Raw genomic sequence first — 227,007 nt, 5'->3', positions numbered from 1 at the left:
CGGTCTCGCCCTTGCCGGCGATGGCGTAGCGTTGCGCGACCTGGCCACCGCCGGAATGACCTGAAATCACCACCTGCTTCAGGTTCGGGAAGATGCGGCGGTCGGAGAGCTTTGCCAGGATTGCATCGAGCGCCGCGAAGGAGGAAACCGGATTGGGCGCAAGCGCGGCTTCGCCGCCCTCCCAACCCGCCAGCGACCAGCGCAGCATATCGGCGGTCAGCTTGTGGGCGTCGACATCGACCTGCGCCAGGAACTGCGGCACGATCATGAGCGCGCTCTTGCCATCGTCGCCGGCAGCGACCTGTGCGGTGTGGGCCGAGAGGTAGTATTCGTCGGCATTGCGCAGGCGGCCATGCAGCACGATGACGGCGCGCGAGATCGCAGGCAACGGCATCGACCAGTCACTGGAGAGATAGAGCGGCAACAGTCCCTGCCCGCCGACCGAGAGCCGCGCATCGGCCACGACCTTCACCGGCTTGTCGTGAGGGATCTCGTCCTCCGCGGCCAGCGCGCGGCCGCCAATCAGCACCAAAGCGATTGCGGCCATCCAGCTCAGCGCTCTCATGACGAACATGTCCCTGTCGCATCAAACCGATAAGAAGATTCTAAGCGCATCATGCGCTGCGGGGCTGTGACTCCCGAGCCACGTCAAGCAAAAAATGTCAGCAACCCAGCCATGAATTTCCCTGGTTCCATGGGTGACAAGCCGGCGAGAAAGAGGCAAAAATCAGTCACGACTCAGTCTGGGTTGAGTTTGCGAGGAATACTCTCTTAGAATGTCTGACGTAGTTGCATCGCGTCGCGCGGCGCCGGTTCTCGTTGCCGCAGCAGGACTATTTCTGCTGACATTGCCGCATGCCCAGGCGCAATGGTGGAAGCGCGCGCCTGTCGATTTCGAGGAATGCGCCGACGCTGCCGAAAGATCCGCAAGCAAGGCCGAAAAGACCGCGGCGCTCGCCGACTGCAATGCAAAGTTCGCGGGCCGCCGCAAGGCAGGCGGCGGCTACACCTATTACGACTTCCTCCAGGATCGCAGCTTCGACATCGCAGGTCCCAACCCGACACCGGAGGAGCAGAAGAGGATCGACGAATCCTACACTGCCTATCTCGCCGATCAGCGCCGCAGCAATGAAGCGGCACGGGCGACCGCGCGGCAGCAGCACGAGCAGCAGGAACAGCAAGTGCAGCAGCTTCAGCAGGTCGCGCTGCGCACCGAGGTCGAGCGCGTGCCCGTTCCGGTCGAGCGGCCGAAGGTGTTGCGACAGAAGGGCGCGCCCTGCACCAAGGGCTCTTTCACCTGCGAATGGCCGCGCCTGTCGGAAGGTTTGAGCGAGTTGAAGAAGCTGTTCAGCCCGACGCCCAGCAAGCCGGCGAAGAAGGGCTGAGCTGTCTCCACATCCGTCATTGCAAGCGCAGCGAAGCAACCCAGAGTCTTTCCGCAGAGGGATTCTGGATTGCTTCGCTGCGCTCGCAATGACGGAGTGGGATGCAGGTCCGCACCAAATCCTAGTGCGTATAGATCTTCTTCGAGCGCTTAGGTTTGGACACCGGTGGAGTGGCGAGCTCGGGAGTTGTCGTCGAACCGTTCAGCGCCTTGCGGCTCTCCTGCAGGCGCGCGTCATAGCCGGGAGAATTCATGACGGTCGGCGGCCTCGCGTAAGCGAGCGTCGATGCCTCGCAGAGCGCGGTCAGCGCGAGCCCGATCCTAAGGCAACGCCTCATTGGTTCCTCCGTCGTTCTCAAACCACGCCGCGAATCTGCTGCGGCGAAAGCCGCGGCGGGCCTTTGCCTGATGTCTCCGCCTCCTTGATCAGCGCAACAATGCGGCGCATCAGCGGCACTTCGACATTGTTCTGCTCGGCAAGCGCGATGACCGCGCCTTGCAGATAGTCGATCTCGGTCTTGCGGCCCTGCTTCAGATCCTGCCACATCGAGGAGCGCGCCTGCGGATCGATCTTCATCGTGCGCCCGAGGATCGCGTTGAAGATCATGTCGGGCAGTCGCAGCAAGGTCGGCGTCCAGTTCGGCGGGATCGGCGTCGCCGATGCCGGCGTGATGCCGGCGGCCTTGAGCACGGCGAGGCCCTCAGCCATCTGGTCGGCGAACAGCCGTCGCCAGTCACGGCTTGCCAATTGGGCCGCGAGCGGCATGTCGGACAACGCGCTGAGCGCGTTGTTCAGATTGATGATCAGCTTGCCCCATTGCACGCCGGTGATGTCGCGGTTGGCTCGCGTCGTGAGACCGGCTACCGAGAGCGCCGCCGCCGTGTTGTCCGCGTCCTCGCCGACAATAATGTCGCCCGAGGTCGAACGATGGAAACGTCCCTCGCCCATCGCGACCACGTTGAACGGCACCATGCCGGCGGGCACGCGGCGGCCGCCAAGACGTTCGTTCAGAATGGCAACGTTGCCGACGCCATTCTGCAACGACACGATCACGACATCCTGCGGCGCGTGCTGCGCGATCTGGTCCGCGACATCAGCCGTGTCGGCGCTCTTGACCGTGACAAGCACGATGCCGGCACTGTGGAGGATCGCAGGATCCTCCGACAGCGCCAGCTGTCCCGCACCGAGCTTTGTCTCGGAGCCGTCGAAATCCGTCAGCCGCAGGCCGAACCGCTCGATCTCGGTCTTCACCCGCGGCCGCACCAGCAGTGCGACACGGCGACCGGCAGCCGCGAGCTGACCTCCGACAAAACAGCCGATGGCGCCCGCGCCGGCCACAACGATCGGTCGATCCGTCACCACCTGACTTGCTCCCCGAATGACCCGTTCTCGATAGCAGAGGCGAGGCCGGCTGCCCATCGCGGCCACGGCGCAGCTGCCTTGTAACCGTCATGAGAGGCCCATATGTTTTCGCTCCGGGGGCGCTGTCAGCGGCGAGAGCTCGCCGAACGAGAACGCCAAAGGAGAGCACCATGGGTCTACTCGATGTCCTCAACGGCATGCAGAACGGGCCCCGTGGCCCGAGCACGCCGAGCTCACAATCCTCCTCCGGCGGCATGTCGCCGATGACCATGGCGATCCTCGGCCTGCTCGCCTGGAAGGCATTCAAGCATATGACCGCAAGCCAGCCGGGCGCCGTGCCGCAGCCGGCGCCGACTCCCGTGCCGCCACCCGCGAATGCGGGACCTGGTGGTGCTCTCGGCGGCGGTGGTGGTCTCGGTGATGTCCTCAAGGGCGGCCTCGGTGGCCTGCTCGCGGGCGGCGCGGCCGGCTCCGTGCTGAGCGGCGGCCTCGGCGATCTCCTCAACCAGCTCCAGCAAGGCGGCCATGGCGAGACCGCAAACAGTTGGGTCGGCAAGGGCGAGAACAAGCCGATCGCACCCGGCGATCTCGCCAATGCGCTCGGCGCTGACCAGATCCAGAGCTTGTCGGCCCAAAGCGGCCTGTCGCGCGATGAGCTGCTCTCCGGCCTCAGCCAGTATTTGCCGCAGGTGGTCGATCATCTGACGCCGGACGGACGGCTGCCGACCGAGAACGAGCTTTCGGGACGAATTTAATCGAACTCTGACCTCAAGCGCGACGAGATCAGGATGAATCACAATCGCGCTTTAGGTTATTGTTTGAGCATGATCTTTTCGGAACACCGCTGCACACTTTTCCGGATCATGCTGTTGGCAAGGGGAGCACTGACATGAGCATGGGCGGCCTGTTGTGGATCATCATCGTCGGCTTCGTTGCCGGCCTCATCGCGCGTTTTCTGGCACCGGGACCGAACAACCCGAGCGGCTTTATCCTCACCACCATCCTCGGCATCGCCGGCGCGTTTCTGGCGACCTTCATAGGCCAGGCCATCGGCCATTACGGCCCGGATCAGGGCGCGGGCTTCATCATGGCCACGATCGGCGCTGTGGTGGTGCTGTTCATCTGGCACCGGCTGGTGGCGAGTGGCGTGATCAAGGGGTAGCGCCTTAAAGCGCCGGAGGGCACATTGTCTCCGCATCGTCATGCCCGGGCTTGACCCGGGGCATCCACGTCTTTCGGTCCGCGCGGCAACACGTGGATGGCCGGGTCAAGCCCGGCCATGACGCGGAGAGAGCGCGCCGAAAACTACGTAATCAAATGCATCCCGGCATCCATGCGCACGGCTTCGCCGGTCATGTTGCCGGAAGCCGGCAGCGCAAGGAAGCAGACGAGCTGCGCGATGTCCGCGGCGGATGAGGCGACCTTGAGCGGCACCTTCGCCAACACGGCGTCACGCACCTTTTTCGCGCCTTCCTCACCACGGCCCTTGGTGAACCAGGGCGTATCGATATAGCCCGGACAGACCGCGTTGACGCGGATCATCGGCGCAAGCGCGACGGCCAGCGACCGCGTCAGGGTGTTGAGTGCACCCTTGCTCGCGGCATAGGCCATCGAGGAGCCAACGCCGTTGATGCCGGCGACGGAGGACACGTTGACGACCGCCGACGTTCGCCCCGATGCCTTCGCACCGGCCTCGAGCAGGCTGCGCGCAGCACGCACCATCTGGAACGGTCCGACCGTATTGACGCCGTACAGGCGCTGGAAATCGTCCGCCGATAGTCCGTCGAGATCGCCATAAGCAACGTGCTTGGTGGTGCCGGCATTGTTGACGAGGATGTCGAGCTTGCCCCAGCCGCTCGCAGCCGCGACGATCCTGCGGCAATCGTCATCCTCGGAGACGTCGCCCTGCGCAACCAGCACTTCGGCGGCGCCCGCCTTGCGGCACGCTTCCGCCGTGGCCTCGGCTTCGGTCTTGCTCGACGAATAGTTGATGACGAGCCGCGCCCCGTTTCGGGCGAGGATTTCTGCGGTCGCAGCACCGAGGCCGGATGCGGACCCCGTCACGATTGCGCACAAACTGTCCTTGGCCATCCGGATGTCCTTCCCTCTGTAAGTTTCTGGCGCCCTGTTTAGCGAGTTTGCCGCGCCCTGCAAATCGAGCAAACTCCGCTAAGCGGAATTAGCTTATCGCCCATGCCCGCCCCGCAGGTTGACCTGCGATCAACGCTTGTCAGGGCCATGGCTTTTTCGGATCATCCGGCGCAAGAAGAGATCGCGCACCGCCCCTTGGGTCGACGCGCCAATGGCAAACACGGGGAACGCTGTGGCGGAGAGTGACAATATCGTCGTCGAGACCGCGGAGAAGATCTTCGCCGATCTTGCCGATCCGCAAACCATCAACAACGACAAGAACAATTCGTGGCAGGCGCCGCTGTGGCAGGCGCTGAGCGAAGCCGGCTTGCCCTTGTCCTGGGTCCCCGATGATCTCGGCGGCTCCGGCGCCAGTCTGGCCGACGGATTTGCGCTGCTGAACGCAGCGGGCCGCTTCGCGGTCGCGGTTCCCCTGGCCGAGACCATGCTGGCGGGCTGGCTGCTGGCGCAGGCGAAGATCGCCTCGCCCGAAGGCGAGATGACGCTGCTGCCGGCCTCGCCGAAGGGTCGCATCACTGTCGATGCCGATGGCGCCGTCTCGGGCCGCTGCCGCGGCGTGCCGTTTGCGAAATCGGCCAAGCATTTTGCGGTGCTGGCGCACGGCAAGGCCGGTGTCGCGATCGCCCTGGTCGACGCGAGCAAGGCGCGGATCGAGTCCGGCCTCAATGTCGGCTACGACCACAGCGATACCGTGACGCTGGACAAGCTGCAGCCCCTCACCATCAAGGCCGCGCCTGGTGGCTTTGACCAGACCGCGATGATGCTGATGGGCGGCGTCGCGCGCAGCCTGCAGATTGCAGGCGCACTGGAATCGATGCTCGACATCTCCGTGCGCTATTCCAATGAGCGCGTCGCCTTTGAGAAGAAGATCTCGAAATTCCAGGCGGTGCAGCACAATCTCGCCCGCCTCGCCGGCGAATCCGCCGCTGCGCTTGCCGCTGCAACCTCGGCAGCTGACGCGATCGCGAACGCAAAGTCGTTCGACGACGAGGTCTATCTCGAAGCAGCCGCCGCAAAGATCCGCTGCGCGGAAGCTGCGGAAAAGGGCGGTGGCATCGCGCACCAGGTTCATGGTGCGATCGGCTTCACCATCGAGCACATCCTGCACCGTTATTCGCTACGGGCGCTGGCATGGCGCGACGATTTCGGCTCGGAAAGCTACTGGGCCGTCGAGCTCGGCAAGCTCGTCGCTGCCAGAGGGGCCGATCAATTGTGGCCGCTGGTCGCCTCACGCTGAGAAGGAATGAGACACATGACCGCAGCGCTTCGTTTCGATCCGATTCGCCTGCCGCCCAAATGCGAAGAGCTGCGCAAGGAAGTGCGCGCGTTCCTCGCCGAGGAGATGGCTCGCGGCACCTTCAACCCGTTCAAGCCCAACCGCGAGGACACCGATGTGCCGGAATTCTGTCGCCGCGTCGGCGAGCGCGGCTGGATCGGCATGACCTGGCCGAAGAAATATGGCGGCCAGGAGCGCTCCTTCCTCGAGCGCTACGTCGTGACCGAGGAGATGCGCGTCGCCAACGCGCCGACGCGGCGCTTCTTCGTGGCCGACCGCCAGAGCGGGCCGGTGCTGCTGAAATACGCCCCCGAACATATCAAGTTGGATATCCTGCCGCGCATCTGCCGCGGCGAGATCTGCTTTGCCATCGGCATGAGCGAGCCGAATTCCGGCTCGGACCTGTTCGCGGCGAAGACGCGCGCCACCAAGACCGACGGCGGCTATCTCATCAACGGCACCAAGATCTGGACGTCGTCGGCGCATATCGCCGACTACATGATCGCGATCTTCCGGACCTCGCCACCGACCAAGGAAAACCGGCGCCACGGCCTGACCCAGTTCCTGGTCAAGATGAAGCAGCCGGGCATCAAGGTGAATCCGATCGGCCAGATCACCGGGCAGTACGAATTCAACGAGGTCGTCTTCACCGACTTCTTCGTGCCCGATGATCACGTGCTCGGCGAAGTCGACGGCGCCTGGAAGCAGGCGACGAGCGAGCTCGCCTATGAGCGTTCAGGGCCCGAGCGCTTCCTCGAGACCTACTACGTGCTGACCGAGCTGGTCCGCGCGGTCGGTCCCACTCCCGATACGCGCAGCGCCGAAGGCATCGGCCGGCTCGTCGCGCAGCTTCACACCATGCGGCGCATGTCGGTGTCGGTCGCAGGCATGCTGCAAGCCGGCAAGGAGCCGGTGGTGGAAGCCTCCATCGTCAAGGACATCGGCACGGTCTGGGAGCAACAGCTTCCGCACCGCGTGCGCGATCTCGCCGCCTTCGTCGAGGAGACGGCGAGCAACCGCGAGACACTGGAGCGACAGCTCGACTTCGCCATCAAGACCGCACCGAAACTCACCATCCAGGGCGGCACCACCGAGGTGCTGCGCGGCATCATCGCCCGCGGACTTGGTTTGCGCTAACGCTTCGAGGACATCATGAGCACCTACAAAGATATCGGCGTCGAAAAAGTTGGCCACGTCGGCACCATCGAGATCCGCAGGCCGCCGCTGAACTTCTTCGACATCTCGCTGATCAACCAGATCGCAGACGCGCTCGACGAGTTCGATCGCGACATCGAGATCCGCGCCTCCGTTCTCTCGGCGCAAGGCAAGGCGTTCTGCGCCGGCGCAAATTTTGGCGATCCCGCGCGGCAGGCGCAGGAAGCGCAGGAGGCCGAGAAGAAGGCCAAGGGCGATCCGGCCGACAGTCTCGGCCCGATCAACCATCTCTATATCCAGGCCGTGCGCATCTTCCGCGCAAAGAAGCCGATCGTCGCCGCTGTGCAGGGCGCGGCCATCGGCGGCGGCCTTGGCCTCGCGGTTTCGGCGGATTTCCGCGTCACCTGCCCCGAAGCCCGCTTCTCCGCGAATTTCACCAAGCTCGGTTTCCATCCCGGCTTCGGCCTGACGACGACGCTGCCCGAATTGATCGGCAAGAACAACGCCGAGCTGATGTTCTACACCAGCCGCCGCGTCACCGGCGAAGAGGCGTATAGATGGGGCCTCGCCAATGAACTGGTGCCGCAGGACCAGGTGAAATCAGCCGCGATGAAGCTCGCCGGCGAGATTGCCGAATGCTCGCCGCTCGGCCTGCTCTCCACCCGCGCCACGATGCGCGCCGGCCTCGCCGACCGCGTGATGGCCGCGACCAACCACGAGCTCGCCGAACAGACCCGCCTGCGCGCGACTGAGGATTTCAAGGAGGGTGTGAAGGCCACGGAAGAACGGCGGGTGGCGAATTTTAAGGGAAGGTGATTGCGGCCGCGCTTCGCCGTATCACTCTCACGTCGCCACAACCTCAGCTGTCGTCCCGGCCTAGTGCGCAATTGCGCACTTGGGCCGGGACGACAGCGGAATTTGTCGCAACAGCTCACGAATGAACGCGGAACGTGACGCCGCCCAGCAGGAATTCGTTGCCAGCGACCGCGAGCCCTTTCTCACGCGCCGCATGCAACACCCTCGCCGCATCAGCCACCCGAAACTCCAGACCGCTCATGATCTCGCTCGCGCCCTTCACGAAGCGGAAGGTCGCATTGGGCAGCTTCAGTTCGGCATCGCTATTCGCTGCAACCCCGATGATCTTGCCCCAATGCGCCGCCAGGCCGTGCGGATCCGGGCTCTGCATCTCCACCGCCGTCAACGCCTGCGTCACATCCTTGCGGATGAATTTTTGCCAGTCAGGCCCGGCCGGCGGATAGGCGCCTAAAATGTCGTCGCTGCCCTCGGTGTGGTTGAATTCGATGAAGGCGGCGCGGCAGTCGCGGGGATGGAGCTGGACGCCGTGATAGGGCGCGTGGTCGATCACGTTGGCGGTGCGCACGCCCGTCGCATTGGCGTTGCGGCCTCGTTCGTCCGGATCATTGCAGCAAAAGATCGCCATGTAGCCGCCACGACCGCCGGTCTTCTCGATGAAGCGGCCGGCGGTGGTGCCGTCCTTGAACGGAGCGACCACCTCCAGCAGGATGGTATCGACCGGAAGCAGCGCATTCTCCAGGCCATATTTGGCGACATTGCCGTCGCGGTAGCAGACGGAAAGGCCCATGATCTCGGCGATATCGGAAATAACAGGCGCGAGTTGCGGCGCGACCAGACAGATCTGCCGCAGCCGCATATAGGGTGCCATGGTCATGCGCCCTTGAAAGCCGGCTTGCGCTTCTCGACGAAAGCCTTGGCAGCCTCCTTGTGATCCTCGGTGTCGCTGCAGCGGGTGTGGTGGATCGCCTCGCCGTCGAAGCAATCCTCCAGCGGAAGATGCTCTGCATTGTTGATGTTGCGCTTGATGAAGCCGAGCGCGATCGATGGCCCCTGCGCCAGCGACATCGCAAGCTCGTGCGCGGCGGCGTCGATCTCGGCGTCGGGCACGACCCTGGTCACCATGCCGATCGCATGCGCTTCCCTGGCGGTCAGCACGGGCGAAGTCAGGTAGAGCTCACGCGCCCGCGCGCTGCCGAGCAGCTGGGTCAGGAAATAGGTGCCGCCGTAATCGCCGGAGAAGCCGACCTTGGCGAAAGCGGTCGTGATCTTGCAGGATTCGGAGGCAACACGCAGATCGCACGACAGCGCCATCGACAGGCCGGCGCCGGCCGCGGCGCCGTCGAGCTGCGCCACCACGGGCTTGGGCATCTGATGCAGGATGCGCGACACCTCCATGCCACGGCGAAGATTCGCAAGCTTCTGCTCGAACGGCAGCGGTGCGCGGCCGGCCGCCATCGACTTGACGTCACCGCCGACGCAGAACGAGCCGCCGGCGCCCTTGAACAGCACCGCGCGCACCTCGGGATCGTCAGCCGCGCGCCGCGCCGCCTCGACCAGGCCCGCGACCATCTCGGGATTGAGCGCGTTCTTCCGCTCCGGGCGATTCATCGTGATGGTGAGCAGCCCGGCTTCGAGCTTTTGCAGGACCATGTCGTTCATGGGTGTACGCCTCTGTTCGATGCTTCGATTTTGCTCCGTCATTCCGGGCGCGCCTCTTGGCGCCAGCCCGGAATCCACTCCTCAACCGTCACTGCTGCGCGATGGATCCCGGGCTCTCGCTACGCGAGCCCCGGGATGACGACCTATTGTCAGGCACGACGACGTCACGACGTCACTTCTTCACCAGCGGGCAGCGCGACTGCTCCAGCGACTGGAACGCCTCGTTGCCCGGCACGGTGGCGAGCAGCTTGTAATCGTCCCAGCGGCCCTTCGATTCCGACGGCTTCTTGACCTCGAACAGGTACATGTCGTGCACCATGCGGCCGTCCTCGCGGATCTTGCCGTTGTGAGCGAAGAAGTCGTTGATCGGCGTGTCCTTCATCACCTTCATCACCGCCGCCGCATCGGTCGTGCCGGCCGCCTTCACGGCCTTCAGATAGTGCGTGACGGAGGAATAGACGCCGGCCTGGGCCGAGGTCGGCGGCCGCTTGACGCGTTCCTGAAAGCGCTTCGAGAAAGCGCGCGTCTCGTCGTTCATGTCCCAGTAGAAGGCTTCGGCCAGCAGCAGTCCCTGCGCGGTCTCAAGCCCGATCGAATCGATGTCCGTGACGAAGGCCAGCAGCGGCGAGACCTTCTGGCCGCCTTTCATGATGCCGAACTCGGCCGACTGCTTGATGGCATTAACGGTGTCGCCGCCGGCATTGGCGAGCCCGATCACCTTGGCTTTCGAGGCCTGCGCCTGAAGCAGGAACGAGGAGAAATCCGACGTATTGAGCGGATGGCGCACGCTGCCGAGCACCTTGCCGCCGGTCTTGGTGACGACGGCGCCGGTGTCCTTCTCCAGATCCTGGCCGAAGGCGTAATCGGCGGTGAGGAAGAACCAGGTGTCAAGGCCCGACTTCACGGCGGCAAGACCGGTCACGTTAGCCTGGCCGTAGGTGTCGAACACATAGTGGATCGTGGTGGGGCCGCAGGCCTCGTTGCTGAGACGGATCGAGCCCGGGCCGTTGAAGATGATGATCTTGCCCCGCGCCTTTGCGATCTCGCCGGCGGCAAGCGCGGTGGCGGAGGCCGCGACGTCGTAGATCATCTCGACGCCCTGATTGTCGAGCATGTCGCGCGCGATGTTGGCAGCGAGGTCGGCCTTGTTCTGATGGTCGGCCGCCAGCACCTCGATCTTGCGTCCCAGCACCTCGCCGCCGAAATCTTCCACCGCCATCTTGGCCGCGGTCTCGCTGCCCGGACCGGTGATGTCGGCATAAAGGCTCGACATGTCCAGGATACCCCCGATCTTGAGAGGAGGCTTGTCCTGGGCCTGCACGGCGCTCGCGCTGAGGGCCAACGCGGCGGCAAAAATGCCCGACAAAATAGGCTTCATTGAAAACAACCTCCCTTGATCGCCTTGCTCTGAATGGCGGCTTGATTATTGCTTTTGTCGCGATCATGCCGCATGCGCGAGAGCGCAGCAAGCAGAAGCGCGTCACGAGCGCACGATTGCCGCTCGTGTTTTCCGCAAAGCGGAATGGTGAGGCGTGGATCGATATCTCCGCGTCGTTGCGAGCGCAGCGACTTGTCCGCCGAAGCCTTGGCGAAGGCGGAAGCAATCCAGAATCTCACCGCGGAAAGACTCTGGATTGCCTCGTCGCTTCGCCCGTCGCAATGACGGAGTGTGAGGAAATGTCTTCACGACTCACTAAACTTGGGGTAAAGGCATAGCACAATACAACTTGTACGGGTCTCGTGACTGAACGGCTTGACCTCATCGTCGCATTCCTTCTCTCCGCAGGTCTCCCCGCGGTCGCAGCCCCGTGCCAATTCGAAGCACAAGGCGAAGGCCGCGTCGCCGCAATCACCGACGCGCGCAGCGTGCGTTTCGATGACGGCCGTGAGGTTCGCCTCACCGGCATCGAGGCGACAGCCACGACCAGACAGGCGCTGACCTCGCTGCTCGTCGGCCGCGACGTCATCCTGCGCGGCACCGACGACACACCCGATCGCTACGGCCGCCAAGGTGCGCTGCTGTTTATCGGCGAGAGCGACATCCCAGTTCAGTCGATGCTCCTCGCCCAGGGCGACGCCCTGGTCTCGGCCGAGATCACCGACAAGGACTGTTCAGCCGCCCTGATGTCGTCCGAGGCGGAGGCGCGCCGCCAAAAAAAGGGCAGTTGGGCTGACCTGTCGGCCATAAAAAACGCGGAAAGTCCGGACGATATTTTGGCCGGGATCGGGCGCTTTATGGTGGTCGAGGGCAAAGTCCTGTCGGTCCGGCAAGCTGGGGCAATGACCTACCTCAACTTCGGACGAAACTGGACACACGGCTTTGCTGTGACTATTTCAAAGCGCAACCTGCCGGCGTTCGAAAGCGCAGGAATATCCCTTAAGTCCTTGGAAAACAGGCGTATTCGTGTCCGGGGCTGGGTTGAAGGGACGACGGGGCCGCGTATCGACGTGCGTCTGTTGGGACAGGTTGAATTGCTGGGCGCAAACGAGCCTACTGGGGTAAGGCCTTAAGGCCGGGCACGGGTTAAGCGACGTGAATGGGGTGCTAGAACAGCGCAAAATTGGCGAGGGACGCCGCCTGCGGGCTGCGCCGGCCATGCTTTGCCTGCTGCTGGGCACAGGTCTGGCCGGTTGCGGCGATATGGGTCGGTTCCAGACTGTTGCGACCCCGGCAACCGTGGCGATGCCCAAGCCCAAGCCGGCCGTCGCCCAGACCCCCGCCACCGAAAAGGAACACGAGCGGATCCTGGCGAGCTATGGCGGCACATACGACGACCCCAAGCTCGAATCACTGGTCAGCAAGACTGTCGACCGCCTCGTTGCCGCATCCGACCGCCCCGATCAGGGCTACAAGGTCACCATCCTCAATTCCGGCGCAGTGAACGCCTTCGCCCTGCCGAACGGCCAGCTCTACGTCACCCGCGGGCTGATTGCGCTGGCCAGCGATACCTCGGAATTGTCCTCCGTGCTGAGCCACGAGATGGCGCATGTGCTGTCCAAGCACGCCGCGATGCGCGAGGACCAGGCCCGTCAGGCCGCGATCGTGACCCGTGTCGTCACCGATATGAGCAACGACCCCGATCTGACCGCGCTCGCGCTCGCCAAGACCAAGCTCACCATGGCGAGCTTTTCGCGCAACCAGGAATTCGAGGCTGACGGCATCGGCGTCGGCATCTCCGCCAAGGCGCATTTCGACCCTTACGGTGCCGCCCGCTTTCTCTCGGCGATGGAGCGCAATGCCGAGCTGAAGGCCGGCAAGAGCTCGCTCGATCCGCGCGCGCAGGATTTCACATCGTCGCATCCGGCAACGCCCGAGCGGGTGCAGAATGCGCAGACGATCGCGCGGCAATATGCGGCGCCCGAAGGCGCCGAGCGCGACCGCGAGAGCTATCTCGCCGCGATCGACAACCTCGTCTATGGCGAGGATCCGAGCGAAGGCTTCGTCCGCGGCCGCAGATTCCTGCATCCGAAGCTCGGCTTCACCTTCCAGGCGCCCGATAACTTTACACTCGACAACACCGCACAGGCGGTGATCGGCGTGCGCGAGGGCGGCTCGCAGGCGATGCGCTTCGATGTCGTGCGGGTGCCGGCCGAACAATCGCTCGGCGACTACCTCAATTCCGGCTGGATGGAGGGCGTCGAGAAGGCCTCGACCGAAGACCTGACCATCAACGGATTCCCGGGCGCGTCCGCGACCGCCAAGGGCGACCAGTGGCAATTCAAGGTCTATGCGCTGCGCTTCGGCAGCGACGTCTACCGCTTCATCTTCGCCACGCGGCAGAAGTCGACCGAGAGCGAGCGCAATGCGCGCGAGACCGTCAATTCCTTCCGCCGCCTGACGCTCGAAGAGATCCAGGCCGCGCGTCCGCTACGCATCAAGGTCATCACCGTGCAGCCCGGCGACACCGTGGAATCGCTCTCGCACCGCATGGCCGGCGTCGATCATCCCGCCGAACGCTTTCGCGTGCTGAACGGGCTCGACCGCACCGCGCAGGTGAAGGTGCGTGACCGCGTGAAGATCGTGACGGATTGAGGCTGGCGCGGCTGCCGTAGGGTAGGCAAAGGCGCGCAGCGCCTTGCCCACCATTCATCAATTGTAGCGACAGATCCTGGGCACGCTTCGCTTTGCCCACCGCACGAGACTGCCGCCTTACCGCGCCTTCTCCTTCAAATACGCGATGATATCGGCGCGATCCTGCGCATCCGGCACGTCGAAGAACATCTTGGTTTCGGGCACCATGGCCTGCGGCCCGGTCAGCCATTTGTCGAGATTGTCCTCGGTCCAGACGATCCCGGAGTTCTTCAGGTCGGGCGAGTAGTCGTAGCCCGCGACGCTGCCCGCCTTGCGCCCGACCACGCCCTTGTGCATCGGACCGACGCCGTTCTCGTTGATCGAGTGGCAGTCTGCACAGCCCTTGTAGAGCGTCTGACCCCGCGCGACATTGCCGGTCGCGCCGGCGGGCCCGCTAGCGCAAAGAAGCGTAATCGCGAAAGCCAGGCTTGCAGTGCTTCGCCGACCGGCGGAATTCGACCAGACGTTCATGGCGTCTCCTGTTAGCGGTCCCGCCGACAGGATCGTCCGCCTCGAACTTTATTCCCGTCAGTTCGACGATTGACCCGCGTCCATGTCACCGGCTTCGCGCTGGCCACTGAGCCAGAGCGCAAGCAGGGTCCAGAACGCGCCGGACAGCAGGTATGCACCCGAGGCGATGACGCCGAGATTGGTGGCGAGCAACAGCGCGACCAGCGGGGCGAAGCCGGCGCCGAACAGCCAGGCCATGTCGGAGGTCAGGGCGGAGGCCGTGTAGCGATACATCTGCTTGAAGTTCGAGGCAATCGCGCCCGAGGACTGGCCGAAGGAGAGGCCGAGCAGGATGAAGCCGATCACCATGTAGATGGTCTCGCCGAACGCGCCGGCATCGAGCAGCTGCGGGGCAAAGCCGCTGTAGATCGCGATTGCGATTGCCGATCCCATCAACAACGATTTGCGGCCGACGCGGTCGGCGATGATGCCGGAGGCCACGATCGCAGCGACGCCGAACACGGCCGCCACGATCTCGATGATCAAGAAGCGCACCGGGCTTTCGCGGGTGAACAGGAACACCCAGGACAGCGGGAACACCGTGACCATGTGGAACAGCGCGAAGCTCGCCAGCGGCGCGAACGCGCCCAGCATGATGGTCTGGCCTTCGCGTGCAACCGTCTCCGAGATCCGCGCCGGCTGGAGTTCGCGAGTCTCGAACAGTGTGGCGTATTCTTCCGTCGTCACCATGCGCAGGCGCGCGAACAGCGCCACGACGTTGATGGCGAAAGCGACGAAGAACGGATAGCGCCAGCCCCAGTCGAAGAAATCATCGGCCGAGAGGAGACCGGCGAAATAGGCGAACAGCGCACTCGCCACGATCAGCCCGAGCGGGGCGCCGAGTTGCGGCACCATTGCGTACCAGCCGCGCTGGGACGCCGGCGCATTCAGCGCCAGCAGCGAGGCCATGCCGTCCCAGGCGCCGCCCCAGGCCAGACCCTGCGCAAGACGCGCCAGCGCCAGCAGCCAGATCGCGGCAACGCCGATCTCGGAATAGCCGGGCAGGAACGCCAGCGCCACCGTGGCGGTGCCGAGCAGGAACAGCGCCGAGACCAGCTTGGCGGTCTTGCCGTACTCGCGGTCGACAGTCATGAAAATGACGGTGCCGATCGGCCGGGCCATGAAGGCCAGCGCGAAGATCATGAAGGAATAGAGGGTGCCGGTCAGCTCGCTCGTGAACGGGAACACCAGGCGCGGAAACACGATCACGGAGGCGATCGCGTAGACGAAGAAGTCGAAGAATTCCGAGGTGCGGCCGATGATGACGCCGATGGCGATCTCGCCGGGACTGGCCTGGTCGTGGCCGTGCTCGCCCGAGTGGATATCCGCCAGTGCGGGGGTCTGTGCCGTCGCCATGCGTGCGCCCTTAACGTCCTGAAAACCAAAGCCGACCGCCCGGCTTGACGCCAGGCAATCCAGACCTGTTTGACCCAACATCCCGCACTGCAACATTGGACAAATTGTCCAATGTCCGGATTGCTGCGCCGCAGCTACCCATTGGCCCCGCAAAGGAAACTCATTCTCATAAGGCTCGGCCCGTGTCCCGTCTCAAGATCCTGGCGCTGCTACCCCTGGCGGCCGCGCTCAGCGGCTGCAACTACATCGTGCTGGCGCCAGCCGGCGATATCGCTGCCCAACAGCGCGACCTCGTCATCATCTCCACCGTCCTGATGCTCCTGATCGTCGTCCCCGTGATGGCGCTGACGGTGCTGTTCGCCTGGCGCTACCGCCAGTCCAACACCTCGGCCCGCTACGAGCCGGATTGGGACCACTCGACCAAGCTCGAGCTGGTGATCTGGTCGGCGCCGCTGCTGATCATCGTTTGCCTGGGCGCTCTGACCTGGATGGGCACGCATCTCCTCGACCCCTATCGCACGCTCGGGCGCATCCATGCCGACCGTGCCATCGACCAGTCCAAGGCGCCGCTCGAGGTCGATGTCGTCGCGCTCGACTGGAAGTGGCTCTTTATCTATCCCGACTACGGCATCGCCACCGTCAACGACCTGGCAGCGCCCGTCGATCGTCCGATCAATTTCCGCATTACCGCCTCTTCGGTGATGAACTCGTTCTACATCCCCGCGCTCGCCGGCCAGATCTATGCGATGCCGGGCATGGAGACCAAGCTCCACGCCGTCGTGAATCACGCGGGCACCTATAAGGGCTTCTCGGCCAACTATAGCGGTGCCGGCTTCTCCGGCATGCACTTCAACTTCCAGGGCCTCGACGACAAGGGTTTTGACGCCTGGGTCGCACAGGCCAAGTCCGCCGGTGGCTCGCTTGGCCGCACTGAATATCTCCAGCTCGAAAAGCCCAGCGAGAACGAGCCGGTGCGCCGCTGGGGCTCGGTCGATTCCGATCTCTATCGCCTGATCCTCAACATGTGCGTCGAGGCCGGCAAGATGTGCCAGAGCGAGATGATGGCGATCGACGCCAAGGGCGGTAACGGCCATGAGGGCCTGAACAACACCCTTCCGCTCTCCTACGACAAATACGCCCGCCGCGGCACCGTGCTCGGGCCGGAGCCTGTCTTCGTCGCCGGCACCTGCACCCCCGACGCACCGCAAGGCCGGACCACGTCCGCGATCAAGGCGCCGCTCGACACCGCGCCGCTCGTCGGTGCCGGCCTGAAGCGGCCGACCTTGGCGCCGCTGAAGTCCTCGTCCTTCTTCCTCGGACAACGTTCCAAGTCCGATTCCTAAAGAGATCCAGCATGTCTCCTGATCTTCTCAAGTTCATCTTCGGCCGTCTCGGCTTCGATTCGCTGCCGCTGCACGAGCCGATCCTTGTCGGCACCTTCGCTATGGTCGCGCTCGGCGGCGTCACGCTGCTCGCCGGCCTCACCTATTTCCGCCTCTGGGGCTATCTGTGGCGCGAGTGGTTCACCACCGTCGACCACAAGCGCATCGGCATCATGTACATGATCCTCGGCATCGTCATGCTGCTGCGCGGTTTCGCCGACGCGCTGATGATGCGCGCGCAGCAGGCGATGGCGTTCAACGGCTCGGAAGGCTTCCTGCCCGCCCATCACTACGACCAGGTCTTCACCGCTCACGGCGTGATCATGATCTTCTTCGTGGCGATGCCGCTGGTGACAGGCCTGATGAACTACGTCGTGCCGCTGCAGATCGGCGCCCGCGACGTGTCGTTCCCGTTCCTGAACAATTTCAGCTTCTGGATGACGGTCGGCGGCGCGGTGCTGGTGATGGCCTCGCTGTTCATCGGCGAATTCGCCCGCACCGGCTGGCTGGCTTATCCGCCGCTGTCGAACATCGGCTACAGTCCTGACGTCGGCGTCGACTATTACATCTGGGCGCTCCAGGTCGCCGGCGTCGGAACGACGCTATCGGGCATCAATCTGATCTGCACCATCGTCAAGCTGCGCTGCCCCGGCATGACCATGATGAAGATGCCGGTGTTCACCTGGACCTCGCTCTGCACCAACATCCTGATCGTCGCTTCCTTCCCGGTCCTGACCGTCGTGCTCGCGCTGCTCTCGCTCGATCGCTATGTCGGCACCAACTTCTTCACGAACGATTTCGGCGGCAGCCCGATGATGTACGTGAACCTGATCTGGATCTGGGGCCACCCTGAAGTCTACATCCTGGTTCTTCCCGCCTTCGGCATCTTCTCGGAAGTCACCTCGACCTTCTCCGGCAAGCGCCTGTTCGGCTACACCTCGATGGTCTACGCCACTGTCGTCATCACCATCCTGTCGTACCTGGTCTGGCTGCACCACTTCTTCACGATGGGCTCGGGCGCCAGCGTCAACTCGTTCTTCGGCATCACCACGATGATCATCTCGATCCCGACGGGCGCGAAGATGTTCAACTGGTTGTTCACGATGTATCGCGGCCGCATCCGCTACGAGCTGCCGATGCTGTGGACCATCGCCTTCATGCTCACCTTCGTGATCGGCGGCATGACCGGCGTGCTGCTCGCGGTGCCGCCGGCCGACTTCGTCCTGCACAACAGCCTGTTCCTGATCGCGCACTTCCACAACGTGATCATCGGCGGCGTGGTGTTCGGCGCGTTCGCCGGCATCAACTACTGGTTCCCGAAGGCGTTCGGCTTCAAGCTCGATCCGTTCTGGGGCAAGTGCTCGTTCTGGTTCTGGGTCACCGGCTTCTACATGGCCTTCATGCCGCTCTATGTGCTCGGCCTGATGGGCGTGACCCGCCGCCTGCGCGTGTTCGACGATGCCTCGCTGCAGGTCTGGTTCGTCATCGCCGCGATTGGCGCCGGCCTCGTCTTCCTCGGCATTCTCTCGATGCTGATGCAGTTCGCGGTCTCCTTCCTCAAGCGCGAGCAGCTCAAGGACGTCACCGGCGATCCCTGGGATGCGCGCACGCTGGAATGGGCAACGTCCTCGCCGCCGCCGGACTACAACTTCGCCTTCACGCCCGTCGTCCACGACAACGATGCCTGGTGGGACATGAAGAAGCGCGGTTACCAGCGTCCGCTGATGGGATTCAAATCGATCCATATGCCCAGCAGCACCGGCACCGGCATCATCCTCGCCGGCTTCGCCACCGCGATGGGTTTTGGCCTGATCTGGTACATGTGGTGGTTGGCCGCCTTGAGCTTCATCGCGTTGCTCGCCGTCGGGATCGGTCACACCTTCAACTATCACCGCGACTTCGACATTCCGGCTGACGACGTCATCCGGACCGAGGACGCGCGCACCAAACTGCTCGCCGGAGCCAAGTAAATGACTGTCGCTGTCAATCCCACCCAAACCGGCGAGCCGGTCTTCTATCTCGCCGACGAGCATCCGCATCCGGAAGGCTACAGCACCTCGCTCGGCTTCTGGATCTATCTGATGAGCGACTGCCTCATCTTCGCGATGCTGTTTGCCGCCTTCGGCGTGCTCGGCGCCAACTACGCCGCCGGCCCCGCGCCGAAGGACCTGTTCGACCTCAACCTGGTCGCGGTGAACACCTCGATGCTGCTGCTGTCGTCGATCACCTATGGTTTTGCCATGCTGACGATGCAGCAGAACAAGATCGCGCAGACACAGATGTGGCTCCTGATCACCGGCCTGTTCGGCGCCGCCTTCATCGGTATCGAGCTCACCGAGTTCGCCCACATGATCCATGAGGGCGCAACGCCGCAGCGCAGCGCCTTCCTGTCGGCCTTCTTCACCCTGGTCGGCACCCACGGCCTGCACGTCTCCTGCGGCCTGATCTGGCTGGTGACGCTGATGGTGCAGGTCTGGCGCTTCGGCCTCATCGAGGCCAACCGCCGCCGCCTGATGTGCCTGTCGATGTTCTGGCACTTCCTGGACGTGGTCTGGATCGGCGTCTTCACCTTCGTCTATCTCCTGGGAGTTCTGCGATGAGCACCGATACCCGCGCCGCCCACGCGGACGGCCATCACCACGACGACGGCCACGCCCACAGCACGTTCTCGGGCTACATGCTCGGCTTCGTGCTGTCGGTGGCGCTGACCGCGATCCCGTTCTGGCTGGTGATGAGCGGCACGCTGCCGAGCAAGCAGATCACCGCACTGGTCATCATGGCCTTCGCGGTCGTGCAGATCGTCGTGCACATGATCTACTTCCTGCATATGAGCCCCAAGTCCGAGAACGGCTGGAGCATGATGGCACTGATCTTCACCATCGTCATGGTGGTGATCGCGCTGTCGGGTTCGCTGTGGGTGATGAACCACCTCAACAGCAACATGATGCCGATCCACGAGATGACGGGAATGAAGTGAGCGATCCCGTGAGACCAGAGCATGACGAAACGCGCAGCCCCGCACGGGCTGCGCGTCCGTCCCTGTGGCTCACGGTTCTCTCACTCATCGCGTTTGTCGTTCTGATGGCCCTCGGCGTCTGGCAGGTCGAGCGCCGCACCTGGAAGTTGGCGCTGATCGACCGGGTCGAGCAGCGCGTCCATGCCCGGGCGCAGCCGATCCCCTCGCGGGCGTCGTGGCCTGCGATCACCGCCGCAAGCGACGAATACCGGCATGTCAGCGTCGCCGGCCGCTTCCTGCACGACCGCGAGACGCTGGTTCAGGCCGTCACCGAGGAAGGCCCCGGCTATTGGGTGCTGACGCCGCTTGAGCGCGATGACGGCACGACTGTCCTGATCAACCGCGGCTTCGTGCCGTCGGAGCGGCGTGACCCATCGGCGCGCCAGGGTGGCAATCCGGACGGCCAGGTGGAGGTCAGGGGCCTTTTGCGCATCACCGAGCCGAAAGGCGGATTCCTCAGGGACAACGTGCCCCAGCACAACCGCTGGTATTCGCGGGATGTCGCCGCGATCGCGGCGGCCCGCGACCTCCACAACGTGGCGCCCTTTTTCATCGATGCCGATGCCGGATCACGATCCGGTCCCGGTCCAATCGGCGGATTGACCGTGGTCAGCTTTCCCAATAACCACCTGATCTACGCGCTGACGTGGTTTGCCCTGGCGTTCATGCTGGCCGGTAGACTTTTCGTCACATTTCGCGGCGGGCTGTTCCGCCGCCAACGCTTCGTCCACGAACCGGCCGGCGGCCTGGACGCCTCCGCCCGCAGGACGGGATCAGATGCTGGAACGATCGTCGAACCGACCTGACGATGGACGACATTTTGGCGAGCTGGCCGTCACGCTGCAATCGCAGGCGGACGCGCGCAGCGAGCTGATCGGCGCTGCCCCGACCGACGACGAGACCAATCGCAAGAACATGGCGCTGCTGATCCAGCTGCGCTGGACCGCGGTGGTCGGCCAGATCGTCACCATCGGCGGCGTGCACTTCTGGCTCGGCATTCCCCTGCCCCTCACCCGCATGGGCGCGGTGATCGGCGCGCTGGTGCTGCTCAACGTCTCCAGCCTGGTCTGGGTGCGCCATCGCGCCGCAATCACCAACAATGAGCTTCTGGTCGCGCTGATGCTCGACGTCGCCGCCCTGACCGCGCAGCTCTATCTCAGCGGAGGCGCCACCAATCCCTTCACCTCGTTGTTCCTGCTCCAGGTGACGCTGGGAGCGGTGCTGCTCGATTCCCGTTCGACCTGGTCGCTGGTGGCGCTGACCTGCGCGAGCTTCGTCTGGCTGACGATCGCCTATCGGCCGCTCGACCTGCCGCCAAATCCCCTCAGCGAGACCTACACGCTCACCGTCACAGGCATGCTGCTCGGCTTCGTTCTCAACGCCGTGCTGCTGGTCGTGTTCGTCACCCGCATCAACAGGAATTTGCGTCAGCGCGACGCGCATCTGGCGGCTTTGCGGCAGCACGCCGCCGAGCAGGACCACATCGTCCGCATGGGCCTGCTTGCCTCCGGCGCCGCGCATGAGCTCGGCACGCCGCTCGCCTCGCTCTCCGTCATCCTCAGCGACTGGCGCCGCATGCCCGATCTTGTCGCCGATCAGGAGCTTGCCGAGGACCTCACTGAGATGGAGACCTCGCTGCAACGCTGCAAAAGCATCGTAACAGGCATTCTGGTGTCGGCCGGCGAGGCGCGCGGCGAAGGATCCTCGCCGACGACGGTAACGGACTTCGTCACCGCGCTGGTCGAGGAATGGCGCGACGCCCGCTCGGCGCGGACGCTCTATTTCACCAACACCTTTGGCGAGGATGTCGCGATCGTCTCGGACATCGCGCTGAAGCAGGTGATCTTCAACGTGCTCGACAACGCCTATGAGGTCTCGCGCGAATGGGTGGAGTTGCTCGCCGAGCGCGAGGGCGACAATCTGGTGCTGTCGATCAGCGACCGCGGCCCGGGCTTTGCGCCGGAAATGCTGGCGCAGCTCGGAAAGCCCTATCAGTCGAGCAAGGGCCGCGCCGGTGGCGGGCTCGGCCTGTTCCTGGTCGTGAACGTGGTGCGCAAGTTGGGGGGCAGCGTGACCGCGGAGAACCACAGGAAGCGCGGCGCCACCGTCCGGCTCACCTTGCCGCTCGCCACGCTCGCGATCGGAGGCCGCTTTGACGCCTGACCGCTCGCTCATCGTCGTCGAGGACGACGAAGGCTTTGCGCGCACGCTGAAGCGCTCGTTCGAGCGCCGCGGCTATGAGGTCGTGCTCGCCGCGTCGATCGAGGATGTCCGAAAGGTTCTGGGGGATCGATCGTTCGGCTACGCCGTGGTCGACCTCAAGCTCGGGGGCGCCTCGGGCCTCGCCTGTGTCGAGCTGCTGCATGCCCATGACGAGGAGATGCTGATCGTGGTGCTGACGGGCTTTGCCAGCATCTCGACCGCCGTCGAGGCCATCAAGTTAGGGGCCTGCCACTACCTCGCAAAGCCTTCCAACACCGATGACATCGAAGCCGCCTTCACCAAGGCCGAAGGCAACGCCGAAGTCGCGCTGGACGTGCGGCCGACCTCGATCAAGACGCTGGAATGGGAGCGCATCCACCAGACGCTGATCGAGACCGATTTCAACATTTCGGAGGCGGCAAGGCGGCTGGGCATGCACCGCCGCACGCTGGCGCGGAAGCTCGAGAAGCGACCGGTGAAATGAGCGTTCGCCGCGTGGAGAGGAAAACACCCAGCCGAGCTGATGACCTCGCGGCCATGCATCACTAGACTACCGGATGCGTCGGCTGACGGCCGGCGCGGTGCTGCAACGGCCAAGCGAGGAGACCGCCCTGTGACAATGCTCGTCGAACGCCTCGGCGGGTCCGCCGCTCAGTCGCGCGCGCGCAGCCAGCGTGACACCGAAACCGTCCAGTTTGCCCAGGCGGCGCTCGAAGCAGGCAAGAGAGAGGGCCTGCAACTGGCCGTGCGGGCGCGCTATGTCGCGCTGGCCGTCATCGCCTGCCTGTTGCTGGCCATCAACCCGGCATGGGAGCAGCTCTATTACGTGGCGCTGCTCGGCCTGTTCGCACTGATCGGCTGGGCCCAAGTCAGGGTCGGACGGGTCGGCGTTTCGCGACCGGAATTGGCGCTTTTGTTCTGCGACCTGGCGCTGCTCACATTCGTCATCGTCGTCCCGAACCCGTTCGGAACGACGCACTGGCCGGCGGCGATGCAATACCATTTCGGCAACTTCATCTACTTCTTCGTACTGCTCGCCGCGGGCACGCTGGCCTATTCCTGGCGAACCGTGATTGCGGTCGGCACATGGACCGCGGCGCTGTGGGCGATCGGCCTTGCCTGGGTGTGGTGGCAGCCTGATCCTGATCCCGCGCTGACCGCCCGTATTGCTGAAGCGGTGGGCAGCGATCACAGGCTGCTCGCGTTGATTTCGCCCAGCGCGATCGGATTCGGCCTCCGCATCCAGGAAATCGTCGTCTTCCTGATCGTGGCCGTTACGCTGGCGCTCGCGGTTCGCCGCAGCAATGATCTGTTGGTTAGACATGCCGCGGTGGAGCGGGAACGCGGCAACCTTGCGCGCTACTTCTCACCCAACGTCGTCACGGAATTATCGAAGCACGACGAGCCGCTGAAGCAGGTGCGCACCCAGGACGTCGCGGTGCTGTTCGTGGACATCGTCGGCTTCACCGCCTTTGCCGATGTGCGCGCTCCGGACGAAGTGGTGCGGACGCTGCGCGAATTCCACGGATTGATGGAGCAGGAAGTCTTCCGCCACGAGGGCACGCTGGACAAATATCTGGGCGATGGATTGATGGCGACATTCGGCACGCCCTTCGCAGGCCCGCGCGACGCCAGCAACGCGTTGCGCTGTGCCCAGGCCATGATCGCGGCGGCAGACGGCTGGAACGCGCGACGAACGGCGGCCGGCGAGCCAGCCATGCGCGTCAGCTTTGGCCTGCATTACGGACCGGTGGTCCTCGGCGACATCGGGCACACCTGTCTGGAATTTGCCGTGATCGGCGCGACCGTCAATGCGGCAAGCCGACTCGAGGGGCTGACGCGCACGCTCGACTGCGCGCTGGTGGCAAGCAACGATCTCGTCAGCCGCGCCAAGCTGGAGCTCGGCAGCACAGCCGGAGCCTTTGCATCGTTGATCGCCTGCGATCCCCAACCGATCCGCGGGCTCGAGCGGCCGATCGCGATCTGGACCCAGCCGCGCGCGTGACCATGGCGAAGCTTCGGCCGCCGTTGGATCACGCGCCCCAACAAAAAGCCCGGCCGAGCGGCCGGGCTTTTGAGCTGTTGCGATCGAGGCGACGAGATGCTTACGCGGCCTCGTCGGCGACGGTGGTGTCGTCGCCATCGGTATCGTCTGTATCGCCCTCGGCATCCGTCTCACCTTCGCCGTCGGCGGCTTCTGCCTTGGCGTTGGCGCGGCGCGGGCTCTTGGCAAGCTGGGCCTCGATCTCCTTGACCGCTTCGGTCTCGGTCGAGTGCTGCACCACCGCGATCTCGCGGGACAGACGATCGAGTGCCGCTTCGTAGAGCTGACGTTCGGAGTACGACTGCTCGGGCTGCGACTCCGAGCGATAGAGGTCGCGCACGACTTCCGCGATCGCAACGATGTCGCCCGAATTGATCTTTGCTTCGTATTCCTGGGCGCGGCGCGACCACATGGTGCGCTTGACGCGGGCGCGACCCTTGAGGGTCTCCAGCGCCTTCTTCACCAGCGCCGGCTCGGACAGCTTGCGCATGCCGACATTGGCGACCTTGGCGGTCGGAACGCGCAGCGTCATCTTGTCCTTGATGAAGTTGATGACGAACAGTTCGAGCTTCGCACCGGCGATCTCCTGCTCCTCGATGGCCAGAATCTGACCGACGCCGTGAGCGGGATAGACGACGAATTCATTGGCCTTGAAGCCCTGACGCTGGGTCACGACCTTCTTTTCCTCGACCTTCGGCGCGGGTGCAGCGGCCTTCACGGCCGGCTTGGCAGCAGCAACGGGGGCCTTGGCGGGGGCGGCAGCAACGGGAGCCTTCGGAGCAACGGGCTTGGCAGCGGGAGCCTTGGCCGCGGGAGCCTTGGCAGCAGGCTTGGCAACGGTCGCTTTCGCGGCCGGTTTGGCAGTCTTGTTAGGCATTGCGCTTCTTTTGTTCTTCGAGGACTTTGCAGCCGGCGCCTTCGTCGCGGTCCGACCCTTGGATGCGCTACGGCTGGCCGCGGCGACTTTTTTGGCCTCCTTATGGGAAGCCCTCGCTGAAGTACTCTTTTTACGCGTTTTCTGTGACACAGCCTGCGCGCGGAAACTGCCACGCCCCTGTTTCGACATTTGGTTTCACGGGAACCCAGAGGGGCCAAGCGGGGCTGACGGGGTTCGGCTTAATGTGCCCAATATAGCACATTTCCCGCAAAAATCAATGATTTAGGGGTCTTGAGGGCTGGTTTTCGGCGCTGACGACGCTATTAGGGTTAAGTTTGCGCCGGAATTTAGTCTCCGGAGCCGGGATTCTTAGAAAAATATTTCTCGAACTTGCCCTCCTGCCCGTCGAACTCCTCGGCGTCGGCAGGTGATTCTTTCTTCTGGGTGATGTTCGGCCAGCTCTTGGCGTATGCGGAGTTCACCTCAAGCCACTTTTCCAGGCCCGGCTCGGTGTCCGGCTTGATGGCGTCCGCCGGACATTCCGGCTCGCACACGCCGCAATCGATGCATTCGTCAGGATGGATGACCAGCATGTTCTCGCCCTCGTAGAAACAGTCGACGGGGCAGACCTCGACGCAGTCGGTGTACTTGCACTTGATGCAGTTTTCAGTGACGACGTAAGTCATCCAACGCTCCGAAAAGCTCTTTTAAAAGTCGCGGCTTGCGTAGCGCGGATGGCCCCGCGCTGCAAGGTCGGGAAGCCCCGATCATGACGGCTTTGTGTGGTTGATCGACCAAGAAATGAATACCATGCGCAACTAATTGCGCTTTATGTCGCCGAGCTCCTCGTAGAGCAGGCGCGCCGAGGCGGCATCGCCGCGCCGCTCGATGAAAGCAGTCACTTTGAGCACGCGTACGGTGCGATCGAGCGCGACGGTGATGACGTCGCCGAGCTTGATCGCATGGCCCGGCGATTTCTCGCGCGTGCCGTTGATGCGGACGTGGCCTGTTACGACAAGTTCAGCCGCCGAGGTCCGCGCCTTCACCACCCGCGCGTGCCACAGCCATTTGTCGAGGCGCTGCCGCTCGGTGGTCGTGGGATTACTCCTTGCGCCCCGAGAGCTGCTCTTTCAGCGCTGCGAGCTTGGCGAAGGGCGAGTTCGGATCGGCGGGACGATCGCGCTCACGCGGGCTCGCGCTCGAGGCGTAGGGACGCAGCGACGGACCTGACTCGCGGTCGCGGCGATCCCTGCCCTTGTCGCGGTCGCGGCCGCCCCTGTTGTCGCGGCCCTTGTCACGATCGCCGCCGAACTTCTTGTTGTCGCGGTTGCGATCGCGATCCTTGTCGCGGTCCTTGCCCTGAAAGCTGCGATTGCGGTCGTCGCGGCGCTCACCACCCTCGCCGCCTTCACGGCCTTTGCGGAAATCTCGGCCAGCATCGCGGTCGCGACGATGGCCGCCGTGACGATGTCCCGCCTTCGCGCCTTCGGCGGCTTCGCCCGGCGCAGTCGTGGCGCCGTCAGCACCGGCCTCGGCGCTCGCCTGCTGCGGGCGCTGATTGTGGTGGCGCTGATGGCGATGACGCTCGTGACGCGGCTTGCGATCCTCGTGACGGCCACCGGGACGCCAGACTTCGACGAGCTCGGGTTCAGCGGGCGCAGCCGCAGCTTCAGCCGGCGCCGCCTCGACCGGCGCAGCGGCATCGGGGGAGGCGGCGGCTTCCACTGCGGCGGTTTCGGCGGGAGCGTCTTCAGCTCCAGCCTCTGCCGCTGCAGCAGCCTCTTCCACCGGCGGGGCAATGCCGGGGGCATCTTCGGGCGTGACGGGCGAATCAGAAGAGACTTCGAGCGCCGGCTCTTCGTGAGCGGGCTCTTCATGCTGCTCCATGCCGGGCGCGTCTTCGACGGTGACGGCTTCGATCGCGACATCCGCGGGTGCGACCGCCTGTTCGGTCGCAGGCGCTTCTGCAGATGCCTCAGCAGCCGGCGTTTCCGCAGCCACGGTCGCGACCGGCTTCGGCGGCAGCGGTGCACGCTTCTCCATGCGATAGCCGAGCGCGCGCAGCACCGAGGCAAAGTCCTCACCGGCGGAGCCGGTGAGCGAGGTCATCGCCTGTGTGACAACGAAGCTGCGGCCGTCGAACGCGCCGGCGGGCTTTTCGCCGGGCGAGTTCTCGCGCCAGGCCAGCGCGGGCCGGATCAGATCCGCAAGGCGCTCCAGGATATCGACCCGCACGGCACGCTCGCCGGCCTGCTTGTAGCCGAGCACGCGATAGGCATCGCGCGGCAAGCTCTTGTCGACCGGGAACGAAGTGCGCCCCGAGGAAGCCAGATGCTGCGCCCCCGACAGTGCCGACAGATCGACATTGTCCTGCTTCAGCGCCCACAACAGCGCAGCCAGCGCACGCGCGGCGGGCTTGAGGATGCCGGGGAAATAGATGTGATAGGCGCCGAAGCGGACGCCATATTTACGCAGCGTCGCGCGCGAGGGCTGGTCGAGATCCTTCAGCTCGTTGGCGATCTTCGGACGCTCGAGCACACCGAGCGCCTCGACCAGCTGATAGGCGATGCCGCGGGCGATACCCGTGACGTCCTCGGCCCTCGACAGCTCGAACATCGGCCCGAGCAGCTTTTCGATATGCGTCTTGAGCCAGAGGTCGAGCCGCGCCTGCACTTTTTCGCGGGGAGCGCCCGTGAGCCGCTCATCCGAGATGATGCGGATGCGCGGATGCAGCGCCTCCTCTGCGGCCGTCAGCCGCGCCACGGCGTCGCCGGTCCAGCGGATGGTGCCGTCGGAGGTCAGCACGAACTGATCGTCCGGCGCGTTGCCGAGTTTTTCGGCGCGCGTATTGATCTCGCCGGCGAGCACCGCTTGCGCGGCAGCCTGCAAGGCTTTCGCATCGGAGCCGGCTTCCGCCGCATCCGGTGCAAAGGTGAAGCCATCGAGGCGGCCGATGACATGGCCTTCGACGATAACTTCGCCGGTCTTGCCGATTTCCGTATTCAAGCTCGTGTTCTCCCGCAGGCGGCGCATCAATACACTGGTCCGGCGATCAACGAAACGCTCAGTCAAGCGTTCATGGAGCGCATCCGATAATTTATTTTCGACCTCGCGGGCGATCCCCTGCCAGCGATCGGGGTCTTTCAGCCAGTCCGGGCGGTTGGCGACGAAGGTCCAGGTGCGGATCTGCGCGATTCGCGCCGATAGTGTGTCGATGTCGCCGTCGACGCGGTCGGCCTGCTCGACCTGGGCCGCGAACCAGGAATCGGGGATGCAGCCCTTCCGCATCAGGAAGCCGTAGAGCGTCGTCACCAGCTCGGCATGGGCCGCAGGCGACAGTTTCCGGTAGTCCGGGACCTGGCAGGCCTCCCAGAGCCGCTCCACGGCCGCCTTGCCATGCGCGATATCGCGCACCTCGACGTCGCGGGCGGCGTGGTCGAGCACGCGCATGTCTTCGGCGATCGGCGCCCGCGTCAGCGTCTCGTGGCCGGGGGCGAGATTGAGCGAGACCTGGAGCGCGCCGAGGGAGGAGAAATCCAGCTTCGAGTTGCGCCATTGCAGCATCTTCACGGGATCGAAGATGTGGTTCTGGAGCGCATTCACGAGCTCGGGCTCGAACGGGCCGCAGCGGCCCGTGGTACCGAAAGTGCCGTTGCGCGTGGCGCGCCCCGCGCGGCCGGCGATTTGCGCGAACTCGGCCGGCGTCAGCCTTCGGAACTGAAAGCCGTCGAACTTGCGGTCGGAGGCGAAGGCGACGTGGTCGACGTCGAGATTGAGGCCCATGCCGACAGCATCGGTGGCGACGAGATAATCGACATCGCCGTTCTGGAACATCGCCACCTGCGCGTTGCGGGTGCGCGGTGAGAGCGAGCCCAGCACCACGGCGGCGCCGCCGTGCTGGCGGCGGATCAGCTCGGCGATGGCGTAGACCTCGTCGGCGGAGAAGGCGACGATGGCGGTGCGGCGCGGCTGGCGCGTGATCTTGCGGTCGCCGGCAAATTCCAGCTGCGACAGGCGCGGCCGGGTGATCATGGACACGCCGGGCAGGAGCCGCTCGATGATCGGGCGCATCGTGGCGGCGCCCAGCAGCAGCGTCTCATCGCGGCCGCGGCGGTTGAGGATGCGGTCGGTGAAGACGTGGCCGCGCTCGAGATCGGAGGCGATCTGGATCTCGTCGACGGCGAGGAAGGAGACGTCCAGATCGCGCGGCATCGCCTCGACGGTCGAGACCCAGTAGCGCGGGCTCCTGGGCTTGATCTTCTCCTCGCCCGTCACCAGCGCGACGGCCTCAGGGCCGACGCGGGCGACGATCTTGTTATAGACCTCGCGCGCCAGCAGGCGCAGCGGCAAGCCGATCAGGCCCGACGAATGCGCCAGCATCCGTTCGATGGCGAGATGGGTCTTGCCGGTGTTGGTGGGCCCGAGCACCGCAGTGACGCCAGCGCCGGGCACGCGCTCGGAAGCGAAGGGGGAAGGAGGAAAGGCCATGTCTGCCGGAATAGGTAATGGCTGATGGGGCGAAAGTCAGGGCTTGATGAGGCGAAGGGGTGCCGTGCGCGCGATCCGTCATCCTGAGGTGCTCGAAGGATGCAGGGCCGGGGTGCCAGCCGGGCGGCACCAGCCGGGCCCGTCGCCTTTCGAGGGCCGCTGAAGAAGCGGCCACCTCAGGGTGACGGGATCTAGAAACCTCGCGCAACTGTCTCACTTTGCGACGCTTTTTCCTCATCCCTTAAGCTTCGGAACGACTCTAGAACGAATCGCGGCCGAATCGCTGACTCCCCTGTGAGTCCCGTTCCGTTCACGCAAGCTGTCGTGGGACTCGTTTTGCGTGTGCACTAGATGGAGTTTTGGGGGGCCGCACAAGCGACGATGTGGGGGCTGAAACCCTTAAGTTGGGGATGGCGCCGAGTCGAATCAGAATCGGGCCGGAGTCAAATGGATTCCCGGAAAATGCGGCCCTGTCGCCGAAACAACCCCATGCACAGTAGGTAAGTCATTGATATGGCTTGCTGCCACGTCTCCATCAGTCATTCCGGGGCGTCGCGCGGCGACGAACCCGGAATCCATCGTGAGACAGTCGCCGCGGCCCGATGGATTCCGGGTTCGCGCCAAGGGGCGCGCCCCGGAATGACGGCCGGTGGGCGGGGGTGGGCAGTGCAGCCCCTACTGCGTCTTCGCCACTCTTGGCGGCTGGGCCGTGGTGATGAAGCTGGTGGCTTCCAGCATGGCGGGGCCGAGCGGGGTCGGGACCTTCAGCCAGAATGGAACCAGGATCCGCGTGCCCGCGACGGGCGCGAGCGCGATCTCGATGTTGCGCTGGGCGGCGAGGTATCTGATCACGGGGCGGTCGGGGATGTAGCCGGCGACGGGCACGAAATAGACCGCGCAGACCACGACCGGGCCGTGATAGCCCTTCTCCGCCTTCACCGTCTCCATGCGCTTGAAATCGAGCTTGAGCTCGTAGCGCATGCGGCCGTCGAACACCGGCGCCGAGCCATGGCAGGCCTCGGGCGACAGGGGATCGCCGGTGCCTGGCACGCGCACCAGCGAGGCCGTCATCGGATCGAACACGCCGCGCCGATGCGCCTCGGTGACGACGATACGATCAGGATCAACAGGCGGCTCCGGGATGATGCCAAAATCCTTCACATTGCCCTTGTCGAGGGTGATGTGGATCTCTTCGGTCTTTTTCGAGGTGGTGGTGGAGGCCTGGTAAGCGCTGGCGACCAGCGCGCCGTTGACGACGCGCCCCTGCGAGGCGCCGGTGCCGGACCCGCCCGCGAAGGATTTCAGAATGCCTGTGGTGCCGCCGGAGGCCGCCGCGGAAAACACGTCGTCCTGGATATCGATGTTCCAGGCGCCGCGGCCGACCGGAATGCCTGACAGCGTCGCCTCATATTGCGCCTCGAGCTTGCCCTGCGCCGCCGCCGGCTGCGTTCCCCACACCCAAACCAGCCCGCCAACAGCCGCCAGCGCCAGCCTGATGACAACGGCCAGCCTGCCGGCCGCGCGCAGCCGGGGCGGGATGAGGGGGGACGTGTGCACGAGACGATCCAATCGGAAAACGAGTGGTTGTTACTTAAGCCTGCTCCGGCGGCAAGCAATGTGTCCCAAGGGCCAAGCTTTAAAGGAACTCACTGGACTTTTCAGCGGCGATTGCGCCCTTTATGTGATGGTAAGGGGTTTTAAACATTGCCGTTTTGGTGATTTCCCGGAGTTCTGCAGCGGGCTCGCTTGCCTCTCCCCTTTCCCTCCGCTGTCAGTACGCCGCCGCCTTCCGGCTCCAGCCGCGCCGCCTCGGCGTACCGGATCGCCTGCCTTCGCGGGCGATGACACCTGGGGCACGATCCCGCCCCAAATCCTTGACTACCCGCCCTACTGCCCCTATACGTCCGCCCGCTCCCTGCAAGGACGAAAGAATTTGCCCCCGTGGCGCCCCTGAAGGCGGCCGCAAGCATTGGGGGTTTAGACCGAAGGAATTATGCCATGTCTCGCCGCTGCGAACTGACGGCCAAGGGCCCCCTCGTCGGCCACAAGGTCAGCCACTCCAACATCAAGACCAAGCGCCGCTTCCTGCCGAACCTGGTCAACGTCACCTTCATCTCGGAAGCGCTGGGCCGCAACGTGCGCCTGCGCGTCTCCACCAACGCGGTGAAGAGCGTCGACCACAATGGCGGCCTCGACCCCTTCCTGCTCAAGGCCAACGCCGCCACCCTGTCGCCGCGCGCCCTCGAGCTGAAGCGCGCCATCGAGAAGAAGGTCGGCGACGCGCCGGCCAAGAAGGCCAGCTGAGATTTTTTCGGAATAGGGCTGGGGCTAGGTTGCGTGGCGTAGGCTTAGCCGGGTAGAGTTTTGCGCTGCGGCCGGATCGAAAGATCCGGCCGTTTTTGTTCCTTTATGGGCGGGTTGACTAGCATGCACCATGTGCTCCGACGCGATATGGTCTGAAAACGCCATTCGCGTTATGGTCCGACCATGCTTCAGACCCACTACCAGAAAGACACCCCCACCCTCGGGATCGGCTATTACACCGTGCCCGAGGCTGCAAGGTTGCTCAAGATCCGACCACTAAATATCCGCCGATGGCTCGGAGGCTACAGCTATACGCATGGCGACAAGACGATCGACATGCCCCCCTCTGGACGCCTCAGCTACCCGCATATGATCATCACATCGAACTGGGGTTTCGAGATCTGATTGAGCTTCGAGTGATCAAGAGCTTCCTCGACGCTGGCCTCTCTATTCTCACTGTTCGCAACTGCCTCGAATACGCACGGGAATGTGCTGGCGACGACCATCCATTTTCCACTCGTCGCTTCCGAACAGATGGACGCACCATCTTTCTAGAGAGCATGAGGCGGACCGGCGAGGATGAGGTTCTCGACCTCAAAAGCCATCAATATGCAATCAAGAAGGTTATCGATAGAACTTTTAAAGACCTCGATATCTCGCACGACATTGTCACGCGCTGGCGACCGTTCGAAGGCAGGCAGAGCATTGTGATCGATCCTAAGCGCGCTTTTGGCCAGCCGATTGCAACGAACTATGGTGTACCGACCGTGGTGCTGGCTGACGCCCTTAAGGCCGAGGGATCAATCACGCGCGTGAGCAGACTGTATGACGTATCGCCGTCCGCGGTCAGAGACGCCGTGAAATTTGAACAATCACTCGCTGCGTGAAGCTCTTCTTTGACCACAACATGTCTTCGGCGATGGCGCGAGCCCTTCGTGAACTCTTCAAGGGCGAACACGAAGTCTCCTACTTGGCGGAAAAATTTCCCCGCAACATTAGTGACGTCGATTGGATCGCAAACCTAAGCAAAGACGGGCAGTGGATCGTCGTCTCTGGCGATCGGCGAATTACAAGGAATCGCGCTGAATATCATGCCTTTCGAAACTCTAATCTCATTGGCCTCTTCCTCTCGCAAGGGCTCTACAAGGCACTGTGATAAAGCAGATGGAACGCTTGCTAGCGCTGTGGCCCGTCATTCAAACTGTCCCGGCAACAGTTCAGGGTGGAGCAATGTACGAATTGCCCATGAAGAGTACCAAGCTCCGTCAACTAAAGATCTAGACGGCAGCCTTCGCTTCTCTGAGGCACTCCGCGAGCAATCTAAATCTCGAATACTGCGTGATACTTGGACGCGTCGAGCTTCGATGCGTTCACGGGGGCGCGGCAACTCAACAGCTCAGGAGTATCGGTCTCCACGCTTGCTGCGGTGCATCGCTCGGCCGCTAGTCCGTAGTTCTACCGGCCCGGCGAACGTCTTATTGATCTCACGTTTTGGTTGAGCTTCGATATTGCTTTCCTGGCTGGGGGATTCTTATGCGTTATTTGAGCCTGGCGGTCATTGCGACCGCACTTGCTGGCTGCGCTTCTTCATCATCAGACATATCGGCGGCCTACGTGTCGCCGGTGCAATATCAACAGTACAACTGTCAGCAGCTCGCGCTGGAGGCGCAGGCGGTGTCTACCAGAGCTGCGATGCTCTCCGGCGCGCAAGACAGTCAGCGCACCAAGGATCAGGTGGCGACGGGCGTCGCTATCGTTGTGTTCTGGCCCGCGGCATTCCTGGTCGGTGGCGACAAACAGACTGCGGCCGAACTTGCGCAAATGAAAGGGCAGATGATTGCGATTGAGCAAGCCTCGATCGCAAAGAAGTGCAACATTCAATTTCAGGGCAAGCCGCAAGAACCGCCGAAGTAGGCTCCCCCTACCCCCGAAAATCGATGCTCCGCAGCACGATGCCCGGCGGGGAGCCTTCGAACTCGCAGGCGCTGTATTTGCTGGCGGCGCGGGTTTCGATGCGGTCGCGGAGGCGGGTGAACTGGGCTTCGCGGTGCTCGGGGCGGGTTTGCGGGCCGCGTTCGAGATCGTCCATTGCGGAGGTGGAGATGGCGCAGGGGATCTCCTTCGCGCCGTCGTGCATGGAGAACTGGATGATGCCGCGGTCCTGTTCGTGGCCGATGAAGCGGCCGCTGGTGAGGGGCATGGGGGACTCCTGTTGCTCGGCGACGCGATGATTGCGTGGCACGCGCGCACTGACTCCAACGTCGTCCCGGCCTAGTGCGAAATTGCGCACGGGGGCCGGGACACGGCTGTTTTCGGCGTGGGCACCGTCTTTCCTATGCGCGCACGATCGCCGCAGCGCGCCCGCGGCCCGCTTCAACTATCCCCGCCCAGCCTTGCGAAATCGTCGAGCAGCGCCGTCACCAGGGCGCGGTGGCGGGTGTCCTCCGCTGGGAGGCTGGCGGCGTAGAGGTTGAGGAGGTAGCGCGCCTTCACGGCGGCCTCCGCCCAGGAGGCTGATGGCACCGTCATCAGGCGGTGTTCGAGATCGGCCTCGCGCTCGCGCAGCTCGCGGACATGGTTCTCGACCTCGGCGAGCGTGCGGCGCAAATCGGTGGCCTTCTGCGCGGCCATGCCGCGATGCTTGTCGAGATCGACGGGGTGATCAGTCATTGGCGATGCTCGCATCGGACGCAATCGCGTCCGCAAGGTCGATCGCGCGGATCGACAGCATCTCCACCGAGCCGAGCATGCCCTCTACGGGCACGATGATCGACGTGCCGACGCGGCGCCACGCGGAGAAGGTCTCGCTCTCGATCGTCTCCTCGTCGGCGATCACGGGATAGCTGCCCGCGGGCAGCACCCGATCGATGCCGTGGATGCGGAACGGATGCTTGAACGTGACGGTGTCCCGCCGCGAACGGATGGTCATGCACGCCTGCCTTGCTGCGAGGGCGGCCCCAAACCGACGCCGGCGAGCGCGAGCATGCGCTTCTTGCGCGGCAATAGCCAGCGCTATCGTCGCTGTGCCCGGTGTCACTTCTCCCTCTCCGCGGGAGCGATCGCGCGCCCAACTCTCACCGTGATTGCGGAAGCACCTCTCACCCCAGCCCTCTCAGCGCGAGCGAAGCTCGTCGCGCCCCCGCATCCGCCTTCGCCAAGGCTTCGGCGGACAAGAGCGGGGCGAGGGAGCGCACCGGCGCTCGCGGCAAGCATTGCCGTCTCCTCGCCGCCGCGCATTTCGGCTATATACTCGCCCCGGTAGCATGACCCGGAAGCGCATCCCATCGAGCACGCGGCCAACCCCACCCCAAAAACCTCGTCATCCGCTGTCACGGCACCGGCAACGAGATTTCGGAGAACGTCTCCAACATCCTGAAGCCCTTGCTGCCTGCGCAGGTGCTCTCCAATCCCCGGGCCGGCGCTCCAATCCCCGGGGGCGGCACGGTGATGGCACCTGTAAACAGCACCGCGCGGCTGTTAACCACGCATTAACCAACGCAGCCTAGCCTGCTGTAATCGTCCAGCCATCATTAGCCCGAAATGCCTTCCCGGTTCGCTCCAGGAGAAGCGCCGATGCCTGTTGCGTTGTTGACGTATGCCGATCTGGGTGCCCGCCTCAATATCTCGCGCGAGGCCGCGCGGTCGCTGGCGAGACGTCGCCGCCTGCCGCGCTCGCGTTCGGATGACGGCAAGGCCCTGGTGAGGGTTGATTTCTCCGAACTGCGGTACACGCCCCGCCCAAGAACGGGTCGCCGGGCCGACCCCATCGGGGACACCATGGCGAGGATCGAAGCGTTAGAGCCATTTCCGTTCCGACGGAGTCGGAACGGGGCTCCAGATTTTTATTCTGACGCGTTTTGCTTGCGCGAACCGGTATCCACTTCGCTCGAAAACGCTTCTGAGACCGAGGCCTTCAAGGCGGAGATCGCGCGGCTCGAAGACGTGGCAACCGCCTACAGGCAAGTGTTCGAACGCGAGCGCGAGCGCGCCGAGCGCCTCGCCGTCGAGCTGCAGCAGGCGAGCGCCGAGGCGACGGCCGCCAATGCGTGGGCGGCACGACTGGAAGACGAAATGACGGCGCTGCGGACCGATCGCCGCGCGGGCGGTTCGCTCATCGGGCACGCCGCGCTTCGCTTGGGACACCTGGCCGCTTCGATCGTGCAAGCAGACCGCATGGCTAGAGCGCGATGAGGTCAGGATGGAGTAGTCATCGCGCTCTAGGTTGTTGTTTGCGCATGATCTTATTCGGAAAACCGCAGCGCACTTTTCCGAATCATGCGGGTAGCATTTGAGACTTTCTCCAATCCCCGGCTTGCCGGACCAATCGCGAGGAAAAAATGGCTGGCAATATCGATATCCATGAAATGAAGGCCCGCATCGTCGTGTTCGGCGTCGGCGGCGCCGGCGGCAATGCCGTGAACAACATGATCACCGCCGGGCTGCAGGGGGTCGAGTTCGTCGTCGCCAATACCGACGCGCAGGCGCTGGCCATGTCGAAGGCAACCCGCCTCATCCAGCTCGGCACGAAGGTGACCGCGGGCCTCGGCGCCGGCTCGCAGCCGGAACTGGGACGCGCCGCGGCCGAAGAGGCGATCGATACGATCCGCGATCAATTGACCGGCGCGCACATGGTGTTCGTGACGGCCGGCATGGGCGGCGGCACCGGCACCGGGGCCGCACCCGTGGTCGCGAGGATCGCGCGCGAGCTCGGCATTCTCACCATCGGCGTGGTCACCAAGCCGTTCTACTTCGAGGGCCAGCGCCGCATGCGCTTCGCCGAAGCCGGCATCGAGGAGCTGCTGAAGACGGTCGACACCCTCCTGATCATCCCGAACCAGAACCTGTTCCGGGTCGCCAGCGAGAAGACCACATTCGCCGATGCCTTCGCCCTGGCCGACCAGGTGCTGTATTCGGGCGTCGCCTGCATCAGCGACCTCATCGTCAAGGAAGGCCTGATCAATCTCGATTTTGCCGACGTCCTCTCGGTCATGAAGGAGAAGGGCAAGGCCATGATGGGACGGGGCGAGGCTTCGGGCGAGAAGCGCGTGCTTGCCGCCGCCGTGGCCGCGATCTCCAATCCGTTGATCGAGAATCCCTCGATCAAGCGCGCCAGCGGCCTCATCATCTCCATCACCGGCGGCAAGGATCTCATGCTGTACGAGGTCGACGAAGCCGCCACCCGCATTCGCGACGAGGCCGACCCGGATGCCAACATCATCGTCGGCGCGTCCTTTGACGAAAGCCTCGAAGGCATCGTCCGCGTCTCGGTGGTGGCGACCGGCATAGACAATCTCGACGCGGCGCAGGCGCTGCCGGTGGAAACCGCCCTCGCCCAACTTGCCGGAAAGCTGCGCAATGACGGCCGGCGCATCGCCGATCGCATCGAGCGCAGCGCACCCCTTCCGCAAGGAGAAAGCCCGCCGCTCCGCCCGCAGCCGCATCATCCCGTGGGACCACCAGCAAGGCCGGGCATGGATTATGCGCGCCAGGCGGCAATTCAGCCGCTGCATCCCCAAGGCCGCGCGCCTGCGCGCAATGCGCCCGACGAGGCCGTTCTCGATATCCCGGCCTTCCTGCGCCGCGCGGCCAATTGAGTGGCTGGAGCGCGGTTGCCTGCCAAGCGCGGAACAATCACGTTTGCCTTCGTGAGCTTGAGTGCGATGCCTCCACATCGTCATGGCCGGGCTTGACCCGGCCATCCACGACCTTTCCCACGGCACCAAGAACGTGGATGCCCGGGACAAGCCCGGGCATGACGAAAAGTGAATAGGAAGTTCCTGAAAATGCTGGCCGCATTTTCAGTCGCTTCTTAAGCCGCGCAGCGCGTCGATGCTTCACGCTGCCGTGCTGCGCGAGCTCTCTGCGGTTTCTTTCTTGTCCGCCTCCTTGTCGCGAGACAGCCAAGCCGGGAAGCGAAGCAGGCGCTCGTTGGTGTCTTTCGGCAGCTCGACTGGCGGCGCTTCATGGGCCGGACTCGGCAGCTCCGGCACGGCCTGTCCCCCTCGCACCCCATCCGCGCGCTGATCAAGTTCGCGCAACAGGGGATCGAGCACGCTGTCGATCTCGCTCGCCACCGACACCAGGAAACTATTGAGCTCGCGCGCCTCGGGCACGACTGCCGTAGCCTGCTCGATCGCCTTCGAGAGACCGTCGACGACAGGTGCAAATGCGCCGGCGGCTTGCTTGATTCGCGTCTTGATCGCTTCGATCTCGCCCAGGACGCGCTCGCGCTCCCGCCTTTTCTTTTCCTCCGAAAGGCGGGCTTCGATTTCGGCGATCTGGGCCGTCAGGTTCGTGGCTTCGGATGCGAGTGCGTCGCGTCTTTCGCGCGCGCGATCGAGATCGCGGCTGAGATGGTCCACGAGGTCGTCCTTTCCGAACATGGCTTTGCTCCGTAGGACAGGCGTTTTGCCCTGTAGGACGGCCCTGGCGCGTACCGCCAGCCTCGCCACCGACTGGATGGCCGGATCGGCCGAAACAGGCATCAATTTCAATCGCGTCACATGGGCCGGCATGGTGAATCCCCCCATCGCCGACATTAGGCGACCGCATGGTTAACGGACGGTTAATGTCAACAGCCGAGGCTGCGGGCCAGGACCCATTACCCCGGTCTACTCCTGTCGAAGCACGCTGTGGCACAACTATCCGCAACAACTCGCTGCGGTGGTTATGGGACCTGGCTCCCGTGCGCAATTGCGCACTCGGCCGGGACGACACTTATTTCCGGGCGCGAGCCGTGGCTACCGCAGGCGCCCGTCGCCCGCTCAACTATCTCCGCCAAGTCTCGCGAAATCGTCGAACTGTGCGGTCACCGGCGCGCGGTGGCGGGTGTTCTTCGGCTGGGAGTGCGGCATAGAAGTTGAGGGGGTTAGCGCGCTTGCAGCGCGGCGTTTTAGCTCTCGCTATCGGTGCGCTACAGGCGTACCTCTGTTATGCACCTGCGCGTCGCGCGGGATGCACACGTTGCCATCGGTCAAGCCAAGTTCACTCGAAACCTTTTGGAGGAGACGAAAATGGCCAAGGGACAGCAACGCAGCAATCGTGAAGCCAAGAAGCCGAAGAAGGACAAGGCCAAGGTGATCGCCGCAGCGCCTAGCCGCAAGGACGCGAATTGGCAGCCGGATTTCGGGCCGGGGAAGAAGAAGTAGATTCGCGATTGTCGCGGAGCCGGTGCTTTTCACCTCGCCCCGCTTGCGGGGAGAGGTCGGAATTTGCTGCGCAAATTCCGGGTGAGGGGGACTCTCCACGAGTCCAACTCTCACCGACCCCGCGGAGACTCCCCCTCACCCCAACCCTCTCGCCGCGGGCGGGCGAGGGAGCGCACCGGCGCTCGCGGCAAGCACTGCCGTCTCCTCGCCGCCGCGCATTTCCGCTATACTCGCCCCGGTAGCATCACCCGGAGGCGCATCCCATGGAGTACGCGGCCAAACCCGAGTCGAAAAACCTCGTCATTTGCTGTGACGGCACCGGCAACGAGATCAGCGAGAACATCTCCAACGTCCTGAAGCTGTATCGCTGCCTGCGCAAGACCGACAAGACCCATCCGCGGCAGATGGTGTTTTACGATCCCGGGGTCGGCACGGTGACGGAGCCGTCGACCTGGAACAGGTGGAAGGCCAACATCAGGCTGGTGCTGGGGCTCGCCACCGGCTACGGGCTCGATGACAACGTGCTCTCAGCCTATTGCTTCCTGATCGAGCATTATGCGCCCGGCGACCGCATCTATCTGTTCGGCTTTTCGCGCGGCGCCTATACCGTGCGCGTGCTGGCGGGGCTGATCCATAAAGTCGGCCTGATCTCGCCGGAGCAGGCGAACCTCGCAGGCAGTGGCCTTGTCGCCTACAAGCAATATTCCGGGCTCGGGCGCGGCAACGACATCGAGGACCTCAAGGATATCGTGGTCGACGACCAGGGGCCGCTGCCGAAGGACGCATTCGACCTTGCCGCGCAGTTCGCGCGCATCACCTCGACGCGCTGGCCGACCATCCACTTCATCGGCGTCTGGGATACGGTGGCAAGCGTGATCGTGCCGCGGCGCGACGTGTTCTTCCTGGTGTTCACGCTGGAGGAGCTCGCCTTCGTCAGGCGCAATCCGAGCGTCAACATCTTCCGCCAGGCGATCGCGATCGACGAGCGGCGGCGCATGTTCCGCCTCAAGGCGTATGAGGAGCCGCAGGAATATTGGAGCAACCGCTACGTGCCCGACGAGAAAAAGGTGGGGCAGGACATCATGCAGGTGTGGTTCTCAGGCGTGCATTGCGACGTCGGCGGCGGCTATCCGGAAGCCGAGAGTGCCGAGTCGAAATATCCGCTGCTGTGGATGATCGAGGAAGCGGAAAAGGCCGGGCTCAACTTCAACAAGCGCACCGTGAACCAGCTCGCCTGGGGCATCCAGCGCAAGAACTCGCCGTTCCAATATGTCCCGCCCGCGTTCACCGGCAAGGCGGGGGGCTTGCACAATTCGATGACGGCACTCTGGCGCGTGCTGGAATATCTGCCGAAGCGCGCGAAATACCGGGAATGGCCGGAGCGGAAGGTGGTGGCGGGGTTCTACATTCCCGACGCCGAGCCGCGCTTCATTCCTGAAGGCGCGCATGTGCATGAGAGCGTGCTGAAACGGATGGACGTCGAGCCGGACTATCGGCCGGTGAATCTGCCGAAGGATTTCGTGACGGTGCCGATGCCGGTACCGCCGGGGGTGGATCTGGCGGCGGGGGTGGAGACGGTGGAGGCGGGATAACGGCGGCCCTTTCCCGTCATTGCGAGCGTAGCGAAGCAACCCAGAATCTTCCCGCGGAGACACTCTGGATGCTTCGCTGCGCTCGCAATGACGGAGAATGAGGCGGCTGGCTCGCGCTACACCACCCCACTACCTCCGCATTCTGCAATCGCCGCTACTTTTCATTAAAATTCTCAGCCCCGCTTTAGCGCGATCGCATCACATCACCGGCATCATGACCGTCGAGACCTCCGCATGAGCGGCGGAGCAGGAGGACACGTGCCACAATTCCCGCGAAGGTTTGCCCGTGTGAAGCCATCAGGCCTGGTGTCGCGCCAGGCCAAGATCATCACCGACCCGCGCGCGCCGGTGATCCCGTGCACGCTGATCGACTATTCGCCCGGCGGGGCCTGCGTCGATCTCGGCGGGCAGGTGAAGATCCCCGATCGGTTCGAGCTGCTGCACGTCAACACCAAGAAGCGCTGCAGGATCGCGTGGAAACGCGGCACGCGGGTGGGCGTGGTGTTTTAAGGTCTTTCGCCAGGACGACGGCGGAATGGGCGAAGCCTGACCCGCTCCCTCACGCCTTCCGCATCCGCGCCTTCGCGCCCGCGACGATCTGCATGGCGACGCCGCCGATCCAGCCCAGCAGCGCCAGCCAGGTCAGTGCGTCGTGGGGCTCGAGGCGGAGCACGATGACGGCCACGGAGACGAGCGCGGCGAGCGTGGCGCAGAGCGTGCCGGCGGAACTGAGCAGCTCGGCGGCGTCGATGTGGCTGTGGGCGTCGTCGAACGGCAGCTGCGGCGTGTCGATGCCGAGATAGAAGCCGATCGCACCGAGCACCATCATCAGCAGCAGGAAGCCCTGCGTTGTCAGCGCTGATATCGCCGATCCGACATAGGCGCCCACGAACAGCCCGCACGCCGCGCCAGCCATCGCGAGGCCCAATCGCTCGAACACGTGGGCAGTCTTGCGAACACGAAACCGCATGGCGGACCTCCGTGATGAGGCGCGGAGGTTAGGCCAGTTTGCCGGCCGGTGAAAGCTAAGGGGGGTTACGGATGCGTGAGGTGAGTGCAGCAGCCACCTCACCTTGCCCCGAACGTGGTCCTGCCGAACAGCGCCTTCTGGGTCGAGGGCTGCGAACGCCAATATTGCGGTGGGGCCTCGACTTCGCCGCCAAGTTCGGCGGCGGCGTGCCAGCCCCAGCGGGGGTCGTAGAGCATGGCGCGGCCGAGCGCGACCATGTCGGCTTTGCCACTCGCGACGATCTCCTCGGCGTGCTTCGCTTCGGTGATCAGGCCGACCGCAATGGTCGGCACGCCGGTCTCGCGCTTGATCGCGTCGGCGAACTGGACCTGATAGCCGGGGCCGAGCGTGATCTTCTGCAGCGGCGAGACGCCGCCGGAGGAGGCATCGATCCAGTCGACGCCGCGCGCCTTCAACGCCCGCGCAAATTCGATGGTCTGGCCCAGATCCCAGCCGCCCTCGACCCAATCGGTCGAGGACACCCGCATCCCGACCGGCTTGTTTTCCGGGAACACGGCGCGGACGGCCTCAAAGATTTCGAGCGGGAAGCGCATCCGGTTTTGCAGGGAACCGCCATATTCGTCGGTGCGCCTGTTGGAGATCGGCGACAGGAACTCGTGCATGAGATAGCCGTGCGCGCCGTGCAGCTCGATCGCGTCGATGCCGATGCGATCGGCGCGCTTCGCTGCGTCGACGAAGGCCTCGCGGATGCGCTTCAGGCCGGCGCTATCTAGCGCGAGCGGCGCGGCCTCGCCCTCCTTGTGCGGGATCGCCGACGGCGCCACCGTCTGCCAGCCGCCTTGCTCGAGCGGAATGAGCTGGCCGCCGTCCCAGGGGCGCGCGCTGGAGGCTTTGCGGCCGGCATGGGCGAGCTGCATCGCGATGGCGGTGTGCGAATACTTCCGCACCGAGCCGAGGATCTGCTTCAGCGCGGCCTCGGAGGCGTCGCTATAGAGGCCGAGACAGCCCGGCGTGATGCGGCCGATCGCCTCGACATGGGTCGCCTCGATGCAGAACATCGCAGCCCCCGACAGCGCCAGGTTGTTGATGTGGGTGAAGTGCCAATCGGTGGGAACGCCGTCCTCGGCCGAATACTGGCACATCGGCGACACCACGACGCGGTTCTCTAGGGTCAGGCCGCGCAGCTTGATCGGGGAAAACAGGGCGCTCATGCGAGGGGGATCCGGGACAGCGAGGGATGGAAGCGATTGCATGAAGTTTAGTGGCTGGGCGGCGAATTGCGAGATGCGCGGTCGGCATGGCGGATAGCGGGGCCATGCATTGCGGGGGGCGCGCCCCCTACGGCGAATCCACGAACTTCCCCGGCGTCGGCTTGCCCATGCGGATCCTGCCGTCGGGCAGAAGCTCGCCATCCGTCACCGCCGAGAACTCGATCATGGTGCCGTCACCGTCATACTTCAGCGTCCTGGCGAGAGGGCCGAGCTTGTCGAGAAGCCTGGCGTCATCAGCAACCAGGACCCGGTATTCGGTGAGATGGAAGCGGCGCGGGGCCGCCCAGGTGAAATCAGGCACCGAGGAGCGCACGTCGAGGTCGTGGTCGCGACCGACGCTGCGGCCGGTGACGTCGCGGAACAGGTCGGGGCCGTCGAGCAGCTTCGCCCTGGTGCCGTTGATGTCATAAATGTTCAGCGTGACGACGTGGCGCTCGCTGCGGAACGACACTGCGACAAAGCGCGAGTCCGCCGACCAGGCGGCGTGGAAGGCATCCGGCGCCGAGTCCAGGATGTTGTCGTCTTTGACATTGGGAAGGGTCATCAGCTTGCGATGCGCGGGCTCCGCCATCAATGAGAGGCGGAAATTCTCCGAGCCGGCATCGCCCTCGCCATGCGCGGCAACAGAGAGCTTTCCGTTCGGCGCCTTGCCACCCTGGATGATGGCGTATTCACCCTTGCCGTATTTGTGCTCGGCCGTCGCCAAAGCGGGCGAGGCGGCGACGGCGAGGAGCAGAGCCAGGACGGCGCGGCGGTCGGGCATGATGGTGTGTCGGCGCAGGGGCAGCCGACGTTCAACCTACTCCACCAGCGTGAATTGCAGCAGCAGGGTGCGCTGGAGCAGGGAGAAATTGTCGTCCGACACCATGGTCAGCACGGTCTCGCCGTCATCAGTGACGTGGGCGTCGATGCCCTCCATGTTGTCGACCTCGTGGCCGAGATCGGCGCGAAACAGCTCAAAGCCGTCGACCAGCGCGCCCGGCGCGATCGATTTCAGGGGGATCGAACGGATGCGGATGTCGATGCCGGTGAACCAGGAGAATTTGCGCTCGAGGATGAGCAGCTCGCCTGATGGCAGCAGTACGGCGTCGCTGATATCGAACTTGTCGGTGCGGCGCACGGCGAACTGGCCAGGCGACGGGCCACCGATCAGGAAGGCGACCAGATTGCCGTCGGCATCGAGCCCGCGCTCCGAGAACGCTACAAGCGTGCCGGCGAGCGGCGTGCTCTTGCCTTTCGGCACGAACACCAGCGCCTCGAGCCCCTTGTTGACCGGCAGCTTGCGGATCGCTGATGGCGTCGGGATCACCTCGCCGCGGGCGCGCGTGCCGCCGTGTGCGAAGTCGAAGCGCATGATCTGGTTGACGCGCTCGAGCCCGACATAGACAAGCGAGCCGTCGCGCGCGAGCGACTCGGTGTCGTACCAGAGCCGCTTCTCGGTGATCGGGCGGCCCTCCGCGTTCAGCATCGGCGCGGCCTCGACATCGGCGAGGCCGACCATCCTGCCGCCGTCATAGCGGATGGCACCGGTGAACCAGGTGCCTTGATCCGACAGCGCGAGGAAGCGCTCGCCCTTGGCATCGAGGAAGCGGAAGCCGGAGAGGCCGCCGAAGCCGCGATGCGGCGAGGTCAGCACCAGCCCGCTGCGATATTGCAATGAGCCGAAGCGCACGCGCGAACGATCGCGCGGCTCGAAGAACGGAATCGGCCGCGCATTGACCTCGATGCTGACGGGCTCGTTGACGCCATGCTCGAGCTGCGCCGGCCTTTGTTCTGGCTGCGCCGGCCTGGCCTGCGCTTGTGCGAGCCCGGGCAAAGCGAGAGTGGAAAATCCCGCCGCCGCGTGACCAAGAAAGCTGCGGCGGGATCGATCTGTGCTCACGAATGCAGTTTGCGTCGCGGGCGACCGGCCGGTTGCGTGGGCGCGGCGTTGGTCTCGCTGAACAGTTCGGCGAGCTTCTCGGTGATGGCGCCGCCGAGCTCCTCGGCATCCACGATCGTCACCGCGCGGCGATAGTAGCGCGTCACGTCATGGCCGATGCCGATCGCGATCAGCTCGACCGGCGAGCGGGTCTCGATCTCCTCGATGATGTGGCGCAGATGCCGCTCGAGATAATTGCCGGGATTGACCGACAGCGTGGAATCGTCGACCGGCGCGCCGTCCGAGATCATCATCAGGATCTTGCGCTGCTCGGGGCGGCCGAGCAGGCGCTTGTGCGCCCAGTCCAGCGCCTCGCCGTCGATGTTCTCCTTCAGCAGCCCCTCGCGCATCATCAGGCCGAGATTCTTCCGCGCACGGCGCCAGGGAGCGTCGGCGGATTTGTAGATGATGTGGCGCAGATCGTTGAGGCGGCCGGGATTGGCCGGCTTGCCGGCGGCCAGCCACGCCTCGCGCGATTGCCCGCCCTTCCAGGCGCGCGTGGTGAAGCCGAGGATCTCGACCTTGACGCCGCAACGCTCCAGCGTGCGCGCCAGAATGTCGGCGCAGGTGGCGGCGACCGTGATCGGGCGTCCGCGCATCGAGCCGGAATTGTCGAGCAGCAGCGTGACGACGGTGTCGCGGAACGTCGCCTCCTTCTCGTGCATGAAGGACAGCGGGTGATAGGGATCGGTGACGACGCGCGACAGGCGGGCGGGGTCCAGAATGCCCTCTTCGAGATCGAACTCCCAGGCGCGGTTCTGCTGCGCCATCAACCGGCGCTGCAGGCGGTTGGCGAGGCGGGCAACGATGCCCTGGAGATGCGCAAGCTGCTTGTCGAGATAGGCGCGCAGGCGCTCCAGCTCGTCATGGTCGCAGAGATCCTCGGCGGCGATGACCTCGTCGAATTTCGGCGCGAAGGCGTGATATTCCGGCCCGCGCGGCTCGTTCTTGCCATGCTGGTTCGGACGCGTCGCCTCGCCCGGCGTCTCGTCGTCGCCAAGCTCGCCGTCGTCGAAGGTATCAGAGGTCGAGGCCTGCGCGCTTTCCATCGCGCTCTCGCTCATCTCCTCTGATGAAGCCTGCGCCTGGTCGGCGCTCATCTCCTGCGCGGCGTCGGAATCGGGCGAGCCTTCCGCGCCGGACTGATCGTTGTCGCCGTCCTGGTTCTCGTCGTTGTCCTCGTCGTCCTCGCTGTCGGCGCTGCGCTCATCGCCGAGGTCGAGCGCGGTGAGGAGGTCATGTACGGCATCGCCGAACTTGGTCTGGTCCTCGACCACGCCATCGAGCCGGTCGAGCCGCTTGCCGATCTTGTCTTCGAGAATGGGACGCCAGAGATCGACCATCTTCCTGGCGGCCGTGGGCGGCGCCAGACCCGTGAGGCGCTCGCGCACCAGCATCGCCAGCGCATCGGCCAGCGGCGCATCGGCGCGGTCGGTGATCTCGTCGAACTTGCCGCGGTGGAAGTGGTCGTCGAGCATCGCGGTGAGATTCCGGGCAACGCCCGCCATGCGACGCGCACCGATCGCCTCGACTCTCGCCTGCTCGACCGCCTCGAACACGCCGCGCGCCTGCGGATTGCCGGGCATCAGCTTGCGATGAACTTTCGGATCGTGACAGGCGATCTTCAGCGCGATCGAGTCCGCGTGGCCGCGCACGATCGCGGCGTCGCGTTTTGTCATTTTGCGCGCCGGCTCGGGCAAGCGGGCTTTGCCCGGCGCGAGGCCCGGGCGCTCGGCCGCAAAGGAGACGTCGAGCTCGGGCGACTTTGCGATCGCCTTCAGGCAGGACGCCACCGAGCGCTTGAACGGCTCGGTCGGGGCTTCCTTGCTGTTGCGGAATTTGGAGTTGGAAGGCGTGCTCATCTCGATCTCACCGTCGTCCCGGCCTGGTGCGCAATCGCGCACCGGAGCCGGGACCCATAACCACCGGCGTTCGTTGGGTCAGGGAAACTATCAACGTCGCTTCAATCAAGACATCACGCGATATGGGTCCCGGCCCCCCGTGCGCAATTGCGCACTCGGCCGGGACGACATGCCGAGAGAGATCAGGATAGCGCCACGTTCACCGCCGATTCCGGCAGCTCTGCGTTGAAGCAGCGCTGGTAGAACTCGGCGACCAGGGGACGCTCGAGCTCGTCGCACTTGTTGAGGAAGGTGACGCGGAAGGCGAACCCGATATCGCCGAAGATATCGGAGTTTTCCGCCCAGGTGATCACCGTACGGGGGCTCATCACCGTCGACAGATCGCCATTGGCGAAGGCGTTGCGGGTGAGATCGGCAAGGCGCACCATCTTGTTGACGATGTCGCGGCCTTCCTGGGTGCGATAATGCTTGGCCTTGGCCAGCACGATCTCGACTTCCTCGTCATGGCTGAGATAGTTGAGCGTGGTGACGATCGACCAGCGGTCCATCTGGCCCTGGTTGATCTGCTGGGTGCCGTGATAGAGGCCCGAGGTGTCGCCGAGACCGACCGTGTTGGCGGTCGCGAACAGGCGGAACGCCGGATGCGGCTTGATCACCTTGTTCTGGTCCAGGAGCGTCAGGCGGCCGGAGACTTCGAGCACGCGCTGGATCACGAACATCACGTCGGGGCGGCCGGCGTCATATTCGTCGAACACCAGCGCGACGTTGTTCTGCAGCGCCCAGGGCAGGATGCCGTCACGAAACTCAGTGACCTGCTTGCCGTCGCGGACCACGATCGAGTCCTTGCCGACGAGGTCGATACGGCTGATGTGGCTGTCGAGGTTGACGCGCACGCAGGGCCAGTTCAGCCGGGCAGCGACCTGCTCGATATGGGTGGATTTACCGGTGCCGTGATAACCGGTGACCATCACGCGGCGGTTGCGGGCGAAGCCGGCGAGAATGGCAAGCGTGGTGGCGCGGTCGAAACGGTAGTCGGAATCGACTTCCGGGACGTGAGGATCGACTTCGGAATAGGCCGGCACTTCGAGATCGCTGTCGATCCCGAACACCTGGCGCACCGACACCTTCATGTCGGGCAAACCGGAAACTTCCTCAACTTTGGACAGGGCGGCGGTCGTCATCAATCCTCCGAGGCCCCGGGCGATCCCGAGACCAGTTATTTGCACGTTGGCTGCGGCTGGGTGCGCTTTCGAACCTATCAGAGACAACGTGCCGGCAGAAGCCCGCCCCGCAATCAAAGTTCCGTTGTCTTTTCATTTAGATAGGCAAGGAGCGCGATTTTTGGAAGGCTGCCCTGCAAATCTCGCCCAAATTTCGCGCCAGACAGGCGCCTGCCCAAGGGGAACGCAACGCGAATGGCAACGCGAATGGCACTTCCATCGCCGCCGCTTACTTATGTAAGGGTCTGAACCCGATTGCTCCAGTCCGCTACAGAGACCTCGTGACGTCCTTCCTTGACCCCCTCATCTCCTTCGTCTCAGTCCATGCGTGGCTGGCCTACCTGACCCTGTTCCTGGCGGCGCTGCTCGAAGCCGTCCCGGTGGTGGGCTCGGTCATTCCAGGCTCGACCATCATCCTGGCGCTGAGCGCGCTGGTTCCGGGCGGCGAACTCAAACTGCAATGGGTACTGCTGGCAGCCGCGCTTGGCGCCGTGATCGGCGACGGCTCGGCCTATTGGCTCGGTCACCGGCAGCAGCGCAAGATCCTCAACACCTGGCCGCTGACCAATTACCCACGCGTGGTCGAGGAGAGCGAGACCTTCTTCCACCGCTTCGGCACCTGGGCCGTGTTCTTCGCCCGCTTCGTGCCGCCGATCCGCGCCTTCGTGCCCATCACGGCGGGTGCCCTGGGGATGGAGCCGGCGCGGTTTTACGCGGTCAACATCCCGGCGATCCTGGTCTGGGCGCCCGCCCATGTGCTGCCGGGCGTGCTGGCGGTATCGGCCTTCCACCAATATTTCGGCGTGCCGCACGAGGGGCATCCATTCAAGCACATGTGGATTTTGACGGTGGTTGCCGTGGCGATCGTGATCGGCGTGACGGTGTGGATCTATCGCCGGCGCAATGGCGGCACCGTCGCGGAGGCCAAGCCGCGGGCCTGAGTAGCCTCCACACCATAGGCGTCGTCCCGGCGAAGGCCGGGCCCATAACCACAGGGAGCGGTTTGGCGAAGACTTATCTGCTAGCGTCCGCAACCGGTAAATCACGCGGTATGGGTCCCGGCCCCCCGTGCGCAATTGCGCACTAGGCCGGGACGACAGCAGCGGAGAGTGGAGCGCCCAGATATTTAACTCGCAGCCCCCGCCCTCCGCCCCGGCGCCGGCCCCACATATCTCGCCCTTGGCCGGATCAACTTCCCGAACTGCAATTGCTCGCTCGCATGGGCGATCCAGCCGACGCTGCGGGCCATGGCAAACAAGGCGAGCTCGCTGCCGGCAGGCAGCCGCAGCGCGTGGACGAGCACGGCGAGCACGTAGTCGATGTTGACGAACTCGCCGGTCGCTTCCGCGATCCGCTCCGGCACTTCTTTGGTGAATTTGCGCGGCGCCCCAGTGCGCGCCAGCGCGTTCAGCAGCGATTGTGCGCGGGGATCGCCGCGCTTGTAGACGCCGTGGCCAAAGCCCGGAAAGCGCTCGCCCAGCGCGACGCGCTCGCGCACCATCGGTTCGGCATCGCGGTCGACCAGCGCCTTGACCAGTTGCGAGGCGAGCACGCCGGCGCCACCATGCTTTGGGCCTTTCAGCGCAGCGAGGCCGGCGATCACGGCATCATAGAGATTGAGCCCGGTCGAGGCCGCGCAGCGCGCGGTGAAGGTCGACGCATTCAATTCGTGGTCGGCGAGCAGCACCAGTGCGCGTCGGATCAGATCAGGCGCGTGCTTGTTATCGGGAGCCCAGGCGCGCGCGATCTGCTGATGCAGCGGCTCGGATGACGGCTCGGCATTCAGCATGGTGGCAACAAGGAGCCGGACGATGCGCGCGCCGACCAGCGCACGGCCATCGGGCGCGCGGGTGAAGGCGCGGGAATCGGCGCTGGCCGCCAATGCAAGCACCGCGATGGCGCGATCGATCGGCGCTGCGCGCCGCGCGGCTTGCGCGATCGTGCCCATCTCCTCGGAGATCTTCGGCTGGTTGTCAGGCGCGAACGGATCGACGTCGGAGACGTCCCAGAGCAGCGTTGCCGTGTGCTCCAGCGTGTCGTTCTCGGCGAGATCGATGCAGTTCACGCCGCGATAGATCGCGCCCTCCTCGGTGATGGTCGAGATCTCCGTGTCCATCACAGGCAAGTCGGCATCGAAGCTGCGCAGGCCGCGCGGCTCCGGCGACGGCACCCGGCGCTCCTTCAAGGCGCGGACGTCCTCGGCGCGATAGCGGTTCTTGCGCGAGTCCGGCGTCGGCTCGGAGCGGATCAGGCCGCGGCTGACATAGGCGTAAAGGGTCGCCGGCGAGATCGCGAGCTCGGCAGCAGCTTCCCGGGCAGAGAGGTAAAGGCCGTCGGAATTTTTCATATTGATTCATGTAATCAAGATTGATCAATCTGTCGAGAGGCCTGATCTTCTCCAGGTGCAGTGCAAAAAAGGGAGATTTGGGCCATGAACATCCACCTCACCAAAAGCCAGATCGGGCTGGACGGCGTTCCCGCGGCCGAAACCGTGCTCAGCCATGTCGACGGTGAACGCGGCGAGCTGATCATCGCGGGCGAGCATGTCGGCCGCCTCGCCGCGATCTCCAGCTTCGAGGGCGTCACCGCCCGGCTCTGGAACGGCGCCAGCAAGACCACCCTCACCGAAGCCAATGTGCGCTCGAGCCTCGGCGCGGCACGCGAGCGGGCCTTCGCGCGGCTGGACCAGCTGCTGCCGGCAACGCGCGGCATGGGCATCATCGACGGATTTCGTGCAGCGGTTGCCGGCCTCCGCGCCGAGCACGGGCTGGAGCATGAAGCGACCATCGTCGGCGCGTTTCCGGTGATCGCCGGCGCGCTGGTCCGCCGCGCGAAAGGGCTCGACCCGGTCGCGCCTGATCCGACCGTGAGCCACGCCGCCGATACGCTGCGTATGCTGCACGGGCGCGCGGCCGCAGCGCGCGAGGTCACCGCGCTCGATGCCTATCTCGTCACCGCCAGCGACCACGGCATGAACGCCTCGACCTTCACCGCGCGCGTCGTCGCCTCGACGCAGGCCGATCTGTTCGCCGCGGTCACCGCCGGCTATTGCGCGCTGACCGGTCCGCTGCATGGCGGCGCGCCGGAGCCGGTGCTGGAAATGCTGGATGCGATCGGCACGCGCGAGCGGATCCAGCCCTGGGTCGATGCGGCGCTAGCGCGCGGCGAGCGCATGATGGGCTTTGGCCATCGCGTCTATCGCGTGCGCGATCCGCGTGCGGATGTGCTCAAGACCGCGGTCGAGGCGCTGGCCTCCAACGGCACCGACCTGCCGTTTGCCGGCGAGGTCGAGGCCTATATCCGCGCAGCCTTGCGCAGGAAGAATCCGGACCGGCCGCTGGAGACCAATGTCGAATTCTTCACCGCGATCCTGCTCGATGCGCTGGCGATCCCGAGGCAGGCGTTCACCCCGATCTTCGCGGTGGCGCGTAGCGCCGGCTGGACCGCGCATGCACGCGAGCAGCAGCGGACCGGGCGGTTGATCCGGCCGAGCTCGTCCTATGTGGGGGCGATGCCGAAGGCATAGGAAATGCGTAGCCCGGATGGAGCCAACGGGTCGGCGCGAAGCGCCGCCCGATGACAGGCTCCGCGTAGTCCGGGAAAGTCGTCGTTGTGTGGGAAAGACCCCGGATTACGCTTGCGCTCCATCCGGGCTACGGGTCGAGCCAAGCATTCCAAAATCGTAGGGTGGGCAAAGGCGCGTTTGCGCCGTGCCCACCATCTCTCTCGATCACAAAAAAATGCGTGGGCACGCTACGCTTTGCCCACCCTACGATACTGTCGCCGCGGCAAAAGCCGGGACCACACCAGGAGGCCCTTACGCCTCCCGCACCACCGTCTTCAGATAATTATACGCCTTGATGATCTCGATCAGGCGATCCTCGGTGGAGCGGTCGCCGCCGTTGGCGTCGGGGTGGTGCTGCTTGACCAGCGCCTTGTACTTGCTCTTGACGTCGGCGAGGGTGGAGTTCGGGCCGAGGCCCATGACCTGGAGCGCCTTGCGCTCGGCGTTCATGACCTTGCGCGTTTCGGCCTTGGGCTCGGCCTCCGGGCCCTTGCGCCAGCTGGCGCGGCCGTTGATCTCACTGAACATGCTGAACGGATCGGACGCCATGTCGATCTCGGCTTCCGCACCCTTCTTGCCGCCATTGGCGCCCATCTTCCAGGTCGGGCGATGGCCGGTCAGCGCGTCCTTCTGATAGCGCGCGACGGCGTCGGCGTTCATGCCGGAGAAGAAATTGTAGTTCTGGTTGTACTCGCGCACGTGGTCCAGGCAGAAGTGCCAGTACTCACGCTGGTTCTCGCGGCCCTTCGGCGCGCGGTGCGCGCCCTTGTTCTGGCACCCGGCCCATTCGCAACCGACCGCGGTGTCGCGCGGCTTCACTTCGGCCTGCTTGCCCCGCGGCTTCACACGGATGGAGTCGAAGAACTTTGATGAATCGATCGGCATGGCTGACTTTGACTACGCAATGCAAAAACCTTCAAGTCTTGACATTGCAATTAGAACGAAACCCGTAGCCGAAGTTTCACTTCGGCATCCGTTGAAGTACGGCCGCGGGAGGCGGGCCTATGCAATTGACGGAGCGCGATCGCAGGATTTAATGGCACTCATGGTCATGAAAGATACTATCAGCAACAAGTTGCAGGAAGCTTTCACGCCGGAAAGCCTGCAAGTCGTCGACGAGTCACATTTGCATGAGGGCCATTCCGGCCATCGGCCGAGCGGCGAGACGCACTTCCGTGTCTATATCGTGTCTGCGGCCTTCAAAGGGAAGAGCCGGGTCGACCGTCACCGCATGATAAATGCGGCGCTGGCCGCGGAACTTTCCGGCAGCGTGCATGCACTGGCGATCCACGCGCAGGCGCCGGGGGAAAATTAGCTCAGTCATTCCGGGGCGGCTCGAAGAGCCGAACTACGGGGCGCAATGGCGCCCCTGAGAATCTCGAGATTCCGGGTTCGATGCTTCGCATCGCCCCGGAATGACCGAAGGCTAGAACGACGTCCCCGCCCGTCTCGGCTTCACCTCTTCCATCTCGGCCTCGCGCGGGACCGGTGAAATACGGAGCGCGGTGATGCGGTTGCGTTCGCGGCGCAGGACGCGGAAACGGAAACCGTGGAAGGTAAAGCTCTGGCCGCGGTCGGGGATCGAGCGCGCTTCGTGAATGACGAGGCCAGCGACCGTGGTTGCCTCTTCATCGGGCAGGCGCCAGTCCATGGCGCGGTTGAGGTCACGGATCGGTACCGAGCCGTCGACCACGACCGAGCCGTCAGGCTGGGCGCGCACGCCCGCGACCACGACGTCATGCTCGTCGGAGATGTCGCCGACGATCTCTTCCAGAATGTCTTCCAGCGTCACCAGACCTTCAACTTCGCCATACTCGTCGACCACGAGCGCGAAATGGGTTTTGCGCCGGCGGAACGCCTTGAGCTGCTCGGCGAGCGGCCGCATCTCCGGCACGAACCAGGGCGGCAGCGCAATGGTGGAGACGTCGATGCGCGAGGTATCACCGTCGGAGGCGCGGATCGCGCGCAACAGATCCTTGGCGTGGAGCACGCCGATGATGTTTTCCGGCTTCTCGCGCCAGAGCGGGATGCGGGTGTATTCGGTCGCCAGCACCTCGCGCACCAGATCGTCCGGCGGCATGTCGGCGTTGATCATCATCATCTCGGTGCGATGGATCATGACGTCGGAGACCTGGAGCTCGCGTAAGTCCAGCAGGCCGCCGAGCATGTCGCGGTCCTGCTTCTCGACCTTGCCCTCGTGGTGCAACAGATCGACCGCGCCGCGCAGGCGCTCGGTCGGCGACAGGATCGCCTGGTGCTCGCCGGCGAGGCCGAACAGACGCATCAAGACGCGGACGATGACCTCCACCACCCGCAGCAGCGGCCCCAGCACATACATGGTCAGCCGCATCGGGCGCGCCACCGCGAGTGCCATGCGATCCGGTGCGTTGATGGCGATGGTCTTGGGCAGCACCTCGGCGAAGATCACGACCAGCGCCGTCATCAGGCCGGTGGCATAGAGCACGCCGACATCGCCGAACCACGCCGTGAAGATGGAAGTCGCCAGCGCCGAGGCGGTGATATTGGCGATGTTGTTGCCGAGCAGCAATGCGCCAATCAGGCGCTCGCGCATGTCGAGCAGCTGCGAGACCACGTCGGCGTCGCGATTACCTTGTTTGGAGAGTCTGAGCATGCTGGCGCGCGAGGCGCCGGTGAGCGCGGTCTCGCTCGCGGCAAAGAAGCCCGAGACCAGCAGGCAGATGATGACGATGGTGAAGCCGAGCCAATCCATGCAGCACTCAACATCCTTGTAATGACGCGTTTTCTTGACGCGAACAGGTCACCACTTCGCTCGAAAACGCTCTTCGGTCGCGTGTTACGCCTTGACGGCGAGCTTGTCCTTCAGGAAGTCACGCACCGGCGTCGGCTCGACATCTTTCGCGATGACGGCGCGCCCGACGGCCTCCAGCAGGATGAAGGTGAGCTTGCCGCGCTTGACCTTCTTGTCCTGGGCCATCAGCGCCATCAGCGCGTCGGCATCCGCAAGACCTTCCTGCGCGAAGCCGGCAATGTCCTGCAAGCGGGTCGGGAGGCCTGCCGCGATCAGGTGACGCTCGACTCGCATCGCGTCCGCCTCCGCGATCATGCCGAGCTTTGCGGAGAACTGCGCCGCCAGCGTCATGCCGATGGCAACGCCTTCGCCGTGGAACAGGCGATCCGAAAAACCGGTCGCGGCTTCCAGCGCGTGGCCAAAAGTGTGGCCGAGATTGAGCAGCGCGCGCTCGCCGGTCTCGCGCTCGTCGCGCGAGACCACGCCCGCCTTGGCGCGGCAGGAGGTCGCGATCGCATGCTCGCGGGCCGAGCCGCCCTTGAAGATGTCGGAATGGTTCTTCTCGAGCCAGGTGAAGAAGGCCTCGTCGCCGAGCACGCCGTATTTGGCGACCTCGGCATAGCCGGCGCGAAATTGCCGCGGCGACAGCGTGTCGAGCACCGCGGTGTCGGCAATGACAAGCACCGGCTGGTGGAAGGCGCCGAGCAGATTCTTGCCCTGCGGCGAGTTGATCCCGGTCTTGCCACCGACGGAGGAATCGACCTGCGCCAGCAGCGAGGTCGGCACCTGCACGAAATCGACGCCGCGGCGCAGGATCGCAGCGGCAAAGCCGGCGAGATCGCCGACCACGCCGCCGCCGAGCGCGATGACGAGATCGTTGCGCTCGATCTTGGCGGCAATCAGGGCCTCGCTGACCTTTTCCAGGCCGGCATAGGTCTTGGAGATCTCGCCTTCCTCGACGACGACACGCGCGGTCGGAATGCCGCTAGCTGCGAGCGAGGCTTCCGCCGGCTCGAGCCAGTATTTTGCGACGGTGCGGTCGGTGACGATGGCGGTGCGCACACCCGGGCGCAACGCGGCAACGCGCTCGCCGAGCGAGGCCAGCACGCCGCGGCCGATGACGATGTCATAGGCGCGATCCCCGAGCGCGACGTCGACATGAACAGGGTCGGAATGTTTCAGGGGTGCGGTCATCGAACGGCGCTCGCGACATCGGCAGGAGATTGGGCTGGTGGTGGACCACAGAGATAGGCGTGCAGCGTCTCGATGCATTCCTCAACGATCTTGTCATGCGGCACGTCGCGCGAGGCGATGGTGATGTTGGCCTTGCCATAAACCGGCTCGCGCTCGGTGAGCAGCCGCGTCACGGTTCCCTCGGGATCGGCGGTCTGCAGCAAGGGCCGGTCGGCGCGGCGGCGCACCCGCCGCATGATGACGTCGTGGTCTGCCCTGAGCCAGATCGAGATCGCTTTCGCCGCGATGCGGCTGCGCGTCTCCTCGCGCATGAAGGCGCCGCCGCCGGTTGCCAGCACCACCGGCCCGCCCTCGAGCAGGCGCGCGATCACACGGGCCTCGCCGTCGCGGAAATACGGCTCACCGTGGCGCTCGAAAATCTCCGGTATGGTCATGCCGGCCGCCGCCTCGATCTCGGTGTCGGCGTCGACAAAGGGCAGCTTGAGCCTGAGAGCCATGCGGCGGCCGATGGTGGACTTGCCGACGCCCATCATGCCGACCAGCACGATCGAACGCAGCCCCAGCGCCGACAGGATGTCGGCCTCAGGGCTCGCTTGTGCTGGCAATACGGCGTCGGACATTATCTCGCTCGATTGGATCTCACACTGCCGCCAAAGGCGGCATCCGGGCCACCTATACGACCCCCTCGGGGCCCTCGCCAGAGGACTCTTGCCACGAAACGGCGAACATGTTGGATGATTTCATTGGTTAATTTGCCCGCTCAAGACCCGTATCAAGACCCTCGTCGAGACCTTGCCCGATGCCCAGCCTGTTCCGCTTCCTGACGGTCGTCGCCGTGATCGCCGGCATCGTCTATGGCGCGGTGTTCGCGCTGGCCAACTTCGTCAATCCGAAGCCGCGGGAAATGACGGTGACGATCCCGCCGGATAAGTTTCTCAAGAAATAGGAGCTAGCCTGAAGGGCATGCGCAAATCCTCCGCCAAGCCCCCGGACGTCAAGCCCTCTGCCGTCATGCCCTCCGATGCCAAGCTCACCGGCCTGTTCCTCGACATGCTCGCGGCGGAACAGGGCGCCGGGCCCAACACGCTCGATGCTTACAGACGCGACCTCACCGATTTCTCCGAGTTTCTGAGCCGTGTCGGCCACAGCTTTGTCGACGCCGAGACGCAAACGCTGCGCGACTATCTTGGCGACCTCGATGCGCGCGGCTTCAAATCCTCCAGCGTGGCGCGGCGGCTGTCGGCGATGCGGCATCTGTTCCGCTTTCTGCTGAACGAGCGCATCCGGACCGAAGATCCCGCCGCGATCCTGTCCGGCCCCAAGCGCGGCCGCGGCCTGCCCAAGGTGCTGTCGATCTCGGACGTCGACCGCATGCTCCGCCGCGCCAAGGAGATGAGCGAGGCGGCGGACGCCTCGCCCTCGCAGCGGCTGCGGGCCTTGCGGCTCTATTGCCTGCTCGAGGTGCTCTACGCCACGGGCCTGCGCGTCTCCGAATTGGTGTCGCTGCCGCGCTCGGCCGCCAAGCGCGACGCCCGCATGATCGTGGTGCGCGGCAAGGGCAACAAGGAACGGCTGGTACCACTGAACGAGGCTTCGCGGCAGGCGATGGCGGATTACCTCGCCGCAACGGAAGCTGCGAAAGGCGAGAAGAAGGGCAGCCTCGCCGCCGCGAAATGGCTGTTTCCCTCCTTCGGCGAGAGCGGGCATCTGACGCGGCAGCATTTCGCCCGCGACCTCAAGGAGCTCGCGGTCGCCTCGGGATTGCAGGCGCGACTGGTCTCTCCGCACGTGCTGCGGCATGCCTTCGCCAGCCACCTGCTGCATAACGGCGCCGACTTGCGCATCGTGCAGACCCTGCTCGGCCATACCGATATCTCGACGACGCAGATCTATACCCATGTGGTCGAGGAGCGGCTGAAGAGCCTGGTGCGCGACCTGCACCCGCTGGCGGAGAAGTAGGACCCTCCGTAGCCCGGATGGAGCGCAGCGAAATCCGGGATCTCACCCCGCGGATAGACCTTCCCGGATTGCGCTTCGCTCCATCCGGGCTACGGACTGCAACCGAAACCGCCTTGACTTCGGCCACTTCTCCGCAGAAAGAGCCGTGGCCTTGTCACTGATTTGGCGCGCTTCCATGATGCGCACAGGTCAAGCCCTTGAAGAAGCTACACTTCTTTATCTGAAGCCAACCTCGCTTCGCCTCGTCGTCCCGTCCCCCTATATTGAAACCATGCCAGACCAGATGCGCAGCTATCTCGACTTCGAAAAGCCCGTCGCCGAGCTCGACTCCAAGGTCGACGAGCTCAGGACGCTGGCCGCCTCCGGCACCGACATTGCCGAGGAGATCGGCCGGATCGAGGACAAGGCCGCGCAGGCGCTGGCCGACCTCTATCAAAACCTGACGCCGTGGCAGAAGACGCTGGTGGCGCGGCATCCGCAGCGGCCGCATTTCAACGATTTCATCAAAGGCCTGATCACCGAGTTCACCCCGCTCGCCGGCGACCGCAAGTTCGGCGAGGACGAGGCGCTGGTCGCAGGGTTCGGCCGCTTCCGCGGCGAAGCGATCTGCGTGATGGGCCAGGAGAAGGGCGATTCCACCGAGAGCCGCATCAAGCACAATTTCGGCATGGCGCGGCCGGAAGGTTATCGCAAATGCGTGCGGCTGATGGAGATGGCCGAGCGGTTCGGCCTGCCGGTGCTGTCGCTGGCCGATTCCGCCGGCGCCTATCCCGGCATCGGCGCCGAGGAGCGGGGACAGGCCGAGGCGATCGCGCGCTCGACCGATGCCTGCCTGGCGCTGACCGTGCCGAACGTTGCCATCATCACCGGCGAGGGCATGTCGGGCGGCGCCATCGCCATCACCACCGCCAACAAGGTGTTGATGCTGGAGCACGCGATCTACAGCGTGATCTCGCCGGAAGCCGCCTCCTCGATCCTCTGGCGCGACGGCTCCAAGGCGCAGGAAGCCGCCAACAACATGAAGATCACCGCCCAGGACATGCTGCGCTTCGGGGTGATCGACGCCATCCTGAAGGAGCCGGTCGGCGGCGCCCATCGCGATCCCGCCGCCATGATCGCCACCACCGGCGACGCCATCGCCACGGCCTTCGACGAGCTCCGGAACTTTGATGGGGAAGCCATCCGCAAGATGCGGCGGCAGAAATTCCTCGATATCGGCCGGAAACTGGGCTGAATCACCGTCATGTTGGGGCGATGCGCAGCATCGAACCCGGAATCTCGGGATTCCGGGTTCGCCCTTCGGGCGCCCCGGAATGCCGGTTTGGAGCCCCCGGTAACCCCGCATTAACCCTTTTTTTGCCCAAATCGGCGATCTCAGTACCGGTTCGCTGCCAAGTCCAAGTTCCGGCCCAGTTTAAGTCTCTGTTGACCACGCCGCCGCGCCAACGGGCTCGTGATTTCCGGTCGGGTTGCGACCTGAAGGGGCGGAGGTTAGAATTTTAATCAATGGCTTCAGGGCATAAGCGCTGGGGCTTGGTCTGAATACGTCCGGTTGTCCGGGTCAGGCCTTGCTCCAAGATCAGGGGTTCGCGCTTCCGCCCGGCACGTTGTGGGGTCCATCTTGAATTCTCGTTCGCTTGCTCGCGCGCTCTTGGCTTCGGTTGCGCTTGCCGCCAGCATTGTGCTCGCCGGCTGCGATACCGATCAGGTGTCGCTGGCGACCAACGCCAAGGCCAATCAGCCGGTCCCGCCCAAGCTCGTCGCCGCGATGGCCGAGAAGGACATGGATCTGAATTCGCCGATCCTGATCCGCCTGTTCAAGCAGGAGGCCGAGCTCGAGATCTGGAAGCAGACCCGATCAGGCCGGTTCGCGCTGCTCAAGACCTATCCGATCTGCCGCTGGTCGGGCGATTTGGGACCGAAGGTGCGCGAAGGCGATCGTCAGGCGCCGGAAGGATTCTACTCGATCAATCCGAGCCAGATGAATCCGCAGTCGGCCTATTACCTCTCGTTCAACACCGGCTTCCCCAACGCCTTCGACAAGGCGCTGGGCCGCACCGGCTCGCAGCTGATGGTGCACGGCGATTGCTCGTCGCGCGGCTGCTACGCCATGACGGACGAGCAGATCGCGGAGATCTATTCGCTCGGGCGCGAATCCTTCTTCGGCGGCCAGAAGGCGTTCCAGTTCCAGGCCTATCCGTTCCGGATGACGCCGGTGAACATGGCCAAGCACCGCAACAATCCGAACATGGCCTTCTGGAAGATGATCAAGGAAGGCTATGATCATTTCGAGGTGACGCGGCAGGAGCCGAAGGTCGACTTCTGCGAGAAGAAATACGTGTTCGACGCGGCCAAGGCACCCGATGCCAAGCGCGATCCCGTGTTCGACGCCTCCGCCAAGTGCCCGGCCTATGTGATCCCCGAAGAGATCGCCAGCGCCGTGCGCGAGAAGCAGGAGCGCGATGAGGCCGAGTACAACAAGCTCGTCGCGAAGAACATTCCGGTCGCGCGCCTGAACACCGGCATCGACGGCGGCATGAACAAGATCTTCGCTGCCAAGATCCCGGAAGGCTCGACCGGCCTGTCGGAAGGCGCCGAAGGCAATACGTTGCAGATGCTGGCGATGGCGAAGGCGCCGGGCACCATTCCAGGCACCGTCAACCCGCCGAAGCCGAATCTCGAGCCGGTCGCCTCGGCCGCGCAGGAAGAACCGGTCGTCGCCGTCAGCGCGCCCGCGACCAACACCCGCGTCGCCTCCGCCGCTGCGCCTGAAAAGTCTGGCGGCTTCTTCTCCAATCTCGGCCGCAAGATGGGTTTTGGCACCGCCGACACCACGGCAACCACGCCGCCGCCGCAAGCGACCGCATCGGTGACGCCGTCGCCTGCGGCCGCAGCGCCGAGCACGGCGTCCAAGCTGAAGGCCGCTGTGACCAAGCTGATGCCTGGCCACGACAAGTCGAAAGACGCTCCGGCCGTCGCCGCCAAGCCTGCCGAGCCGGCCAAGCCCGCCGAGACCAAGGTCGCGGCGACCCGGCCCGCGCTGAAACCGTCCGTGGGCAATGGTGACGCGACGAGCGGCGGAGGCCAACTCGCCGGCGCAGCGCCAGTGGTGTCGTCGAACTCGTTCGACAGCCGCTTTAGCGCGGTGAAGTAAGAGCGGCTCTCTCCGATCTTCCTCGATCGACAATATCTCCCCGTCCGCCCCAGCCCTACGGCGCCAGATACCGCATCAGCTCCGGATTGCCACGCACCTCGCCGGCGGCGCCTTGCAGCGCGACGCGGCCGCGGTCGAGGACGTAGGCGTAGTCGGCGACGCGCAGTGCCAGATCGAGGTGCTGCTCGACGATGATGACGGCGATCTTCTTCGCGAGCTCGATCAGGCGCTCGGTGATCTCCTCGATCACACCGATCCAGACGCCTTCAGTGGGTTCGTCCAGCAGCAATAGCTTGGGATCTCCCAGCATGGCGCGGCCGATGGCGAGCATCTTGCGCTCGCCGCCGGAGAGCGTGCCGGCGGGCTGGTCGAGGCGCTGGCCGAGCTTCGGGAAGATCGCCAGCACGCGGTCGACCGCAGTGGCATCCTTGCTGAAAAGCGCGCCGACGGCGAGATTGTCACGCACCGACAGGCGCGCGAACACCGAATGCTCCTGCGGCACATAGCCGATACCGGCGCGGACGCGCTCCTCGGGCCGCCTACGGCTGATGTCGCGGCCGTCGAAGCCGAGCTCGCCCTTCCACGGCGGCAGCTCGCCGACGATAGTCTTCATCAGCGTGGTCTTGCCCGCGCCGTTGCGCCCGAGCACGGCAACACCGCCGCGCCAGGGGACGCCGAGGTTGACGTCGAACAGGACCTGGCTGCGGCCATAGCCGGCGTCGAGATGCTTGATGTGCAAAAATTCAGGCACGGCGCAGATAAATCTCCTGGACGGATGTGTTGGCCTGGATCTCCGCCACCGTGCCTGAGGCCAGCACCTTGCCCTGGTCGAGCACGGTCAGACGATCGCAGATGTCGCGGATGAAATCGAGGTCGTGCTCGACGATGACGAGCGAGCAATGTTGCTTGATCGGCTGCAGCAACTCGCCGGTGACGCGGCGCTCCTCCAGGCTCATGCCGCCGGTGGGCTCATCGAGCAGGAGCAATTTGGGTTTGCCCGCGAGCGCCATCGCGATCTCCAGCCATTGCTGCTGGCCGTGCGACAGCACGGCCGCCGCATCGAAGGCGCGGTCAGCGAGACGGAACTGCGTCAGCATGGTCATGACCTGATCATGGAGCGCACCGCGCGTGCGCGAGAACACGAGATCGAGCAGCGAGGATTGCGCCTGCAGCGCCAGCAGGATGTTGTCATACAGGGTCAGCGACGGCAGCACCGACGTAATCTGGAATTTCAGGCTCAAGCCGGCGCGGGCGCGCTCGGTCGGCGTGAAGGCGGTGATGTCGGTGTTGACGAAGCTCACCTTGCCCTGCGTCGGCACTTCGGCGCCGGCGATGCACTTCATCAGCGTGCTCTTGCCGGAGCCGTTCGGCCCGATCAGGCCATGAAACTCGTTCTCGCCGACGCTGAGCGCGGCGCCGTCGAGCGCGGTGAGCTTGCCGAAGATTTTCGAGATGCCGGCGGCTTCAAGGAGCGGCATTTCGCTTCCCCTTGATTGTTGCACCGAAGCTGCCGACCCGCTCGCGCTCGCCGAGGACAAAACTGATCAGGCCGAGCGGACGGAACAGGATGACGAGCAGCAGCAACACGCCCAGAATGATCGGCCAGATGTCGCGGTAATTATCCGACAGCCAGAAGCTGACGCCCTCGACGATGACGGTGCCGATGACGGCGCCGATCAGCGTGCCGGAGCCACCGAACAGCACGTAGAGCACGACCTGGGTCGAGACCACGACGCCGACCATGTTGGGCCACACAAAACCTTCGTGGAAAGCATAGAGGCTGCCGGCAAGGCCGGCGATGGCGCCGCCGATCGCGAAGATGATCGCCTTCAGATGCTGCGCCTTGTAGCCGAAAAAGGCGATGCGCTGCTCGTTCTCGCGCAGGCCCGCGAGCGCAAGGCCAAATTGCGAGCGCACCAGGAAGCGGCACAGCAGATAGACCACGACGAGGATGCCGAGCACGAGATAATAGAACGCCGGGCCTTCCGAGAATTCATAGCCGCCAAGCGTCATCGGCGCGATCGAGGGAATGCCGTTCTGGCCGCCGAGATAATACCAGCCGCGGGCGAGACGATCAGCGGCGTAGGAGCCGGTCAGCGTGCCGAGCGAGACGAAGATCACGCTGGAGGGATGCCGTCCCAGCAGCAGGAAGCCGCCGAGCAGCAGCGAGAAAGTGAGGCCGATGAGCGTGCCCGCCGGCAGCACCAGGAAGATGTTGGTGACGTCGAGATCGCGCGCCAGCAGCGCGACGCCATAGCCGGCCGAACCGAAGAACAAGGCCTGGCCGAAGCTCATGATGCCGGCATAGCCCCAGACCAGATCGAACGACAGCGCGAACAGCGCCAGGATGACCACCCGCGTCGCGAACACCGTCAGATAATCCTGCAGCACCAGCGGCGCGATGAGCGCGGCGATCAGCACCACGCCCTCGACCATCGGCAGGACCTTTCGACCGGCGACAGCCCGGGCCGTCGCTACGCGTTCAGTCATTGCAACGTCCGTCTCCCCGCCGATCTCGGCGGGGATCGCCTGTTTCACTGCGCTCATAGATTTCAGCATTTCGAACTAAAGCACCTTGTGGCGGACGCTGCACCTCTCCCCGTCGGGGAGAGGTGCAGAAAGATCAGCATTCCTTGGGATCGACGAGGCCGTCGCTGCGACCGACGATCTCGTAATTCCCGCCCTTGGCGACCGCCGTGTACATCTTCATCTTGCAGTGCCGCTTGCCCGGCACCATCTCGGCCGGTCCGCCCGGACCTTCGGCGATCTTGGCGTGATCGAGCGCGGCTGCAACCGAGTCACGGTCGATCTTGCCGGCTTCCTTGACGGCGGCCTCCCACAGCTTGAGGCCGCGATAGGTGCCGGTCGCCGCGCTGCCGGCGGCGAACAGGAAGTTGCCTGGAAAATCCTTCTCGTAAGCCGCCTGGATCTTGGCGTCGAACGGGTTCTCCTTGGTCAGCACCTTGAAATAGTCGAGGCAGCTCGCAAGGCCCTCGATCTCGCTCGCCTGATTGATGTTGAGCGTGTTCTCGTCATAGTAGACGCAGGCGAGACGCCCGCCGTTCTTGAGGAAGCCGGCTTCATAGAGCTGCTTGAAGAACGGACCGACGCCAGGCGGGATGACGGTGTTGAAGACGACGTCGACCTTGTTGGAGATGATCCGGTTGACGGTCGAGGAGAAGTCGATCTGGTCGAGCGGATAGTATTCCTCGAACACGACCTCGCCGCCGTTCTGCTCGATCACCTTGCGGGCGTAGACGTTGAGCGTGTGCGGCCAGACATAATTGGCGCTCGGGAGCGCGAACTTCTTGCCGCCATTCTTGATCAGCCAGGGAATGAACTCGTCGCATTGCTGTGCCGGCGTCGGCCCGGTGCAGAACAGATAGGGCGTGCATTCCTTGCCCTCGTAGAGCTGCGGATAGATATAGAGCGTCTTGCCGCGCGCCACGATCGGGTCCTTGATCGCGTTGCGCATCGACGAGGTGATGCCGCCCAGCACCATGTCGACCTTGTCGCGCTGGATCAGTTTTCGGACGTTGCCGACGGCGACCGATTCATTCGACGCGGTGTCCTCGATATAGAGCTCGAGCGGACGACCGAGCAGACCGCCTGCAGTGTTGATGTCCTTGATCACCATCTTGGCGACATTGGCGTCGGCATTGCCGGCATAGGCGATCGGTCCGGTGAGGTCGGTGGCGATGCCGACCTTGATCGGGGCTTCGGCCGCGTTGGCCCAGGGCGCCGGGACCACCCAGCTGCCGACCCCGGTTGCGACTGCGCCGGAGGCAAAAGCGAAATTGGACAGGAAGCGGCGGCGTGAGAGTTGACGATCGAACATATGACTAAACCCCTTTTCCAGCGATGAGGCCCTGCGGCCGGAATTTGATGAAGGCAATTGCGAGCACGAAAACGAGGACATCGGCGACCACGGGCGCCATGATCCATGGCAGCGCGGCGCTGAGCGTGCCGATGACGCCGGCACCGGCGACCGGACCAATGAAGGAGCCGACACCGCCGACCATGACGGCGACAAAGCCCTGGATCAGGAAGCGGATGCCGAGATCGGCATAGAGGCTGAACACCGGCACGATCAGCGCGCCGGCAAGGCCGGCCAGCGCCGATCCGAAGGCAAATGTGGCGCCGTACATCAGCGGCGTCGAAATGCCCGACGCACGGGCCAGCGACGGGTTCTCCAGCGTTGCGCGCATGCGCAGGCCAAAGCTGGTGCGCGACAGCAGCAGATAGCAACCGGTCATCACCAGGAGCGTGATGACGATGATGGTGAAGCGCCAGGCCGAGATGTGCATGGTGCCGATGTCGATCGAGCCGCCGATCGGCTCGGGCACGGTAAGATAGAAGCCGCCGATCAGCCCGCGCACGGCTTCGCGGATGATCAGGCCGAGTGCGTAGGTGCCGAGCATGGCCACGATCGGCGCGGCATAGAAGCGGCGGATGATCAGGGCCTCCAGCACGAAGCCGAGCGCGCCGACCAGGAAGGGTGCGGCGACCATGCCGGCCCAGATCGGCAGGCCCCTGGAATAGCCGAGATAGGTGATGTAGGCCCCGAGCAGGACGAACTCGCCCTGCGCGAAGTTGAAGATGCCCATCATGCTGGCGATGATCCCGAGCCCCAGCACGATCAGGACGATGATCGCGCCAAAGCTCAGGATCTCGAACGCTGCGACGAACGCGTTAGCCATGCGATAGAGCCCCGCCCGTCTGTATCGACACTTCGCTCACATCTTCTTCCAGTCGCCGATCTGCTCGAACGCATGCGCGGCGCGGTAGATCGTGGATTCCTCGAACATGCGGCCGACCAGCATCAGGCCGGCGGGCAGGCCGTCGACCATGCCGCAGGGCAGCGACATTGCGGGATGATGCGTGATGTCGAACGGCGCGGTGTTGGAGATCATCTCCAGCGCGCGGGCGACGTACTCCTCGCGGCTGGCATTGGGCTCCGGCAGCTTGGTCGCCTTCATCGGCGTGGTCGGCATCAGCAGCAGATCGTAGTCGCTGAATGCCTTGTCATAGGCCGCGGTCAGCCGCCGCGAGATGTTCAGCGCCTTGCCGTAGAAGCGAGGGCCAAAGTTATTGTTGATGTAGGTGCCGAGCATCATGAACAGTTTCGTGGTCTCGGACAGCGAGTCGGCCTGTCGGCGCCAGCCGCGATGAAAATCCATCAGCGAAGTCGAATAGAGATCGCCGCGGCTGAGCCCGTAGCCATCGCCAAACATCATGGTCTGGGTCAGACCTTCGGTGCCGATGGGCGTCCAGATCGCCCCGCCGAGGAGATGCATCGGGATCGACACCGTCTCGACGCTGGCGCCAAGATCCTTGAAGCGCTTCGCCGCCTCGCGAACGCTTTCATTCACCGCGGCCTCTGCGCCCGGCTGCTCGAAGCCCTCCTTGAGGATGCCGATCTTCATGCCCTTGACGCCCTGGCCGAGCGCCTTGGTGTATTCCTCGACCTTCGGCGCCTTGATGCGCGGATCATAGCCGTCATCGCCGGCGAGCACTTCGAGCAGCAGCGCGTTGTCTGCGACGCTCGCCGTCATCGGACCGGTATGATCGACGTAGATCTCGATCGGCATGATGCCGGTGTAGGGCACGAGGCCCCAGGTCGGCTTCATGCCGTAGACGCCGCAGAACGAGGACGGCATGCGGATCGAGCCGCCCTGATCGCCGCCGATCGCCATGTCCACCTCGCCGAGCGAAACCACGACGCCGGAGCCTGACGATGAGCCGCCGGCCGAGTAGCCCATCTTGTGCGGATTGTGCACCGGCCCGTAGGAGCCGGTGTGGCTGCCGCCCGACAGGCAGAAATGCTCGCAATGCACCTTGCCCTTGATCTCGGCGCCGGCATCCAGCATGCGCGTGACGATGGTGGCGTCGAAATCGGGCACATAACCTTCCAGGGTCGATGAGCCGTTGGTCATGGGAACGCCGGCCAGCATGATGTTGTCCTTCAGGGCCACCGTCTTGCCCTTGAGCTTGCCGCTCGCGGCACCCTTTACTGTGGATTTGCGATACCAGGCATTGCGAGGGTTCTCCTCCGCCGAGGGCCGGTAGCCCGGCGTGCGCGGGTATTTCACCTCGGGCAGCTCGTCGGGCATCGCGGCGACGAGATTGTAGGCCTCGATCGAGCCCTGCATCAGGCCGCGGAACGAGGCGACATCGTCGTCGGTCAGCGAAAGGCCGCACTGCTCGGCGACGCTGCGAAGCTGGGCTGGCGTGGGAAGGACAACTGTCACGGCGCTCTCCTGAAGTTTCTTGAAACGAAGATGGGCGTGGCCGCCCCGGCGCGGCGCCCCACCGGCCCCGCTGAAACATTCAAAACGGAAATATTTTCCTTTTCAAGTATTATTTTGCGGAAGCCTCCCTGGCGGATTGCCCGGCGCGGTCAGATCGGCTTGATCAGCTTGAAATCGAGGCCGTCGGCCTCGGCGAGATGCATCGGCATCCGCGCGCGCCCGTCGCGAACGGTGACCGTCCCCCGCGCGCCGCTGTAGACGATGTTGCGGCCGGCTTTGAGCATCGGCCCCACCGCCAGTGAGCCGGCCTTGTTGGCAACCGCTTCGAGGAAACGCATGCCCTCGTAGCCGGACTGTCCGACCGAACCGATCGGCGGCGCGTTCGGCCCGAACATCGCGCGATAGCGGCTCTGGAAGTCGTCATTGGCAGGCGCGCCGGTGCCGGTGAAATAGCCGGAGGCGCAGAACATGTTCTCGCTGTTGTCGGCGCCGATGCCTAGCAGCACGGTGTCGTCCATGGCGCCCGCGAACCGCAGCGTGGTGGCGCCCAGGCCGCATTCGCCGAAGGCGCGGTTGAAGGTGCTGCTGTCGGTGCCGATCAGCGAGATCAGTACCACGTCCGGCCGCGCGGCACGAATGCGCGCCAGATGCGGCTCGTGATTGTCCTCGCCCAAGGGAACGAACTCCTCGCCGACGACGTGGCCGCCGGTTTCCCTGATGTAGTTCTTCACCGCGCGGTGCGACTGCCAGGGCCAGACGTAGTCGCTGCCGATCAGGTACCAGCGCTTTGCTTTCTTGACGTCGGCAAGCCAGTGAATCGAGGGCCGGCTCTGCCAGCGCGGCGTCTCGCCGATCGCCATCACGCCCGGCGTGCGCTCGCCGCCTTCATAGACCGGCGTGTAGATATAGGGGATGCGATGCCGCGTGGTGATGTCGCGCAAGGCAACGCGGACCGCGCTGGTGTGCAGGCCGACGATGAGATCGAGCTCGTCGAAGGCGATGGCCTGCTCGGCACGGGTCAGCACCTCGTCCAGCGGGCCGCCGGCGTCGTAAACGGAAAGCTCGATCTCGCGGCCGAGAATGCCGCCGCGCTTGTTGATTTCGGCAACGGCGAGCTGCGCGCTGTTGGTTGCGCAGGGGCCCCAGATCCCCGGCGATCCGGTGCAGCAGATGAAGCCGCCGACACGCAGCTTGTTGGCGCCGCGCCGCTTGAAGAGGGCGTGATCGCGCGGCGACAGCGCGCCGTCAGCCGCCGAAGACGACAGATTCCTGAACAGCAAGGACGGCGGCAACGCCGGACCGCCGTGAGCCGGGAAGTTTACCGTCGCGTGCACGCCAACTCCTGTCCGGTCCCAGACCTGAAAGCCCGTTGAGCAGGCGGCCGCGGCATCCGCCCTTTTGTTGGGCAATCATCCTATTTTGAAAATATTGAATATTCAACAATTGAAGTGCATATAGATGCAGCATTGATTGCAAGACATTCACTCAATTGGGTCAAGACGAAGTCTTCAGCCGTGGCAAAATCGAACGCTCCCATCACCGAACATCTCGCCTACCTGCTCGCGCAAGCCAACCGGGAGATCAACCGCCAGCTGGAACTGCGCCTCAGCAAGGAAGGAGTTCCCGTCGAGCAATGGCGCATCCTGAAAGTGCTGTCTGACGGCGATGGCCACTCCATGGGCGAGCTTGCGGACGCGGTGCTGCTCAACCATCCGACGCTGACCAAGATGATCGACCGCATGGTCTCCGACACGCTGGTCTATCGCGTGCAGGACCCCAACGACCGCCGCAAGGTGCTGATGTTCATCTCCGATCGCGGCAAGGTGCTGTGCAAGAAGCTCAACTCGCTCGCGGTGGACCAGGAAGAGCACATCCTGGAGAGCTACGGCGACAAGTCGACCAGCGAGCTCAAGCGGCTGCTGGAGAGCTTGATCGACAGCTCGAATTGAGCGGCGGCCGCGTCATGCTCAACAGCCGTAGCCCGGATGGAGCGAAGCGCAATCCGGGTTTTTCTCTCGTCGCGTCAGGCTTCCCGGATTGCGCTTCGCTCCATCCGGGCTACGAAGTCGCGGGGACGGATGCCCCGCCTTCGCGGGGCATGACAGTATCGTCCAGTCGCTAAGCGTACCGGCCGTGGCAGTGCTTGAACTTCTTGCCGCTGCCACACGGGCAATCCTCGTTGCGGCCGACCTTGCCCCAGCTGGCGGGATTCTTCGGGTCGCGCAGCGCGGCGTCGGTGTGCTGCGGGGCGAGCGTGACGCTGGCGAGGGCCATTTCATCTTCGCCGGTGCTCGGATCGAGCTTGTGCGCTTCCATCGCGGGCAGCACGGGGGCTTCCTGCTCGGGCGGCACGATCTCGACCCGCATCAGCTGCGCCGTGACGGCCTCGCGCAGATGCGCGCTCATCTCCTGGAAGAGGTTGAAGGCCTCGGTCTTGTATTCCTGCAGCGGATCGCGCTGGCCGTAGCCGCGCAGGCCGATGACCTGGCGCAGATGGTCGAGCATGATCAGATGCTCGCGCCAGAGGTGGTCGAGCGTCTGCAGCAGGATGGTCTTCTCGACGTAACGCATCACGTCGGGACCCCATTGCCCCACCTTGGCAGCCATGTGCTCATCCGCCTTGGTCTCGATGCGGTTGAGCAGCTCCTCGTCGGCGATGCCCTCTTCCTTGGCCCAGTCGTCGACCGGCAGGTCGAGATCGAGCACGCGCTTCAGTTCGTCCTTCAGGCCCGCGACGTCCCACTGCTCGGCATAGGCATGCTCGGGCACGTGCTTGGCGACGAGATCCTCGATGAAGGCGTGACGCATGTCGCTGACGGTCTCGGCGACGCTGTCGTCCTTCATCAGGTCGACGCGCTGGTCGAAGATCACCTTGCGCTGGTCGTTCTGGACGTTGTCGAACTTGAGCAGGTTCTTGCGGATGTCGAAGTTGCGCGCCTCGACCTTCTGCTGCGCCTTCTCCAGCGCCTTGTTGATCCAGGGATGGATGATCGCCTCGCCCTCCTGCAGGCCGAGACGCTGCAGCATGCTGTCGAGGCGGTCCGAGCCGAAGATCCGCATCAGATCGTCTTCCAGCGACAGGAAGAACTTTGAGCGGCCGGGGTCGCCCTGGCGGCCGGAACGGCCGCGGAGCTGGTTGTCGATGCGGCGGGATTCGTGACGCTCGGAGCCGATGATGTAGAGGCCGCCCGGCTTCTTCACGGTCTTGGCGGGCTTTGAACCCTTGGCCGGCTCGACCTCGACGGTCTCCTCGGCCTTCAGCACGATGTCGCGGAAATGGGCGATGTCGGCCTTGATCTGCTCGACCTTCTTCGCCTTCTCGGCCTCGTCCTCGATGCCGGCGGTCTCCTGCTGGAGGCGCATCTCGAGCGAGCCGCCGAGCTTGATGTCGGTACCGCGGCCGGCCATGTTGGTCGCGATCGTGATCGCGCCGGGCACGCCGGCTTCGGCGACGATATAGGCTTCCTGCTCGTGGAAGCGCGCGTTCAGCACCGCGAACAGCTTTGCCGGCTTGCCGGCGCGCGCGGCGGCATAGAGCTTGTCGAGCGCGTTCTCCTTGCCGAAGTCGATCTGCTTGTAGCCGTTGGCCTTGAGGAATTCGGCCAGCACTTCCGACTTCTCGATCGAGGCTGTACCCACCAGCACCGGCTGCAGCCTTGCGTTGGCCCGCTCGATCTCGGCGAGAATCGCCTGGTATTTTTCCTTCTGGGTCCGGTAGACCTCGTCGTCCTCGTCGAGGCGCGCGATGGCGAGGTTGGTCGGGATCTCCACGACCTCGAGCTTGTAGATGTCGAACAGCTCGTCCGCTTCGGTCGCGGCCGTGCCGGTCATGCCGGCGAGCTTCTCATACATGCGGAAGTAGTTCTGGAAGGTGATCGAGGCCAGGGTCTGGTTCTCGGGCTGAACCTGGACGTGCTCTTTGGCTTCCAGCGCCTGGTGCAGGCCTTCCGAATAGCGCCGGCCCGGCATCATGCGGCCGGTGAACTCGTCGATGATCACGACCTCGCCGTCGCGGACGATGTAGTCCTTGTCGCGGGTGAACAGCGTGTGGGCGCGCAGTGCCTGGTTGATGTGGTGCACGACGGAGACGTTCTCGACGTCGTAGAGCGACTCGCCCTTGAGCTGGCCGGCATCGCGCAGCAGCGTCTCGATCTTTTCCATGCCGCCTTCGGTCAGCGTCACGGTGCGCTGCTTCTCGTCGACCTCGTAGTCGGTCTTGTCGAGCCTGGGCAGGAAGCCGTCGATGGTGTTGTAGAAGTCGGAGCGGTCGTCGAGCGGGCCGGAGATGATCAGCGGCGTGCGCGCTTCGTCGATCAGGATGGAGTCGACTTCGTCGACGATGGCGAAGAAGTGCGGCCGCTGGACCATGTCCTCGAGCCGGTACTTCATGTTGTCGCGAAGATAGTCGAAGCCGTATTCGTTGTTGGTGCCGTAGGTGATGTCGCAGGCATAGGCGGCCTTGCGCTCGGCATCGTCCAGGCCGTGGACGATCACGCCCGTGGTCATGCCGAGGAAGCTGTAGATCTGGCCCATCCAGCCGGAGTCGCGGCGGGCGAGGTAATCGTTGACGGTGACGACGTGGACGCCCTTGCCGGCGAGCGCGTTGAGATAGACGGCGAGCGTCGCCACCAGCGTCTTGCCTTCACCCGTCTTCATCTCGGCGATGTCGCCCTCGTGCAGCACCATGCCGCCGATCAGCTGAACGTCGAAATGGCGCTGGCCGAGCGTGCGCTTGGCAGCCTCACGTACCGTGGCGAAGGCGGGCACCAGCAGGTCGTCCAGCGTCTTGCCCTCGGCGAGCTGCTGCCTGAACTCGGCGGTGCGGGCCTTGAGCTGCTCGTCGGAGAGCTTGATGAGCTCGGGCTCCAGCGCGTTGATCGCGTTGACGCGGGACTGATATCCCTTCACCCGCCGGTCGTTGGCGGAACCGAAAAACTTGCGGGCGAGCGCGCCGATCATGCCTAGTTCCTGTGTTCGCGATTTAACCGCGTTGGCCTAAGAAGTTGTCACCCTCCGGCCTATCAACTCACCGTGACGCCTTATGGCACCAGAGCCCGGACTGCGGGGGGTCATCCGCCATATGGGTGGGAATTGGGCTAGTCTGGGTTCAACGGCCAAAAACGCAGCAAAATAAACGCCATCGCCATGGTCGCGACCGCGCAGAGATATGGCCCGGTCAGGGCCTTGTCAACGGCGGGCGCATTGCGGCTAATTCATCATTTTGACAGACTTTTCGCGTTGCCAAGCCCCCCTGAATTGGGCGAGTGTCCGCCCCGCTCGAGCAGCCCCCTGCTTCAACAAAAGGATTTTCCATGACCACCTCGTTCCCGGTAACCACCGGCCTGCGTTTCCGCCAAGCGTCCGCCCTGGCTGGCAGCCTCGGCTTGGCAGCCTGCCTGGTGCTGACCCTGGCGTTCGCAGGCCCGCTCCGGGCGGCCGACGATCCGGTCCTGGCCAAGGTCAATGGCGCTGAAATCAAGAAGAGCGACGTCACCATGGCCGAGGAAGAGCTCGGACCGAGCCTCGCCCAAATGGATCCGGCGACCAAGGACGAAAACGTCCTGTCGTTCCTGATCGACATGAAGATCGTGGCCAAGGCCGCCGAGGACAAGAAGGTCGCCGACAGCGACGAGTTCAAGAAGCGCATGGCGTTCGCCCGCAACCGCCTGCTGATGGACAGCCTGCTGGCCCAGGAAGGCAAGGCGGCGACCACCGACGACGCCATGAAGAAGGTCTATGAGGAGGCCTCCAAGCAGATCACCGGCGAGCAGGAAGTGCGCGCCCGCCACATCCTGGTCGAGACCGAGGACGAGGCCAAGGCGGTGAAGGCGGAGCTCGACAAGGGCGCCGATTTCGCCGACCTCGCCAAGAAGAAGTCCAAGGACCCGGGCTCTGCCGACGGCGGCGACCTCGGCTTCTTCACCAAGGAACAGATGGTGCCGGAATTCTCGGCCGTGGCCTTCACGCTCGAGCCGGGCAAGATCTCCGACCCCGTCAAGTCGCAGTTCGGCTGGCACATCATCAAGGTCGAGGAAAAGCGCAACCGCAAGGCGCCCGAGTTCGACCAGGTCAAGCCCCAGATCGAGCAGTACGTCACCCGCAAGGCCCAGGCCGATTACGTCGCCAAGCTGCGCACCGAAGCCAAGGTCGAGCGGCTGGACCAGCCGGCGGCCGACGCGTCCAAGGATGCCAAGCCGGCCGACAGCAAGATGGCCCCTCCGGCCAAGAAGTAAGAATTTGCTGTCACTTCGGTGACGCGGAGAGTATCTAAGCCTACCTGATGCCCGGCCCCAAAGAGGGGCCGGGCATCTGCATATCCAGACCTCACCAAGGCCCCCGCGATGTCCTCCTCCGTCTCTCCCCTCGCCCCCAAGAATGTCCCTGATATGCCCGTGATCGCGGGCGTCCGTCTTGCGACGGCCGAGGCCGGCATCCGCTACAAGAACCGCACCGACGTGCTGCTCGCCATCATGGACAAGGGCACGGCCGTCGCCGGCGTCTTCACCAAGTCGAAGTGCCCGTCCGCACCGGTTGAATGGTGCCGTGCCAAGCTGAAGGGCGGCAAGGCGCGCGCACTGGTCGTCAATTCCGGCAATGCCAACGCCTTCACCGGCAAGACCGGCCGGGCCTCCACCGCGCTGACCGCGAAGATCGCTGCCAAGGCCGTCGGCTGCAGCGAGAGCGAGATTTTCCTGGCTTCGACCGGCGTGATCGGCGAGCCGCTGGACGCTACCAAATTCGACGGCGTGCTGGGCCGCCTCGCCGTATCAGCCGAGCCAGGCGATTACCTCGCCGCGGCGAAAGCAATCATGACCACCGACACCTTCCCCAAGGTCGCGACCGCGACCGTGAAGCTCGGCAAGGCCAAGGTCACCATCAACGGCATGGCCAAGGGCGCCGGCATGATCGCCCCCGATATGGCGACGATGCTGTCCTTCATCTTCACCGACGCGCCGATCGCGCCCGCCGCGCTGCAGGCGCTGCTCAAGGCCGGCGTCGAGGACACGTTCAACGCGGTGACGATCGACGGCGACACCTCGACCTCGGACACGCTGCTGGCGTTCGCGACGGGTGCTGCTGCCGAACACGGCGCGCCAAAAATCAGCCGCGCCAGCGATCCGCGCCTGAAGGCCTTCACCAAGGCCTTCAACCAGATCCTCGCCAATCTTTCTGAACAAGTCGCCCGCGACGGCGAGGGTGCACGCAAGCTGGTCGAGATCACCGTCGAGGGCGCCAAGACCAAGGCTTCCGCCCGCAAGATCGCAATGTCGATCGCCAACTCGCCGCTGGTGAAGACCGCAATCGCCGGCGAGGACGCCAATTGGGGCCGCGTGGTGATGGCCGTCGGCAAGGCCGGCGAGCCGGCCGATCGCGACAGACTGTCGATCTCCTTCAATGGCATCCGCGTCGCCAAGAGCGGCGCGCGCGATCCCTCCTACGACGAAGCGCAGGTGTCGGAGGCGATGAAGGCGCCGGAGATCGCGATCCGGGTCTCGCTCGGCCTCGGCAAGGGCCGCGACCGCGTGCTGACCTGCGACCTGACCAAGGAATATGTCGCGATCAACGGCGATTACCGGTCTTAGGGATCATGGCCGAGCTGAAGCTGACACTGGTGGTGGCCTGCGCGCTCGTCGACGCCGACAAGCGCGTCCTGATCGCGCAACGCCCGCAAGGCAAGACGCTCGCGGGCTTATGGGAATTTCCTGGCGGCAAGCTCGAGCCGGGCGAGCGGCCCGAGCAAAGCCTGATCCGCGAGCTCCACGAGGAGCTCGGCATCACCGTCGCCGAGCCGTGCCTGGCGCCGCTGACTTTTGCGAGCCATGGCTATGAGACGTTTCATCTGCTGATGCCGCTCTATATCTGCCGGCGCTGGGAAGGCATCGTCACGCCGCGTGAGGGGCAAAACCTGGCCTGGGTCCGCGCCAACAAGCTGCGCGACTACCCGATGCCGCCGGCGGATATTCCGCTGATCCCGCATTTGATCGATTTGCTGATGTGAGGCTTGCCCTCATCGTCATTCCGGGGCGCGCGAGAGCGCGAACCCGGAATCTCGTGATTCCGGGTTCGGTCCTGCGGATCGCCCCGGAATGACGGTGTAAGTGCCTTAAATCTCCCCCGCCTTCTTCACCGCCTCCGCCAAGCTCGCTTTCGCCGAACCCGGCTTCAGCGGCTGCTGCTGGCTCGCATCTGGCGCCCAGCCGGACAGCCAGATGATGTCGAAGGTCGCACGGATACGGCCGTCGGCATCGGCAAAGCGCTCGGCATAGATTTCGGCCATGCGCAGCAGCGTCGCGCGCCGGCTCGGCGTGCGCCGCCGTTCGATCAGCACATTGGCCGCGCCCATGCGGCGAAGATCCTGCATCAACGTGAACGCGTCGCCATAACGCACCACGACACGATCGACGTCGGTGACCGGCAGCGCAAAGCCCGCTCGCTGCAACAGCGCGCCGATGTCGCGCAAATCGGCGAACGGCGCCACGCGCGGGGAGACCCCGCCTTCGCATTCGGCCTCCGCCGCGGCAAAGGCCTGCCGCAGCTCGGTCAGGCTGTCGCCGCCGATCATCGCGGCGAGCAGCAGCCCGTCCGGCTTCAGCGCGCGGCGAACCTGCGCGAGCACGCCAGGGAGATCGTTGACGAATTGCAGCGCCAGTGCCGAGACGACGAGGTCGAGGCTTTCGGGCAGCACGGGCAATGTCTCGGAGCCCGCTGCGTCGAGCGCAATCCGTTGCACGGACGGCAACCGTCCGCGCAGCCCTGTGAGCCCCTCGCCAGGCGTCCAGAGATCGGCCGCGGCATGAAACTCGCGCATCACTGCAGCAAGCCGGTCGGAGATGTCCTCGGCGACCCGGTCGAGCAGGAAGCTCTCGGGACCCTGCGCCAGCGCGCGCCGCTGCCGCGCATGAAGCAGGGCGCGATCGAACAAGGCGGGCGGGGTCTGTGGGGTCTGAGCCATGCCGCTGGTTACGCCGATCATGCAGGCCATTGCAATCTCCTCTCTCGTATCTCGGACGCGCCTCAGCGCTTTCAGCGCTGCGCCCGGGTGCACGAGAGCGTGGCTTGAGCGGATTGCCGTGGAACGCTAGCCTCCTGTCATGGAAGCTGATGCCGCCCCATCCCGTTCCATTGCCGCGCCTTTGCGTGCCGCGTGGACGGCTGGCCGCCATGTGCTGACACGGGCGGCAAAGCTCGCGCTCGACATTGCGCTGCCGACGCTCTGCGTGTCCTGTCGCGAGCCGGTCGATGGCGAGGGTGTGTGCGCAGCGTGCTGGTCGCGGCTGTCGTTCATTGAACGGCCCTATTGCCCGCGGCTCGGCATTCCCTTCGTCTATGATCCCGGCCCCGACATGCTGTCGATGGAGGCGATCGCGAGCCCGCCGGCTTACATGCGGGCACGCGCGGCGGTGCGCTATGACGATGTCGCGCGCACGCTGGTGCATGCGCTGAAATACCAGGACCGCACCGATCTCGCGCCGGCCATGGGCCGCTGGATGGCGCGCGCGGGCGGCGAGTTGCTCAACGGCGCCGACATGCTGGTGCCGGTGCCCTTGCATTGGCGGCGGGCCTGGCGCCGCCGCTACAACCAATCAGGCGCGCTGGCACAGATCATCGCGCGCCAGAGCGATGTGAAGGTGAGAGCCGAGGTGCTGCGCCGGGTGCGCGCCACCGAGCAGCAGATCGGCCTGTCGCGGGCGCAGCGCGCCACCAATGTCCAGGGCGCTTTCCAGGTATCCCCCGACCACCAGTCCGAGGTCCAGGGCCGACGCATCGTCCTTGTCGACGATGTCCTGACATCGGGTGCGACCCTGGACGCCTGCGCCCGCGCTTTGCTGCGCGCCAAGGCAGCCCAGGTCGACGTGCTGGTCTTTGCCCGGGTTGTCGAGACCAGGTAAACCCCCATATAATTCAATAAATTCATGACATGAGAGCGCCTGATACCATGACCGCTGCTGTCGAGATCTATACCCGGCCGGGGTGCGGCTATTGTTCCGCCGCCAGGTCGCTTCTGACCCGAAAGAAGGCGAGCTTCACGGAATTCGATGTCGCCAAGAACCCGTCCTGGCGTGAGGAGATGTACGACCGCGCCGGCGCGGGCTCGACCTTCCCGCAGATCTGGATCGGCGGAACTCATATCGGCGGCTGCGACGACCTCTACGCGCTCGACCGCGAAGGCAAGCTCGACGGCCTGCTCGAAGGCGTCAAGGCGGTCTCATGAGCGAGGACAGGACCTTCACCGCCGCCATGATACAGATGCGCACCGGCCTGATGCCAGGGCCGAGCCTGGCGCAGGCGACGAGACTCATCCGGGAGGCGGCTGCCAAGGGCGCGGACTACGTGCAGACGCCCGAAGTCAGCAACATGATGCAGCTGAACCGCAAGGCGCTGTTCGAGCATCTGCAGAGCGAGGAGGACGATACCTCGCTCAAGGCGTATCGCGCGCTCGCGGCCGAGCTGAAGATCCACATCCATGTCGGCTCGCTGGCGCTGCGGTTCTCGCCCGAAAAGGCGGTCAACCGCTCGTTCCTGATCGGGCCCGAGGGCAATGTGCTCGCGAGCTACGACAAGATCCACATGTTCGACATCGAGCTGCCGGACGGCGAGAGCTATCGCGAATCCGCCAATTACCAGCCGGGCGAGACCGCCGTGATCTCCGACCTGCCCTGGGGCCGCGTTGGCTTGACGATCTGCTACGACGTGCGCTTCCCCGCGCTCTACCGCGCATTGGCCGAGAGCGGCGCTCATTTCATCACCGTTCCCTCCGCCTTCACCCGCAAGACCGGCGAGGCGCACTGGCACATCCTGCTGCGTGCGCGCGCGATCGAGACCGGCTGCTTCATCTTCGCGGCGGCCCAGGCGGGCATCCATGAGAACAAGCGCGAGACCTATGGCCACTCGCTGATCATCGATCCCTGGGGCGAGATCCTCGCCGAGGGCGATGTCGAGCCCGGCATCATCATGGCCAAGATCGACCCGGCCAAGGTCGAGACCGCGCGCCGCGCCATCCCGTCGCTCCAGCACGGCCGCCGCTTCGGCGTCTCCGATCCCAAGGCCGGGCCGGATCATCTGCACCTGGTGCGAGGATCGGCATGATCCGCTACGCGCTCCATTGCGACCGCAACCACGAGTTCGAGAGCTGGTTCCAGAGCTCGTCGGCCTATGATTCGCAGGTCAAGCGCAAGCTGGTGACCTGTCCGATCTGCGGCTCGGCCAAGGTCGACAAGGCGATCATGGCGCCGCGCATCGTCGGCAAGAAGGGGCGCGCCACGCCGCCGACGGAGCCGACAACAACCGCCGCACCCGAGGCTGCGTCGTCGGGTCCGACCTCGCTGATGCTGGCGCAGGAGCGCGAGCTGCGCGCCAAGCTGAAGGAGCTGCGCGACCACATCGTGACGAACGCCGATAATGTCGGCGACCGCTTCGCCAACGAAGCCCGCGCAATGCATTACGGCGACAAGGAACATCGCCCGATCTACGGCGAGGCTTCGCCTGATGAAGCGAAGTCGCTGATCGACGAGGGCATCGAGGTCTCGCCGCTACCGACCCTGCCGGAAGACCGGAATTAATAGTCTCGCTTCTCGTCATGGCCGGACTTGACGGCGGCTGGGAAAGTCAAAATCCCACCAGCAGCGCCACGCCCACCACGATCAGCACGATACCAAAGACCTCGCGCGGCGCGATCGGCTGCTTGAACGAGTAATACGCCACGCCTTGTGCAAACAGCACCTCGATCAAAGCGAGCGTGCGAACGTTGGCAGCGGCCGTCAGTGCGAACGCCAGGAACCAGAATTGCGAGGCGAAGGCGCCCGTGAAGCCGGCCAGCATGGAAGGCCGCCATAGTCCGAGAATTCCCCGCAACACGTCAGGCGCGCGCCAGAGCAGATAGATCGTCAGGATCAGCGTCTGCACGAACAGGCCGAGCACCAGCGTGAACGAGGCCGCGGTCACGAACGACACGTTCGGCACGGTGATGATGGCGCCGCGGAAGCCGACCGCCGAGAGTGCGAACGCTGCCGCCGCAACGAGGCCGGTGATGGTCGGCTTCAGCTCCGCAAAGCTCTTCTCGCCACCGGGCCGCAGCGCGGTGATGACGACGCCGACGGTGGCGATCACGATCGCTAGCACTTTCAGCCAGGTGAGGTGATCGCCGAGGAAGACGAAGCCGAAGATCGCGGTCTGGATCGCTTCGGTCTTGAGGTAGGCCGTCGTCACCACGAAGGAGCGGTCGTTCATGGCCAGCAGCATCAACCCGGTCGCGACGATCTGGCTGAGCGCGCCGAGCAGCAGCCACGGCCAGAACATCGATGGCGGCATGCCGATGTGATCGCCGGTTGCGACCAGCACGAGCCCCAGAAACAGCAGCGAGAACGGGAAGCCGAACAGGAAGCGGATATTGGTCGCGCCCCATGTCCCGAGCGGCTTCGTCAGCGACCGCTGCATCGCATTGCGCGCGACCTGGCCGAGCGCAGCGACGACGGTGAAGGGAATCCAAAGGCTGGTGATGGTGAACATGGGGTGCCGCTACGGGAGTGTTGATGCAACCTGCCGACCACGCGGCAACAGGTCAATCACGCCCACGTCATAGGAGCGATGCTCTCGCGACAAACTCCGCCTCCGCCGGGACGACAGCGGGGTTGTGGAAGCAGCTAGCCCTTTACGAGCCCCCTCACACCATCGCTTCAGCCACCACCATGTAGTTCACGTCCATGTCGGACGAGAGCGTCCATTTGTCGGCGAAGGGGGAGTAGACGACGCCGGTCTGCTCGGTGATGACGAGGCGGTTGTCGAGGAGATGTTTGGTCAGTTCGTCAGGGGTGACGAACTTGTTCCATTCGTGGGTGCCGGGCGGCAGCCAGCGCAACACGTATTCGGCGCCGACGATGGCGAGCGCAAAACTCTTCCAATTGCGGTTGAGCGTGGACACCACCATCAGGCCGTTCGGCTTCAGCATCGAGGCGCAGCGCTTGAGAAAAACGCCGACGTCGACGACGTGCTCGATCACCTCCATCGCCAGCACGATGTCGAAGCGCTCGCGCGGATCAATCTCCTCCACCGTGGTGCAGCGGTAATCGATCGACAGATGGCTCTTATCGGCATGCAGTTTCGCCGCCGCAATGTTGCTGGCCGACGGGTCGACCCCGATGACCTGTGCGCCCAGGCGCGACAGCGGCTCGCAAAGCAGGCCGGCGCCGCAGCCAATGTCGAGCACACGCAGGCCACCGAGGCAGTTGAGGCTGCGCACATTGCGCTCGAACTTGCGGCAGGCGGCGTCGCGGATATAGCCGAGCCGCAGCGGATTGATCCGGTGCAGCGGCGCCATCTTGCCTTTGGGGTCCCACCACTCGGCTGACAGCTTTGAGAATTTCGCGATCTCGGCGGCGTCGACGGTCGAGCCCGGCGGCACGGTGGCAGTTGCGGATCTATCTTGCTGCATGCTCATGGATACGCGCGGTCCTAACGCGTGGTGATCGAACTACGGAAGGCAAGCGGATCGGCGATGGTCTTGATGGTCTCGATCCCTTCGCCGACGCCGCGGATGGTCACGTCGCCATAGTTGAGAATTCGTCCAAGAATCGTCTGGTCGACATCAACACTCTCGACCTTATCCAGCGCCATTTCAAAGGTGCGACGCTTGATGAACCCGGTCTTATGCACAACCCTGAGATTGGTGACGTCGGTCTCGGTGGTGAAGCGGTGGAACCAGCCTTTCACGGTCCAGAACAGGGCGGCCAGCGCCACCAGGCCGGAGCCGAACAGACAGATGATCATCACGCCGTAGATGTCGGTCCGGCGAGAGACCACGAACAGGGCGATCGCCACGATCCAGGCCAGAATGGCCGGGAAGTAGAAGATCCAGTGCGCATTGGTCGAATACAGCACCCGCTCGCCGGGCTGCAGGATTTCGTCAATATAGCGCGCCATGACCTCTGATGACCCATTGCCTGGATTGGCCGGTGCAGGAACCCGCTTGCCCCCGGCCCCGCCCCTCTGTATACGCGCGGGCGGTATCCCCCAGGGCATCCGTCCGGCGCGGGTCACCATACTGATCCTCAAGAGGGAATGCACGCGTCGTCATGAGCCGTCTCGTGATGAAATTCGGCGGCACGTCCGTCGCCAACATCGAACGTATCCGCAACGTCGCACGCCATGTGAAGCGTGAGGTCGACGCCGGCCATGAAGTGGCCGTGGTCGTCTCGGCGATGTCGGGCAAGACCAACGAGCTGGTGGCCTGGTGCACCGAGGCCTCGCCGATGCACGACGCGCGCGAATACGACGCCGTCGTCGCCTCCGGCGAACAGGTCACCTCGGGCCTGCTGGCCATCGTGCTCCAGAGCATGGGCATCCAGGCCCGCTCCTGGCAGGGCTGGCAGATCCCGATCAAGACCAGCGATGCTCATGCCTCGGCCCGGATCGAGGACATCGACGGCAGCGAGATCATCAAGCGCTTCCAGGAGCGGAAAGAGGTCGCTGTCATCGCCGGCTTCCAGGGCATCGATCCCAGGACGGGCCGCATCACCACCCTTGGCCGTGGCGGCTCCGATACCTCGGCCGTGGCCGTCGCCGCTGCCGTCAGGGCCGATCGCTGCGACATCTACACCGATGTCGATGGCGTCTACACCACCGACCCGCGGATCGTGCCGAAGGCCAAGCGGCTCGACAAGATCGCGTTCGAAGACATGCTGGAACTGGCCTCCCAGGGCGCCAAGGTGCTCCAGGTGCGCTCGGTGGAACTCGGCATGGTCCACAACATGCCGATCTTCGTCCGTTCGAGCTTCGACAAGCCTGAGGATATCGACCCGCATGCCAACCAGCCGCCCGGCACCCTGATCTGCGGCGAGGAGGAGATCATGGAAAACCACGTCGTCACCGGTATCGCCTTTTCGAAGGACGAGGCCCAGATCTCGGTGCGCCAGATCGAGGACAAGCCTGGCGTTGCCGCATCGATCTTCGGCCCGCTCGCGGATGCCAATATCAACGTCGACATGATCGTCCAGAACGTGTCTGAAGACGGCAAGACCACCGACCTGACCTTCACGGTGCCGGCCGCCGACCACGTCAGGGCCAAGGAGACGATCACCGCCGCCAAGGCCAAGATCGGGTATGCACGGCTGGATACCGCGACCGACGTCGCCAAGATCTCGGTGATCGGCAGCGGCATGCGCAGCCATGCCGGCGTCGCGGCCCAGGCGTTTTCGGCCCTCGCGGGACGGAATATCAACATCCGGGCCATTACAACCTCCGAGATCAAATTCTCGGTTTTGATCGACGCGGCCTATACCGAGCTTGCGGTGCGCACGCTGCACACGCTCTACGGCCTCGATCAGGCCTGAAGCGCCACCGTCGTGGTCTTGCCGGAAAACCGCTTCGCACTTTTCCGGACCATGCCAAGGCTAATTTTCTCTTAGCGGTCGCAGCAAACGCTGGGGTGTACACACCTTCGCGTTTGGCAGGCGTTTTGCTTGGCAAAACAAGCCTCAATTCGCTATACGGCGGACAGGGTGGGCTGCCGCAGACTGTGTCCCAGTTCAGGCGGCGCTGATTCGACGCAAGCACAAAATCTCGGGAAGATTTGCGTTTGCACCTGCGCCGGACAAACAATTTGATTGTTTTTCTGGAATTTTAGGCCAGCCGCCGGCCAATATCGCCGGACCGGGCAGACGGAGGAGATTGACGGTTCATGCGGAGCGCGTCGGGAGGTCCCCGCGTCTTGTTGAGACGGCTCCGCGAAACCATGGCGGAGCAGGTCTCGGCCCAGGAGCGGCTGGACAAGATCGTGGTGCTGATCGCCGCCAACATGGTGGCCGAGGTGTGCTCCGTCTATGTGCTGCGCGTTGACAACACCCTCGAGCTCTACGCCACCGAAGGCCTCAACCGCGAGGCCGTGCACCACACCGTACTCAGCGCCCATGAGGGCCTGGTCGGCCTTGTCGCCAGCGAGGCGACGCCGCTCAATCTGAACGACGCGCAGAGCCATCCGGCCTTCTCATTCCGCCCGGAGACCGGCGAAGAGATCTATCACTCCTTCCTCGGCGTGCCGATCCTGCGCGCCGGCAACACGCTCGGCGTGCTGGTGGTGCAGAACCGCGCCAAGCGCACCTATGTCGAGGAGGAACTCGAGGCGCTGCAGACCACTGCCATGGTGCTGGCGGAGCTGATCGCGTCAGGCGAATTGTCCGCGCTGGCCCAGCCGGGCCTGGAGCCGGCCGCGCGCCATTCGACGCAGAAGGCCGGCGCGATCCTCTCGGAAGGCATTGCGCTCGGCCATGTCGTGCTGCACGAGCCGCGCGTCGTCATCAAGGACTACATTGCCGAGGACCTGCCGAAGGAAATCAAGCGGCTCGACACCGCGCTGGCCAAGCTGCGCTCGGATCTCGACCGCATGCTGGAGCGCGGCGATGTCGCCGAGGTCGGCGAGCACCGCGACGTGCTCGAAGCCTACCGCATGTTCGCCAACGATCAGGGCTGGTCGCACAAGCTGCACGAGGCGGTCGCCACCGGCCTCACCGCGGAAGCCGCCGTCGAGCGCGTCCAATCCGACACCCGAGCCCGCATGCTGCGCTCCACCGATCCATACCTGCGCGATCGCCTGCATGACCTGGAAGACCTCGGCTACCGCCTGATGCGGCAGCTGGTCGGCCAGGACCACGCGCCTTCACGCGAACAATTGCCCGACAATGCCATCGTCATCGCGCGTGCGATGGGCCCGGCGGCACTGCTCGATTACGACCGCAAGCGCCTGCGCGGCATCGTGCTGGAGGAAGGCACCGCCAACTCCCACGTCTCGATCGTGGCCCGCGCGCTCGGCATTCCCGCGGTCGGCGAAGTGCCGAATGCGCCCGGCATCGCCGATCCAGGCGATGCCATCATCGTCGACGGCACCTCGGGCGCGATCTATGTGCGCCCGTCGCAGGAGATCGAAGCAGCCTATGCCGAACGGGTGCGCTTCCGTGCCCGCCGCCAGGCGCAATATCTGGCGCTGCGCGACCGGCCCTGCGTCACCAAGGACGGCGAGAAGGTCGAGCTCCTGATCAATGCGGGCCTTGCCATCGACCTGCCGCATATCGACGACACCGGCAGCGCCGGCATCGGCCTGTTCCGCACCGAGCTGCAATTCATGGTGGGACAGAGCCTGCCGCGCACCAGCGACCAGCTCGCGCTCTACCGCGCCGTGCTGGACGCCGCGGGCCCCAAGCCCGTCACCTTCCGCACCCTCGACATCGGCGGCGACAAGGCGCTGCCCTATATGGAGACGGTGATCGAGGAGAATCCCGCGCTCGGCTGGCGCGCGATCCGGCTCGGACTGGACCGTCCCGGCCTCTTACGCGGCCAGATCCGCGCGTTGCTCCGCGCCGGCGGCGGCCGCGCACTGCGGATCATGTTCCCGATGATCACGGAGGTCGCCGAATTCGATTCGGCGAAGGCGCTGGTCGAGCGCGAGCTGACTTATTTGCGCCAGCATGGCCACACCCTGCCGGAGCGCATCGACATCGGCACCATGGTCGAGGTGCCCGCCCTGCTCTACCAGCTCGACGAACTCCTGAAGAAGGTCGACTTCATCTCGGTCGGCTCCAACGATCTGTTCCAGTTCCTGTTCGCGGTCGACCGCGGCAATGCCAAGGTCTCCGAGCGCTTCGACACCATGTCGACGCCGATCCTGCGCGCGCTGCGCGACATCGCGCAAAAAACGCTGACCGCGAAGAAATCGCTGTCGCTCTGCGGCGAGATGGCCTCGAAGCCGATCGGCGCGCTGGCGCTGCTGGCGATGGGCTACCGCTCGCTGTCGCTGTCGGCGACCGCGCTCGGCCCGGTCAAGGCGATGGTGATCGACCTCGACGTCAAGAAGGCCGCAGCCATGCTTGGACCCCTGCTGGATGCACCTAGCGGCAGCGTTTCGATCCGGCAGAAGCTGACGGAATTTGCCGAGGCCGAGGGCCTGGCGTTGTAGCGGACCTGCCGCTCGCCCTCGCCGCCTCGCTTCCCTCCGCCATTCGAGACTGAACCATGTCGTCACTCCCCGAAGCCAAACTGGACCTCCTGCTCGCGCATCACGCGTCCCTCGAGGCCGAGTCGCTCGGACAGCTCTCCTCCGAGCGCTACGTCCAGGTCACGCGCGAGCTCGCCGAGATCACCCCGCTGATCGAGGCGGTGAAGACGTATCGCTCTGCCGTCAAGGAGCTCGCCGACACCGAGGCGCTGATCGCCGATCCCGCGACCGATGCCGAGATGCGCAGCATGGCCGAAGCCGAGCGCGACGAGCTCAATCCGAAGATCGAGGAGCTGGTCCAGAAGATCCGCATCGCGCTGCTGCCCAAGGACGCCATGGACGACCGCAACGTCGTGCTGGAAATCCGCGCCGGCACCGGCGGCGACGAGGCCTCGCTGTTCGCCGGCGATCTGTTCCGGATGTACGAGCGCTTCGCCGCCTTGCAGGGCTGGAAGGTCGAGGTGATCTCGGCGAGCGAAGGCACTGTCGGCGGCTACAAGGAAATCATCGCGGAGGTGCAGGGCCGCGGCGCGTTCTCGAAGCTGAAATTCGAATCCGGCGTGCACCGGGTGCAGCGCGTGCCCGACACCGAGACGCAGGGGCGCATCCACACCTCGGCGGCCACCGTCGCGGTGCTGCCCGAGGTCGAGGATGTCGACGTCGACATCAAGAACGAGGATCTGCGCATCGAGACCATGCGCGCGCAAGGCGCCGGCGGCCAGCACGTCAACAAGACGGAATCGGCGATCCGCATCACCCATATCCCGACCGGCATCGTGGTGATGATGCAGGACAGCCGCTCGCAGCACAAGAACCGCGCCTCGGCGATGAACATCCTGCGCTCGCGCATCTACGATGCCGAGCGGCAGCGCGTCGATGCCGCACGCTCGGCCGAGCGCAAGGAGAAGGTCGGCTCCGGCGACCGCTCCGAGCGCATCCGCACCTATAATTTCCCGCAAGGCCGCGTTACCGACCACCGCATCAATCTGACGCTCTACAAGCTGCCGCAGGTGATATCAGGCGAAGCGCTCGGCGAACTCACCGATGCGCTGACCACCGAGCACCAGGCCGCGCAGCTCGCCGCACAGGGCGCAGCGGCCTGACAGGCCGCGGGGCGTTCAGGCCTCGCCGGGCGCTCCGAAGGATTTCAACAGACGGCTCAGCGCCGGGCTCGCGGCGCGGCGGAGCTCCTCGAGGTTCTTGCGCGAGAGCGCCTGGAGCTTCTGCTCGCCTTTTTTCGTCAGCTTGAGATGCACGCGCCTGGCATCCTCCGGATCGGCGAGGCGAGCGACAAGGCCCTGCTTTTCGAGGCGATTGATCAGCTCGACAGCGGAGTGATGCCGGATCAGCAGAAATTTCGCGACGTCGCCGACGGTTGCCGGGCCGGGGCGGACAAAGCCCTTGATGCCGAGCAACGCCTGATGTTGCGTCGGCGTCAATCCCTGTACGGCGGCGGCCGCCTCGCTGAATGCCAGAAAGCTTCGGATCTGGTAGCGAAACTGCGCCAGTGCTGCGTAATCGGAGTCACGCATCGTGCTGCGCCTCGCCGATGCCACCACCTTCAACCGCTGCGCCCTCTTGGCTTGAGCCATGCCTGCCTCGACCGTGCCGCCCGCCGTCGCGGGAGGCTTAGCCTAAAGTAGCAAGCGGCCGTAGCCGGACCAACCGGCCGATGTCACGGATGCACAGCTATCCGATGGGGACGTCCCTCCTGCGCTGCACAGTCAAGCGCGCTCGTTTCCGTTGACGCAAGCAAGGCAGCCGATCTATCCACGATGCCAGGCAGGATGGTTCCCCTTGGCGACAGGCTTTGATCCCGGACAGAGCATCGAGAGCGCGCGACGTGCGCTGTCGGCGCTGCTGCAATCGGCCGGCGTCGAGGAGCCGTCCCTCGATGCGCGCCTGCTTGTTGGCGCTGCACTGGGGCTCGATCTGACCGGCCTGATCACGGAGGCGGCGCGACCGCTCACGCCAGAGGAGACAGCGCGGCTCGAAGGGTACGCGCAGCGAAGGCTCGCACATGAGCCGGTCGCCCGCATTCTCGGCATCAGGGAATTCTGGGGTCTGCCGTTTCGTTTGTCGGAAGCAACCCTGGTCCCCCGACCCGATACCGAGACGGTGGTCGAGCGTGCACTCGAGCATTTTCGCGAGCTCGGTCGCTCTCATCCGCCTGTTATCGCCGATATCGGCACCGGATCGGGCGCGATCCTGCTTGCGCTGCTGCACGAGATTCCCGAAGCCTTTGGTGTCGGCACCGATCTCAGCCTGACCGCGCTTCATACCGCCAGGGTCAATGCCGCCGCCCTCGGCCTTGCCCACCGCGCCAGCTTCGTCGCCTGCTCGTATGCGGCGGCCCTTCGCGGCCCGTTCGATCTGATCGTGTCCAACCCGCCCTATATTCCCGCAGGGGAGATTCCGAAATTGGGCATCGAGGTCCGCGAGTACGATCCGCACCTGGCGCTTGATGGCGGCAATGACGGATACGATGCCTACCGTGCCCTGATTCCCCAGGCAGCCGGCCTGCTCACCCCCGGCGGGGCGCTGATCGTCGAGGCCGGCCAGGGACAGGCGCCGATGATTGAAACCTTAATGGCAGCTGCCGCGTTATCGATGGACCGGCCCCCCAAGGCTGACCTGGCGGGCATTCCCAGGGCCGTCTCGGCCCGAAAAATGCCCCCATAAAAGCCGGATTGGGCTCGAAAAACCTCTTGGAATATCCCGTGGGAACGACTACGTTCCGGTCAACACATCGGTGCCGGCCCCGTAGACCTACGGGCGAAAGCCGGGCTCTCGGGCGAGAGCTTTACTGATTATAGGTTCCAAGCCGCAGGTCCTGTTGAGCGCGATGGCCAGTAGAGCTGCGCTGCTCTCCGACCGCAACGTGAACGAAAGCCTGATATTGCGCTTGAAGACTTACGCAACAAAGCTGGGCTTGTTTCGGCAGGCGATATGAATGGGTTCGCTGGCAATGGATGCTGGCGGGTGGGGAACGCGTCTTTGTTGAACGCGACGGCCGACGAACATTGGCAGGGTTCAAACCGCACTTGCGCGCGGTGCGCGTGAGGCCTGTGGACCCTTGTCGCACTCCTAGCAATCAGTAATGCGTGCAACCTCTAGGGCTGGAATTAAAGGCAGGACATGAGAAACGGTCAGAACAAGCAGCGGATGCGCAACCGCAACAACAACAATAACAACAACCGACGCGGCCAGAACCCGATGACCCGGGTCTACGAATCGAACGGCCCCGACATCAAGATCCGCGGCACTGCCTCCCACATCGCCGAAAAATATCTTCAGCTGGCGCGCGACGCCCGCTCCTCGGGCGACCCGGTTGCCGCCGAAAACTACTACCAGCATGCCGAGCACTACTTCCGCCTGATCGCGGCGGCCCAGGAGCAGTTCCGCCAGAACCAGCAACCACGCGGCGAAGAGCCCATCAACACCAGCAGCGATGACGGCGAGGACGACGGCGATAATTTCTCGGCCTTCGGCCAGGAGCCGGGTTTCGTTCCGCAGCCGCCGCAGCAACAGCCCTTCATGCGCGACCGCGACGGCCAGCGCGATCACCAGCGTGACTACCAGCAGCGCGACAACCAGCAGCCCTATCAGCGCGATCAGCAACCGCGCGAACATCGCGAGCGCGACCATCGTCCGCAGCCGCAATATCACCAGCAGCCGCAGCCGCAGAACCAGCCGCAACCTGTCGTCGCCGATGCCGGCAGCGTCGATCGCCTGCCGTCCTTCATCACCGGCGCGCAGCCGCAGACCACCGGGGCGCCCGGCGGCTTCGAAGGTGGCAATGGCGGCGGGGGCGAGCGTTATCCGCGGCGACGCCGCCGGCCGCATGGCGGCCCGCGTCCCGAGCGCGAGGCCGCTCCGGCCGCGACCAGCGACGATCTCGCCCCGGGCGAGTAAGCCACACTTCCGATGTGATGGATTGCAATCGTCCCGGCCTCGCCGGGACGATTTGTTTTCAGCCCCGCCTCACCGTGGTCGAGGACGGCACCAGCACCGGCTTCGCCAGCGAGGGAATCAGCCTGGCACGTTCGCGCTTGGCGGGGATCGCGCGATAGACCTGCTTGGTCGCTTCGACGATGTGGACGCCGGCGAAGGGCAGCGACAGCGCCGCTCCAGCCCGCTCCCACATCTGCGCTGACTTCAGCACCCAGCGGCCGGCATAAGGCGGCATGAACAGCGCCTCGCCCCAGCCGGTCGGCGTGAACCAGGTCTGGCGCAACAGGTCCGTGATCTGCGAGCGCGAATAGGGACGGCCGTGGCCGAACGGCGTGTTGTCGCTCCGCGTCCAGACGCCGCGCCTGTTCGGAATCACCGCGATGACGCGCCCTGAGGGCGACAGCACCCGCCACACCTCGCGCAGCAGCGCGGCCGGATCGTCCGACATCTCCAGTGCATGGATCAGCAGGATGCGGTCCACCGCAGCGTCGGGAAGCGGCAGCGAGAACTCATCGACCAGCGCGGCCAGCGCGGGCCGCCCGGTCGGCCATTTGAGCACGCCCTGCGCTGCCGGCATGAAGGCGATACAGCGCTCCGCGTCCTCGCGGAACAATCCGAGATAGGGCGTGGGGTAGCCGATGCCGAGCACGCGCTGGCCCTCGGCGCCCGGCCAGCGTTCCCTGATGCCGCGATTGATCATCTGCCGCGCCACGATGCCGAGACGGCGGGAATAGAATTCTCTGAGGTCGACGACGTCGATGGTCATAAGGGCAATGTAACATGCGCTGGGGCGCGGCTGCGCGCTCAATATTGCATTGCCTGCGCAACGTTAACGCCATATTTGTCTGGCGGGGCTGAGCGCGATGGAGATGTCATGGCCGCCGAAATTCGTACTTTCACCTGTTTAAACGACAATTTCGGTTATCTGATCCACGATGTGGAAACCAAGGCAACCGCGTCGATCGACGCCCCCGAAGCCGGCCCCATCATCAGGGCGCTGGAGCGTGAGGGCTGGCAGCTCACCGACATCCTGATCACCCATCATCATGGCGATCATGTCGGCGGGGTCGCCGAGCTCAAGCAGAAATACAATTGCCGCGTCGTCGCGCCGCATGACAAGACGACGAAGATCGCCAATGTCGATCTGCGCGTTGCCAATGCCGACGTGGTCAAGGTCGGCTCGTTGCTGGGGCGCGTGCTGGAAACGCCCGGTCACACGCTCGATCACATCTCCTACGTGTTCGATACCGAGAAGACGCTGTTCGCCGCCGACACGCTGTTCTCGATCGGCTGCGGCCGGGTGTTCGAGGGCAACTATCCGATGATGTGGGACTCGCTCTTGAAGCTGCGGGCGCTCCCCGACGACTTCAAGCTCTATTGCGGCCACGAATACACGGCGTCCAACGTCAAATTCGCACTCACCGTGGAGCCCGACAATGCGGCGCTGCAGGCACGGGCGGCCGAGGTTGCGAAGCTGCGGGCGGAGAACAAGCCGACGATTCCCTCGCTGCTTGGAGATGAGAAGCGAGCAAACGTGTTCCTGCGCGCTGATGAACCGGCGGTCGCAGCCAGGCTTCACATGAAGGGCGCGGATGCCGCCGCAGTGTTCGGCGAGTTGCGCGAGCGCAAGAACAAGTCCTGACGCAAAGTCTTGAACAATAAATCCTGCCGGGGATCGATGCCGACCGCAGCCGAGATCATCGCGCGCCTCGAACTCCGCCCGCATCCCGAGGGCGGCCATTACCGCGAGACCTTTCGCGACCAGGCCACCGACGCCAACGGCCGGTCACGCTCGACGCTGATCTACTTCCTGCTGGCGCGCGGCGAGCGCTCGCACTGGCATCGGATCGATGCGGTCGAGACCTGGCACTATTATGCCGGCAGTCCCTTGATGCTGCGCATCGCCCATGAGGGCTGCTCCCAGCACGAGGTGCGGCTCGGCACCGATCTCGTCAGCGGCGAGCGGCCGCAGGCCATCGTGCCGGCGCACGCCTGGCAAATGGCGGAAACCACTGGCGAGTGGACGCTGGTCGGCTGCACCGTGGCGCCGGCGTTCGAGTTCGCAAAGTTCGAGCTCGCGCCGAAGGGCTGGGAGCCGTAGACTCTCATCGCTTCCGCAGTACCATGTCCTTTGCGGCGATCAGGCCGCCGCCGGCGATCAGGATGGCGGCGACCGCGATGTTGGCGCTGGCTTTGGCAAAGCCGGCTGCAATGAGGAAGCCGGTCGATAGCAGCGGCGTCGCGTAGGACGCGGCGCCAAGCACGCGGATGTCACCGCGCTTCATGCCGACGTCCCAGGCGTAGAAGGCAGCACCGACCGGGCCGATGCCGAGCCCGATCACGGCGAGCCATTGCAAAATGGTCTCCGGCCATACCGTGGTCTCGAGCAGACCATGCATCAGCGCGGCGAGCAGCGATGTGGCGAGACAGAAGCCGGCGACCGCATCGGTCGGCACGGCCTTCAATCGCCGCGACAGCACCGAATACGTCGCCCAGACGAAGGCGGCGATTAAGGCCGCGATCAATCCCGGCACCGCGCCCGGCGCGAAGCCTGACGTATTGCCGGCAAACAGCAGCACCGTGCCGACGAGGCCGAGCACCGCACCGACGATGTGATGCATGGCGAGCCGCTCGCCCGGCAGGAAGGACGAGAACAGCACGATCAGCAGCGGCCACATGTAATTGAGAAGGCCCGCCTCGGCGGGCGGGGCAAAGCGCAGCGCGAGGAAATACAGTGCGTGATAGCCGAACAGGCCGCCGACGCCGACGACCCACACCACCAGCGGCTGCCGCAGGCTCTTCGCGGCATCAGCACGGCCGATCCAGGTGAGGAGCCCAATGAGGCCGCCGATCGCGAACGTCATGGCGGCGAGCTGAAAGGCCGGAATCTTGCCGGTCGCCACCGTCATCACTGACAGCAGCGACCACATCAGGATCGCGGTCAATCCGATCAGTGTGGCGGTGCGCGGGGTCATCGATCAAAGGCTCTGAGGACGCTTATGCCCGGCGCAAGGCCGGGCATTTGCGTCTTCACTATCGCCTTGTCGCGGCTGGCGCTACAGGCTTGATGTCCCTATCAGGCCTGATACTGGCCGCCATTGATGGACAGCGTCGAGCCGGTGATGAAGCCGGCTTCGTCGGCCGCGAGGAACACGACCGCGCGGGCGATCTCCTCCGGTTCGCCGAGCCGGTTGACCGGAATCTGCGGAATCACGTTCTTCTCCAGGACGTCCTTCGGCACGGCCTGCACCATCTCGGTGTTGATGTAGCCGGGGCAGATCGCGTTCACGGTGATGCCGCCCTTGGCGTTCTCGAGCGCGAGCGCCTTGGTGAAGCCGATGTCGCCGGCCTTCGCCGCGGAATAGTTGACCTGGCCGAACTGGCCCTTCTGGCCGTTGATCGACGAGATCGAGATGATGCGGCCGAACTTGCGCGAACGCATGCCCTCGATCACCTGCCGCGTCATGTTGAACAGCGAGCCGAGATTGGTGTTGATGACGGCGTTCCACTGCTCGAGCGTCATCTTGTGGAAGGCGGTGTCGCGGGTGATGCCGGCATTGTTGACGAGCACCTCGACCGGCCCGAGATCGGCCTCGACCTTCTTTACGCCCTCGGCGCAGGCATCGAAGCTGCTGACGTCCCATTTGTAGACGGCAATACCGGTCTCGGCCTTGAACTTCTCCGCCGCCGCGTCGTTGCCGGCGTAGCTCGCCGCGACCTTGTAGCCGGCCGCCTTCAGCGCCTTGCTGATCGCAGCTCCAATGCCCCGCGTACCACCCGTCACCAATGCAACTCTTGCCATATCGTATTCCTTCCCTTGGACTCTTCGGACGTTTCTGAGCGATCGTTTTTAGCGATGGATTATGCGGTTGGTTTGACGGACATCAAGAACAAAACGCCCGGCGTTGAGCCGGGCGTTTGTATTTAGTCGAGGCTGGCGCGGTTGCGAAGAATATTTGATTTGCAACCGCCGCCTTTTTAATCGCGTGCATCGCACTCTGCCTGCGTGTGCAGCGCACCCGTCAGTCAAGTGTCAGTTTCAGTCTCGCGCGAGACACATTGCGATGCCCATGCCGCCGCCGATGCACAGCGTGGCGAGGCCCTTCTTGGAATCGCGCTTCTGCATCTCGTGCAGGAGCGTCACCAGCACGCGCGCGCCGGAAGCGCCGATCGGGTGACCGATCGCGATCGCGCCGCCATTGACGTTGACCTTGGAGGTATCCCAGCCGAGGTCCTTGTTGACGGCGCAGGCTTGCGCCGCGAACGCCTCGTTGGCCTCGATCAGGTCGAGATCGCCGACGCTCCAGCCGGCCTTTTTCAACGCAAGGCGTGAGGCCGGGATCGGGCCGGTGCCCATGATCTTCGGATCGACGCCGGCGTGCGCCCAGGACACGATGCGCGCGAGCGGCTTCTTGCCTTCCTTGGCCGCCTGCTTTGCGGTCATCAGCACCACGGCAGCGGCGCCGTCATTGATGCCGGATGCGTTGCCGGCCGTCACCGTGCCGTCCTTCTCGAAGGCCGGGCGCAGCTTGCCCATCGCATCGAGGGTTGCGCCGTGGCGTGGATATTCGTCGTCGCTGACGACCACGTCACCCTTGCGCGTCTTGATGGTGACCGGAACGATCTCGTCCTTGAACTTACCGGCCTTCTGCGCGGCCTCGGCCTTGTTCTGCGAAGCGACTGCGAACTCGTCCTGCTGGGCGCGGGTGATCTGGAATTGCTTGGCCACGTTCTCGGCGGTGTTGCCCATGTGGTAGCCGTTGAAGGCATCCCACAGGCCGTCCTTGATCATGGTGTCGACGAATTCGAGCGCTCCCATCTTGACGCCGCCGCGCAGGTGCTGGGCGTGCTGGGCCATGCTCATGGATTCCTGGCCGCCGGCGACCACGATGTCGGAATCGCCGTTCACCAGCGCCTGATAGCCGAGCGCCACCGAGCGCAGGCCTGAGCCGCAGAGCTGGTTGACGCCCCAGGCCGGGCTGTCGACCGGGATACCGGCCGCGATCGAGGCCTGCCGGGCGGGGTTCTGGCCCTGACCCGCGGTCAGGATCTGGCCCATGATGACTTCCGAGACCCGGCCGGGCTCGATGCCACCGCGCTCCAGCGCGGCCTTGATGGCGACGGCGCCGAGGTCATGTGCGGGAAGGGTCGCGAAGGCTCCGTTGAAGCTTCCGACCGGGGTGCGGGCGGCGCTGACGATGACGACATCGTCTGACATGGGCATCTCCTGGGGCTTGAGGTTCTGTGTCGAGGGGGCGGGCGGGCGCAGGAAAAGGCCCGTCAGTCTCGTCCGGCATCCTGTTAACGTCGTTGAGGCATGTCAATGCCGCACCGCATTCAAAATAGCGTTCCTGGTGCTTTCGCAAGCAAGTTTTTGCTGCGCAATTAACCGTGCCGCACAAAACGGTGGCGTGCTCCCGTTGAAAATGCTTACTTTGTTGCGTTGCGTACTCGTCCCGCCCTGCGGCATGGCCGCAAGGTTCCCGTTCTCCGCGCTTGCAAGTGAGAGCCCATGGCGAAATCAGACCAACCCACCACGATCAAGAAATACGCGAACCGCCGGCTCTATAACACCGGAACGAGCACCTATGTGACGCTCGAGGATCTCGCCGCCATGGTCAAGGATGGCGAAGATTTCCTAGTCTACGACGCCAAGACCGGCGACGACATCACCCGCTCCGTGCTCGCCCAGATCATCTTCGAGCAGGAGAACAAGGCCGGCCAGAACCTCTTGCCGACCACCTTCCTGCGTCAGCTGATCCGCTTCTATGGCGACAGCATGCAGATGGTGGTGCCGAAATATCTGGAGCAGTCGATCGCGACGCTGACCCAGGAGCAGGAGAAGTTCCGCAAGCAGATCGCCAACACGCTATCAGGCACGCCCTTCGCGCCGCTGGAAGAGCAGGTCCGCCGCAACATGGAACTGTTCCAGCAGACCTTCTCGATGTTCAAGCCGTTTGCGACGCCTGCGCGCTCGGCCACTCCGGAACCGGAGCCCGACGCGAATGCCGAGCCCGCCAAAGACACCAACATCGACGACCTGCGCCAGCAGATGAAGGACATGCAGGAACGCCTCGAGCGGATGTCGAAGAAGGACGAGTAGTCTCTCGTTCGCACTGGCGCGTCCGCGAGCCGCGGGCGCGCGTACTGCAAATTAATAGCGGCATCGCCAACAGCGCGCCGCCATGCCGGTCAAGGCCGGAGCCACCATGTCCGACCGCACCACGCATTGGCAGAATGTCTACGCCACCAAGGGCGAGACCGAGGTCAGCTGGTTTCAGGACAGCCCGGCGATCTCGCTCGAGATGATCCGCGCGGCCAGTCCCGATCAAAATGCTGCCATCATCGACGTCGGCGGCGGCGCGTCGCGGCTGGTCGATGCGCTGCTGCAAGACGGATATCGCGACATCGCGGTGCTGGATCTCTCCGTCAATGCGCTTGATGCGGCAAAGAAGCGAATCGGTGCGGCCGCCTCAGCGGTCGACTGGATCGTGGCCGACGCCACGACATGGCAGCCGGTGAAGAGCTACGACGTCTGGCACGATCGCGCCGCGTTTCACTTCCTGACCGATCCGGCCGACCGCGCTGCCTATGTCGAGCGCCTGCGATCGGCGGTTGCGGCAGGCGGACAGGTGATCATCGCGACGTTCGCGCCTGACGGCCCGGAGAAATGCAGCGGCCTGCCGGTGCAGCGGCATGACAGCGCCAGCCTTTCAAGCGAGCTCGGGCCTGCGTTCGAGCTGGTCGAGACGCGCAGCGAGATGCATCCGACGCCGTGGCATTCGACCCAGGCGTTTCAGTTCAGCCGGTTTCGACGGCGCTCGTAAGGAAAATCGCAGGCTCCGCGAACTCGTCATTGCGAGCGCAGCGAAGCAATCCAGACTGTCTCCGCAGAGGGGGCTCTGGGTTGCTTCGCTGCGCTCGCAAGGACGGAGTGTGCGGCAGCGCCTATGCCGCCAGCTTCACCGCATGGGCAAAGTCCCAATACAGCTTGCGCGCCTTGGTGTAGAACGGACCCGGCTGCAGCTCCCGCTCGTCGATGCGAATCACGGGTGCGACCTTGGCAAAATTGCCGGTCGAGAAAATCTCGTCGGCGGCGAGAAAGTCCTGATAGCGTAGCGTCGTCTCGACCACGGTGGCGCCGGCGGCACGGAGCAGGCTGATCACGCGCTGGCGCGTGATTCCGTTGAGGAAGGTGCCGTTCGGCGCCGGCGTGAAGACGACACCGTCCTTGGCCATGAACACGTTGGAATTGCCGAACTCGGCAACGTTGCCGAGCAGGTCGAGCATCAGCGCGTTCTGGAAGCCGCGCGAGGCGGCTTCGGCAAGGGCACGCGAATTGTTCGGATAGAGGCAGGCCGCTTTCGCATCGACCGGCGCGCATTCGGCGGTGGGCCTGCGGAACGGCGACAGCGTGATCGCGCTGCCTGTCGGTTTCGGCATCGGCGCCTCGTAGATGCACAGGCACCAATTGGTGGTCTCGGGGTCGAACAGCACGCCGCCCCCGACGCCATTCTGCGCCCAATACATCGGACGGATATACAGCTCGGAATTCGGCGCGAACCGCGCGATGCCGTCATTGGCGAGCGCCAGCCAGGTGTCGGCATCGACCACCGGCTTGAGGCCGAAATTGATCGCGGATTGATTGGCGCGGGCGATGTGACGGTCGAGATCGGGCGCAACGCCCTCGAACGCGCGCGCCCCGTCGAACACCACCGAGCCGAGCCAGGCGCCATGGGTACGCGGCCCCATGATCGGCACATTGCCGTCGTGCCATTTGCCTTCGAAGAAGGTCCAGCTCGGCGAATAGTCGATCGGCTTCTTGATCTCGGCCATGACAGGCCTCCCTCGAAAAATATCCGGGCACTATTGTCCCAATTTCTAAACGATTTGCTGCGGCGAAGCATCAACTCTTGCCCCGGACGGAGGTTGAGACAACATCGCCACCAAACCGGCTATAATACCTGGATGTCACGGAGTTTCCCATGCCGCTCGATCCACTCGCCAAGCGCCTGCTGACCATGATGGCCGCAGCTGCGCCGCAGGCGCGGAGCCGGCCGAGCGTCGAAGCGCGGCGGCAATCGCTGGCCAAGCTGATGCAATTTGCGCGCGCCGAGGCGCCTGATGTGACCGCCTCCGACGGCGTGCTGCCCGGCCCCGGCGGAGAGCTGCCCTATCGACTCTATTCGCCGGCATCTGCCGGCTCCCGCGCGCCGGGCTTCGTTTTCTTTCATGGCGGCGGGCTCGTCGCCGGCAGCATCGCGACGCATGACCGGATCGCGGCGGCGCTGGCGCATGCGACCGGCTGCCGTCTCGTGTCGGTCGACTACCGTCTCGCGCCTGAGCACAAATATCCCGCTGCCGTCGACGACGCGGTCGCGGCGACTGAATGGGTTGCGCGCGAGGCTGAAACACTCGGCATCGATGCCGAACGGCTGGTTGTCGGCGGCGATTCTGCTGGTGCCACGCTCGCAGCGATCGTCTGCCAGGAGGCGGCGCAGAGCGTCGGCCTCTCCATCGCCGCACAATGCCTGATCTGCCCGGTGCTGGATTTCGAGGAGGTATCACCTTCGCGCGAGGCCTTCGCGGAGGGACACCTGATCGACCGCGCCACCATCGAGGCTGACCTGTCCGACTATCTGCCCGAGGGCCTGGATGCCGCCGATCCCCGTATCTCGCCGCTGCGCGCGACGCGGCTCGCGGGCCTGCCGACTGCAATCATCCACACCGCTGAATTCGACCCGATGCGCGACGAGGGCAATGCCTATGCGCGCAAGCTGCTCGCCGCCGGCGTCGCGGTCGAGCACGTCTGTCATGACGGCATGGTCCACAATTTCCACGCCATGGGCGCGATTCTACCGCAGGCGCAGCTGGTGCTGTCGCAGATCGGCGAGCAGGTGCGGCGTGCGGTGGTGAAATAAGCGCGCCAATCACGCGCGTGCGTCGAGCACGGCCCGCGCCGCAGCGACATACTCCGGCCAGTGCGCATCCGCATAGCGCTCGGCCTGCTCGACGCAGGTGACGTCGGACGCATGGGCTGCGGCAATCATGCGCGCGAAGCGCTCCTCGGCAACGGTCGCGTTGCCAGCCGCCGGCACCGGCGCAGCGGCCACCGCCGTCGGAGCCATGGCAAGCCCGGCCAGGCCAGTGAGCAGGATGCGGCGTGACGGATTCATGGCTGGCGTCCTTCAATTGCCCTGTCGGCAGTCTGGCGGGCGAGTGTGTCGGTGCGATCACGGCAGGGTAACCGCGTACATCCGCATCGTCCATGGCCCACGGATAGACCTTGACCCCACGAACGATCACGTTCCATCTAGCGAGCAATTCCGTCACCAGAGTGCCACGCGCCGGATTGTCACGTGTCTCATCGCAACCCAATTGATCGTCTGGCCTGGCGCACGATCGCGGTGGGACTGCTTTGTCTGACGTCCTCGGCAGGCGCCGCCTGCGCCGCTGATGAGGAGGACACGCCGGCAAAGCCTGCCGTCCCGAATATCTATCTCGATCTCCGTACCACTTATGCGACGATCCCGGCGGGGACGTTCGGGCTCGGCTTCGGCAACAGCTCACTCTCGGCCGCATTCGAGGCGCTGGCGACGCAGCGCGGGGTGACCTTGCCGAGCGGCTTGCCGGCGGCAAGATCGATCGCCGTCGACCTGCCGCTGACCGTGGATGTCAGCGATCGCGTGTCGCTCTATGGCGGTGTATCAGGCTCGTCGGCGGATATCGGTGGCGGCTGGTCGTCCTTCGACATCACCAGCTGGAATATCGGCGTGCAGGCCGATCTCCATCAGCAGAACGGCGGCAAGATCCCGACCATCACACTGCAATCCACCCTGACGCAGTCGGTGCCGAACGAACAGGGCATGACGAATTCGATCAACCACGTGCTGGAATTCGACTACGCACTGGACGAGGACGAGACGCGGGGCTGGCTCGCCGGCGTGCAATACACCCACACCGACATCGCCAGCCAGCTCGCCCGGATCAAGCCGAACACGATCCTTTATGCCGGCGGCTATTACCAATGGCCGAGCAACTGGAAATTCACCGGACGCCTCGGCGTGCAGTCATTCGGCGGCGCGCAGCTTGCGCGCCGGACCCTGGCGGAGCCCTTCACCCAGCCGATCCTGCGGCTCGACCTCGACCGCATGGACGACAACGACAACCGTCTGTTCGGCATCACCGCCCAGATCGCGTGGATGCCGAAGCCGTCCTATCAGCTGACGCTGCGCACGCCGCTTTATGCCGTGCGCAACTGACCGCGAGACGTGGTGATTTCTTGTAAATTCCGCGTCAACCGGCCGTTAAGCTTCATCCAAAAACATCGAGCGCGTTACGTTGCCGGAAGTAACCTTGCGCGACACTCATTCGGCTTTTCGCTTCGTGTTTTCGCCCTGGAGACTGCAATGTCCCGCTTGGTCACGGAACGGACGTTCCTTGCCGGGAAAATCTTCTTCAATTTCGGCCAATCGTCGATCGACTGCGTCGTGCGCCGGCTATCCGAAGAGGCCGCGACACTCGAGATGGAAAGCGGCCTCGGCGTGCCCGACCGGTTCCAGCTCAGGCTTCAGGGGCGCGATATCATCCTGAGCTGCCGGGTGATCTGGCGATCGGACCGCCAGGTCGGCGTTGCCTTCGAGCCGCCGGAGGCTATCGATCGCCCAGCCAGCGACGAACAGGGGCGCTCGCCCGATGCGCTGCTGCGCGCCCAAATGCTGGCCCTGCGTGTGGCCCTCGATCACGTGCCGACCGGAATCGTGCTGCTCGACGCCCATCTCAGGGCGCGCCTCATCAACCGATCGTTCCGCCAGATGTGGCATCTGCCAGAAGAGGTTGCCGACAGCAATCCCTCCATTCTCACGCTGCTTCATCACGGGCGCGACATCGGGGCCTACGAGGTGCCGGATCCTGCCCTCGAAGCCCACGTGATGGAGCGTGTCCGCGTGATCGAGGCTGGTGATCCGACGCCTGTCGACGTGCGCCGAACCAATGGCGATGTCGTGCGCGTCCAATGCACGCCATTGCCGGACGGCGGACGCATGCTGACCTATACGCCGGTCACCGACATTGTGCGCGCCTCGGACGAGCTGAAGCTGTTGCGGGATGCGCTGGAGAATGTTCAGGACGGCGTTCTCCTGCTCGATTCCGGCTTGAACGCGAGCTTCATGAATCTGCGGATGCGCCGGTTCTGGGAGGTGAGCGAACAGGAAGCCGCCGCCCGCCCGGCGTATGCGTCGCTGGTGAGCCGCGCCCAGCGCGCCAGCGCGCCCGACCTGCCGGCGGGCGAGCTGGCAAAATTCCCCGGCAAGCGCGTTGCCGAGGTTAGGGCCGGCGATCACGTGCGCGACCTTCAGACGCCTGACGGGCGGCGGGTCAGGGCCCATTGCACCACGATGGCAAACGGCGGCCGGATGCTGACCTATGTCGACATCACCGATCTCACCAACAAAGCCGCCATGCTGGAGCGGCTGGCGACCACCGATCCGCTCACGGGTCTGTACAACCGTCGGCATTTCCTGGGGGCGCTCGATGCGGAATGGAGTCGCTTCCAGCGCTACTACCGCTCGGTCTCGGTCCTGATGCTCGACATCGATCATTTCAAGTCGGTCAACGACCGCTACGGTCACGCGGTCGGCGACGAAGCGATCAAGGCCGTCGCAGCCGCATGCAACGAGGGCAAGCGCAAGTCCGATCTCGTCGGCCGCGTCGGCGGCGAGGAGTTCGCGGTGCTGCTGCCCGAGACCAGCCTGTCGCGCGCCAAGCTCGTCGCCGAACGAATCCGCAAGCGCGCGATGGCGATCCGGCTGAACGCGCATCAGGCGCAGTTCGGTGTCACCGTCAGCATCGGCATTGCCGAGGCCAGCGTCAGCATGTCCGGCATCGACGCGCTGATGGGCGCGGCCGATCAGGCGCTCTACCAGGCCAAGAATGAGGGCCGCAATCGCTGCATCGCCTGGAATCCTCCGCCGTCTGCAAACAGGGCGGCGGAGTGATCGTCGCGAGCTGCTTCTATTCGGGCTCGGGCACTGGCACGTCGAACGTATTCAGCGTCACCGAGACCATGCAATAGATCCCGACCAGGTAGGACAGTTCGGCGGCGCCGTGCTCGCCGAACTCCTTCACGGCGGCCCGATAGGTCAGCTCGGGCAGAACGCCACCGCTGACCAGCGCGGACGCCATGTCGTAGGCGACGGCTTCCTGCTTGGTAAGATCGACCGGCCGCTGCCCGGAGACGATGGTCGCGAGCTTCTCGTCGGAGAGGCCGCGCTGCTCGGCGACCAGCACATGGGCGTAGAGCTCGTAGCCGGAGCGGAAATGCGAGCCGGTGACAAGGATCGCGACCTCACGCACCGGCGCGGGCAGCAGCGGGTTCGACGCGATCGCCTTGACCAGCTCCCACACCGGCTTGCCGAAGCGCGGCTCGCGGATCCAGGGATTCCAGGGACCGAGCAGCGCGCCGTCGTCGCGCATGTTCACGAAGCCCTTGAAGTGGTCCTTGATGCCCGCTTGCATGTCGGCATAGAGCGGCTTCTGCTCGTCGCTCAGCTCTTTCGGATCGAGAATGGGAAGGCGCACGGCGGATTCTCCTCGTTGAGAAGCGGCGACCGTCGCTCGCGTGCGCTCACATGGCAAGTGAAGTTGCCGTGACGACCGTGCGATTTTGCTAGTGGTGTGGAGCGCCTCGGTGCTCCGCGCCCGGCTCAGAGCAGGAGTCGTCCGTGATCGCTCGACACCGCTCAGAACTCCAGCGGCGCGTTGTCGACGACTTCTTTCATCACGAAGAAGGTGCGGGTCTGGCGGACGCCCGGCAGCGCGATCAGCTGCTCGCCATGGATACGGTTGAAATCCTCCATGTCGCCGACGCGGATCTTGAGGAAGTAGTCGAAATCGCCGGCGACGAGGTGGCAGTCGAGCACGAATTTCAACTTGGCAATCGCCTGCTCGAACGTCGCAAAGCTCTCCGGGGTCGAGCGGTCGAGCACCACGCCGACCATCACCAGCGTGCCCTTGGCCACCTTCTTCGGCGCCACCATCGCGCGAACCGTGGCGATGAAGCCGTCCTCGAACAGGCGCTGGGTGCGGCGATGGCAGGTGGCGGGGCTGATCGCGACAGTTTCGGCCAGCTCGGCGTTGCTGAGCCGGCCGTTATTCTGCAGCAATCTCAACATCTTGAGGTCGATACGATCGAGTCGTGCGGACATGGAAGGAACTTCCGGATTACGGGATATTCTCGGAAGGAATCTTAGCTTCCACCGTATCTTTAGCAAGATTACGCGCAATATTGGCGCAATATTCGAAAGCACCTTTTTCCGGCGAATTGCTAGTCACGTCCCAGCCATAACGCCATCAGGGATGATCCCATGAATCTGGACAAATTCGCGCGCTATCCGCTCACCTTCGGCCCGACCCCCATCGAGAAGCTCGAGCGGCTGTCGAAACATCTCGGCGGCAATGTCGAGATCTACGCCAAGCGCGAGGACTGCAATTCGGGCCTTGCCTATGGCGGCAACAAGCTGCGCAAGCTCGAATACATCATTCCCGATGCGATCGCCTCCAATGCCGACACGCTGGTCTCGATCGGCGGCGTGCAGTCGAACCATACCCGCATGATCGCGGCCGTCGCGGCCAAGATCGGCATGAAGTGCCGGCTGGTGCAAGAAGCCTGGGTCCCCCACGAGGACGCCGTCTATGACCGCGTCGGCAACATCATGCTCTCGCGCATCATGGGCGCGGACGTGCGCCTGGTCGACGACGGCTTCGACATCGGCATCCGCAAGAGCTGGGAGCAGGCGGTCGAGGACGTGAAGGCCGCCGGCGGCAAGCCCTACGCCATTCCGGCCGGCGCCTCCGTGCACAAATTCGGCGGGCTCGGCTATGTCGGCTTCGCCGAAGAGGTGCGCAAGCAGGAGAAAGAGCTCGGCTTCAAGTTCGACTACATCATCGTCTGCACCGTCACCGGTTCGACCCATGCCGGCATGCTGGTCGGCTTCGCCGCCGACGGCCGCGCGCGAAAGGTGATCGGCATCGATGGATCGTTCACCCCGGCGCAAACCAAGGCGCAGGTACTCTCGATCGCGCAGAACACCGCAAAACTCGTCGAGCTCGGCAAGGACATTGTTGCAGACGACGTCGTTCTAATCGAGGACTACGCCTATCCCGCCTATGGCGTGCCGTCGGAGGAGACCAAGGAAGCGATCCGCCTCACCGCGCGGTTGGAAGCGATGATCACCGACCCTGTCTATGAAGGTAAATCGATGCAGGGCCTGATCGACCTGACCAAGAAGGGCTATTTCGAGAAGGGCGCGAAGGTGCTCTACGCCCATCTCGGCGGCGCACCTGCGTTGAACGGCTACGGATACGCGTTCCGGAACGGGTGAGAGGCTCTACTCGCGCATCCTCACCAACCTCGTCCTGGCGAAAGCCAGGACCCATTACCCCAGCCGTCAATTGTTGAAGCGCGCTGGGGCAACCAGCATGCCACGTGCCTCAGTCCGTGGTTATGAATCCCGGATCTGCGCGCGCGCTTTGGGCGCGCTTGTCCGGGATGACGATGTGGGGAGATCGGGGCGCGCCTACCGCGCCCTGACGATCTGCAACAGCTCCTCGCCGTAATGCTCGAGCTTCTTGTCGCCGATGCCGGGGACATTGCGCAGCTCGTCGAGCGTGGTCGGCCAGGCCCGCACGATGCCGTCAATGGTGGCATCGTGCAGCACGACATAGGCGGGCACGCCGCGCTCGCGCGCCACATCCGAGCGCCAGGACCGTAGCCGCGCGCGCAATTCGGGATCGACATCGCCTTGTGGCGCGCCGGCAGCCGGCGCAAGGTCGCCGCGGCGGGACTTTGCGCGGCTGGCGCGGACGCGCGTGCCAGGCGCCTCCTCCCGCAGCCACACCTCGGTCTCCCCACGCAGCACGCCGCGCGCCGAGTCGGTCAGTTTCAGCGCGCCGAAGGCCTCGCTGTCAGCCCGCAAATGGCCCATTGCCACCAGCTGCCGCAGCACGGTGCGCCACTGCCTCTCGTTCAGCTCGCGCCCGATGCCGAACACCGACAATTTGTCGTGGCCGAACTGCGTCACCTTGTCGGTCGGACGCCCGATCAGCACGTCGATCAGATGCATCGCGCCGAATCGTTGCCCGGTGCGATAGACGCAGGACAGCAGCTTTTGCGCCAGCACCTTGCCATCGCGCAGCTTGGGCGGCGTCAGGCAATTGTCGCAATTGCCGCAATTCTCGGCCATCACCGTCTCGCCGAAATAGGCGAGCAGCCGTTTGCGCCGGCACTGCGCGGTCTCGGCGAGACCAACCAGCGCGTCCAGCTTGCCGATCGACACGCGCTTGAACTCGTCGGAGCCGCTGGACTCGTCGATCATGCGGCGCTGCTGCACGATGTCGGACAGCCCGTAGGCCATCCAGGCCGCTGACGGCTTGCCGTCACGACCGGCACGACCGGTCTCCTGGTAGTAGGCCTCGATGCTCTTGGGCAGATCGAGATGGGCGACGAAGCGCACATCGGGCTTGTCGATGCCCATGCCGAAGGCGATGGTCGCGACAATGACGATGCCGTCCTCGTTGAGGAAGCGGTCCTGGTTGCGCGAGCGCACTTGGCTGTCGAGCCCGGCGTGATAAGGCAGCGCCGCAATGCCTGCGTCATCCAGCGCAGCTGCGACCTCTTCGACACGGTTGCGCGACAAGCAATAGACCACGCCGGCGTCGCCGGCATGGCGTTCCCGGATGAAATCCTTGAGCTGCGACACCGCGTTGCGCTTGTCGACGATCTCGTAGCGGATGTTGGGCCGGTCGAAGCTGGAGACGAATTGCGGGCTGTCGGTCAGCTGGAGGCGCTGGACGATCTCTTTCCGCGTCAGTTCATCCGCAGTCGCTGTCAGTGCGATGCGCGGCACATCGGGAAAGCGCTCGGCGATGACGGAGAGGCCGACATATTCAGGCCGGAAATCGTGGCCCCATTGCGAGACGCAATGCGCTTCGTCGATCGCAAACAGCGCCACCTTGGCCTGCGCCAGCATCGACAGGCAGCGCGGCGTGACCAGCCGTTCCGGCGCGACATAGAGCAGGTCGAGATCGCCGGCGATCAGACGGCGCTCGATCTCGGAGGCCTCCTGGAACGACAGCGACGAGTTCAGCGCAGCGGCATTGACGCCGGCCTCGATCAGGCCCGCGACCTGGTCGCGCATCAGCGCAATCAGCGGCGAGACCACGATGCCGCAACCTTCGCGCAACAGCGACGGCAATTGATAGCACAACGACTTGCCGCCGCCGGTCGGCATCAGCACCAGGCAATTGCCGCCGTCGGTCACATGACGGATGATCTCGCCCTGCGCGCCGCGAAAGCCCGGCAGGCCGAACACCGAATGCAGCACCGACAGCGCATCGCGGCCATCGGCCGAGGCTGGCAGCGGAGCGGTGGAAGGGGCGGACATGGGCGCGTCGGGGTTTGAGAGATTCGTCACGACGCAAGTCGCATGACGGCGGGGACGTTGCAAGGCGATTTGGGCGGCAAGGCGCCGTGTTTCCCTTCTACGCCCCGATCCTGCGCAAGGCCTCGGCGACCGTCACGATCGGCATGCTGCGCTTCTCGGCCGCCTCCAGCGCGTGGTGCAGCAGGGCCGGTGTGCAGCCATAGGGGCTCGGCGCATCGGCGACGTCGTGGCCGTAGAAGATCAACCAGCCACCGCTCGCAACGGCGTCGTCGAAGTAACGGTCCACCCCATCCGTATCGATCTCGCAATTGACCAGGGGCGAAGCGCGCAGGAACTGGAGATCGATCACGTCGCTGTTGACGCCGGGAAGGATGCCCCGCGCCGAGCGGAAGATCCTGGCGAGCTGCGGCTTGCGCCAGACCGAAGCGAGGCCATAGGGATAGGCGAAATTCTCAAGCCGGATCGAGGAGTCGATGCCGCGGAAATGGCTACGGTTCAGCTCGATCTCGCGCGCCATCGCGCTCTCATCAAGATCCACCGCGCGCAGATGCGAGAAGGTATGACAGCCAATCTCGTGACCAGCCTGGTGCAGACGCACGATCGCATCGTTCGACAGGCCACGCCAATGATCGTCGGGCTGGTCGATCAGGCTGCCCGCGATATAGAACGTGCCGCGGCCGCCATGGGCTTCCAGCAGCGCGGCGCCCTCGCCTGCGGCGCTATCGGGCGCGTCATCGAAGGTGAAGCTCACCATCGGTGCATGTGTCGGCAAGCGGTGCGGCGTGGCGCGGAAATGCCGGGCCAGCCGATTGCTCAAGCGTCCGTTGAGGCTCGACAGCACGAGTGCATTCCCTGTGACTCTGTATGTCTGCACTGAAACATTTGCGCGGGGTGTGACGCAAGTTTAACGGTTGGGTAATCCTAACGCGGAACCGGAGGCTCCGAGGTTAAAGGCGCGGGCAGTGGAGCATCCGCCTCCGCACCGAGATATCGCAACCAATTGCGAAACAACGCCGCCGCGGCGCTACCGGCCGCGATATCTGTCCGCAAGGTCAGCGCAGGCAAGTCGTTGGTCAGCGCCGGATGACGCTGATGCTTCGCGCGCTTCTCGAAGCGCGCGAGTTTCTCTTCGGTCGCCGCGTCGAAATAGCTCACCGGGAGGGCGGGATAGACCTCCCGCTCGCGCGCAAGATAACGACCGATGTCGCGCAGATATTCGCGCTGCAGCGACAGCGCGTCATACTCGGGATGGCCCTGGAAGAACACGAAGCGGCTGGCATATTGCCTGACGAAAACGTCGACGCCAGCTTGGGCCGACCGGGTCAGCACCTGATAGCCGGCCTGTGCGAGATCCCTCTCGGTCACCTCGTTCAGACGCGAATGCGAGACCTTGAGCGGCGCCGGCGCATCGCGGGTCAGCGGGTCGCCGGTCACGGCCTCGCAGTCGAAGATGCCATGGCATTTCGACGGCAGCCGCTGCCGTTCAATGCGATCAAGATGCAGCACCGCGGCATGGGCGGCGAGGCACGACCAGATCGTCGAGCGCGTATTGACCCTGGCCCAGTCGATCAGTTCGGTGAGATCGCGCCAGTACGGTTCCTGGTCGAGGTCCGGCGCGATGGGTTCGGCGCCTGTCACGATCAGGCCATCGAATTTCTGGTGCTTGAGATCCACCAGATCGGAATATTCGCTGTCGACATGCCATTTCGCTTCCGGCGAACGCTTCACGGACGGCAGCGAGAAGCAGTGGAAGCGGATGCGGCGCGGCCCCGCGGCGGCCTGCAGCAGCTTCATGAACTGCCGCTCGGTCGCCTTCAGCGCTGCATCCGGCATGTTGTTGATCAGCCCGATGGTGAGTGCAGCACCCGCATGATCGCGCGCGAGGTCGCCCTCGGCCGGAACCAGCGCCGGGCTTGCGATCCCTTGATCCCTGGCGATCAAGATGCTCATCGGCCCGATTGCTTACTCCGCGGCCTGGAGACGCGCGGCCGGACAGGCCTTTTCCAGCGCCTGATCGATGTCCTCGATGATATCAGAGGCGTGCTCGATGCCGATCGAGAGACGGATGGTCTCCGGCAGAACGCCGGCAGCGCGCTGTTGCTCCGCCGACATCTGGCGGTGCGTGGTCGAGGCTGGATGGCAGGCCAGCGACTTGGCGTCGCCGATATTGACGAGACGCGTGATCAGCTTCAGCGCGTCGTAGAAAGCCTTGCCGGCTTCCATGCCGCCCTTGATGCCGAAGGTGAACAGCGAGGAGGCGTTGCCGTCGAGATATTTCTGGACCAACGGATAATAGGGGCTATCCGGGAAGCCGGTATAGTTGACCCAGGCGACGCGTGGATCGTTGCGCAGGAATTCGGCGACCTTGCGGGCGTTCTCGCAATGGCGCTCCATGCGCAGCGCCACGGTCTCGATCCCCTGCAAAAGCAGGAAGGCGTTGAACGGCGACAGCACCGAACCCATGGTGCGCTGATAGACGCTGCGCGCGCGCTCGATATAGGCGGTCCTGCCGAAGCGCTCGGCATAGACGAGGCCGTGATAGGAGGCATCCGGCCTGTTGTAGGCCGGGAAGCGGTCGGCATGCTCGGCCCAGGGGAAATTTCCGGAATCGACGATGGCGCCGCCGAGCGTGGTGCCGTGGCCGCCCAGGAACTTGGTCAGCGAATGCACGGCGATGTCGGCGCCGTAGTCGAACGGCTTGAGCAGGATCGGCGTTGCGACGGTGTTGTCGACGATCAGCGGCACGCCATGGGCATGCGCGATTTTTGCGAGGGCCTCGATGTCGCAGACATTGCCGGCGGGATTGCCGATGGTCTCGGCAAACACGGCGCGGGTGTTCTCGTCGATCAGCCTGGCGATCGCCTCGGGCGCATCACTCTCGGCGAAGCGGCCGGTGATGCCCTGCCGCGGCAGGATGTGCGACAGCAGCGTGTGGGTGGTGCCATAGAGCTGCGGCACGGAGACGATGTTGCCGCCATGATCGGCGACGTTGACGAAAGCAAAATGCAGCGCAGCCTGGCCGGTCGCGACCGCAAGCGCGCCGACGCCGCCTTCGAGCTGGGCGATGCGCTTCTCCAGCACGGCGCTGGTCGGATTGGCGATGCGGCTGTAACGAAAACCTTCGGCCTCGAGATTGAACAGCGCGGCGCCGTGATCGGCGCTGTCGAAGGCGTAGGCGGCGGTCTGGTAGATCGGCACGGCGACCGCATGCGTGGTGGCTTCGGGCTCGTAGCCGGCGTGAATTGCGATCGTCTCGTTGCGCATCGTACCACCTCCGCAGGGGAGCGGGCCGCACTTATTGGCCTGGATGAGGCATGTGCGTTGTCCGCCGTCCCTCTGTTAGAGGCGGGTGGTAAAGCGGACAATAATTCGCTTAGAGATCGAGGAAGTAACCCTAATGGTTGTTGGTGAATTGGCTAAACTTCGAGTCAATATGGATTAACCACTGCGGCGGTTCAGTCACCGAGCGGCCCATTTGAATTCCCGTCGGCGCCCTTCAGCAGCTCGTATTTGATCCGGCGCATCCGGGTCTGGGCTTCGAGCGGCTTGCAATAGGCCGTCGATGAGGCGAGCAGATCGATGGCCGCAAGAAGGGCATAGCGCGACGCAGTCGGCTTGAGCGCATCGGGCGCTTCGGGCACGTGCACGCCAAGTGCGATATCGGCGATCGAGGCCAACCTGCTGTGCGGCTTGGTGATCGCGACAACAAGAGCACCGTATTGCTTGGCGATACCGGCTGCCTCGATCACCTCCTTCGCCATTCCGGTGGTCGAGATGGCGACCACGACATCGTCCCGGCCAAAGGTTGCGGCGATCATGCGCATCAAGCTCGGGTCGGAGCTGTGCGAGACGGCGATCCCAAGACGAAAGAAGCGATTTTGAACCTCCATCGCCGCAAGGGTCGAGCCGCCACCCACGCCGAACGCGGCAAGTTTCGAACAGCGGGAGATGGCTTCGGCAGCCCTCTCGACGTCCTCTCTCTGCAGCCCCTCTTCGGCGGCAGCAATGGCGCGGCGAATTTCCTGGAACACCGAGCGCCAGAGCGCAGGACGCGCCAGATCCGTGCCGACATGCGGAGGCAGTTCAAGGTAAATCCGCCCAACCGCCATCGCTTGGGCCAGCCTCACCTTGAGGTCACGGACGCCACGACAGCCAACGGAGCGGCTGAACCTGGTCACTGTCGGTTCACTGACGCGCGCGCTGCGCGCCAGCTCCGCATTGCTAGCGTGAATGGCAAACTCAACGTCAGCCAGCAGCGCCATGGCAACGCGCTGCTCCGAGGGACTGAGATCAGGAGCACTTTGTCTGATGACGGAGACGATGTCGCCGGCCACGAAAGCGTCGCGGCGCGATGGCGTCGAGGCAGCTGTCCCAGCGGTTTTCGCCGTTTGAATTCGCTTCGCACGCGGCATGCGCGCCCTTCCTCAGGTCGGAACCTTCCGCCTTGACCCGGAGATCGCCGTAAGAAACCTTCAGTGTCGACCGGTTCAGCTAGTGGCGGGTGAGCAATTCCTGGCAATTTTTCGCTTGAAACTTAGCATAATCTGCCTGTAACTTTCAAACAAACGATAACGGGCCGCCCGATCCAATCCGAAAGGGCGCATCCCCCGCACGTCGAGGCAGGCGGCGGAAACAGGCTGGGAGGGGCGATCATGAGATGCGACCTCAGTGTATTGATGCGCGGCGCGGTTGGGATCGCCACCGCATTGTTTCTGAATGCGCAGGCCAGCGCGGCCACCCTGCTTCGCGAAGCCACCATCGGCGAACCGCCGCCACTCGATGTCATGCTGACGACAGCCGACGTCGCCTCCGTCATCGGCCGTCACATCTTCGAAACATTATATGCGCTGGACTCGACCTATACGCCACGCCCGCTGCTGGCCGAGAGTGATCGCGAGGAAGACGGCGGCAAGACCATCGTCATCAAGCTCCGCGAGGGCGTCCCTTTCCACAACGGCAAGGAAATGACTGCCAAGGATGTGGTCGCTTCGATGACGCGGTGGGGCAGTGTCGGCGCGCGCGGCAAGCTCCTGATGGCCGCAGCCGTCTCAGTCGAGGCGACGGGAAAGTATGAGGTCACGCTGAAGCTATCGGCGCCCAACGGCGCCTGGAAGACTCTCATTGCGGACGTCAATGGTGGCCTTGCGATCTATCCGGAAGAGATCGCCGCCAACGCAGGCAACAAGCCAATCGAGCAGAAGGACTATATCGGCACCGGTCCTTACAAGTTCGTGGAGTGGCGGCCGAACCGCTATGTCGAGGTGGAGAAATTCGATGGCTACAAGCCGGTGAAGGAAAAGGGCGACGGCTTCGCCGGCGCCCGCGTCGCCAATTTCGACAAGATCCGGTTCATTCCGGTCCCTGATGTCGGCACCCGCGTCAGCGGCGTGCAGGCCGGCGACTACGATTACGCGGAAATGATCTCCGGCGACCTGTACGAATCCCTGAGCAAGGACCCGTCGGTTCAGGTGCAGCGTACCAACGCGCCGATCTTCGGCCTTTTCTTCATGAATTCGAAGCAGGGAATCCTGAAGGACAATTACAAGCTCCGCCGCGCCATCCAGACCGCGCTGGACAAGTCGCAGGCCCTGCGCGTCGCCTTCGGCTCCAAGGAGCTGTGGAATGCCGAAGGGTCGATCTTTCCCAAGGGCACGCCCTGGTACTCGGCAGAAGGCGTGTCCGGCTACAGCCTCCACGATCCCAAGAAGGCCAAGGAGCTCGCCAAGGAGGCGGACTACACGGGCACTCCGATCCGCCTGCTGGTCTCGACCAACTATCAGGCGCACTATGATGAAGCCTCCGTCTTCACGCGCCAATTGGCAGACGCCGGCATCAATGTTCAGATGATGGTCGTCGATTGGGCGACGCTTCTGAAGATGCGAGGCCAGCCGGAACAGTGGGACATCTTTGTCACCCACCATTCCTTCTCGCCCGATCCGCTGCTCTTCACCTTCCTGAATGCGAGCTATCCCGGATGGTGGGACAGCCCCGAGATCAGCTCGCTGCGGACCGAGCTGATCAGATCGACCGATCCGGCCGCACGCAAGGCGACATGGGACAAGATCCAAGCGCTGATCTACGACCAGGTTCCGGTGATGAAAGTAGGCGATGCCTACACCTATGACATCGCGTCTCCCAAGCTGAAGGGACTGAACCCGAATGGTCCCGCATTCTGGAATGTGTCCACGAAGTAAGGACGGGCAATGAGACCACCGGGAATGTCCAGCGCCGCCAGCGCGCATCGCCGCCGCTGATCGGCCGCACGATCGCATGTGGTCTTACTCACTCAAGCGCGCGGCAACGACGGCGGTGACGCTTCTGGCGGCGTCCGTCATCATCTTTGCCTTCATCCATATCGTCCCGGGCGATCCCATCTACGTTCTGCTCGGTGACACCGCGACGCCCGATCAGATCGACGCCCTCCGACACCAGCTCGGCCTCGACCAGCCGATCGTCCTGCAATATCTGACCTGGATCGGCCACGTGACCGAGGGCAATCTCGGGCGGTCGATCTTCTTCCAGGCGCCGGTGTTGTCGGTCATTGCCGATGGTGCCGAGACCAGCGCCTTGCTCGCCACCATGACGATGATCTGGGTTACGCTGATCGGCGTGCCGATCGGCATGATCGCGGCGGTCCGGCACGGCACCTGGCTCGACCAGGGACTATCAGGCGCCGCGATGCTGATGGCCTCGATTCCCACGTTCTGGGTCGGGCTGTATTTGATCCTGATCTTTGCCGCGTGGCTTGGCTGGTTTCCGAGCTCCGGTTATCCGTCGATCTTCGAAGGCGGCATCGTCAATCTCCGCTATCTCGTCCTGCCGAGTCTCGCGCTTGCGGCGCCGAATGCCGCGTTGATTCTGCGGCTGACCCGCGCCAGCATGCTCGACGTCTCCCGCGAGGATTACGTGCGCACGGCGCGTGCAAAGGGCATCCGCCCCTGGCAGGTCGTGACCCGGCACATTCTGCGCAACGCGCTCCTGGCGGTGGTCTCGGCATTCGGCTTCACTTTCGCGGCGCTGCTGTCCGAAGCCGTGGTGACGGAAACGGTGTTTGCCCTGCCGGGTATCGGCCGCCTCGTCGTTCAGTCGATCCTCCGCCGGGACTATCCGGTGATCCAGGGCGTCATTCTGGTCATCGTCGTCGTGTATCTCCTGGTCAACCTGATCGTCGATCTGAGCTATCGCCTGCTCGACCCCAGGGTCGAACTGCAATGAGCCGTGACGGCGCGATCTTCTGGCTGAAGCCGTTCATCGCGCGACCGATCGCACTGATGGGGCTCGGCATCCTGCTCGCGACCGTGCTCGCCGCGACCTTCGCGCCCTGGCTCGCACCTTACGATCCCTACGCCATCGATCCGTCGATCCGCCTGACACCTCCAAACGCGCTTCATTGGTTCGGCACCGACCAATTCGGCCGAGACACCTTGTCCCGCGCCATCCAGTCAGCGCGCATGGCACTGCTGATCGGTTCAGGCGTGGTCATGTTCGCGCTTGTGACAGGCGTGCCGATCGGCGTGCTGTCCGCCCTGTTCCCCCGGCTCGGCCATGTGCTGATGCGCATGGTCGATGTGCTCATGGCGTTTCCGAGCCTGCTGCTCGCACTTGGGCTGATCGTCGTCCTCGGTCCGAGCGTGGTGAACGCCATTCTGGCGATCGGGCTCGGCTACATGACCACGACGACGCGGATCGTTTACGGCCTGACGCTGCGCTTGCGCACGGAGACCTATGTCGAGGCTTCCCGCAGCATGGGCGCCGGAACGGCTTGGCTCATCGGCAAGCATATCTTGCCGAACCTGGTCTCACCGCTTCTTGTGCAGGCCAGCTTCGTCTTCGCATTCGCGCAGCTTGGCGCGGCATCGCTGGATTTCCTCGGCCTCGGCGCGCCGCCGGAGATTCCGAGCTGGGGCAACATGCTGGCGGAATCACGCACCTTCATCACCCGCGCGCCGTGGCTGCTGTTCTTTCCGGGCATGATGATCGTGGCGACTGCGTTTTCGCTCAACCTGGTCGGCGATGCCCTGCGCGATCGCCTCGATCCCCGGTTCCGTCAGCTCCTTGGCGAGAAGGGCTAGATCGTGCTGTCCGTTCGCGACCTTACTGTGTCATTGGGGCCGGCGACTGCACCGGTCGATATCGTCGCCGATGTGTCCTTCGAACTTGCCAAGGGCGAAATCCTCGGCCTCGTCGGCGAATCCGGCTGCGGCAAGAGCATGACCTCGCTCGCGGTGATGGGATTGCTGCCGCAGCCCGGCCCGCGGATCCGCGCCGGCCGCGTCCTGTTGGAGCGCAGCGACGTGACACAGCTGCAACCCTGGCAGCGCGTCGAAGCGGGCCACGGCCGGATGGCCATGATCTTTCAGGAGCCTATGACCTCGCTGAACCCGGTTCGTCGGATCGGCGATCAGATTGCCGAAGCCGTGCGCGTGCATGATCGCGTGTCCGGCGCTCCGGCGACCGCCCGGGCACGCGAGCTGCTCGAGCTGGTGCGCATGCCCGATCCCGCAATGCAGCTGTCCGCGTATCCGCATCAATTGTCCGGCGGCCAGCGCCAGCGGATCATGATCGCGATCGCGCTGGCCTGCAGGCCCCAGGTTCTGATTGCCGATGAACCGACCACGGCCCTGGATGTCACCATCCAGGTGCAGGTTCTCGGCCTGCTGCGCGAGCTCTGCAACCGCCTGGACATGGCGATGTTGTTCATCACCCACGACATGGGGGTGATCGCGCAGCTCGCGGATCGCGTTTCGGTCATGTATGCGGGTCGGATCGTGGAGACCGCTGATGTCGCGGCGTTGTTCGGCAGACCGCGCCATCATTACACGCGCGGACTGATGGACTGCATGCCGTCGCGGAATTTCGGCGCGCGCCGCCTGCCAACCATCGCGGGCCAGCCGCCGGCACCCGGCACAGTTGGTGCCGGCTGCGTCTTTGCCTCACGATGCCCGGCGGTGCGCGAGCCCTGCCGCACGGCGGATCCACCGCGCGCCGAAGTTTCGCGAGGCCATGAAGTGCTCTGCGCTTTCCCCTTGGACGATGGGGGACCGCGATGAACGGAAACGCTGTCCTCGACATCAACGACCTGAAGGTCTCCTTCAAGGTCAGGCGCGCCGGCCGAAAATATCAGGTGCGAGCGGTGGATGGCGTGTCGCTGTCGCTGGCGGAGGGCGAGGTGCTCGGAATCGTCGGCGAGTCAGGCTGCGGCAAGACCACGGTGGGCCGGTCCATCGTCGGGCTGGTCCGGCCCGACAGCGGCAGCATCAGCTTCAAGGGAAGGGACGTGACGGGCGCCGGCCTTCGCGACATGCGCCTGAACATCCGGATGGTGTTCCAGGATCCCTATGCATCGCTCAACCCGCGGCGCGCGATCGGAGACTCGGTCGCGGAGGCTGGCGATATCAACGGCTTCTTCACCAGTCGCGCCGGGCGCAGCGCCGCGATCGCCGCCGCGCTGACGGCGGTGGGCCTGGATCCGTCCTTCGCCGCTCGCTATCCGTACGAACTCAGTGGCGGACAGCGACAACGCGCCGGCATCGCGCGAACAATTCTCCCCTCGCCGTCCATCGTGATTGCCGACGAGCCGGTCTCGGCCCTCGACGTGTCGGTGCAGGCCCAGGTGCTCAACCTGATGATGGACCTGCGGGAGCAGCTCGGACTGTCTATGCTGTTCATCTCCCACGACCTCGGCGTCATCGGGCAAATCAGCAATCGTGTTGCCGTGATGTATATGGGCCGGATCGTGGAACAGGCCGCAACGCGGACAGTTCTGGACGATCCGCGCCATCCCTATACGCGATCGCTGGTGGCGGCGATTCCGAAGCCGGACCCATCCAGGCGAATTCTCGGTGCCATCGAAACGGGCGAGCCGCCAAGCCTCTTCAAGCGGCCAAGCGGCTGCGCCTACGCGCCACGTTGTCCGCTAGCCAGCGATCGCTGCCTGGTCGACGTTCCCGAACTTCGGTCCGTGGACGACAGAGCACTCGCCTGCCACAACGTATAGCCGGCGAGCACATCCACCCTCATGATCGTCATCGGGTGCGCCGAGCCGAGCCAAAGACCTCGGCAGTGTGTATAATCGCCGGCAATGTGGCGGAGTAGCAGAGCATGCTAACTTTTCTTGCATTCATCGGGACGTCGATCATCGTCATCGTCACGCCGGGGCCCGATACGGCGACGACAATCCGCAGCACCCTTTTGGCCGGGCGGACTGGCGGGATTTGCACGGCGGCTGGCATAGCAGTTGGACAGACAGTCTGGGCGCTGGCGACCAGCGTCGGCCTTGCTGCTCTCCTGGTGGCCTCGGCGCCACTGTTTCTCACGATCAAGTATTTGGGGGCCGCTTATCTTATCTATCTCGGTATCGTCGCGTTGTCCGAAGCCGTTTGGCCGCCGGAGCAAGGTTCGGGGATGGCGGAGGAAAACCACCCGCATGGCCGCGTGAGCCCCTGGATGGCCTTCAGGCAGGGCCTCATCAGCGATCTCGGCAATCCCAAGATGGCCGTTTTCTTCACCAGCCTGCTTCCCCAGTTTGCACCGATGGGCGGTTCGACCTTTGCGACACTGCTCGCTCTTGGAATTGTCTTTGCAGTCATGACCTTCCTCTGGCTCGCATTTTATGCCGCAGCCGTTCACAAGGTGCGGAGTACACTTCAACGCCCCACCGTGCGTCGCCTTGTGGAGGGCGCGACCGGAGCGGTCCTGATTGCTCTGGGTTTGCGCATCGCCACCGAGCAGCGGTAGAGCATACCAGGAAGCGTACTCTCACAAACCGACGTTCCGAACCCGCCGCGTGCTCAAAACGTCGGCGCGGTCATCTTTGCGCGCGGCGCGTCGAACCGTTAGGCGCTGACAGAACACCAACGTTCTTGGACCTGAACGAAGCAAAGCGCGTCATCGACCTGCCTTGTTCGTTCGGGCACGGCACAACCTCGATGCAATCGCGGTGCGGATCAGGGGGCGTGAGATGATCCTCGAATGGCGACGGAAAGCCGCAGCGCTGGCGGCCGCGTTCGCAATTGTCGCGGCGCTTGCGGTGGCGCCGGCGGCGGCACAGCGCGCCGATATCGAAACGGTGCAGAAGCGCTTCAATACGCTGCTGGCCGCGGGCAAATATGACGACGCACTGGTCGAATGGCAAAAGCTCGAGACGGCCGTAAAGGCCCGATTCGGGACCGAGCACCCGAACTATGCCCTGATTCTGATCAAGGTGGCCGTGACCTACCAGAACCAGGGCCGTTATGCCGACGCCGAGGCGGCCTACAAGCGCGCTGCCGCGATCCTGGAGAAGGCGCTCGGGCCAAATCATCCGCTGGTCGCGACGGCACTCGACGACATGGCCGCCGTGTACCTCTACGAAGCGCGTTACGACGAGGCCGAGGGGCTGTTCAAGCGTGCCTTGGCGATCCGCGAGCAGGCCCTCGGACCTGAACATCCGGATCTCGCCGCGACGTTGAACAACCTGTCCGTCGTGTACAAAGGACAGGGGCGCTTTGCAGAAGCGGAGCCGATGTTGAAGCGCGCGCTGGCGATCACGGAAAAAGCCCTCGACCCGAACCACACCCAAGTCGCAGCCGCGCTTGTCAACCTCGGCCTTCTCTATCAAGACCAGGCGCGCTATGGCGACGCCGAAGGCCTGTTCCGGCGAGCGCTGGCGATCCAGGAGAAGGCCACCGGCCCGGTCCATCCGATCGTGGCCAACATCCTGCACAACCTTGCCTCGACTGCCGAGGACCAGGGCCACACGGACGAGGCCGAAGCGCTCTACAAGCGGGCGCTGGCGATCAAGGAAAAGATGCTGGGGCCGAACCACCCCGATCTTGCCGACACCCTCGACAATCTGGCCGTGCTGTACGGCGGCGAGAACCGCAGCGACGAGGCGGAGGCACTGTACCGGCGGGCGCTGGCGATCCAGGAGCGGGCGCTGGGTCAGGAGCATCCCGACGTCGCGCACATCCTCAACAATCTCGCTCTCGAATTCGAGGCGCGCGGCAAGTACGCCGATGCCGAGGAACTCACCGCGCGCGCGCTGGCGATTTACGAGAAGAGCCTCGGCGCGAACCACCCCGACACCGCCAATGCCCTGCACAATCTTGCACGCGAGTATGCCGAGGCCGGCGATGGCGCCAACGCCCTCGCCTATTCACGCAAAGCCACCGCCGCGGTGCTGGCCCATGCCGCCCGAGAGGCCGATAGCGCCCGGCAGAAGCAGCGATCCGGAGGCCTCGTCGCGCAGCGCGCACTGTTCTTTCGCCGCCACGTCGCCAATCTTGCCCTTGCGGCGCGTCAACAGCTCGCGCCCGAACCGACGCTCGCCCGCGAAGCCTTCGAGATCGCCCAGTGGGCCGACCAGTCGTCCGCGGCGGTTGCCGTGCAGCAATTCGCTGCGCGCTTCGCCTCCGGCGCCGGCGCACTTTCCGCCCTGGTGCGCGAGAACCAGGACCTCGCCGGCTCGTGGCGCGAGACTGACCGCAAGCTCGTCGAGGCCTTGTCGAAGCCCGAGGGCGATCGCGACCGCAAGGCGATCGATGCATTGCGCCGCGCGAGCGGCGAGGCCGAGGCACGGCTCACCGCCAGCGACAGAAGGCTGGCGCGGGAGTTTCCGGAGTTTACCGCGCTCACAAGGCCGCAGCCGCTGGAGGTGAGCGCAGTCCAGAACCTGCTCGGCAGCGACGAAGCGCTGGTCTTCTTTCTGCCTGATGACAAGGAGAGCCGCGTCTTTGCGGTGACGCGCGACGGCTTCGCCTGGCACGACATCGCGCTCGGTGCTGACGCCCTGGCCAACAAGGTCAAGGCATTCCGCCGCGGCCTCGATGTCGGCGAATGGGTGGCGGCGCGCAGCGCCGGCGCGCCGGGAATGTTCGACCTCGGCCTCGCGCGCGACCTCTACGTCGCCCTGCTCGACCCCGTCGACGCCCTGATCAGGGACAAGCGCCATTTGCTGGTGGTACCGACCGGTGCGCTCACTGCCCTGCCGTTTCATCTGCTGCTGACGCAGCAGCCGGCCGCACCGAACCCTACCGACGTTGCGGGCTATCGCGACGCCGCCTGGCTGATCAAGCGGCAAGCCGTCAGCGTCCTGCCGTCAGTCGCGAGCCTCAAGGCATTGCGCGCCTATGCGCGCCAGCGGCCGGCGGCGCAGCCGATGATCGGCTTCGGCGATCCGGTGTTCGGCATGCCGGACGCGCGCGGTGCGCCCGCCGCCCCCGCTGGCGGCCTACCGGCTGCGCAGCGGACAGCGGCACGCACGCGCGCCTACACCGACTATTGGGAAGGCGCGGGCGTCGATCGCGCCATACTCGGCAAGGCACTGCCGCCCCTGCCAGAGACCGCCACCGAGCTTCGCGCGATTGCCCAGAAGGTCGGTGCGGCCGCGAGCGACCTTCATCTTGAAGCCGACGCGAGCGAGGCCAACGTGAAACGGCTGCCTCTCGCCGACTATCGAATTGTCTATTTCGCGACCCACGGTCTCGTTGCCGGCGACATCAAGGGCGTGGCCGAACCGTCGCTGGCGCTGAGCATTCCGCAACGTGCGAGTGATTTCGATGACGGACTCCTGACCGCGAGCGAGGTGGCCCAGCTCAAGCTGAATGCAGATTGGGTGGTGCTGTCGGCCTGCAACACCGTGGCGGGTGACAGGCCCGGCGCCGAGGCCCTGTCGGGGCTGGCGCGCGCCTTCTTTTATGCCGGCGCACGCGCCCTGCTGGTTTCGCACTGGGCGGTCGCTTCCGATGCCGCGACCCGGCTCACGACCGCGACCTTCGACGCCATCAAGTCAGACCCTGGTATCGGCCGTGCCGAGGCCCTGCGCCGCGCCATGCTGGCCTATCTTGGCGATACGGCGAACCCGGAGAATGCCTATCCGGCGTTCTGGGGACCGTTCTCCATCATCGGCGAAGGCGCTGCGCGCCGGGACACGCCCGAATGACGAATTCAGGGCAGAGCCGTGGCGTGGGAACGGGGATTGACTGACGCTCTGTCCGGCAAGTGCCTACCTACGGTTCTCGCTACCGGTCACCGTCTAAGCCGCCTGTGGGTCCAGGAAACGCTCGGCGTAGTGGCAGGCGACGAGGCGGCCGTCGAGCGGGCGCAGGAGCGGACGCTGCGTGCGGCAAAGATCCGTGACATAGGGACAGCGGGTCGAGAACACGCAGCCTTTTGGCGGATCGAGCGGCGACGGCAGCTCGCCCTTCGGAACGATCCGCTGGCGTTTGCGGCCAAGGCCCGGCGTCGCGTCAAGCAAGGCCTGGGTATAGGGATGCAGCGGCCGCGCAAAGATGCGCTCTTTCGGCCCATGCTCCACCGCGATCCCCAGATACATGATCATCACGTCGTCGGCGATGTGACGGACCACGCCAAGATCGTGCGAGATGAAGAGGTAAGCCAGCCCCAGGTCGCGCTGCAGATCGGCCAGGAGGTTGAGAACCTGCGCCTGCACCGACATGTCGAGCGCCGAGACCGGCTCGTCGGCAACGAGCAGTTTTGGCCGCAACATCAAGGCGCGCGCGATGGCGATGCGCTGACGCTGGCCACCCGAGAACATGTGTGGATAGCGGCCATATTGCTCCGGCCGCAGCCCGACCTTCGCCATCATGTCGAGCGCCTGCGCCCGCCGCTCCTGCTTCGAAAGCGTGGTGTTGATGATCAGCGGCTCTTCAAGGATGGCGCCGACGCGCTTGCGCGGGTTGAGCGACCCGTAGGGGTTTTGAAACACGATCTGGACAGTGCGGCGCAATGTTTTGGCAGCGCCGGCTGGAGGATCGACCGCATCGACGCCGTCGAGCATCAGCGTGCCGGTGCTCGGCTTCTCGATCAGGGTCACAAGCCTCGCGAGCGTCGACTTGCCGCAGCCGGATTCGCCGACCACCGCCAGCGTCTTGCCGGCATCGAGCGCGAACGACACGCCGCCCACGGCCTGCAGATGCGCGGGCGGACGAAGCCAGCCCTGCTTGACCTCGTAACTGCGCTTGAGATCGGTGGCGGTGACGAGCGCCGTCATGACGTGGTCTCGCGCTCAGGGATCGGCGCGCTGCCGCCATCGGCCGCGATGCGCTCATCCCGCGTCGGATCGCCGAGCGGATAGTGACAACGGATCAGGCCGTCCATCCAGGGGCGCAGATCGGGACGCACCTTGTCGGCCAGCGGCGTCGCATAGATGCAACGAGGACCAAACAGGCATCCCGGCGGCCGATCGCTCAGTCCCGGCACCACGCCAGGAATGGTGGCGAGCCGTCCGCCATCGCTTGCCTCCGGGCGTGCCGCCAGCAGCGCGGCCGTGTAGGGATGCTGCGGCGAGGCAAACAGGCTCTGCGTCGGGCGCTGCTCCATGATCTGGCCCGCATACATCACGGCGACGCGCTCGGTGGTATCAGAGACCACGCCCATGTTGTGCGTGATGAGGATCAGCGCCATGCCACGATCGCGTTGCAGGGACAAGAGAAGATCGAGGATCTGCGCCTGGATGGTGACATCGAGCGCCGTCGTCGGCTCATCGGCGATCAGGAGCTTTGGATTGCAGGCGATCGCCATCGCGATCATGACGCGCTGGTTCATGCCGCCCGAGAGCTGGTGCGGATAGGCCGACAGCCGGCTCTCCGGCGCGGGAATGCCGACCTGCTCCAAAAGCTCGATCACGCGGCGCCGCGCGGCCTTGCGATCCATGCCTTCATGGACGTGCAACGTTTCGGCCAGCTGATAGCCGATCGTGAAGGAGGGATTGAGCGATGTCGTCGGCTCCTGGAAGATCATCGCGACGTCCTTGCCGGTGAGCGCGCGCCGCTCGCGCTCGGACAAGGTCTGCAGATCCCGTCCCTCGAACTGCAGCTTGTCGGGCCGGACGCGCCCCGGATAGGGCACGAGCCCCATCAAGGCCAGCATGCCGACGCTCTTGCCGGAGCCGGATTCGCCGACAATCCCCAGCACCTCGCCCCTTTCGAGCATGATGTCGACGCCATCAACGGCGCGCACCATCCCGTGCTGGGATGGAAACTCGACCGACAGATTCTTGATCTCGAGCAGCGGCATCGGCTCTACTTCACTGTGCTATCGCTTGAGCTTCGGATCGAGCGCATCGCGCAATCCGTCGCCCAGAAGGTTGAAGGCCAGCACGGTCACGAGAATCGCCAGGCCCGGAAGCGTGACGACCCACCAGGCCCGGAGCACGAATTCGCGCGCGTCGGCCAGCATGGTTCCCCATTCCGGCAAAGGCGGTTGCGCACCGAGACCGAGAAAGCCGAGCGCGGCCGCGTCCAGGATTGCCGTCGAAATGCCGAGCGTGGCCTGCACGATGAGGGGCGCCGTGCAATTCGGCAGCACTTCCTTGAACATCAAGCGGAGCCGGCCGGCGCCTGCGACCTTGGCCGCGACGACGTAATCCTTCGAGACCTCGCTGATCACGGCGGCGCGGGCGATCCGCACATAGTGCGGCAGCAGCACGATCGCGACCGCCAGCATGGCATTCATCAGGCCTGGCCCCAGGATCGCGACGATCACGATCGCAAGCAAAAGGCTCGGCAGCGTCAACGTGATGTCCATGAGCCGCATGATCACGATCTCGATCACGCCGCGGAAGAAACCGGCGACCAGACCGAGGACCGTGCCTGTCACCACCGACAGGGTGACCACCGCGATGCCGATCAGAAGCGACAGCCGCGCGCCATAGATGAGACGGGACAGAATATCGCGGCCGATCGCGTCGGTGCCGAGCGGATAGGCGGTCGATCCGCCCTGCTGCCAGAACGGGGGCTTGAGAAAGACCGCATTGTTGGTCACGATCGGGGAATGCGGCGCAACGACATCGGCAAAGAGCGCGAGCAGTATCAGAACCACGATCACGACGAGGCCTGCCACGGCGCCGAAATTGGCCTTGAAGTCGGACCAGAACTGCGACAGCGGATGCGGCGGCGCGGCCGGTTGCGACACGATGGGAGTTTTGAGGACTTCGGCGCTCATCGCGTGTACCGGATGCGGGGGTTGATCAGTCCGTAGGCGACGTCAACCAGGAGATTGACGATCATGATGATCGCGCCGATCAGAAGCGTGCCGCCCTGCAGCACCGGATAGTCGCGGCGGTTGATGCCCTCGATCAGCCATTTGCCCACGCCCGGCCAGGAGAAGATGGTCTCGGTGAGGATCGCACCGGTAAAGAGCACGCCGACCTGAAGCCCGATCACCGTCACCACCGGGATCAGCGCATTGCGCAAAGCATGGATTGCGATCACCCGGAAATACGGCAAGCCCTTGGCGCAGGCGGTACGGATGTAATCCTCGCCCAAAACCTCCAGCATGGCGGACCGCGTCATGCGGGCGATGACGGCGAGCGGCACCGTGCCGAGCACGATCATGGGCAGCACCAGATGCGACAGCGCCGAGCGAAACGCGCCGAAATCACCGGCCAGCAGCGCATCGATCAGCAGGAAGCCGGTCACCGGTTCGATGAAGTATTGCACCGCGATCCGGCCCGACACCGGAGTCCATCCAAGCTGCACCGAAAAGAGCAGGATCAGCAGCAATCCCCACCAGAAGATCGGCATCGAATATCCGGTCAGCGAGACGCCCATCACGCCATGATCGAAGATCGAGTTGCGGCGAACCGCGGCGATGATGCCGGCCGGCAATCCCAGGCACAGCGCAAACAGGATCGCGCAGAACGATAGCTCGATGGTCGCCGGGAACAACGTGCCAAATTCGGAAATCACCGGCTCATGGGTGACGATCGAGCGGCCGAAGTCGCCATGCACCAGCCGCGACAGGTAGAGGCCATACTGCACCAGCACGGGCTGATCGAAGCCGTACTCCTTGCGCAATTGCTCGTGCCTGAGAGCATCGATGCCGCGTTCGCCCGCCATCGTCTCGATGGGATCGCCGGGAATCAGGCGGATCAGCACGAAGACAAGCAACGTGATCCCGATGAAGGTCGGAACCACAAGACTCAACCGGGTAAAGATGAACCGGAGCATGCCGTTCCCTGCCACCCTCTCTGGATAAGGAAAGGGTCAAGAAGAATGGGCGGAGCAACGTTGGTCCGCTCCGCCCTTGTCTCCTGCTATTCCTTGACGTCGACGCCGTAGAAGGTGTGGCGGCCGAACGGCGACAGCTTGAAGTCAATCACTCTCTTGGTCACGGGCTTCAACTGCACGGCATGCGCGATGGTGAACCACGGCGCCTGCTCCTTGAAAATCACCTGCGCCTGTTCGTACAGCTTGGTCCGCTCGGCCTGATCACTGATGGTCTTGGCCTTCACGACCAGATCGTCGAACGGCTTGTAGCAGAACTTGGCAATGTTTCCGCCCGATGCCGTTTGCGCGGAATCGCAGCCCAGCAAGGTGTGCAGGAAGTTGTCAGGATCGCCGTTGTCGCCGGTCCAGCCCAGCATGCCCATCTGGTGTTCACCGGCCTGCATTCGCTTGCGGTATTCGCCCCATTCAAACGACTTGATTTCAGCCTTGACGCCGATCTTGGCGAGGTCGGCCTGCATCAGTTCGGCAATGCGCTTGGCGTTCGGATTGTAGGGCCGCTGCACCGGCATGGCCCACAGGTCGGTTTCGAAGCCATTCGGAAATCCTGCGTCGGCCAGGAGCTTCTTGGCCGCCTCCGGATCATAGGGGTCGTCCTTGACCTCGTCGTTATAGGACCACATCGAGGGTGGGATGGGATTCTTGGCCGCGATGCCGGTCGACAGATAGACGGCGTCGATGATCGCTTTCTTGTCGATGGCCATGCTGATGGCCTTGCGCACGCGCACGTCGTCGAAGGGCTTCTTCTGCGTCTGGAAGGCCAGATAGCCGACATTGAGGCCCGGCTGCTCCAGGACGGTCACGTTAGGATCCTTCCTCATCGCGTCGATGTCGGCCGGGTTAGGATAGGGCATCACGTCGCATTCGCCCTTCTGAAGCTTGGCCCAGCGAACGGATGAATCCGGCGTGATCGAGTAGACGAGGTCGTCGATCTTCGCCTTCCCGCCCCAGAACGCGGGGAAGGCCTTGTATCGGATCACGGCGTCCTTCTGATACTGCACCAGATAGAACGGTCCGGTCCCGATCGGATCCTGATCGATCTTTTCGGGCGTGCCGGCCTTCAGCATAGCATCCGCATATTCCTTCGACTGGATGGCCGCGAAAGCCATCGCGAGATCGGCAAGGAACGGAGCTTCCGGCCGGTTGAGCGTCACCTTGACGGTGTAGTCATCGACCTTCTCGACCGACTTCAACAATTTCGGCATCCCCATGTCGCCGAAATACGAATGGTTCGAACTGGTGACCTTGAAGTACGGATTATCCTCTTTCCACTGCCGCTCGATCGAGAAGATGATGTCGTCGGCATTGAAGTCCCGCGTCGGCTTGAACGATTTGGACGTCGAATGCCACTTCACGCCCTTGCGCAGCTCGAAGGTGTAGGTGGTGCCGTCAGGCGAGATCGTCCACTTCTCAGCGAGTGCCGGCACCACCTTCGTGCCGCCACGCTCGAACTCAACAATGCGATTGTAGATCGGCTCGTTGCCGTCGAACGACGTGCCTGTGGTGTTGACGCCGGGATAGAAGTTCTCCGGGCTGCCCTCCGAGCAGAAAATCAGGGTTTTGGCTGATACGGGCGAGGCCACGGCGAGCGCCAAAGCGCAGACGCCGGCGAGCAGGATTGATCTGTTCACTGTCGGAACTCCCCTGTGAACTGTCTCGGCGCGGTTGAGGCCGGCTGCGCCAAAGACGCCTGGGGCAAGATTGCGATTGGGCATTGCACCTGTCAATGCGGCGGGCTTGAGCGCCTTGGCGTGCATTGCACGTCTGCCTGCTCGCGAATACGCCCGCAATTGCTTGCCGAGAACGAAGGCCAAACGCGATGCAGAATGTCCATCCTCGCTGGGGTGTGTGCGAGCGGCCCGAGACATAGGTGACAGAACGTACCGGACACATGGGTTACACTCGTGTGCGGGCTGGCGGAGAGAGTGGGATTCGAACCCACGGTACGGTTTCCCGCACACACGCTTTCCAAGCGTGCGCCTTAAGCCACTCGGCCATCTCTCCGGAGCGCCCTCTCTTGAAGGGGCGCCGGCGATTTTGCAAGGGATCGCGGGTAAATCCGATGAATTTTCCGCAACATGTTGTATTTACAGCATAAAAACTCACATCGCCCTGACTTCGGGAGCCCCTTTGGGCTGAACCCATCACGGGTTTGGCGCGACGATTCACCTGAAGACGCCAGACATGACCGGGGACGCCATGACCATCCGCAACACCCTCGCCGCCCTTTGCCTGATTTCGGCCCTTGGCGCCGCCTGTACCGGGCCTGCGAAGGCGCAGGCCTGCAGCAGGCAGGGCGTCGATGTGACCTGCGACGACGGGCGGCGCGGGGTGCTCTCTGGCGATACCATCCTATGGCCGGACGGGACCCGCTCCAGCTCCACGCCGCACCAGAGCATCATCATCGGCAACAAGAGCTCCGTGCATGTCGGGCCCGGCGTGTTTGTCGGCCAGGGCAAGGGCGTGGTGCCGATGGACGATCCGAACGCGCCGAACAAGCGGCAATGCGCGATCCTGGACGGCGTGTCGTATTGCTATTGAGGGCTCACCTCTCCCGGCAAGGGAGAGGCAGAGAGAGGTTAGATCAGCCGCACACCTGAGATCGCCGATTTCAGCCAGCGCAGCGCCTGCGGCGGTTGTGCCGCGAGCGGAGCTGCCGCGACTTTCTCGGTGCGGCACTTCTCCAGCTCGGCAACGAAATCCGACGACCATTGCTGGATGGTGTGCCCCCGCAATTTCTTCATCATCGCGTCCCAGCGCATCTTGCGCTCGGTGAGCGGCATCGCTGCGGCGACCGCGATCGCGCGCGCCATGCCGTCGATGTCGTGCGGATTGACCAGCAGCGCGGTGTCGAGCTCGTTGGCCGCGCCGGCGAATTTCGACAGCACCAGCACCCCGGGATCGGCCGGGTTCTGCGCGGCGACATATTCCTTGGCGACGAGGTTCATGCCGTCATGCAGCGGCGTCACCACGCCGACCTGCGCAGTGCGGTAGAGGCCGGCGAGCACGGCCTGGCTAAAACCCTTGTTCAGATAGCGGATCGGCGTCCAGTCGACCTCACCATGGCGACCGTTGACGTCAGTGACGAGGCGGGCGACTTCGTTCTGGAGATTGCCATAGGCTTCGATGCCGCCGCGCGACGGATTGGCGATCTGGAGCAGCGAGATGCTGCGCGCGAATTGCGGCTGCTCGGTCCAGAGCCGGTCGAACGCGCAGATACGGTTGACGAGCCCCTTGGAATAGTCGAGCCGGTCGACGCCGATCGCGAGTCGCTCGCCATTGAGGCTGCGGCGCAGGCGCGAGACATCCGGATGCGAGGCTGATTTCGCGGCATAGGCAGCGAACTTCTCCGCGTCAATGCCGATCGGAAACACCTGGCAGCGCGTGCGGCCGTGTTGCGAGAGCACGACGCCGTCCTCGATGACGAGGCCGAGCTCGCTGCCGGCATAGTTGAGGAAATTCTGGCAATCAGTCTCGGTCTGGAAACCGAGCAGGTCATAGGCCAGCATCGTCGTGATCAGCTCACGATGATTGGGCACGCCCTGCATCACCGCGACGACCGGCCAAGGCGTGTGCAGGAAGAAGCCGATGGGATCATCGACGCCGAGATCCCGCAGCTCCGCGCCGAGCGCGAGGAAATGATAATCCTGCACCCAGAACGCCGTCTTGTTTTTGCGGAAGCGCATCAGCGCGCGCGCCATGAAGGCGTTGACCTCGCGATAGCTGACATAGTCGTCGCGCGAGACGCGGATCAGATCGCTGCGCGAGTGCAGCGCCGGCCACAAGGCCGAATTGGCGAAGCCTTCGTAGTAGCCGCCATAATGCGCCGCCGGCAGGTCCAGCGTTGCGATCGCACCCGTACCCAGCGCCTCGATCTCGGCGAACGGCTCCTTCTGATGGCCATCACGCACGCGGCCGGAGGAGCCAACCCAGATAGCACCCGAATGCTCGACAACGGGAAGCAGCGCCGCTGCGAGGCCGCCCGTCATGGGTTCGTTGGGTTTGCCGCGCGCAACTCGATTTGAAACGACAACTAAGTTCACAGGTCGTCCCCTCCTGTTCATTCCACCCCGTTTAACTGCCGTTCATCAATATGGTTCCTGTCATCATTTCTACGAAATGAAACCAAAGTCAGGCGTGCGCGTTGGAACATGTTTCCCTCGAGGGAACCCGACGATTTCATTCGAGAAAGATTGGTTTCGCACAGCCGGAAGAGACGCGCGCAGGTGCACTGCACGCGTGAAAATATGGCTATGAGATGACCGCGCCTTATTCCGACCTTGTGTCGTCAAGCAGCCGCGCAAGGAACGCACGTACGTCGTTCGGCGCATCGAAATGGCCGTTGACGCCCTTGGCACGACGGCCCACCGAGAAGGAGAGCCCGTTCATGTCGGGCATGATGGCGAAGACGGTTTCATCGGTGACGTCGTCGCCGATGAAGATCGGACGACGCCCCCTGAACGGCTCATGCTTCATCAGCTCCCGCACGCCGGTCGCCTTGGTGAACCCGGAATGCTTGATCTCGCAGACGAACTTGCCGGGCAGCACCTCGATCGGCGCATCGGGCAGATCGGCGCGGATCAGCGAGACGGCTTCGTAGATCGCCTTCTCCGCATGCGGCGCGAGGCGATAATGCAGCGCCAGCGAATAGCCCTTGTCCTCAAGCAGAATGCCGGGGCTGAGCTTTGCGATCGCAGCCAGGCGCCGCTTCAGCTCCTTGTCCATCGGCGGCGCGTGCACGTCGTCGGCTTCGTTGTCCACCGACAGCCGCATCTCCGCGCCGTGACCGGCGACCGCGCGAAACACATCGGGCGCGAAGATGAGGTCGATGTCGTTGAGCGAGCGGCCGCTGACCATGGCCAGGGCGCCGGACGTGCGCTCCGTCAGGCGAGTCAGCGTCTCCGAAAGGCCCGGCGGCACCCATACCTCGCGCGGCGTCGGCATCAGATCGAGCAGCGTCCCGTCGATGTCGAGCAGAATCGCGGTCTCGTCGAGATGCGGAACGAGCGCATGCGGCACAGGCACGGCATCGGGCGCTTCTTCGTCAGGCATGGCGGGCTTCTGGTCCGGTTCAGCGAGTTCGGATTTCATCAGTCTACTCCATGGAAGCGAGCGGCCGCGCGATTTGTTCGAGCGATTTGCGCTCTGCCGAGATGGCATAGCGCCATGCCACAATTGCGGCCGCGATCATCAGGACGGACCCCAGCAGATAGCCGGCGAACACGCTGTTGCGTGATCCCGTGTCGATCAGCGCGCCGAACAGCGCAGGACCAATCACACCGCCGATGCCGGTGCCCACCGCATAGAACACCGCAATTGCCAATGCGCGGACCTCCAGCGGGAAGGTTTCGCTGACGGTGAGATAGGCCGCGCTCGCCGCGGGTGAAGCAAAGAAGAAGATCACCATCCAGGCGATGGTCTGCCCCTGCGCGCTCAACGCGCCGATCGAGAACAGATAGCCCGATAGCGCCAGCAAGAGGCCCGAGACGCCATACGTGAACATGATCATGGCGCGACGGCCGAGCGTGTCGAACAGCCGGCCGAGCAGAAGCGGGCCGAGGAAGTTGCCGGCTGCGAATGGCAGCAGGTACCAGCCGACGTGATCGGCGCTGATGCCGTAGAAATCAGTCAGCACCAGCGCGAAAGTGAAGAAGATCGCGTTGTAGAAGAAGGCCTGCGCGACCATCAGCACCAGGCCAACCAGCGCGCGCTGGCGGTAGGTGCCGAACAGCGTCTGCGCGACTTCGCGGATCGGGGTGTGATCGCGCATCTTCAGCCGCATCTTGGGAAAACTCTCGCGGTCCGCCTCCTGATCATGCCCGATCACCGAGCGCTCGATGCCGTCGACGATCTCGTGCGCCTGGTCGGGGCGGCCATGGATCATCAGCCAGCGCGGGCTTTCCGGGATCCACATCCGCATCAACAGCACGACAAGGCCGATGGTGGCGCCGATGAGATAGGCTAGACGCCAACCGATATCGGGGCCGATCGCGGCGGGATCGAGCAGCACGATGGCCGCGACGGCCCCCATCGCCGCCCCGATCCAGAAGCTGCCGTTGATGACCAGGTCGGTCCAGCCGCGATAGCGCGCGGGCACCAGCTCTTGAATGGTCGAGTTGATCGCGGTGTATTCGCCGCCGATGCCGGCACCGGTCAGGAAGCGGAACAGCGCGTAGCTGGCAATATCCCACGACAGCGCAGTCGCCGCGGTCGCGGAAAGATAGAGCGCGAGCGTGATGAAGAACAGTTTCTTGCGGCCGATGCGGTCGGTCAGCCAGCCGAAGCCGAGCGCACCGAGCACGGCGCCGGCGAGGTAGGCGGAATTGGCGATTCCGAGATCGAGATTGGAGAAGCGCAGCGTCGGGCTCTGCTTCAGCGCACCCGAAAGCGCTCCCGCGAGCGTCACTTCGAGCCCGTCGAGAATCCAGGTGATGCCGAGCGCCAGCACGACACGGGTGTGGAAGCCGCTCCACGGCAACGCATCGAGCCGCGCGGGAATGCTGGTCTCGACGATGCGATCGGTTGCGACCGCCGCGGAGACTGCAGGTCCATCATTCAGCGCTGCGCTCTGCTGCAATTCCATGGGGTTGCTGGGTCTGGGGGTGCGGCATTTCGGCCACCTGCGACAACGTCGGCGCCATCCGCCGGTTCCCCTGGGAACGCCGGCGAATGCCGACCGTTTCCGCTGCAGCCGCAAGGAGTTGACGCATGGCTCAGGTCAGAAAGACGACACATTCGCGCAAAACGACGGCACGCAAGAACACCAGCGCGCGGCGTAGCGCCGCCCGCAAAGGCACAAAACGCGCCGCGCCAAAGCGCTGGTCGCAGCGTGTGACGAAGGAGAGCGACGCGCTCGATCTCAAACGCGGCGTGTTCAAACTCACCAGCCCCCGTAAGATCGCAGCCTCGCTGAAACGCTCGGCCGAGCACAGCGCGCGCCGCAAGACCGGCGCTTATCGCTCCGCGCTGTCGATGCTGACGTTCTACATCAACCGCGCCGGAAAGACCTTGCCGAAGATTCAGCGTGAGCGGCTGGAGAAGGCGAAGGTGGAGCTGAAGCGGGCGTTCGGGAGGGAATGAGGCGCGCCGCCCCTTACCCGCTATCATCCCGGACAAGCGGACGGAGTATGAAAGCGACGGAGTCCTACGCTGCCCGGATATTCGCCATGAAGCGATCGAGCTCGGCGCGCAGGCGGGTGCTTTCGCTCGACAGCGTCTTGGCCGAGTTCAGCACCTCCTCCGAGGCTGAACCGGTTTCGGCCGCGCCGCGGTTGACCTGGCCGATATCGGTCGCGGCGGTCTGGGTGCCCTGGGCGACGTTCTGGACGCTGCGGGCGATCTCCTGGGTCGCGGCGCCCTGCTCCTCCACTGCACTGGCAATCGAGGTCGAGATCGACGAGATCTTGCCGATGGTCGCACCGATCTCCTTGATCGCGGCGACCGACTCGGCCGTCGCACCCTGCATGCCCGCGATGTGCGAGGAGATCTCGTCGGTGGCCTTCGCGGTCTGGCTCGCCAGCGATTTCACTTCGCTCGCGACCACCGCAAAGCCGCGGCCGGCTTCACCGGCGCGCGCCGCCTCGATGGTGGCGTTCAGCGCCAGAAGATTGGTCTGCTCGGCAATCGCGGTGATCAGCTTGACCACCTCGCCGATCTGCTGGGCCGCGTGCGAGAGCTTGCCGATCCGGCCATCGGTTTCCTTGGCCTGCACCACGGCGGCCTCGGCAATGCGGCTGGAATCGCGGACCTGGCGGCCGATCTCCTCGACCGAAGCCGACAGCTCTTCGGTCGCGGTCGCGACCGACTGCATGTTGCTCGAAGCCTGCTCGGAGACGCCGGCGACCTGGCTCGACAAGGTCTGTGTCGTCTCGGCGGTGCGGGTCAGCGTGGATGCGGACGATTCAAGCTGCACGGCGGACGCCGAAACATTGGACACGATCGCACCAACAGCGCTTTCGAAATCGTCGGCAAAGCGGATCAGCTCGGCGCGGCGGCTTGCGGCCTGCTCCCTGTTCTGGGCTTCGCTGGCGGCGGCATCGCGCTCGGCCTTGGCAACGGCCTGGAGCTTGAACTCCTCGACCGCGCCGGCCATCTCGCCGATCTCGTCCTTGCGCCCGAGGCCGGGCAGCACCACGTCGAAATTGCCCGAGGCAAGCTCACGCATCGCCTTGCACATCGCGATCATCGGCCGCGAGATGCCGTTGCCGAGCATCAGCGCCAGCGCCGCACCGATGGCAAGTCCGCCCAGCGCCAGCATCAGCATCAGCTGCTCGGTTTCCCCGATCGTCGTATTCGCACCCGCCTCGATGCGCTGCTGATCCGCCGACAGGTCCGAGCGCAATTCGCCCGAGAGTTTGAGGATCGACGCTGCCGTCTTGCTCATCTCGGCATTCGACTTGGCGATGACCTTTACGTTCTCCGACAGCTTGGCGAAGGAGGCGCGGTATTGCTTCAGCAGATTGCCGATCTCGGTGACGCGGTCGGTGATCTTCTGGTCGTTGGCGTAGATCGAGACCAGCAGCGTCTCCAGGAACTTGATGCGGGCGACGACCCCGTCGGCGGTCTTCGGATCCGGCTTGGCGACGAAGGCGCTGACCGACGTGGACACCGCGAGATATTGCGAAGTGATGTCCTTGGCCGTGGTCTGCACCGACGCGAGCCCGGCAAGCGCCGCGGTATCGGCAAGATCGTCGAACTTGAAGCGGATCTTGTTGCCGACAGCGTTCAGCTCATCGGCCGCGATCTTGTTGTTGGCGCGGGTCAGCGTGATGATCTCGCTGAAGACCTTTGTGAAGCGCTGGAACTCGGCCTCGAGCTTGCCGATCTCCTCGCGGCGCGCCGCGCCAGACGTGGCGGACATCGACTTGGCGATCGCCACCTTCAGATTCTCTTCGGCCGCCTTGGCCGCGGTTTCGTCATCCGCCGCACCGGTCAGCGTGTACGCCCGGGTCAGGCCCTGATAGCTGATCAATTCGCGGTCGATGGTCCGTGCCAGGTCTGCTTCGGCCACGCTGGTCCGGTAGGAGGCGACGGCGCCAGCGATTCGCTCGAAGCCGAAATAGGCGAACGCCATGCTGACGGCGAGGATGGCCAGTACCGCCACGAAGCCGAGGATGATCTTTGCACGAAAGCGCAAGGTGAAGAGCCTCAAAGAGCTCGGCTTCGACTTGACCGACATTCCCCCACCCCATTCCATTCGCGGAAAACCAGGCGCTGTCCGGCAGCAGCCCGCTCCCCGACTCGCATGCACGGTAAATGGCAAAGGATAAGCCGCGGTAAATTTGCCACACCGCAACTTGCGGTGAGCTGTCGCGGAGGATGCCGTCGTCCCGGACAAGGGCGCGCCTCAGCGCGCGCTTGTCCGGACGACGACGGAGCATGAAGCGACAGGCGGGTCCTACGCTGCCCGGATATTCGCCATGAAGCGATCGAGCTCGGCGCGCAGGCGGGTGCTTTCGCTCGACAGCGTCTTGGCCGAGTTCAGCACCTCCTCCGAGGCTGAACCGGTTTCGGCCGCGCCGCGGTTGACCTGGCCGATATCGGTCGCGGCGGTCTGGGTGCCCTGGGCGACGTTCTGGACGCTGCGGGCGATCTCCTGGGTTGCGGCGCCCTGCTCTTCCACTGCACTGGCAATCGAGGTCGAGATCGACGAGATCTTGCCGATGGTCGCACCGATCTCCTTGATCGCGGCGACCGACTCGGCCGTCGCACCCTGCATGCCCGCGATGTGCGAGGAGATCTCGTCGGTGGCCTTCGCGGTCTGGCTCGCCAGCGATTTCACTTCGCTCGCGACCACCGCAAAGCCGCGGCCGGCTTCCCCGGCGCGCGCCGCCTCGATGGTGGCGTTCAGCGCCAGAAGATTGGTCTGCTCGGCAATCGCGGTGATCAGCTTGACCACCTCGCCGATCTGCTGGGCCGCGTGCGAGAGCTTGCCGATCCGACCATCGGTTTCCTTGGCCTGCACCACGGCGGCCTCGGCAATGCGGCTGGAATCGCGGACCTGGCGGCCGATCTCCTCGACCGAAGCCGACAGCTCTTCGGTCGCGGTCGCGACCGACTGCATGTTGCTCGAGGCCTGCTCGGAGACGCCGGCGACCTGGCTCGACAAGGTCTGCGTGGTCTCGGCGGTGCGGGTCAGCGTGGATGCGGACGATTCAAGCTGCACGGCGGACGCCGAAACGTTGGACACGATCGCACCAACAGCGCTTTCGAAATCGTCGGCAAAGCGGATCAGCTCGGCGCGGCGGCTTGCGGCCTGCTCCCTGTTCTGGGCTTCGCTGGCGGCGGCATCGCGCTCGGCCTTGGCAACGGCCTGGAGCTTGAACTCCTCGACCGCGCCGGCCATCTCGCCGATCTCGTCCTTGCGCCCGAGGCCGGGCAGCACCACGTCGAAATTGCCCGAGGCAAGCTCACGCATCGCCTTGCACATCGCGATCATCGGCCGCGAGATGCCGGTACCGAGCAGGAAGGCAAGGACCGCACCTAACAGCGTGCCGCCGACGGCCAGCATCAGCACCAATTGCTCGGTCTTTCCGATGGTCGCTTCCGATTCCGAATCCAGCCGCTGCTGTTCGGCGACCAAATCCGCCTTCATGGCTGAGGCGCCACGCAGAATCGCACCAGCCGAGCCGCTCATCTCGGTCACGAGATCATCGACCAGCTTGGCGTTCGCGATGAGCTTCTCCAGCGCCTCGCGATAGGCGACAAGAATGGTCTTGGCATCCTTCAGGCCGGCGACGATCTTGTCGTCCATGGAATAGACCGCGCTGAGCGAGTTCTCGACGAATTTCAGTCGCGCCAGCGCGCTGGTCCCGATCGACTGGTCGGAGGTCAGCACGAAATTGGTCGCTGCGGCGCTCGCAGTCTGGAACTGGGCGTTGACCTGCTTGGTGCCGAATTCGATCGCCTGCGCCTCGGAATCGGAGGCATTGTTGCCGATATCATCGAGCTTGTATTTCAGCAGGTTGGCCTGGCGCGAGAGCTGGTTCTGCACCAAGAGCGCGCTGTCGCGCTTGGCCTGCAGGACCTTGGCGAAGGTCGCGGAGAAATTCACGAATTCCTTGGCGAGCTTGTCGAGGCTGTCCTGACGCGCCGGCGTCTTGGCGCTCTTGACCCCCTGGTCGATGGCGTTCTTCAGATTGACTTCGGCCTCCAACGCCGCCTTGGCGTCATCTTCCTTGCCGGTGACGACGAAGTATTTGACGGCCGAGCGGTAGGCGAGCAGTTCGCGGTCGATGTTGCGGGCGAGATCGGCCTCCGAGACGCTGCGGCGATAGGAGCCGACGCCGGATGAAACCCGCTCGAAGCCGAAATAAGCGAACGCCATGCTGCCGGCCGAGATCACCAGCACCGCGGCAAAGCCGAGGATGATCTTGGCGCGGAACCGGACGGTGGGAAATATGCTGCGCTTGGACGGCGACGCGGTACGCCCGGACATTCCAACCCCCTATTCAACGGCGACCCGGAGGCGCCCCGCCCCCAGACCCGGATGCGCAAAACTAAGGCAGAAACGATAAAGGGCGGTAAATTCGTCAGGGCGCCGGGGCGAATCGCTGCGGGCCCGACCGATCCCCGCCGAGCCCGGCGGCCGAGTTGCGGCGGTGCCGAAAAGACCTTACTGTCTGGACACTTGCACTCGGCGCGAGACCGAGGTGAGCCTCGAGGGAGAAGCGGAGTGGGGCAAACCGACTTTCGGTTTAGCGACGCATCCGGCGTTGCCGTTGCGAAATCGAAGGCTGCGACCGTCGATGGAGCTGTCGCCGAGCTTGCGGCGCAGCTGCCGCCGGACGACCTGGCCCTGATCCTGGTCTTCCTCTCGCCTCACTACGACCCCCACCATTTCATCGCCGAGATCAGCCGGCAGTTCGACACCACCCCGGTCTGCGGCTGCACCACCGCCGGCGAACTCGCACCCGACGGCTGGGACGAGAACAGCGTGGTGGCGCTGGCATTCAGCCGTGCTGATTTCACCGCGGTGATCCGGCCGATCCTCAATCTCGACGGCTTCCGGGTCGAGGACGGGCGGCGCATCGGCGGCGAGCTATGCCACGAGCTCCTGCGCGTGACCCCACAGGTGGACCGGGGCAATTCGTTCGGCCTGGTCCTGATCGACGGCCTCTGCCGCCGGGAAGAGGCGGTGATGTCCGCCATCTACGCCTCGCTCGACGACATCCCGATCGTCGGAGGCTCCGCGGGCGACGGGTTGCGCTTTGAAAAGACCTGGGTGTTCTTCGAAGGCAACGCCTATACGAATGCCGCCCTCCTCATCCTTTTGAATACGTCGCTGCCTTTCAGGGTCTTCAAGTGCGACAATTTCGAGCCGATGCCACAGAAGATGGTGGTCACCGAGGCCGACATCGAGAACCGGACGGTGAAGGAGCTGAACGCGGAGCCCGCGGCCGAGGAATATTCCCGGATGGTCGGGATCATGGATGAGGCCAAGCTCGACCCTTTCTCGTTTGCGTCCCACCCCGTGCTGGTCCGTGTCGGCGGCTCCTACTATGCGCGATCGATCCAGCGCGTCGAGCCCGACGGCTCACTGCATTTCTTTTGCGCCATCGACGAGGGCATGGTGCTCACGGCCGCCACCTCGCGCAGCCTTGTCGGCTCGACGCAGGACGTCTTCGCGCAAATGCAGGATCAGATCGGCGAGGTGTCTCTCTATATCGGCTTCGAGTGCCTGTTGCGCCGGCTCGATGCCGAGCAGCACCAGCTCGCCCGCGACATGTCCGAGCTCTATCGACAGAACCGGGTGGTCGGTTTTCACACCTATGGTGAACAGTTCGGCTCGATGCACGTGAACCAGACATTCACGGGTGTCGCCATCGGCAGGCGGCAGGCGTGACCGAGGCGTGGCAGGACCCTGCGACGGTCGAGCAGCTGCGGCGCGAGACCGCGAAGCTGAAGAAGATCAATGCCGCGCTGATGTCGCGCGTCGAGCGCTCGATGGACCAGCAGCTCAACGCCTTTTCACTGTTCGAAACCGCCATTGCGCTCGACCACAAGGTTCGCGACCGGACGCACCAGTTGCGGGAGGCGCTGCATTCGGTCGAGCGCGCCAATGAGGGTCTCTTCCGCGCCAAGCAGCAGGCGGAGGCGGCGAGCTCGCTGAAATCCTCGGTGTTGATTTCGGTCACACACGATCTGCTGCAGCCATTGAACGCGGCGCGGCTGACCTTGTCGGCGCTGACGGAGATGGTGGAATCGCAGGATGCCGGCCTGCTGATCGATCAGGTCGACCGCTCATTGCTGACGCTGGAAGACCTGCTCCGCTCTTTGCTTGAAATCGCCAAGCTCGATGCCGGCGCACTCAAGCCCGACGTGCGTCCGCTGGCGCTGGCACCGCTGTTCGAGCAGCTGCGCAACGAGTTCGAGCCGATCGCCGCGCGGCAGCGCCTGGCTTTGCAGATCGGCACGACGGACCTCACGGTGTCCTCGGATGCGATGATGCTGCGGCGGATCCTGCAGAACCTGATCGCGAATGCGATCCGCTATACGCGGGTGGGCCGCGTCACCATGGAGTGCGGGCATCGCGCAAATCGGGTCTATGTCGAGGTCTCGGATACCGGGCCTGGAATTCCGCAGGCCCAGCAGGAGGCGATCTTCCGCGAATTCCAGCGCGGCGATGCCAGCGCAACCGATCAGGCCGGGTTCGGACTCGGCCTGTCCATCGTGCGCCGTTTCGCGACCGTGCTCGGGCACGAGGTGCGGCTGTCATCGCAGATCGGCCAGGGCTCGACCTTCACGGTCGAGATGGAGCCGGCCGAACGCACTGACGTCGGCGACGAGGCCCATGCAACCAAGCTTGCGGAGCGGCAATATGGCGGGCTCGAAGGCGCCAAGATTCTTCTGATCGAAAACGATCCGTCGGGCTCGGAGGCGATGGCTGCCTTGCTCGAAGGCTGGGGCTGTGACGTCGCCACCACACGATCGGGCGCGGACGCATTGCTGCGCCTCAGCGAACTCGGCGGTGCGCCGGACGCTGTGATCGCCGATCTCCACCTCGACCACGGCGAGAGCGGCCTGTCGGCCATCGCCGACGTCCGCGAGCATCTCAAGCTCGACACGGCGGCGATGATCATCACGGCCGACTACTCGGAAAAGGCCGCGAAGGAGGCGAGCCTGCACGGCCTCGAAGTGCTGAAGAAGCCGATCAAGCCCGCCGAGATGCGGGCGCTGCTGTCGTTCCTGCTGAGCTAGCGCCGCACCGGCCAAGCAAATGTCGAAAACAACCCCATGCACAGTAGCGGTAATATTTTACACGCCAGCAGCGCCATGATGCACATAATGCCGAAATGACTGCCCCGAACGGGCCCAGGGCTTTTTGGACTTACACGGTTCAGCCGCTGACAAGAATTGCGCGATGTTCGGTCAGGTAGCGAACCGGAGGTTTGCCCAGGGTCTTCCTGAACATATTGACGAAACTGCTGGCGTTTTCGTATCCGAGCTCCAGGGCGACGGTCTTTACACTTTCACCGCTTGCGATTCTTTGTACTGCGAGGATGACGTGAAGCTGGTGTCGCCAGCGTCCGAAACTCATCCCGATTTCCTGGAGAAGCAGGCGGCTTAAGGTGCGCTCGCTCATGCCAAGCGCACTTGCCCAATTCGCGAACGAGGTCTTCGCGCTCGGATCGGCTATCAGCATCTCCGCGAGGCGCCGAAGGCGCGCCTCTCTTGGCATCGGCAGGTTCAGGCTGCTGGTCGGCGCATCGGACAGCTCGTCCAACAAGGTCATCACCAGTCGATCTTCGCGACCTCCGAGCGGATAGCACTCCGGAAGCTTGGCCACTCTGAGGATCAGCTCCCGGATCAAGGGAGATATCGAGATCGTGCAGCACGTCTTGGGCAGGCTCTTGGCGGCGCTCGGTTCAATATACAGGCAGTGGCATTCGACGAGACCAGCGCCACGGGCCGAGTGCGCCAGTTGACCGGGGATCCATAACGCGCATCCGGGCGGTACTAGCCAAACGGTATTGGCCGTCTCGCAGCAAAGAATGCCGCGCTGGGAATACAGTAATTGAGATTTGCGATGCTGGTGCCGATCATAGGTCCAATCATTCGACAGGATTCCGCTTCGGAGTGCAACGGCGCGGGTTACGCGGTCGATGTCGGTGTCAACAAAGCGATGAAGCATCTCGCCGCCTTCCAAAATCTTGTGTCGGCGACTTGCCTGCCGAGATGTTCGAAGCCGACCATCGCAAATCGACAGGAGAGCGGCCATCCTAAACGCGGCTTTTTTGAGCTAATCTAAACCGGCTTTGGCGGGGCAGCCTAAGCTGCTGGTTCAGATATCGGATTCCTTGCCAAGAGTTGCAGGCACCTCCGTAACTCGCAGCAGCCGCCAGGAGGCATGGGCTGCATAAACTCCGGGCAGAGCCACAGCGATGATTGCTGTCGCTGCTATATGAAGCCCGTCACGCATGCCATCGAAGACGCCGCCTGCGACGCTGGCGACCATCAGAAAGCTACCTAGCAGCAACGAACCAAGAATCGCGGCGCGTCGCGGTGTGACGAGAGGAAGCAGAGCAGGAATGATCCATATCGAACATGCGACGCCAAAGTACCAGAGAGCCGTCGCATCGAATGCCGTCGGCGCCTTGCCGGAGCTGTCGATCTGATGGTCGACCCATGTAAGGATTTGGATGACCGCGTAGATCGTGTTTCCGAGGCCACAGACCGACCACAGCAACGCCACCTTTTGACGGGCAAATCGAGCGGCGAGTTCATTCGTCAGATCAGTCATCGCCGGAATCCTCGAAGTCGACATTTTGATTTGCATCCCGGGTTCCTGCAGAGGGTCGGCCGACATCACAGCTCCGCCCATCGTCGCAGAAGATTGTGATAGACACCGGTAAGCATGAGGATGCCTTGTGCATCGCTGGACACGGATTTGCGCAAGTCAACAATGCCACGGTCGAGATCATAGAGCGTCGTGCGAAGCCCCTCGTCCTTGATCATCGATTGGGTCCAGAAGAATGATGACAAGCGCGCACCTCGGGTGATCTCGCGCACGCGATGCAGGCTCCCCGCCGGATACAGGACCATGCTCCCGGCCGCCAACTTGACGGCGTGAACGCCGTAACTGTCTTCGATGATCAGCTCGCCACCGTCGTATTCATCGGGTGCCGTGAGGAAGAGGGTTGAAGACAGGTCTGCGCGCATGCGAGTGCCGAGTCCAGGCGAGGATCGCACTGCGCCATCGACATGGGCATCGAAGAACATCCCGGTGTCGTATCGATTGAAAAGGGGCGGCAGGACGCGCAGGGGCAGAGCGGCACTGTTGAACAGCGCATTCCGGCCGAGAGCTCTCAGGATAATGTCGCCTGCTTGGCGAGCCTGAGGCGAGTCCTCGGGGACCTGAGCATTGCGCTTTGCGCGCGATGCCAGCTCACCTGCCGTTGCCCGTCCGTCGATCCAATCCGCCCCCTCGATGATGTCGCGCACCGAGGTTACCTCTTCGGCGGATAGCAGTTGGGGGATTTCGATGAGCATTTTCTTCAGAACCTGATTGCTGCGGTGAGGGTGACGCTGCGGCCCGCAACGGGAGTCGCGTAACCGCTTCCGAAAGCCGAGCTGTAGGTCAGCTTGTTCGTGAGATTCGTAACCTTGAGCGCAACATGGTGTCGCTCGTTGGGATCGTAGGAGAGCATCCCATCGATCGTGGTCGCTGCCGGGATCACCATTGAATTGAGGTTGTTGAGGTAATAGTCCGAACGATAGTTGAGCCCGCCCCCGACGAGCATGTGACCCGGCACGTTTGGCAGCAGGGGAGCGATGTCGTAGGTGGTCCAGATCGCCAGGCCATGCTGAGACACGAACGGGACCCGGTTGCCTGCGGCCGAGACGGGCGTGAACGGGCTGATCGACGAGGCGATGATCTTGCTGTCCATGTAGGAATAGGAGGCCTGAATGTCCCAGTTCTCCGTGAGCTTGCCGGTCAATCCGAGCTCAACTCCCTGGACTTGCACCTTGTCGTCGGTGGTCGTCTGTATCCCCGATGCCTGGTCGGTATAGGAAGCGTTGTTCTTCTCGACGCGGAACAATGCTGCCGTCACGCCGAGCCGATCCTCGAACAGGCCCCACTTCGCACCGACCTCGAAGGTCGTATCCGCTTCCGGCTGAAGGTTTGCGGCGTTTGGCGCCTGGGACAGACCGAGCGATGAACTCAGCGAAGTGATGTTGTTGCCCGGCGGCGTGAATGAACGTGCATAGCTGAAGTAGTAACTTTGATGCGAGGTGGGCTCGAAGATCAGGGATGCTTTGGGGCTCGCGAACTCGGTCGTCGTCGCAAGCGGAGACGCGCCTGCCTGGCCCTCGACCCGATAGTGATCCCATCGAACACCCGCAAGGATCGAAAGCATGGGCGTCAGCCATATGCGGTCGCTTACAAAGGGGCCGATATCCCAGCTCGTGGCCGACAATTGATTGCCCGGCGACACCGTCAGTGCAAAGCCGGGCGAGTTCGCAAACACGGGATCGAGAAGAGTCCCTGCCGGCTCGGGGCCTGAAGGAAGGTAAAAACCCGTCGTCGCGTGTTGGGAATAGACATCAAAGCCGGCGACGAGCTTGTGCCTGAACGGTCCGGTGTCGAAACGCATCGTGGCAGTCGTTACGTTTTCCCCGCCGTGACTGACCTGCTTCGTCCCGCCGACGGACCAGATTGTGTAAGGTGTCGCCAGGTTTCCGGCGAGAACGTCCGTTGCGCAGCTGCTTGGAAAAGGGAAGCCGGGAGAGGCGCAGAGCGCGGGCGTAAACTTCAGATCACGTGTGTAGTAACCGACACGCGTGTCGTTCGTTAACGTGAGCCAATCGCCGAATTCGCCCTTGTAGAGGGCGGTTGCCACGTCGGCCGTCGCGTGGTCGCGATCACTTTCCCGGCCGAAATAGTTTGAGCGGGGAACTCCGTACTCCGTCACGGGCTTGCCGACGACGCCCGGCGCGCTGACGACCGGAACACCGAAATCGGGGCGTTGAACGCTGTCCTGGTGCAGATAGTTGAAGATCAGGGATTGGTCGGTGCCGAGGCCAAGTCCTAGCGAGCCGAGGAAACCGCCACGGTTGGAATAGACATGGTCGCGATCGACAATATCCTGGCCGTTGCCCATGGCGACGAATCTGAGCGCCGTCGTGTCGTTGACCTGCTTGTTGATGTCCAGAATGCCACGTCCGTAAGGGCCCATCCCGGCCGAGGCCTCGAACGTTGATTGGTCGCCGAGATGGGCCTTCTTGCTCTCGATCTCGATGACGCCGCCCGTCGTGCCATTGCCGAAGCTCTGTGACGAGGGCCCCTTCAGCACCAATACGTTTTCGGTTGCAAAACTATCGCGCACGTAGGAACCAAAATCGCGTAAGCCGTCGACATACACGTCGCCCGAGGCGTCAAAACCCCGGATGCGGAACTGATCTCCGTTGATGCCACCGCCGCCTTCTCCGGTGGCGACGGTGATTCCCGGCACATATTGGAGCACCTGATTGATGGTGGCTGCCTGCTGCTGCTCGATTACCAGGCGCGGTATGACCGTGACGGTTTGCGGCGTGCTTTGGAGAGAATCGGAAAGACGGCTGAGACCAGTGCTCCGCTGCAGCGAATTCCCAGGCGAAACAGCCGAGGACGCAGCCTGCGGACGCGGTTCGGCCGGCTTGCTCGGATGGCTGGCCGAGACAGGTCTCGAGGCCGGCTTGGCGCCGGCGCTCGACGCTCGTCGCCGCTTGGTGACAGGAGCGTCCACCTCGACCGGCGGGAGCGCAGTCGCCTTGTCCGCGGGCGCCGACGTCGGTTGATTGTTCTGGCCTTCCGCGTTGGCGGCGGTCACGAATAGAAAGCCGTTTGCAAGGCTCGCGGCTGCCCCAATTCCGGAAAGTGCCGGTCGCAAGGTTTCGATGATGGTCACAGAGCCCCCTTCGAGCAGGATGATGTTGCGTTGGATAATCTTGCGATGCGGCGTGACATCGCTGCGATACGGTCGCCGAGATAGCCAGCAAGGCGTCGGCCGATCGACGCCTGGGGACAAATCCGCCAATCCGGACGTCCATCGGTTGCCGGCAGCTCGGACAGCCTCCTGGCGCCTTCAAGGTCAGAAGGTGCGGCTGCAGCTTCGCTGGCCGCGGAGGCATACGCCTGCACGTCAGCGGGACTGCCGGAAGCTGCTATGCGCCTAAGTGCCTCCAGGCCATGTCGGCGTAACGCAGGTTCGCCGCGCGCCAGCAGCTGCGGCGCAATGCGCCGGCGAAAGCCGTCATCGCTACCGGAGACCGCCCGTTCCAGCCAAACATCGGCAGCGGCGAGGTCTCCGCCAGCATGCAGGATCGTGGCCAGATTGTACTGAGCCCAGTGATCGCCAAGCGCCGCTGCGCGGCTATACCAATACAGGGCGCCTCTCGGATTGGCCGGCACGGCCCAGCCTTCTTCAAGGAATCGAGCGAGAGAATTCATTGCCTTCAGGTTTGCCTTGGAGGTGCCACCTTCCGCTGCTGCCCGAAAGAGCTCGAAACTCCGCGGCCGATCCGCCGGATTTCCGCCGCGCATCAGCATCTGCGCCAGATTGACTTGCCCCCAGACGTGGCCGGCTGCTGCGGCGAGCTCGAAAAATTTCGTCGCGAGCTTCGGATCTGGCTCGACGCCCCAGCCTTGTTCGTAGCACCGGCCAACCATGTTTTGTCCGTCGAGGTCCCCGGATTGGGCGGCACGTTCAAACCAGACGAAGGCAGCCGCCGGATCGCGCGCTACCCGCGTCCCATCGAGCAGCAACTGGCCCCACACGATCTGCGCGGGAATGATATCGGCCTCGGCTGCTGCCTTGATCCACTGCGTCGCATCGTGGGGATTGCTGACGAGCAAGTCGCGCAGCTGCGCCTTGGTCAAACGCTGCGCGCGAATTTGGAGAAGTGGTTGGGGCAGGGCCGCTGAGGCGTAGGGATTTGGAGGCCTCTTGGACAGGCGCTCGGGAACAGCCCTGGGCTGTGGGTGGATTGGCATCGTGCTTCGCTTCGCGCAGGCCGTGGTCTAACGGAATGGCTACAGCAGCCAGGTGCGGCGCTGCATCGTGCAATCCGGCCAGACCATTGCTCAATTCGGCCAACGGCCAAGAATTCGTCCAAAAATGAATTCGTCCAAAATGCCGCCAAGACTTGGTAACCAAGACCTGGTAACCAAGACTCGGTAACCAAGACCTGGTAACGCAGGACCTGGTTGCCGGTGGCAGCGATTGTCTGTTTTGGGTAACGCTTTGGCGCCTTGGATGAATGAGTTGAGGCATCATCCAAACTATCTGGTCATGCGCACGCGAATTGAACCACGCTGCGCAAACCTGATCGATAGGGGTGAAGATGCTGTTGAATACCGCGACTTTTCCGATTGTAAGGCTGTCTTACGATCAGGGCTCGGCCGGAACGGCTGACGAGGCCTTCGCCGCCTTCGAAGCACTGCTCGATCGCGGCCAGCCCTTTGTCATCATAGGGCAAGGGGCAAACGCCGACATCGACGAACACGAGCACGATCCGGGTGAGCAGAGAAGGCTTGCGCTCTGGTCAAAGAAGCACAAACCGCGATTGCGCGAATTTGTGAAAGCCCTGATCTATGTTGAGCCCTCAAAGACGAAGCGGCTCGGCATGAGAGCCTTCCAGATCGTGTCAGAGAAGTTCTGGGGATACCCGATGCTGCTCGCCGCTTCGGAGGCAGAGGCGCTGGAGACGGCGCAAGCGCTGCTGAAGTCCGCTTCTCCAAGCAGGCGACCTGGTGAGGCAGGCTGAAGATCTTTCCAGACGACCTGTTGTCCTCGAACGAGGAGGCCTCGGAACTCTCGCTTCGACCGGGATTGCTCCCGAAAGCGACGTTGCTCAGCGCCGCGCCCCGCTCTCATGAGCCATCAGGAGGCCTCGCTTCCGTTTTCTGTTCTTCCGAGCGCGTCTTGGGCCCAATCAGATCCCGAGCGGCCCCACCATCCTGGAGAGCTCGCGCTTTTGCATAGCCAGCAAATGTGTTTCGGACTTCGATCACAATGGACTCAGTCGCGTAGCATACGTCCTGTTCGCGGCAATGATTGAGACGATGTGGAACCTGAATGCACAATCGATCGTGTTGATGACCGATCTCAGAACGGAACACGGTCTCAACCGGGCCGGCTGGCCGATGCGGCGTCTCGGATCACCGCAGACCTCTGGCGGGACGACACTGGTTCCTGGATTGCTGCAAGGATCAAGCGAAGCTCTCGAGCGCATGCACCGCCACGCGAATGTGCGGTGACCGGTTGCTCCTCTCGTCGCGCGCGGTTGCCTTGCGCTAGGAGACCACCCCGGCGCGACAGGGCGGCAGACAATCCCGTCACGGCTGATCCGGCCGGACCCGCTCGCGCGTCGTCGCGGTCCCCTCGGCTGCCAGGGTCGCGAAATCGATCCTCGACATTTCGACGATGGCCTTGGTGCGACTGAGCACGTTGAGCTTGCGCAGGATGTCGGAGACATGGACTTTCACCGTGGTCTCCGAGATCTTCAGCTCAAAGGCGATCTGCTTGTTCTGCAGGCCGCGCTTGAGCATTTCGAGCACGCGCAATTGCTGCGGCGTCAGCTCGTGCAGGCGCTTGATCAGATCCTGCGCTGGGCCGGAGGCGCGCTGCGGGCGGACCAGCGCTCGGTAGGCGGCGGGCACACAGACCGAGCCGCGCAGCACCTCGCCGATCGACTGCGACAGATCCTGCTTGGACGATGATTTGAGGATGTAGCCGGACACGCCAAGCGACAAGGCGCCGGACATGATCTGCGGATCCTGGTGCCCGGACACGATCACGACGGGAATTTTTGGAAACGCCTTGCGGATGCGGATGATGCCCGAAAGGCCTGTTGTGCCCGGTATCGACAGATCGAGCAGGATGAGGTCGAGCTCCGGCGTCGAGGCCAACAGCTCGAGTGCACCGTCGATCGATGTCGCCTGAAAGATCTCGGCCGCAGGCACGACCATCTGAAGCGCACCTTCGAGCGCTTCGCAAAACAACGGATGGTCTTCGACAATCAGAAATCGCATCACGCCTGAGCCACTCTGAAAATCTTGCTGAAGATCCGGCCCGGGACGTCGCCGGGGCCGACGTTGAATTCAATGGGTCGAGAATGACTCAGACGGGGCGGGGCGAATTGATCCAGGTCAAGAACGACACCGCAGGTCATTGCGGCTTCCCGCGATCGAGGCGCGCATGAGGACGTCCCTTGGGATCGGGCAGCTCCATCTTGCCGATCTCGATGACCGCCTTGTTGCGGCTGAACAGGCCGAGCTTGCGCAGGATCTCGGTGATATGCGCCTTCACCGTCGATTCGGCGAGCGCAAGCTCCTGCGCGATCTGCCGGTTCGGGAGGCCGTGACGCAGGAGATCAAGCACGCGAAGCTGCTGCGGCGTGAGCTCGCGCAGCTTGACCTCGAGCGCCTTGCTGGCATCGGCCCGACGCAGCCGCGGCGCCGCCACGAAATCCTTCGGCACCGACACCGACCCGCTGAGCACGCCCTCGATCGATTGCGCGAGCTCTCGCTTCGACGTCGATTTCGGCAGATAGCCGGCCGCTCCCAGCGCCAACGCCTCGCGAACGATGTGCTGATCCTCCTCGCTCGACACGATGGCGACGGGCAGGCGCGGATAGGCCTCGCGCAAACGCAGAAAGCCGGAAAAGCCCGTCGCATCCGGCAGCGACAGATCGAGCAGAGCGAGGTCGATGCCCCGCTCGGCGAGCAGGATATGCAGCGCATCCTCGATCGACATCGCCTCGAAGATCCGCGCCTCCGGCAACGCCAGCCGCACCGCATTGCCGAGCGCTTCGCGAAACAGCGGATGATCGTCGATGATCAGGAAGCTGGTCATGGCGCCTTCCCAAGACTCGCCCGCATGAGATCGCGCCGCACAGGCATCCACCGCGAGAGTGGAAGCGACACATTGATGCGGCACCCGTCCGGCGCCTGGATGATGCCGGACGGAAGCTAGCACATCCTCCCGATCGCGTCTGGTCAAGAGCGTTCAGTCGTCGGATTCGGACTGGACCGTGAGCAGGAAGGAATAAATGTTGTCGAACTGGTCATCGGTGAAGACCTCCTTCCAGGCCGGCATGCCCTTGCTCGGGCGTCCTTCATGCACGGTCGTCCAGTATGTTTCGCGCATGTCGTCGCCGTAGCGGTGACGGAGCAGCCGCAGGTCGATCTTCCGCTCGCTCTGGATCGCATCGGGACCGTGACAATGCGCGCAAGTTCCATTGAAGATTTCCTTGCCCGCACCGACGGCCTCGGCGGCGGGCGCAGCCGCATCGCCCTTGACCTCGGTCGCGGCGACCTTGGCAATCTCGGTCACTTGAACTGAGGTCCGGGCTCCGCCTGCCATGCCCGTCGTTGTTCCCGCAGGCTCCGCCTGGCCGGCGCCGAAGCGAACCGGCTGGCCGCCCGGCAAGCCATATTTCACCGCGAGCTCGCCGATCGTCCGTTGCAGCTGTGGCAGGACGGCATCGACGCGATCACGAAGCTCGGTGGACGTCTTGGCGAAGCCTATGGCCGCATCCCATGACAGGCCTTCGCCCGCGGTGAGCTCGATCTGGTAGCGATCATGGTAGCTGGTCTTGTTCAGCCACCCGGCAACCGGCCCCCAGATGAAGGCGATGTCGGCCTTGCCCTGGTCCAGTGCCTGCATGCCCTCCTCCGGTGACAGCACGGTCACCATCTCAACGTCATCACGGCTCGCGAGCAGGTTTTGCGGCGTGGTGGCGAACTGCACGGCGACCCGCTTGCCCCTGAGGCCGGCGATGCCGCCGATGGCCTTCCCCTTGGCCGATTCCTTGGCGGCCACGAGGGCATAGCCTTCCTTCGCGAACGGAGCGGAGAAGATCACGGCCGGTCCCATGAAGTCCTCGGACCGCGGCAGCCCGATCATGGCGTCGCATTGCCTGCCGAGCAGCGTAACGCGCACGGTGCGCTTGCCGAAATAGGATTTGTACCAGTCATAGGCGATCGGCCGGCCGAGCGCCTGCGCCAGGGCCTGCCCGATCTCGACATAAAAGCCCGGCTGCGACGGACTATCGCTGGAGAAGGGAAGATTGGTCGGATCAGCGCAGAGACGGAACGGCTGTGCTTCATCGGCGTGAGCCGTTGCGATGGGGGCGATCATTGCGGACGCGGCCGCCCACGCGACGAGCCCTGCAATGCTACGGTTTGCAACGCTACGGTTTGGCTTCTTGCCACTTCCAAGATGATTCGGACGCATCCTCATCTCCCGCAGTTGAGATTTGTTGGGTCAAGCGCGATGTCATCGCGCTTTCAGTTATTGTTTTGAGCATGATCTTTTCGGAAAACCGCTGCGCACTTTTCCGGATCATGCTCCAGGCGCTGCGGCACGCGCCATCAGCCGATGCCGCAACGATCGCCTGGAAAAAGCGCGCGCGTATCCCGTCACCTCCTAGAGATACGCGCGCGAGTGGTCACTGGACGGAGAACACGAAGAGCGAACCGCCCTCGGGAGCTGCGGCCGTCATCTTCTTGCCCACCTCGCCCAGGAACGCAGGCAGCGCAGCGGTGCGGCCGACGACGATGGCGACGTATTGCTTGCCCTCGACCTGGTAGGTCACCGGGCCGGCGCCGATGCCGGAGCCGAGATTCTTGCTCCACAGCACCTTGCCGGATTTCGCGTCGATGGCACGGAAGTCGCCGTGGATGTTGCCGGCGAACACGAGGCCGCCGCCGGTGGTCAGGGTGCCGCCATTGAACGGCAGGTCTTCCTTGATCGACCAGACCTTCTTCTGCGCCACCGGATCCCAGGCCATGAGCTCGCCGAGGAAGCCGCCGGGGCCTTCCTTGGTCGGGAATTCGGCGCCGAGATAGAACACGCCGCGCTTGTAGGCGACATCGCCGACCGACCAGTCCATGCAGACATTGTTGGACGGGATGTAGACGAGGCCGGTCTCGGGGTTGAACGACATCGGCTGCCAGTTCTTGCCGCCGACGAGATTCGGACAGATGTCCTTGGCGGGATGGCCCGGGCCCGGACGCTTGTCGGGATCCTCGACCGCGCGCAGCGTGGTGGTATCCCATTTCTGCGCCCAGCTGGTGAAGACGTATTTCTCCGCCGACAGCACCTTGCCGGTCTCGCGGTTGGCGACGAAGAAGAAGCCGTTGCGATCCGCCTTCATCAGCGCCGGAACGGTGCTGCCGCCGATCTTCAGATCCGCGAGCACGGCTTCGTTGACGCCGTCATAGTCCCAGGCATCCGCCGGGGTGGTCTGGATGTGCCACTTGATCTTGCCGGTGTTGGGATCGAGCGCCAGCGTCGAGGCGGTGTAGAGGTTGGTCAGCTTGCCGAAATTGCCGTCGCCGGTGGAGCGCACCCCGGTGTTCCATGGACCGGGATTGCTGGTGCCCCAATAGACGGTGTCGGTCTTGGCATCGTAGGAGCCGACCAGCCAGGCGGCGCCGCCACCATGCTGGGCGGAATCGCCCTTCCAGCTGTCGCCGCCGGGCTCATCCGGGTTCGGCACGGTGTAGGTCTGCCACACCTGCTTGCCGGTGTTGATGTCGAAGGCCTGCAGCGACCCGCGAACGCCATATTCGCCGCCGCCGAACCCCGTGATCACCTTGTCGCGCACGACGAGCGGCGGCGACGTAATGACCGAGCCCTGCTTGTAATCGACCACTTTCGAGGTCCAGAGCGTTTTGCCGGTCGCCGCATCGAGCGCCGTCAGCTTGCCGTCGAGGCGGCCGACGAAGATCTTGCCGTCGGCATAGGAGACGCCGCGGCTGTTCACGTCGCAGCAGGCATATTGCAGCACATCATCGGGAATGTCGGGCTCGTAGGTCCATTTGCGCTGCCCGGTCGCCGCATCGAGCGCATAGACGTATTTCGGACCCCACGAGCTCGAGACGTAGAGCGTGTTGCCGATCACGATCGGTGAGGATTCGTTCGAGCGTAGCGAGGCCAGCGAGAACGAATAGGCGAGCGTCAGCTTGCCTGCGTTCTCGGTGTTGATCTGCTTGAGTGGGCTGAAGCGCGTGTTTCCGTAATCGTGACCGGCAACGGCCCACTGGTTGGAATCGGACTGCGCCTTGATCAGGGAGTCGTTGGCGCGAGCGCCTGGCGTCGCGGCGGCCAGCATCGCAATCATCGAAATGCCGGCCAAGAAGCCCTTTGTTGCAAAGGTCATGTATTCCCTCCGATGTTGTTGTGTGCGCCGCGTTGGGCGCTCGTGATGCGCAGTTCGTCTGCGGCGCCATCGAGGGGAATTACAACATCGCCAGACCGCGCTGAGTATGGGCGGAAGGTAGTAGTGCGAAATCATCGGCGCGTTCGTCGCTCATCTCTTTGTCGACGCTTGCGTCTCGCCCTTATTTTGCAGCTCGAAATGCGTCATCGAACTCAGGCAGCATCGCGCCGCGATCGGAAGCCGTAGCGTTCACTGCGGTAGGGTGGGCAAAGGCGCGCTTCTCGCGCGCCGTGCCCACGACCTTTCTCCATCATGAAGAGATCGTGGGCACGCTTCGCTTTGCCCACCCTACGAGACTGTGAATCTTTTGTACCGCGTGTCGGGCGAATGTGATTCTCTAGGCAGACTGATCTGCTGGAGAGGATGATGGCTGACGAGGGACTTTTTGGCGAATTGCCGGATCAGTCGGCGCCACGAACCGAAGCGGTGCCGCGGGGTGCACCTCGGCTGCGCGAGCCCGTGCGCAATCAGGTCGAATTGCGGGCGGTCGATATCGACAGCCTGATCGGGCAGGATCATCTGGCCCGGGTGATCTGGGCTTATGTCGAGGGGCTCGAGCTGAGCGAGCTGGAAGATCGGGTTAAGGCACGGGAAAACAGGCCGGGCCATCCGGCGCCATCACCCCGGCTGCTGCTGGCGCTTTGGCTGTACGCCACGAGCGATGGCGTTGGCAGCGCGCGGGCGTTGGATCGGCTCTGCGACAGTCACGACGTCTACCGCTGGCTCTGCGGCGGCGTGTCTTTGAACTATCACACACTGTCGGATTTCCGGGTCGGCTGCGCGGACCTGCTGGACCGTTTGCTGGTCGAACATCTGGTGGCTCTGAATGAGGCAGGGCTGATTGATCTGGAGAAGCTGACCCAGGACGGGGTGCGGATACGGGCGAATGCGGGGGCCGGCTCGTTCCGGCGGGAGGCAACGCTCGACCGGCAGATGGCCCAAGCGAAGGCTGTGGTGGAAGAGCTCAAGCGCGAGGTCGATGCGGATCCGGAAGCCAGCAACCGGCGTATCAGGGCGGCCAGAGAGCGCGCGGCACGCGAACGCAGTGAGCGGGTGCAGGCTGCGCAGAGGGCTTTGGACGAGATCAAGCGGAAGCGCAAGCAACTCGACGAAAAAGGCGGCAATGGCAAAAAGCCGAAGGAGCCCCGGGCCTCCACCACCGACCCGCAGGCAAGGGTGATGAAGATGGCAGATGCCGGCTTCCGCCCCGCCTACAATGTGCAGGTGGCCAGCGCGGCCGGCGAACTGATCGTGGTCACGGTCGACATCGACAACAACGGATCAGATCGCGGCTTGATGCGGCCGATGCTGGAGCGAACGCGCACTCGGCTGAAGCGCTTGCCGCGTCGCTACCTCGCCGATGGCGGGTTCTGCAGCGGCGAGGACATCGAATGGGCGCACGGTGAAGGCGTCGAGGTCTACTGTCCTCCGCCCAACTCCAGGAGCGGTGTCGATCCCTTTTTACCTCGGAGCAGCGACGGTCCTGGCGTCGCGGCCTGGCGGGCTCGCATGGCCAGCGAAGCCGGCAAGGCACAGTACAAAGCCCGCACGATCTGCGAATGCATCCATGCCCGGTGGCGGAACTGGGACCTCAGGCAATTGACCGTGCGCGGCATCGAGAAGGTCCGTGCCGTCGTGCTCTGGTACGCCCTCACCAACAACATCCTGCAAGGACACCAACTGGCAAAAGCATAGACAGCACAGCCATCCCCCGGCGGTTCGACATCGACGGCCCCCGACATCAGCGCGGGCGCTACCCACTCTTTAATATCGAACGCGGAAATGGCTCACAGGCTCTACGGCACCGCCGAATTGGGGCAGCATCGCGCATCGATCACGATGATGGCGCTACCACAGATGCAAAACTTTCGAAGAAATTCGCGGCGAGCTTGCGCGACGTCGAATCGATCAGCCGCGAACCGAGCTGCGCGAGCTTGCCGCCGATCTGCGCCTCGGCCTCGTAGTGCAGGATGGTGATGCCGGGAGCTTCCTCTTCCAGCCTGACCTTCGCGCCGCCCTTGGCAAAGCCGGCGACGCCGCCGGCGCCTTCGCCGATAATGCGGTAGCCATTGGGCGCATCGATATCGGTCAGCGTCACCTTGCCGCTGAACGTCGCCTTCACCGGGCCGACCTTCAGCACTACGGTCGCGACCATCTCCGTCGGCGACGCCATCTCGAGCGATTGGCAACCTGGAATGCAGCGCCTGAGAATGTCGGGATCGTTGAGCGCAGCCCACACATTGGCCTTCGACGCCGGGATACGCTGACTGTCGTTCATCTGCATCGCTTCCACCCCTTTGCTGTTGCTGTACAGCTCGACTAGGGGCGCGCGCGTGCGCAATCAATCGCCAGGAAGTACTAGGGCCGCGTGTTCTGATGTCTCATTCACTCAACGTCATTCCGGGGCGGGACGAAGTCGCGACCCCGGAATGACGGAATACGCCGCAACACTCGGCGTCCCGGCAGGCGGCCGTTCGCTGCATCGCAGCGAACAGAATCAATGACTTAGATCGCCGCCACGTACTACCAAGATCGCGGTTACAACGGCATGGGCGCGTGCTCCTATTCGCGCAACGAACAAGGCAGCAAAGGGAGAAACGAGGCGCGAGGGGTCGACGCCAAGGGCCGGCGTTTCGAAGCAGGTGCGGCCCGCGCACAGGCCGCCGACGAAGCGAACATCGTTCGACAGCTTCTTGCACGGCCGCGCCACGGATGGCGGCGGCACGGAACATCGTGACCGTATCGCGCGCTGCGGCAGCCGTCACAATGACCTTTCCATGACGCGTGGTGAGCAAAATCCCAGTTGCAAAGTTCCGTTCGCGCTGTCTCTAATTGGAATAACGACAAACATTCGGGAGGTATCACGTGTCTACAGTCAAACTGACGGTGAACGGCAGGGCCGTCTCTGTCGACGTCGAGGACCGCACGCTGCTGGTCCATCTCTTGCGTGACCATCTCAACCTCACCGGCACCCATGTCGGCTGCGACACCAGCCAATGCGGCGCCTGCGTCGTCCACATGGACGGCCGTGCGGTGAAGTCCTGCACCATGCTCGCCGGCCAGGCCGACGGCGCCAACGTCACCACCATCGAAGGCATCGCCAAGGGCGACGAGCTGCACCCGATGCAGGCCGCCTTCCGCGACAATCACGGCCTGCAATGCGGCTATTGCACGCCGGGCATGATCATGTCGGCGATCGACATCGTGCAACGCCATGGTGGCGAGCTCGACGAGAGCACGGTCCGTCAGGAGCTCGAAGGCAATATCTGCCGCTGCACCGGCTACCACAACATCGTCAAGGCCGTGCTGGACGCGGCCGGACGCATGAAGGTCTCGCAGGCGGCCGAGTAAGGGCCCGCCTCGAAGGAACGATCACCACTGCAGCTTTCGGTGGAAAGCGCAGGCACAGCAATTCCGGTCGGGAGGACCAGACATGGGTGTTGAAGGCATCGGCGCGCGCGTCGTGCGCAAGGAAGACAAGCGTTTCATCACCGGCAAGGGCCGGTACGTCGACGACATCAAATTGCTGGGCATGACCTATGCCCATTTCATCCGCAGCCCGCACGCGCATGCCAAGGTGAAGAAGATCGACTCGTCCGCCGCGCTGAAGCTGCCGGGCGTGGTTGCCGTTCTCACCGGACAAGAGCTCGTCGACGACAAGGTCGGCAACCTGATCTGCGGCTGGGCCATTACCTCCAAGGACGGCAGCCCGATGAAGATGGGCGCATGGCCGGCGATGGCGCCGGAGACGGTGCGCTTCGTCGGTCAGGCCGTCGCGGTCGTGATCGCCGACAGCAAGAACCTCGCGCGCGACGCGGCGGAAGCCGTCGTCGTCGATTACGAGGAACTCCCTGTCGTCGCCGACGTCCGTGCCGCCATCAAGGCCGGCGCGCCGCAGCTCCACCCCGAGGCCCCCGGCAATCAGGTCTATGATTGGGTGATCGGCGACGAGGCCGCGACGGATGCGGCCTTCGCCAAGGCCGCCAATGTGGTGAAGATGGACCTCACCAACAACAGGCTCGCGCCGAACCCGATGGAGCCGCGCTCGGCGGTGGCCAGCTACGACGCCGCGGAGGAGCATTACACGCTCTATACGACATCGCAGAATCCGCATGTCGCCCGGCTCGTGCTGTCCGCGTTCTACAACATCGCGCCCGAGCACAAGCTGCGCGTGATCGCGCCGGACGTCGGCGGCGGCTTCGGCTCCAAGATCTACATCTATCCGGAAGAGATGGTGGCGCTCTGGGCCTCCAAGAAGACCGGCCGCCCCGTGAAGTGGACCAGCGACCGCACCGAGGCCTTCCTCACCGACGCGCATGGCCGCGACCACGTCACCCATGCCGAGATGGCGTTCGACGCCAACAACAAGATCACCGGCTTGAAGGTGAAGACCTACGCCAATTTCGGCGCCTACATGTCGCTGTTCTCGTCGGCCGTGCCGACCTATCTCTACGCGACGCTGCTGTCGGGCCAGTACAACATCCCGCAGATCCATGCCGAGGTGATCGGCGTCTACACCAACACCACGCCGGTCGACGCCTATCGGGGCGCGGGCCGTCCCGAGGCGAGCTATCTGGTCGAGCGGATGATGGAGACGGCGGCGCGGCAGCTGAACGTCGATCCGGCGGCGTTGCGCAAGAACAACTTCATCACCCAGTTCCCGCACCAGACGCCCGTGATCATGGCCTATGACACCGGCGACTTCAACGCCTCGCTCGACGCCGCGATGAAGGCGATCGACTATGCCGGCTTCCCCGCCCGCAAGGCCAAGGCGAAAGCCGACGGCAAGCTGCGCGGCATCGGCCTGTCCTGCTACATCGAGGCCTGCGGCATCGCGCCGTCCAAGGCGGTCGGTAGCTTAGGTGCCGGCGTCGGCCTGTGGGAATCGGCCGAAGTGCGGGTCAATCCGGTCGGCACCATCGAGGTATTGACCGGCTCGCACAGCCACGGCCAGGGCCATGAAACGGTGTTCGCTCAGCTCATTTCGGATCGGCTCGGCATTCCGATCAGCCAGGTCTCGATTGTCCATGGCGATACGGACAAGGTGCAGTTCGGCATGGGCACCTATGGCTCGCGCTCGGCGGCCGTCGGCCTCACCGCCATCCTCAAGGCGGTGGAGAAGGTCGAGACGAAGGCCAAGAAGATCGCCGCGCATGCGCTGGAGGCGTCGGAGGCCGACATCGTCATCGAGAACGGCGAGTTCAAGGTGACGGGCACCGACAAGGCGATCGCGCTGCCGATGGTCGCGCTCGCGGCCTACACCGCGCACAATCTGCCTGACGGGATGGAGCCGGGCCTGAAGGAAAGCGCCTTCTACGACCCCTCCAACTTCACCTTCCCGGCCGGCACCTATATCTGCGAGCTCGAGGTCGATCCCGGTACGGGCAAGACGAGCTTCGTCAACTTCGTCGCGGCCGACGATTTCGGCCGGCTGATCAACCCGATGATCGTCGAGGGCCAGGTCCATGGCGGCCTGGTTCAAGGCATCGGGCAGGCCTTGCTCGAGCACGCCATGTACGATGCCAACGGCCAGCCGGTCACGGCCTCGTTCATGGACTACGCCATGCCGCGTGCCGACGATGTGCCCTCCTTCAACCTCTCTCACACCACGACGCTGTGCCCGGGCAATCCCCTGGGCATCAAGGGTTGCGGTGAGGCCGGAGCGATCGGCGCCTCCGCGGCCGTGATCAATGCGATCACGGATGCGATCGGCAAGAACAATCTGGAAATGCCCGCAACCCCTGATCGGGTGTGGCGCACGATCCACGCGGCTTGACACCTCATCATCGTCATTCCGGGGCGATGCGAAGCATCGAACCCGGAATCTGGAGCTACGGATTCAACCTCGAGATTCCGGGTCTGCGCCTTCGGCGCATCCCGGAATGACAGAGAAAAGATTTCAGGAGCAACCAAGATGTATCAGACAACCTATCATCGCGCTTCCTCGGTGGATGAGGCCGCCAGCCTGTTCGGCAAGAGCAGCGAGGCGAAATTCCTTGCCGGCGGCCAGACGCTGCTGCCGGTGATGAAGCAGCGGCTCGCGGGGCCCTCCGATGTCATCGACGTCGCCAAGATCAAGGAATTGATCGGCGTCGAGGCCTCGGGCGACACGTTGACCATCAAGGCGGCCACGCCGCATTACGACGTTGCGACCAGCGATGCCGCCAAGAAGGCGATCCCCGCGCTCGCCTATCTGGCTTCGCAGATCGGCGACCCTGCCGTGCGCTATCGCGGCACGATCGGCGGCTCGATAGCCAACAACGATCCGGCCGCGGATTACCCGGCCGCCCTGCTCGCGCTCGGCGCCACCGTGAAGACCAACAAGCGGTCGATCGCGGCGGAGGACTTCTTCAAGGGCCTGTTCACGACCGCGCTTGAAGACGGCGAGATCATCACCGCCGTGTCGTTCCCGGTTCCGACCAAAGCAGGCTATGCCAAGATGCGGCATCCCGCCTCGCGCTTCGCGCTGACCGCCGTCTTCGTCGCACAGACGAAAGCGGGCGAGATCCGCGTTGCCGCGACCGGCGCCTCGCAAAGCGGCGTGATGCGGGTTGGCGCGATCGAGTCCGCGCTGAAGGCGAATTGGTCGCCGTCGGCGATCGACAGCGTCAGCATTCCCGCGAGCGGGCTGCTGGCCGACATCCACGGCACAGCGGAGTACCGCGCCAACCTCGTCAAGGTGATGGCGCAGCGCGCGGTGACCGCCGCGGGCTGACAATCCCGCGCCAGCGCCTCGACACAAATTTTCCGCGGCGCGCACTTCGGTGCGCGCCGTTTTATTTTGCCCATGCGGAATGAAACCGCTTGCCTCGCTGGCGGGAAGGCGAGAAAAGTTAATCAGCCGATTAACTCGCCACCAAGAGCAACGTCAGAGGCGTTTGCCGGATCACCGGCATTCGCCCGCGACCCGAGGAAACAACAACGTGCTCGACAAACCAGCTCCCACCTCATCCGTCCGCGCCACCGGCCCGCTCGCGGGCTTCCGCATCGTCGAATTCGCCGGCATCGGACCCGGCCCGTTCGCCTGCATGATGCTGGCCGACATGGGCGCCGAAATCGTCACGCTCGACCGTGTCGGCGCCAAGAAGAGCATGAAGTCGGTGGCGGGGCGCGGCCGCAAGCTGATCGAGCTCGACCTCAAGGACAAGGCGGCGATCGCTGAGGTGCTCGACCTGCTTGCCAGCGCCGACGCGCTGGTCGAAGGGTTTCGTCCCGGCGTGATGGAGCGGCTCGGGCTCGGTCCTGACATCGTGCTCGCGCGCAATCCAAGGCTGGTCTACGGCCGCATGACCGGCTGGGGCCAGGAAGGCCCGCTGGCGAACGCGGCCGGCCACGACATCAACTACATCTCGATCACCGGCGCGCTCGCCGCGATCGGCACTGACGAGGCGCCGGTGCCGCCGCTCAACCTGGTCGGCGATTTCGGCGGCGGCGCGCTCTATCTCGTGGTCGGCGTGCTCGCCGCGCTGCTGGAAGCATCAAGGTCCGGCAAAGGCCAGGTGGTCGACGCCGCGATGTGCGATGGCGCAGCCTCGCTGATGTCGTTCTTCTTCGACATGAAGACACTGGGACGCTGGACCGAAGGCCGCAACCGCAATTTCCTCGATGGCGGCGCGCACTTCTACGGCGTCTATGAATGCGCCTGCGGCCATTTCGTCTCGATCGGCTCGATCGAGCCGCAATTCTACGCGCTGCTGCGCCAGCATGCGGGCCTCAACGATGCGGACTTCGATGCACAGATGGACCCCAAGGCCTGGCCCGCGCTGAAGGAGAAGCTGAAAGCGGTGTTCAAGAGCAAGACGCGCGAGGATTGGTGCAAGATCATGGAAGGCACCGACATCTGCTTCGCGCCTGTGCTGACCATGTCGGAAGCGACCGCGCATCCGCACATGGTCGCCCGCAACGTCTTCATCGAGCGCCATGGCGTGAAACAGCCGGCACCGGCGCCGCGCTTCTCGCGTACGCCGTCGGCGGTGCGCGAGCCCGAGCTGGCGGAGATCGGGGCGGTGACGAGGGCGTGGAAAGGCTGACGTCATTCCGGGGCGCTCGCGTCGCGAGCGAACCCGGAATCTGGAGATTGTCACATCGAGATTCCGGGTTCGCGCTGGCGCGCACCCCGGAATGACGGTCAGGCCGCCGTATCCACCTTCAACACGCCGCGGCGGATCTGATCTTCCTCGATCGACTCGAACAGGGCCTTGAAATTGCCTTCGCCAAAGCCGTCGTCGCCCTTGCGCTGGATGAACTCGAAGAAGATCGGGCCGATCGCGTTGGCCGAGAAGATCTGCAGCAGCACCTTGGTCTGGCCGCCGTCGACCACGCCTTCGCCGTCGATCAGGATGCCGTTCCTCTGCAGACGTGCGACGTCCTCACCGTGCTTGGGCAGGCGGGCATCGATCTTCTCGAAATAGGTCGCGGGCGGCGACGGCATGAAGGGGAGGCCGGCTTCGCGCAGGCCTTCGATGGTTTTGTAGATGTCGCGGCAACCGCAGGCGATGTGCTGGATGCCTTCGCCACGATAGGCCTTCAGATATTCCTCGATCTGACCGGAATCGCCGGCGTCCTCGTTGATCGGAATCCGGATCTTGCCGTCCGGGCTGGTCAGCGCGCGCGAGAACAGGCCGGAGGCGCGGCCCTCGATGTCGAAGAAACGGATCTGCCGGAAGTTGAACAGTTTTTCGTAGAAGCCGGCCCAGACATCCATGCGGCCGCGATGGACGTTGTGGGTGAGGTGATCGAGATAGAACAGGCCGGCACCATGGGGCCGCGGATCGCGCGCACCGAGCCATTCGAACTCGGCATCATAGGCCGAGCCCTTGGCGCCATAGCGATCGACGAAATAAAGCAGGCTGCCGCCAATGCCCTTGATCGCGGGCACATCCAGCGTCTTCTGCGCCGATGTCACGCCGGCCGGCTCGGCGCCGAGCGCAATCGCGCGGTCATAGGCCGCTTTGGCATCGACCACGCGGAACGCCATCGACGGCGCGCAGGGGCCGTGCGCGGCGACGAACTCATAACCGTGGGTGCCGGGCTCCTCGTTGACGAGATAGTTGATGTCGCCCTGGCGATAGACGGTGATCTTCCTGGTCTTGTGGCGCGCGACCGCCGCATAGCCCATCAGCTTTAACAGATCGTGCAGCTGCTCGGGCTCTGGATGCGCATATTCGACGAACTCGAACCCGTCGGTGCCCATCGGATTGTCTGATGTGATCGTGGCCGGCGGTGCATCGTGCGGAAACGGACCCATTGCGGTTCTCCCAATTGCTGCTGGGTAGAACTATCCCTCATGGAGCACGCAATGAGCGTGCAAATGGCACGCGTTTTCGGTATCCTATGCACGATCCGTGCATGAAATGGACAAATGACGCATGATTCCGGTGGATGCCTTCGACCTCAAGATCCTCGGTGCGCTCCAGGATGACGGCCGCCTGACCAACCAGGAGCTCGCCGAGCTGGCCGGCCTCTCGGCCTCGCAATGCTCGCGGCGGCGGATGCGCCTGGAGCAGGAGAAGGTGATCGCGGGCTATCACGCCGACCTCTCCAGCGAGGCGCTCGGCTTCGGCGTGATCGCCTTCATCCAGGTCGGGCTCGCGACCCACTCGCCTGATAACTCCAAGCGCTTCCGCGCGCTGGTGAACCGGATCGACGAGATCCAGGAGGCCTATTCGCTCACGGGCGATGCCGACTACGTGCTGAAAGCCGTGCTGCGCGACCTCAAGGGTCTCTCCAATCTCGTCAATGACGTCCTGATGCCGCACCAGAGCGTGGCGCATGTGCGCTCGTCGATCGTGCTCGACCGGCTGAAAGAGAGCTCAAAGCTGCCGCTGAAGGATTTGAAGGCTGGCTGAAATCGAGGGAACTACGCCATTCGCTCGACACGCGCGGTCTGCGATGATCGAGACCGATCCTGGAGACTTTAGCCATGGCCCTTCAGCTGCGACCGAACTGCGAATATTGCGACCGCGACCTGCCGCCATCAGCCACCGACGCGCGGATCTGCTCCTATGAATGCACCTTTTGCGCGGATTGCGTCGAGACAAAGCTGTTCAACGTCTGTCCGAACTGCGGCGGCGGCTTCGCCCCGCGCCCGATCCGCCCCACCCGGGAATGGCGGCCGGGCGTCTGCACCAGCAAGCAGGCGCCGTCGGACAAGCGGGTGCATTTGAAATATAGCCTGGACGACGTCGCCGCGCATTGCGCGCGGGTGCGCGAGGTGCCGCCGGAGAAACGGTAGGCTCTCTCCACGTCATTGCGAGGAGCTCTTGCGACGAAGCAATCCAGACTGCCGCCGCGGAGAGATTCTGGACTGCTTCGCTGCGCTCGCAATGACTGAGGCAAGGGGCGACGAGCGAGGCTACTCCGCCGGCATAATCGTGCCCTCGACCTCACCGAAGCCGATTCGGTAGCCATTGCCCTGGCACCAGCCGCGCATGACGAGGCTGTCGCCATCTTCGAGGAACGTGCGCCTGGCCCCGCCGGGCAATTCCACCGGCTCGGTGCCGTTCCAGCTGATCTCAAGTAAGCTGCCGCGCTGGTTCTTCTCCGGGCCGGAGATGGTGCCGCTGCCGAGGAGATCGCCGACATTCATCGCACAACCGCTTGAAGCATGGTGCATCAGCTGCTGCACCGAGGACCAGTACATGTATTTGAAACTGGTGCGGCTGATGCTCGCCGGCGCATTGCTGCCTGCGGCGCGCAAGGAGACGTCGAGCGCGATATCGTAGTTCTGCGGCCTCACCTGCTTCAGATAATCCAGCGGCACCGGCTGCTGCTCCGGCCCCTTCAGCCGGAACGGCTCCAGCGCCTCGCGCGTCACCACCCAAGGGCTGATCGAGGTCGCAAACGCTTTCGCCAGGAACGGCCCGAGCGGCACGTATTCCCATTGCTGGATATCGCGCGCGCTCCAGTCATTCAGCAGCACGAAGCCGAAGATCATCTCCTCGGCCTGGCTCTCGGTCAGCATGCCGCCCATCGGCGACGGCTGGCCGACCACGACGCCCATTTCCAGCTCGAAATCGAGCCGCTTGCAGGGTGCGAAGCTCGGCACCTCCACGTTCGGCGGCTTCAACTGCCCGCGCGGCCGCTTCACCTTGGTGCCTGACACCACGACGGTGGAGGCGCGGCCATTATAAGCGATCGGCATGTACAGCCAGTTCGGCTGCAGTGCATTGTCCTTGCCGCGGAACATCACGCCGACATTGGTGGCGTGCTCCTTCGAGGAATAGAAATCGGTGTAGCCGGAGACCGCGAAAGGCAGATGCAGCTTTGCCTCACGCATCGGCACCAGCGCTCGGCTGCGCAGCTCCTCGTTGTCGCGCAGCTCCGGATGATCGTGACGGAGCAGCTCGCTGATGCGCGCGCGAGTCTTGGTCCAGATCTTTGGTCCCAGCGCCATAAAGGCATTGAGCGAGGGTCCGGAGAAGACGCCGAGCGCTCCGACATCGAGCCGCGAATCCTGCTCGAGCTCCCAGAGGTCGAGCACGTAATCGCCGATGGCGACGCCAACGCGCGGCGTTGGATTGCCAGGGGTCGAGAACACGCCATAGGGCAGGTTCTGGATCGGGAAGTCGGAGGCGGGATCGATTTCGATGAAGGAGCGGAGGCTGGGGTCGTTGGGGTGGGGCACATGGCTCTCCAAAATTGAGACCGTCATTCCGGGATGGTCCGTAAGGACCAGACCCGGAATCTCGAGATTCCGGGTTCGATGCTTCGCATCGCCCCGGAATGACGACAAAAATTAATTCTACGGCCTGTTTGGATCGAACCGCTTTTCCAAGCCCTTCCAGCAATCGGCGTAGTCGTCCTGCAACGTCGACGACTTCGCGGCATGGGCCGTGACGCGCTGCGGGTAGCGGGTCTCGAACATGAACGCCATGGTGCCTGTGAGCTTCACCGGCTTCAGCTCGCCATTGCTGGCGTGCTCGAAGGCGTCGCGATCGGGGCCGTGCGGCAGCATGCAATTGTGCAGGCTCATGCCGCCGGGGACGAAGCCCTGCGGCTTGGCGTCGTAGACGCCGTAGATCAGGCCCATGAACTCGCTCATGATGTTCATGTGATACCAGGGCGGGCGGAAGGTGTTGTCGGCGACCATCCACCGCTCCGGGAAGATGACGAAGTCGATGTTCGCGGTGCCAGGGGTCTCCGACGGCGAGGTCAGCACCGTGAAGATCGAGGGATCGGGATGATCGAAGCTGATCGCGCCGACCGGCGAGAAGGCGCGCAGATCGTATTTGTAGGGCGCGTAATTGCCGTGCCAGGCGACGACGTCGATCGGCGAATGGGCTAGCTGTGTCTTGAACAGCGAGCCGCCCCATTTCACGTAAAGCTCGGTCGGCGTGTCCTTGTCCTCGTAATTCGCGACCGGCGTGAGGAAGTCGCGCGCATTGGCGAGGCAATTCGCGCCGATCGGCCCGCGCTCCGGCAGCGTGAACGCGCCGCCGTAGTTTTCGCAGAGATAGCCGCGTGCCGGGCCGTTCGGAATCTCGACGCGGAATTTCACGCCGCGGGGGATCACCACGATCTCGCCGGGCTCGGCATCGATGCGGCCGAATTCGGTGACGAGGCGCAGATTTCCCTGCTGGAGCACGAACATCAGCTCGCCGTCGGCATTGTAGAAATGCTGGTCCACCATCGACCTGGTGATGAGATAGACATGCGCGGCCATGCCGGCCTGCGTATTGACGTCGCCGGCTGTGGTCATGGTCTGCACGCCCTGAAGGAAGGTGACCTCCTCCTTCGGAAGCGGTGTCGGGTCCCAGCGCAATTGCGCGATCGGCAGATCGTGTTCATGGCACGGCGCCGAGCGCCACAGCCCCGCATCGACCTTCTCGAAGCGGCCGGAATGCTTCACCGAGGGGCGGATGCGATAGAGCCAGGAGCGCTCATTGCTGCCGCGTGGCGCGGTGAAGGGTGAGCCCGAGAGCTGCTCGGCGTAGAGCCCGTAGGCGCAGCGCTGCGGCGAGTTGCGCCCGATCGGCAACGCGCCCGGCAGCGCCTCGGTCTCAAAGCTGTTGCCGAAGCCGGACATGTAGCCGGGCGTCACCTGCGCCGAGCTGCGGACAATCTGATCAGGCGAGGTATTGATGTTCATGACTATCCTCCTCCTTGCAGGGCGGCCCACATTTCCTGGTCGCGCTTGTCGGTCCAGATCACGGGATCGTCGATGCCCGACGCTTCGTCATAGGCGCGCGAGACGTTGAACGGCAGGCAGTGCTCGTAGATGGCGAAGCTGGAAAATTTCGGATCCATCACCTCGCGCGTCGCCGCCATCGATTCCTTCAGCGTGCGTCGCTTCGCAACCGAGATTTCGGCGGCGCCATAGAGCGAGGTGACGAAATCGCGCGTCATCGCGATGGCCTCGCGCACGGTGGCGGTCCCCTTCAGCGCATCGCCGCGGCCCGGCGCAATCGCCTTGGGATTGAAGTTGCGGATCTCGTTCAGCGTCAGCGGCCATTCGCGCAAATGCGCATCGCCGCAATAGCAGGCCGAGTGATATTCGATGAGGTCGCCGGAGAACATCACTTCGGCATCCGGCACCCAGGCGACGATGTCACCGGAGGTGTGGCCGGCCCCGAGCTGCATCAGCCGCACCTCGCGCTTGCCGAGATAGATCGACATCTCGCCTTCGAAGGTCAGCGTCGGCCAGGTCAGGCCGGGAATGCTGGCCGCGTCCTGGAACAGGCGTGGGAAGCGGCCGTATTCGGAATCCCAATCCTGCTGGCCGCGCTCCTCGATCAGCCGATAGGTCTCCTGCGAGGCGACGATGCCCTGCGCGTGATAGGCGGAGGCCCCGAGCACGCGCACGGCGTGATAATGCGACAGCACGACATATTTGATCGGCTTGTCGGTCACCTTGCGCACGCGTTCGATCACCTTGTTGGCCATCGCCGGCGTTGCCTGCGCGTCGAACACCAGGCAGCCGTCGTCGCCGACGATCACAGCGGTGTTGGGATCGCCCTCGGCGGTGAAGGCATAGAGATCGGCGCCGATCTCTGAGAAGGTGATCTTCTTTTCGGCGAGATCGCCGGTGGATGCGAAGTTCTTCGCCATCAATTCATCCTTACGAGGTTATTGCTGTTGCTGTTGCTGCTGCTGGCCATCGGTCATGCGGCGTTTCGCCAGCACCAGCGCTTCCCGCAGCACATCGATATCGCCGATATGGTTGGCGAGGATCAGCACCAGCGCCGCGTCGAAATCAGCGCTCTGCTCTTCAGTAAGGCCGCGATGCGCTTCGACGATGGCGCGAAAGGCGTCGTCAGGCCGCGCGAAGTTGGAGCTGGTTGATAGCGGCATGCCAAACCTCAATTCAAGCCTTGAGCCCGCGACAATGCCGCCGCGACGCCAGCGCGCGTCGGATGGCGGAAGCGTGCCGCGACGTAGCCATCGGGCCTGAGCAGGTAGGCCGTTTCAGGCGCGGCGTCATAGCGGCTGGCGACGAGGCCCGCGGGATCGGCCAATCCGTCCACCCCGCCGATGCGGATGTCCTTGACGCCCTCGGGCGCGTCGAACGCCGCGCCATTTCTGAACGACAGCAAGGCGAAGTCCGTTCCACCTTTCCGGAACGCGTCCGTCAGATAGGCCTGCTCCCCCGCGCGCGTCGCAATGGGTGCATCGAGCATGGAACAGCCGGGACGAGGCCCACCGGCCCATGCGTCCGCGTCCGGCGATGACAGCGGCGAGTCGTAGCTGCACGGCACCGAGAGCCGGCCGCCATTGACCATGCGCTTGCCGAACTCGGTCTCCTTGGCCAGCGCCAGCACCGCCTTGCGCAGCCGCGCCTCCTGATGCGAATTCGGCGCCATGAAATCGGTCGAGCGGGTGGATTCGCGGATGTTCTCGTCGGCCGCCAGGCTGCGCTCGATATGATAGCTCTCGAGCAGGCTCGCCGGCGAAACACCACGCAGCACACGATCGAGCTTCCAGGAAAGATTTTCGGCGTCTTCAAGCCCGGAGTTCGCGCCGCGCGCGCCAAAGGGCGAGACCTGATGCGCGGAATCGCCGGCAAAGATCACGCGGCCATGAATGAAGCGGTCCATCCGCCGGCACTGGAATTTGTAGAGCGAGATCCATTCGAACTCGAACTTGTCGTGGCCGAGCATGCGCGCGATTCGCGGCCGCACGTTCTCAGGCTTCTTCTCGACGACAGGATCGGCATAGCGATTGAGCTGGAGATCGATGCGCCAGACATCGTCGGGCTGCCGGTGCAGCAGCGCCGAGCGGCCGGCGTGGAACGGCGGATCGAACCAGAACCAGCGCTCGGTCGGGAATTCCGCGGCCATCTTGACGTCGGCGATCAGGAACTGGTCCTCGAACACCTGGCCGGCGAACTCCGCACCGACCATCTGCCGCAGCGAGGAACGCGCGCCGTCGCAGGCGACGACATATTGCGCCTGCAGGCGGTAGGCGCCTTCAGGCGTCTCGATCGTCAGCAAGGCGGAATCGTTGCGCTGCTCGAGCGCGATCACCTTGTTGCGCCAGCGCAGGTCGATCGCAGGCAGATCGCTGATGCGATCGACCAGATAGGCTTCTGCGTAATATTGCTGGAGGTTGATGAAGGCCGGGCGCTTGTGGCCGTCTTCCGGCAACAGGTTGAACTGATAGAGCTGGGACTCGCCGTGAAAGATGCGGCCGACGCTCCACACTACGCCCTTGTCGACCATCCGGTCGGCGACGCCGAGCCGGTCCCAATATTCCAGCGAACGCTTCGAGAAGCAGATTGCGCGCGAGCCTTCGCCGATGCGATCGGCGTCATCCAGCAGGACGACACGCTGGCCGCGCTGGGCCAGATCGATGGCGAGCGACAGGCCGACCGGGCCCGCCCCGACGACCACGACCGGATGCTCGGCCGCGCTTTGGCCGGGACGGTCCTGGTCGGGGTGGCGGCGATAGCCGAACTGGATTTTGGCCTGATGCGTATTGGCTGATGCCATCCACTAACCTCGGCTCTGGTCAGGAGAGCACTGATCTGCTAGATAGTCTCACGTGCAACTATTTTGGACCGGAGCCGGCCGGCCGTCAACTGGAATTCGGAGCGCTCTCCTTGGCGAGGACATCAAGCGACATCGCGCTGAAGACGAGAGAAGCCGGCGAGGCTTCCCCACGGCCGAGATCGCGGCTCGATCTGTTCAAGTTCGTGCCGTTCCGCCTCAACCGGCTTGCCGCGGAGGTCAGCTCCGCGCTCGCGGTGGAATATCAGGAACGTCACGGCCTCGACATCCCGGCCTGGCGCGTGATCGCCACGCTTGGCTTCCGCAACGATGCCTGCAGCGCGCAATTCATCTCGCAATGTACTCGCACGCATAAATCGACCATCAGCCGCGCGGTGACCACGCTCTTGCAAGGCGGCCTGATCGAGCGGGTCGAGAACGAGGCCGACCGCCGCGAATTTCGCCTGCAACTGACCAAGAAGGGGCGCACGCTTTACGAGGAGCTGTTCCCGCAGCTGCTGCGACGCGAGGACGAGATTTTGGCCTGCCTCTCCGCGCAGGAGCGCAAGCAGCTCTCGGCGCTGCTCGGCAAGATCGAGCAAAGCCTCGACCTCATCCAGACCAGCGAAGAAGCGGACGCCAAGCAGGCGTATTGACCACCGTCGTGATTCCGGGGCGCGCGCAGCGCGAACCCGGAAATCCATTTGTCTACGTCACCCGTGGCGCGATGGATTCCGGGTTCGCCGCGTTGCAGCGCCCCGGAATGACCGCGGCACCATCACTTCGCAAACGACCGCGTCGGCGGCAGATGCAGCGCCCAGGCGTCGACCTTGTCGCTCGCGCGCGGATAGATCTCGGTCACAACAGGATCGTGACCGGGAATGTAGCGATCGGGATGCCCGGCGAGGCGTTCGATCGTCTCCCAGCCGGCCGCCATGTCGCCGACATTGTAGACGATCGGGAATGGGCTCCTGCGCTGCAGATTGGCGTAGTAATGCGCTGCATCCGACGCCAGCACCACCGGGCCGCGCGCGGTCTCGACCTTGACCACCTGCAAGCCGTCGGAATGGCCGCCGACGCGGTGCACGGTCACGCCGGGCGCGACCTCGCCGTCGCCGGAATGGAAGGTGACGCGCTCCCCATAGACATGGCGCACCATCTGGGTGACGTGCTCGACCGAGAACGGATGACGCAGCAGTCCGTTACACATGCAGCGGCCGGTCGCGTAAGCCATCTCGCGCTCCTGGAGGTGGAAGCGCGCGTTGGGAAAGCGATCGAGATTGCCGGCGTGGTCGTAATGCAGATGCGTCACGATGATGTCGCGGATGGCGGCCGCCGCGACGCCGAAGCGCTCCAGCGCATCGACCGGATCGAGCGTCAGTTTTCGCGCGCGCAAGGACGCTTCCTCGGCATTGAAGCCGGTATCGACCAGGATATCGCGGCCATCCCTTCGGATCAGCCAAACGAAGTAGTCGAGGTCCTGTGCCGCGCTGTCATGCGGATCCGGCGCCAGAAAATTCATGCTGGGGGTGCGCGGCGACATCGTCGCATAGCGCAAGGCGTAGATTTCGTAGGCGTTTCCCTCTGACTTGCTCATGGCTGTGATCCCGGCTTTTGCTTTTCTGAGTGGACCTGCCGCGCACCAAGCCATCGCCGGCCGCAAAGGTCAAACCGCGCGGTTGCAGCGAACCCGCCAGCAATGTGAGACCAATCACATTTTCGTCGCGAGTGCCGGCCTAACATGGCATTCGGAACCCTGAACGAGCTTGCGTCGAGGAGAGCCCTGATCGTCGAAAAATTCCCCTCGCCGCCGGCCTGCGCCTCGCGCTCAATTGTCGCGATAGTGCAGACTCTCCAAGCGGTTGACGCCCCCGCTCCCCGGTTTGATAATGCACTTTGCGTAAGTTAAGGTCGCCGCGGCGCAAGCTGGGAACGGCGCCTTTTTGGCTGGACCGCGCTGATTATGAAAACTCGCTTCCTTTTTCTTCTGCCATTGCTTGTCTTGTTGGTCCCGACCGCTGCGTCGCATGCGGCCGGCGACCGCTTCGCGCTGGTGATCGGCAATGCCAAATATCCCGATGCCGACAGCCCGCTGAAGGAGCCGATCAACGACGCCCGTGACGTCGCCGACGAACTCAAGCGTGACGGCTTTACGGTCGAGGTCGGCGAGAACCTCACCGGTGACGCCATGCGCCGCGCCTTCGACAAGCTCTATGGCAAGATCAAGCCGGGCGCGGTGGCGCTGGTATTCTACAGCGGGTTTGGCATCCAGTCGGCGCGCCAGAGCTACCTGATCCCGGTTGACGCGCAGATCTGGACCGAGTCCGATGTCCGCCGCGACGGGTTCAGCATCGAAGCCATCCTGGGCGAGCTCAACACCCGCGGCGCCGGCGTCAAGATCGCGCTGATCGATGCCTCCAGGCGCAACCCGTTCGAGCGCCGCTTCCGCAGCTTTTCGGCCGGCCTGACGCCGGTGATCGCGCCGAACGGCACGCTCGTGATGTATTCTGCCGCACTGGCGTCCGTGGTGTCGGATGCCGGTGGCGACCACAGCCTGTTCGTCCAGGAGCTGCTCAAGGAAATCCGCGTCCCGGACCTGATGGCCGAGGAAACGCTGAACCGCACCAAGATGGGCGTCACCCGCGCCTCGCGCGGCGAGCAGGTGCCCTGGATCTCGTCCTCGCTTGCCGAGGATTTCTCGTTCATTCCGGGGGCGAGCGGATCGCGCCCGGCGGAAACGCCGCCGGCGCCTCCCGCACCGCCGCCGGCCCCTGTTGCCAGCAACCCGCCTCCGACTCCGCCTGCCCCGCCGCCTGTGGCTGCGAACAATCCGCCGGCGCCGCCGGCACCTCCATCACCGCCGCCACTCTCGCCGAAGCCGCAGGTGGACGCCGCGCTGCCTCCGCCACCACCGCCGGTCAAACCGGCCGAGTCCGCTCCGCCGGCGAATGCGGACGGCGGCCCGAGCGCGGCCGCACTGCAGGAAGATCCCACCATCAAGAGCCTGACGGCCAAGATCGCCGCCAATCCTGACGACGTGAATGCGCTATACCGGCGCGGCCAGGTCTATGCCAGCAAGGGAGCCTACACCCTCGCCATCAAGGATTTCGACGACACGCTGCGGATCAATTCGAAGGACGTCGAGGCCCTGAACAATCGCTGCTGGACCCGCACCGTGGTCGGCGATCTCCAGGGCGCGCTGAAGGACTGCAACGAGGCGCTGCGGCTGCGGCCGAATTTCGTCGATGCACTGGATAGCCGCGGGCTGGTGAACCTCAAATCGGGCGCGGTGAAGAACGCCATCGCCGATTTCGACGCCGCCTTGAAGATCAACCCGCGCCTAACCTCCTCGCTTTACGGCCGCGGCGTGGCCAAGCAGCGCAACGGCTCGACCCAGGAAGGCTCGCTCGACATCGCCAATGCCAAGGCGATGGATCCGAACATCGTGCAGGAATTCGCAAGTTACGGAGTGCGTTGATATTTTTTTGATTTCGGACGGACGGCGCCTCGAACCCCGGTGCCCCGGCCAAGACTAACCGAATGGATGCCGCAGGCGACCTGGCCGTGGGCCATTTGCAGGAATTTTGGAACCGCGCGGGCTCGCGCAGGAGGGACAGATAATGAATTTGGCCGCAAAAGGACTGACCGCAATCCTGTCCATCATCACCCTCGGTGCCGTGCTATCGCTCCCGCCCGCCTTCGCCGGCGACGACGGCAACAGCAAGAACGTCACCGAGGACGAGATTGTCCGCGCCCTGGCGCCGCCGCCGAAAAAGCCCCTGACCCGCGGCCTTTCGATCGGCCCGCAGGCAGATCCCGTCCCGAGCGCGGCGGAGACCAAGTTGATCCAGTCCGTCCGCGGCCGCGCCACGCGCTCGCTCTCCTCGACCGAGCGCGAGGAGATCGCGACCGCCGCCAAGGACAAGCCGAATATCGATCTCGAAATCACCTTCGACTACAACTCGGCCGATATCAGCGCCAAGTCGCTGCCTTCGGTGCAGGCGCTCGGCCGCGCGCTGACCAGCCCCGAGCTCAAGGGTTCTACCTTCGTGGTCGCAGGCCACACCGACGCCGCCGGCGGCGAGGCCTACAATCAGGATCTGTCGGAACGCCGCGCGGATTCGATCAAGCGCTATCTGGTCGAGAAGTACAGCATCGCCGCCACCGACCTCGTCACCGTCGGCTATGGCAAGAGCAAGCTGAAGGATCCGAGCCAGCCTTTGGCTGAGGTGAACCGGCGCGTGCAGGTCGTCAATATGGAAAACAAGACCACCGCATCGAAGTGACGCAATCGGTTGAAGGCGACAAGTCCTGATGTGGTGTAATCTATTGGTCCCAGCGCGCGTCCCGCAGCCCTGCGGGACGCCGCTTCGTTTCAGGGATTCGTTCCCGACAACCCCGAACCAGGCCAGGATGATCCGGCGATGAACATCTCCGAATATCTCAAGCCTGCGGGAACCGTGGCATTCATCCTTGCACTCGGCGTCGGCTATTACTGGTTCGAGCATCGGCATCGCCCCGAGGCGAAGGAGACGCCGGGCGAGGCGCTCGTCATCGTCACGAAGTCGACCAATGCCTGTTTCTCCGACCTCGTGCGCGTGACCGGCTTCTTCGTGCCGCGGCGCGAGGCCGTGGTCATGGCTGACCAGGAGGGATCGAAGGTCACCGACCTGTTCGTCACCGAAGGCACCATCGTCACTGAAAATCAGGAGCTGGCGCGGCTGACGGCGCCGCCGCAGATTCCCGGCCAGCCGCAACGGCCGGGGCCGCAGGGTCCGATCTCGCTGAAGGCGCCGGCGCCGGGTCTCATCACGGAAGTGCGTACCATCGTGGGTGCGCCGGCTTCGCCGCAGGCAGGACCGATGTTCCGCATCGCCGTCAACAATGAGATCGAACTCGACGCGCAGGTGCCGGCCGTGCACATGCCCAAGCTCAGCACCGGCGCGACGGTGCGGATCAGCCGGGACGACGCTGCCGATCTGATCGGCCGGGTCCGCCTGGTCGCGCCCGAGATCGACCGCGCCACGCAGCTCGGCCGCGTCCGCATCAGCGTCGCCAATAATCCCTCGCTGAAGGTCGGCGTGTTTGCCCGCGCCTCCATCGACGCCAAGCGAAGCTGCGGCGTCGCGGTTCCCAAGACCGCGATCGACCATCTCACCGTGCAGGTGGTCAAAGGCAATGTCGTCGAGACGCGAAGGGTGCGCGTCGGGCTGACATCCGACAGCCAAACGGAAATCCTCGACGGGGTCGAGGTCGGCGAGATCGTCGTCGCCGACGCCGGCTCTTCGCTGCATGACGGCGACCAGATCAAGACCATGTTCGCCGATGAACTCGATCGCACGCGGGTACGCTAATGGCTCTCAATATCTCGGCATGGTCGATCCGCAATCCGCTGCCGTCGGTGGTCTTCTCGATCATCCTTCTGATCCTCGGCTGGACCTCCTTCACCAAGCTCGCCATCACCCGGCTGCCTTCCGCCGACATTCCCGTCATCTCGGTCGCCGTCTCGCAGTTCGGCGCCGCACCGGCGGAACTCGAATCCCAGGTTACCAAGACGGTTGAAGACGCTGTCTCCGGCGTCGAGGGCGTCAGGCACATCACCTCCTCGATCACCGACGGCGTGTCGGTGACCACGATCCAGTTCGCGCTGGAGACCAACACCGATCGCGCGCTCAACGACGTCAAGGACGCGGTGACGCGCGTGCGCTCGAACCTGCCGCAGAACGTCACCGAGCCGCTGATCCAGCGCGTCGACGTGATCGGCCTGCCGATCGTCACCTATGCCGCCATCTCGCCGGGCAAGACGCCGGAGCAGCTCTCTTATTTCGTCGATGACGTGGTCAAGCGCGCGCTGCAAGGCGTGCGCGGGGTCGCGCAGGTCGAGCGCATCGGCGGTGTCGAGCGCGAGATCCTGGTCTCGCTCGATCCCGACCGCCTGCAGGCAATGGGTCTGACGGCCGTCAATGTCAGCCAGAGCCTGCGCGGCACCAATGTCGACGTTGCCGGCGGCCGCGCCGAGATCGGCAAGAACGACCAGGCGATCCGCACCCTGGCCGGCGCCAAGACGCTCAGCGACCTCGCCGGCACCATGGTCCCGCTGTTCGGCGGCGGCGAAGTGCGCCTGGACGATCTCGGCACCGTGACCGACACCATCGCGGATCGCCGCACCTTCGCCCGCTTCAACGGCGAGCCGGTGGTCGCGCTCGGCATCAAGCGCTCCAAGGGTGCCAGCGACGTGAAGGTCGCCGAAGCCGTGCAGAAGCGCATCGATGCGCTCAAGGCCGCCTATCCCGATGTCGACCTCAAGCTGATCGACACCTCCGTCGACTACACCAACGGCAATTACGAGGCGGCGATCTCGACCTTGTTCGAGGGCGCCATCCTCGCCGTCGTCATCGTGCTGCTGTTCCTGCGCGATTTGCGCGCCACCATCATCGCGGCGGTCTCGCTGCCGCTGTCAATCTTCCCGGCGTTCTGGGCGATGGACATCCTCGGTTTCTCGCTCAACCTCGTCAGCTTCCTCGCCATCACGCTGTCGACAGGTATTTTGGTCGACGACGCCATCGTCGAGATCGAGAATATCGTGCGGCACATGAACATGGGCAAATCGCCCTATCGTGCCGCGCTGGAAGCCGCGGACGAGATCGGCCTCGCCGTGATCGCGATCTCGCTGACCATCATCGCGATCTTCGCGCCCGCGAGCTTCATGTCTGGTATCGCCGGGCAGTTCTTCAAGCAGTTCGGCATCACCGTCTCGGTGCAGGTGTTCTTCTCGCTGCTCGCGGCACGCTTCGTCACGCCGATGCTGGCGGCCTATTTCCTCAAGCACGGCCATCACGAAGAGCCGCCGCCCGGCCGCATCCTGCGAACCTATCACAGCATCGTCTCGTGGTCGGTGAAGCACTATTTCATCACCGTGCTGATCGGCTTCGGCATCTTCGCAGCCTCGATCTGGAGCATCACGCTGCTGCCGCAGGGCTTCCTGCCGGCGCAGGACAGCGCCCGCTCGCTGCTGGCCCTCGAACTGCCTCCGGGCACGCAGCTCGCCTATACCGAGAAAGTCACCGAGGACATCGTCGCGCGCCTGCGCCAGCGGCCTGAGGTGAAGAGCATCTTCGTTGACGGCGGACGCGTTCCACCGGGCACGCAGGAAGTCCGGCGCGCCTCTCTGATCATCAATTACACACCGAAGAACGACCGCAAGATCACCCAGCGCGAGCTCGAATTTTCGATCAGCCAGGAGCTGGAGAACGTCCCTGATATCCGCTTCTGGTTCCTGGACGAGAACGGCCTGCGCGCGATCTCGCTGGTGGTGACCGGCGTCGACCCCAATATCGTCAACAACGTCGCCAGCGAGCTTGCGACGCAGATGAAGCGGATTCCGACCATCTCCGACGTGATCTCGGAAACCTCGCTGGAACGTCCCGAGTTGCGCATCGAGCCGCGTGCCGATCTTGCCGCGCGGCTCGGCGTCTCGACCGAAAGCCTGTCGCAGACCATCCGTGTCGCGACCATCGGCGACGTCGGTCCGGCGCTCGCAAAGTTCGACGTCGGCGACCGCCTTGTGCCGGTCCGCGTGCAGCTCGAGGATGCCGCCCGCGGCAATCTCAAGACGCTCGAGCAACTGCGTGTTCCGCTCGGTGAGCACGGCGAGAAGGGCGGCGTGCCGCTCGCAGTCATCGCCGACGTCAAGCTCGACCAGGGCCCGACCAGCATCAACCGCTACGACCGCGAGCGGCAGGCCACCGTCGCGGCCGACCTCGTCGGCTCCGCAGCGCTCGGCGATGCCACCAAGAAGATCTACGAACTGCCTGTTATGAAGAGCCTGCCGAAGGGGGTGAAGGTCTCCCCCTCCGGCGACGCCGAAAGCCTCAACGAGCTCTCCGACGGCTTTGCCACCGCCATCACCGCAGGCCTGATGATGGTCTATGCGGTGCTGGTGCTGTTGTTCGGCACCTTCCTGCAGCCGATCACCATCCTGTTCTCGCTGCCGCTCTCGATCGGCGGCGCGATCGCAGCGCTGCTCGTCACCGGCAAGCAGCTCACGACGCCGGTCTGGATCGGCATCCTGATGCTGATGGGAATCGTCACCAAGAACGCGATCATGCTGGTGGAATTCGCCATCGAATCCATCCATGCCGGCAAGCCGCGCGAAGAAGCGATGATCGACGCCGGCATGAAGCGGGCCCGTCCGATCGTGATGACCACGATCGCGATGGCCGCCGGCATGATGCCGAGCGCGCTCGCGGTCGGCGCCGGCGGCGAGTTCCGCTCTCCGATGGCGCTCGCGGTGATCGGCGGCCTGATCTTTTCGACCATCCTGTCGCTGGTATTCGTGCCCGCGATGTTCATGGTGATGGACGACATCGGCGCGCTGATCTGGCGTTTCGGCAAGCGGCTGATCGTGCACAGTGCGGATGCAGAGACGGGGGATCATCACGGCACCACGCCGGCGGAGGCGCCGCCGATGCCGAAGAGCGTTGTACATCCGGCCGCGGAGTAGCGGCGCGTCGCTCCGCCCCTACTCGTTCCGGGCGATCGCGGTCAGCTTGGTCATGTTCCTGAGCAGGATGCGGCCACGCTGCAGGTCCAGGATCGCTTCCTTGCGCCAGGCCTGAAGCTGGCGGTTGACGCTCTCGCGGGCGGCACCGACGAAGACGCCGAGCTGCTCCTGCGAGATGTGCACCTCGGAGCCGAAATCGGCGGCCAGCGCGCAGAGCCGCCGCGCCAGCCGCACCGGAAGCGGCTGCAACATCGACTCTTCCATGCGCTCGCTCTGCCAGCGGATCCGCTGGCACAGCAGCGCGATGATCTTGATCGCGACCTTCGGCTCGCGCTCGAGGAAGGCGAGGAAATCTTCGCGCCGCAGCACGAACAATTCGCTGGCCTCACCCGCAGTCGCATCCGCAGTGCGACTCTGGCCGTCCAGCACCGCGACTTCGCCGAACAAATCGCCCGGCCCCATGAAATTCAGCGTCAGCCGACTGCCGTCGGAGGCGCCGGTCTCGATGCGGACCTGGCCGCGGCGCACGCCGAACAGCGCGTTGCCCGGGTCACCCTTCTGGAACAGCACCTCACCGCTCGCCAGATGCTGGGTGTGGCAGAGATTGGACAAACGCTGGAGTTCGTCCGCACCAAGATCGGCGAACATGGCATTCATTTTCAGAATGACCGCAAATTCGGCCTGCTTGCTCATTTCAACGTCCTTGTGAATTCACTCGTCAATTTCCGAGGCAATCGCTTGGAAGCATGAACGTCAGAATCGCGTAATACCGCGCCGGAGAAGTGTGTCATAAGTCACATAACTTTGCAGCACCTCTCGAATATTTTTAGTCGCTTGGTGCGGCATCCCGTCCCGGGATAAACTTAAGGCGCAAAGGACGGGTCATCCGCCTGATGCGACGCCGCCCGTCCGTCGTTGGAAAGTCGATATGAGAGCAGTGAAATTCGCCGGCGCGGCGGTGGCCGCGATCATCATCGTGATCGTTCTGCTGCTGGTGATCGGAGTTCCCTCGGGCTTTTTGGCTGCGACGATCGCCTCGCGCGTCGAGCAGGCGACCGGATATCGCCTGTCGATCGACGGAACCACGAAGATCAGCCTGTGGCCGACGCTGAACGTCACGCTGAACGACCTCACGCTTGCCGATCCCAAAGACCGCAGCGGCATGACACGCGTGACCATCGACACCGTGCAGGCCGACATGTCGCTCGCAAGCGTGTGGTCGGGTCATCCCGAGATCAGCGAGATCGTCGTCAGCCATCCCGTGCTGTACCAGCCGCTGCTGCGCGAACGCCTGCCCAACGCGGACGCGTCGCCAAAACCGCTCGCGCTCAACGTGGACGGCGCAACCATCGACCGCGTCAAGATCACCAATGGCGAAGTCGCTTTCTCGCGCGCGCGTGATCGCGTCGAAGGCCGCGTCAGCGCGATCAATGCGGACGTCGTCACCGGCCGGGATCGCAAGGTGAACATTGTCGGCACCGCGCGCGTCGGCGAACACCCGACCAAGTTCGACATCAAGGCGACCAGCCCGGCGCCGCCGATCGACCGGCAAACCGTCCCGGTGGATTTCGCTGTCGACATGCCCGACGTGCTGAAGTCGCAGCTCGCCGGCCATGCCGAGCTGCGGCTGAACGGCACGGTCGTGATGATCAACGGCGTCAACGGCACCCTCGGCGACGGCGCCTTCAACGGTTGGGCTTCGGTCGATATCGCGAGCAAGCCGCTGGTGAAGCTCGATCTCGACTTCCAGCGCCTCACGATCCCGCTGGCCAAATCGCCCGACGGCGCGGCCGGACAGGCCTGGAGCGATGCACCGATCGACGTATCCGGGCTCAACTATGTCGACGCGCAGCTCAGGATCTCGGCCAACGAAGCCGTCATCGGTGAGGCCCGTCTTGCGCCGCTGGCGCTCGATGCGAAGCTCGCCGGCGGCATCCTGAAGGCCGGAACCGCCAATCTCGGCGCCTATGGCGGCCAGGTCTCGGGCGAGGTGATCCTCGATGCAACCAGCGGCGCGCCGAGCTTCGCGATGCATTCCGACCTGGTCGGCGTGCGCGCACTGCCGCTGCTCCAGGGCCTTGCCGAATTCGACCGGATCGACGGCAAGCTGCAGGCCAAGCTCGCCCTGCGCAGCGCCGGCACCAGCCAGCGCGCGCTGATGGCGAACATGCAAGGCACCGCCTTCGTCAATTTCCAGGACGGCGCCATCCGCGGCATCAATATCGCGCAGATGATCCGCTCGCTGACCTCGGGCACGCTGACCGGCTGGCAAGACAACCCCAACCAAAGCTCCAGCCAGGAGCAGAGCACGGATCTGTCGCAACTCTCCGCCTCGTTCCGCATCGACAAGGGCCAGGCGGTGACGACCGATCTCAATCTGATCGGGCCGCTGGTACACGTCACCGGCGCCGGCACCATCGCGCTCGACACCAAGATGATGGGCTTTCGCGTCGAACCGAAGCTGGTGATGACGACGGAAGGCCAGGGCCGCACCTCCGAGCCTGTCGGCTTTGGCATTCCCGTGATGATCACGGGTCCATGGTCGCAGCCGCGGATCTATCCCGACATGGCCGGCGTGCTCGATAATCCTGAGGCCGCCTATGCCAAGCTGCGCGAGATGGGCAAGGGCCTGTTCGGCCCTGACGGCGCCGGGCTTGGCAACATCCTGAACAGCTTTGGTCTCGGCGGCACTGGACCGGGCGGCGGGAACGCGGCCGCTAATGCCAATCCGCAAGTCCAGCAGCCGGGGCAAGGACAGGGGCAGAACAATCTGCTCGGCGGCCAGCTGGGCGAGGCGATCGGCAATCTGATCCAGCAGGGGCTCTCGAGTGGCGCCGCTAACGGCAGCGGCCGAAGCCGCAGCCTGCCAGGCAACCCGACCACCCCGGTGCCGCAGGCTTCGCCCGCCCCGCCGATCCAGGATCCGCCCCAGGCCCAGCAGGACAGCCAGCCGATGAACGACGTGATGCGGCAGCTGTTCAATCGGTGATGGGCGTCGAACTTCGTCCGCAGCCTGCTGCGACAATTTACCACCCGACCGTCCGTCCCGATGTTCCCCAGCTGGTAACCACACCCGCCCCTGACCGGCCCCTTGCCGGTCCAAGCACCCAAATTGTGCTAGAAGGGCGATGGGGCCCGTACGCCCCTTAGCGCCGGCGTCGGTCGCGGCGCGAGAGGATCCGGATGGCGGGAGCGAAAGACAAGACCTGGGTTCTGCGCGAGGGCCTTTTCGCCAAATATGTCGTCTCCCTCGTCGGCCTCGTCGTGTTCGTGCTCGCGGTCAACGGCGCGATGGAGACTTGGATCTCCTATCGCGCCACCAGGACCCAGCTGACCGGCGGGCTCGAGGACAAGGCGCAGGCTGCCGCCCGTCGTATGGAGCAGTCGATCTCCGAGCTCGAGCGCCAGATCAGCTGGGTCACGGCGGCAAGCCAGGACACGCTCGAGAAGCGCCGCACCGGCTATGCCCAGCTGCTGCATCAGGTTGCGGTCGTCACCCAGCTGTACCAGCTCAATGGCGAGGGCCGCGAGGTGCTGCGCGTCTCGCGCCAGTCGACCACATCAGGCGGCAATGCCGACCTCTCCCGCGACATGCGCTTCACCGACACGGTGGCGCGCGGGGTGAGCTTCTCGCCGGCCAGTTTCGTCGATGGCAGGCCGATGATGTCGATCTCGGTGGCGCATTCCGGCTTCAACGCGGGCGTCACCGTGGCCGAGGTCGATCTCAGCTTCCTCTCCGACTACCTGTCGGACAACCAGGTCGGCAAGGCCGCCTTCGCCTATGTCGTCGATCCGCGCGGCCGCGTGCTGGCGACATCGTCGAAGGGCCCCGATGTCGGCACGGATCTGTCGAAGCTTCCGCAAGTCGCAGCTGCGATTGCGCCCGGCGGCGAGGGCGATATGTCAGGCACGGACTTCAACGGCCATTCGGTGCTGGCGGCCGCGAGCGCGGTGCCCAAGCTCGGCTGGACGGTCCTGTTCGAGCAGCCGACCACGCAGGCCTTGATGCCGATCCGCGACCAGCTCGTGCGCATCGCGCTTCTGATCGGCATGGGGCTCCTGGTCGCGATCCTCGCCGGCACGCTGCTGGCGCGCCGCATGATCATTCCGATCACGGCGCTGCGCGACGGCGCGCACAAGCTCGGCGAGGGCGATTTCAGCCACCGCATCGACGTGCACACCTCCGACGAGCTGGAAGATCTCGCCGGCCAGTTCAACCGGATGGCCGGCCAGCTCCAGGAGACCTATACCGACCTCGAAACCAAGGTCGAGGCGCGGACCCGCGACCTCGCGCAGTCGATCAACGAGCTGAGGGTGCTGGAAGAGGTCGGCCGCGCGCTGTCGTCCTCGCTCGACCTCAACGCCGTGCTGCCGACGATCGCCGCCCGCGCGCTGGAGATCAGCCATGCCGATGCGGTGCTGATCTACGGCTATGAGGCCGAGCCGCGCCGCTTCAACCTGGTCGAGGCCAACGGCATCGACAAATCGGCCACCGGCGGCCATGTCACCATCGACGAAGGCGAGAATGTTCTGAGCGATGCCGCCAGAAGCGGCGAGCCGATCGCGATTGCCGATCTCGACCACGCCGCCGAGCAGCCGCTGCGCGAGGTCGCGGTCGCCGCCGGCTTCCACTCCGTGCTGGTGGTGCCGCTGGTCGACCAGCAGGGCACGCTCGGCGCGCTGGTGGTGCTGCGCCGTGCCAGCGGCGCATTCGAAGGCAGCCTCACGGGCCTGATGCGCACCTTCGCCAACCAGGCCGTGCTGGCGATGCGCAATGCGCGCCTGTTCACCGAGGTCGCCCACAAGAGCCATGCGCTGGAGACCGCGAACGAGACCGTGCGCGCCCAGGCCGACAAGCTGCGCGAGCAGACCGAGCAGCTGAAGAACTGGAACAAGTCGCTGGAGGAGCGCGTCGCGACCCAGCTCGGCGAGATCGAGCGCATCCGCAAGCTCGAGCGTTTCCTGGCGCCGCAGGTGGCGCAGCTGATCGCCTCCTCCGACAGCCCGGAGGGCCTGCTCACCAGCCAGCGCCGCGAGGTCACCGTGGTGTTCTGCGATCTGCGCGGCTTCACCGCGTTCACGGAAGCGACCGAGCCGGAAGAGGCGATGAACGTGCTGCGCGAATATCACGCCGCGCTCGGCCAGCTGATCTTCAAATATGAGGGCACGCTGGACAAATATGCCGGCGACGGCGTGATGATCCTATTCAACGCGCCGATCCAGTTCGAGGACCACACAAAGCGCGCCGTGAAGATGGCGGTGGAGATGCGCGACACGATCGGTCCCCTGACCGAGCGCTGGCGCAACCGCGGGCACAGCCTCGGCTTCGGCATCGGCATCGCGCTCGGCTATGCCACGCTCGGCCAGGTCGGCTTCGAGCAGCGGCTGGAATATGCCGCAATCGGCAGCGTCACCAACCTCGCCTCGCGCCTCTGCGCCGAAGCCAAGCCCAACCAGATCGTGGTCAGCCGCCGCGTCTACGGCATGGTCGAGCCATGGGTCGAGGCCCGCGCGCTCGACGATCTCCAGCTCAAGGGCTTCAATCATCCCGTACTGGCGATGGAGATCTTGTCGTGGCGCGAGGAGGTGGACAACGTCGTGGATGCGGCCGCTGCGCGGCGGCGAGGATGATCATCGCCACGGACGTAGAAAACAACCCCATGCACAGTAGCCAAGGCCAGGGGGATACAGCGCATTTTCGATGCAATTGCGGATTTTACGAAATTTGCCTTGAGGCATCGGGCAAAACAGTGGTATGGTGGCATCATCGGGATTTTGGGTGAGGCTCATCCGGCCCCGAGCGTGTCTCTGGCGCGCTCGCTGAGGGCTTGAGCCGTCGCGGCTTGGCTGCACGGAAAAAATCCTCGCTTGCTTCTGCAATATCGGAAGTGTCGATCGAAGTGTCTGGCAAGTCTGCCAGCTGAGTCAGGCGCTTTCCCGAGATAGACATAAACGTCGGTGGCGCAAAGTTGCCGATTGATTTTAAGGATTGAGAATTTGACGTTCAGGCAAGCTTCTCGCCCAAGAGTCTGGCGACATTGCGAAAGCGCTCCAGCGCTGTCTCCAGGCTCTCCACGATCTCGGCCGCGGCTTCGTCCGACGGCGGCAGCAGATCGGGATCGTCGAGCGCGTGATCCTTCAGCCAGAAGATATCGAGATTGACCTTGTCGCGCGCAAGCAAGGTTTGCAGCGGGAAGCGCTTGAATTTTTCGGATTCCTCGCGTTGCACCCGATGGCCTGATCGATAGCGACGAAATCGTCGAGGTCGGCGCGGACCATCGGGCGTTCCTTCAGCGTGAAACGCTGGTTGGTCCGGAGGTCATAGATCCACAGGTCCTTCGTTGCGGCCTCTTCCGACGGCGGCTTCTTGTCGAAGAACAATACGTTCGCCTTGACGCCCTGCTTGTAGAAGATGCCGGTTGGCAGCCGCAACAGCGTGTGGAAATCGAAGTTTTGCAGCAGGCGGTGGCGAGGTTTCGCCGGCGCCGCCCTCGTAACAGAACATTGTCCGGCAGCACCACCGCGGCTTCACCGTTCGGGGCCAGCACCGTCATGATGTGCTGCAGGAAGTTGAGCTGCTTGTTGGAGGTGGTGACGAAGAAGTCTTGGCGGTCGTAGTCCTCCCGCTCGCTGTCGATCTCGCCGTCGTCGCGCACGATGCGATAGCTCTGCTTCTTGCCGAACGAAGGATTGGTGCGGACGACATCGTAGGTCTTGCCGCCTGCACCAAGGAGGGCATCCTCGGCTTCGACGATGGACTCGACACCGGTGATGCCGTGCAGATAGAGATTCATTGCGGCGAGGCGAACGACCTCGGGGATGATATCGACACCGGAGAACTTGTTCTTGAGCGCTGAATAGACGGCGCGATCGCGCGCCTTCTTGTTCTGCTTCATGTGCTCCCAGGCCGCGAGCAAGAACCCCGCTGTTCCGCAGGCAGGATCATGAACGGTCTGGTTCGGTTGGGGATCGACCACCCGGACCAGCGCCTCGATAACCGGTCGCGGCGTGAAGTATTGGCCGGCGCCCGATTTGACGTCCTCCGCGTTGCGGGCAAGCAGGCCTTCATAGATGTTACCCTTCACGTCGACAGGAAGTCCGAGCCAGGTCTCGCTGTCGATCAAGCCGACGAGCCGCTTGAGCTTTGCGGGGTCCTGAATTTCGTTCTGCGCCTTCAGGAAGATTGCGCCGATGATGCCGCTTTGCTTCGACAGCTTCTCCAGCAGCTTGGCATACGTCTCGCTGAGCGCCTCGCCGGAGAGGTCCTTGATGTCCTCCCAGCGCGCACCCTTGGGCAGCATCGAGGCTTCGCCGATCTGGGTGACGCGCTCTTCGTCCATCTTGAGGAAGAGGAGATAGGAGATCTGGCTGATATAGGCCTGATAGGAGACACCCTGGTCGCGCAGGACGTGCGCGAAATTCCAGACCTTTGCGACGAGGGTTTGGGCGTTCATGGCGTGCTCGCGTGAAACGGATTGACGATGCTGAGCCCACCGATGCTGCGCCTGTGCTGCATGTCCTCGGTGTACAGCACGTCGCAGCCGGCCTCGATGGCGGCGGCCACGATCAACGCGTCGTAGAAGGCGAAGCCGTGATCCCGTGCGAGCGTAAGGGCAGCACGACTGGTCGCGGCCGTGAGCGGCAGAGCGGGTTCGAGCGCGTTGTCGACGTCATCGAGAACGAGCTCGATGTCGCGCCAGCTTCGATTGTCTTTCTTGCGCAGTACATTTGTCAGCTCGTTCAGGACCTGCGCGCTGATCGTGCCGCCCTGGGCGATCAGATCCTGCGCGATGGTGGCCTTGGGGCCGGTCTGCTGGGCATAAACGAGAATGTTGGTATCGAGAAACGCGCTCACCGTTCGTTCGCCTCGTCGCGATCGAACTTGTAGTCCGCCGGTAGGGCCGGCCAGTTTCGCGCGCGCATGTTTTCGATCGCCCGCCGACGCCGCTCTTCCTTGGTCTCGACCTCGATTGTGCCCTTGCGTGCAGCGACGACGTCAATTTCGTCGCCTTCCTTGAGCCCGAGTTCATCGACCAAGGCCTTGGGCAGGCGCACCGCGAGGCTGTTGCCCCATTTGGAGACTTGCACTGGAACCTCCATGATATACTTGTTCTACAAGTATATCATATGATGTATATCATTACGTTGCAAGCTCATTTGCCCGTGCCGACTTGCGGCGCCCACGCTTGGCTTGAGGTTCGCTTTGGCCCGCGGCCCGCGCCAACAGGGCGCTCGCGGGCTCATCCGCCGGATCTTGTGGCACGAGGAGCCCTTCAAAGGCGGCCTTGAGGATGGATTGCTTCAAGCGGGCGGCATCGGCAGCTTCGGCGTCAAGCAGCGCGAGTGTATCCGCGAAAGCCACTAAGGCACCGGACACGCGGCGGAGGATTTCGGCAGCCTCATCGGGAGGAGGAATTGGAATTGGCAGCAAACTGATCTTGGAAAGACTAATAGAAGCAAGATTGGTCGTTTGCTTGCCCTCCGTGATGAAGAACCGCCGCCCCATCTCATTCGCGTAGTGTGACACAAAGTAAGATTGAGCGAGTTTGTCCGTAGTCGGACTCGAAAGACATGGTTTTGACGAACGAAATCCGCGAGGCGGTGGCGGCGCGGCCCGCGCATCCGCGCCTGTCACGCATGACCGACATTCTCGATTACGAATATGCCGCGATCCTTCTGACCAGGTGCGAATATGACGGCGCCTTCGCAACGCCGCCGGCGCCGCTTGCACTTGCGACCACGGAGCGGCCGCGCTGGCTCGATGTCGGCGGCGCCAGCGCCTTCCACGAGTCCGCACCTGCTTACGCGAAGAAGCTGCTGCCAACGACGCCGCGCACTGAGCTCGCCGAGAACCGCGCCATCATGCTGACGGCTCGCGCGGCGGATCCCAACGCCGGCAAGCGACCGCAGGATGCGCATGTCAAACGCGGCGCGCCGACCGGGTATCAGCCCTATTATTACTATGTCGATGGTGTCGTGAGCCGCGATAATTTCCGCTGCACGATTGGAGCAAGGATCACGCGCCGAACCATCTCGGCGGGACCATGCGGCCGTGCCAGGCGGTGCCCGAGATGAGCCCGTTCTACATCGAGTTCGAGGAATATTTCGGCGGCTACAATTTCGGCGGCGGCAACGCGCATCTCGATTTCAAGGATATGAAGTTCGACTGGGCGTGCGGGTGATCACATCGCCCGCTTCGGCCCCATCGCCTCGAAGGCTGCCTTCTGCTCGTCGCTCAGATCCGCTTCGAAATCATCGAGCGCGTCAGCGACGCCGCCCACGGCCTGCTGCATCGTCTGCAGCCGCGTCTTCACGGCGGCGAGGCGGGCTTGCGGCGTCGCTTCTGCCTTCATCGGGCAAGGGCTCAGCGTCTGCATGGTGCGCAGCGTGGTGTCCTGGAGCACGTCGAGACGGGCGCTGCCGGTGTCGTCGAGCCTCAAGGTGGACACGATGTCGGAGGCGGGCCATTGCTGTTGCACGAGCTGCTGGTACTGGCGCTGGGCCTGCACATCATAGCGGGGATCATAGTTGGGATCGCAGGCCTTGGCCTCCTGCGCTGCTTGGGCCGCCTGCGCATCCTTGCGCTGGGCCGAGGCCAGCGCGGAGCGGCGTTCGTTCGCAAGGGATTCGAGCTTTGCGTTCTGGCTGCCATCGAGCAGGCCAACGAACTTATTCAGCGGCGCTGTCAGCGCGTCCGTGGCCTTGATCATCGCATCCAGCCGCGCCTGCATGACGCCGAGGCGTTCCGCCGCGGTCATCGGCGCCTGCGCCGGGCACGCGGCGCGGATGGTGTCGCGCGCTGCAGTCCAGGCGGCTGCGAGCTCATCGAGCGCGGTGCGCTGCATCTCGTTCGGCTGCACGAGGCCAGCGATGCGGTCGACGGGCAAGCCGCCGGTGTCGCTGCTGTCGCAGACCGTCTCCGCCGATGGGACGCGTCGCCCGCGGCGACCTTGCGGCGCGGTGTAGGCGGCGAGCTCCGGCGCCGCATAGGGCGCGAAGATCGCGGCATAGATATCGCCATAGCCATAGAGCGACAGGCTGGTCGTATCGCCGAAGATGATGGCCGTGGTGAGATCGTCATGCGCGAACGGCCAGAACACCGGGCCGATCCAGCCATAGCTGCCATCAGGATGACGCCACCAGCCCTGCGGCCGGCGGCCGCCGTGCCAGCCCGACAGCGCGGCCTGCGCCGTGAGCGCGGCGCGCAAGACGTAAGGATTGGCGGGTTGCCCGCGTTCGGCTCGGTTCGGATTCTGCCGCGGATCCTGCGGGCTCATCGCCGCGGAGCGATAGCGGCTGCCTCGCGCCGCCATGCGGGCATGGCGCAGCCGCGACAGGCCGATGACGTGACCGACGGCGAAGCGGGCAATGCCGAGCGGACCGCCGCGCAATCCAAACTGCGCATGAGCGCTATCGGGCAGCAGCACTGTCACAATCGCAAGGACCGCACCGGCCAGCGCCAGTCGCAAGCGTGATCTCGACATCAGCGCTGAGCTGACCACCGCGTTGTCCTCCACACACGCATCGCGTCGTAGGAGAAGACGCGCTGGGGAACCAAATGTTCCCCTTCGCAGCCCGTCATTCCGGGGCGCGCCTCTTGGCGCGAGCCCGGAATCCATTGGGCAGCGACAACGGTGGCACGATGGATTCCGGGTTCGATGCTTCGCATCGCCCCGGAATGACGATCGAATGAAGCCGCGAGCGCAAGCCTCAGTGCGGCTTTTGCGGCACCACGACGGTCTGGCCGGGATAGATCAGGTTTGGATTGCGGATCTTTTCGCGGTTGGCATTGAAGATCACCGCGTAGCGGGCGCCGTCGCCATAGGCGAGACGGCTCAGGGCCCAGAGGCTGTCGCCCTTGGAAATCACCCTGCTGCCGCTGGCCTCTGCTGGTGTGGTGTTAAGCACCTCCGCGGGCGAGGCCGCTGCGACAGTCGCACCTGCCGCCGGCACGCGCGCCATGGACTTCGGTTTGGGCGGGCCCATCATCCGCGGCCGAACCGCCGATCGTTCCGGGGTCGAGGCCAGATGCGGCGCCGGGAGCGAGGCGACGACGTCCGACTTGTCGTCAGGTTTTGTTTCTTGCGGCTTTGCCTCGGGCTTCGCGGCCACAGCGACACGCGCCGGCGGCGGCGCGGGTTCGGCAATCGTGACCGGCATGGTGCGGCTGGATTGCATGACGGTGCCGTCGGGGGCTTTGGCACGCAGCGCCAGCTCGTAGCTGCCGGCGGGAAGTTTTGGCGGGGTCATCACGAACTGGCCCGACGCGTCGGCCACCACGCTGTCGAGCGGCTGGCCGTCACGCAGCAGCTCGACCGTGGCGCCCGGTGCGGCCTGGCCCGCGATCACGGCGGCCTCGCCCTGAGCGTCGACGCGGGCGACGTCGAAACTGGGACCGGTGTCCGCAGCTGAAGGCTGCGGCTTGGCCGGTGCGACATCACCCAGCGCCGCGACCTGCTTCTGGGTCTCGGCCAGCGCGCCCGCCTTCGGCGCATCGGCGGTTACAGGCGAGGCGGACTGCGCGGGTGCAACCGCGGCCAGCTTCGGTTCGTCCGTCTTCGGCTCTGTCTTCGGTTCTGTCTTCGGTTCTGTCTTGGCCTCAACGTTGGTTTCGGCCTTGGTTTCGGCCTTGGTTTCGACCTTGGCCTCGACCTTGGGCTGGTTTTTGCCCTCAGCCTTCGCCTCGGGCTTCGCGACCCCCGCCATTTCGGTGTTCGTGCCATCAGGCAGCATGTGGCGCAGCTCGGTCGGGCCGATCACCAGCACGGCGCCGACCAGAGCAAGCAGACAGAATGCGATGAAGGCCTTGGTTGCGGTGATCATCAGTCCTCAAGCCTTGATCAAAAATCTCTGGGTCGCAAATCAGCCTCGGCAAATTGCGCCGTTTTGGCTGCGGCAGCAAGACGTTCGAAGGGATGAACCGAGCCGGCCCTCTCGGCGTCAAACCAGCGAGGCCGCATCACCCATTCTGGCGGCCATTTTTTAGGAATTTCGTCATGACCGCATTTTGCCGCGCCGCGCCATGGCTGGCGCTTGCCCTGGCACTCGCCGCCACCCCGGCGCTTGCCGCCTCCGGCCCGCCGCCGGGATTTGTCCTCAGCGACGATGCCGACCTCGCCTTCACCTCGCCCGACGGCGCCACCAAGCTCGAACAGTACGTGAAGGACGCCGGCGATTGGGAGGTCAAATGGCAGGTCTGGGCCCGTCGCGGCGATCAGATGACCGAGCTGAAGCCGGAGCAGGGTTATGGGGCCGGCTTCCGCTTCACCGCGGACTCGCAGTGGCTGGTACGGATGCAGAAGACCGGTTCGGGCGAGCAGGATCTGTTTCTCTATCATGCCGAGAACGGCACCTTTGTCGGCGCGACCAGGAAATCGCTGAGCGATCTCGCCTGGGCCTATTTCTACGGCCGGCCCGAGACAAAGCACTTCGCCAAGCTCGACTTCCACATATCGGCCAATCTGCTGAAGGGCACGGAAGAGGCCTATCGCTGGCTCGGCGTCGATTGGCCCAACGACCGCTATCTCGTGATCAGCCTCGCCGGCCAATACGACAAGCATCCGAAAAACACCATCATGAAGGGGCTGGGCGGCTGGCAATGCCGCTACGATCTGAAGACCGGGACATTCGACGTGCCCGAGATCTTCGCCAAGGAGAATGCGGAAGCGCTGAAATGGGAAGTGAAGCGGGAGTGAGAGGACACAGTTGTAGGACACAGTTGTAGATGGGGTAACGGGCACGGAGGCCTCCCAAGCCAGCCGCGCTAGCTACGGCGCTATTTGAAGGCGCGCGTCGCGCGGCTGGCTTGGGAGGCGGTCGTCCCTCAGACTGATGGTATCAAACGGAGTCGGGCAAGCCCGCTCCAAGCATCATTGAGGAACGACCATGCACCACTATGCCGGAATCGACGTATCATTGGAATGCTCAAGCGTGTGTGTTGTTGACGCCAGCGGCAAGATTTTGCGGGAGGCCAAGGTGACGAGCGAGCCGGAGGCACTGATCGCCTGGTTCCACGGTTTGGGTTTGGGCCTCGAGCGGATCGGGCTGGAAGCCGGACCGCTGTCACAATGGCTGTTTGCGGCGATGAAGGCTGCCGGTCTTGCAGTGGAGCTACTGGAGACGCGGCACGTCCGCAAAGCCTTTGAGGCGATGCCGGTGAAGTCTGACCGCAACGATGCGCGCGGCATCGCCCAGTTGATGCGGCTCGGCTGGTTCCGCCCGGTGCATTGCAAGTCGATGGACGCGCAGGAGACGCGCACGGTGTTGACCGCCCGCAAGCTGGTGCAGTCGAAGTTGCGCGATGTCGAGAACAGCCTGCGCGGGATCTTGCGCGGGTTTGGGCTCAAGGTCGGACCGACGACAGAACGAAGTTTTTGCGGACGGATCCGTGAGCTGGTGGCAGGTCACCCGAACCTGGAGACCGTCGCAGAGGCCTTGCTGGCGGTACACGCTGTGCTGCTGCGCGAGTTCAACGGTTTTGAGAAGCAGGTTCGTCGGATGGCGCGTTCCGATGCCAAAGCCAAGCTGCTGATGTCGACCCCGAGCGTCGGACCGGTTGTGTCGCTCACCTATGCTTCGGCAATTGACGATCCAGCCCGATTCAAATCGTCCAAGCAAGTGGGGGCGCATTTCGGGATAACCCCGAAGAAGTATCAGTCCGGCGAGACCGACTATACCGGTCGGATCAGCAAGATCGGTGACGCTTCGGTGCGCACCGCGCTCTACGAGGCCGCACACATCATGCTGACCAAGCCGCTCAAAGGCTGCACCGAGCTGAAGAGCTGGGCGATGCGGATCGCCAAGCGAGCCGGCATGAGCAAGGCGAAGGTCGCGCTGGCGCGCAGATTAGCTGTGATCATGCATCGGATGCTGGTCGATGGGACGCCGTTCAATCCAGCCCACAAGAAAATCGCTGCTGCAGCTTAAACAAGGAGGCAAAAGGTTTTCGAGCGGGTCACGACACCTCCCTCTCGAAGCGAAGTCCCCTCGCCGGGACGATGGATCAGGTCAGACCGCAACCCATCCAGTGGCCCTTGCGACCACGCGAACGTAGATTGGTCGGCCTATCCTCTTCAAACCCCATCAGGTGGCGGCCTTGCGCCGACCCCGTACAGAAGCAAGACCCCGGCGAACGGTACGACGCAAAAAAGGGATTGACCTTTGAAAGCCCGTTACAGAAGGGTGGGTTAGACAGCGACTGCGCTTTGCGCAGTCGCAGGGCTAACTCACCCCACAGGACCCGTGTCTAACGGCGCCGTGCCAAGCCTCTGATCTTGTTCCGATTCATAGTTCCCTAACCCTCAATGGTAACGGGGTCTTGTCGGTTTTGCTGCATCCTGCATCCCAAGGGAGAGCTGGGATGGGCGCATCAATCCGATGGACCGCGCGACTGCGCGTGCTGCTTCGCCAATGGCGCGGCGCGCCGCTGACGTGGCTGATCGTCGGCGGCTTCGTGCTGATGGCCGCGACCGCTGTCGGCACCGCGCTCACCGTCGACCGCTTCCGCAAGAACGCCATCGAGAGCGGTCGCGACAGCCTGGAAAGCTCCGTCCGCCTGCTGGCGCGCCATTTCGACCGCGAGTTCGAGGATTTCGCGGTGCTCCAGAAGAGCATCATCGCGGAACTCGAGAGCCACGGCATCGAATCCGCCGATGTCTTCCGCAGCGAGATGGGCACGCTCGCCGTGCACGAGGTGCTGCGCACCAAGGCCAGCGGCTGGTCCGACATTGCCGGGGCCAATGTGTTCGATGCGCGCGGCGTGCTGATCAACTCGACGAAGCGCTGGCCCGTCGCCGACATCTCGGTGTCGGATCGCGGCTATTTCATCAAGCTCAGGAATGATCCTGCGGCGCAGGAAGAGGTCGAGGTCGTACCCGGCCGGTTCGGCACTGGTCCGGCGATCGTGATGGCGCGGCGCGTGTCGGGTCCGCATGGTGAATTCCTCGGCATCGTCACGCGCGCGATCGCGCCGGAGCAGATCGAATCCTTCTTCGCCTCGACCGGGCTCGGCGAGGATTCCTCGGTCGCGATGTACCACCAGAGCGGCCAGCTGCTCGCGCGCATTCCGCATGTCGAGGCGATGATCGGGCAGAACTATCGCATCGGTTCGGCGCAGCAGAAGGCCGTGTTCCAGCACACCTCCATCACGACCAGGCTCACCAGCCCGATCGACGGCAAGGACCGCATTGTCGCCTCGCGCCTCCTAAGCGGCGAGCCGCTCGTGATCATCGCAACCAGGTCGCTGGACGCAACGCTCGCCACCTGGCGCACCCAAACCAAGTTCTTCGTCACCGTGGCCGTGCTGTCGATCGGCCTGCTCGTGCTCACCCTGTTCCTGATCTTCCGCCAGGTGACCAACCGCCTCTCGCTGGAGAAGCAGCGGCTCGACACCGCCATGAACACGATGACGCAGGGGCTCCTGATGTTCGACCAGGACGAACGGCTCATCGTCTGCAACCGCCGCTACATCGACATGTACCGCCTCTCGACCAATGCGGTGAAGCCCGGGGTGCATTTCCGCGACGTGATCCAGCATCGCGCCGACACCGGCTCGTTCGAGGGCGACGTTGACGAATATTGTGACAGGATCCTGAGCCAGGTCGGGCTGACGCAGAGCAGCATCGTCGAGACCTCCGATGGCCGCCTGATCGAAGTCAAGAACCATCCCGGCGCGGGCGGCGGCTGGCTCGCCACTCATGACGACGTCACCGAGCGCGTCCGGGCCGACGAGCGCATCGCCCATATGGCGCATTACGATGCGCTGACCGACCTGCCCAACCGCGTGCTGATGCGCGGCCATCTGGAGCGCCGCGTCGCGGAGCTGGCCCAAGGCAAGCCGTTTGCCATCCTCTATATCGACGTCGACGAGTTCAAGGGCGTCAACGATTCGCTGGGACACGAGGTCGGCGACGAATTGCTGCGCCAGGTCGCAAGCCGCCTGCGCGCCTGCGTCAGCGGCAACGATCTGGTGGCGCGGTTAGGGGGCGACGAGTTCGCGATCGTCAAGGCCGGCACCTCCGACCAGGCCGGGCTGAGCGCGCTGGCTGAACAGATCCTGACATCGCTGCGCATGCCGGTCGATTGCAAGGGCCAGGAGATCACGACCGATGCCAGCATCGGCATCGCGATCGCGCCCGACCATGGCGACATCATCGACGAGCTGCTCAAGCGCGCCGATCTCGCAATGTATGCGGCGAAGTCGGAAGGGCGCGGCACCTTCCGCATCTTCGTCCCCGAATACGACGCCAAGGCGCGCCAGCGCCGCCAGCTCGAGCTCGATTTGCGCCAGGCGCTGGCCCGCGGCGAGTTCGAGGTGCATTACCAGCCGCTGGTCGATCTCTCCGCCAATGTCGTCACCGGCTGCGAAGCACTGCTGCGCTGGCGTCATCCGGAGCGCGGCATGGTCTCGCCCGCCGACTTCATTCCGGTCGCTGAGGACACCGGCCTGATCGGCGAGATCGGCGAATGGGTGTTGAAGCAGGCCTGCCTCGAGGCCGCATCATGGCCCGGCGACATCCACATTGCGGTCAACGTCTCGCCGGTCCAGTTCCGCTCCAAGACGCTGGCGCTGAAGGTTGCGGCTGCGCTCGCCGAGTCGGGTCTGGCGCCGGAACGGCTCGAGCTGGAAATCACCGAGACTGTGCTGATCCGCGACGACGAGGAGGCGCTGACCGTCCTGCAGCAGCTGCGCGAGCTCGGCGTGCGCATCGCGCTCGACGATTTCGGCACCGGCTATTCGTCGCTGAGCTATCTGCACCGCTTCCCCTTCGACAAGATCAAGATCGACCGCAGCTTCATCAGCGATATCGGCGAACCAGAAGATTCCTCCCCGATCGTGCAGGCCGTGGTGCACATGGCCGCCGCCCGCCACATGGCGACGACGGCCGAGGGCGTCGAGACCGAAGCCCAGCGCGAGGTGCTGCGGCAGCTCGGCTGCAGCCAGATGCAGGGCTGGCTGTTCAGCCCGGCGATCCCGGCGGCGAAGCTGAAGCAATTGCTGTCGAAGCAGGCGGCCGCGGCTTGAGCCTATTGCCCCGCCTGCGGTTTTCGGACCAGCGCCGCCCCCGTTCCGAAAATAGGATCAAACCTCGCACATTGCCGTTATCGCGCTGCTGAGGCGACCGGGAACTCCGGCCGATCGGGAATTAGTCAACATTGCATCACGCGCATCGCAGGCGGCTTGTCGTCTGCGAACGGGCGCGCGTGCACATCGAGCGAGGCGATATGGCGATCGTGACTTTCAGGATGATTCCTCTCATAGCAGCCGCAGCCATGGTCGGCCTCGCCGCGCAGGCGCGCGACGACGGTCGCTTTGCGAACTCCCCCCTCAAGGGCTGGTTCGAGAGCCTGCACAGCAAGGGCGGCGGTCCCTGCTGCGCCGATGCCGACGGCACGGCGCTCGACGACGTCGATTGGGAGACGCGAGGTGGACACTATCGCGTGAGGATTCTCGGTGACTGGATCGAAGTGCCCGATGACACCGTGATCACCGAGCCGAACCGCGTCGGGCGCACCATCGTCTGGCCTTATTACGTCGGCGGCCGCACCTTGATCCGTTGCTTCATGCCCGGCAGCATGACGTGAGGCTTTCGGCTCGTAGCTCGTAGGGTGGGTCAGCCCTGCGACCGCGCAAAGCGCGGTTCGCACGGCGTAACCCACCTCTTTCCGCGGAGACAAAATTGGTGGGTTACGCCAGCGACTGCGCTTTGCGCAGCCGCCGTCTAACCCACCCTACTACGGGACTGCCCGCGACTGCTTCACCGCATCTTGTATTCGCGCGGCGCTGCCATATCTCATCGGCATGATGAAGCTCACACGCGTTCAGGACCACGCCATTCAGGCTCTGATGGCCGGCATTGTCGGCGCCGAGGCGTTCGACCACGTCTTCGCGGGCATCCGCTTCGACGAAATCGAGGGCACGATGCTCTACGCCTTCGCCAGGAACGAGGACGTCGCCTCCGACATCGAGGACAGCTACTCGCCGCTCATCGCCGCCGTGGCCTCGCGCGTGCTGAACAAGCAGGTCGACGTCGTCGTCGTGATGCCCAAGGTCTTGCAATAGAGGTCTTGCAATAGAGGTTTTGCAATAGCGTCTTGACGCAGCCCCCGCCTGCATCGGCCGGGGCGTGACCTCGCGATATTTCCACGCTACCCTCTTGTCTCAAGAGCAAGAGGAAACGCCAATCGTGTACGACTACATTATCGTGGGCGGCGGCTCGGCGGGGTCCGTGCTGGCCCACCGGCTCTCCGCTGGGAGTGCCAACAAGGTCCTGCTGTGCGAAGCCGGACAGGACACGCCACCCGGCAACGAGCCGGCCGAGATCAGGGACAGCTATCCGGGCACCGCCTATTTCGACCCGCGCTTTCACTGGACCGAGCTCAAGGTCACAACCCAGGTCGTCAGCCACAACAATCCGCACGAAGCGCGTCCGCCCATGCGCAAATACGAGCAGGCGCGCGTGCTCGGGGGCGGCTCGTCGATCAACGGCCAGATGGCCAATCGCGGCGCACCGACCGACTACGACGAATGGCAGACGCGTGGCGCGGAGGGCTGGGCATGGGCCGACGTGCTGCCCTTCTTCAAGAAGGTGGAGCGCGACCTCGATTTCGACGGGCCGTATCACGGCAAGAACGGCCGGATTCCCGTGCGCCGCATTCCCCGGGAGCACTGGACCAAGCATTCGCAAGCGGTCGCCGATGCTTTCGATCAAGCCGGCCATCCCTATGTGGCAGACCAGAACGGCGAGTTCGTCGACGGCTATTTCCCGGTGACGCATTCCAACGAGGCCGAGCAGCGCGTCTCGGCGGCAATGGGCTATCTCGACCGCGACACCCGCAAGCGCGCCAATCTCACGATCTCCACCAACACCGAGGTGAGAGAGCTGCTGTTCGAAGGCACGGCCTGCGTCGGCGTGAAAGCCATGATCGATGGCCGCGAGCAGGAATTCCGTGGCCGCGAGATCATTCTGTCCGCGGGCGCGATCCATTCGCCCGCGCATCTGTTGCGCGCGGGCATCGGCCCGGTCGGCCACCTCAAGGACATGGGCATTCCGGTGCGGATGGGGCTCGCCGGCGTCGGCCAGCGCCTGATGGACCATCCCTCGATCTCGCTGTCGTCCTTCGTTCGCCGCGGCGCGCGCATGAACGAGCACACCAGGCGGCAGGTGCAGCTCGGCCTGCGCTATTCGTCGGGGCTTCCGGGCGTGCCGAAGGGCGACATGTTCGTCATCGTGCTCTCCAAATCGGCCTGGCACGCGGTCGGCGAGCAGATCGGCTCGCTGCTCACCTTCGTCAACAAGACCTATTCGGAGACGGGGCAGGTCAAGCTCGCCTCGCGCGATCCCACGGTCGAGCCGATCGTCGAGTTCAATCTGCTGTCGGACCGGCGCGACCTCGACCGCCTGATGAGCGGCTTCCGCAAGATGGCCGCCATTCAGATGAGCGATATCGTCAGGCAGGTGACGGACAAGCCGTTTCCGGCCGCTTACACCGACAGGGTCCGCAAGATCGGCGTGGTCAACACCAAGAACAAGATCCTGACCAGGATCGCCGCGATCCTGATGGATGGGCCGGCGGCGCTGCGTCACTATCTGATCGACAATTTCGTGGTCGAGGGCTTCACCTTCGATGACGTGATCAACAATGACGAGGCGCTGGAAGCTTTCGTGCGCAAGGCCGCCATCGGCGTGTGGCACGCCTCCTGCTCGTGCCGCATGGGCCGGGCCGACGATCCGATGGCGGTGGTGGACACGCAAGGCCGCGTCAAGGGCATCCAGGGCCTGCGCGTCGTCGACGCCTCGATCTTCCCGGTGGTGCCGTGCGCCAACACCAATTTTCCGGTGCTGATGTCGGCGGAGAAGATCGCGGCGGCGATGATGCAGTGATACGCAGCGGGGACAGTGGCGCGAATTACTGGACCTCGGCGACCTTCGGTCCAGGTGACGGCGCGACTGCCGGCAGCACGATCACTTTGGCTCCGACTTTCACCCGCTCATAGAGGTCCACGACGTCGTCATTGGTCAACCGGATGCAGCCGGACGAGACCCGCTTGCCGATCGTATCGGGCTTGTTGGTGCCGTGGATTCTGAATTCGGTCTCGCCGAGATACATCGCTCGAGCGCCGAGCGGGTTGCCGGGACCGCCTGCCATGAACCGCGGCAGATAAGGCTGACGCACCAGCATCTCTGCAGGCGGACGCCAATCCGGCCATTCCGTCTTCCGGGCCACCGTCTGCTCGCCGGACCAGGTGAAACCTTCGCGGCCAACACCGATGCCGTAGCGCAGGGCCTGGGTGTCGTTCAGCACGAAATAGAGGAATGTGTTCTTGGTATCGACGATCACGGTGCCCGGCGCCTGGTGGCTGGCGTAGTCAACCACCTGCCGGACGAATGCGCCGGGACCGTCAGCGGCTTTTGGTGGTTCGACCAGAGGCGCCGGGGTCGGAATCGGAGCTGGGGCGGGAGCCGGCGCCGGCGCGGATGCATGAGCTGGAGCTGCCACGTAGACGGGCGTCGACGACGCGAGAGCCTGGTGCGCGGCCGGCTTCCGTATCGGCTCAGCACTCTCCGGGCCGGACAGCAAGCCGTAGCCCAATGCGGCGACGGCGACGGCGCCGATTGCGACTCGCGCGGCCATGGGTAGTGCGACGGTCTCCGCTTTTCCACGCTTGGCCCGCTTACCCATGACTCTCCCCGGATCACGCTACGAGGGGAGAGGTACCCAGCAAAATTTAACAAACTTCAAAGCGATTTCGCCTCGGCCTGGAACCGTTAACGGCTGATAACGACGAGCCTACGCCGCCCGGAGATCGCCGACAAAGCGGTCGACGTCGCGCTTGAGATCGTCAGACAGGCGCGCCAGCATCTTGGCGGAATCGAGCACCTCGCCGGCGGCGGCACCGGTCTGCCCGGCCGCCTGCGACACGCCCGAGATATGCCGCGAGACTTCGTTGGTGCCTTGCGAGGCCTGCTGCACGTTGCGCGCGATCTCGCGCGTCGCGGCGCCCTGCTCCTCGACTGCCGCCGCGATCGCGGCTGCGATCTCGTTGACGCGCTGGATGGTGGTGCCGATCGACTGGATCGCGGTCACCGACAATTTGGTGGCGCCCTGGATCGCGGCGACCTGGCCGGTGATCTCTTCCGTCGCCTTCGCGGTCTGCGTGGCCAGGTTCTTCACTTCGGACGCGACCACCGCGAAGCCGCGGCCGGCCTCGCCGGCGCGCGCGGCCTCGATGGTGGCGTTGAGCGCGAGCAAATTGGTCTGCTCGGCAATGCCCGTGATCAGCGCGACGACATCGCCGATGCGCTGGGCGGCGTCGGCCAGCGCCTGCACCTCGGTGTTGGTGCGCTCGGCTTCGCTGGCGGCGGCGCCCGCGATGCTGGAGGATTCTGCGACCTGGCGGCTGATCTCGCTGATCGAAGCCGACAGCTCTTCCGTCGCCGCCGCCACCGTCTGCACGTTGGAGGAGGCATCGCCCGACAGGCTCGCGACGGAGGCGGCCTGGGACGAGCCCTGCTCGGCGGTCGAGGACATCGACTGCGCGGTGGCATTCAGCTCACCCGAGGCCGAGGCCAGCGTGTGCAGCGATTCCGTGACAGTCTTTTCGAACTGCTCGATCAGCCGGTCGATGGCGAGCTGGCGCCGCTCCTTCTTGGCCTGCTCGGCCGCCTTTTCCTCGCCGAGGCGGTCGCCCGTGATCATGTTCTCCCTGAACACCGACACGGCACGCGACATCTCGCCGATCTCGTCGCCGCGCTCGATGCCTGCGAGCTCGATCTCATAGTCGCGCTCGGCGAGCTTTTGCATCGCCTGCGTCAGCTTGCGGATCGGGGTCGAGACGCGGCTCCGAACCAGGATGAAGCCGAACACCGTGATGGCGAGCGCCACCAGCATCATGGCGCCGTTGAAGGCGAGGCTCCATATCGCGGCCGTCTTCTGCTGCCCGGCGCGGGCGACCATTTCGGCAAGCGCCGCCTGGCCGGCCTCGACATAGAAATTGAGAATGGCGGTGTTGAGCTTGGCAAGCTCGACGCCCTTGATGTCGATGGTCTGGTTGTTGCTCAGCGCCTTGATGAGCCCCTGCTGGCGCTCGACCATGGCAACGGCATCGGCAGCCTTCGAACGCGCAATGACGTCGGTGAGGCTCGCCGGGGCGTCGGCGCGGCCGGCCGCATCCTGCACCTGGCTCCAGGCCTGCTTGGCACGGCCGCCGTCCTCGGCCGCCCCGACGATGTCTTGGGCGGTCCAGGGCTTTGCGGCGGCGCCTGCGGCCTCGAGACGGATCGCGATAAGGCCGCCGAAATTGCGTGCGGCCCAGGCCGACTGCTTGACGCCCAGCAAATGATCGACGAGGGGGTCGGTGAGCTTGAGCGCGTTCTCGAGATCGACGGTCAGCGCGAGGATGGCGTCGAGATAGTCCGCCGCGGTTTTCCGGAACTCGTCGGCCAGCTTGGTGTCGCGCGCCGCCTTCGGCTGATGGATCAGGCCTTCGGCCTTGGTCCGCAGCGGCATCAAGGCATCATGGAGCGCAACGAGCTTGCCCAGGAGGCCGGCAAGGCGGGAATCGGACACGCCGTCGAGGCGTTCGAGCACGCTCTTGTAGGCCGCTTCCGACGTCTGCCGGTTGGCCGCGATTCGGTCATCGGCTGCGGAATTGGCCGGCTCTTCGGCAACCAGCGCCGACAGGAAGGTGCCGCGCTCGATCCGGAAGCCGAGCAGAGCCGTGAAGAGCTGCTGGTCAGTGCCGGCATAGCGCTCGACCTTTTGCGCGGCGCTGTTGCGCTCGATCGCACCGAACAGCCCGCTTGCGAGTTGCCCGACCAGGAACAGGCCGAGGACACCGATGATGGCGCCGAGAACAGAACGAATCGAAGGATTGCCGAACAATGCCATAGGGAGCGCGGCCTCTGAATCAGAAAATGATTCAGAAAAATACCGCGCCGCTCCTAAGATTTGGTTCACCAGCTTACCCACGCGCGAGACGAGTTGAATGGCACCCGCGCGGATGGATGTTCAGACGGTATTCAGGCCCTCGCCTGGAATGTCACTGTCGTCCGGCCCGGATCTCCGCGAACTCGGCGTCCGGGTGGGTCACGATCGTGGTGAACATGATACCGCTGATGATCAGCGACCAGGCGGTGTCCCAATAGATCCAAAACACTTCCAGCCTCCGTTTTACCAGCCTCCGTTGTGCCCTCGGCTGCAGGACCGGGGTAACGGCGCGAAGGGGCTGCCGTTCCCTGACGATCGCGTGGCCGGGGCCTGCGACTTGAGCAATAGCAGGCAAAGCTTAGCGCTTTGATGTGTTGGTCGGCGAGACCTTGCGGCCGGTTTGGTCGGCTTGACCGGTGTGGCGCTTTGCCACGACATCTTCATCGCGAGCGCCTTCGTGCGGACGCGGCGGCGGCTTGGGCTGGCCGGCCTGGCCGCCGTGCTTGCCGCCCATGTCGGGCTTGCCTTCGAGGTCGTTTTCGCGGGGCATGCCGGGTCAATGCACACCGCCGGTAATGGTTCGCGCACTATTTGCGCTGTGAACGAGTTCACAGCCGCATCGCTTTTTGCGGTGCAGAATGGCCAGAGCGCACCGATGTCTCAAGCGACGGATTTGGCCTGATGCGGAAGCAACTCGTCGCCTGGACCATCCTCACCTCCACCATAGTGGCGGTCGCCGTGTGGACCGTGCTCGGACCGCCCGACCATGCGGCAACGCCGCATCTGCACTCGCGCGACCTGACGGGGGCGGTGCGCTAGCGGCGAGCCAAGGAAACGATGCATTTTCGGCATCGATCGATCCGATCTGGATTTTGGTGCAAGGGAATGCCAGCCGCTATCCTCTGCCGCAAAACGATAACGCCACATCGGGAGGACGCCCTTGATCGGACCGGGACGCCAAGTCACATCGAAACTGCCGCGCGCTGCGATCGCGACCACCCTTTTTACCACTCTTGCCCTCGTCTTGGGAGCCCGTGCCGGCATGGCCGAAACCTTCGCCTATGTCGGCAATGCCGACAGCAACGACATCAGCGTGTTCAAGATCGCCGACAACGGCGAGATGACGCTGGTAGAGACCGCCGCCTTCACCGGCATCGAAAAGCCCGGCGCCTCGACGCCGCTCGCAATCACGCCCGACCACCGCGTGCTGATCGCCGGTGTCCGTTCGCAGCCGTTCCAGGCGGTGAGCTTTGCGATCGACCCGAAGACCGGCCTCCTCAACCATATCGGCAACGGGCCGCTCGCCGACAGCATGGCCAACATCGCGACCGACCGCGGCGGCAAGGTGCTGTTCAGCGCCTCCTATGGCGGCAACAAGGTCGCGTTGAATCCGCTTCCTGCGAACGGCGTCGTCGCCGAGCCGAGGCAGGTGATCCCGACCGGGCCGAACGCACACGCCTTCCTGCCCTCGCCCGACAACCGTTTTGTGTTCGCAACCAATCTCGGTTCGGACCAGGTGCTGCGCTTTGCGTTCGATGCCAGCGCCGGCTCGCTGATGCCGAGCGAGCCTGCTGTCAAAACGCCGGAGAAATCCGGGCCGCGGCACTTCGTGTTCCACCCCGATGGCAAGTTCGTCTATCTCATCCACGAGCTGAACGGCGACGTCGCGGCGTACAGCTATGAGGCAGGGAGCGGGGCCTGGAGCGAGATCCAGCGCACCACCGCGCTGCCGGAAGCCTTCAACGGAAAAGAGTCTGGTCAGAAACCTTGGGCCGCCGATATCCACATCACGCCGGACGGTCGCTTCCTCTATGCTTCCGAGCGCACCACCAACACGCTGACCGCCTACAAGGTCGATGCGACATCGGGCAAGCTGACCACCATCGGCAGCGTGCCGACCGAGAGGCAGCCGCGCGGCTTCAACATCGATCCGACCGGCCGCTACCTCGCCGCGGTTGGCGAACTCTCCGACGCCATGACGGTCTACGGCATCGATCAGAGCAGCGGCGCGCTCAGCAAGTTGAAGTCCTATGCCACCGGCAGGAAGCCGAACTGGGTGGAGTTTTTGACGTTGCAGTGAGGGAGCTTTCTCTTACGCTCCCCTGGGGGGGGCGCCTCCAGGGAAGGGGGAACGAGAGCGAACCTCTTCGTTCTTGCAGCGACCAATTCAACAGGGGGCATCGCGCCGCCTGCGCTGCGGCATTCTGATCCGGTCAGCCCATGGCCCAGTGCTGCCGCTTCTGCTATCGATGCAAGCCTTCATGCGGCCAACCGGAATGACCGATGCGTTCATTGCCTGCGCGTTCCCTGTCCCAGACCTTCGTTGCCCTTGCCGGCCTGGCGCTGATCTCTGTCCAGCCCGTGCGCGCGGCCGATGACGACGCGCCCAAGGGGCCGGCGGTCACGGTGTTGAAGGCGGCCAAATCCTGTTTCTCCGACATCGTCGAGGCCACCGGCACGATCATCGCGCGCGAGGAGACCTCGGTGCGGCCCGAGCGTCCGGGGCTGAAGGTGACGGAGGTGCTGGCCGAGGCCGGCGACACCACGACGGCCGGCCAGATGCTGGCGCGGCTGGCGCTGCCCGAAGGCGGCACGCTCCAGGTCACCGCGCCCGTGGCCGGCGTGATCGCCACCTCGACCGCACAGATCGGCAACCTCGCCTCGGCCAAGGGCGAGGCGCTGTTCACGATCGTGGCGCGCAGCGAATACGATCTCGTCGGCCTGGTCGCGACCACCGACATGCGCAAGCTCGCGGTCAATCAGCCTGTCACCGTGCGCATTGCCGGCGCCGGCGATATCGACGGCAAGGTGCGCCGCATCGGTCCGACCGTCGAGCCGAACATCCAGCAGGGCATGGTCTATATCGGCATCTCTTCCCCACAGAAGCGGCTGCTGCTGAATGCGAGCGGCCGCGCGCTGATCAAGACCGGTCAGAGCTGCAATGTCGCGGTGCCGCTCACAGCGGTGCAATATTCATCCGCCGGCACCGTGGTGCAGGTGATCCGCCGCAACCGCGTCGAGACCAAGCGCGTCGAGATCGGATTGATGTCGGGCGGCAATATCGAGGTCCGCGACGGCCTCGTCGAAGGCGACATCGTCGTCGCCCGCGCCGGCGCGCTTCTGCGCGAAGGCGATCCGGTGCGGCCGGTGATGGCGAGCGAGGCCGCGAAGTAGGGCGCGCGTCATCCGTCATTGCGAGCGTAGCGAAGCAATCCAGAGTCTTTCCGCGGAGGGATTCTGGATTGCTTCGCTGCCGCAATGACGATGGAGAGGTAGACGTGCCCCAAGCACGATGTCGTAGGGTGGGCAAAGCGGAGCGTGCCCACGTCTTTCTCGCAAAGTATTGGAAAGATGGTGGGCACGGCGCGTTGCGCCTTTGCCACCCTACGAGAGCGGAGAAAAACTAACCGCCGGCCTGGTCGAAATGCACGTCCTCGAGCAGCGAGGATGACACGGTCGGGACCTGGTCGCCTTCGGAAGCGCGGGAGATGGCGACGCGGGTCTTGTTGAAGACGCTTTCGGCGGTGCCCTGCGCATTGAGGTTGTTGAGCAGCTCGCTGACCAGCGTCGAGTGCTCGCCCTTGCCGTCGTCGGCGACCTTGCCAGGCGACGCCGAAGTCAGGATCAGCGCATTGTCGGGCGTGCCGATCGGCGCGAGACCGTGCGAGTAGGACCGGAAGCGACGCTCGTAAGGGTTACGGCGCGAGGCATCGACGACGACGAGCTTGGCCTTGGCACCCTGCTCCTTCATCATCTCGAGCACGCCCTCGATAGAGACGCCCTGGCGGCGCACGTCGCTTTCCTTCCAGATCACGGCATCGACCGGCAGCATGTAGCTTTCGCGGCCGGCCTGCACGCCATAGCCGCCGAAGAACAGCATGACGGTGGTGTCGCGCTTGATCCGGGACTTCAGCCGATTGACGGCGCGGACCATGTCGTCCTTGCTGGCGTCTTCCACCATGTCGACGTCGAAACCGTTCTTGCGCAGACTGGAGGAGAGCGCGCGCGCGTCGTTGATCGACTGCGTCAGCGGCGCGCTGGCGTCGGGGTAATGACCATTGCCGATGACAAGCGCGAGACGCGAGGTCTGGCCGACCGAGCCGGTGACCTCGGTCGAAACGGCCTTGGCGGCGTCGAGCGCACGCATGTTGAGGGCAGCATGGGCGCCGATCGCCAGCGACACGGTGCCGATGAGGGCCGCGGCGAACGCAATCGAGCGTCTGGAAATGTCGAGCTGCCTAAAATTCATCTCGCTTCATTCCTGTCAGTGCCAAAGACCTGCCAAGCGCGCGCACACTGTTTGAGTAGCGCGATGGCGTCGTTAGGTTTGAGGGATCGGCCGGGGGAGTGCCCCCGAATTGCGCGCAATTTGCGGCGCCGCACCAAACAAACCCTTAACCCGAGATCGCCAGCCCGGCAATAGATCATCCAAAATTTGACCTAAGCCGCTGAAAATATTGGGTGATTTCTCTAACGAGATTCCCGCTTTTTGGTTCCCCCGTAGCCTTCCGGGGACTGATCATGCAGCTCCTGTGCCGCCTTTTTCGTGACGCTGATCACATTTGTATTTCCCACGAATCCGGGTAGCTTTTTCAACGACTTGCGGGGGCGGGTCGCAGGCCTGCCTCCGGATAAGTCCCCCGCGACCAGGTATTTCATGAGCTTTCATTATTTCGCAGGTGCCGCGTGCCGGGCGCTGACAGCCCGCAAGGACGGCCCCTCGCTTTACGACGTCTGCGATCCCGTATTGTCGGGTCCTGCCAGGGGCGATCCGCATCTGGCAAAATTCTACAAGACTGCGCTCGGCAATCCCGCGCTGCGCCTGCTGCTGCGCCGTGCCGGCCTCCCCGAGCTGCGCGGCGAGGCGAAGCTCGCCCGGTTGCGCGAGGCTCTGGCACGCGCCCGCGACGATGCCGAGCCCGACTGGACGGCGGTCGGCGCGCCCATCGCCGAGCTGGTCGACACCATCGCGCTCGACCATCCCAAACCGCCGCCGGCCGCCTTCGTCGGCGCGATGCCTGCCCCGGCCCAGATCGACGGCATCATCCGCGATTGCGCCCAGCATCTGCTCGGCTCTTACCGCAAGAACGGTTTCCTGCCGACCTATGCCGCCTTCAACCTGATCGGCGATCCCGACTTTCGCGGGCGCGAGCTGATCATGGCGCTGTCAGGATTGAATGCGCGCGGCTACAAGAACTCCTCGCTGCTGTTCAACCTCGCCCGCGTCTTCATCGCGCGCTCGCCGGCCCGCGCCGTGGTCAATCCACCCTGGCGAGGGGTCGCCGAGCCGATGTGGGAGCCGGTGCAGATCCGCCACCGCTCGGCCTATTACGATGCGTTCTTCATCGAGGCGCTGCTCAGCTATGTCGAGAGCGGGCTCGCCGCACCGGCGGACAAGATCGCGGCTGAGCGCGCCATCGCTGACATGGTCGATTTTTGCGTCAATATCAGCCGCGAGGAAGTCGAGGGGGCAGGCGGCGCGCGCTTCAACGTCATCACCGCGCTGGCACCGGCGCCGCATCCGCGCTTTTCGCGCTATTTCGCCCAGATCAAGCAGGACCTCGGCTTCGGCGTCTATGTGCCCGACTGCGACACCACGGCGTGCTCGATCTCGGCGGCGACGCAGGCCGGCTGCCTCGATGCGATCATCGACCAGCCGCTCCTGGATTTTTACGCCACCTACCAGGTGCATACGGGCGTCAACGAGCCGCGCGTGACGGTGCCGCTCAACGATAACATCGACTACGAAGGCGGCGTTGCCACCTGGATCGACAATCTCAAAGGCGAGCGTCCCTACGGCAACGATCTCGATCCGACGCTCAATCTCGACATTCTCGAGGTGAGCTTCCGCAACCTCAAACGCTGGAAGATTCTGGAGACGCCGGCGCGGCTCGCGACCGTGCATCGCATCATCGGTTTCCAGAAGCGCCTGGCTGCGAGCGGCGCCTTTTCCAATCCGCGCTCGCACATCTATTATCTGCCGGAGCTCTACAGCGCCTATTTCGGCCGCTGCTATGCGGCCTTCCTGGCGTTGCCGCTGGCAGCGCAGGCCGCAATCGATCCCGCCGGCGATTTCGACTTCATCCGCCATCGCGTGCTCTCCTACGTCAAGGGCGAGCTGATGGCCGCGGAGATGAACGTGTTCGACGCCGCGCTGGCGCTGATCGCGCTCGGCCATCTCGGTGCCGATCCGCGCGCCTTCGCGCCGGCGCTGAATGTGATCGTCAACGCGACAGGCGAGGGCGGCCGCCGCGGCCCGTTCCGCGCCTATGAATGGAACAAGATGAAGACCCCGACGCGGATTCTGGTCGGGGGGCCGGAAGTGACGTCGGCCTTCGTGCTGATGGCGCTGGCCGTGGCGAAGCGGGCGATGGCGCGGGGGTAGGTGTCGTAGGGTGGGTCAGCCCTGCGGACTGCGCGAAGCGCAGTTCGTTGGGCGTAACCCACCACTTCTGTCTGCCGTGGAAACGAAAGAGGTGGGTTACGGCTTCGCCTAACCCACCCTACGAGATCGGCCGCGATGACGGGAAATTGAAAGCCTCGCTGTTCGGCATAGGCTGGCTGTGTGGCCCAAAGCCGACCACAATTGCGCGGCTTATCAAGGTGTTCTTGAGACAATGCGGACCGGCACGTTGCGAAAATTCCTGATTGCGCTGTCCTTGCTCGGCTTGCCTTCGCTGGCGCTGGCCGCCGACATCACCGGCACCGCGAAGGTTCGCGATGGCGATTCCGTCGTGATCGGCACCACGCGGATCCGGCTCGGCGGCATCGACGCGCCCTCGGCGGACCAGCTCTGCCTCAACACCAAGAGCGAGCGCTGGACCTGCGGCGTCGCCGCGCGCGACGAGCTCGCCAAATACACCGAGGGCAAGAATTGGGTCTGCCATGCCCGCTCGATCGACCGGCGCGGCCGCACCGTGGCGCGCTGCGAGGTCGGCGGCGAGGACATCCAGAAATGGCTGGTGCGCAACGGCTGGGCGCTGGCCTATGTCCGCCTCTCCAAGGACTACGAGGCGGACGAAGCGGCCGCGCGTGAAGCCAAGGCCGGGATGTGGCAGGGCGCCTTCATCGCGCCCTGGGACTGGCGCGTGCGCAACAAGAAGACTGCAATCCTGGGCGCCACCAAGCCGCCCGAGGGCGCCCATGCGGTGCTGCTCGCCTCGGCCTCCGGGCCGGTGGCGCCCTCGCCTGACTGCACCATCAAGGGCAACGTCAATTCGTCGGGCGAGTGCATTTACCATCAGCCCACCAGCCGCTGGTACGCCCAGATCAAGATGAAGATCAGCAAGGGCACCCGCTGGTTCTGCTCGGTCGAGGAGGCGGAGGCCGCCGGCTGCCGGGAGACCAAACGATAGAGCATGGTCCGGACCCGAAGGGCCGCGTTAGCGCAAAGTGTGATGCGGTTTTCCGGCAAGACCATGCTCACAACAAAAAGCCGCCCCAGACCTGCGTTTTGCGGACTTTTCTCAAGGCTCCCAGCCGCGTAGAAGAACAAATCAGCGACCCACCAGACAGTCTTCACGACACAAGGAAGATAGCAATGACCGTTCGCGCGGGCCGGGAATTTCTGGCCATCCCCGGACCCACCACGATGCCCGACGCGGTGCTGCAGGCGATGCATCGTCCTGCAATCGACATCTACTCCAGGGAGATGCTCGAGCTGACCGAAAGCCTGCTCCGCGACATCTCTGGTCTGTTCGCAACCAAGGGCAAGTCCTACATCTACATCGCCAACGGTCACGGCGCCTGGGAAGCCGCACTGAGCAACGTGCTGTCGCGCGGCGACAAGGTGCTGGTGCTGGAGAGCGGACGCTTTGCCATCGGCTGGGGCAATGCGGCAGCGCTGATGGGCGCCGAGGTCGAGGTGCTCAAGGGCGACTGGCGCCGCGCGGTGCGCCCGCACGAGGTCGAGGAGCGGCTGCGCCGCGACACCGAGCACAAGATCAAGGCTGTCGTCGTCGTCCAGATCGACACCGCCTCCGGCGTGCAGAACGACATCGAGGCGATCGGCAAGGCGATCAAGGCGGCCGGTCATCCGGCGCTGTACATGGTCGACACCGTGGCCTCGCTCGGCTGCATGCCGTTCGAGATGGATAAATGGGGCGTCGACGTCGCGATGTCCGGCTCGCAGAAGGGCCTGATGACGCCGCCCGGCCTCGGCTTCGTCGCTGCCAGCGCCCGCGCCCAGGAGGTCCACAAGAAGGCCAACATGTCCACGCCCTATTGGAGCTGGAGCGAACGCGAGGGCACCGAGAACTACCGCAAATATGCCGGCACCGCTCCGGTGCATTTGCTGTTCGCGCTGCGCAAGGCGATCGACATGCTGCACGAGGAAGGGCTGGAGAACGCCTACCGTCGCCACGCCCTGCTCGGCGAAGCCGCGCGCCGCGCGGTCGGCGCATGGACGGAAGGCCAGGTGCTCGGTTTCAATGTTGCCGAACCGCATGAGCGCTCCAACACCGTGACGACGGTGACCATGACCACCGGCCACGACCCCGCGGTGCTGCAACGCTATTGCAAGGAGAAGTGCGGCGTCGTGCTCGGCACCGGCATCGGTGACCTCTCCGGCCAGGCCTTCCGCATCGCCCATATGGGCCATGTCAACGCGCCGATGCTGCTCGGCACGCTCGGGGTCATCGAGGTCGGGTTGAATGCGCTGAAGATCCCGCATGGCAAGGGCGGGCTCGAGGCCGCGGTGTCTTATCTTGGCGAGCAGGTGGGGGCGTAGGGCTATGCGCAGCCCCATGTTCGGTGTCGTCCCGGCGAAGGCCGGGACCCATACCGCGTGATCCATCGACAAAGGGAGGTCGCAGTACCAAAGCCCTTTTCACTCCAAGTCTTCGCCGAACTTCTCCCTGGGGTTATGGGTCCCGCCTTCGTCGGGACGACGGCGGAATGTCTGGCTACGGCCTTGGCACACGATAGGCTTCGATCTGCGCCTTCAGCTCATCCAGCGACATCAGCGGCTTGTTCGGGTCGATCCTGTATTCCCCGCTCGCCAGCCACTGCAACACCTTCGCATCCACGTCAGGCGAATGGTGGATGACGTCGCCGTAATTGCTCAAATCGTGCGTCACCGCCTTGATCGCGCGGAAATCGTGCAGGCGCGCATTGGGCAGCTGCGTCAGGCGCTGCGCGATGACAGCGGTGAGATCCATGACGATCTTCAACGTCCCGGGCGAGGCGTCGCGCATCGCGACGAATTGCAGGATGGAGTATGGCGGGAAATAGACGTCAAACGTCACGTCGGGATGACGCGTGATCAGGCCCACGGCGTCCTGCTCGAAATGCCTGATCATGGCCTCATAGCCATAGCCCTCGCCGAGGAAACGGCTGCGCACGGGACTCGTGATGTAAGCGAAGGCGGCAAGCGTCTTCTTCGCATTGTAGTCTCGCGCAATGTCCAAGTCCCGCGGCAGCGCATAGATGTCGTCGACATCAGCCAGCGCGAACTTGACCGGCAGATAAGGCGCCGCCTGCGTCAGCGGCTGCTTCAACGGCGGGATCGATCGCAACAGCATGAACAGGGATTCCTTCGCCATCGCCGCGCTGAACAGATAGGACGCGATGCCTTTCGTCGTGCTGCGGTAGAGATCGACGGGGAGATAAGGATCGGCCTCGATGTCGGCGGCATCGACGAAGATGAAATCATCCATCTCCCAGATCACGCGCTTGGCACCGCGGGCGATCGCCTGGTCCAGCACGAGGCTTTGCTGGCGCGAATTGGATCCGGTCATCGCCAACTTGAGCGAATGCACGCCGAGCGCGCGATCGATGTCGCTCTGGCGGAAATGGATGGCGAGCGAGGTGCCGATGAAGGCGGTGTCGAACGCCTGGCTGCGGATCAGCCCGGCGTTCTGCACGCGCGTGTCGTCGGAGTAGAAGGCCAGCCGCGAGGGGCGGAACAGCTGCAGGGGATCGACGAGATAGGTGAGCAATGCTGCGCCCAGCACGCAGGCGATGCTCGCGAGCAGAAGACGCCGTAAATGTGTGAGCGGCATGCGCATCAGAACCGGAAATAGATGAATTCGCTGTGGCTCTGGATGCCCAGAATGCCGAAGGCGAGCACCAGCGATGCACCGTAGAGCAGCAGCGGCCGCACGCGCCCTGCCCGCAACGCCTCGCCCACCCCACGATTGCCGTGATCATAGCCCATGATGGTTTGCGTGTTCGGCGCCAGCCAGACCAGAGCGGCATAGATGGCAATCAGCACCATTGCGGCGACCTCTTCGCGGCCGAAGACGATATTCGAAGGATCGACCATGGCGCGGAGCACGCGCAGCGCCCAGTCGATGCTCACGGCGCGGAAGAACACCCAGGCGATGACGACGGCCAGGAACGTCAGCACGGCGCCGGCCATGCGGGCCGGGCGCGCGAGGGCCGATGGGATGCCTGGCACCAGCGCATTGAAGGCGTGATTGACGCAGAGATAAGCGCCGTGCAGCGCACCCCACGCCACAAAGGTCCAGGCCGCACCGTGCCAGAGGCCGCCGAGCAACATCGTGATCATCAGGTTGACGTAGCGCAGCAGAGGGCCGCGCCTGTTGCCCCCGAGCGGGATGTAGAGGTAGTCGCGCAGGAATTGCGACAGCGTCATGTGCCAGCGACGCCAGAACTCGACGATGCTGGTAGCCTTGTAAGGCGAGTTGAAATTCACGGGTAAGAAGATGCCGAACATCAGCGAGATGCCGATCGCCATGTCGGAATAGCCGGAGAAGTCGAAATAGAGCTGGAAGGTGTAAGCGAGCGCGCCAAGCCAGGCCTGGTCAAAGCTCGGCGAGCGCGCCTCGAAGGCGAGTGCGACCAGCGGCTGGATGCCGTCGGCAAGGCAGGTCTTCTTGAACAGGCCGATCGCGAAGACGATGATGCCGCACAGGATCAGATGCGCGTCGGGATGCTTGGTCTGCTTCCGCTCGAATTGCGGGATCATGTCCTTGTGGTGGAGGATCGGCCCCGCGATCAGATGCGGAAAGTAGGTCACGAACAACGCGTAATGCGGCAGCGCGCAGGCCGCGACGTGCCTGCGATAGGCGTCCACGAGGAACGCAATCTGCGTGAACGTGTAGAAGGAGATGCCGACGGGCAGCAGGATGTGGACCGCCAAATGCGTGCCGAGCAGTGCGTTGATGTTCTCGGTGGCGAAGCCGGCATATTTGAAGATGCCGAGCACGAGGAGATCGCCGGCAACGCCGAGAATGACCGCGGCTTTTCGTTGCGAGGGGCCGAGCTTCGCCACGATGAGGAGATGGCCAATGCCGTAGTTGAAGGCGATCGAGAGCAGCAACAGGGCCACGAACTGCCAGTTGCCGATGGCATAGAAGGCGAGCGAGGCCAGCGCCAGCCAGATCACCGGCGCAAGATTGCTGCGCCGCCCCAACCGGAAATAACCGGCCAGCGCGACGGGCAGGAACAGCAGGATGAACGGATAGGAGTTGAAGAGCATCAGGCTGAACCGGGCGGGATATCGACCCTAAAGCATAGAAGGGACCGATCAACAACCCGGCGAGGTGAAGCAGCGGCGCTGGCAATTGGTGAATTCAGGACGATATAAGGTGGAACACACTTCTCAATGAGGATCGAGTGACCCAGGCCAAGACAGCTTCCCAGCCCCCCGTCGCCCCGCGCCGGCCGCATTCCTTCACCCGGCACGGCATCACCGTGAGCGACGACTATGCCTGGCTGAAGGACGCGAAATGGCAGGAGGTGCTGCGCGACCCCAAAGTGCTCGATCCTGACATCCGCAAATATCTCGATGAGGAGAACAGCTACACCGAGAGCCTGCTCGGCCATACCGCACCATTGCAAAAGACGCTGGTGCGCGAGATGCGCGGGCGGATCAAGGAGGACGATTCCAGCGTGCCGTCGCCGGACGGGCCGTTCGCCTATTTCCGCAGGTTTCGCGAAGGCGGGCAGCACGAGCTGTTCGGCCGCATGCCGCGCGATGGCGGCGTTGAGCACATCGTGCTCGACGGCGACGAACTGGCAAAAGGCCACAAATATTTCAAGTTCGGCGGCAGCCGCCACTCCAACGACCACAAGCTGCAGGCCTGGAGCGCGGATACCAAGGGCTCGGAATATTTCACGATCCGCGTCCGCGACTGGGCGAGCGGCGAAGATCTCGACGACATCGTCGAGGAGACCGACGGCGGCGTAGTCTGGAGCAAGGACGCCAAAAGCTTCTTCTATGTGAAGCTCGACGACAATCACCGGCCGATGCAGGTGTGGCGCCACAAGCTCGGCACCAAACAGGCCGACGACACGCTGGTCTATGAGGAGCAGGATGCCGGCTGGTTCACCCATCTGCACGAGAGCACCAGCGGCCGCTTCTGCGTGATCGCCGGCGGCGATCACGAGACGTCGGAGCAGCGGCTGATCGATCTCGCCAACCCCGAGGCGCCGCCACGCCTGGTCGCGGCGCGCGAAGAGGGCGTGCAATATTCGCTCGCCGACCGCGGCGACGAACTCTTCATCCTGACCAATGCGGATGATGCCATCGATTTCAAGATCGTGACGGCGCCGCTTGGCTCGCCCGATCGCAAGAACTGGCGCGACCTGATCCCCTATCGCCCCGGCATCTACATCATCGACCTCGATCTCTATGCCGGTCATCTGGTGCGGCTGGAGCGCGCCAACGCACTGCCGTCGATCGTGATCCGCGATCTCGCCACCGGGCAAGAGCACGCGATCGCCTTCGACGAGGCGGCCTATTCGCTCGACACGATGGGCTCCTACGAATTCGACACCACGAATTTGCGCTTTGCCTATTCGTCGATGACGACCCCGTCGGAGGTCTACGATTACGACATGGCCAGGCGGACGCGCGTGCTTCGCAAGCGTCAGGAAATCCCGTCAGGCCATAACGCGGCCGATTACGTCACCACCCGCATCATGGCGAAGGCGCATGACGGCGCCGAAGTACCGGTCTCGATCCTCCATCGCCGCGGCCTCAAGCTCGACGGTACGGCGCCGCTGCTGCTTTACGGCTACGGCTCCTACGGCATGGCGATGCCGGCCTCGTTCAACGCCAACCGCCTGTCGCTGGTCGATCGCGGCTTTGTCTATGCCATCGCGCATATCCGCGGCGGCGCCGACAAGGGCTGGGGCTGGTATCTCGACGGCAAGCGCGAGAAGAAAACCAATTCGTTCGACGACTTCGCCGCCAGCGCCCGCGCGCTGATCGATGCGAAATACACCAGCGCCAAGCGCATTGTCGGCCATGGCGGTTCGGCGGGCGGCATGCTGATGGGCGCGGTCGCCAACCGCGCCGGCGAATTGTTCGCGGGCATCGTCGCGGAAGTGCCGTTCGTCGACGTGCTCAACACCATGCTCGACGACACGCTGCCGCTGACGCCCCCCGAATGGCCCGAATGGGGCAACCCGATCGAGAGCGAAAAGGATTTCCGCACCATCCTGTCCTATTCGCCTTACGACAACGTCGCGGCGAGGGAGTATCCGGCGGTGTTGGCGATGGGCGGATTGACCGATCCGCGCGTCACCTATTGGGAGCCCGCCAAATGGATCGCTCGGCTGCGCGCGACCATGACAGGCGGCGGCCCGGTGCTCCTGCGCACCAACATGGGCGCCGGCCATGGCGGCGCATCAGGCCGGTTTGACCGGCTCGATGAAGTCGCGATCGTCTATGCGTTCGCGCTGTGGGCGACGGGAATGGCGGAGGCGTGAGGTGGAGCAATGGCAGCAGCCTCGTAGGACCTCCTACCCTTCGTCAAGGGTGGGAGTCCCTGACAGATAACCATAGCACCGTGCTCGACGCTATCCAGGACGCTTCGCGCCGGCTTTGCCGGTGCCTATGGCATCCTGGACAGCGTCTGCGCGCGGCGCTCTTGCGTTCGGCAGGTCGGGACGAAGGAACGGTCGCATGCGGCCGAACAAAGGAACGGCTCAGCCTGCTGCCGAGATCTTCGCGCTGTTGTGGTCTGCGTCGTAGGGCGTCTGGTGCTTGAGCGTCGCGCACAAGGCAAAGAGCAGGCGATCTCCCACACCACGCAGCGCACGCGCATGGCCGTGTCCGCGCTGCCGCAAAGCATCATAGCGTCGCCGGGCTGCGGCGTCGTATTGAAGCGCGCCGCGCGACCAGTGATGAACGGCGCTTTGCAGCCGCCTGTTGCAGGCCAGGCGGCGGATCACGAAGCGTTGCTTGCCGCTTTGCCGCGTCACCGGTGCGACCCCTGCCAAGGCGCGCAAGGCGTGGTAGTCTCGTCTGCGCAGAGGCTCGGTGGCCTCGACGAGCAGTGTGGCGAGAACGATCCTGCCGATTCCCGGCCAGGAGCGAAGGATCGCCACGTCACACTGCTCGGGATTCTGCCCCGCGGGGCTCTCCTGTTCTTCGAGCTTGGCGCACAGGCGGTCCAGGCTGTGCTGCGCTTCCTTGATTTGCTGATTGACCAGGCGCAGACGGGCCGCGAGGCTGCGGATATGCACGCACGCAGCCTCCGTCGTGCCCGGTGCCACGAGCAGGGGTGTCTCGCGCAAAGTCTTGAGCACCGTCGCCGCATCGAGGCGGCGGATACGATAGGCGCTGAGGATGCGCGCGATCGCCTTGTCGCTGGCCTTGGCCGCGCTGTCCGGCGTCGGCACCTTTTGCCAAAGTGCCAGGAACCAGTCGTCGGCGACATCGTCGGTCAGCTTGGCCGCTTGGGGATAGTACCGCCACAACTGCTGACGCAGGCGATTGGCAAGCCGCGTGCGCTCCTGCTGCAGCTCCTCCGCCATGCGCGACCACTCGCGCAGCTCGATCACCACCGGATTGTCGGCCGCAAGCTGGCGGAAGGCCGCACAGTCCGTACGCAATGAGCTTCCGAGCACATGAGCGTCGCGGCGATCATCCTTGGCACCGGCCACCGTGAAGCGATCCCGGAAGCGGTCGAGTTGCTTGGGATTGATGGCAAAGACCATAAAACCATGCTCGAGCAGCATCTCCACCACTGGGCCATGCGGCGTCTCGATTGCCACCGCGATCTGTCCCGGTGCGGCCTTGGTCTTTTCGACCAGCCAATCACACAGCTCCGTCAGTCCGGCTCCGCCATGCGCAAAGTCGCGCTGGCCGGCCGGCCGTCCTTCCGCATCCAGCAGGCAAACGCAATGACTCCGCGTTGCCCAATCGATCCCGACGAACCATTGCACGTCCTTGACCATCGTTGGATCTCCTCGCTCTCAAAGCGGGCCAACCGCGATCCTGATCGATCCCTGTACTGGCGCTCTCGGCGCAATGACCTCCTACTGGATCTCGATCGCGGACGTTCCGCTGGGGCGCGGTTCCTACGTGGGTGCTCAAGGGCACGGGTGGACAAGGCTGCTCCCGACGGATCGGCCCGAATGGCCAGTCTACACCTCTAGGCCGGCCATGAACGTCAGAAGAGGTACAGGGTGGGCAAAGGCGCGTAGCGCCGTGCCCACCATCTCTAAATAATTGAGACGAGGTGGGCACGCTTCGCTTTGCCCACCCTACGGCAGCTCGGATTGAGGGGCTTCCCCTCCCCCCGCACGCGGGAGAGGCGAAGAAATCAGCGTCCGTTCTTCTTCCGCCATGCCGCGAAGTCGGTCAGCGTCTGCGGATCGGTCGCGGGATAGAGGCCGAAAATGCCGCGGCCCTTGCCGACTTCCTCGGTGACGAAATCCTCGAACGCGGTCATCTCGAAGGTTTCGTTGGCGATCTCGTCGGCGAGATGCGCGGGGATCACGATGACGCCGTCGGCATCGCCGAGGATGACGTCGCCGGGAAACACCGGCGCATCGCCGCAGCCGATGGGAACGTTGATCTCGATCGCCTGGTGCAGCGTCAGATTGGTCGGCGCCGAGGGGCGATGGTGATAGGCGGGGATGCCGAGTTTTGCAATTTCGGCGGAATCGCGAAAACCGCCATCAGTGACGACGCCAGCGACGCCGCGCTTCATCAAACGCGTCACCAGGATCGCGCCGGCCGACGCCGCCCGCGCATCCTTGCGGCTGTCCATCACCAGCACGGCGCCCGGCGGGCAATCCTCGACCGCCTTGCGCTGCGGATGGGAGCGATCCTTGAACACCTCGATGGTATTGAGGTCCTCGCGCGCCGGCATGTAGCGCAGCGTGAAGGCCTCACCGACCATGGTCGGCTTGTCAGGGCCGACGGGATGCACGTCCTGGATCATCTGGATGCGCAGGCCGCGCTTGAACAGCGCGGTGGCGACGGTGGCAGTGGAGACGGATTTGAGCTTGCTGCGGGTGGCTTCGGACAGTTTGGACATGGGTGTGCTCTCTCTGATCGTCATTCCGGGGCGGCGAAGCCGAACCCGGAATCTCGAGGTTCCGGGTTCGCTTCGCGCCCCGGAACGAGGGTGAACCTAATAAATCGACGGCTCGCCGACCGGCGCGCCGAAATCGGTCTCGAGGAAGTCGAAGTCGCAGCCCTCATTGGCCTGCTTGATGTGCTTGGTGAACATCCAGCCATAGCCGCGCTCGAAGCGGCGCTCCGGCTGCTTCCAGGCAGCGCGGCGTTTTGCCAGCTCGGCTTCTGATACATCGAGATTGATGGTGCGCGCGGCGACGTCAAGCGTGATGCGGTCGCCGTTCTGCACCAGCGCCAGCGGGCCGCCGATATAGGATTCCGGCGAGACGTGCAGGATGCAGGCGCCGTAGCTGGTGCCGCTCATGCGCGCATCCGAGATGCGCACCATGTCGCGCACGCCCTGCTTCACCAGCTTGGTCGGGATCGGCAGCATGCCCCATTCCGGCATGCCCGGCCCGCCTTGCGGCCCCGCATTGCGCAGGATCAGGATGTGATCTTCGGTCACGTCGAGATTGGGATCGTCGACCGCCTTCTTCATCGCCGGATAATCGTCGAACACCAGCGCCGGGCCCGTATGCTTGAGGAAGCGCGGCGCGCAGGCGCTCGGCTTGATGACGCAGCCGTCGGGCGCGAGATTGCCCTTGAGCACCGCAAGCGCGCCCTCCTGGTAGATGGGATTGGCGACCGAGCGGATCACGTCGGCATTGTGCACCTCGGCACCGTCGATGTTCTCGCCCAGGGTCTTGCCGGTGACGGTGATGCAATCGAGATGCAGATGCTGCTTGATCTGGCCCATCAACGCCGGCAGGCCGCCGGCATAGAAGAAGTCTTCCATCAGATAGGTATCGCCGCTCGGGCGGACGTTGGCGATGACTGGCACCTTGCGGCTCGCGATCTCGAAATCGTCGAGGCCGATATCCTGGCCGGCGCGGCGGGCCTGGGCGATCATATGGATGATCGCGTTGGTCGAGCAGCCCATCGCCATCGCCACCGCAATGGCGTTCTCGAACGCCTTGCGGGTCTGGATCGCCTTCGGCGTCAGGTCCTCCCACACCATCTCGACGATGCGGCGGCCGCACTCAGAGGCCATCCGGATATGGTTGGCATCGGCCGCCGGAATCGAGGAGGCGCCCGGCAGCGTCATGCCGATCGCTTCGGCGATCGCCGTCATGGTCGAGGCTGTGCCCATTGTCATGCAGGTGCCGTAGCTGCGGGCGATGCCGGCTTCGATGTCGAGCCAGTCCTTGTCGGAGATCTTTCCGGCACGCCGTTCGTCCCAATATTTCCAGCCGTCGGAGCCGGAGCCCAGCGTCTTGCCCTTCCAGTTGCCGCGCAGCATCGGGCCGGCCGGCAAGTAGATCGCCGGGATGTTCATCGAGGTCGCGCCCAGCAGCAGTGCCGGCGTGGTCTTGTCACAGCCGCCCATCAACACCACGCCATCAACCGGATGGCTGCGCAGCAGCTCCTCCGCTTCCATCGCCAGCAGATTGCGATAGAGCATGGTGGTCGGCTTCAGCAGCGATTCCGACAGCGACAGCGCCGGCAATTCCACCGGCAGGCCGCCGGCCATCAGGATGCCGCGCTTGACGTCGTCGACGCGCGACTTGAAGTGCATGTGGCAGGGCTGCGCCTCCGACCAGGTGTTGATGATCGCGATGCACGGCCGATCCTTCCACTCCTCCGGGGCGTAGCCCATCTGCATGGCGCGGGAACGGTGACCGAACGAGCGAAGGTCGTCAGGTGCAAACCAGCGCGCGCTGCGGAGCTGGTCGGGTGTTTTCTTCTTGTTACTCACTTGCCTTCTCCGTCAGGGAATCCGCCCCGCTCTTCTCATGGGATGTTCACGATCATGGGATGTTCACGACCCGCAAGGCACGGGACAACCGGTTTTTACCTGATATGCACGCAAACGTGCTTAGATCCAAGGTGCGCCGCAATATTGGGCGGCTGATCTCAACGAGGCCCCGAAGTGCTTGCAGGCAGATGGGAATCCGCGCAACAATTTCGCATTTGGAGCTTTGGTCTGGGTCGTAGGGAGCATCCGATCCGACCCCCCGGAGGGTTTCAGAGTGGCCAACATCCTGATCGTGGATGACGATCCGGCGGCTCAGCTGACAATCCGGCTGCTGTTGGAGCGGGCCGGCCACCATGTGACCGTCGCCGGCGACGGCCGCAAAGGGCTCGCTTTGTTCGCGATCAACGCGTTCGACCTGTTGTTCCTCGACATCTACATGCCGGGCATGGACGGGCTGGAGACGATGCGCCACGTCCGGGCCCTGAGACCTGCCATTCCGATCATCGTCATTTCCGGCCGCTCGATCACGCCTGACTCCTATGCCGAGCCGGATTTCCTGAAGATGGCGACCAAGCTTGGCGCCGTCGCGAGTCTGCAGAAGCCGTTCCGGGCCGACGCGCTGCTGGCAGCGGTCGACAATTGCCTGAAGGCGGGCGAGTCGGAGGGGCCCGATGTCAATGCCAGCCGCCGGTGATAGGAGCATCTCCGCCGCTAAAAGCCAGAGCAGGCGCGATCGTCCAGGGAGTCCCGTAGGAATTCCCATGACGCTCGCAACACGACTGGCCGTGGCGATGATTCTGCTGGTGGCGGTTACGGTGGCGGCGGTCGGTTGGCTGGGCTACCGCAACATCACCCAGGCCGTCATTCCCCGCGTCCTGGAGCGGGTCGAAGCGCAGTCGCGCCTGCTCGCCAATAATCTTGAATCCTATGTTGCCGGAGCCCGCGGCGATTTGGTCGGCTACCGCTCCGCCGCGGCTATCAACGGTCTGATCCGTGCTCACGCCGGTGGGGGAATTGACCCTGATGACGGCGTGTCCGAGCAAACCTGGCGCGATCGGATCGCGACACGGCTCGCAGCCGAAATCGAGGCCAAACCCAGCTACGCGCAGTTTCGAATCATCGGTCTTGACGGCGATCAGCGTGAGCTGGTTCGCGTCGATCGCTCCGGCCCGAACGGAACGGCGCGGATCACCCCCAACAGCGAGTTGGAGCGCAAGAGCGAGCGAGCCTACTTTCAGGAAACGATCCGGCTCGCGCCGGGCGAGATTTATGTTTCTCCAATCGAGCTGGCGACCCACCGCGGCGGCACCACAGACTTGCACACGCCAACTCTCCGGGTCGGGACGCCGCTGTTCACACCCGACGGCAAGCCGTTCGGCATCATCATCGCCAATATCGACATGCGTCCGCCGCTCGACCGCATCCGCTCGACAACGAGCTCAGGCGGGGAGATTTACGTCGTGGACGCGCGCGGCGACTATCTCGTTCATCCCGCTCGCGCACGAGAATTCGGTTCATTGCGTGGCCACTCTACCAACTGGCGCGATGACTTTCCCTATTTTGCGGCCTTGGTCGGCACGCGGGATGTGTCCACGCAGCTCAGCACCGATGCGGCCGGCCGGCCGAGTGGCGCGGCAATGGCGCCGGCGCTGCTCGCGAATGCGGATTGGGTTGGGATCATCGAGACGATTCCTCCGGCCGTCTTCGGCCGCGTGCCGGCCGCGATTCAAAAGACGTCCTTGCTGGTCGGCATGCTTGCGGTCTTCGCCGCAGCTTTGCTCGCAGTGCTGCTCGCACGCTCATTGACGCGCCCGATCACCCGCCTGACCAGGGCCGTGGAGGCTATCGGCAACGGACAGCCAGCGGACATTCCGGTCGACGCGAGCGGCGAGACCGGCGCGCTGGCGCGGGCTTTTGCCCGGATGGTCGAGGAAACGCGCGCGAAAGCAGCCGCTCTCGAACGCGAGGTCCAGGAGCATCGCCGCACCGAGGCCGCACGAAGCCATCATGCGACGCGCGAGCTCTTGTTCAGCGCCGCCGTGGAATCGTCCGACGATGCGATCGTGATGCAATCGCTCGATGCCATCATCACCGGCTGGAATCCCGCCGCCGAACGGCTCTATGGATATTCCGCCAGTGAAGCGATCGGGAAGTCCACCTCGATCATTGTCCCGCCCGACCGCCGCGAGCAGGGCAAGGACTATCTGGCGCGGATCTCGAGGGGCGAGACTGTCGAACGCTTCGAGACGGTCCGGCTGCGCAAGGACGGCACCCCGGTCGAGATATCGCTCGGCCTGTCGCCGATCAGGGGGCCGTCGGGCGAGATCATCGGCGCCTCCGGATCCGCGCGCAGTCTGACCGACGCGCGGCGGGCGGAGCGGGCACTGCAGCAGCAGCTGGAGGAGCGGCGGCAGCTGTTCGACACCTCGCAGGATCTGATCATGATCATAAACTCGCGCGGCCATATCGCGCAGATCAGCCCGAGCAGCGAGACCATCCTCGGCTATCGCCCCGAGGAGATGATCGGACGCAGCGGTGAGGATTTCATCCATCCCGCCCATCTCGAGCGATCCCGAGAGGAGATGCGCGAGCTTCGGCGCGGCGGGCATCCGAAGATCGCCGACACGCGCTGCTTCCACAAGGACGGCCGCGAGGTCTGGCTGTCCTGGCTCGGCAACTGGTCGGATCCGGCCAAGCGCTTCTTCTTTGTCGGACGCGACATGTCCGAGGCAAGGCTGGCCGCGGAATCCCTGCGTGACAGCGAGCAGCTTGCGCGCAACATCGTGGAGACCGCGCTCGACGCCTTCGTCCAGAACGACGAACACGGCACCATCCTGAACTGGAGCTCGCGGGCCGAGGAGCTGTTCGGTTGGCGGCGGGACGAGGCGCTCGGCAAGAACGCGCTCGACCTGATCATCGCCGAGAGCGAGCGCGAGAGGGTAAGGGCCGGCATTGCAAGCTTCCTGCAACCCGCCGACGGACAGACGATCAACCGCCGCCGCGAACTGATGGTCCGACGCCGCGATGGCAAGGAGTTCACGGCCGAGCTCAGCGTCACGGCGCTCAGGCGCCGCGAGGGCATGCTGTTCAACGGGTTCTACCGCGACCTCACCGACAAGATCGCCTCCGAGGAGCGGATCCGTCATGCCGAGAAGATGGAGGCGGTCGGCCAGCTCACCGGCGGCGTGGCGCACGATTTCAACAACATCCTCACCGTCGTCACCGGCACCATCGAAATCCTGGCCGACGCGGTGGCCAAGGATCCCAGGCTTGCCGCGATCACGAAGATGATCGACGAGGCTGCCGGACGCGGCGCCGAGCTGACCCAGCACCTGCTCGCCTTTGCCCGCAAGCAGCCGTTGCAGCCGCGCGAGATCGACATCAATTCGCTGATCATCGACACCGCAAAGCTGCTGCGGCCGACGCTGGGCGAGCAGATCCAGATCGAATCCGTGTTCGAGGACGAGAGCTGCGTCGCAATCGTCGATCCGAACCAGCTCACCACGGCCATCCTCAATCTCGCGCTCAACGCGCGTGACGCGATGCCCGGTGGCGGCAAGCTGATCGTGGAAACGGGCGCCGCCTATCTCGACGAGGCCTATGCCAGCGCCAATGATGCCTCGCCCGGTCACTACGTGCTGATCGCGGTGAGCGATACCGGGACCGGCATTCCGTCCCACATGCTGGCGCGCGTATTTGACCCCTTCTTCACCTCGAAGGGGCCGGGCAGGGGCACCGGCCTCGGCCTCTCCATGGTCTACGGCTTCATCAAGCAGTCCGCGGGCCACATCAAGATCTACAGCGAGGAAGGCCACGGCACGACGATCAAGATGTACCTGCCGCCGGGCAAGACACCTGCGGTGGTTGCCGAAGGCGTGACTCCGGTTACGATCGAGGGCGGGCACGAGACCATCCTGGTGGTCGAGGACGACCGGCTGGTGCGCGACTATGTGCTGGCCCAATTGCATTCGCTGGGCTACGTCACCCTGCAGGCCGCCAATGCCGCCGAGGCACTCGCGATCGTTGCCAGCGACACGCCGTTCGATCTGCTGTTCACCGACGTGATCATGCCCGGCAACATGAACGGACGGCAGCTTGCCGACGAGGTGCTGAAGACGCGGCCCGATCTCAAGGTGGTTTACACGTCAGGCTATACCGAGAACGCGATCATCCATCACGGCCGGCTGGATTCGGGGGTGCTGCTGCTAGCCAAACCCTATCGCAAATCCGACCTGGCGCGGATCATCCGCAGGGCGCTGAGCGGCTGAGGCGACTGTCCGTAGGCGGGATGAAGCGCAGCGAAATCCGGGACAGTGTTGCGGCTTGCACGAGCCTGAACTTAGCGGGGTCGCGAGCTCTCGTAGGTGGGCAAAGGCGCACTTGCGCCGTGCCCACGATCTCTTGCTACATCACGTAAAAATCGTGGGCACGCTTCCGCCGTCGCACTTCGAGCTATGGCGGACAAGTCGCTTTGCCCGCCCTACGGCATCTCACATATAACGCTACGACGCGCGCTGGGCTGCGGTCATCACGATGCGGATCAGGTCGGCGGCATTGCGGGCGCCGAGCTTCTTCATGATGTTGGCGCGGTGATCCTCGATGGTGCGCGGGCTGATGCCGAGCGTGCGGCCGGCTTCCTTGTTGGACGCACCGGCGGCGAATTGCTCGAGCACCTCGCGCTCCCTGCGGGTCAGCGGCTCGCGGCCGGGGAAATGCAGTGAGCCGAATTTCGGCGAGGCGTTCTCTGCCTGCCTGCGTGCATAAGCGCCGATCGCCTCATCCAGCCGGCCGACGATCTCGCTGCCTCGGAACGGCTTCTCGATGAAGTCCAGCGCGCCGCTCTTGATCGCGCCCACCGCCATCGCGATGTCGCCCTGCCCGGAGATCATGAAGATCGGCGCCGGATAGTCCTCGCCGTGCAGCTCCTTCAGAATATCGAGGCCCGACTTTCCGGGAATGTGCACGTCGAGCAGGATCGCAGCCGGTGTTCGGTTTCGCGCGACGGACAGCAGGGCCGCACCGTCCGCAAAACAGATCACCTCATAGCCCGCCGCCTTCAACACCATCGACAGGGTGTCGCGAACAGCAGGGTCGTCATCGACCACGAAGATCTCACCACGGGAGGTTTGTTCGACCATGTGCCATGTCCATTCGCCAAGCCACGCCGGCATTCAAGGACCCGCGTCCGCGCCTGATGTTTACGGCTTTGGGCGCAGATTCAGCCCACCCGCATTTGTACGGGACATGAACTTAACGCACAAGTAGCGCCGAGGTGCCTTATTGCGGGTGACGGAGAATATCCATGCTAAAATACGCCGGCACACCCCCGCTCGCCGCAATGGCTGAAACGGACAGCCGTCAGTTGATCGCGGCGGAAATTCGCTCCCTGATCGCGCGCATCGAGATCGGCATGCGCCTGATCGACGCCGCCATGTCCTCGGAAGATATGGAGCCGGAGGACGATAGCGCCGATTTGGGTTCCAGCGAGATCGTCGTGCTCGACGATGTGACGCCCCGTTTTGCCACGGCGAGCGCCGCCCTCAATGCGTGCCGGGCGGAGCTCGGTCACGCCTTGGAATTGCTGTCGGAATCCGGCAATCCTGCCTAGATGGCAGTCAGAGCGGCCGATTTGCCGCAGCCGACTGCATGGCGGCTCCGCGCCTTTGGGCGCGGTGCCGTTCCACGATTGCGTCGCTCGCAACGCCGCCCCAGGTATGGATCGTCGGCAGCCCCATCGCGGTCTTGCCGAGATTGGCGAGGCTGATGCGTAATGCGGCAAGATCCAGCGGCTTCGGCAGGCTCTGAAGCTCGATCCCGACGGAACGGGCGAGGCTGCGAGCGGCGCTGCGGCGCTTGCCGTCCATGCCGCTGATCATGATCACCGAGCCGGTGAATTTGGCCGCCGCCATCTCGCGCAGCACGTCGACGCCGTCACCATCCTCCAGCACGAGGTCGAGCGTCACGCAGTCGAAGCGCGCGGTACGCAGCTTTTCGATGGCTTCCGCAACCGACGGCGCAACGGCCACTTCATGGCCAGCCTGCTTGGCGGCGACCGTGATCAGACTGCGCTGCGTGGCGTCGTCATCGACCACCAGGAGCTGAAGCGCGCGCCGCTCGGCGACGTCGGGCAGGTTTGACGGGATGGGAGAGAGGGAGCTTCTTGGCATGTCCGGACCCTGAAATTGCGACCTGTCGTGGATACAGGGTCCGCGCTTAAGCGACGTAAAGCCGGGACGGCGAATTCGGTCGGATGTTTTCAGAAAATGTGAGGCAACACGTCAGGAAAGGGCCGCAAAGAGCGCGTGGCGATCACGCCACTGCGTCATGGCCGTTGGCCGCGCCGCGCTTCTTGCGGTTCTTGCCGCGCAGAAACTGGATGTCCATCTCGGCGCCGTTGACGCGCACCAGCTCGCAGCGACGGTAGGCAAGGCCGGTCGACGACAGCAGCAGGAAGAACTCCTTCAGATTCAATCCCTGGATCGAGCCTTCAACCGTGAGGATGGCATCGGTGTCGGAAATTGCATTGAGCGTACAGTCGCGCCGCCACGTGCCGTCGATGGCCATGATGCAGACATCATAACCACGACTGAATGTGACCCGCTCTACGCCCTTGCCATCCTCGGCCATGCCTATCGTCCTGCCATTGCCGCCACGCGCGGCGCTGCGACACCGTCGACCGCCGGCTTTGCCGCAGCAGTGCGCGGATCGTTCGGTCGGTAGAGGCCGCGGCGATCGGCGAGCGGCCTGAACGTATCAGTCAACCCGACCACGGTCTCCGCCGCGCCGAGCACCAGGAAGCCGTCGGGCTCGATCTGTCGGGCAAGGCGGTTGAAGATGTTGATCTTGGTTTCCTGATCGAAATAGATCAGGACGTTGCGGCAGAAGATGACGTCGAACGTGCCGAGGTGAGAGAAATCCTGCAGCAGATTGAGCTGGCGGTGCTGGATCATCGCCCGCAGCTCGGGATTGATCTGCCAGGTCTCGCCGGTCTGCTTGAAATGTTTCATCAGCATCTGGATCGGCAGGCCGCGCTGCACCTCGAACTGGCTGTAGACGCCTGCTTTGGCCTTCTCCAGCACCTCCTGCGAGAGGTCGGTCGCGATGATCTCGACGCGCCAGCCGGTCAGTGCCGCGCCCATTTCCTTCAGGGTCATGGCGAGCGAATAGGGCTCCTGCCCGGTCGAGCCTGCGGCGCACCAGATCCGCACGCTGCGGCGAGCCGCGCGGGCTTTGAGGACCTCGGGCATGATGGTGTCGCGGAAATGGTCGAACGGAACCTTGTCGCGAAAGAAGAAGGTCTCGTTCGTGGTCATGGCTTCGACCACGCTTGTGATCAGCGCGCTCGAGCCGCCTTGCAGCTTCTGCACGAGCTCGGGGATACCGGACAGGCCCGCCTTGCGCGCCAGCGGCAACAGGCGGCTTTCGAGCAGATATTGCTTGTCCGCGGACAGGTCGAGGCCGGAGCGCTCTTTCAGCAGCTTACGCAGATACTCGTAGTCGGGCGAGTTCACAGGATACCTCTTGACGCTACTAACCAGTGGATTTTCAGGCTGCCGTTTCTTCTTCGCGCGCGACCAGTCCGACCTCCTGGAACTTCGCCAACACGATTTCCTTGTCGAACGGCTTCATGATGTATTCGTTGGCGCCGCCGCCCATCGCCTTGGTGATGTGGTCGATGCCGTTCTCGGTGGTGCAGAACACGACCTTGGGCTCGTCGCCGCCGGGCATGCGGCGTAGCGTGCCCAGGAACTGGAAGCCGTCCATGACGGGCATATTCCAGTCCAGCAGGACGGCTTCCGGCATGGCCTTCTTGCAATGGACCAGCGCCTCGACGCCGTCTTCCGCCTCAATGACTTGGAAGCCCAGCGCTTCGACGATGCGGCGCGCGACCTTGCGTACGATGCTGGAATCGTCAACCACCAAACAGGTCTTCATCTTGGATCTCCGGCTCACATCTTTTTCGTGAATGTTCAGGCCGCCATCATCTCGGGCGCGAGCTCGAGGACGCGATCGACGTCGAGGACGACCATGAGCTGGCCGTCGAGACGGTGGACGCCGCCGGCGAGCTTCGCCATGCGGGGGTCGAGGTTGACGGGGTTCTCTTCCTTGCCGTCCTCGGGCAGGCGCAGCACCTCGCCGATCTGGTCGATCAAGAGGCCATAGGATTCGCCGCGCAGATCGACGCCGACCGCCATCGCCGTCTTGCCGTCCTCGTCCCTCGGCAGGCCGAGACGGGCGCGCATGTCGACCACGGTGACGATGCGGCCGCGCAGGTTCAGCACGCCCGAGATCTCGCGCGAGGACAAGGGAACGCGGGTGACGCGCTCGGGCATGAACACGTCCTGGACGCGGGAGATCGGCAGGCCGAACAGCTGGCCGCCGATCATCGCGGTGACGTATTCGACCATGGCGCCTTCGCCAATTTGCGTCTTCTTGCTCATTTCAGTGTCTCCTGGTCCCTGCCCTTATGCCGCGGCCCGGCTCAGCTCGGAGGCGCCGGCGGCGCCCGCGGTCTGCTCCTTCAGCGCCGCGATCAGGCCGGGACGGTCGAACTTGGCGACATAGTCGTGGAAGCCGGCCTGACGGCCGCGCTCGATCGCGGCCGGCGACACCAGGGCGGACAGGCCGATGATCGGCATCGAGCCCAGATTGCTGTCGGAGCGGATCACTTCGGCGAACTCGAACCCGTTCATGTCGGGCATCTCGATGTCGGTCAGGACCACGTCGAAGCTCTGCGCACGCAGGGCAGCCAGGCCCTCCTGCGCGGTCGGCGCGGTGCGGACGCGGTAGCCGGCGGCCTTCAGCACCGGGGCCAGCATGTTGCGGAAGAAGGCACTGTCGTCGACCAGCAGCACCGACTGCGAATGCATCGACGGCTTCATCTCCTTGCGGGTGAACCAGTCGGCGAACGCCATGGGCAGGAAGTGGCCGACGTCGATCACCTCGGTGGCCTGGCCCTTGATCACGGCCGAGCCGAGGATGCCGGAAGCCGAGCCGCCGACCTCGATGTTGAGGCGCTCCTCGACGATGTCGATGATCTCGTCGACGACGAGGCCCATGGAGCGGCCGTCATCGGCGAACACCAGGATCGGCTGGGCGCCCTGGGAGGCGATGGTGACGCCGTCCATGGAGACGAGCGGCATCAGCTGCTCGCGGTACTGCACCATGTAGCGGCCGTTACTGAACTCGATCTTGTCGGCCGGGAGCTCTTCCAGGCGGGTGACGAGACCGAGCGGGACCGCCTTGGGCTGCGACGAGCCGGCGCGGAACACCAGCAGCGAGGTGGTCTGCTCGCCCGAGCCGATGTGATGGGCGCTGTTGTCGTCGGCCATGTCATGGGCCGAGGAGCCGGCGGCGCCGAGCGCCTTGGCAATGCCGTTGGGGTCGATGATCATGATGACAGCGCCATCGCCCAAAATGGTGTTGCCGGAGAACATGTCGATGTGACGCAGCTTGGTCGACATCGGCTTGACCACGATTTCTTCGGTGTGGAACACGCCGTCGACGACGATGCCGAAGGTCTGGCTGCCGACTTGCGTCACCACGATGAAGCCGTTCTCGGGATCGCTGGCCGCGCCGTCGTCGATCTTCAAGAGCTTCTTCAGGTGGATCAGCGGCAACAGCTTGTTGCGCAGGCGCAGCACCGCGGTGTCCTTGATGCGCTCGATGCGGTGCTCCGAGTTGGCGCGGGCCCGGACCAGCTCGACCACCGAGAGCTGGGGAATGGCAAAGCGGTCGCCGGCGGCTTCCACGATCAGGGCGGAGACGATCGCCAGCGTCAGCGGGATCTTGATGGTGACGGAGGAGCCTTCACCGGCCACCGACTTGATGTCGATGGTGCCGCCGATCTGGTCGATATTGGTGCGGACCACGTCCATGCCGACGCCGCGGCCCGAGACCGAGGTGATGGCGGCTGCGGTCGAGAAGCCCGGCGCGAAGATGAACTTGTGGATCTGGGCTTCGCTCATCTTCTCCAGCTCGGCCTCGGTGACGAGACCTGAAGAGAGCGCCTTGGCCTTGATCTTCTCGGTGTTGAGGCCACGGCCGTTGTCGGCGATGCAGATGATGATGTGGCCGCCCTCGTGATAGGCGGACAGGCGGATGGTGCCCTGCTCGCCCTTGCCGGCAGCGAGCCGCTCGGCGGGGGTTTCCAGGCCGTGATCGGCGGAGTTGCGCACCATGTGGGTGAGCGGGTCCTTGATCAGATCGAGCACCTGGCGGTCGAGCTCGGTGTCGGCGCCGTGCATCTCCAGCTCGATCTGCTTGCCGAGTTCGCTCGAGAGGTCGCGGACGATGCGGGGCAGCTTCTGCCAGGCATTGCCGATCGGCTGCATGCGCGTCTTCATGACGCCTTCCTGCAGCTCGGCGGTGACGTTGGAGAGGCGCTGCAACGGCACCTTGAACTCGGTGTCCTCGTTGCGGCGGGAGATCTCCAGCAGCTGGTTGCGGGTCAGCACCAGCTCGGAGACCATGGTCATCAGATGCTCCAGCGTATCCACGTTGACGCGGATCGACTGGTTGGCGATGCGCTCGCCCTCGCTCGCACTCTCGTCGGCCATCGACTTCTTCGGCGCGGCCTTCTCCTTGGGCGCCTTGGTGTCCTTCGGCGCTTCGGCGGCAGGAGCCGGCTCGGCCTTCGCTTCGGCCTTCACTTCGGCCTTGGCAACGGGCGCGGGCACCGGCGCTTCGATCGCGGTCTCGCGGAAGGCGCGCTCGAGCTCGTCGAGCGAGACCTCGCCCGGACGGAGCGGACGCTCCAGCGTCTGGTCGACCAGCGAGCCCGTGGTCATCTCCTTGGCGGGTGCGGGCGCAGCAGCAGGCGGCGCTTCCGGCACCAGCGGCGGGGCGTCAGCAACGGGAGCGGAGCCGCCAGCCGGCATCGGCTGCGCCGAGCCTGACATCGCGGCCATGCCCTGCTCGACCATCGCTTCCAGCTTGTCGATGAGATCGCGGTCGTTGCCTTCAGGCTCGGCTTCGGTCGCCTCCAAGCCGGCCAGGATCTCCTTGATGCGGTCGATCGAGGACAGGATCACCGTCACGGCCTGGCCGGTCACCGGCATGCCGTCGCGGAATTTGCCCATCAAGGTCTCGCCGGCATGCGCCAGCGCTTCGAGCCGCGGCAACCCGAGGAAGCCGCACGTGCCCTTGATGGTGTGGACCAGGCGGAAGATGTTATCCAGGATCTTGGCGTTGTTCGGCTCCTGCTCGAACTTCACCAGCTGATTGTCGACGGTGTCCAGGCTCTCGCTGGTCTCCGTCAGAAACTCCCGCAACAGATCATCCATGAGCTACGCCTTACTGAGCTGGACCCCGACGTCCGCGCCGCCAGCAATTGGCGGAAATCCGCTCCGAGATCGTTAGACAACCCATTTCACGGTCCCGTTAATTTCATCCTCCGTGCTAATACGGATATTGAAGAGAAGTCTTCGATTCGACGGACGCGCGACTGCGGCTTTCGGCAAGTCCGGCACGGAGCTTCGGCCCGAAACGCGATAGGTAAATGCGAGGATAACAGCGTCACGACGGGCGCGAAAAAATTCCGCCAATGCCGGCGGATACGTAAGGGCCGCACCAATTGAATCAAATCACCGGCGATTGGCATCGCATGCGCGGCGTTTGGTCGATGTGCCGATGACATCAGCAAGACGCGCACTCGCCGTAAACGGATTCTTGCCCGCCCGGCGTCGCGAACAGTAACGCGGTAACCGAGCCGCGCAGCGGCCGCATGGTGCTCAGCGAAACAGTCTCTGATCGCGGCCAGCAGCGCATCCGGCGTGAACGGCTTGCGCAGGCAGCGCGCCGCGCCGAGTTCGAGCGCCATTCTCAGAAAGTCCGGCGCCGACGAATTCAGATCTGCGAAGGAATAGCCGGACATCGCAATCAGCGGCGTCGCAGGTGCCCTCCAACAGGTATATGGACAGCAACACAACCAATAAAATACAATTTAGCCGCCGCGCAACTGGGTGTCGAGGGCGCGACACATCTCATGGCATGTGTGGGATCGTGCCTGTATGACCGCAAGCGGCCGACCGCCCAACCAGCTGC

The 227,007-nt window shown here is 64.3% G+C and carries 204 protein-coding genes, 1 tRNA gene and 3 pseudogenes (2 of these 208 only partly in view); 99 read left to right on the top strand and 109 right to left on the bottom strand.

Features of this window, described 5'->3' with window-relative positions; genetic code table 11:
* Positions 1-565, bottom strand: partial view of an alpha/beta hydrolase gene (locus tag ACNJX9_RS03195; RefSeq protein WP_439410247.1) — the 5' portion only. It extends 455 nt beyond the left edge of the window; only the first 565 of its 1,020 coding nucleotides appear in the window; it begins with the start codon at positions 563-565; its stop codon lies off the left edge, out of view.
* A gap of 211 nt (positions 566-776) precedes the next feature.
* Between ACNJX9_RS03195 and ACNJX9_RS03190 the strand changes: the two genes are divergently transcribed.
* Positions 777-1,385, top strand: coding sequence for a hypothetical protein (locus ACNJX9_RS03190; RefSeq protein WP_057747485.1), 609 nt, complete (start codon positions 777-779; stop codon positions 1,383-1,385).
* A gap of 121 nt (positions 1,386-1,506) precedes the next feature.
* On the opposite strand, the gene ACNJX9_RS03185 is transcribed toward ACNJX9_RS03190, so the two are convergent.
* Together ACNJX9_RS03185 and ACNJX9_RS03180 are read right to left on the bottom strand one after the other, a co-directional pair.
* Positions 1,507-1,722 (bottom strand): hypothetical protein, encoded by a 216-nt coding sequence (locus ACNJX9_RS03185; RefSeq protein ID WP_439407771.1) that lies wholly within the window; start codon positions 1,720-1,722, stop codon positions 1,507-1,509.
* A gap of 17 nt (positions 1,723-1,739) precedes the next feature.
* The gene (locus tag ACNJX9_RS03180) at positions 1,740-2,747 is read right to left on the bottom strand and encodes a 2-dehydropantoate 2-reductase (RefSeq protein WP_439407770.1); all 1,008 of its coding nucleotides are present in this window, start codon (positions 2,745-2,747) and stop codon (positions 1,740-1,742) included.
* Between the two features lie 170 nt (positions 2,748-2,917).
* On the opposite strand from ACNJX9_RS03180, the gene ACNJX9_RS03175 reads away from it, so the two are divergent.
* Positions 2,918-3,502 (top strand): YidB family protein, encoded by a 585-nt coding sequence (locus tag ACNJX9_RS03175; RefSeq protein ID WP_057747482.1) that lies wholly within the window; start codon positions 2,918-2,920, stop codon positions 3,500-3,502.
* Positions 3,503-3,636: 134 nt separating this feature from the next.
* On the top strand, positions 3,637-3,909 hold the full coding sequence (locus tag ACNJX9_RS03170; RefSeq protein ID WP_205668226.1) for a GlsB/YeaQ/YmgE family stress response membrane protein: 273 nt from the start codon (positions 3,637-3,639) through the stop codon (positions 3,907-3,909).
* Positions 3,910-4,052: 143 nt separating this feature from the next.
* Here ACNJX9_RS03170 and ACNJX9_RS03165 read toward each other — a convergent pair whose 3' ends face one another.
* On the bottom strand, positions 4,053-4,838 hold the full coding sequence (locus tag ACNJX9_RS03165) for an SDR family NAD(P)-dependent oxidoreductase (RefSeq protein ID WP_439407769.1): 786 nt from the start codon (positions 4,836-4,838) through the stop codon (positions 4,053-4,055).
* A 232-nt stretch (positions 4,839-5,070) separates the two neighbouring features.
* On the opposite strand from ACNJX9_RS03165, the gene ACNJX9_RS03160 reads away from it, so the two are divergent.
* Genes ACNJX9_RS03160 through ACNJX9_RS03150 form a run of 3 tightly spaced genes read left to right on the top strand, consistent with a single transcriptional unit; the run spans position 5,071 to position 8,145 of the window.
* Positions 5,071-6,135, top strand: coding sequence for an acyl-CoA dehydrogenase family protein (locus ACNJX9_RS03160; protein WP_439410246.1), 1,065 nt, complete (start codon positions 5,071-5,073; stop codon positions 6,133-6,135).
* Positions 6,136-6,150: 15 nt separating this feature from the next.
* Entirely contained in the window at positions 6,151-7,311 is a 1,161-nt protein-coding gene (locus ACNJX9_RS03155; RefSeq protein ID WP_439407768.1) for an acyl-CoA dehydrogenase family protein, read from the top strand.
* Positions 7,312-7,326: 15 nt separating this feature from the next.
* On the top strand, positions 7,327-8,145 hold the full coding sequence (locus ACNJX9_RS03150) for an enoyl-CoA hydratase/isomerase family protein (protein WP_439407767.1): 819 nt from the start codon (positions 7,327-7,329) through the stop codon (positions 8,143-8,145).
* 115 nt (positions 8,146-8,260) lie between these two features.
* Here ACNJX9_RS03150 and ACNJX9_RS03145 read toward each other — a convergent pair whose 3' ends face one another.
* The 4 genes from ACNJX9_RS03145 to ACNJX9_RS03130 form a co-directional block, all read right to left on the bottom strand.
* On the bottom strand, positions 8,261-9,013 hold the full coding sequence (locus ACNJX9_RS03145; RefSeq protein WP_439410245.1) for a hypothetical protein: 753 nt from the start codon (positions 9,011-9,013) through the stop codon (positions 8,261-8,263).
* A 2-nt stretch (positions 9,014-9,015) separates the two neighbouring features.
* Complete coding sequence (locus tag ACNJX9_RS03140) at positions 9,016-9,804, bottom strand: enoyl-CoA hydratase (RefSeq protein ID WP_057747477.1); 789 nt, start codon at positions 9,802-9,804, stop codon at positions 9,016-9,018.
* A gap of 172 nt (positions 9,805-9,976) precedes the next feature.
* Positions 9,977-11,182, bottom strand: coding sequence for an ABC transporter substrate-binding protein (locus tag ACNJX9_RS03135; protein ID WP_057747476.1), 1,206 nt, complete (start codon positions 11,180-11,182; stop codon positions 9,977-9,979).
* Positions 11,179-11,421, bottom strand: coding sequence for a hypothetical protein (locus ACNJX9_RS03130; protein WP_057747475.1), 243 nt, complete (start codon positions 11,419-11,421; stop codon positions 11,179-11,181). Before ACNJX9_RS03130 ends, ACNJX9_RS03135 begins: the two co-directional genes overlap by 4 nt.
* Before the next feature lie 123 nt (positions 11,422-11,544).
* Here ACNJX9_RS03130 and ACNJX9_RS03125 point away from each other — a divergent pair, with 123 nt between their 5' ends.
* Together ACNJX9_RS03125 and ACNJX9_RS03120 are read left to right on the top strand one after the other, a co-directional pair.
* Entirely contained in the window at positions 11,545-12,315 is a 771-nt protein-coding gene (locus tag ACNJX9_RS03125) for a thermonuclease family protein (RefSeq protein ID WP_439407766.1), read from the top strand.
* Between the two features lie 85 nt (positions 12,316-12,400).
* Positions 12,401-13,837 (top strand): M48 family metalloprotease, encoded by a 1,437-nt coding sequence (locus tag ACNJX9_RS03120; protein WP_057747473.1) that lies wholly within the window; start codon positions 12,401-12,403, stop codon positions 13,835-13,837.
* A gap of 117 nt (positions 13,838-13,954) precedes the next feature.
* Here the strand turns inward: ACNJX9_RS03120 and ACNJX9_RS03115 are convergent, their stop codons facing one another.
* Positions 13,955-14,347, bottom strand: coding sequence for a c-type cytochrome (locus ACNJX9_RS03115; protein WP_439407765.1), 393 nt, complete (start codon positions 14,345-14,347; stop codon positions 13,955-13,957).
* 57 nt (positions 14,348-14,404) lie between these two features.
* Complete coding sequence (locus ACNJX9_RS03110; RefSeq protein WP_057747471.1) at positions 14,405-15,742, bottom strand: MFS transporter; 1,338 nt, start codon at positions 15,740-15,742, stop codon at positions 14,405-14,407.
* A gap of 182 nt (positions 15,743-15,924) precedes the next feature.
* Here ACNJX9_RS03110 and cyoA point away from each other — a divergent pair, with 182 nt between their 5' ends.
* The 8 genes from cyoA (at position 15,925) to ACNJX9_RS03070 (ending at position 24,347) form a co-directional block, all read left to right on the top strand.
* Complete coding sequence (cyoA, locus tag ACNJX9_RS03105; RefSeq protein WP_439407764.1) at positions 15,925-17,085, top strand: ubiquinol oxidase subunit II; 1,161 nt, start codon at positions 15,925-15,927, stop codon at positions 17,083-17,085.
* Positions 17,086-17,096: 11 nt separating this feature from the next.
* The gene (gene cyoB / locus ACNJX9_RS03100; RefSeq protein WP_057747469.1) at positions 17,097-19,094 is read left to right on the top strand and encodes a cytochrome o ubiquinol oxidase subunit I; all 1,998 of its coding nucleotides are present in this window, start codon (positions 17,097-17,099) and stop codon (positions 19,092-19,094) included.
* A complete protein-coding gene (gene cyoC / locus ACNJX9_RS03095) occupies positions 19,095-19,724 on the top strand; it encodes a cytochrome o ubiquinol oxidase subunit III (protein ID WP_057747468.1) in 630 nt (209 codons plus the stop codon).
* A complete protein-coding gene (cyoD, locus tag ACNJX9_RS03090; RefSeq protein WP_057747467.1) occupies positions 19,721-20,101 on the top strand; it encodes a cytochrome o ubiquinol oxidase subunit IV in 381 nt (126 codons plus the stop codon). Before cyoC ends, cyoD begins: the two co-directional genes overlap by 4 nt.
* A gap of 104 nt (positions 20,102-20,205) precedes the next feature.
* Complete coding sequence (locus tag ACNJX9_RS03085; protein WP_439407763.1) at positions 20,206-20,946, top strand: SURF1 family protein; 741 nt, start codon at positions 20,206-20,208, stop codon at positions 20,944-20,946.
* Complete coding sequence (locus ACNJX9_RS03080) at positions 20,918-22,303, top strand: ATP-binding protein (RefSeq protein WP_057747466.1); 1,386 nt, start codon at positions 20,918-20,920, stop codon at positions 22,301-22,303. The genes ACNJX9_RS03085 and ACNJX9_RS03080 overlap by 29 nt, the downstream gene beginning before the upstream one ends.
* Positions 22,293-22,826 (top strand): response regulator transcription factor, encoded by a 534-nt coding sequence (locus ACNJX9_RS03075; RefSeq protein WP_439407762.1) that lies wholly within the window; start codon positions 22,293-22,295, stop codon positions 22,824-22,826. The genes ACNJX9_RS03080 and ACNJX9_RS03075 overlap by 11 nt, the downstream gene beginning before the upstream one ends.
* 135 nt (positions 22,827-22,961) lie before the next feature.
* Complete coding sequence (locus ACNJX9_RS03070; protein ID WP_057747464.1) at positions 22,962-24,347, top strand: adenylate/guanylate cyclase domain-containing protein; 1,386 nt, start codon at positions 22,962-22,964, stop codon at positions 24,345-24,347.
* A 100-nt stretch (positions 24,348-24,447) separates the two neighbouring features.
* Here the strand turns inward: ACNJX9_RS03070 and ACNJX9_RS03065 are convergent, their stop codons facing one another.
* From ACNJX9_RS03065 to ACNJX9_RS03045, 5 genes and pseudogenes are all read right to left on the bottom strand, one after another.
* Positions 24,448-25,263, bottom strand: coding sequence for a CarD family transcriptional regulator (locus tag ACNJX9_RS03065; protein ID WP_083514213.1), 816 nt, complete (start codon positions 25,261-25,263; stop codon positions 24,448-24,450).
* Between the two features lie 347 nt (positions 25,264-25,610).
* Entirely contained in the window at positions 25,611-25,949 is a 339-nt protein-coding gene (gene fdxA, locus ACNJX9_RS03060) for a ferredoxin FdxA (RefSeq protein WP_057747463.1), read from the bottom strand.
* Between the two features lie 132 nt (positions 25,950-26,081).
* Positions 26,082-26,351, bottom strand: a pseudogene (locus tag ACNJX9_RS03055) (RNA-binding S4 domain-containing protein); the annotation flags it as partial.
* Between the two features lie 13 nt (positions 26,352-26,364).
* Entirely contained in the window at positions 26,365-29,751 is a 3,387-nt protein-coding gene (locus ACNJX9_RS03050; RefSeq protein ID WP_439407761.1) for a helicase-related protein, read from the bottom strand.
* A 675-nt stretch (positions 29,752-30,426) separates the two neighbouring features.
* Positions 30,427-31,236, bottom strand: coding sequence for a DUF3108 domain-containing protein (locus tag ACNJX9_RS03045; protein WP_439410244.1), 810 nt, complete (start codon positions 31,234-31,236; stop codon positions 30,427-30,429).
* Positions 31,237-31,749: 513 nt separating this feature from the next.
* Between ACNJX9_RS03045 and rpmB the strand changes: the two genes are divergently transcribed.
* The 5 genes from rpmB (at position 31,750) to ACNJX9_RS03020 (ending at position 33,969) form a co-directional block, all read left to right on the top strand.
* Positions 31,750-32,055 carry a 50S ribosomal protein L28 gene (gene rpmB / locus ACNJX9_RS03040; RefSeq protein ID WP_057747461.1) on the top strand — a complete coding sequence of 102 codons (306 nt, stop codon included), beginning with the start codon at positions 31,750-31,752 and terminating at the stop codon, positions 32,053-32,055.
* Between the two features lie 183 nt (positions 32,056-32,238).
* A complete protein-coding gene (locus tag ACNJX9_RS03035) occupies positions 32,239-32,460 on the top strand; it encodes a hypothetical protein (RefSeq protein WP_439407760.1) in 222 nt (73 codons plus the stop codon).
* An 11-nt stretch (positions 32,461-32,471) separates the two neighbouring features.
* Positions 32,472-32,942 carry a DUF433 domain-containing protein gene (locus ACNJX9_RS03030; protein WP_439407759.1) on the top strand — a complete coding sequence of 157 codons (471 nt, stop codon included), beginning with the start codon at positions 32,472-32,474 and terminating at the stop codon, positions 32,940-32,942.
* Positions 32,939-33,211, top strand: a complete 273-nt coding sequence (locus ACNJX9_RS03025) for a hypothetical protein (protein ID WP_439407758.1) — start codon at positions 32,939-32,941, stop codon at positions 33,209-33,211. Before ACNJX9_RS03030 ends, ACNJX9_RS03025 begins: the two co-directional genes overlap by 4 nt.
* A 377-nt stretch (positions 33,212-33,588) precedes the next feature.
* Positions 33,589-33,969 carry a hypothetical protein gene (locus ACNJX9_RS03020; protein ID WP_271620698.1) on the top strand — a complete coding sequence of 127 codons (381 nt, stop codon included), beginning with the start codon at positions 33,589-33,591 and terminating at the stop codon, positions 33,967-33,969.
* A 7-nt stretch (positions 33,970-33,976) separates the two neighbouring features.
* Here the strand turns inward: ACNJX9_RS03020 and ACNJX9_RS03015 are convergent, their stop codons facing one another.
* The 3 genes from ACNJX9_RS03015 to ACNJX9_RS03005 all read right to left on the bottom strand — a co-directional run bounded on the left by ACNJX9_RS03015 (position 33,977) and on the right by ACNJX9_RS03005 (position 34,984).
* Complete coding sequence (locus tag ACNJX9_RS03015; RefSeq protein WP_439407757.1) at positions 33,977-34,255, bottom strand: DUF1488 family protein; 279 nt, start codon at positions 34,253-34,255, stop codon at positions 33,977-33,979.
* Positions 34,256-34,428: 173 nt separating this feature from the next.
* A complete protein-coding gene (locus ACNJX9_RS03010; RefSeq protein WP_439407756.1) occupies positions 34,429-34,725 on the bottom strand; it encodes a hypothetical protein in 297 nt (98 codons plus the stop codon).
* Positions 34,718-34,984: a hypothetical protein gene (locus ACNJX9_RS03005; protein ID WP_439407755.1), complete on the bottom strand. Its 267-nt coding sequence runs from the start codon at positions 34,982-34,984 to the stop codon at positions 34,718-34,720. Before ACNJX9_RS03005 ends, ACNJX9_RS03010 begins: the two co-directional genes overlap by 8 nt.
* Positions 34,985-35,628: 644 nt before the next feature.
* On the opposite strand from ACNJX9_RS03005, the gene ACNJX9_RS03000 reads away from it, so the two are divergent.
* Positions 35,629-36,246, top strand: coding sequence for a hypothetical protein (locus ACNJX9_RS03000; protein ID WP_439407754.1), 618 nt, complete (start codon positions 35,629-35,631; stop codon positions 36,244-36,246).
* A gap of 146 nt (positions 36,247-36,392) precedes the next feature.
* Positions 36,393-37,649, top strand: a complete 1,257-nt coding sequence (gene ftsZ / locus ACNJX9_RS02995) for a cell division protein FtsZ (protein WP_057747457.1) — start codon at positions 36,393-36,395, stop codon at positions 37,647-37,649.
* A gap of 240 nt (positions 37,650-37,889) precedes the next feature.
* Here ftsZ and ACNJX9_RS02990 read toward each other — a convergent pair whose 3' ends face one another.
* Positions 37,890-38,438 carry a hypothetical protein gene (locus tag ACNJX9_RS02990; RefSeq protein WP_439407753.1) on the bottom strand — a complete coding sequence of 183 codons (549 nt, stop codon included), beginning with the start codon at positions 38,436-38,438 and terminating at the stop codon, positions 37,890-37,892.
* A 630-nt stretch (positions 38,439-39,068) separates the two neighbouring features.
* On the opposite strand from ACNJX9_RS02990, the gene ACNJX9_RS02985 reads away from it, so the two are divergent.
* The 3 genes from ACNJX9_RS02985 to ACNJX9_RS02975 all read left to right on the top strand — a co-directional run bounded on the left by ACNJX9_RS02985 (position 39,069) and on the right by ACNJX9_RS02975 (position 41,305).
* Entirely contained in the window at positions 39,069-39,203 is a 135-nt protein-coding gene (locus ACNJX9_RS02985; protein WP_283809592.1) for a hypothetical protein, read from the top strand.
* 263 nt (positions 39,204-39,466) lie between these two features.
* Positions 39,467-40,795 (top strand): DUF2235 domain-containing protein, encoded by a 1,329-nt coding sequence (locus ACNJX9_RS02980; protein WP_439407752.1) that lies wholly within the window; start codon positions 39,467-39,469, stop codon positions 40,793-40,795.
* 258 nt (positions 40,796-41,053) lie between these two features.
* Positions 41,054-41,305: a PilZ domain-containing protein gene (locus tag ACNJX9_RS02975; RefSeq protein ID WP_083514210.1), complete on the top strand. Its 252-nt coding sequence runs from the start codon at positions 41,054-41,056 to the stop codon at positions 41,303-41,305.
* Positions 41,306-41,354: 49 nt separating this feature from the next.
* Here ACNJX9_RS02975 and ACNJX9_RS02970 read toward each other — a convergent pair whose 3' ends face one another.
* The 6 genes from ACNJX9_RS02970 to cobS all read right to left on the bottom strand — a co-directional run bounded on the left by ACNJX9_RS02970 (position 41,355) and on the right by cobS (position 48,000).
* Positions 41,355-41,765 carry a hypothetical protein gene (locus tag ACNJX9_RS02970; RefSeq protein ID WP_057747452.1) on the bottom strand — a complete coding sequence of 137 codons (411 nt, stop codon included), beginning with the start codon at positions 41,763-41,765 and terminating at the stop codon, positions 41,355-41,357.
* Positions 41,766-41,863: 98 nt separating this feature from the next.
* Positions 41,864-42,976, bottom strand: coding sequence for an NADH:flavin oxidoreductase/NADH oxidase (locus ACNJX9_RS02965; RefSeq protein WP_439407751.1), 1,113 nt, complete (start codon positions 42,974-42,976; stop codon positions 41,864-41,866).
* A gap of 127 nt (positions 42,977-43,103) precedes the next feature.
* Positions 43,104-43,799, bottom strand: coding sequence for a hypothetical protein (locus ACNJX9_RS02960; protein WP_439407750.1), 696 nt, complete (start codon positions 43,797-43,799; stop codon positions 43,104-43,106).
* Positions 43,800-43,835: 36 nt separating this feature from the next.
* Entirely contained in the window at positions 43,836-44,918 is a 1,083-nt protein-coding gene (locus ACNJX9_RS02955; RefSeq protein ID WP_439407749.1) for an esterase-like activity of phytase family protein, read from the bottom strand.
* A complete protein-coding gene (cobT, locus tag ACNJX9_RS02950; protein ID WP_057747448.1) occupies positions 44,915-46,819 on the bottom strand; it encodes a cobaltochelatase subunit CobT in 1,905 nt (634 codons plus the stop codon). Before cobT ends, ACNJX9_RS02955 begins: the two co-directional genes overlap by 4 nt.
* 182 nt (positions 46,820-47,001) lie before the next feature.
* A complete protein-coding gene (gene cobS / locus ACNJX9_RS02945; RefSeq protein ID WP_025032652.1) occupies positions 47,002-48,000 on the bottom strand; it encodes a cobaltochelatase subunit CobS in 999 nt (332 codons plus the stop codon).
* A gap of 320 nt (positions 48,001-48,320) precedes the next feature.
* Here cobS and ACNJX9_RS02940 point away from each other — a divergent pair, with 320 nt between their 5' ends.
* A complete protein-coding gene (locus tag ACNJX9_RS02940; protein WP_439407748.1) occupies positions 48,321-48,980 on the top strand; it encodes a DedA family protein in 660 nt (219 codons plus the stop codon).
* A 185-nt stretch (positions 48,981-49,165) separates the two neighbouring features.
* On the opposite strand, the gene ACNJX9_RS02935 is transcribed toward ACNJX9_RS02940, so the two are convergent.
* On the bottom strand, positions 49,166-50,386 hold the full coding sequence (locus tag ACNJX9_RS02935) for a citrate/2-methylcitrate synthase (RefSeq protein WP_057747446.1): 1,221 nt from the start codon (positions 50,384-50,386) through the stop codon (positions 49,166-49,168).
* Between the two features lie 84 nt (positions 50,387-50,470).
* On the opposite strand from ACNJX9_RS02935, the gene ACNJX9_RS02930 reads away from it, so the two are divergent.
* Positions 50,471-51,565, top strand: a complete 1,095-nt coding sequence (locus ACNJX9_RS02930; protein ID WP_439407747.1) for a citrate synthase/methylcitrate synthase — start codon at positions 50,471-50,473, stop codon at positions 51,563-51,565.
* Positions 51,566-51,856: 291 nt separating this feature from the next.
* On the opposite strand, the gene ACNJX9_RS02925 is transcribed toward ACNJX9_RS02930, so the two are convergent.
* Positions 51,857-52,489: a J domain-containing protein gene (locus tag ACNJX9_RS02925; RefSeq protein ID WP_220001277.1), complete on the bottom strand. Its 633-nt coding sequence runs from the start codon at positions 52,487-52,489 to the stop codon at positions 51,857-51,859.
* 160 nt (positions 52,490-52,649) lie between these two features.
* Between ACNJX9_RS02925 and ACNJX9_RS02920 the strand changes: the two genes are divergently transcribed.
* On the top strand, positions 52,650-52,919 hold the full coding sequence (locus tag ACNJX9_RS02920; RefSeq protein ID WP_057747505.1) for a BolA family protein: 270 nt from the start codon (positions 52,650-52,652) through the stop codon (positions 52,917-52,919).
* Between the two features lie 111 nt (positions 52,920-53,030).
* On the opposite strand, the gene ACNJX9_RS02915 is transcribed toward ACNJX9_RS02920, so the two are convergent.
* From ACNJX9_RS02915 to ACNJX9_RS02905, 3 genes are all read right to left on the bottom strand, one after another.
* Complete coding sequence (locus tag ACNJX9_RS02915; RefSeq protein ID WP_439407746.1) at positions 53,031-54,335, bottom strand: HlyC/CorC family transporter; 1,305 nt, start codon at positions 54,333-54,335, stop codon at positions 53,031-53,033.
* A gap of 84 nt (positions 54,336-54,419) precedes the next feature.
* Entirely contained in the window at positions 54,420-55,568 is a 1,149-nt protein-coding gene (gene aroB, locus ACNJX9_RS02910; RefSeq protein WP_057747442.1) for a 3-dehydroquinate synthase, read from the bottom strand.
* Entirely contained in the window at positions 55,565-56,188 is a 624-nt protein-coding gene (locus tag ACNJX9_RS02905) for a shikimate kinase (protein WP_271620688.1), read from the bottom strand. The genes aroB and ACNJX9_RS02905 overlap by 4 nt, the downstream gene beginning before the upstream one ends.
* A 179-nt stretch (positions 56,189-56,367) precedes the next feature.
* Here ACNJX9_RS02905 and ACNJX9_RS02900 point away from each other — a divergent pair, with 179 nt between their 5' ends.
* The 4 genes from ACNJX9_RS02900 to ACNJX9_RS02885 all read left to right on the top strand — a co-directional run bounded on the left by ACNJX9_RS02900 (position 56,368) and on the right by ACNJX9_RS02885 (position 60,681).
* Positions 56,368-56,514: a hypothetical protein gene (locus tag ACNJX9_RS02900; protein WP_057747440.1), complete on the top strand. Its 147-nt coding sequence runs from the start codon at positions 56,368-56,370 to the stop codon at positions 56,512-56,514.
* Positions 56,515-56,579: 65 nt separating this feature from the next.
* Entirely contained in the window at positions 56,580-57,527 is a 948-nt protein-coding gene (xerD, locus tag ACNJX9_RS02895; RefSeq protein WP_439410243.1) for a site-specific tyrosine recombinase XerD, read from the top strand.
* A 271-nt stretch (positions 57,528-57,798) separates the two neighbouring features.
* Positions 57,799-58,761 carry an acetyl-CoA carboxylase carboxyltransferase subunit alpha gene (locus tag ACNJX9_RS02890; protein ID WP_439407745.1) on the top strand — a complete coding sequence of 321 codons (963 nt, stop codon included), beginning with the start codon at positions 57,799-57,801 and terminating at the stop codon, positions 58,759-58,761.
* A gap of 387 nt (positions 58,762-59,148) precedes the next feature.
* The gene (locus ACNJX9_RS02885; RefSeq protein WP_439407744.1) at positions 59,149-60,681 is read left to right on the top strand and encodes a L,D-transpeptidase family protein; all 1,533 of its coding nucleotides are present in this window, start codon (positions 59,149-59,151) and stop codon (positions 60,679-60,681) included.
* A 55-nt stretch (positions 60,682-60,736) separates the two neighbouring features.
* On the opposite strand, the gene ACNJX9_RS02880 is transcribed toward ACNJX9_RS02885, so the two are convergent.
* The 7 genes from ACNJX9_RS02880 to ACNJX9_RS02850 form a co-directional block, all read right to left on the bottom strand.
* Positions 60,737-61,432 carry an ABC transporter ATP-binding protein gene (locus ACNJX9_RS02880; protein ID WP_439407743.1) on the bottom strand — a complete coding sequence of 232 codons (696 nt, stop codon included), beginning with the start codon at positions 61,430-61,432 and terminating at the stop codon, positions 60,737-60,739.
* Positions 61,425-62,159, bottom strand: a complete 735-nt coding sequence (locus ACNJX9_RS02875) for an ABC transporter ATP-binding protein (protein WP_439407742.1) — start codon at positions 62,157-62,159, stop codon at positions 61,425-61,427. Before ACNJX9_RS02875 ends, ACNJX9_RS02880 begins: the two co-directional genes overlap by 8 nt.
* On the bottom strand, positions 62,146-63,240 hold the full coding sequence (locus tag ACNJX9_RS02870) for a branched-chain amino acid ABC transporter permease (RefSeq protein WP_439407741.1): 1,095 nt from the start codon (positions 63,238-63,240) through the stop codon (positions 62,146-62,148). The genes ACNJX9_RS02875 and ACNJX9_RS02870 overlap by 14 nt, the downstream gene beginning before the upstream one ends.
* Before the next feature lie 64 nt (positions 63,241-63,304).
* Positions 63,305-64,519 carry a substrate-binding protein gene (locus ACNJX9_RS02865; protein WP_057747435.1) on the bottom strand — a complete coding sequence of 405 codons (1,215 nt, stop codon included), beginning with the start codon at positions 64,517-64,519 and terminating at the stop codon, positions 63,305-63,307.
* Between the two features lie 4 nt (positions 64,520-64,523).
* Positions 64,524-65,381, bottom strand: coding sequence for a branched-chain amino acid ABC transporter permease (locus ACNJX9_RS02860; RefSeq protein WP_439407740.1), 858 nt, complete (start codon positions 65,379-65,381; stop codon positions 64,524-64,526).
* 36 nt (positions 65,382-65,417) lie between these two features.
* Positions 65,418-66,932 (bottom strand): amidase, encoded by a 1,515-nt coding sequence (locus ACNJX9_RS02855; RefSeq protein WP_271603380.1) that lies wholly within the window; start codon positions 66,930-66,932, stop codon positions 65,418-65,420.
* A 149-nt stretch (positions 66,933-67,081) separates the two neighbouring features.
* Positions 67,082-68,266 carry a substrate-binding domain-containing protein gene (locus ACNJX9_RS02850; RefSeq protein WP_271603379.1) on the bottom strand — a complete coding sequence of 395 codons (1,185 nt, stop codon included), beginning with the start codon at positions 68,264-68,266 and terminating at the stop codon, positions 67,082-67,084.
* Positions 68,267-68,446: 180 nt separating this feature from the next.
* On the opposite strand from ACNJX9_RS02850, the gene ACNJX9_RS02845 reads away from it, so the two are divergent.
* The gene (locus tag ACNJX9_RS02845) at positions 68,447-68,881 is read left to right on the top strand and encodes a MarR family winged helix-turn-helix transcriptional regulator (protein ID WP_057747431.1); all 435 of its coding nucleotides are present in this window, start codon (positions 68,447-68,449) and stop codon (positions 68,879-68,881) included.
* Between the two features lie 169 nt (positions 68,882-69,050).
* On the opposite strand, the gene secA is transcribed toward ACNJX9_RS02845, so the two are convergent.
* Positions 69,051-71,891: a preprotein translocase subunit SecA gene (gene secA / locus ACNJX9_RS02840; protein WP_439407739.1), complete on the bottom strand. Its 2,841-nt coding sequence runs from the start codon at positions 71,889-71,891 to the stop codon at positions 69,051-69,053.
* 353 nt (positions 71,892-72,244) lie between these two features.
* Between secA and ACNJX9_RS02835 the strand changes: the two genes are divergently transcribed.
* The 3 genes from ACNJX9_RS02835 (at position 72,245) to ACNJX9_RS02825 (ending at position 74,931) form a co-directional block, all read left to right on the top strand.
* Complete coding sequence (locus ACNJX9_RS02835; protein ID WP_439407738.1) at positions 72,245-73,165, top strand: peptidylprolyl isomerase; 921 nt, start codon at positions 72,245-72,247, stop codon at positions 73,163-73,165.
* A gap of 108 nt (positions 73,166-73,273) precedes the next feature.
* Positions 73,274-74,515 (top strand): bifunctional glutamate N-acetyltransferase/amino-acid acetyltransferase ArgJ, encoded by a 1,242-nt coding sequence (gene argJ, locus ACNJX9_RS02830; RefSeq protein WP_057747429.1) that lies wholly within the window; start codon positions 73,274-73,276, stop codon positions 74,513-74,515.
* Between the two features lie 5 nt (positions 74,516-74,520).
* Entirely contained in the window at positions 74,521-74,931 is a 411-nt protein-coding gene (locus ACNJX9_RS02825) for a (deoxy)nucleoside triphosphate pyrophosphohydrolase (RefSeq protein ID WP_439407737.1), read from the top strand.
* A 105-nt stretch (positions 74,932-75,036) separates the two neighbouring features.
* Here the strand turns inward: ACNJX9_RS02825 and ACNJX9_RS02820 are convergent, their stop codons facing one another.
* A complete protein-coding gene (locus tag ACNJX9_RS02820) occupies positions 75,037-75,906 on the bottom strand; it encodes a methyltransferase domain-containing protein (RefSeq protein WP_439410242.1) in 870 nt (289 codons plus the stop codon).
* Positions 75,907-76,024: 118 nt separating this feature from the next.
* Here ACNJX9_RS02820 and ACNJX9_RS02815 point away from each other — a divergent pair, with 118 nt between their 5' ends.
* The 4 genes from ACNJX9_RS02815 to ACNJX9_RS02800 are packed head-to-tail and all read left to right on the top strand — an operon-like array spanning position 76,025 to position 78,493.
* The gene (locus tag ACNJX9_RS02815; protein ID WP_439407736.1) at positions 76,025-76,822 is read left to right on the top strand and encodes a ComF family protein; all 798 of its coding nucleotides are present in this window, start codon (positions 76,025-76,027) and stop codon (positions 76,820-76,822) included.
* A 47-nt stretch (positions 76,823-76,869) separates the two neighbouring features.
* Entirely contained in the window at positions 76,870-77,145 is a 276-nt protein-coding gene (grxC, locus tag ACNJX9_RS02810) for a glutaredoxin 3 (protein ID WP_057747426.1), read from the top strand.
* Entirely contained in the window at positions 77,142-78,020 is an 879-nt protein-coding gene (locus ACNJX9_RS02805; protein WP_439407735.1) for a carbon-nitrogen hydrolase family protein, read from the top strand. Before grxC ends, ACNJX9_RS02805 begins: the two co-directional genes overlap by 4 nt.
* A complete protein-coding gene (locus ACNJX9_RS02800; protein WP_439407734.1) occupies positions 78,017-78,493 on the top strand; it encodes a DUF1178 family protein in 477 nt (158 codons plus the stop codon). The genes ACNJX9_RS02805 and ACNJX9_RS02800 overlap by 4 nt, the downstream gene beginning before the upstream one ends.
* A 46-nt stretch (positions 78,494-78,539) precedes the next feature.
* On the opposite strand, the gene ACNJX9_RS02795 is transcribed toward ACNJX9_RS02800, so the two are convergent.
* The 3 genes from ACNJX9_RS02795 to ACNJX9_RS02785 all read right to left on the bottom strand — a co-directional run bounded on the left by ACNJX9_RS02795 (position 78,540) and on the right by ACNJX9_RS02785 (position 80,849).
* Positions 78,540-79,439 (bottom strand): EamA family transporter, encoded by a 900-nt coding sequence (locus ACNJX9_RS02795; protein ID WP_439407733.1) that lies wholly within the window; start codon positions 79,437-79,439, stop codon positions 78,540-78,542.
* Positions 79,440-79,593: 154 nt separating this feature from the next.
* Positions 79,594-80,367: a bifunctional 2-polyprenyl-6-hydroxyphenol methylase/3-demethylubiquinol 3-O-methyltransferase UbiG gene (gene ubiG / locus ACNJX9_RS02790; protein WP_439407732.1), complete on the bottom strand. Its 774-nt coding sequence runs from the start codon at positions 80,365-80,367 to the stop codon at positions 79,594-79,596.
* 14 nt (positions 80,368-80,381) lie between these two features.
* Positions 80,382-80,849, bottom strand: coding sequence for a PH domain-containing protein (locus ACNJX9_RS02785; protein ID WP_057747421.1), 468 nt, complete (start codon positions 80,847-80,849; stop codon positions 80,382-80,384).
* A 152-nt stretch (positions 80,850-81,001) separates the two neighbouring features.
* On the opposite strand from ACNJX9_RS02785, the gene ACNJX9_RS02780 reads away from it, so the two are divergent.
* From ACNJX9_RS02780 to prfA, 3 genes are all read left to right on the top strand, one after another.
* Positions 81,002-82,258 carry an aspartate kinase gene (locus ACNJX9_RS02780; RefSeq protein ID WP_057747420.1) on the top strand — a complete coding sequence of 419 codons (1,257 nt, stop codon included), beginning with the start codon at positions 81,002-81,004 and terminating at the stop codon, positions 82,256-82,258.
* A gap of 347 nt (positions 82,259-82,605) precedes the next feature.
* Positions 82,606-84,873: a phosphoenolpyruvate--protein phosphotransferase gene (gene ptsP / locus ACNJX9_RS02775; RefSeq protein WP_439407731.1), complete on the top strand. Its 2,268-nt coding sequence runs from the start codon at positions 82,606-82,608 to the stop codon at positions 84,871-84,873.
* Between the two features lie 56 nt (positions 84,874-84,929).
* Positions 84,930-86,015 (top strand): peptide chain release factor 1, encoded by a 1,086-nt coding sequence (prfA, locus tag ACNJX9_RS02770; RefSeq protein WP_271620682.1) that lies wholly within the window; start codon positions 84,930-84,932, stop codon positions 86,013-86,015.
* Positions 86,016-86,030: 15 nt separating this feature from the next.
* On the opposite strand, the gene ACNJX9_RS02765 is transcribed toward prfA, so the two are convergent.
* Positions 86,031-86,504, bottom strand: a complete 474-nt coding sequence (locus tag ACNJX9_RS02765) for a MarR family transcriptional regulator (RefSeq protein WP_439407730.1) — start codon at positions 86,502-86,504, stop codon at positions 86,031-86,033.
* A gap of 205 nt (positions 86,505-86,709) precedes the next feature.
* On the opposite strand from ACNJX9_RS02765, the gene prmC reads away from it, so the two are divergent.
* Both prmC and ACNJX9_RS02755 read left to right on the top strand, forming a co-directional pair.
* Complete coding sequence (gene prmC / locus ACNJX9_RS02760) at positions 86,710-87,594, top strand: peptide chain release factor N(5)-glutamine methyltransferase (protein ID WP_439407729.1); 885 nt, start codon at positions 86,710-86,712, stop codon at positions 87,592-87,594.
* A 456-nt stretch (positions 87,595-88,050) separates the two neighbouring features.
* The gene (locus ACNJX9_RS02755; RefSeq protein WP_439407728.1) at positions 88,051-88,827 is read left to right on the top strand and encodes a DUF4167 domain-containing protein; all 777 of its coding nucleotides are present in this window, start codon (positions 88,051-88,053) and stop codon (positions 88,825-88,827) included.
* A gap of 58 nt (positions 88,828-88,885) precedes the next feature.
* Here ACNJX9_RS02755 and ACNJX9_RS02750 read toward each other — a convergent pair whose 3' ends face one another.
* Positions 88,886-89,632, bottom strand: a complete 747-nt coding sequence (locus ACNJX9_RS02750) for a methyltransferase domain-containing protein (protein ID WP_057747414.1) — start codon at positions 89,630-89,632, stop codon at positions 88,886-88,888.
* A 108-nt stretch (positions 89,633-89,740) separates the two neighbouring features.
* Between ACNJX9_RS02750 and gloB the strand changes: the two genes are divergently transcribed.
* Entirely contained in the window at positions 89,741-90,508 is a 768-nt protein-coding gene (gloB, locus tag ACNJX9_RS02745) for a hydroxyacylglutathione hydrolase (RefSeq protein ID WP_439407727.1), read from the top strand.
* A gap of 36 nt (positions 90,509-90,544) precedes the next feature.
* A complete protein-coding gene (locus ACNJX9_RS02740; RefSeq protein ID WP_439407726.1) occupies positions 90,545-90,967 on the top strand; it encodes a cupin domain-containing protein in 423 nt (140 codons plus the stop codon).
* A gap of 4 nt (positions 90,968-90,971) precedes the next feature.
* Here the strand turns inward: ACNJX9_RS02740 and yddG are convergent, their stop codons facing one another.
* From yddG to ACNJX9_RS02725, 3 genes are all read right to left on the bottom strand, one after another.
* Entirely contained in the window at positions 90,972-91,841 is an 870-nt protein-coding gene (yddG, locus tag ACNJX9_RS02735) for an aromatic amino acid exporter YddG (protein WP_439407725.1), read from the bottom strand.
* Positions 91,842-91,942: 101 nt separating this feature from the next.
* The gene (gene phbB / locus ACNJX9_RS02730) at positions 91,943-92,668 is read right to left on the bottom strand and encodes an acetoacetyl-CoA reductase (RefSeq protein WP_057747410.1); all 726 of its coding nucleotides are present in this window, start codon (positions 92,666-92,668) and stop codon (positions 91,943-91,945) included.
* Positions 92,669-92,905: 237 nt separating this feature from the next.
* A complete protein-coding gene (locus tag ACNJX9_RS02725) occupies positions 92,906-94,084 on the bottom strand; it encodes an acetyl-CoA C-acetyltransferase (protein ID WP_057747409.1) in 1,179 nt (392 codons plus the stop codon).
* 294 nt (positions 94,085-94,378) lie between these two features.
* Here ACNJX9_RS02725 and phaR point away from each other — a divergent pair, with 294 nt between their 5' ends.
* Both phaR and ACNJX9_RS02715 read left to right on the top strand, forming a co-directional pair.
* Positions 94,379-94,969 (top strand): polyhydroxyalkanoate synthesis repressor PhaR, encoded by a 591-nt coding sequence (phaR, locus tag ACNJX9_RS02720; RefSeq protein WP_057747408.1) that lies wholly within the window; start codon positions 94,379-94,381, stop codon positions 94,967-94,969.
* Positions 94,970-95,075: 106 nt separating this feature from the next.
* Positions 95,076-95,693: a class I SAM-dependent methyltransferase gene (locus ACNJX9_RS02715; RefSeq protein ID WP_439407724.1), complete on the top strand. Its 618-nt coding sequence runs from the start codon at positions 95,076-95,078 to the stop codon at positions 95,691-95,693.
* A 121-nt stretch (positions 95,694-95,814) separates the two neighbouring features.
* On the opposite strand, the gene ACNJX9_RS02710 is transcribed toward ACNJX9_RS02715, so the two are convergent.
* Positions 95,815-96,702 (bottom strand): branched-chain amino acid aminotransferase, encoded by an 888-nt coding sequence (locus tag ACNJX9_RS02710; RefSeq protein ID WP_439407723.1) that lies wholly within the window; start codon positions 96,700-96,702, stop codon positions 95,815-95,817.
* 149 nt (positions 96,703-96,851) lie between these two features.
* On the opposite strand from ACNJX9_RS02710, the gene ACNJX9_RS02705 reads away from it, so the two are divergent.
* Positions 96,852-97,787: an alpha/beta hydrolase gene (locus ACNJX9_RS02705; protein WP_057748135.1), complete on the top strand. Its 936-nt coding sequence runs from the start codon at positions 96,852-96,854 to the stop codon at positions 97,785-97,787.
* 9 nt (positions 97,788-97,796) lie between these two features.
* Here ACNJX9_RS02705 and ACNJX9_RS02700 read toward each other — a convergent pair whose 3' ends face one another.
* Positions 97,797-98,042: a hypothetical protein gene (locus tag ACNJX9_RS02700; RefSeq protein ID WP_057748140.1), complete on the bottom strand. Its 246-nt coding sequence runs from the start codon at positions 98,040-98,042 to the stop codon at positions 97,797-97,799.
* A 183-nt stretch (positions 98,043-98,225) separates the two neighbouring features.
* Here ACNJX9_RS02700 and ACNJX9_RS02695 point away from each other — a divergent pair, with 183 nt between their 5' ends.
* Both ACNJX9_RS02695 and ACNJX9_RS02690 read left to right on the top strand, forming a co-directional pair.
* A complete protein-coding gene (locus ACNJX9_RS02695; RefSeq protein WP_439407722.1) occupies positions 98,226-99,128 on the top strand; it encodes a hypothetical protein in 903 nt (300 codons plus the stop codon).
* Positions 99,129-99,275: 147 nt separating this feature from the next.
* Complete coding sequence (locus ACNJX9_RS02690) at positions 99,276-100,862, top strand: sensor domain-containing diguanylate cyclase (protein WP_439407721.1); 1,587 nt, start codon at positions 99,276-99,278, stop codon at positions 100,860-100,862.
* 16 nt (positions 100,863-100,878) lie between these two features.
* Here the strand turns inward: ACNJX9_RS02690 and ACNJX9_RS02685 are convergent, their stop codons facing one another.
* Together ACNJX9_RS02685 and ACNJX9_RS02680 are read right to left on the bottom strand one after the other, a co-directional pair.
* On the bottom strand, positions 100,879-101,445 hold the full coding sequence (locus tag ACNJX9_RS02685; protein ID WP_057748148.1) for a carboxymuconolactone decarboxylase family protein: 567 nt from the start codon (positions 101,443-101,445) through the stop codon (positions 100,879-100,881).
* Positions 101,446-101,606: 161 nt separating this feature from the next.
* Positions 101,607-102,071 carry an Lrp/AsnC family transcriptional regulator gene (locus ACNJX9_RS02680; RefSeq protein WP_057748152.1) on the bottom strand — a complete coding sequence of 155 codons (465 nt, stop codon included), beginning with the start codon at positions 102,069-102,071 and terminating at the stop codon, positions 101,607-101,609.
* A 159-nt stretch (positions 102,072-102,230) separates the two neighbouring features.
* Between ACNJX9_RS02680 and ACNJX9_RS02675 the strand changes: the two genes are divergently transcribed.
* On the top strand, positions 102,231-103,247 hold the full coding sequence (locus tag ACNJX9_RS02675; RefSeq protein ID WP_057748155.1) for a 1-aminocyclopropane-1-carboxylate deaminase: 1,017 nt from the start codon (positions 102,231-102,233) through the stop codon (positions 103,245-103,247).
* A 195-nt stretch (positions 103,248-103,442) separates the two neighbouring features.
* Here ACNJX9_RS02675 and recQ read toward each other — a convergent pair whose 3' ends face one another.
* The 5 genes from recQ to ACNJX9_RS02650 form a co-directional block, all read right to left on the bottom strand.
* The gene (gene recQ, locus ACNJX9_RS02670; protein ID WP_439407720.1) at positions 103,443-105,308 is read right to left on the bottom strand and encodes a DNA helicase RecQ; all 1,866 of its coding nucleotides are present in this window, start codon (positions 105,306-105,308) and stop codon (positions 103,443-103,445) included.
* Positions 105,309-105,405: 97 nt separating this feature from the next.
* A complete protein-coding gene (locus ACNJX9_RS02665; protein WP_057748161.1) occupies positions 105,406-106,149 on the bottom strand; it encodes a polysaccharide deacetylase family protein in 744 nt (247 codons plus the stop codon).
* Between the two features lie 80 nt (positions 106,150-106,229).
* The gene (gene metA / locus ACNJX9_RS02660; RefSeq protein ID WP_439407719.1) at positions 106,230-107,258 is read right to left on the bottom strand and encodes a homoserine O-succinyltransferase MetA; all 1,029 of its coding nucleotides are present in this window, start codon (positions 107,256-107,258) and stop codon (positions 106,230-106,232) included.
* A 12-nt stretch (positions 107,259-107,270) separates the two neighbouring features.
* The gene (locus ACNJX9_RS02655) at positions 107,271-108,572 is read right to left on the bottom strand and encodes an O-acetylhomoserine aminocarboxypropyltransferase/cysteine synthase family protein (protein WP_057748166.1); all 1,302 of its coding nucleotides are present in this window, start codon (positions 108,570-108,572) and stop codon (positions 107,271-107,273) included.
* Positions 108,573-108,763: 191 nt separating this feature from the next.
* Positions 108,764-109,720: a MurR/RpiR family transcriptional regulator gene (locus ACNJX9_RS02650; protein WP_439407718.1), complete on the bottom strand. Its 957-nt coding sequence runs from the start codon at positions 109,718-109,720 to the stop codon at positions 108,764-108,766.
* Positions 109,721-109,960: 240 nt separating this feature from the next.
* On the opposite strand from ACNJX9_RS02650, the gene ACNJX9_RS02645 reads away from it, so the two are divergent.
* From ACNJX9_RS02645 to ACNJX9_RS02615, 7 genes are all read left to right on the top strand, one after another.
* A complete protein-coding gene (locus tag ACNJX9_RS02645) occupies positions 109,961-111,502 on the top strand; it encodes an ABC transporter substrate-binding protein (protein WP_439407717.1) in 1,542 nt (513 codons plus the stop codon).
* Positions 111,503-111,578: 76 nt separating this feature from the next.
* Positions 111,579-112,523 carry an ABC transporter permease gene (locus ACNJX9_RS02640; protein WP_057748172.1) on the top strand — a complete coding sequence of 315 codons (945 nt, stop codon included), beginning with the start codon at positions 111,579-111,581 and terminating at the stop codon, positions 112,521-112,523.
* Positions 112,520-113,380: an ABC transporter permease gene (locus ACNJX9_RS02635; protein ID WP_057748175.1), complete on the top strand. Its 861-nt coding sequence runs from the start codon at positions 112,520-112,522 to the stop codon at positions 113,378-113,380. The genes ACNJX9_RS02640 and ACNJX9_RS02635 overlap by 4 nt, the downstream gene beginning before the upstream one ends.
* Before the next feature lie 3 nt (positions 113,381-113,383).
* On the top strand, positions 113,384-114,358 hold the full coding sequence (locus ACNJX9_RS02630; RefSeq protein WP_439407716.1) for an ABC transporter ATP-binding protein: 975 nt from the start codon (positions 113,384-113,386) through the stop codon (positions 114,356-114,358).
* A complete protein-coding gene (locus tag ACNJX9_RS02625; protein WP_439407715.1) occupies positions 114,355-115,305 on the top strand; it encodes an ABC transporter ATP-binding protein in 951 nt (316 codons plus the stop codon). Before ACNJX9_RS02630 ends, ACNJX9_RS02625 begins: the two co-directional genes overlap by 4 nt.
* Before the next feature lie 104 nt (positions 115,306-115,409).
* Positions 115,410-116,045 carry a LysE family translocator gene (locus ACNJX9_RS02620; RefSeq protein WP_439407714.1) on the top strand — a complete coding sequence of 212 codons (636 nt, stop codon included), beginning with the start codon at positions 115,410-115,412 and terminating at the stop codon, positions 116,043-116,045.
* 223 nt (positions 116,046-116,268) lie between these two features.
* Complete coding sequence (locus tag ACNJX9_RS02615; protein ID WP_439407713.1) at positions 116,269-119,229, top strand: tetratricopeptide repeat protein; 2,961 nt, start codon at positions 116,269-116,271, stop codon at positions 119,227-119,229.
* 93 nt (positions 119,230-119,322) lie between these two features.
* Here ACNJX9_RS02615 and ACNJX9_RS02610 read toward each other — a convergent pair whose 3' ends face one another.
* The 6 genes from ACNJX9_RS02610 to ACNJX9_RS02585 all read right to left on the bottom strand — a co-directional run bounded on the left by ACNJX9_RS02610 (position 119,323) and on the right by ACNJX9_RS02585 (position 125,320).
* The gene (locus ACNJX9_RS02610; RefSeq protein ID WP_439407712.1) at positions 119,323-120,300 is read right to left on the bottom strand and encodes a peptide ABC transporter ATP-binding protein; all 978 of its coding nucleotides are present in this window, start codon (positions 120,298-120,300) and stop codon (positions 119,323-119,325) included.
* Positions 120,297-121,325 (bottom strand): ABC transporter ATP-binding protein, encoded by a 1,029-nt coding sequence (locus tag ACNJX9_RS02605; RefSeq protein ID WP_439407711.1) that lies wholly within the window; start codon positions 121,323-121,325, stop codon positions 120,297-120,299. The genes ACNJX9_RS02610 and ACNJX9_RS02605 overlap by 4 nt, the downstream gene beginning before the upstream one ends.
* Positions 121,326-121,343: 18 nt before the next feature.
* Positions 121,344-122,252, bottom strand: coding sequence for an ABC transporter permease subunit (locus ACNJX9_RS02600; protein ID WP_439407710.1), 909 nt, complete (start codon positions 122,250-122,252; stop codon positions 121,344-121,346).
* Complete coding sequence (locus ACNJX9_RS02595) at positions 122,249-123,259, bottom strand: ABC transporter permease subunit (RefSeq protein WP_439407709.1); 1,011 nt, start codon at positions 123,257-123,259, stop codon at positions 122,249-122,251. The genes ACNJX9_RS02600 and ACNJX9_RS02595 overlap by 4 nt, the downstream gene beginning before the upstream one ends.
* 86 nt (positions 123,260-123,345) lie before the next feature.
* On the bottom strand, positions 123,346-124,947 hold the full coding sequence (locus ACNJX9_RS02590; protein ID WP_057748216.1) for an ABC transporter substrate-binding protein: 1,602 nt from the start codon (positions 124,945-124,947) through the stop codon (positions 123,346-123,348).
* Between the two features lie 283 nt (positions 124,948-125,230).
* Positions 125,231-125,320, bottom strand: a tRNA-Ser gene (locus tag ACNJX9_RS02585).
* Between the two features lie 195 nt (positions 125,321-125,515).
* Between ACNJX9_RS02585 and ACNJX9_RS02580 the strand changes: the two genes are divergently transcribed.
* On the top strand, positions 125,516-125,857 hold the full coding sequence (locus ACNJX9_RS02580; RefSeq protein ID WP_439410241.1) for a hypothetical protein: 342 nt from the start codon (positions 125,516-125,518) through the stop codon (positions 125,855-125,857).
* Positions 125,858-125,895: 38 nt separating this feature from the next.
* Here the strand turns inward: ACNJX9_RS02580 and ACNJX9_RS02575 are convergent, their stop codons facing one another.
* The 3 genes from ACNJX9_RS02575 to ACNJX9_RS02565 form a co-directional block, all read right to left on the bottom strand.
* On the bottom strand, positions 125,896-127,359 hold the full coding sequence (locus tag ACNJX9_RS02575) for a trehalose-6-phosphate synthase (RefSeq protein ID WP_439407708.1): 1,464 nt from the start codon (positions 127,357-127,359) through the stop codon (positions 125,896-125,898).
* A 226-nt stretch (positions 127,360-127,585) separates the two neighbouring features.
* Positions 127,586-128,407, bottom strand: coding sequence for a trehalose-phosphatase (gene otsB / locus ACNJX9_RS02570; protein WP_439407707.1), 822 nt, complete (start codon positions 128,405-128,407; stop codon positions 127,586-127,588).
* A gap of 4 nt (positions 128,408-128,411) precedes the next feature.
* Complete coding sequence (locus ACNJX9_RS02565) at positions 128,412-129,899, bottom strand: MFS transporter (RefSeq protein ID WP_439407706.1); 1,488 nt, start codon at positions 129,897-129,899, stop codon at positions 128,412-128,414.
* A 125-nt stretch (positions 129,900-130,024) separates the two neighbouring features.
* Here ACNJX9_RS02565 and ACNJX9_RS02560 point away from each other — a divergent pair, with 125 nt between their 5' ends.
* Positions 130,025-130,396 carry a DUF3175 domain-containing protein gene (locus ACNJX9_RS02560; RefSeq protein ID WP_439407705.1) on the top strand — a complete coding sequence of 124 codons (372 nt, stop codon included), beginning with the start codon at positions 130,025-130,027 and terminating at the stop codon, positions 130,394-130,396.
* A gap of 64 nt (positions 130,397-130,460) precedes the next feature.
* Here ACNJX9_RS02560 and ACNJX9_RS02555 read toward each other — a convergent pair whose 3' ends face one another.
* Together ACNJX9_RS02555 and ACNJX9_RS02550 are read right to left on the bottom strand one after the other, a co-directional pair.
* A complete protein-coding gene (locus ACNJX9_RS02555) occupies positions 130,461-132,494 on the bottom strand; it encodes a methyl-accepting chemotaxis protein (protein WP_057743646.1) in 2,034 nt (677 codons plus the stop codon).
* A 219-nt stretch (positions 132,495-132,713) separates the two neighbouring features.
* Positions 132,714-134,753, bottom strand: a complete 2,040-nt coding sequence (locus ACNJX9_RS02550; protein WP_057743445.1) for a methyl-accepting chemotaxis protein — start codon at positions 134,751-134,753, stop codon at positions 132,714-132,716.
* A gap of 237 nt (positions 134,754-134,990) precedes the next feature.
* Here ACNJX9_RS02550 and ACNJX9_RS02545 point away from each other — a divergent pair, with 237 nt between their 5' ends.
* Together ACNJX9_RS02545 and ACNJX9_RS02540 are read left to right on the top strand one after the other, a co-directional pair.
* Complete coding sequence (locus ACNJX9_RS02545; RefSeq protein ID WP_439407704.1) at positions 134,991-136,160, top strand: FIST N-terminal domain-containing protein; 1,170 nt, start codon at positions 134,991-134,993, stop codon at positions 136,158-136,160.
* Positions 136,157-137,515 (top strand): hybrid sensor histidine kinase/response regulator, encoded by a 1,359-nt coding sequence (locus ACNJX9_RS02540; protein ID WP_439407703.1) that lies wholly within the window; start codon positions 136,157-136,159, stop codon positions 137,513-137,515. The genes ACNJX9_RS02545 and ACNJX9_RS02540 overlap by 4 nt, the downstream gene beginning before the upstream one ends.
* A gap of 139 nt (positions 137,516-137,654) precedes the next feature.
* Here ACNJX9_RS02540 and ACNJX9_RS02535 read toward each other — a convergent pair whose 3' ends face one another.
* The 5 genes from ACNJX9_RS02535 to ACNJX9_RS02515 all read right to left on the bottom strand — a co-directional run bounded on the left by ACNJX9_RS02535 (position 137,655) and on the right by ACNJX9_RS02515 (position 143,177).
* Positions 137,655-138,536 carry an AraC family transcriptional regulator gene (locus tag ACNJX9_RS02535; protein ID WP_205668203.1) on the bottom strand — a complete coding sequence of 294 codons (882 nt, stop codon included), beginning with the start codon at positions 138,534-138,536 and terminating at the stop codon, positions 137,655-137,657.
* Positions 138,537-138,599: 63 nt separating this feature from the next.
* Entirely contained in the window at positions 138,600-139,058 is a 459-nt protein-coding gene (locus ACNJX9_RS02530; RefSeq protein WP_439407702.1) for a hypothetical protein, read from the bottom strand.
* Between the two features lie 65 nt (positions 139,059-139,123).
* Positions 139,124-139,807, bottom strand: coding sequence for a Fe2+-dependent dioxygenase (locus ACNJX9_RS02525; protein ID WP_057743460.1), 684 nt, complete (start codon positions 139,805-139,807; stop codon positions 139,124-139,126).
* A gap of 5 nt (positions 139,808-139,812) precedes the next feature.
* Positions 139,813-142,206, bottom strand: coding sequence for a TonB-dependent siderophore receptor (locus ACNJX9_RS02520; RefSeq protein ID WP_439407701.1), 2,394 nt, complete (start codon positions 142,204-142,206; stop codon positions 139,813-139,815).
* Positions 142,203-143,177, bottom strand: a complete 975-nt coding sequence (locus tag ACNJX9_RS02515; RefSeq protein WP_439407700.1) for a tetratricopeptide repeat protein — start codon at positions 143,175-143,177, stop codon at positions 142,203-142,205. Before ACNJX9_RS02515 ends, ACNJX9_RS02520 begins: the two co-directional genes overlap by 4 nt.
* Before the next feature lie 464 nt (positions 143,178-143,641).
* Between ACNJX9_RS02515 and ACNJX9_RS02510 the strand changes: the two genes are divergently transcribed.
* The gene (locus ACNJX9_RS02510; RefSeq protein ID WP_057743612.1) at positions 143,642-144,064 is read left to right on the top strand and encodes a hypothetical protein; all 423 of its coding nucleotides are present in this window, start codon (positions 143,642-143,644) and stop codon (positions 144,062-144,064) included.
* Positions 144,065-144,179: 115 nt separating this feature from the next.
* The gene (locus ACNJX9_RS02505) at positions 144,180-144,557 is read left to right on the top strand and encodes an acyl-homoserine-lactone synthase (protein ID WP_439410240.1); all 378 of its coding nucleotides are present in this window, start codon (positions 144,180-144,182) and stop codon (positions 144,555-144,557) included.
* 78 nt (positions 144,558-144,635) lie between these two features.
* On the opposite strand, the gene ACNJX9_RS02500 is transcribed toward ACNJX9_RS02505, so the two are convergent.
* The 4 genes from ACNJX9_RS02500 to ACNJX9_RS02485 form a co-directional block, all read right to left on the bottom strand.
* Positions 144,636-145,331, bottom strand: a complete 696-nt coding sequence (locus tag ACNJX9_RS02500; protein WP_057743471.1) for a response regulator — start codon at positions 145,329-145,331, stop codon at positions 144,636-144,638.
* A gap of 136 nt (positions 145,332-145,467) precedes the next feature.
* Positions 145,468-146,154, bottom strand: coding sequence for a response regulator (locus ACNJX9_RS02495; protein WP_271598165.1), 687 nt, complete (start codon positions 146,152-146,154; stop codon positions 145,468-145,470).
* 153 nt (positions 146,155-146,307) lie between these two features.
* The gene (locus ACNJX9_RS02490) at positions 146,308-147,441 is read right to left on the bottom strand and encodes a c-type cytochrome (RefSeq protein WP_439407699.1); all 1,134 of its coding nucleotides are present in this window, start codon (positions 147,439-147,441) and stop codon (positions 146,308-146,310) included.
* A gap of 310 nt (positions 147,442-147,751) precedes the next feature.
* Positions 147,752-149,467 (bottom strand): PQQ-dependent dehydrogenase, methanol/ethanol family, encoded by a 1,716-nt coding sequence (locus tag ACNJX9_RS02485; RefSeq protein WP_439407698.1) that lies wholly within the window; start codon positions 149,465-149,467, stop codon positions 147,752-147,754.
* A 423-nt stretch (positions 149,468-149,890) separates the two neighbouring features.
* Here ACNJX9_RS02485 and ACNJX9_RS02480 point away from each other — a divergent pair, with 423 nt between their 5' ends.
* Positions 149,891-151,222 (top strand): IS1182 family transposase, encoded by a 1,332-nt coding sequence (locus tag ACNJX9_RS02480; RefSeq protein WP_439407697.1) that lies wholly within the window; start codon positions 149,891-149,893, stop codon positions 151,220-151,222.
* Between the two features lie 139 nt (positions 151,223-151,361).
* On the opposite strand, the gene ACNJX9_RS02475 is transcribed toward ACNJX9_RS02480, so the two are convergent.
* A complete protein-coding gene (locus tag ACNJX9_RS02475; RefSeq protein ID WP_057743622.1) occupies positions 151,362-151,811 on the bottom strand; it encodes an SRPBCC family protein in 450 nt (149 codons plus the stop codon).
* 581 nt (positions 151,812-152,392) lie between these two features.
* Between ACNJX9_RS02475 and ACNJX9_RS02470 the strand changes: the two genes are divergently transcribed.
* From ACNJX9_RS02470 to ACNJX9_RS02455, 4 genes are all read left to right on the top strand, one after another.
* Entirely contained in the window at positions 152,393-152,878 is a 486-nt protein-coding gene (locus tag ACNJX9_RS02470) for a (2Fe-2S)-binding protein (RefSeq protein WP_057743476.1), read from the top strand.
* Positions 152,879-152,960: 82 nt separating this feature from the next.
* Positions 152,961-155,303: a xanthine dehydrogenase family protein molybdopterin-binding subunit gene (locus tag ACNJX9_RS02465; RefSeq protein ID WP_439407696.1), complete on the top strand. Its 2,343-nt coding sequence runs from the start codon at positions 152,961-152,963 to the stop codon at positions 155,301-155,303.
* Between the two features lie 138 nt (positions 155,304-155,441).
* Positions 155,442-156,242, top strand: coding sequence for an FAD binding domain-containing protein (locus tag ACNJX9_RS02460; protein WP_057743482.1), 801 nt, complete (start codon positions 155,442-155,444; stop codon positions 156,240-156,242).
* Positions 156,243-156,450: 208 nt separating this feature from the next.
* Positions 156,451-157,557, top strand: coding sequence for a CaiB/BaiF CoA transferase family protein (locus ACNJX9_RS02455; RefSeq protein WP_439407695.1), 1,107 nt, complete (start codon positions 156,451-156,453; stop codon positions 157,555-157,557).
* Positions 157,558-157,655: 98 nt separating this feature from the next.
* Here the strand turns inward: ACNJX9_RS02455 and hppD are convergent, their stop codons facing one another.
* The gene (gene hppD / locus ACNJX9_RS02450) at positions 157,656-158,774 is read right to left on the bottom strand and encodes a 4-hydroxyphenylpyruvate dioxygenase (protein WP_439407694.1); all 1,119 of its coding nucleotides are present in this window, start codon (positions 158,772-158,774) and stop codon (positions 157,656-157,658) included.
* Between the two features lie 121 nt (positions 158,775-158,895).
* Here hppD and ACNJX9_RS02445 point away from each other — a divergent pair, with 121 nt between their 5' ends.
* Both ACNJX9_RS02445 and ACNJX9_RS02440 read left to right on the top strand, forming a co-directional pair.
* Entirely contained in the window at positions 158,896-159,375 is a 480-nt protein-coding gene (locus tag ACNJX9_RS02445; RefSeq protein ID WP_057743490.1) for an Lrp/AsnC family transcriptional regulator, read from the top strand.
* A 74-nt stretch (positions 159,376-159,449) separates the two neighbouring features.
* Positions 159,450-159,761: a DUF1272 domain-containing protein gene (locus tag ACNJX9_RS02440; protein ID WP_057743495.1), complete on the top strand. Its 312-nt coding sequence runs from the start codon at positions 159,450-159,452 to the stop codon at positions 159,759-159,761.
* 120 nt (positions 159,762-159,881) lie between these two features.
* On the opposite strand, the gene fahA is transcribed toward ACNJX9_RS02440, so the two are convergent.
* From fahA to ACNJX9_RS02415, 5 genes are all read right to left on the bottom strand, one after another.
* The gene (gene fahA, locus ACNJX9_RS02435) at positions 159,882-161,153 is read right to left on the bottom strand and encodes a fumarylacetoacetase (RefSeq protein ID WP_439407693.1); all 1,272 of its coding nucleotides are present in this window, start codon (positions 161,151-161,153) and stop codon (positions 159,882-159,884) included.
* Positions 161,154-161,270: 117 nt separating this feature from the next.
* Positions 161,271-162,617, bottom strand: coding sequence for a homogentisate 1,2-dioxygenase (gene hmgA / locus ACNJX9_RS02430; protein WP_439407692.1), 1,347 nt, complete (start codon positions 162,615-162,617; stop codon positions 161,271-161,273).
* 2 nt (positions 162,618-162,619) lie between these two features.
* Complete coding sequence (locus ACNJX9_RS02425; RefSeq protein WP_439407691.1) at positions 162,620-163,576, bottom strand: MBL fold metallo-hydrolase; 957 nt, start codon at positions 163,574-163,576, stop codon at positions 162,620-162,622.
* A gap of 18 nt (positions 163,577-163,594) precedes the next feature.
* A complete protein-coding gene (locus tag ACNJX9_RS02420; RefSeq protein ID WP_439407690.1) occupies positions 163,595-163,819 on the bottom strand; it encodes a DUF2783 domain-containing protein in 225 nt (74 codons plus the stop codon).
* A gap of 8 nt (positions 163,820-163,827) precedes the next feature.
* Entirely contained in the window at positions 163,828-165,456 is a 1,629-nt protein-coding gene (locus ACNJX9_RS02415; RefSeq protein WP_439407689.1) for an FAD-dependent oxidoreductase, read from the bottom strand.
* 110 nt (positions 165,457-165,566) lie between these two features.
* Here ACNJX9_RS02415 and ACNJX9_RS02410 point away from each other — a divergent pair, with 110 nt between their 5' ends.
* The gene (locus tag ACNJX9_RS02410) at positions 165,567-166,109 is read left to right on the top strand and encodes a MarR family winged helix-turn-helix transcriptional regulator (RefSeq protein ID WP_439407688.1); all 543 of its coding nucleotides are present in this window, start codon (positions 165,567-165,569) and stop codon (positions 166,107-166,109) included.
* Between the two features lie 122 nt (positions 166,110-166,231).
* Here the strand turns inward: ACNJX9_RS02410 and ACNJX9_RS02405 are convergent, their stop codons facing one another.
* Positions 166,232-167,050, bottom strand: coding sequence for an N-acyl homoserine lactonase family protein (locus ACNJX9_RS02405; protein ID WP_439407687.1), 819 nt, complete (start codon positions 167,048-167,050; stop codon positions 166,232-166,234).
* Positions 167,051-167,416: 366 nt separating this feature from the next.
* On the opposite strand from ACNJX9_RS02405, the gene ACNJX9_RS02400 reads away from it, so the two are divergent.
* The 4 genes from ACNJX9_RS02400 to ACNJX9_RS02385 all read left to right on the top strand — a co-directional run bounded on the left by ACNJX9_RS02400 (position 167,417) and on the right by ACNJX9_RS02385 (position 173,956).
* On the top strand, positions 167,417-168,931 hold the full coding sequence (locus tag ACNJX9_RS02400; protein ID WP_057743520.1) for a caspase family protein: 1,515 nt from the start codon (positions 167,417-167,419) through the stop codon (positions 168,929-168,931).
* Positions 168,932-169,073: 142 nt separating this feature from the next.
* Positions 169,074-169,739: an OmpA family protein gene (locus ACNJX9_RS02395; protein WP_439407686.1), complete on the top strand. Its 666-nt coding sequence runs from the start codon at positions 169,074-169,076 to the stop codon at positions 169,737-169,739.
* Between the two features lie 138 nt (positions 169,740-169,877).
* Complete coding sequence (locus tag ACNJX9_RS02390; protein ID WP_271619585.1) at positions 169,878-170,807, top strand: efflux RND transporter periplasmic adaptor subunit; 930 nt, start codon at positions 169,878-169,880, stop codon at positions 170,805-170,807.
* Positions 170,807-173,956 (top strand): efflux RND transporter permease subunit, encoded by a 3,150-nt coding sequence (locus tag ACNJX9_RS02385; protein ID WP_057743530.1) that lies wholly within the window; start codon positions 170,807-170,809, stop codon positions 173,954-173,956. The genes ACNJX9_RS02390 and ACNJX9_RS02385 overlap by 1 nt, the downstream gene beginning before the upstream one ends.
* 18 nt (positions 173,957-173,974) lie before the next feature.
* Here ACNJX9_RS02385 and ACNJX9_RS02380 read toward each other — a convergent pair whose 3' ends face one another.
* Complete coding sequence (locus ACNJX9_RS02380; protein ID WP_057743533.1) at positions 173,975-174,649, bottom strand: Crp/Fnr family transcriptional regulator; 675 nt, start codon at positions 174,647-174,649, stop codon at positions 173,975-173,977.
* A gap of 235 nt (positions 174,650-174,884) precedes the next feature.
* On the opposite strand from ACNJX9_RS02380, the gene ACNJX9_RS02375 reads away from it, so the two are divergent.
* Both ACNJX9_RS02375 and ACNJX9_RS02370 read left to right on the top strand, forming a co-directional pair.
* Positions 174,885-176,945 carry an AsmA family protein gene (locus ACNJX9_RS02375; RefSeq protein ID WP_439407685.1) on the top strand — a complete coding sequence of 687 codons (2,061 nt, stop codon included), beginning with the start codon at positions 174,885-174,887 and terminating at the stop codon, positions 176,943-176,945.
* A 194-nt stretch (positions 176,946-177,139) separates the two neighbouring features.
* The gene (locus tag ACNJX9_RS02370) at positions 177,140-179,587 is read left to right on the top strand and encodes an adenylate/guanylate cyclase domain-containing protein (protein WP_439407684.1); all 2,448 of its coding nucleotides are present in this window, start codon (positions 177,140-177,142) and stop codon (positions 179,585-179,587) included.
* 373 nt (positions 179,588-179,960) lie between these two features.
* Here ACNJX9_RS02370 and ACNJX9_RS02365 read toward each other — a convergent pair whose 3' ends face one another.
* From ACNJX9_RS02365 to ACNJX9_RS02345, 5 genes and pseudogenes are all read right to left on the bottom strand, one after another.
* Positions 179,961-180,185, bottom strand: coding sequence for a hypothetical protein (locus ACNJX9_RS02365; protein WP_245316759.1), 225 nt, complete (start codon positions 180,183-180,185; stop codon positions 179,961-179,963).
* Positions 180,095-181,410: pseudogene (locus ACNJX9_RS02360) on the bottom strand (type I restriction-modification system subunit M). The gene ACNJX9_RS02365 and the pseudogene ACNJX9_RS02360 overlap by 91 nt, the downstream one beginning before the upstream one ends.
* Complete coding sequence (locus tag ACNJX9_RS02355) at positions 181,407-181,811, bottom strand: PIN domain-containing protein (protein WP_057743547.1); 405 nt, start codon at positions 181,809-181,811, stop codon at positions 181,407-181,409. Before ACNJX9_RS02355 ends, ACNJX9_RS02360 begins: the two are co-directional and overlap by 4 nt.
* On the bottom strand, positions 181,808-182,044 hold the full coding sequence (locus ACNJX9_RS02350) for an AbrB/MazE/SpoVT family DNA-binding domain-containing protein (protein ID WP_057743633.1): 237 nt from the start codon (positions 182,042-182,044) through the stop codon (positions 181,808-181,810). The genes ACNJX9_RS02355 and ACNJX9_RS02350 overlap by 4 nt, the downstream gene beginning before the upstream one ends.
* A gap of 52 nt (positions 182,045-182,096) precedes the next feature.
* Complete coding sequence (locus tag ACNJX9_RS02345) at positions 182,097-182,462, bottom strand: hypothetical protein (protein WP_083514008.1); 366 nt, start codon at positions 182,460-182,462, stop codon at positions 182,097-182,099.
* Between the two features lie 65 nt (positions 182,463-182,527).
* Here ACNJX9_RS02345 and ACNJX9_RS02340 point away from each other — a divergent pair, with 65 nt between their 5' ends.
* Entirely contained in the window at positions 182,528-183,031 is a 504-nt protein-coding gene (locus ACNJX9_RS02340; protein WP_439407683.1) for a hypothetical protein, read from the top strand.
* Between the two features lie 107 nt (positions 183,032-183,138).
* Here the strand turns inward: ACNJX9_RS02340 and ACNJX9_RS02335 are convergent, their stop codons facing one another.
* The gene (locus ACNJX9_RS02335; protein WP_439410239.1) at positions 183,139-184,440 is read right to left on the bottom strand and encodes a Spy/CpxP family protein refolding chaperone; all 1,302 of its coding nucleotides are present in this window, start codon (positions 184,438-184,440) and stop codon (positions 183,139-183,141) included.
* A gap of 226 nt (positions 184,441-184,666) precedes the next feature.
* Positions 184,667-185,779: a LysM peptidoglycan-binding domain-containing protein gene (locus ACNJX9_RS02330; RefSeq protein WP_439407682.1), complete on the bottom strand. Its 1,113-nt coding sequence runs from the start codon at positions 185,777-185,779 to the stop codon at positions 184,667-184,669.
* Between the two features lie 173 nt (positions 185,780-185,952).
* On the opposite strand from ACNJX9_RS02330, the gene ACNJX9_RS02325 reads away from it, so the two are divergent.
* The 6 genes from ACNJX9_RS02325 (at position 185,953) to ACNJX9_RS02300 (ending at position 193,839) form a co-directional block, all read left to right on the top strand.
* A complete protein-coding gene (locus tag ACNJX9_RS02325) occupies positions 185,953-186,651 on the top strand; it encodes a hypothetical protein (protein ID WP_439407681.1) in 699 nt (232 codons plus the stop codon).
* A gap of 190 nt (positions 186,652-186,841) precedes the next feature.
* A complete protein-coding gene (locus ACNJX9_RS02320; RefSeq protein ID WP_439405246.1) occupies positions 186,842-187,882 on the top strand; it encodes an IS110 family transposase in 1,041 nt (346 codons plus the stop codon).
* 433 nt (positions 187,883-188,315) lie between these two features.
* Positions 188,316-190,979, top strand: coding sequence for a bifunctional diguanylate cyclase/phosphodiesterase (locus ACNJX9_RS02315; RefSeq protein ID WP_439407680.1), 2,664 nt, complete (start codon positions 188,316-188,318; stop codon positions 190,977-190,979).
* A 200-nt stretch (positions 190,980-191,179) separates the two neighbouring features.
* The gene (locus ACNJX9_RS02310; RefSeq protein WP_083514013.1) at positions 191,180-191,539 is read left to right on the top strand and encodes a hypothetical protein; all 360 of its coding nucleotides are present in this window, start codon (positions 191,180-191,182) and stop codon (positions 191,537-191,539) included.
* 217 nt (positions 191,540-191,756) lie between these two features.
* Positions 191,757-192,017: a hypothetical protein gene (locus tag ACNJX9_RS02305; RefSeq protein ID WP_057743561.1), complete on the top strand. Its 261-nt coding sequence runs from the start codon at positions 191,757-191,759 to the stop codon at positions 192,015-192,017.
* Between the two features lie 124 nt (positions 192,018-192,141).
* Complete coding sequence (locus ACNJX9_RS02300; RefSeq protein WP_439407679.1) at positions 192,142-193,839, top strand: GMC family oxidoreductase; 1,698 nt, start codon at positions 192,142-192,144, stop codon at positions 193,837-193,839.
* A 25-nt stretch (positions 193,840-193,864) separates the two neighbouring features.
* Here ACNJX9_RS02300 and ACNJX9_RS02295 read toward each other — a convergent pair whose 3' ends face one another.
* The 3 genes from ACNJX9_RS02295 to ACNJX9_RS02285 form a co-directional block, all read right to left on the bottom strand.
* Complete coding sequence (locus ACNJX9_RS02295) at positions 193,865-194,638, bottom strand: L,D-transpeptidase (protein WP_439407678.1); 774 nt, start codon at positions 194,636-194,638, stop codon at positions 193,865-193,867.
* 108 nt (positions 194,639-194,746) lie between these two features.
* Positions 194,747-196,846: a methyl-accepting chemotaxis protein gene (locus ACNJX9_RS02290; RefSeq protein ID WP_439407677.1), complete on the bottom strand. Its 2,100-nt coding sequence runs from the start codon at positions 196,844-196,846 to the stop codon at positions 194,747-194,749.
* 397 nt (positions 196,847-197,243) lie between these two features.
* The gene (locus ACNJX9_RS02285) at positions 197,244-197,435 is read right to left on the bottom strand and encodes a hypothetical protein (protein ID WP_439407676.1); all 192 of its coding nucleotides are present in this window, start codon (positions 197,433-197,435) and stop codon (positions 197,244-197,246) included.
* Positions 197,436-197,566: 131 nt separating this feature from the next.
* Between ACNJX9_RS02285 and ACNJX9_RS02280 the strand changes: the two genes are divergently transcribed.
* The 3 genes from ACNJX9_RS02280 (at position 197,567) to ACNJX9_RS02270 (ending at position 200,059) form a co-directional block, all read left to right on the top strand.
* On the top strand, positions 197,567-197,704 hold the full coding sequence (locus ACNJX9_RS02280; protein WP_157083410.1) for a hypothetical protein: 138 nt from the start codon (positions 197,567-197,569) through the stop codon (positions 197,702-197,704).
* A 154-nt stretch (positions 197,705-197,858) separates the two neighbouring features.
* Positions 197,859-198,965 (top strand): lactonase family protein, encoded by a 1,107-nt coding sequence (locus ACNJX9_RS02275; protein ID WP_439410238.1) that lies wholly within the window; start codon positions 197,859-197,861, stop codon positions 198,963-198,965.
* A gap of 203 nt (positions 198,966-199,168) precedes the next feature.
* Positions 199,169-200,059, top strand: coding sequence for an efflux RND transporter periplasmic adaptor subunit (locus tag ACNJX9_RS02270; protein ID WP_057743584.1), 891 nt, complete (start codon positions 199,169-199,171; stop codon positions 200,057-200,059).
* 229 nt (positions 200,060-200,288) lie between these two features.
* On the opposite strand, the gene ACNJX9_RS02265 is transcribed toward ACNJX9_RS02270, so the two are convergent.
* Positions 200,289-201,134 carry a caspase family protein gene (locus tag ACNJX9_RS02265; RefSeq protein WP_439407675.1) on the bottom strand — a complete coding sequence of 282 codons (846 nt, stop codon included), beginning with the start codon at positions 201,132-201,134 and terminating at the stop codon, positions 200,289-200,291.
* 408 nt (positions 201,135-201,542) lie between these two features.
* Here ACNJX9_RS02265 and ACNJX9_RS02260 point away from each other — a divergent pair, with 408 nt between their 5' ends.
* The 3 genes from ACNJX9_RS02260 (at position 201,543) to ACNJX9_RS02250 (ending at position 205,613) form a co-directional block, all read left to right on the top strand.
* Complete coding sequence (locus ACNJX9_RS02260) at positions 201,543-203,270, top strand: hypothetical protein (RefSeq protein WP_439407674.1); 1,728 nt, start codon at positions 201,543-201,545, stop codon at positions 203,268-203,270.
* Between the two features lie 232 nt (positions 203,271-203,502).
* Positions 203,503-204,240, top strand: coding sequence for a thermonuclease family protein (locus ACNJX9_RS02255; RefSeq protein WP_057743597.1), 738 nt, complete (start codon positions 203,503-203,505; stop codon positions 204,238-204,240).
* A gap of 185 nt (positions 204,241-204,425) precedes the next feature.
* A complete protein-coding gene (locus ACNJX9_RS02250) occupies positions 204,426-205,613 on the top strand; it encodes a pyridoxal-phosphate-dependent aminotransferase family protein (RefSeq protein WP_057743600.1) in 1,188 nt (395 codons plus the stop codon).
* A gap of 175 nt (positions 205,614-205,788) precedes the next feature.
* Here the strand turns inward: ACNJX9_RS02250 and ACNJX9_RS02245 are convergent, their stop codons facing one another.
* Together ACNJX9_RS02245 and ACNJX9_RS02240 are read right to left on the bottom strand one after the other, a co-directional pair.
* A complete protein-coding gene (locus tag ACNJX9_RS02245; RefSeq protein ID WP_439407673.1) occupies positions 205,789-206,892 on the bottom strand; it encodes a hypothetical protein in 1,104 nt (367 codons plus the stop codon).
* Positions 206,892-208,328 carry an MBOAT family O-acyltransferase gene (locus tag ACNJX9_RS02240; RefSeq protein WP_439407672.1) on the bottom strand — a complete coding sequence of 479 codons (1,437 nt, stop codon included), beginning with the start codon at positions 208,326-208,328 and terminating at the stop codon, positions 206,892-206,894. The genes ACNJX9_RS02245 and ACNJX9_RS02240 overlap by 1 nt, the downstream gene beginning before the upstream one ends.
* A gap of 137 nt (positions 208,329-208,465) precedes the next feature.
* On the opposite strand from ACNJX9_RS02240, the gene ACNJX9_RS02235 reads away from it, so the two are divergent.
* Entirely contained in the window at positions 208,466-210,565 is a 2,100-nt protein-coding gene (locus ACNJX9_RS02235; RefSeq protein ID WP_439407671.1) for a S9 family peptidase, read from the top strand.
* A gap of 219 nt (positions 210,566-210,784) precedes the next feature.
* Here ACNJX9_RS02235 and ACNJX9_RS02230 read toward each other — a convergent pair whose 3' ends face one another.
* The 3 genes from ACNJX9_RS02230 to araD form a co-directional block, all read right to left on the bottom strand.
* Complete coding sequence (locus ACNJX9_RS02230) at positions 210,785-212,038, bottom strand: IS110 family transposase (protein ID WP_057742012.1); 1,254 nt, start codon at positions 212,036-212,038, stop codon at positions 210,785-210,787.
* Between the two features lie 368 nt (positions 212,039-212,406).
* Positions 212,407-213,126, bottom strand: a complete 720-nt coding sequence (locus ACNJX9_RS02225; protein WP_057748556.1) for a ribonuclease activity regulator RraA — start codon at positions 213,124-213,126, stop codon at positions 212,407-212,409.
* Positions 213,127-213,222: 96 nt separating this feature from the next.
* A complete protein-coding gene (gene araD / locus ACNJX9_RS02220; RefSeq protein ID WP_439407670.1) occupies positions 213,223-214,962 on the bottom strand; it encodes an L-arabinonate dehydratase in 1,740 nt (579 codons plus the stop codon).
* 274 nt (positions 214,963-215,236) lie between these two features.
* On the opposite strand from araD, the gene ACNJX9_RS02215 reads away from it, so the two are divergent.
* Positions 215,237-215,656 carry a response regulator gene (locus tag ACNJX9_RS02215; protein ID WP_439407669.1) on the top strand — a complete coding sequence of 140 codons (420 nt, stop codon included), beginning with the start codon at positions 215,237-215,239 and terminating at the stop codon, positions 215,654-215,656.
* Positions 215,634-219,230, top strand: a complete 3,597-nt coding sequence (locus ACNJX9_RS02210) for a PAS domain S-box protein (RefSeq protein WP_439407668.1) — start codon at positions 215,634-215,636, stop codon at positions 219,228-219,230. Before ACNJX9_RS02215 ends, ACNJX9_RS02210 begins: the two co-directional genes overlap by 23 nt.
* Positions 219,231-219,464: 234 nt before the next feature.
* Here ACNJX9_RS02210 and ACNJX9_RS02205 read toward each other — a convergent pair whose 3' ends face one another.
* Entirely contained in the window at positions 219,465-220,100 is a 636-nt protein-coding gene (locus ACNJX9_RS02205) for a response regulator transcription factor (protein ID WP_057748544.1), read from the bottom strand.
* 164 nt (positions 220,101-220,264) lie between these two features.
* On the opposite strand from ACNJX9_RS02205, the gene ACNJX9_RS02200 reads away from it, so the two are divergent.
* Positions 220,265-220,570 carry a hypothetical protein gene (locus ACNJX9_RS02200; protein WP_271598212.1) on the top strand — a complete coding sequence of 102 codons (306 nt, stop codon included), beginning with the start codon at positions 220,265-220,267 and terminating at the stop codon, positions 220,568-220,570.
* A gap of 7 nt (positions 220,571-220,577) precedes the next feature.
* On the opposite strand, the gene ACNJX9_RS02195 is transcribed toward ACNJX9_RS02200, so the two are convergent.
* From ACNJX9_RS02195 to ACNJX9_RS02165, 7 genes and pseudogenes are all read right to left on the bottom strand, one after another.
* The gene (locus ACNJX9_RS02195; RefSeq protein WP_439407667.1) at positions 220,578-221,129 is read right to left on the bottom strand and encodes a response regulator; all 552 of its coding nucleotides are present in this window, start codon (positions 221,127-221,129) and stop codon (positions 220,578-220,580) included.
* A 142-nt stretch (positions 221,130-221,271) separates the two neighbouring features.
* The gene (locus ACNJX9_RS02190) at positions 221,272-221,589 is read right to left on the bottom strand and encodes a hypothetical protein (protein ID WP_057748535.1); all 318 of its coding nucleotides are present in this window, start codon (positions 221,587-221,589) and stop codon (positions 221,272-221,274) included.
* A 2-nt stretch (positions 221,590-221,591) separates the two neighbouring features.
* On the bottom strand, positions 221,592-222,473 hold the full coding sequence (locus tag ACNJX9_RS02185) for a CheR family methyltransferase (protein ID WP_057748531.1): 882 nt from the start codon (positions 222,471-222,473) through the stop codon (positions 221,592-221,594).
* A 34-nt stretch (positions 222,474-222,507) separates the two neighbouring features.
* Positions 222,508-222,897 carry a response regulator gene (locus ACNJX9_RS02180; protein ID WP_057748528.1) on the bottom strand — a complete coding sequence of 130 codons (390 nt, stop codon included), beginning with the start codon at positions 222,895-222,897 and terminating at the stop codon, positions 222,508-222,510.
* A 35-nt stretch (positions 222,898-222,932) separates the two neighbouring features.
* The gene (locus tag ACNJX9_RS02175) at positions 222,933-223,403 is read right to left on the bottom strand and encodes a chemotaxis protein CheW (RefSeq protein WP_057748011.1); all 471 of its coding nucleotides are present in this window, start codon (positions 223,401-223,403) and stop codon (positions 222,933-222,935) included.
* A 24-nt stretch (positions 223,404-223,427) separates the two neighbouring features.
* On the bottom strand, positions 223,428-226,247 hold the full coding sequence (locus ACNJX9_RS02170; protein ID WP_439407666.1) for a hybrid sensor histidine kinase/response regulator: 2,820 nt from the start codon (positions 226,245-226,247) through the stop codon (positions 223,428-223,430).
* Between the two features lie 446 nt (positions 226,248-226,693).
* Positions 226,694-226,864: pseudogene (locus tag ACNJX9_RS02165) on the bottom strand (response regulator); the annotation flags it as partial.
* Positions 226,865-226,973: 109 nt separating this feature from the next.
* Between ACNJX9_RS02165 and ACNJX9_RS02160 the strand changes: the two are divergent.
* Positions 226,974-227,007: the beginning of a Crp/Fnr family transcriptional regulator gene (locus ACNJX9_RS02160; RefSeq protein ID WP_439407665.1), read on the top strand. The gene runs 677 nt beyond the window's last position; only the first 34 of its 711 coding nucleotides appear in the window; its start codon is at positions 226,974-226,976; the stop codon falls past the right edge of the window.

This window comes from Bradyrhizobium sp. BLXBL-03, from assembly GCF_051853015.1.
GTDB classification, from domain to species: domain Bacteria; phylum Pseudomonadota; class Alphaproteobacteria; order Rhizobiales; family Xanthobacteraceae; genus Bradyrhizobium; species Bradyrhizobium manausense.
This window is presented reverse-complemented; position numbering and strand designations above follow the sequence as displayed.

What these genes read in the sequence shown, in the direction of transcription:
- ACNJX9_RS02700 (WP_057748140.1), bottom strand. Translation starts at nt 98,042, where the DNA reads ATGAATCCGTCACGCCGCATCCTGCTCACTGGCCTGGCCGGGCTTGCC.
- ACNJX9_RS02535 (WP_205668203.1), bottom strand. Translation starts at nt 138,536, where the DNA reads ATGGCCGCTCTCCTGTCGATTTGCGATGGTCGGCTTCGAACATCTCGG.
- ACNJX9_RS02170 (WP_439407666.1), bottom strand. Translation starts at nt 226,247, where the DNA reads ATGGATGATCTGTTGCGGGAGTTTCTGACGGAGACCAGCGAGAGCCTG.
- ACNJX9_RS02920 (WP_057747505.1), top strand. Translation starts at nt 52,650, where the DNA reads ATGGTCATGAAAGATACTATCAGCAACAAGTTGCAGGAAGCTTTCACG.
- ACNJX9_RS02805 (WP_439407735.1), top strand. Translation starts at nt 77,142, where the DNA reads ATGAGCGAGGACAGGACCTTCACCGCCGCCATGATACAGATGCGCACC.
- ACNJX9_RS02295 (WP_439407678.1), bottom strand. Translation starts at nt 194,638, where the DNA reads ATGGGTAAGCGGGCCAAGCGTGGAAAAGCGGAGACCGTCGCACTACCC.
- ACNJX9_RS02400 (WP_057743520.1), top strand. Translation starts at nt 167,417, where the DNA reads ATGAAAACTCGCTTCCTTTTTCTTCTGCCATTGCTTGTCTTGTTGGTC.
- ACNJX9_RS02905 (WP_271620688.1), bottom strand. Translation starts at nt 56,188, where the DNA reads ATGTCCGACGCCGTATTGCCAGCACAAGCGAGCCCTGAGGCCGACATC.
- ACNJX9_RS02500 (WP_057743471.1), bottom strand. Translation starts at nt 145,331, where the DNA reads ATGCGATTTCTGATTGTCGAAGACCATCCGTTGTTTTGCGAAGCGCTC.
- ACNJX9_RS02390 (WP_271619585.1), top strand. Translation starts at nt 169,878, where the DNA reads ATGAACATCTCCGAATATCTCAAGCCTGCGGGAACCGTGGCATTCATC.
- ACNJX9_RS02820 (WP_439410242.1), bottom strand. Translation starts at nt 75,906, where the DNA reads ATGATCGGCGTAACCAGCGGCATGGCTCAGACCCCACAGACCCCGCCC.
- ACNJX9_RS03150 (WP_439407767.1), top strand. Translation starts at nt 7,327, where the DNA reads ATGAGCACCTACAAAGATATCGGCGTCGAAAAAGTTGGCCACGTCGGC.
- ACNJX9_RS02415 (WP_439407689.1), bottom strand. Translation starts at nt 165,456, where the DNA reads ATGGCATCAGCCAATACGCATCAGGCCAAAATCCAGTTCGGCTATCGC.
- ACNJX9_RS03080 (WP_057747466.1), top strand. Translation starts at nt 20,918, where the DNA reads ATGCTGGAACGATCGTCGAACCGACCTGACGATGGACGACATTTTGGC.
- ACNJX9_RS02780 (WP_057747420.1), top strand. Translation starts at nt 81,002, where the DNA reads ATGAGCCGTCTCGTGATGAAATTCGGCGGCACGTCCGTCGCCAACATC.
- ACNJX9_RS02580 (WP_439410241.1), top strand. Translation starts at nt 125,516, where the DNA reads ATGACCATCCGCAACACCCTCGCCGCCCTTTGCCTGATTTCGGCCCTT.
- ACNJX9_RS02965 (WP_439407751.1), bottom strand. Translation starts at nt 42,976, where the DNA reads ATGAGCGCCCTGTTTTCCCCGATCAAGCTGCGCGGCCTGACCCTAGAG.
- gloB (WP_439407727.1), top strand. Translation starts at nt 89,741, where the DNA reads ATGGCCGCCGAAATTCGTACTTTCACCTGTTTAAACGACAATTTCGGT.
- ACNJX9_RS02985 (WP_283809592.1), top strand. Translation starts at nt 39,069, where the DNA reads ATGGCCAAGGGACAGCAACGCAGCAATCGTGAAGCCAAGAAGCCGAAG.
- ACNJX9_RS02635 (WP_057748175.1), top strand. Translation starts at nt 112,520, where the DNA reads ATGAGCCGTGACGGCGCGATCTTCTGGCTGAAGCCGTTCATCGCGCGA.
- ACNJX9_RS02680 (WP_057748152.1), bottom strand. Translation starts at nt 102,071, where the DNA reads ATGTCCGCACGACTCGATCGTATCGACCTCAAGATGTTGAGATTGCTG.
- ACNJX9_RS02825 (WP_439407737.1), top strand. Translation starts at nt 74,521, where the DNA reads ATGGCCGAGCTGAAGCTGACACTGGTGGTGGCCTGCGCGCTCGTCGAC.
- ACNJX9_RS02560 (WP_439407705.1), top strand. Translation starts at nt 130,025, where the DNA reads ATGGCTCAGGTCAGAAAGACGACACATTCGCGCAAAACGACGGCACGC.
- ACNJX9_RS02925 (WP_220001277.1), bottom strand. Translation starts at nt 52,489, where the DNA reads ATGCCGATCGATTCATCAAAGTTCTTCGACTCCATCCGTGTGAAGCCG.
- ACNJX9_RS02990 (WP_439407753.1), bottom strand. Translation starts at nt 38,438, where the DNA reads ATGTTCGGAAAGGACGACCTCGTGGACCATCTCAGCCGCGATCTCGAT.
- secA (WP_439407739.1), bottom strand. Translation starts at nt 71,891, where the DNA reads ATGATCGGCGCGCTCGCCCGCAAGTTTTTCGGTTCCGCCAACGACCGG.
- ACNJX9_RS02875 (WP_439407742.1), bottom strand. Translation starts at nt 62,159, where the DNA reads ATGCCGCTCCTTGAAGCCGCCGGCATCTCGAAAATCTTCGGCAAGCTC.
- ACNJX9_RS02305 (WP_057743561.1), top strand. Translation starts at nt 191,757, where the DNA reads ATGATGAAGCTCACACGCGTTCAGGACCACGCCATTCAGGCTCTGATG.
- ACNJX9_RS02555 (WP_057743646.1), bottom strand. Translation starts at nt 132,494, where the DNA reads ATGTCGGTCAAGTCGAAGCCGAGCTCTTTGAGGCTCTTCACCTTGCGC.
- ACNJX9_RS03065 (WP_083514213.1), bottom strand. Translation starts at nt 25,263, where the DNA reads ATGCCTAACAAGACTGCCAAACCGGCCGCGAAAGCGACCGTTGCCAAG.
- ACNJX9_RS02800 (WP_439407734.1), top strand. Translation starts at nt 78,017, where the DNA reads ATGATCCGCTACGCGCTCCATTGCGACCGCAACCACGAGTTCGAGAGC.
- ACNJX9_RS03085 (WP_439407763.1), top strand. Translation starts at nt 20,206, where the DNA reads ATGGCCCTCGGCGTCTGGCAGGTCGAGCGCCGCACCTGGAAGTTGGCG.
- ACNJX9_RS02620 (WP_439407714.1), top strand. Translation starts at nt 115,410, where the DNA reads ATGCTAACTTTTCTTGCATTCATCGGGACGTCGATCATCGTCATCGTC.
- ACNJX9_RS02675 (WP_057748155.1), top strand. Translation starts at nt 102,231, where the DNA reads ATGAATCTGGACAAATTCGCGCGCTATCCGCTCACCTTCGGCCCGACC.
- ACNJX9_RS03005 (WP_439407755.1), bottom strand. Translation starts at nt 34,984, where the DNA reads ATGACCATCCGTTCGCGGCGGGACACCGTCACGTTCAAGCATCCGTTC.
- ACNJX9_RS02870 (WP_439407741.1), bottom strand. Translation starts at nt 63,240, where the DNA reads ATGCTGAAATCTATGAGCGCAGTGAAACAGGCGATCCCCGCCGAGATC.
- metA (WP_439407719.1), bottom strand. Translation starts at nt 107,258, where the DNA reads ATGAGCATCTTGATCGCCAGGGATCAAGGGATCGCAAGCCCGGCGCTG.
- ACNJX9_RS02260 (WP_439407674.1), top strand. Translation starts at nt 201,543, where the DNA reads ATGAGCTTTCATTATTTCGCAGGTGCCGCGTGCCGGGCGCTGACAGCC.
- ACNJX9_RS02385 (WP_057743530.1), top strand. Translation starts at nt 170,807, where the DNA reads ATGGCTCTCAATATCTCGGCATGGTCGATCCGCAATCCGCTGCCGTCG.
- hmgA (WP_439407692.1), bottom strand. Translation starts at nt 162,617, where the DNA reads ATGAACATCAATACCTCGCCTGATCAGATTGTCCGCAGCTCGGCGCAG.
- ACNJX9_RS02320 (WP_439405246.1), top strand. Translation starts at nt 186,842, where the DNA reads ATGCACCACTATGCCGGAATCGACGTATCATTGGAATGCTCAAGCGTG.
- ACNJX9_RS02180 (WP_057748528.1), bottom strand. Translation starts at nt 222,897, where the DNA reads ATGAAGACCTGTTTGGTGGTTGACGATTCCAGCATCGTACGCAAGGTC.
- ACNJX9_RS02380 (WP_057743533.1), bottom strand. Translation starts at nt 174,649, where the DNA reads ATGAGCAAGCAGGCCGAATTTGCGGTCATTCTGAAAATGAATGCCATG.
- ACNJX9_RS02465 (WP_439407696.1), top strand. Translation starts at nt 152,961, where the DNA reads ATGGGTGTTGAAGGCATCGGCGCGCGCGTCGTGCGCAAGGAAGACAAG.
- ACNJX9_RS03170 (WP_205668226.1), top strand. Translation starts at nt 3,637, where the DNA reads ATGAGCATGGGCGGCCTGTTGTGGATCATCATCGTCGGCTTCGTTGCC.
- fdxA (WP_057747463.1), bottom strand. Translation starts at nt 25,949, where the DNA reads ATGACTTACGTCGTCACTGAAAACTGCATCAAGTGCAAGTACACCGAC.
- ftsZ (WP_057747457.1), top strand. Translation starts at nt 36,393, where the DNA reads ATGGCTGGCAATATCGATATCCATGAAATGAAGGCCCGCATCGTCGTG.
- xerD (WP_439410243.1), top strand. Translation starts at nt 56,580, where the DNA reads ATGCCCTCCGATGCCAAGCTCACCGGCCTGTTCCTCGACATGCTCGCG.
- ACNJX9_RS02335 (WP_439410239.1), bottom strand. Translation starts at nt 184,440, where the DNA reads ATGTCGAGATCACGCTTGCGACTGGCGCTGGCCGGTGCGGTCCTTGCG.
- ACNJX9_RS02610 (WP_439407712.1), bottom strand. Translation starts at nt 120,300, where the DNA reads ATGACGGCGCTCGTCACCGCCACCGATCTCAAGCGCAGTTACGAGGTC.
- ACNJX9_RS02425 (WP_439407691.1), bottom strand. Translation starts at nt 163,576, where the DNA reads ATGGCGAAGAACTTCGCATCCACCGGCGATCTCGCCGAAAAGAAGATC.
- ACNJX9_RS02725 (WP_057747409.1), bottom strand. Translation starts at nt 94,084, where the DNA reads ATGTCAGACGATGTCGTCATCGTCAGCGCCGCCCGCACCCCGGTCGGA.
- ACNJX9_RS02230 (WP_057742012.1), bottom strand. Translation starts at nt 212,038, where the DNA reads ATGGTCAAGGACGTGCAATGGTTCGTCGGGATCGATTGGGCAACGCGG.
- ACNJX9_RS03165 (WP_439407769.1), bottom strand. Translation starts at nt 4,838, where the DNA reads ATGGCCAAGGACAGTTTGTGCGCAATCGTGACGGGGTCCGCATCCGGC.
- ACNJX9_RS02345 (WP_083514008.1), bottom strand. Translation starts at nt 182,462, where the DNA reads ATGGGGCGGCGGTTCTTCATCACGGAGGGCAAGCAAACGACCAATCTT.
- ACNJX9_RS03015 (WP_439407757.1), bottom strand. Translation starts at nt 34,255, where the DNA reads ATGCCCCTCACCAGCGGCCGCTTCATCGGCCACGAACAGGACCGCGGC.
- ACNJX9_RS02290 (WP_439407677.1), bottom strand. Translation starts at nt 196,846, where the DNA reads ATGGCATTGTTCGGCAATCCTTCGATTCGTTCTGTTCTCGGCGCCATC.
- ACNJX9_RS02200 (WP_271598212.1), top strand. Translation starts at nt 220,265, where the DNA reads ATGCTAAAATACGCCGGCACACCCCCGCTCGCCGCAATGGCTGAAACG.
- ACNJX9_RS02645 (WP_439407717.1), top strand. Translation starts at nt 109,961, where the DNA reads ATGAGATGCGACCTCAGTGTATTGATGCGCGGCGCGGTTGGGATCGCC.
- aroB (WP_057747442.1), bottom strand. Translation starts at nt 55,568, where the DNA reads ATGACCGCACCCCTGAAACATTCCGACCCTGTTCATGTCGACGTCGCG.
- ACNJX9_RS02785 (WP_057747421.1), bottom strand. Translation starts at nt 80,849, where the DNA reads ATGGCGCGCTATATTGACGAAATCCTGCAGCCCGGCGAGCGGGTGCTG.
- ACNJX9_RS02495 (WP_271598165.1), bottom strand. Translation starts at nt 146,154, where the DNA reads ATGACCAGCTTCCTGATCATCGACGATCATCCGCTGTTTCGCGAAGCG.
- ACNJX9_RS02530 (WP_439407702.1), bottom strand. Translation starts at nt 139,058, where the DNA reads ATGACTGATCTGACGAATGAACTCGCCGCTCGATTTGCCCGTCAAAAG.
- ptsP (WP_439407731.1), top strand. Translation starts at nt 82,606, where the DNA reads ATGCGGAGCGCGTCGGGAGGTCCCCGCGTCTTGTTGAGACGGCTCCGC.
- ACNJX9_RS02325 (WP_439407681.1), top strand. Translation starts at nt 185,953, where the DNA reads ATGACCGCATTTTGCCGCGCCGCGCCATGGCTGGCGCTTGCCCTGGCA.
- ACNJX9_RS02485 (WP_439407698.1), bottom strand. Translation starts at nt 149,467, where the DNA reads ATGACCTTTGCAACAAAGGGCTTCTTGGCCGGCATTTCGATGATTGCG.
- ACNJX9_RS02510 (WP_057743612.1), top strand. Translation starts at nt 143,642, where the DNA reads ATGCTGTTGAATACCGCGACTTTTCCGATTGTAAGGCTGTCTTACGAT.
- ACNJX9_RS02710 (WP_439407723.1), bottom strand. Translation starts at nt 96,702, where the DNA reads ATGGCCGAGATCAAGAAGCCGATCGACTATTCGCCGAGCTGGACCTTC.
- ACNJX9_RS02175 (WP_057748011.1), bottom strand. Translation starts at nt 223,403, where the DNA reads ATGAGCAAGAAGACGCAAATTGGCGAAGGCGCCATGGTCGAATACGTC.
- ACNJX9_RS02640 (WP_057748172.1), top strand. Translation starts at nt 111,579, where the DNA reads ATGTGGTCTTACTCACTCAAGCGCGCGGCAACGACGGCGGTGACGCTT.
- ACNJX9_RS03135 (WP_057747476.1), bottom strand. Translation starts at nt 11,182, where the DNA reads ATGAAGCCTATTTTGTCGGGCATTTTTGCCGCCGCGTTGGCCCTCAGC.
- ACNJX9_RS02525 (WP_057743460.1), bottom strand. Translation starts at nt 139,807, where the DNA reads ATGCTCATCGAAATCCCCCAACTGCTATCCGCCGAAGAGGTAACCTCG.
- ACNJX9_RS02835 (WP_439407738.1), top strand. Translation starts at nt 72,245, where the DNA reads ATGACCACCTCGTTCCCGGTAACCACCGGCCTGCGTTTCCGCCAAGCG.
- ACNJX9_RS02705 (WP_057748135.1), top strand. Translation starts at nt 96,852, where the DNA reads ATGCCGCTCGATCCACTCGCCAAGCGCCTGCTGACCATGATGGCCGCA.
- cyoB (WP_057747469.1), top strand. Translation starts at nt 17,097, where the DNA reads ATGTCTCCTGATCTTCTCAAGTTCATCTTCGGCCGTCTCGGCTTCGAT.
- ACNJX9_RS02750 (WP_057747414.1), bottom strand. Translation starts at nt 89,632, where the DNA reads ATGACCATCGACGTCGTCGACCTCAGAGAATTCTATTCCCGCCGTCTC.
- ACNJX9_RS02765 (WP_439407730.1), bottom strand. Translation starts at nt 86,504, where the DNA reads ATGGCTCAAGCCAAGAGGGCGCAGCGGTTGAAGGTGGTGGCATCGGCG.
- ACNJX9_RS02195 (WP_439407667.1), bottom strand. Translation starts at nt 221,129, where the DNA reads ATGCCAAGAAGCTCCCTCTCTCCCATCCCGTCAAACCTGCCCGACGTC.
- ACNJX9_RS02370 (WP_439407684.1), top strand. Translation starts at nt 177,140, where the DNA reads ATGGCGGGAGCGAAAGACAAGACCTGGGTTCTGCGCGAGGGCCTTTTC.
- ACNJX9_RS02795 (WP_439407733.1), bottom strand. Translation starts at nt 79,439, where the DNA reads ATGTTCACCATCACCAGCCTTTGGATTCCCTTCACCGTCGTCGCTGCG.
- ACNJX9_RS02285 (WP_439407676.1), bottom strand. Translation starts at nt 197,435, where the DNA reads ATGCCCCGCGAAAACGACCTCGAAGGCAAGCCCGACATGGGCGGCAAG.
- ACNJX9_RS02265 (WP_439407675.1), bottom strand. Translation starts at nt 201,134, where the DNA reads ATGAATTTTAGGCAGCTCGACATTTCCAGACGCTCGATTGCGTTCGCC.
- ACNJX9_RS02405 (WP_439407687.1), bottom strand. Translation starts at nt 167,050, where the DNA reads ATGAGCAAGTCAGAGGGAAACGCCTACGAAATCTACGCCTTGCGCTAT.
- ACNJX9_RS02270 (WP_057743584.1), top strand. Translation starts at nt 199,169, where the DNA reads ATGCGTTCATTGCCTGCGCGTTCCCTGTCCCAGACCTTCGTTGCCCTT.
- ACNJX9_RS02625 (WP_439407715.1), top strand. Translation starts at nt 114,355, where the DNA reads ATGAACGGAAACGCTGTCCTCGACATCAACGACCTGAAGGTCTCCTTC.
- ACNJX9_RS03145 (WP_439410245.1), bottom strand. Translation starts at nt 9,013, where the DNA reads ATGGCACCCTATATGCGGCTGCGGCAGATCTGTCTGGTCGCGCCGCAA.
- ACNJX9_RS02980 (WP_439407752.1), top strand. Translation starts at nt 39,467, where the DNA reads ATGGAGTACGCGGCCAAACCCGAGTCGAAAAACCTCGTCATTTGCTGT.
- recQ (WP_439407720.1), bottom strand. Translation starts at nt 105,308, where the DNA reads ATGTCCGCCCCTTCCACCGCTCCGCTGCCAGCCTCGGCCGATGGCCGC.
- ACNJX9_RS02240 (WP_439407672.1), bottom strand. Translation starts at nt 208,328, where the DNA reads ATGCTCTTCAACTCCTATCCGTTCATCCTGCTGTTCCTGCCCGTCGCG.
- ACNJX9_RS02205 (WP_057748544.1), bottom strand. Translation starts at nt 220,100, where the DNA reads ATGGTCGAACAAACCTCCCGTGGTGAGATCTTCGTGGTCGATGACGAC.
- ACNJX9_RS02565 (WP_439407706.1), bottom strand. Translation starts at nt 129,899, where the DNA reads ATGGAATTGCAGCAGAGCGCAGCGCTGAATGATGGACCTGCAGTCTCC.
- ACNJX9_RS02815 (WP_439407736.1), top strand. Translation starts at nt 76,025, where the DNA reads ATGGAAGCTGATGCCGCCCCATCCCGTTCCATTGCCGCGCCTTTGCGT.
- otsB (WP_439407707.1), bottom strand. Translation starts at nt 128,407, where the DNA reads ATGAAATCCGAACTCGCTGAACCGGACCAGAAGCCCGCCATGCCTGAC.
- ACNJX9_RS02475 (WP_057743622.1), bottom strand. Translation starts at nt 151,811, where the DNA reads ATGCAGATGAACGACAGTCAGCGTATCCCGGCGTCGAAGGCCAATGTG.
- ACNJX9_RS02935 (WP_057747446.1), bottom strand. Translation starts at nt 50,386, where the DNA reads ATGAAAAATTCCGACGGCCTTTACCTCTCTGCCCGGGAAGCTGCTGCC.
- grxC (WP_057747426.1), top strand. Translation starts at nt 76,870, where the DNA reads ATGACCGCTGCTGTCGAGATCTATACCCGGCCGGGGTGCGGCTATTGT.
- argJ (WP_057747429.1), top strand. Translation starts at nt 73,274, where the DNA reads ATGTCCTCCTCCGTCTCTCCCCTCGCCCCCAAGAATGTCCCTGATATG.
- ACNJX9_RS02225 (WP_057748556.1), bottom strand. Translation starts at nt 213,126, where the DNA reads ATGTCCAAACTGTCCGAAGCCACCCGCAGCAAGCTCAAATCCGTCTCC.
- ACNJX9_RS03110 (WP_057747471.1), bottom strand. Translation starts at nt 15,742, where the DNA reads ATGGCGACGGCACAGACCCCCGCACTGGCGGATATCCACTCGGGCGAG.
- ACNJX9_RS02310 (WP_083514013.1), top strand. Translation starts at nt 191,180, where the DNA reads ATGGCGATCGTGACTTTCAGGATGATTCCTCTCATAGCAGCCGCAGCC.
- rpmB (WP_057747461.1), top strand. Translation starts at nt 31,750, where the DNA reads ATGTCTCGCCGCTGCGAACTGACGGCCAAGGGCCCCCTCGTCGGCCAC.
- ACNJX9_RS02615 (WP_439407713.1), top strand. Translation starts at nt 116,269, where the DNA reads ATGATCCTCGAATGGCGACGGAAAGCCGCAGCGCTGGCGGCCGCGTTC.
- cobS (WP_025032652.1), bottom strand. Translation starts at nt 48,000, where the DNA reads ATGACGACCGCCGCCCTGTCCAAAGTTGAGGAAGTTTCCGGTTTGCCC.
- ACNJX9_RS03155 (WP_439407768.1), top strand. Translation starts at nt 6,151, where the DNA reads ATGACCGCAGCGCTTCGTTTCGATCCGATTCGCCTGCCGCCCAAATGC.
- ACNJX9_RS02755 (WP_439407728.1), top strand. Translation starts at nt 88,051, where the DNA reads ATGAGAAACGGTCAGAACAAGCAGCGGATGCGCAACCGCAACAACAAC.
- ACNJX9_RS02650 (WP_439407718.1), bottom strand. Translation starts at nt 109,720, where the DNA reads ATGCCGCGTGCGAAGCGAATTCAAACGGCGAAAACCGCTGGGACAGCT.
- ACNJX9_RS02395 (WP_439407686.1), top strand. Translation starts at nt 169,074, where the DNA reads ATGAATTTGGCCGCAAAAGGACTGACCGCAATCCTGTCCATCATCACC.
- ACNJX9_RS02280 (WP_157083410.1), top strand. Translation starts at nt 197,567, where the DNA reads ATGCGGAAGCAACTCGTCGCCTGGACCATCCTCACCTCCACCATAGTG.
- phaR (WP_057747408.1), top strand. Translation starts at nt 94,379, where the DNA reads ATGGCGAAATCAGACCAACCCACCACGATCAAGAAATACGCGAACCGC.
- ACNJX9_RS03050 (WP_439407761.1), bottom strand. Translation starts at nt 29,751, where the DNA reads ATGGCCTTTCCTCCTTCCCCCTTCGCTTCCGAGCGCGTGCCCGGCGCT.
- ACNJX9_RS03010 (WP_439407756.1), bottom strand. Translation starts at nt 34,725, where the DNA reads ATGACTGATCACCCCGTCGATCTCGACAAGCATCGCGGCATGGCCGCG.
- ACNJX9_RS02245 (WP_439407673.1), bottom strand. Translation starts at nt 206,892, where the DNA reads ATGCGCATGCCGCTCACACATTTACGGCGTCTTCTGCTCGCGAGCATC.
- ACNJX9_RS03000 (WP_439407754.1), top strand. Translation starts at nt 35,629, where the DNA reads ATGCCTGTTGCGTTGTTGACGTATGCCGATCTGGGTGCCCGCCTCAAT.
- ACNJX9_RS02915 (WP_439407746.1), bottom strand. Translation starts at nt 54,335, where the DNA reads ATGGATTGGCTCGGCTTCACCATCGTCATCATCTGCCTGCTGGTCTCG.
- ACNJX9_RS02340 (WP_439407683.1), top strand. Translation starts at nt 182,528, where the DNA reads ATGGTTTTGACGAACGAAATCCGCGAGGCGGTGGCGGCGCGGCCCGCG.
- ACNJX9_RS03175 (WP_057747482.1), top strand. Translation starts at nt 2,918, where the DNA reads ATGGGTCTACTCGATGTCCTCAACGGCATGCAGAACGGGCCCCGTGGC.
- ACNJX9_RS02930 (WP_439407747.1), top strand. Translation starts at nt 50,471, where the DNA reads ATGAACATCCACCTCACCAAAAGCCAGATCGGGCTGGACGGCGTTCCC.
- ACNJX9_RS02440 (WP_057743495.1), top strand. Translation starts at nt 159,450, where the DNA reads ATGGCCCTTCAGCTGCGACCGAACTGCGAATATTGCGACCGCGACCTG.
- ACNJX9_RS03190 (WP_057747485.1), top strand. Translation starts at nt 777, where the DNA reads ATGTCTGACGTAGTTGCATCGCGTCGCGCGGCGCCGGTTCTCGTTGCC.
- ACNJX9_RS02210 (WP_439407668.1), top strand. Translation starts at nt 215,634, where the DNA reads ATGTCAATGCCAGCCGCCGGTGATAGGAGCATCTCCGCCGCTAAAAGC.
- ACNJX9_RS02860 (WP_439407740.1), bottom strand. Translation starts at nt 65,381, where the DNA reads ATGGCTAACGCGTTCGTCGCAGCGTTCGAGATCCTGAGCTTTGGCGCG.
- ACNJX9_RS03035 (WP_439407760.1), top strand. Translation starts at nt 32,239, where the DNA reads ATGCTTCAGACCCACTACCAGAAAGACACCCCCACCCTCGGGATCGGC.
- ACNJX9_RS02375 (WP_439407685.1), top strand. Translation starts at nt 174,885, where the DNA reads ATGAGAGCAGTGAAATTCGCCGGCGCGGCGGTGGCCGCGATCATCATC.
- ACNJX9_RS03120 (WP_057747473.1), top strand. Translation starts at nt 12,401, where the DNA reads ATGCTTTGCCTGCTGCTGGGCACAGGTCTGGCCGGTTGCGGCGATATG.
- cyoD (WP_057747467.1), top strand. Translation starts at nt 19,721, where the DNA reads ATGAGCACCGATACCCGCGCCGCCCACGCGGACGGCCATCACCACGAC.
- ACNJX9_RS03020 (WP_271620698.1), top strand. Translation starts at nt 33,589, where the DNA reads ATGCGTTATTTGAGCCTGGCGGTCATTGCGACCGCACTTGCTGGCTGC.
- ACNJX9_RS02460 (WP_057743482.1), top strand. Translation starts at nt 155,442, where the DNA reads ATGTATCAGACAACCTATCATCGCGCTTCCTCGGTGGATGAGGCCGCC.
- ACNJX9_RS02550 (WP_057743445.1), bottom strand. Translation starts at nt 134,753, where the DNA reads ATGTCCGGGCGTACCGCGTCGCCGTCCAAGCGCAGCATATTTCCCACC.
- ACNJX9_RS02490 (WP_439407699.1), bottom strand. Translation starts at nt 147,441, where the DNA reads ATGATCGCCCCCATCGCAACGGCTCACGCCGATGAAGCACAGCCGTTC.
- cobT (WP_057747448.1), bottom strand. Translation starts at nt 46,819, where the DNA reads ATGAGCACGCCTTCCAACTCCAAATTCCGCAACAGCAAGGAAGCCCCG.
- ACNJX9_RS02255 (WP_057743597.1), top strand. Translation starts at nt 203,503, where the DNA reads ATGCGGACCGGCACGTTGCGAAAATTCCTGATTGCGCTGTCCTTGCTC.
- ACNJX9_RS02330 (WP_439407682.1), bottom strand. Translation starts at nt 185,779, where the DNA reads ATGATCACCGCAACCAAGGCCTTCATCGCATTCTGTCTGCTTGCTCTG.
- ACNJX9_RS02420 (WP_439407690.1), bottom strand. Translation starts at nt 163,819, where the DNA reads ATGCCGCTATCAACCAGCTCCAACTTCGCGCGGCCTGACGACGCCTTT.
- ACNJX9_RS02970 (WP_057747452.1), bottom strand. Translation starts at nt 41,765, where the DNA reads ATGCGGTTTCGTGTTCGCAAGACTGCCCACGTGTTCGAGCGATTGGGC.
- ACNJX9_RS03115 (WP_439407765.1), bottom strand. Translation starts at nt 14,347, where the DNA reads ATGAACGTCTGGTCGAATTCCGCCGGTCGGCGAAGCACTGCAAGCCTG.
- ACNJX9_RS02865 (WP_057747435.1), bottom strand. Translation starts at nt 64,519, where the DNA reads ATGTTCGATCGTCAACTCTCACGCCGCCGCTTCCTGTCCAATTTCGCT.
- ACNJX9_RS02595 (WP_439407709.1), bottom strand. Translation starts at nt 123,259, where the DNA reads ATGCTCCGGTTCATCTTTACCCGGTTGAGTCTTGTGGTTCCGACCTTC.
- ACNJX9_RS03185 (WP_439407771.1), bottom strand. Translation starts at nt 1,722, where the DNA reads ATGAGGCGTTGCCTTAGGATCGGGCTCGCGCTGACCGCGCTCTGCGAG.
- yddG (WP_439407725.1), bottom strand. Translation starts at nt 91,841, where the DNA reads ATGACCCCGCGCACCGCCACACTGATCGGATTGACCGCGATCCTGATG.
- ACNJX9_RS03070 (WP_057747464.1), top strand. Translation starts at nt 22,962, where the DNA reads ATGCTCGTCGAACGCCTCGGCGGGTCCGCCGCTCAGTCGCGCGCGCGC.
- ACNJX9_RS02715 (WP_439407724.1), top strand. Translation starts at nt 95,076, where the DNA reads ATGTCCGACCGCACCACGCATTGGCAGAATGTCTACGCCACCAAGGGC.
- ACNJX9_RS03140 (WP_057747477.1), bottom strand. Translation starts at nt 9,804, where the DNA reads ATGAACGACATGGTCCTGCAAAAGCTCGAAGCCGGGCTGCTCACCATC.
- ubiG (WP_439407732.1), bottom strand. Translation starts at nt 80,367, where the DNA reads ATGAGCATGCAGCAAGATAGATCCGCAACTGCCACCGTGCCGCCGGGC.
- ACNJX9_RS02480 (WP_439407697.1), top strand. Translation starts at nt 149,891, where the DNA reads ATGATGGCTGACGAGGGACTTTTTGGCGAATTGCCGGATCAGTCGGCG.
- cyoC (WP_057747468.1), top strand. Translation starts at nt 19,095, where the DNA reads ATGACTGTCGCTGTCAATCCCACCCAAACCGGCGAGCCGGTCTTCTAT.
- ACNJX9_RS02690 (WP_439407721.1), top strand. Translation starts at nt 99,276, where the DNA reads ATGTCCCGCTTGGTCACGGAACGGACGTTCCTTGCCGGGAAAATCTTC.
- ACNJX9_RS02605 (WP_439407711.1), bottom strand. Translation starts at nt 121,325, where the DNA reads ATGCCGCTGCTCGAGATCAAGAATCTGTCGGTCGAGTTTCCATCCCAG.
- ACNJX9_RS02655 (WP_057748166.1), bottom strand. Translation starts at nt 108,572, where the DNA reads ATGCGCAACGAGACGATCGCAATTCACGCCGGCTACGAGCCCGAAGCC.
- ACNJX9_RS02890 (WP_439407745.1), top strand. Translation starts at nt 57,799, where the DNA reads ATGCCAGACCAGATGCGCAGCTATCTCGACTTCGAAAAGCCCGTCGCC.
- phbB (WP_057747410.1), bottom strand. Translation starts at nt 92,668, where the DNA reads ATGGCAAGAGTTGCATTGGTGACGGGTGGTACGCGGGGCATTGGAGCT.
- ACNJX9_RS02250 (WP_057743600.1), top strand. Translation starts at nt 204,426, where the DNA reads ATGACCGTTCGCGCGGGCCGGGAATTTCTGGCCATCCCCGGACCCACC.
- ACNJX9_RS02190 (WP_057748535.1), bottom strand. Translation starts at nt 221,589, where the DNA reads ATGGCCGAGGATGGCAAGGGCGTAGAGCGGGTCACATTCAGTCGTGGT.
- ACNJX9_RS02740 (WP_439407726.1), top strand. Translation starts at nt 90,545, where the DNA reads ATGCCGACCGCAGCCGAGATCATCGCGCGCCTCGAACTCCGCCCGCAT.
- prfA (WP_271620682.1), top strand. Translation starts at nt 84,930, where the DNA reads ATGTCGTCACTCCCCGAAGCCAAACTGGACCTCCTGCTCGCGCATCAC.
- ACNJX9_RS02900 (WP_057747440.1), top strand. Translation starts at nt 56,368, where the DNA reads ATGCCCAGCCTGTTCCGCTTCCTGACGGTCGTCGCCGTGATCGCCGGC.
- hppD (WP_439407694.1), bottom strand. Translation starts at nt 158,774, where the DNA reads ATGGGTCCGTTTCCGCACGATGCACCGCCGGCCACGATCACATCAGAC.
- ACNJX9_RS02445 (WP_057743490.1), top strand. Translation starts at nt 158,896, where the DNA reads ATGATTCCGGTGGATGCCTTCGACCTCAAGATCCTCGGTGCGCTCCAG.
- ACNJX9_RS02315 (WP_439407680.1), top strand. Translation starts at nt 188,316, where the DNA reads ATGGGCGCATCAATCCGATGGACCGCGCGACTGCGCGTGCTGCTTCGC.
- ACNJX9_RS02600 (WP_439407710.1), bottom strand. Translation starts at nt 122,252, where the DNA reads ATGAGCGCCGAAGTCCTCAAAACTCCCATCGTGTCGCAACCGGCCGCG.
- ACNJX9_RS02960 (WP_439407750.1), bottom strand. Translation starts at nt 43,799, where the DNA reads ATGCCCGACCGCCGCGCCGTCCTGGCTCTGCTCCTCGCCGTCGCCGCC.